Below are 230,686 nucleotides of genomic sequence, written 5' to 3'. Positions count from 1 at the left end.
CGGTCTCGTCGCACGGCACCGACGTGCCCTCACGGATCCGCGCACCGCGGAGAACGACCGCCGACGCGCGGCCGGGCAGCTCGCGCTCCTGGCCGATGCGGGTGTCGCGGGCGCCGATCCCGACGAGTGGTTCGGCATCCGCCCGCCGACCACGACGGCGCCGCTGCGCGACCGCGAGGTCGAGACGATCCGCGTCTCGCCCTCACGCCTCGAGACCCTCGAGGAGTGTCAGCTGAACTGGGTGATCGCCGACCTCGGCGGTGACGCGTCGAGCGCCACAGCCGGTATCGGCACGATCGTGCACAGCGCCCTCGAGATCGCGTCTCCCGACGAGGAGTCGCTCTGGCGGGCCGTGTCGGCGCGGTGGAGCGAGCTCGAGTTCGAGTCCGCCTGGCGCGAGCGCGCGGAACGGATGCGCGCCCGTGATCTCGTGCGACGGCTCGCCCGCTATCTCCGGGATTTCGAACGCGACGGCGGCCGTCTGCTGGGGGCCGAGCCGCGTTTCGAGGTGGAGCTCGCCCATGACGACGCCGACGGGCGCATCGTCCTCAGCGGCGCGGTCGATCGCGTGGAGCTGCGTGCCGACGGCAGCGTCGTCATCGTCGATCTCAAGACCGGGAAGCGCGAGCCGCAGACCGACCGTGCCGTGACCCATCACGCGCAGCTCGCGGCGTACCAGCTCGCACACGAGCACGGTGCGATCCCCGCAGCCGCGGGCCTGCCCCCCGGGGGTGCGATGCTGCTCGTGCTGCGACCGACGGCCGCGACGAAGGACTACGCCGCGCCTCGCCAGCCGCCCTTCGGCGACGACGAGCGCGTCGCCTTTCTCGGCCGCGTGCGCGGCGCCGCACGCGTTATGGCCGGGAGCAGCTTCGAGGCTCCGTTCGAGGAGCATTGCCGGGACGATCATTCGTTCGGGCTCTGCCGCATCCACACGATCGCGGCGGTGAGTGCGACATGATCGTCTCGCCTGCAGCCCTGGCGTCCGCCCTCGGTCAGTTCCCACCGACCCCGGAGCAGAGCGCGGTGATCGCCGCGCCGCTCGCGCCGGCGCTCGTCGTCGCCGGCGCCGGCAGCGGCAAGACCGAGACGATGGCGGGCCGCGTCGTGTGGCTCGTCGCGAACGGACACGTCCCGCGCTCCGGCATCCTCGGCCTCACCTTCACCCGTAAGGCGGCAGGCGAGCTGAGCGAACGCATCCGGCGGCGACTCGATCGCCTCGCGGAGTTCGAGGACGCGGGCCTGCTGCCGCATCTCGACGCGCTGCACCGACGAGGAGCACTGGACGTCTTCGGCGAACTCGAGCGAGCGGGCGACCCGGGCGGCGCGCGACGTCACGCCGCGCAGCGCCGCCTCGTCGACGACACCGGTGCGCGCACGCTCGGACCCGCGACGGACTCGCTGCTCGAGCGCCCGACGGTGTCGACCTACAACAGCTTCGCCGACGGCATCGTGCGCGAGAACGCGGTGCGCATCGGGCGCGACCCCGAGGCGGCTGTGCTCAGCGAATCCGCCGCGTGGCTGCTGATGCGGCGCGTCGTGCTCGAGTCGGATGACGAGCGTCTCGAGACGCGGGAGAACGCGCTTCGCAGCATCATCGACGGGGCTCTCCGCATCGCGCGCGACGGCGTCGACAACCTCGTCGACTTCGACGAGCTCGCGCGTTTCGGGGCGGCGTTCCAGGATGTCCTGGAACGCCCGTCGACCCGCAGCGGCACGACCGTCTACGCCGATGTCGCGCGGGCGGCGGAGCAGGTGTCGGGCCTGCCGCTGCTCGCCGACCTCGCGGTGGAGTACCAGCGTCGCAAGCTCCGCTCGGGTGTCATCGACTTCTCCGACCAGGTGGCTGGGGCGCTGACGATCGTCCGCGCCCACGCAACGGTCTCCGCCGACCTCCGCGCGCGGTATCCCGTCGTCCTCCTCGACGAGTATCAGGACACTTCCGTCGTCCAGACCGAGCTGTTGAGCGCCGTGTTCGCCGGTACGTCGGTGATGGCGGTCGGCGACCCGCACCAGTCGATCTACGGCTGGCGCGGCGCGAGCGCCGGCAACCTGGGCGACTTCGCGGCCGCCTTCGCGCCCGACGGCGGCTCGGGCAGGTACTCGCTCGCGACGAGCTGGCGGAACAGCGAGCGCATCCTGGATGCCGCCAACGCCGTGCTCGCCCCCCTCGCCCAGCGATCGCCGGTGCCGGTCGACCGGCTGCGGCCGCGGCCGAATGCCCCCGCAGGCGGGGTCGACATCGTCTTCGAGACCGATCTCGACGCCGAGACCGAGCGCGTCGCGGCATGGTTCGAGGAAGTGAGAGCGGACCGGCAGCGGCGCGGTCTTCCCACGAGCGCGGCGATCCTGCTGCGCAGCAAGAAGCACATGGTGCGCTTCGCCGACGCCCTCGCGCGGCGCGGCATCCCGCACCGCATCCTCGGACTGGGCGGGCTGCTGAGCACCCCCGAGGTCGTCGACGTCGTCTCGGCCCTGCGTGTCATCAGCGATCCGACGGCAGGGTCGGCATTGCTCCGACTGCTCGGCGGGCCGCGCTGGTCGATCGGTCTTCGCGACCTGCGTTCGCTCGCTGAGCTCGGGCGCCGACTCGCGCGTTCCGACGTCGGGTTGCAGCCGCTGGCTGCTGAGCACACGACGGAAGAGAACGCGTCGCTGATCGACGCGCTCGACTTCTTCGTGCGCGTCGGCCCCGATCACGGTTGGCTGGCTGACTTCAGCGCACCCGGCCGTGAGCGTCTCCGTGAGGCGGCGGCCACGTTCGCCGGGCTGCGGCGCGCGTCGTCGATGCCCATCCCGGAACTCGTGCGACTGATCGAGGCGGAACTGCGCCTCGACGTCGAACTCGCCGCGAACGAGAGCCGGGGCCCCGCTCGGGTCGCCTCCGATCAGCTGCGTGCCTTCGTCGACGAGCTGCAGGGTTTCCTCGCGACCGATGAGTCAGGATCGCTGCCGAGCCTGCTCGCCTGGCTCGACCACGCCGAGCGGCAGGACGAGTTCGCCCCGCGCACCGAGCCCCCCGAGGATGACGTCGTGCAGATCCTCACGATCCACGGATCGAAGGGACTGGAGTGGGATGCTGTCGCCGTCGGCCGGGTCGTCGCCGACGAACTCCCCGCTCGGCCGCGCGACAAGCAAGGGTGGCTCGGATTCGGAGTCTTGCCGTACGCCTTCCGGGGTGATGCGCGCTGGCTGCCCGACCTCGGGTGGGAGGCGCACGTGGCGCCGAGCCAGCAGGACCTCAAGGCAGCGCTCGCGAGATTTGCCGAAGACAACGCCGATCGACAGCGCGAAGAGGAGCGTCGTCTGGCATATGTCGCCGTGACCCGCGCTCGCGACGCGCTTCTGCTCAGCGGGTCACCGTGGTCGGGCACCCGCAACCCCCGCGGTCCGAGCCCGTTCCTGCGCGAGATCGCGACCGCGCTCGAACACGACCTCGCCGATGCCGAACCGGGGGAGAACCCCTACCTCGATCGTCGTCAGACGATGCAGTGGCCGCTGGATCCCCTGGGCGCGCGGCGCGCGCGGGTCGAAGCGGCTGCGCAGCGTGTGCGCGACGCCTGCGACGCGGGCGCGCGGGATCAGCCCGAGCGCGACCTCGCCCTCTTGCTGGCGGAACGTGAGGAGAGGGCCGGAGGCGTCCGACGGGTCGCCCCCACCCGCATCCCCGCGTCGCGCTTCAAAGACTTCGCCGCCGATTACGACTCCGCCGTGGAGGCGACTCTGCGGCCGATGCCGGAGCGTCCATACCGTGAGACGCGGCTGGGTACGCGCTTCCACGCCTGGGTCGAGCAGCGGTCCGGTCTCACCGCACGGGGGCCGCAACCCGATGCGCCGCTGTGGGAGGTCGATGACCCCGCCGATGACTCGGGCGGTGGCGCGGACGACGATCTGAGCCGTCTGCAGGAGAACTTCCTGCGCTCTGAATGGGCCGAGCTGCAGCCGATCGAGGTCGAGACCGAGATCGACTTCGCCGACGACCTGATGCTGGGCGACGGCCGCCCGCACGTCATCATCTGCAAGCTCGACGCGGTCTACCGCCGTGCCGACCGAGATGGGCGCATCGAGATCGTCGACTGGAAGACGGGGCGACCGCCGCGAACACCGGCGGAGCGTTCCGAGCGGATGCTTCAGCTCGAGCTCTATCGCCGGGCGTACTCGATCCGCCACGGCATCCCCGAATCCGAGATCGATGTCGCGCTGTTCTACGTGGCCGACGACCTCGTCCTGCGGGGCTGAGCGCGACTCGTCAGTCGGCGGTGGACCAGCGCCGCAACGCGTTGCGCGCGGCTTCCGCGTGGTCGGGATCGTCGCCGTCCTCCTGCTGTCCTGTCGCAGAGGTCGGCGTGACGGTCGGTGCGGCGCCGGTGTCCCCGCGCCGGTCGCTCGAGGCGCCGTCGGGCGTCCAGTCGGACAGGTCGATCGGAACCGTTTCGATGTCGGCCTGCTCAGCGGTGTCCTGGTCGGCAAGGTACGCCGCCAGAAGTGCCGGGTCGTAGGTGTCGGTCTGCATGGAGGTGTCGCCGGCAGCCACCGCAGCCGGCGTGCGGCCGAGCAGCTCGAGCGCGTCGTCGACGGTGCTGTAGTCCTCCGGCAGGAGAGGCTCGTCGCGCACGCCCTCGTCGAGCGCGTTCAGCAGCGCGACGGCATCCTCCACGACCCGGGCAGCACCGGTCTCGTGGCCGTGTGCGAGCCACCGCGCGAACTCGAGCTCCGCATACAGACGCGAGCGCGCAGCGAGAGCGGCGTCGGGCGTGTGGTGCGCGGCCTCGGCGTAGGCGGCGAGCACGTCGTCGCGGGCATCCGGAGCCGAGGCGAGCCAGCGGAGGTCCTCGGCAGGGTCGCCGACGCCGAGACCGTGCCAGGCGAGAAGACCCGTGACAGTGGGGCCGGCGGCGGTGTCACTCAGGACGAAGCGGCCCGGGTCGACCCCGCCCAGCGTGACCGTCGCCTCGAAGCGCCAGAGACGGTCCTCGCCGAGTGCCGTGCTCCAGCGTCGGAGGAGACCGAAAGGCAGCGAGCCGGTGGCCTCGGCGCGGTCGAGCAGGCGTTCGGCGTCTTGGCGCACGTCGGCGCTCGTGCGGATACGCAGGCCGGCGTCGCGCGCGACCGCATGGGGGAGGGCGTGGACGCGCGCTATGGCCGAGCCGAGCGACCAGGCCGCGCCGCGCCCCGGCGGGATGTGTCCCGCTTCGACACGGTAGCCGGGGACGTAATCCTGCACGACCGCGGTGAAACCGCCCATCCGGGCTGTGCCGAGAACCGCGGGGGCCTCAAAGGGAAGCAGGCCGCGCACACCCGGCGTCAGGGCGCGCAGCGCGCGGGTGTCGGCGACGAGTTCGAGGTCGGCGTCGACGTCGACCGGCACGCGCACGACGACTCTCCGGCCGTCCTCGAGGGTCACCAGGGCGCTGTCGTATCGGCCCTCGGCGCGCTCGGTGAGCTCCGCGGCATTCACGACGGCAGCCCCGGGGAGAGCCGAACTGACGGACGCGGCTAGAGTGAAGGGAGAGCGAGCCATGCCATCAGGGTAGGTCGGGCGGCCGCGCAGGCCGACGCGCCACGCCCGCGAGAGAGGTCCCCGAGATGCGAATGCAGCCGCCGGCGCTGGCCCGGTCCGTCTTCGAACCGTCACCGGAAGAGCGCTCCGATGAGACGCTCATCGATCGTCTTCGTACCGACCCGGCGACCCGCGTCGTGCAGATACACGGTGACCGTGCCCGTGTTCGCGGGAACCGACTCGTCTGGGACGAGCCCGCGGCTGTCGAAGAGGCCGAGGACGCCACCGAATGGGGCTTCCTCGGACGTGCCGTCGACGGTTCGGCGCGGCTCGTCGCGGCTGTCGCGTCGCCGGTGGACGGCGATGACGCGGGCGCGTGGGCGTCGCTGCGGATGTCGGGGGGCGACCTCGTCGACGAGGACGCGGGTGCCTTCGTGACTGCTGTGGCCCTCGGACGCTGGTTCTCGGATTTCCGGTTCTGCCCGCGCTGCGGTTCCCCCGCACGGCTGCGGTCGGCGGGGTGGTCCCGCGCGTGCAGCGGGTGCGGTCGTGAACAGTTCCCACGGACGGATCCCGCGGTGATCGTCGCGGTTCGCGACGTTCGCGACGAGCGACTGCTGCTCGGGCAGAACGCGGCCTGGGCCGTGGACAACCGGTTCTCCACCTTCGCGGGGTTCGTCGAAGCGGGTGAGTCACTCGAGACGGCCATCCGCCGCGAGGTGGCCGAAGAAGCGGGCGTGGTCGTCGACGACCTCGTCTATCGAGGCTCGCAGGCGTGGCCTTACCCGCGCTCGCTGATGCTCGGGTTCCACGCCGTAGCCGCAGATGCGCCGGCGGCCCGGCCGGACGGCGAGGAGATCGTCGCCGTGCGATGGTTCGACCGCGAGGAGATCCGCAGTTCGCTCGCCGGCGCCGGGCCGGTGAATCTTCCCGGCACCGCCTCGATCGCGCGTCGGCTCATCGCGGACTGGTGCGGGGACGCGGCGTGAGCGACTCGCTCGCCGGCCTCGATGAACAGCAGCGCGAGGCCGCCTCGGCGTTGCGTGGCCCCGTCTGCGTCCTCGCGGGCGCCGGGTCGGGCAAGACCCGGGTCATCACGCACCGGATAGCCCATGGCGTCGAGACCGGGGCGTACTCGCCGAGCCGGGTGATGGCGGTGACCTTCACCGCCAAGGCCGCGGGCGAGATGCGGGGCCGCCTCCGGGCGCTGGGCGTCGGGGGCGTGGCCGCTCGAACCTTCCACGCCGCCGCCCTCGCGCAGCTGAACTACTTCTGGCCGCAGCTCGCCGGTGACGCGGCCCCCACGATCCTCGGCAGCAAGGTGCGGCTGCTCGCTCAGGCTGCCGACACCATCGGCGTCGATCCCGACCCGGCGGTGCTTCGCGATGTCGCGACACGCATCGAGTGGCGGAAGATCACGATGCGCTCTATCGAACGCTATGCGCTCGATCGTCCCGAGCCGGTGGGGTCTCTCTCGCTGGACGCCGTCGTCGCGCTGCAGCGCGCTTACGAGCAGCTCAAGGACGAGCGCCGGCAGCTCGACTTCGAAGACGTCCTCCTCGCCTGCGCGGGAATGCTCGAAGCCGAGCCGCGTGTCGCCGCCGAGGTTCGTGAACAGTACCGGCATTTCACGGTCGACGAGTTCCAGGACGTCTCACCCGTCCAGCACCGGCTGCTCGAGCTCTGGCTCGGTGAGCGCCGCGATCTCTGCGTCGTGGGCGACGCGAGCCAGACGATCTACTCCTTCGCCGGTGCCGACCCGTCGTATCTGCTGGACTTCGGGGTGCGCCATCCCGATGCGCGCGTGCTGCGACTCGAGCGGAACTATCGATCAGAGGCCGGCGTCGTCGCCGTGGCGAACTCGCTCATGCGGGGTCGTCCCGGCGCGCTCGAGCTCACCGCGAACCGGGCGACACCCGACCATCCCCGCCCGACGATCCGTGCGTTCGCCGACGACAGCGCGGAAGCCGACGGCGTGGCGGAAGCAGTCGCCGACCAGATCGCTCGGGGCATCGATCCGCGCGACGTCGCCGTCCTGTACCGCGTCAACGCGCAATCCGCACCACTCCTGGCGGCCCTGGCTCGGCGCGGCATCGCCGCGGCGGTGCTCGGAGGGAAGCGCTTCTTCGACATCCCCGAGGTGCGTCAGGCCGTCATGGCGCTGCGGGGTGCGTCGGTCGCCCCGTCGTCGGGCGACCTCGTCGGAGACGTCCGCTCGATCCTGCGTTCGCTCGGGCTGACAGACGAGCCGCCGCCGGCGGGCGGGCCGCTCCGTGATGCCTGGGAGGCGCGCGCGGCGCTGCTCCGTCTCGCCGAAGAAGCGCCGGCGGGCACCACGATGCGGGCCTTCACCGACGAGCTCCAGGTGCGCGCGAAGGACCAGCACGAGATCCCGACCCGCACGGTGACGCTGTCGACGCTGCACGCCGCGAAAGGGCTGGAGTGGGACCACGTTCACCTCGTCGGCCTCGCGGAGGGACTGCTGCCCATCGCTTACGCCACGACCTTCGAGCAGATCGACGAGGAACGGCGCCTGACCTACGTGGGGGTCACGCGGGCAGCGCGCACGCTGACGATGTCGTGGGCCCGGGTGTCGGGACGGTATGAACGCCAGGTGTCGCGCTTCGTCCGGGAGATCGGCACCAGCACGCTGGATGAGGTTCGTGGTCGCGCCACGCCGCCTCGGCGGTCGACGCCAGCACGGTCAGCGAGCGGGTCCGCTCCGTCACCGGCGCGCTGATCAGACGCATCGCCGTGGCGCATGCCGCGGCGATGGCGGCGGGCTCGGTGGGAGAACAGGGCCGGGCGAGCAGTTGCGCGGCAAGCACCGGCCACGCGGCATCCTGAGCGCGACGGTGTTCGTGAAGGCACGCCAGACATCCGGTGCGACCGGGAACGACGAGCGGCCCCACGGTGACCTGGTCGCCGGCGAGCTCGAGGGCGAGATGCGGGATGTCGCGGGCCACGAGGGATGCGGCCCGGCGTGGCTCGACCAGCCGGGAGGCGACGAGGATGACGACGCCGGTGGAGTCCGGGTTGGTTGACGCCCGCAGCCGTGCACCGGCCGCCGCGAACGCATGGTCCACCGCGGCCCGATCTGCGGCCGCGACCTCGTCGCCGAAGGACACGGTGACGGACACGGGGGACCGGGGCCGAACCAGCACGGGACGCAGCGACTCGCGCAGGAGTTCGATCTGAGCCGGGTTCGCGCCGCCTTCTCGAGCGATCGTGTCGAAGAGCTCGTCGGGGATGCCGGTCACCAGCGCGTGCAGCAGCCGTTCATGCCACGATTCGACCGGCTCCAGCACGATGCTTCCCGGCTCGTGGCCGAGCTGCACGGCGGTGGGGGAGCGCCACAGCGGCGCAGCGGAGGGCGCGAGACGGATCATGCCTCGATTCTCGGCTCGGGCCGTGGTCCCGGGGGCGGTCTCCACAGGAAGCATCGCGTCGGACTGACGAAGAAGCAGTGGGGAGGAGACGCGGCCGCTCAGACGGGCGAAGGCCCGCCGGGTCCGTCGTCGTCCCGCCGCGTCCGATCCTCTTCCGGGGCTTCGTGCGTCGAATCGTCGCCCTCGGCCGCGGAGGCCAGCAGCGCGTCCAGCGCGTCGTCCATCTCGTCGCGTTCGGGTGCCTCGCCGCGTGCCCGCGCCTGCAGACGCGCGATGAGAGCCGACGGATCGTCGACATCGGCGGGTGCCGGCATGAGGTCCGGGTAGTCCCACAGGCTGTCGCGGGCGTCGCGCCCGACGGCATCCGTGATCGCGCGCCACATCGCCGCCGCCTCGCGCAGACGACGCGGCCGCAGCTCCAGGCCGACCAGCGACGCCATCGCCTGTTCGGCGGGACCGCCGACGGCACGGCGACGACGCACAGCCTCAGCGATGCGGTCCGCGGCGGGAAGACGCGTCGTCGCGTCCGCGGACACGACGTCGACCCAGCCCTCGATCGTGGCGAGCAGGTGCTCGAGGCGCGTGAGCGCGGCGGACTGGGCCTCGGATCGCTGGGGGAGCAGCACGCCGCTCTCGAGCGCCTGGCGGAGCTCCTCGGGCCGAGAAGGATCGAAGCGCGAGGCCAACTCCTCGAGGGCGTCGGTGTCGACGTGGATGCCGCGTGCGAAGTCCGTCACCTGCGAGATCACGTGCAGGCGCAGCCAGCGGGCGTGTCGGAAGAGCCGAGCATGGGCGAGCTCGCGGGTGGCGAGGGAGAGAGCGAGCTGCTCGTCGTCGATGCCCAGGTCGGGACCGAAGTCGGCGAAGTTCTGGGGCAGGATCGCGGCTTCGCCGTCCGGCATGACGGGGATGCCGACGTCGCCGCCGGAGACGACTTCGAGTGACAGCTTTCCGACCACCGCGCCCAGCTGCGCGGCGAACAGGGAGCCGCCGACCGTCCGCATCAGGCGACCAGCGCCGGCGATCATGCCCTGCATGTCTTCCGGAGCCTGCGATTCCAGGGCCGCGGTCAGCGCGTCGGCGACCGAGGTTGCGACCGGCTCGGCGAGTTCCTGCCAGACCGGGAGGGTCGCTTCGACCCAGGCCCCGCGGGTGAGGGCTCGCGGCGGCGTGGCCAGATCCGAGATCGTGGTCGCCTCGCTCAGCCACAGCGTGGCCAGCGCGAACGCCTCGGAGAAGTCCTGCTTGTCGCCTGCGCTGATGCCGTGACCGTCCTTATTGGCCAGGTGCAGCGCCTGCGTCCGCGTCGCGCTCCAGTCGACGCCGCCGTCGCCGCCCGCGGCGAAAGCGCCCTGGAGATGCTGCACCATCTGCTGCAGCATCGCGGGGTCGACGCCCATTGCCGACAGGCGTTCGAGCTGCTCGGGCCCGAGCGTGCCGCCCTGGCCCAGCAGGCTGCGGAGCAGCTCCTGGAACTCGTCCTCGGGAGAGCGGTCGTCATCAGCCATGTCAGGCGCCTTTCAGCAGGGCGGTCAGCTCGCGTTCTACGCTAGCCGCACGACCTCGTCGCACGGCGCGAACGGACCTCGTTCGCTTTCGCCGGTCGCGAACGACCGGGACCAGAAAGCAGCACGTGTCACTTTTCGACGAGAACGCACCCGCCCCTGCGCCCCGGCGCCGCCGCATGAGCCGCGCCTCACTCGCGGGTCTGTGGGCGGTGTCCTTCTCCCTCATCGCGCTGCTCATCCTCACCGTCGTGCCGACGTCCTTCGTGATCCAGCGCCCCGGGCCGGTCTACGACACGCTCGGTTCCGTGGCCGCCGGCGACGGCGAGCAGCGCCCTCTCATCAGCGTGTCGGGTGCGGAGACGTTCCCGACGTCGGGCTCGCTCGACCTGCTCACGGTCGAGGTTCTGGGAAACCGCGAGCGTACGCCCTCGTGGCTGGAGCTGGCGGCCGCCTGGTTCGATCCGGCCCGCGCGGTCGTGCCCATCGACGAGATCTTCCCCGCGGGCGTGACGACCGAGCAGCGCAACGACGAGAACGCCGCGCTGATGGTGGACTCCCAGAAGGAGGCCACCGCCGCCGCCCTCTCCGAACTCGGGTACGACGTCACGTCGCTCGTCCGTGTCTTCCAGCTCGCCGACGACTCGCCGGCGGCCGGTCTCCTCGAGCCCGACGACGTCATCCGCTCGGTCGACGGGGAGTCCGTCGCGACCACGGCGGCTCTGCGAGACGCCGTGAACGCCGCGGGCGGACGTCCCCTCACGCTCGAGGTCGATCGCGCGGGAGAGCGGCTGTCGGTCGAGGTCACCCCGAAGCAGATGACGGTCGACGGCGAGACCCGGTGGGTCATCGGCGTCACGATCGCGCAGGACTTCGACTTCCCGATCGACGTGACGCTTCAGCTCGACAACGTCGGCGGCCCGAGTGCGGGCATGATGTTCGCCCTCGGCATCATCGACACGCTCACCCCCGGAGAGCTGACCGGCGGGGAGCGTTTCGCCGGGACCGGCACGATCGATGCGACGGGCACCGTGGGCCCGATCGGCGGTATCCGGCAGAAGCTGTACGGCGCCAAGGATGCCGGAGCCGAGTGGTTCCTCGCCCCGGAGCGCAACTGCAACGAGGTCGTGGGTCACATCCCTGATGGCCTCCGCGTGTTCTCCGTCGCGGACCTCGACGACGCCCTTTCGGTGGTCGAGACCGTCAGCACGGGCGGCGATCTCGACGCTCTTCCGACCTGCACCGCGGGCTGAGGCTCGGCGTCCCCCCCAGCGGGCGGCGCCTAGGATGGAGGGGTGACCACGACCTCAGCGCCGACCCCGGCCACACCCAGCAGATCCCGCCGCGCCGTCGGCATCACCCTCGCCGTCATCGCGGCCGTGGTGGTGGCCTTCTTCATTTTCGCGAGCCTCTACGCCGATTGGCTGTGGTTCCGTCAGCTCGGCTTCGACGGCGTCCTGGTGACTCAGTGGACCGCGCGCGCGATCATGTTCGTCGTCGGCTTCGTCGCGATGGCGGTGCCCGTCTGGCTCTCGATCCAGCTCGCCTACCGGTTGCGGCCCGTCTATGCCCGCCTGAGCTCGCAGCTCGACCGCTATCAGGAGGTCGTCGAGCCGCTGCGTCGTCTGGGCATGTGGGGCATCCCCACCTTCTTCGGCTTCTTCGCCGGCTTCGCCGCTTCGGCGCAGTGGGAGACGGTGGCCCTCTGGCTCAACGGCGGCACCACCGGCACCGCCGATCCGCAGTTCGGGCTCGACACCGGCTTCTACCTCTTCACGCTGCCGTTCCTCTCGGCGGCCGTGGGCTTCGTCTCGGCGATCGTCATCGTGTGCCTCCTGGTCACCGCCCTCGTGTCGTACCTCTACGGCTCGGTCCGGGTCGGCCAGCGCGAGCTGCGGATCTCGAAGTCGGCGCGCATCCAGCTCGCCGTCATCGCCGGCATCTACCTTCTGGTGCAGGGCGTGAGCATCTGGATCGACCGTTATCGCACGCTGGTCACCCCGAATGACCGCATCACCGGGGCCGGGTACGTGGACGTCAACGCCGTCATCCCGGGGCAGACGATCCTCGCGATCGCCGCCGCGATCGTGGCGGTGCTGTTCTTCGTCACTGCGATCATCGGCCGCTGGCGCTTCCCGCTCATCGGCACCGGCCTCCTGGTCGTCACCTCGCTCGTCGTCGGCGTCGCCTACCCGTGGTTCGTCAACAACGTGCAGGTGCGGCCGAACCAGCTGACCCTCGAGTCGCAGTACTACGAGCGCAACATCGAGGGCACGAAGGCGGCCTACGGCATCTCCGGCCTCGAGAAGACCGACTTCCAGGCCGTGACCGACGTCGAGCCGGGTCAGCTGCGGGCCGATGCCGACACGACCGCTTCGATACGCATCATGGACCCCGCGATCATCGGACCGACGGTGCGGCAGATCGAGCAGTACCGCTCGTACTACCAGTTCGCCGAGCCGCTCGACGTCGACCGCTACGAGATCGACGGGCAGTCGCAGGACACCGTGGTCTCGGTCCGCGAGCTCAACGTGAACCAGCTCGGCGACGCGGCGTCCTGGTACAACACGACGCTCGTCTACACCCACGGTTACGGCATGGTCGCGGCGAAGGGCAACGAGCGCACGGCCGACGGCAACCCGGTCTTCGTCGAGCGAGGCATCCCGGCATCCGGTGAGCTGACGAACGGCCAGGAGTACGAGCCGCGCGTGTACTTCGGCGAGTTCTCGCCCACGTACTCGATCGTCGGGGCGCCCGAGGGGTCGTCTCCCATCGAGCTCGACTATCCGCGCGGGCAGGAGGGCGAGAGCCAGACGAAGACGACGTTCGAGGGAGACGGTGGTCCGTCCATCGGCGACGTCTTCCACCGCCTGATCTACTCGCTGAAGTTCCAGTCCACCGACATCCTGTTCTCGGACGCCATCAACGAGGACTCGCAGATCCTCTACGACCGCGACCCGGCGACGCGCGTGCAGAAGGTGGCGCCCTACCTCGAGCTCGACAACGACCCGTACCCGTCCGTCGTCGACGGACGCATCGTCTGGATCGTCGACGGCTACACGCTGAGTGCGAACTACCCGTACTCGTCGATCGTCAGCCTCAGCGACGCAATCTCCGACTCGTCGAACCCGCAGCCCCGTGTCGCGCTCGACAACATCAACTACATCCGCAACTCGGTCAAGGCGACCGTTGACGCGTATTCGGGCGAGGTGACGCTGTACGCGTGGGACGAGACCGACCCGCTGCTGCAGGCCTGGCAGAAGGTCTACCCCAACACGCTCAAGCCGATCAGCGACATGAGCGGCGACCTGATGAGCCACGTGCGGTACCCGACCGACCTGTTCAAGGTGCAGCGCGCCATGCTCGGCACCTACCACGTCGACACGGCGCAGTCGTTCTACTCGCGCGACAACGCCTGGAAGACGCCGAACGACCCGCAGCAGGACACGCAGCTGCAGCCGCCGTACTACCTGACGATGAAGATGCCCGGCCAGGACGCCCCGTCGTACTCGATGTTCTCATCGTTCATCCCCGGCGGTCAGGACACTCGTAACGTCCTGATGGGCTACCTGTCCGTCGACTCCGACGCCGGTTCCGAAGCTGGTGTCGTCAGCGGTGAGTACGGCAAGCTCCGGATGCTCGAGGTCAATGCCGAGACGCCGGTTCCGGGTCCCGGCCAGGTGCAGAACACGTTCAACGCCGATCCTGTCGTGTCGTCGTTCTCGAACATCCTGCGTCAGGGTCAGTCGGAGGTCATCAACGGCAACCTGCTGACACTGCCCGTGGGTGGCGGTCTGCTCTACGTCCAGCCCGTCTTCGTGCAGTCGTCCGGAGCCACCAAGCTGCCGACGCTCCAGAAGGTGCTCGTCGGCTTCGGCGACCAGGTCGCCTTCGAGGACACCCTGCAGGAGGCGCTCGACAAGCTGTTCGGCGGCGACTCGGGTGCGAGCACCGGAGACACGGATGTCGTTCCCGAGCCCAGCCCCGGCGACGAGGCGACTCCGGGCACCGGCGACGGCGGAACGGCGCCGACGACTCCCGCCGCGGACTACCAGGCGGCGCTCGACCAGGCGCGCGATGCTCTCGCCGAGCGCAACACGGCGATGCAGAACGCCGACTGGGCGGCGTACGGTGCCGCAGATGCCAAGCTCACGGAGGCGATCTCGCGTCTGCTCGAGCTCGGTGAGCAGGGCGAGAACTGACCCCACCTGAAACGGAGAGAGGGCCCCGACCTCGGTCGGGGCCCTCTCTTCGTCGTGTCCTGCTTCTTTTCACCGCCGAGGATGCACGAACGCACGGTGCCCAGGGGCTGGGACCGTGCGTTCGTGCTCTCTCGCGAAGCGCGGGGCGTCAGTCGCGGGTGTAGCGGCGGGCGCGCCCTGCGAGGCCGGCGAAGTGGAACGGGCCGGGGGACTCGGCCGCGATCTCGACGTCGACGGTGCTGTCGCGGTGCGTCGCGTCGTGGAGCTCACGGTAGGTGGGGACATCGACTGCGGTCCGCGCGGCGAGGATGGCCTCGGTCTCCGCGCCGCGGGTCGCCTCGCGGTAGCCGGGCTGGACGACGAGGGTGAAGAACTCGCTGACCGACCCCGAGCCGTAGCTGAAGAGCCCGATGCGCGAACCAGTGAGGTCGTTCTCGCCGTCCAGGAGCGCTGCGAGAGCGATGTAGAGCGACGCCGTGTAGGAGTTACCGATCCGGCGGTTGTAGCCGGTGGTCGCGGTCACGAGCTCGGGGTCGAGTTCGACGCCGACGTGCTGACCGAGCGCGCGATGCGCCTTCACGGCCATCTTGGTGAACGGCTGGTGGTGGCAGAACCAGTCGATCTGATCGATGTCGACGCCGCCGCGCGACCGGTAGTCGTCCCACGCGCCTGCGACACCGTCGAGGTAAGCGCTGACGGAGAGCTTGCCGTCGACGACCGCGGTGACGCTGTCGTTGGGACGCCAGAAGTCGTCGACCTCCGCAGTGTAGACGCCGGCGGCGGTCTCGAGGACGGCGAGCGCCGGCTCAGCCGACACGAGGAAGGCGACCGCCCCTGCACCCTGCGTCGGCTCAGCCGCGGTGTCGAGCTCGTACCGGGCGACATCACTGGCGATGACCAGGACGCGCTCGTCGGGGTTGCGCGCGATGAGACCGGCCGCAGCCTGAAGGGCGGCCGTCGCGGAGTAGCAGGCCTGCTTCAGCTCGACGACGCGGACCGAGCGGGGGAGGCCGAGCAGCTCGTGGACGTGCACCCCGGCAGCGCGCGACTGGTCGATGCCGGTCTCGGTGGCGAAGAACAGGGTCCGGATGCCGTCGACACCGTGCCGGTCGATGATGCGCTGCGCGGCCGCGGCGCCCATCGTGACGATGTCCTCGTCGAGGCCGGGGATGCTCATCTGCTCCTGGCCGAGCCCGATGCGGAACTTCGCGGGGTCGATGTCCGCGCGTGCGGCGAGGTCGTCGAGCTCGACGACGTGCGAGGCCGTGGCGACAGCGAGGTCGTGGATGCCGATGGTGGTCACTTCGTGGAATCCTTCCGGCGCTCGAGGAGCAGGTGCGACTGCATGAGCTCCCCGGGATTGGTCTGGGCGGCGAGCAGCGAGAGCTCGCCGCAGAGGACGGTGGCGGCGATCAGCCCCGCGAGGCGTCGGGCGTTCTCGCCGGAGGGACGCTCCTCACGGCAACCGAGGCGCGCGAGAGCGTCGTCGACGGCAGGCAGGTCCTTGCCGTTGCCGACGGTGCCGACGATGAGGTGGGGCAGCGTGCACGAGAAGTACAGGTCGCCGTCGCCGCGGACCTCGGCCCAGGTGAACCCCTGCGAGCCCTCGACGATGTTCGCGGCGTCCTGACCCGTAGCCAGGTAGAAAGCCAACAGCATGTTGGCGTAGTGCGCGTTGGCGGAGCGCAGCGCTCCGGCGATCGTCGAGCCGACCAGGTTCTTCTGAACGTTCAGATCGACGATGCGCTGCGCGGTCGACCGCAGCTGCTTCTGTACGAGGTCTGCGGGGATCACGATCTCGGCGATGACGTTGCGCCCGCGGCCGAGGATGCCGTTGACGGCCGTGGCCTTCTTGTCGGTGCAGTAGTTGCCGGAGATCGAGCCGTACGAGAGCTCGGGGTGCCACGAGAGCACGCGCTCCATGAGCGTCTCCGCGGCGAAGGTCACCATGTTGTGGCCCGAGGCGTCGCCGGTCGTCAGCGCGAAGCGGAGGTAGAGCAGGTTGCCGACGACCTCGGTGTCGAGGTCGATGAGCTTGGCGTGGCGGCTGCGCTCCGAGACGGCGGCAGCGAGCTCGTCGAAACGGGCGACGATGGCGCGCGACGCAGCGACGGCGGCCGCCGCCGACTGGGCGACGAACAGTGACGAGCGCGTCATCCGTTCGTCGACGACCGTCACGCGGATGCCGTCCTCGACGAGCCGCGAGATGCGCGCGCCGCGGCCGACCGAGGGCCACAGCGGCGACTCGTAGGTCGCGAGCGGGACTTCCTGCTCGGTCTCGACGTCTCCGGTGAGCCGAAGCGGTCCCACCCACCGCAGGGGGATCGGGGTGAACTCGGCGCTCATCGCGCGTCCTTCCCGCCGGCGCGACGCGCCAGGCTGTCGATATCGATACCGCGGGCTCGCGCGAACTCCGCCGCGCGTCCGTGGATGATCAGGTCGGTACGGCGGAGATCGTCCGGACGGGTCGCCCCCACCAGGGAGTGCAACGCCGTGAGGTGGTCAGACCATTCCCGGATACGGGAGATCAGCGCCTCCGCGCCGCCGTCGAGCACGACCGAGAGGAACGAACCGGAGGCGCCGACCGCACGCGCGCCGAGCGCGAGGCCGCGCGCGACGTCGAGGGGCGTGCGGACGCCGCCGGACGCCAACAGCACGGGCGCGTCGGCCGGGGCCTCGAGCAAGCACTCCACCGCGGACTGTCCCCACCCGGCCAGGTACGCGTAGTCGCGGCCCGATCGCCGGTCGTTCTCGATGCGCATGAAGTCGGTGCCGCCGACGCCGGACACATCGGCGAAGCGCACACCCAGGTTCCCCAGACGGGACAGCGTGGCGGCGCTCAGACCGAACCCCACCTCCTTCACCACGACGGGCACCTCGACGGCGGCGACGATGGCCTCGAGCGAGGCCGGCCAGCTCGAGAACGAGCGGCTGCCCTCGGGCATCACGGTCTCCTGCATGGCGTTCACGTGCACCTGGAGAGCGTTCGCCTCGATGGCGTCGACGGCGCGCCGCGCGTCTTCGGGAGACCGTTCGATCCCGACATTGGCCATGACGAAGCCATCGGGGTTCTCGTCGCGGATCACGCGGAACGTCCCCATGAGGTCGGGGTTGTCCAGCGCGATGCTCAACGAGCCCGATGCGATCGCGACGCCGGTCTCACGCGCGGCGATGGCGAGGTCGCGGTTGATCGCACCGGTCGAAGCGCTGCCGCCGGTCATGGCGTTGACGTAGAACGGCAGTGCCCAGCGGGCACCGGCGACCTCGACGCCGAGATCGACGCGCTCGGCGTCGACACCGGCGAGGGCATGGTGGACGAAGCGGACGTCGTCCCAGCCGTTCGGCCGCGGCGGCTCCTTCTGCTGTGCGGCGGCGAGACGGACGTGGTCGTCCTTGCGCTCGGAAGCCAGTTCAGCCGGCATGATGCTCTCCTTCCGGCGGGTGCACGCCGATCGTGAGGTGTCGGATGTCGTTGGTCTCCCAGACCCGGAGCATGCCGGCGACGTCAGCGCCCGCGGGCGCGAGCACGATGCCGCAGTCGCCACCGCCCGCCCCGGACGGCTTGGCTGCCGCGCCGATCGCCTCGGCCGCGTCGCAGAGGATCCTCAGGCGGTCGGTCTCGATCGTCACACCCGTCCGTGCTCCGAGCGCCTGCAGCAGGCGACGGTTGCGCCGGATCGCGTCGAGCGCGAGCGCGTCGTCGGAGGCAGCGCGGGGCGGTGTCGTTCCGGGCGGCGAAGCCGCGAGCGCGCGCCACAGATCCTCCACGCAGGCGCGAGAGGCATCCAGGAAGCCCGTATGCGCGCCGTCCGCGACGTCGGTGCCGCGCGAGACACCGCTGACCAGGCGCTCCGTCGACGCGGGGTGCCCCGTCCAGCCGACGAGCAGGTCGAGTCCCGCGGGAGGCGCGAGACGTGTGATCTCCGTTCCTCGCCACGCGTCCGAACCCAGGACACGGGCGACGTCATTCTCCGCGCGCGCCGCGCGCAGGCGGTCGCGGTCGGGGGAGCGATAACCGATCCAACCGCCGTAGGTGCTCGCGGCGACGTCACCACCGGAAGCATGGGGGGCGACGGCGATCGTGGCGAGCATGGCGAGCTCGTAGCGGCCGCGTGTGCCCAGGTCGAATCCGTAGAACCGGTCGATCGCGGCGATCGTCGCGACGGTGACGGCAGCCGACGAACCGAGGCCGAACTTGCGTCCGCTGGGGTCGTCGAGCCCGCTCTCGATGAAGAGGTCGAAGAAGCGGGGACGCAAGCCCCGCTCGGCGCGCAGACGCTCGGAGACCTCGATCGCGGCGATGACGTAGTCGTAGGGGTGGTGCTCGCGATCGAGCGTCAGCCCGTCCTGCCCCCGGGTCCAGCGCACCGGCATCCGGCTGTACTCCGGCGAGTGGATGCTGCCGGCGTCGACGCTCTCGGACAGCGACACCGTCAGGTAGCGGTCGACGGCGATGAGCACGGATGGCTCACCCGGTGAGACCACCGCATACTCACCGGCCACGAACAGCTTGCCGGGCGCACGCGCGACGATCGCGCGGGTCGAGTCGACGGTGGTCATTCGCCCGCTCGCGAGACGAGAGCTGCGGCGGGTCCGGGGTGGGCGACAGCGAGCTCGGCGAGACCGTCGAGCGCGGCAGTGACCGCATCGACGGACGCGGGCCGCGTCAGGATCACGACGTTCGGTCCGGCATCGGCGGTCGCCCAGGCTTCGACGCCGGACTCGCGCAGGGCCGAGATGCGGTCGAAGATCTCGACGCTCACGGGGCTCAGATAGCGGATGGGCGGGTCGCACGACTGGATCAGGGCGTGCATCCGCAGGGCGTTGACCTCCGTGATGCGGCCGAGGCGCTCGACATCGCCGTCTCGGCATGCTTCCGCGGCTGCTTCGAGGCTCTCGGCCGTCGACGAGACCCAGGCGGGGTAGAAGGGCGAGGTGAGCACCGTGCGGCGCATCGCCTCACGGCTGGACACCGGCTTCTCGCGCTTCTCCACCATCGCCACGACCATCGCGAGATCCGGCGCTGCCACGGGCTCGGCGAAAGAGGTCTCATCGCTGTCGCCGGCGTGCCAGATGGCGAATCCGGGGATGACCGAGCGCGACGCCGATCCCGAGCCGCGGCGGGCGAGTCGGCTCAGGGAGCGGGTATCGAGGTCCAGCCCGTAAGCCGCGGAAGCGGCGACGGCCAGCGCGGCGAAGCCCGAAGCGGACGACGCGAGACCGGCGGCCGACGGCACGGTGTTGACTGTCTCGACGCGAGCGGAGAGCGTGCTGCCCGCCATCTCGCGAACGATGTCGAGGAATCGCGTGACCCGCTCGGCGGGTCCGTCGACGCGCTGCTCGCCGTTGAAGACGAGGACGTCGCCGGACGCTCCCTCGTCGAGGCTGACGGTCGTCGTGGTGGGGAAGATGTCCAGCGTCATCGACAGGCTGCCCGTTGCGGGGAGGTTCAGTGCGCTGTCGCGCTTGCCCCAGTACTTCACGAGCGCGATGTTCGGGTGCGCGATGGCTGTCGCGGTGCTCATGCCGCTCCTTCGACGGTGGTGGTCCAGACCGCGGCGGCGCCGGCGCGGGTGAGTCGGTCGCCGAGCTCGGCGGCGGATGCCGCGTCTCGAGCGAGCGCGAGGACGCAGCCGCCCCGGCCGCCGCCGGTCAGCTTGGCGCCCAGGGCGCCGCCGGCGGTCGCGGCCTGCACGAGGTGGTCCAGCGCCGGATCGCCGACGCCCAGGCCCGTCAAGAGGACGTGGGCGCGGCTCATCGCGCTTCCGATCGCCTCGCGGTCACCCGTCGAGACGTCGCTGCGGAGGGCGGTCGCCAGCGCGCCCAGCTCGTCCAAGGCGGCTTCGACCGCGCGCGGATCGCTCTCCCGCCGCTGCGCGACGGCGGCGACGGCTTCACGGGTGCGCCCCCGGACTCCGGTGTCCGCGATGACGAACACGAGATCGCCCCCGACGGAGACGGGCTCGATGCGGCCCTGGTCGAACCACACGGCCGCCCGAGCGCGTACGGTGCGCGCGTCCAGTCCGCTCGGTGCGCCGTGGGCGGCGCGCTCGGCCGTCTGGATGAGCTCGTGCATCGTCTCGTCGTCGGCCGCGAAGCCGCACGCACCCAGCACTGCCTCGATGACCGCCGCGGACACGGCGGCGCTCGACCCGAGCCCGCGTTCGGCCGGGATGCTGCTGTCGATCGAGATGTCGAGCTCGGCGCCCGGCCTGCCTGCCGCCGCCAGTGCGGCGCGCATGGCTGTCAGCGTGACGTGCAGCCGCTCGGGCGCTCGGGCGATGGGGCCGTGGAAGAGCGTGCTGGCGAGGTGACCGCGGCCTTCGGCCGGCTGCGCGTGCGCCTCGACTCCGAGAGCGTTGACCGGGATCGCGATCGCCGGGCGGCCGTACACGACGGCGTGCTCGCCGAGGAGGATAGCCTTCGCACCGGCGCGGCCCGTCGCTCCGGGCTCCGCGGCCGAGCCGTGCGTTGCCACGTGCAGACGGGCGTCCGGTGCGATGGGGACGTCGGTCGGTGCAGTCATGGAATTTCGTCGAGCGTAACAGTCCGCCCCCGGGCGAGGCCTGAGTGGCCATGGATGTGCTCCGGAGGCCTCCGAGCGCTATCATGGGCGCCGCACCCAGCAACCTTTAACCCCGTCCTGTGAGGCGGAGAAGGGAGCGGCGGATGAGCACGCGCACCGTGCTGCATGAAGCCGACATCGCGCGGGCCCTGACGAGGATCTCCCACGAGATCCTCGAGTCGAACAGGGGACCCGCCGACCTCGTCATCCTCGGCATCCCGCGGCGGGGCGTTCCCCTCGCTGCACGCATCGGCTCTCTCCTCGCGGAGATCTCCGGGACGGTCGTCCCGGTCGGAGCACTCGATGTGACGATGTACCGCGACGATCTGCACCGCAACCCGACGAGGGCACCGCAGCCAACCGCGATTCCGGAGGGCGGCATCGACGGCAAGGTCGTCGTCCTCGTCGACGACGTGTTGTTCTCCGGACGATCGATCCGCGCGGCCCTCGACGCGCTGCAGGACATCGGTCGCCCCGCGGCCGTCAGACTCGCGACTCTCGTCGACCGCGGCCACCGCGAACTGCCCATCCGACCCGACTTCGTCGGCAAGAACCTGCCCAGCGCCCGCGACGAGCGGGTCAATGTGCGCCTGCGCGAGGTCGACGGCGTCGAGGAGGTGACGATCGGAGCATGAGGCACCTGCTCGACACCAAGGACCTGGATCGGCGCGACGCCCTGCGCATCCTCGACGTCGCGGAGGACATGGCGGCTACGCAGCAGCGCGAGGTCCGCAAGCTCCCCACGCTCCGAGGCAAGACCGTCGTGAACCTCTTCTTCGAGGACTCCACGCGCACCCGGATCTCGTTCGAGGCCGCCGCCAAGCGCCTCTCGGCCGACGTCATCAATTTCTCGGCCAAGGGGTCGTCGGTCTCCAAGGGCGAGTCGCTCCAGGACACGGCACAGACGCTGCAGGCGATGGGGGCCGACGCCGTCGTGATCCGCCATGGCGCCTCCGGCGCACCGCAGACCCTGGCCGGCAGCGGATGGATCAGCGCCGGTGTGGTCAACGCCGGTGACGGCACGCACGCGCATCCGACGCAGGCCCTGCTCGACGCATTCACCATCCGCAAACGATTCTTCGGCGAGGCCAGCCGGGGCCGCGACCTCGCCGGTCTCCGGGTGACGATCGTCGGCGACATCCTGCACTCGCGCGTCGCGCGATCGAACGTCTGGCTGCTGACGACCCTGGGTGCCGAGGTGACCCTCGTCGCACCGCCGACCCTCGTGCCGCAGGATGTGTCGGCCTGGCCGGTCCGCGTGATCTACGACCTCGATGAGGCCATCGCCGCGGGTCCGGATGCGCTCATGATGCTCCGCATCCAGCTCGAGCGCATGAACGCCGCCTATTTCCCGACTGAACGGGAGTATTCGCGGATGTGGGGCCTGGATGCCGCGCGGCTCGGCGCGCTCCCGGCCGATAGCATTGTCCTGCACCCCGGCCCGATGAACCGGGGGATGGAGATCTCCGCCGCCGCCGCCGATTCGCCGCGCTCGACCGTGCTCGAGCAGGTGGCGAACGGTGTCTCGGTGCGGATGGCCGTGCTCTACCTGCTGCTCGCGGGCGAGCGCACCGAAGCTGAGGAGGACGGACGATGAGCGAGAGCTTCCTCATCCGCGGAGCGCGCCTGGCCGGCAGCGACGCGACGGACATGCTGGTCATCGACGGGACGATCGCCGAGGTCGGCACCGGCCTGAGCGCCAGAGGTGCCACCGTCGTCGACGCCGACGGGCTCATCGCCCTGCCGGGGCTCGTCGACCTGCACACCCACTTGCGCGAGCCGGGGTTCGAGGCGTCCGAGACGATCCTCACCGGGTCGCGTGCCGCAGCGGCGGGCGGGTTCACCACCGTTTTCGCGATGCCCAACACCTCGCCCGTCGCCGACACCGCGGGTGTCGTCGAGCAGGAGCTCGCCCTGGGCGAGGCCGCCGGGTACGTGCACGTCCAGCCGATCGGCGCCGTCACGATCGGGCAGAAGGGCGAGCGCCTGGCCGAGCTGGGCGCGATGGCCGCCTCGCGGGCGCGCGTCCGCGTGTTCAGCGACGACGGCTTCTGCGTCTTCGATCCGCTCATCATGCGCCGCGCCCTCGAATACGTGAAGTCGTTCGACGGCGTCGTCGCCCAGCATGCTCAGGATCCGCGGCTGACCGAGGGCGCCCAGATGAACGAGGGCACCGTGTCGGCAGAGCTGGGACTGACCGGCTGGCCGGCGGTCGCCGAGGAGTCGATCATCGCGCGCGACGTCCTGCTCGCGGAGCACGTCGGCTCTCGACTGCACGTCTGCCACCTCTCGACGGCGGGCTCGGTCGACATCATCCGGTGGGCGAAGAAGCGGGGCGTGAACGTGACCGCCGAGGTGACCCCGCACCACCTGCTGCTGTCGGAGGAACTCGTCCGCGGCTACGACGCGCGTTTCAAGGTCAACCCGCCGCTTCGCCGTGACGAGGACGTGCGGGCAGTCCGCGAGGGCCTCGCCGACGGCACGATCGATATCGTCGCGACCGACCACGCGCCGCACCCCGCCGAGGCGAAGACGTGCGAATGGGCCGCCGCGGCGAACGGCATGGTTGGTCTCGAGTCCGCGCTGCGGGTCGTGCAGCAAGCGGTCGTCGACACCGGACTGCTCGATTGGGGCGACGTCGCCCGCGTGCTCTCGACGGCTCCCGCTCGGATCGGCCGCCTGGCCGATGCCGGCACGCCGCTCGAGGCCGGCCGCCCCGCCTCGTTCACGCTGTACGACCCGCGCCCGGTCCGCACCTTCACGGATGCCGACCTGCGGGGTCGCAGCGTGAACTCGCCCTACGTCGATCGCGAACTGCCGGGCGAGGTGCGCTGGACGTTCTTCCGCGGCACGCCGACGGTCGCCGACGGCGACCTGCTCGAACGCCCGGGAGCCCGCGCGTGACCCGCGAAGGAGCTCTGCTCGTCATGGTCGCGGTCGCCCTGGTGCTGCTCGCACTCGGGGTCTGGGCCTGGCGACGACGAACGAGGCGCGACAGCGGCCTCACGGCACCGGTGGGCGAGTTGCCCGCGGGCGCCGTGCAGACGGCGGCGATCTCGGGACTCTACGTCGCGACGACCCGCCACGACGAGCCGCTCGAGCGCCTCGCCATCCGCGGGCTCGGATTCCGCTCCCGCGTCGACGTCATCGTCGCCGCGGGAGGCGCGGGTGACGGCGTGGCCATCGACCTGACCGGTCAGCCGCGCCTGTACATCCCCGCCGGGCGCATCGTCTCCGTCGATCAGGCCACCGTCGCCATCGACCGTGTCGTCGAGAAGCAGGGCCTGACGCGCCTGAGCTGGCTGATCGATGACGAGACGATCGTGGACAGCTACTTCCGGCCCCAGACCGCATCGGCCCGTGCGCTGGCCGATGCCATCCAGACCATCGTGACCCCCACCCAGACCCCAGGAGGCGACGCGTGACACTGTTCACCCGTGACCCCGCCGTGCTCGTGCTCGAGGACGGATCCCGCCACATCGGCCGCGCCTACGGCGCGTGCGGCACCACCCTCGGAGAAGTCGTCTTCGCGACCGGCATGACCGGCTACCAGGAGACCCTCACCGACCCGTCCTACGCGGGCCAGATCGTGCTGCAGACCGCACCCCACATCGGAAACACCGGCATGAACGGCGAGGACGTCGAGTCGCGCCGCATCTGGGTCGCCGGCTACATCGTGCGCGACCCCTCGCGCGTCGTGTCGAACTGGCGCTCGGAGCACTCGCTCGACGAGTCGCTCGAGCGCGACGGCATCGTCGGCATCAGCGGCATCGACACGCGCGCCGTCACGCGCGTCCTGCGCTCGGCGGGCTCGATGCGCGGCGGCGTCTTCAGCGGCGACGCCGCCGAGATCGATCCCGAGGAGCAGCTGCGCATCGTCCGCGAGGCGCCGGAGATGACCGGTCGCAACCTGTCCGCCGAGGTGTCGGTGCCCGCCGCCGAGGTGACCCCGGCGACGGGGGAGCGGCTCGGAAACCTCGCGGTGCTCGACCTCGGCGTGAAGCAGGCCACGGTGAACAACCTCGCCGCCCGCGGATTCGACGTCCACGTCCTCCCGCAGGACGTCACGTTCGAGCAGCTCCGTGCGATCGACCCGATCGCGGTGTTCTACTCCAACGGCCCGGGCGACCCGGCCGCGAGCGACCACCACGTCGAGCTTCTGCGGGGCGTCCTCGCCGAGAAGCTGCCGTTCTTCGGGATCTGCTTCGGCAACCAGCTCCTCGGCCGCGCCCTCGGCTTCGGCACCTACAAGCTGCCCTTCGGCCACCGCGGCATCAACCAGCCCGTGCTCGACAAGCAGACCGGGCGCGTGGAGATCACCGCGCACAACCACGGCTTCGCCGTCGACGCGCCGATCGAGGGCGTCGTCGACAGCCCGGCCGGCTTCGGCCGCGTCGAGGTGAGCCACGTCGGCCTCAACGACAACGTCGTGGAGGGCCTGCGGGCCCTCGACCTGCCGGCATTCTCGGTGCAGTACCACCCCGAGGCCGCCGCCGGCCCGCACGACGCCAACTACCTCTTCGACCGCTTCCGCGACCTCGTGGTCGCGACCCAGGAGAACAAGAACTGATGCCCAAGCGCGACGATATCCAGAGCGTCCTCGTCATCGGGTCGGGGCCGATCGTCATCGGCCAGGCCTGTGAATTCGACTACTCCGGCACCCAGGCGTGCCGCGTGCTCCGCGAGGAGGGCGTCCGCGTCATCCTCGTCAACTCCAACCCGGCGACGATCATGACCGATCCCGACTTCGCCGACGCCACGTACATCGAGCCCATCACGTGGCAGGTCATCGAGACGATCATCGCCAAGGAGCGCCCCGACGCGATCCTGCCGACCCTGGGCGGTCAGACCGCTCTCAACGCGGCGATCGACCTGCACAAGCACGGCATCCTCGAGAAGTACGACATCGAGCTGATCGGCGCGAACTTCGAGGCGATCAATAAGGGCGAGGATCGGCAGATCTTCAAGCAGCTCGTCATCGACTCGGGAGCGGATGTCGCCGACAGCCGCATCTGCCACACGATGGACGAGGTGCTCGCGGGCGCCGCCGAGCTCGGCTACCCGCTCGTCGTGCGCCCCTCCTTCACGATGGGCGGGCTCGGCTCGGGCTTCGCGTACAACGAGGAGGACCTGCGCCGTATCGCCGGAGCGGGCCTGCGCGACTCGCCCACGACCGAGGTCCTGCTGGAGGAGTCGATCCTCGGGTGGAAGGAGTACGAGCTCGAGCTCATGCGCGACTCGGCCGACAACACCGTGGTCGTCTGCTCGATCGAGAACGTCGACCCGGTCGGCGTCCACACCGGCGACTCCATCACGGTCGCGCCGGCACTGACGCTCACCGACCGCGAGTATCAGAAGATGCGCGACATCGGCATCGACATCATCCGCGCCGTCGGCGTCGACACCGGTGGCTGCAACATCCAGTTCGCGGTCGATCCGCAGACGGGGCGCATCATCGTCATCGAGATGAACCCGCGCGTGTCGCGTTCGTCCGCGCTGGCGTCGAAGGCGACCGGGTTCCCGATCGCGAAGATCGCCGCGAAGCTCGCGATCGGCTACCGCCTCGACGAGATCCCGAACGACATCACGAAGGTCACCCCGGCGAGCTTCGAGCCGACGCTCGACTACGTCGTGGTCAAGGTGCCGCGCTTCAACTTCGAGAAGTTCCCGGCCGCCGACACCACCCTCACGACGACCATGAAGTCGGTGGGCGAGGCGATGGCGATCGGGCGCAACTACGCCACGGCTCTCCAGAAGGCGCTGCGCTCGCTCGAGAAGCGCGGATCGAGCTTCCACTGGGGCGACGAGGAGCGCTCGGTGGACGAGCTGCTCGAGATCGCGAAGACCCCGACCGACGGCCGGATCGTGGTCCTGCAGCAGGCGATGCGCAAGGGCGCGACGGTCGAGCAGGCTTTCGAGGCCACCGCGATCGACCCGTGGTTCCTCGACCAGATCGAGCTGATCAACGAGGTCGCGGCGTTCGTGGCCGACGCGGGCGAGCTCGACGAGTACGTCATTCGGACGGCGAAGGACCACGGGTTCAGCGACGCGCAGATCGCGCAGCTGCGCGGCATCACCGAAGAAGAGGTGCGCGGCGTCCGCCACGGCCTCGGCCTGCGGCCGGTCTTCAAGACGGTCGACACCTGCGCCGGTGAGTTCCCCGCGCTCACGCCGTACCACTACTCGTCGTACGACACCGAGACCGAGGTCACGCCCTCCGAGCGCACGAAGGTCGTCATCATCGGCTCGGGCCCCAACCGCATCGGGCAGGGCGTCGAGTTCGACTACTCGTGCGTCCACGCCAGCTTCGCGCTGGCGGACGCCGGCTACGAGACGATCATGGTCAACTGCAACCCCGAAACGGTGTCGACCGACTACGACACGAGCGACCGGCTCTACTTCGAGCCGCTGACGCTCGAGGACGTCCTCGAGGTGCTGCACGCCGAGTCGCAGTCCGGCACGATCCTCGGCGTCATCTGCCAGCTCGGCGGTCAGACGCCGCTCGGGCTCGCAAAGGGCATCGAGGCGGCCGGGTACAGCATCCTGGGCACCCAGCCCGCGGCGATCGATCTGGCGGAGGAGCGCGAGCTCTTCTCGCGTCTGCTCGACGACGCCGGTCTCGTCGCCCCGCGCAACGGCACCGCCATCGACGTCGAGGGGGCCGTCGAGGTCGCCGAGTCGATCGGCTACCCCGTCCTGGTCCGCCCGAGCTTCGTCCTCGGTGGCCGTGGCATGGAGATCGTCTACGACACCGAGAGCCTGCGCGACTACTTCGTGCGCGTCGCCGACCAGGCGATCATCGGCCCGGGCCTCCCGCTGCTCGTCGATCGCTTCCTCGATGACGCCGTGGAGCTCGACGTCGACGCGCTGTTCGACGGTGAAGAGCTGTACATCGGCGGCGTGATGGAGCACCTCGAGGAAGCCGGCATCCACTCCGGTGACTCGAGCTGCACGCTGCCGCCGATGTCGCTCGGCCGCACCGAGATCGACCGGGTGCGCGAGGCGACTCTCGCCATCGCCCGCGGTGTCGGCGTGCGGGGTCTGCTGAACGTGCAGTTCGCCGTGTCGGCGGGCGTGCTCTACGTCATCGAGGCGAACCCCCGCGCGAGCCGCACCGTGCCCTTCGTGTCGAAGGCGCTCGGCATCCCGCTGGCCAAGGCCGCGTCGCGGATCATGGCCGGGTCGTCGATCGCCGAGCTGAAGGCCGAGGGGCTGCTGCCCGCCGAGGACGGCTCGCGGGTCCCGCTCGATGCGCCGGTCGCCGTCAAGGAGGCCGTACTCCCCTTCAAGCGCTTCCGCACCGCTGACGGCCGGACGGTCGACTCGGTCCTCGGCCCGGAGATGCGCTCGACCGGTGAGGTCATGGGCATCGACCGCGACTTCCCGACCGCCTTCGCGAAGAGCCAGGCGGCCGCCTACGGCGGCATGCCCACCTCGGGCACCGTGTTCCTGTCGGTCGCCGACGACGACAAGCGCGCCGTCATCCTGCCTGCCCACCGGCTGCAGGAGCTCGGCTTCCGCCTGATCGCGACCGAGGGGACCGCCGAGATCCTCGCTCGCAACGGCATCCGCGTGGAGGTCGTCGGCAAGTACTCCGAGACCCAGGGCTCGGGGGAGCGAAACGTCGTCGATCTCATCAACGCCGGCGAGATCGACATGGTCGTGAACACGCCCTCGGGCGGCGTCGCTCGCGCAGACGGCTACGAGATCCGGGCCGCGGCCGTGGCGGGCGACCGTGCCCTGTTCACCACGATGGCCGTCCTCGGTGCCGCCGTGAGCGCGCTGCCCGTGCTCCGGGAAGGGTTCGAGGTTAAGAGCCTGCAGGACTACGCCCTCGAGCGGGCGGGGCGCAGGTGACCGCATTCGGGGAGCGCCTGTCCGGCGCGCTCGACACGTATGGGTCGCTCTGCGTCGGCATCGACCCGCACGCCGCACTGCTCGCGGACTGGGGCCTTCCGGCCTCGGCCGCGGGCGTGCGCGAGTTCGGTCTGCGCGTGGTCGAGGCCGCGCGCGAGCGGGTGGGCATCGTCAAGCCGCAGGTCGCCTTCTTCGAACGCTACGGGTCAGCGGGCTTCGCCGCGCTCGAAGAGGTGCAGCGCGCCGCACGCGACGCGGACCTCATCGTCATCGCGGACGCCAAGCGCGGCGACATCGGCAGCACGATGGACGGCTATGCCGCGGCGTGGCTCGAGCCGGGCGCCCCGCTGGAGGCGGACGCCGTCACCGTGAGCCCGTACCTCGGCCCGGGGTCGCTCCGCGGCACGATCACAGCCGCGGCGCGCGCCGGCAAGGGCGTCTTCGTCCTGGCCGCCACCAGCAACCCCGAGGCGTTCGGACTGCAGTCGGCGGAGGTCACCGTCGTCGAGGCGCAGCGCGGCCAGACGGTCGCGGACTGGGTCGCCGCCGGCGTGGGATGGGCGAACCGTGCGGCGGCGGACGCGGGAGGTCTCGGTCACGTCGGGCTCGTCGTGGGTGCGACCGTCGACCGCGACGAGCTCGGCCTCACGCACGAATCGCTTCGCGGCGCACCGATCCTCGCTCCCGGCTTCGGCGCGCAGGGCGTGGCGCTCGGCGCGGTGCGTTCGGTGTTCGGACCGCTCGCGGGCCAGGTGGTCGCGAGCGCCAGCCGCAGCGTGCTCGCCGCCGGTCCCGACGGAATCATCGACGCCATCGACGCGCATCGGCGGGAGCTCGCCGAGGCAGAGGAGGAAGCCCGTGGCTGATCGTCCCCACCCACCCGAGGTCGACCGCGCCGCGGCGTCACGCCGTGCCGTCGAAGCGCGACGCGAGCGGGCGGCGCTGAAGAAGGATGTCGCGATGCGCGTCATCTCACCTCAGGAGCTCCTGCGGCGCGCTCTCGCCGATCCCGAGTCGGCGGCCGGCGCCATGCGGGTGACCGACTTCCTCACGGCGATCCCGGCGATCGGTGAGAACAAGCGCGACCGGATCCTCGCGGATCTCGACATCTCGCCCGTCAAGCGCCTCGGCGGGCTGGGGTCGCGTCAGCGGCTCGCGCTTCAGCAGTTCCTGGATGCCCGCCTGCCCGAGCCTCAGCCGCGTGCCGGCCGATCGCGGCTGCTTGTGCTGGCCGGGCCCACTGCCGTCGGCAAGGGAACGGTGGCCGCGCACATCCGCGACAACCATCCCGAGATCATGCTGTCGGTGTCGGCGACCACCCGGGCCCCGCGGCCGGGAGAGGTCGACGGCGAGCACTACTACTTCGTCGACGACGCCGAGTTCGACCGTCTCATCGCCGAGGGCGAGCTGCTCGAGTGGGCCACCGTGCACAACCGTCACCGGTACGGCACGCCGAAGGCGCCCATCGAGGCGGCACTCGCGGCGGGGCGCACGGTGCTGTTGGAGATCGACCTGCAGGGAGCCCGTCAGGTGCGCGCGGCCGCGCCGGATGCGACCCTCGTCTTCCTCCTGCCGCCGAGCTGGGACGAACTGGTCGACCGGCTGGTCGGGCGGGGAACCGAGGACGCCGAGGAACGCGCCCGTCGCCTCCGTACGGCGCGTGTCGAGCTCGCCTCGCAGGGCGAGTTCGACTACCGCGTCGTCAATGACACCGTCGCGCGCGCGGCCGACGAGGTCGCCGCGCTGGCCGACTGATCGCGTAGACTGGGGGGATGCCTGCGCCTGCGGCGCGGCAGCAGACTCTCCACCGACATCGATCCCGGAAGGATCCGCCATGGCCGGAAGCAACGAAGGCATCATCGACCCGCCCATCGACGCCCTGCTCGACAAGGTCGACTCGAAGTACCAGCTGGTCATCTACGCGTCCAAGCGTGCGCGTCAGATCAACGACTACTACTCCGACCTCCACGAGGGCAACCTGTTCGACAACGTCGGCCCGCTCGTCGACTCGTCGGTCGAGGACAAGCCGCTGACGATCGCGATGCACGAGATCCACGAGGACAAGCTCCGCCTGCGTTCGCTCGACTGATCCGGCGGTAGACCCGTCACATTTCTGCCCGCGGCAGCCGGATGTCGGCCGCCGCGGGCAGAATCGTCTCCGTCCCGATCCCGCCCCGTTCCGTCCCACAGGGAGCCCCGATGAGCCAGCTGCGCCTGTTCACGTCCGAGTCCGTCACCGAGGGGCACCCCGACAAGATCTGCGACCAGATCTCCGACAGCATCCTCGACGCGCTGCTCACGGTCGACCCCGGCTCCCGTGTCGCTGTCGAGACCCTCGTGACGACGGGTCTGGTGCACGTCGCGGGCGAAGTGCGCACCGACGGTTACGCCGACATCCCCGGCATCGTCCGCGGCGTCGTCAACGGAATCGGGTACACCTCGAGCGAGACGGGCTTCGACGGCGACTCGTGCGGTGTGACGGTGTCGATCGGCGAGCAGTCGTCCGATATCGCCGCCGGCGTCGACAACGCCCTGGAGCACCGCGAGCAGGGTTCGATCGATCCGACCGATGCGCTCGGCGCCGGCGACCAGGGCATCATGTTCGGCTACGCGACCAACGAGACGCCGCAGCTCATGCCGATGGCCATCTGGACTGCCCACCGCATCGCCGAGCGTCTGACATCGGCCCGCCGCACCGGGGCCCTGCCGTTCCTGCGGCCCGACGGCAAGACGCAGGTGACCCTCGGCTACGAGGGCGCGGTGCCCCGCACGGTCGAGACCGTGGTGCTCTCGACACAGCACCAGCCCGACATCTCGCTGCCGGCGCTGCGGGCGGCCGTGCAGGCCGAGGTCATCGAGCCGGTGCTTGCCGAAACCGGTCTCGACATCTCCGACGTCGAGTACGTCATCAACCCCGCGGGGCCGTTCGTCGTCGGCGGCCCGAAGGGGGATGCCGGACTGACCGGCCGCAAGATCATCATCGACACCTATGGGGGCGCCGCACGGCATGGCGGCGGAGCCTTCAGCGGCAAGGACCCGTCGAAGGTCGACCGCTCCGCGGCCTATGCGATGCGGTGGGTCGCGAAGAACGCCGTCGCCGCAGGCCTGGCCGACCGTCTCGAGGTGCAGGTCGCCTATGCGATCGGGCGCGCCGCACCCGTGGGGCTCTACGTCGAGTCGTTCGGTACGGGCCACGTCGCCGACGAGGTCATCTCGGCGGCCATCCGCGACGTGTTCGATCTCCGGCCGCAGGCGATCATCGACCGCCTCGACCTCCTGCGGCCCATTTATGCGAAGACCGCCGCGTACGGTCACTTCGGCCGCGAGCTGCCCGAGTTCACCTGGGAGCGCACCGACCGTGTCGAGGAGTTGCGCGCCGCCGCGGGCCTGTGAGCGACGCGCCTCGGCGGGTCGCCCGAGTATTGATCGATTCGCCCCTGCCGCAGCTCGATCGCCTCTTCGACTACGTCGTTCCCGACGTCCTCCGCGAGGCCGCGTTGCCCGGTGTGCGGGTCAAGGTGCCGCTCCGCACGGTCGGGCGCACCGTCGAGGGCTACCTCGTCGAGCTCGGCGACGAGACCGACGGCGACCGTCCCCTGTCCGAGCTCGAGGATGTCGTTTCGCCCGTCGAGGTGCTGCCGGAGCGGCTCTACGCCCACGCGCGCCGGGTGGCCGATCGGGCCGCGGGGTCGGCGAGCGATATCCTGCGGCTGGTGATCCCGAAACGGATGGTGCGGGCCGAGAAGGCCTGGGCGGCCTCCGGTTCGCCTGACGTACCGGTCGTGAGCGCGGAGTCCCTCGCCTGGGCCCGCGAGACGACGGCGGCGTACCCCGATCTGGAGGGTGCGGTCGAGAACGGCGAGCGCCTCGCGGTCGACGCCCCGCCCCGCCCCGCCGAGGACGTCCCTGCCTGGTCCGAACTGCTCGCCGCGCTGGCCGTGCTTACGCTCGCGCGGGGCAAGAGCGCGGTCGTCGTCGTGCCCGACCACCGAGACGAGGCGCATGTCCTCTCCGTCCTGGCGCGTCGGGTCGACGAGGGAGCGGTCGTCAGGGACGATGCGCGCCGCTCGGGCCCCGAGCGCTACGCGGGGTACCTTCGGCTGCTGGCCCCGGTGCCGTGCATCGTGGTGGGCAATCGGTCGAGCGTGTACGCCCCTGCCCATGACGTCGGCGCCGTCCTCCTCTGGGACGACGGCGATCCGCTGCTCGCGGAGCCGCTGAGCCCGGGTGTGCATGCGCGAGACGCCGCCCTCGTCCGGCAGGAGCTCCAGGCCTGCGCGCTGGTCTTCGTCGGTCTGACACGGACGACCGACGTCGAGCGTCTCGTAGCACTCGGCTGGGTGCGCGAGATCGCGGCCCGCCGTCGTGAGAGCCCCCGGGTCGTGCTGTCGGCGACGCGCGAGGGCGAGTCGCGGGGCACGCGGGTCCCGTCGGCGGCGTTCGCCGCGGCGCGCGAGGCGCTGACGCACGGACCCGTTCTGGTGCAGGTGGCACGACCCGGGTACGCCCCGGTGCTGGTGTGCGCCGACTGCCGCACGCCGGCGCGCTGCGCGCATTGCGCCGGTCCGCTGCGCGCCCGTCGGCCGGGTGCCGTTCCCGAGTGCGCGTGGTGCGGGCGGGGTGCGCCGGCGTGGGGATGCGCGTCGTGCTCCTCCCAGCGCCTGCGCATGGCGTCGTCGGGGAGCGAGCGCACGGCCGACGAGCTCGGACGCGCCTTCCCGAACACCCGTGTCATCGTCTCCGACGGCGAGCACCAGGTCACCCACGTCGATGCGAGACCCGCCCTCGTGATCGCGACGCGCGGCGCGGAGCCCTTCGCCGCCGGCGGGTACCACGCCGTCATCCTGCTCGACGGCGATCGGATGCTGATGACCGAGCAGCTGCGCATCGCCGAGGCATGTCTGCGGTGGTGGTCGGATGCTGCGGCTCTCGCGGCGCCCGGCGCGCCGGTGCACCTCGTCGGTGTCGCGGGTCCCGCCGCCCGCGCGCTCGCGACATGGACGCAACCGGCGTACGCCCGGGCGGAGCTCGCCGAGAGGGCCCCGCTCCACATGCCGCCGACGGTGCGCGTCGCGGCCGTGGAAGGGACCGCATCAGCCGTATCGGAGGCGATCGAGCAGCTGCGGGCCGATGTGCCCGCTCTGACCGAGACGTCGATTCTCGGCCCCGTGCCGCGCGAAGACGCCGTCCGTGCGCTCGTGCGGTTCGAGTATGCGCTGGGGCGCACGGTGGCCGAGTCGCTTCGGGCGTCGGTCGTCGCTGCGGCGCTGCGCGGGCGTCGTCGGCGCGGGGCGCCGCCAGGACCGCGCAATACACTCAGAGTACGTCTCGACGTGCCCGATCTCGATCTGTGAGGAGCGCCATGCGCATCGTCTTCGCCGGGACACCGGAACCCGCCCTGCCCTCGCTCCGGCGACTCGCCGCCTCTCGCCACGAGATCGTCGGAGTCGTGACGCGCCGCGACGCGCCGCTCGGTCGCAAGCGCGTGCTGACGCCCTCGCCGGTCGGCGCGCTCGCGGCTGAGCTCGGACTGCCGGTGCTGAAGACCGACCGCCTCGATGCGGCGGCGACGGAGACGATCACGTCGTGGGGCGCCGACCTCGGCGTCATCGTCGCGTACGGAGGGCTGGTGCGCGAGCCGCTCCTGTCGGCACCGCGGCACGGGTGGATCAACCTGCACTTCTCGCTGCTGCCGGCCTGGCGCGGGGCGGCGCCGGTGCAGCATTCGCTCATCGCGGGGGACCGGGTCAGCGGCGTAAGCGTGTTCCAGCTCGTTCCTGAGCTCGACGCGGGCGATGTCTTCGCGCAGACGCGCCACCCGGTGGACCGGGGCGCCACCGCGGGGCGACTTCTCGCCGAACTCGCGGATCTGGGTGCGGACACCGTCTCGGATGTTGTCGACGCGATCGCCGACGGCACCGCGACCGCCGTCCCGCAGACGGGCGCGCCGACCCTCGCTCCCAAGCTCACGCTCGCCGACGGGCTCCTCGATTTCGCACTGCCCGCCGACACGGTGCTCGACCGCTTCCGCGGCACGACGCCCGAGCCCGGCGCGCACACCACGGTGGCCGGGCAGCGGCTCAAGGTGCTGTCTGCGAGGCGCGGGCCGGATGCCGCTGCCCTCGCACCGCGCGAGATCTGCCTCGTCGGTAAGGAGGTCCTCGTCGGAACCGCCGACGGCACGATCTCGCTCCTGTCGGTGCAGCCCGCGGGGCGCGGCGCGATGCCGGCTCCCGACTGGTGGCGCGGACTGCGCGTCGACAGCCTCGAGGCGGGATCGTGAACCCCGCACGCCGTGTCGCCTTCGACGTGCTGCGCGCGGTGGCCGACTCCGACGCGTATGCGAACCTCCTTCTGCCGCAGGAGCTCCGGCGGGCGGGACTGAGCCCTGCCGACGCCGGGCTCGCGACCGAGCTGACATACGGCACGCTGCGCCGCCAGGGCACCTACGATGCGATCATCGAGCAGGCGTCGGGGCGTTCCATCGACACGATCGATCCGCCGGTGCGCGACGCGCTGCGCCTCGGTGTCCATCAGCTGCTGTCGACGCGGGTCGCGTCTCATGCCGCGGTGAACGAGAGCGTCGAGCTGGTGCGGCGCGCGGGCGCGCCCAACGCGGCCGGTTTCGCCAACGCGGTCCTGCGACGCATCGCGCGGGACAACCCGGGCGATTGGCTGCAGCGGGTGGATGCCGCAGCACGCTCGGACGACGAGCGGCTCGGGCTGCGCTACTCCCACCCGGTATGGGTCATCCGTGCGTTCCGTCGGGCACTCGCGGCCGAGGGGCGCGCGGACGAACTCGACGAGCTGCTGGCCGCCGACAACGTCTCGCCGAGCGTCACGATGACCGCGCTGCCGGGCCTCGCCGACATCCCCGCCGACCGGGCACGGACCCCGTACTCACCGCTCGGTTTCCGCCTCGACGGCGGTGATCCCGAGCCGATGGTGCGTCGCGCGGAAGGCCGCATCCGCGTCCAAGACGAGGGTTCCCAGCTCGCGGCGCTCGCGCTGTCGCGCGCGCTCCCGGTCCGCGCCGGTGAGCGCTGGCTCGATCTGTGCGCCGCGCCGGGCGGCAAGACCGCTGTCCTGGCCGCCGAGGCCCTGGCGGGAGGGGCCGTGGTCGAGGCCAACGAGATCTCGTCTGCGCGCGCACGTCTCGTTCGATCCTCGGTCGCCGGCGTTCCGCTCGAGGTGCCGGTGTCGGAGGAGGACGGGCGCGAGCGTGCCGGCCGAGGTCGTTACGACCGCATCCTCGTCGATGCGCCCTGCACGGGGCTCGGCGCGCTCCGTCGCCGGCCGGAGGCGCGCTGGCGCAAGAGCCCCGCGGATGTCCCCGACCTCAGCGCCCTCCAGCGCGAACTGCTCTCCGCCGCCGTCGATGCGCTCGCCCCGGGCGGGGTCGTCGCCTACGTGACCTGTTCTCCCCACCTCGCCGAGACCGCCGTGGTCGTCGCCGACGTGCGAGCAGCCCACCCCGATCTCCGGGAGCTCGATGCCCGCGAGGTCGTCCGGGCGGTCAGTCGGGGAGAGATCGATCTGCCCGAGCCGCAGGACGGGTCGGGCCGCGCGCAGCTGTGGCCCCACCGCCACGGCACCGACGCCATGTCCATCACCCTGCTGCAGAAGCCGTGAACGGCGATAATGGGGGAGTGAGCGACGCCGACGCCCTGCGCATCAACCCCAGCATCCTGGCCGCGGATTTCGTGAACATGCAGGCCGAGCTCGGCCGCATCCGATCGGCCGACTTCGTCCACGTCGATGTGATGGACAACCACTTCGTCCCGAACCTGACGTTCGGGCCGCAAATGGTCGAGCGGATCCAGGCCACGAGTCCGATTCCGCTCGACGTCCATCTGATGATCTCGGACGTCGATCGCTGGGGTCCCGGCTACGCCGAGCTCGGTGCCGCGAGCGTCACCTTCCATCTCGAGGCCGCCACCGACCCCGTCGCGCTCGCTCGCCGGCTGCGCTCGATCGGCTCACGCGCCGGTGTCGCCGTCAAGCCCGCAACGCCCGTCGAAGGCCTCTTCGACGTGCTGGACGAGTTCGATCAGATCCTCGTCATGACGGTCGAACCGGGCTTCGGCGGCCAGAGCTTCATGGCCGACCAGATGCCCAAGCTCCGCCGGCTCGCCGACGAGGCGCGCCGTCGCGGTTCTTCCGTCTGGCTGCAGGTCGACGGCGGCATCTCCGAGTCGACGATCGCGCAGGCGGCCGAGGCCGGAGCCGACACGTTCGTGGCCGGCTCGGCGGTGTTCGGCGCCGACGATCCGGATGCCGCGATCGCGAGCCTCCGCGATCGGGCGCTGCGGGCGCACCGGCACTGATCCGTCGCCCGCCGCGGTCGGATCGCCCGTCGCGGGCCGGTACCCTGGCTAGGTGAAGACGTTCGACGCGCTGTTCGCAGAGCTCACCTCTATCGCCGAGACCCGGCCCGAGGGCTCGGGCACGGTCGCGCAGCTCGACCGCGGTGTGCACGCCATCGGCAAGAAGATCGTCGAAGAGGCGGCCGAGGTCTGGATGGCGGCCGAGTACCAGTCCGATGCCGAGACGGCCGAGGAGATCTCGCAGCTGCTCTACCACCTGCAGGTGCTCATGATCAGCAAGGGTCTGAGCCCCGAAGACGTCTACCGACATCTCTGAGCGACGCCCCGCCCTCCCGCTCCGAGACAGAAAGACCCCCATGCTGCGCATCGCCGTCCCGAACAAGGGATCGCTCGCCGAGACCGCCGCCGAGATGCTGGCCGAGGCCGGATACACCGGACGCCGCGACTCGAAGGACCTCCACGTCATCGACCCCGTCAACGAGGTCGAGTTCTTCTACCTGCGTCCGAAGGACATCGCCACCTACGTCGGCTCGGGCGCCCTCGACGTCGGCATCACCGGCCGCGACCTGCTGCTCGACGCCCGCATGCCGGGCGCGCGCGAGATCGAACGGCTCGGCTTCGCGGGTTCGACCTTCCGCTTCGCGGCCCCGACCGGCACGTTCACCGACGTGGCCGAGCTCGCCGGCAAGCGCATCGCGACGTCGTACCCCGGGCTCGTCGACGCGTTCCTCGACGAGCGCGGGATCGCCGTCGACCTCGTGCCGCTCGACGGTGCCGTCGAGTCCGCGGTCCGCCTGGGCGTCGCAGATGCCGTCGCCGACGTCGTCGAGACGGGCACGACCCTCCGTCAGGCCGGACTCGAGGTCTTCGGTCCCGAGATCCTGCGTTCGGAGGCCGTGCTGATCGCGGGTCCCCACGATGCGGACGGCACCGAGCGGCTGCTGCGCCGGCTTCGCGGCGTGCTCGTCGCGCGCCGCTACGTGCTGGTGGACTACGACCTGCCGGCCGCGCTGGTGGATGAGGCCGTCGCTATCGCGGGTGGCATCGAGTCGCCGACGATCTCGCCGCTGCGCGACCCCGAGTGGGTGGCGGTCCGCGTGATGGTGCCGCGCGCGAGCGTGAACACGACGATGGACGAGCTGTACGCCATCGGCGCGCGCGCGATCCTCGTCACCGCGATCCACAACGCGAGGCTCTGACATGACGTTGGCACGCCGCGTCATCCCGTGCCTGGACGTCGCCGCCGGTCGCGTCGTCAAGGGCGTCAACTTCGAGAATCTGCGCGACATGGGCGACCCGGTCGAGCTCGCGCGACTGTACTTCGAGCAGGGCGCCGACGAGCTGACCTTCCTCGACGTCACCGCGACCGTCGACGGACGCGCCACGACCTACGACGTCGTCCGTCGCACCGCGGAGCAGGTCTTCATCCCGCTCACCGTGGGAGGCGGCGTCCGCTCGGTCGACGATGTGGCGCGGCTCCTCTCGGTCGGTGCCGACAAGGTCGGCGTCAACTCGGCCGCGATCGCTCGCCCCGAGCTGCTCGGTGAGATCGCCGACCGCTTCGGCGCGCAGGTCCTCGTTCTCTCGCTCGACGTCAAGCGCGCCGAGGGCACCGAATCGGGTTTCGTCGTGACGACGCACGGCGGGCGAACGGCGACCTCGATCGACGCGCTCGCCTGGGCGCGCGAGGCCATCGAACGGGGTGCGGGGGAGTTGCTCGTCAACTCGATCGATGCCGACGGCACCAAGGACGGCTTCGATCTGGAGCTCATCTCGCTGATGCGCGAGATCTCGTCCGTCCCGGTGATCGCCTCGGGCGGCGCGGGTGCGACGGAGCATTTCGTCCCCGCCATCGAGGCAGGAGCGGATGCCGTCCTGGCGGCATCCGTGTTCCACTCAGGCCAGCTCACGATCGGCGACGTCAAGGACGCGCTGACCGCTCAGGGCATCGAGGTGCGGCGATGACCGAGAGCATCGACGAGCGCATCGCCCGGGTCTCGTTCGACGCGAACGGGCTCGTCGCCGCGATCGTCCAGCAGCACGACACGCGCGAGGTGCTCATGCTGGCGTGGATGGATGCCGAGGCGCTGCGCCGCACGCTCACGAGCGGACGCGTGACCTTCTGGTCGCGCTCGCGCCAGGAGTACTGGCGCAAGGGCGACACGTCCGGCCACGTCCAGCTCGTCCGCGGGGCGCGGCTCGACTGCGACGGCGACGCCGTACTCCTGCTCGTCGAGCAGGTTGGTGCTGCGTGCCACACCGGCACCCGCACATGCTTCGACGCGGACGACCTCGACCCCGTCGTCGCGGTGCCATGATCCGCCGGTCCCGCATGCTCGCCGTCCTCGCGGCCGTCGTCGGCGGCGGCCTCGCGGTCATCGGCGCGACCCAGCCCTGGCTCGAGGCGACGCTGCGCGACGGCGCCCAGGCGGTCCTTCCGGTGCCGGGCACCGAAGCGCTCCCGCTCGTCACCCCGCTCGGCCTGGCGGCGCTGGCGCTCGGTCTGGCGCTGTCGATCGTCGGCACGGTGCTCCGCTACGTCTTCGGCGTCATCGGCGTGCTCATCGGCGCGGCTCTCCTCGCCGAGTCGCTGCGGATCGCCCTCACGGCACCGCCGGAGGCCGTGGTCGGCGTCGTCGCCGACACGACCGGCCTCGCGGGGGTCGAGGCGGTCGGGACCCTCGTGTCGGCCATCACCGTCACCGCTTGGGCCTGGATCACGGCGATCGGCGCGCTGGCGGTGTTCCTGGGCGGCGTGCTCACTCTCGTCACGGCGCGCTCGTGGCGCAGCACCGCACGCCGCTATCGCACCGACCCTGCGGTCGAGGCCCGCCGTCCCGGCGGATCGCGTCCGCATGATTCGCACGATCCGATCGATTCCTGGGACGACCTCAGCCGCGGGTCCGATCCGACCGCCTGAGCCCCGGTAGACTGACCTCAGCCCGAGAAATCCCGCGAAGGAGAACAATGAGCAACATCGGCGACCCCGGCCACGGACACTCCCCGGCGGCGTGGACCGCTGTGGTGATCATGCTTCTGGCGTTCGCGCTCGGCACCCTGTTCTTCTGGCTCGACATGCCGGTGCTGGTCTGGGCGTCCGCGGGTCTCCTGGTCGTCGGCCTGATCGTCGGCTGGGCCATGGCGAAGGCCGGCTACGGCGCATACGGCGACAAGTACACCCCGAAAGCGCACTGACGTGCTGGCCGGTCTCACGGCCGGCGCCGTCGAGGATGCCGAGGCCCGTGCGGCCGAGCGGCCCCTCGCCGTCGTCGAGCGCGACGCGCTCGCTCAGGCCCCGGCCCGGGACGCCCTCGCGGCGCTCGCGCCGGCCGAGCGGGTCAAAATCATCGCCGAGGTCAAGCGCGCGAGCCCCTCGCGGGGCGATCTCGCCGCCATTCCCGACCCGGCGCTGCAGGCCGCGCGGTATCAGGAGGGCGGCGCATCCGTCATCTCCGTGCTGACCGAGGGTCGACGTTTCAAGGGGAGCCTGGCCGACCTCGAGGCCGTTCGCGCCGAGGTGTCTATCCCCGTTCTCCGCAAGGACTTCATCGCAGGCGCCTACCAGGTCTTCGAGGCACGGGCAGCAGGCGCCGACCTGGTGCTGCTGATCGTCGCCGCGCTTGAGCAGCCGGTGCTGGCCGAGCTCCACGAGCTCGTGCTCGAACTCGGCATGACGCCGCTCGTCGAGACCCACTCGCTCGACGAGGTGCATCGTGCCACCGACATCGGAGCGCGTCTGGTCGGCGTCAACGCGCGCAACCTTTCGACGTTCGAGCTCGATCGCGATCTCTTCGGCCGGCTCGTGGAGCACCTTCCGGCTGACGCTGTGAAGATCGCGGAGTCCGCCGTCCTCACCCCCGACGACGTGTCCCACTACCGTCGCGCGGGTGCCGACGCCGTCCTGATCGGCGAGGCGCTCGTGACCAACGACCCCGGGACCACCCTGCACGCATTCCTGGAGGCCGGCGCGTGAGCCTGCGAGAACAGCACGGTCCCTTCTTCGGTGAGTTCGGCGGGCGATTCATGCCCGAATCCCTCATCGCGGCGATCGACGAGCTGACAGCGGTATACGAGTCGGCCATGGCCGACCCCGAGTTCGCGGCCGAACTGACGCGGACCCTCGCGACCTACGCCGGACGTCCGTCCGCATTGACGGAGGTGCCGCGTTTCGCCGAGCACGCCGGTGGCGCGCGCGTGTTCCTCAAGCGCGAGGATCTCAACCACACCGGCTCGCACAAGATCAACAACGTGATCGGTCAGGCGATGCTGACCAAGCGTCTCGGCAAGACGCGCGTCATCGCCGAGACCGGAGCCGGTCAGCACGGCGTCGCGACGGCGACGGCCGCAGCCCTGTTCGGCTTCGACTGCACGATCTACATGGGCGAGGTCGACACGGAACGGCAGGCGCTCAACGTCGCGCGGATGCGCTTGCTCGGCGCCGAGGTCGTGCCGGTCACGACGGGGTCGCGCACCCTCAAGGATGCGATCAACGAGGCGTACCGCGACTGGGTCGCCTCGGTCGAGACCACCAACTACATCTTCGGCACCGCGGCGGGGCCGCATCCCTTCCCCGCCATGGTGCGCGATTTCCAGAAAATCATCTCGGAAGAGGCACGCGAGCAGCTCCTCGCCGAGACCGGTCGGCTTCCGGATGCCGTCGTCGCCTGCGTCGGCGGCGGATCGAATGCGATCGGCATGTTCGACGCCTTCCTCGATGACGAGGGCGTCGCGCTGTACGGCGTCGAGGCCGCGGGTGAGGGAGTCGACACCGAGCGTCACGCCGCGTCGATCGGGCGGGGCCGCCCGGGCGTCCTGCACGGGGCGAAGACTTTCGTGCTGCAGGACGAGGACGGCCAGACGGTCGAGTCGCACTCGATCTCCGCGGGACTCGACTATCCGGGCGTCGGCCCCGAGCACGCCTGGTTGGCGTCCATCGGTCGTGCGTCCTACATCCCGGCCACCGACACCGAGGCGATGGAGGCGCTGCGGCTGCTGAGTCGCACCGAGGGCATCATCCCCGCTATCGAGTCGGCCCATGCGCTGGCCGGTGCGCTGCGCATCGGACGTGAACTCGGCCCCGACGCCATCATCGCCGTCAACCTGTCGGGGCGCGGCGATAAGGACATGGACACCGCGGCGCGCTGGTTCGAGCTGTACGACGACGGTGCGGAGCCGGTGGTCGAGCCCGAACACGACGAGGCGGCGTCGGGCGAAGGAGTGGAACTGTGACCTCCCGCGTGGCCGCGGCGATCGAGGCCGCACACGCCGAGGGGCGCGGCGCGTTCGTCGGTTACCTTCCGCTCGGCTTTCCCGATCTCGAGACGAGCATCGAGGCCGCCGTCGCGCTGGCAGAGGCCGGCGCCGACGTCCTCGAGCTCGGCCCCCCGTACTCCGACCCCGTGATGGACGGCGTCGTCATCCAGGAGGCGACCCAGGTGGCCCTGGCCGCGGGTTTCCGACTGCGCGACACCTTCACGGCAGTCCGGGCGATCGCAGAGCGCGTCGACATCCCGATCCTCGTCATGACCTACTGGAACCCCGTGCTGCAGTACGGCGTCGACCGCTTCGCCGACGACCTGGTCTCGGCCGGCGGTGCAGGTCTGATCACGCCGGACATCACTCCGGATGCAGCGCCAGAGTGGCTCGCCGCGTCGGAGCGCACGGGGCTCGACCGCGTCTTCCTCGCCGCACCGACGTCGACCGAGGAGCGACTGCGGATGATCGTCGAGGCCTCCACGGGCTTCGTGTACACCGTTTCGACCATGGGAATCACGGGGGAGCGGACGGAGCTCGACGCGGCCGCCCGCACTCTCGTCGGCCGTATCCGTGCGCTCGGCGCAGCCCACGCCTGCGTCGGCATCGGCATCTCGACGCCCGAGCAGGTCGCGGGCGTCGTCGACTATGCCGACGGCGCCATCGTCGGGACCGCACTCGTGCGTGCCCTGCGCGACGGGGGAGTGGCCGGACTCACCGACACCGCGCGTGAACTCGCGGCGGGCACCGCCCGCGAGCGCGTCTAGACTTTTCCGGTCGCACGACCACCGATTTGCGAGGGACGATCCGATGATCCACGCTGCACACACGCTCGTCGCGAGCATCCCGAGCCCGTCGGTGAGCTACATCGACCTGGGCCCGCTGCGCATCCACTTCTACGCGCTGTGCATCATCGCCGGGATCATCGTCGCGACGCTGATGACCAACCACCGCCTCACGAGGCGCGGTGCGGAGCCGTGGGTCGTCATCGACATCGCACTGCTGGCTGTGCCGTTGGCCCTGGTGGGTGCGCGCGCATTCCACGTCCTGACGCACCCGGGGTTCTACTTCGGACCCGACAAGAACCCGTGGGCGGTGCTCTTCATCTGGGAAGGCGGCATCGCGATCTTCGGTGCGCTCATCGGCGGTGCCGTGGGCGCCTACCTCGGCTGCAAGTGGACCGGCATCCGGTTCTGGAGCTTCGCCGACGCGCTGGCTCCGGGAATCCTGCTCGCTCAGGCGATGGGGCGCTTCGGGAACTGGTTCAACCAGGAGCTCTTCGGACTCCCCACCGACCTGCCCTGGGGGCTGGAGATCAATCCCAACAACCCCGCGTTCCCCGCGGGACTGGCTCCTGACACGCTCTTCCACCCGACGTTCCTCTACGAGGTGATCTGGAACGGTCTCGGCGTGCTCGTGCTGCTGTGGGTCGGTCGCAAGGCCTGGGCGCAGTGGGGCAAGCTCTTCGGTCTCTACCTCGTCTGGTACGGCGCCGGCCGCATCGTGTGGGAGTCGATCCGGATCGACCCGAGTGAGATCATCCTCGGCATCCGCACCAACGTCTGGGCGGCGATCTTCGCCGTCGTGGTCGGAATCGCGATCATCGTGGTGCAGACGCGACGTCACCCGGGCGACGAGCCGTCGCCTTATCAGCCGGGTCGCGAATGGGTCGCTCCGAGCGCGCTACAATCGCAGAGCACCGAAGACTTCGTGGATCTGAGCGCACCCCCGACGCCCGAAGCTCACGCAGACAGCGCCACAAGCGCAGTCACCTCGAAGCAGTAGTTCCCCAGGGCCGACGTCGTCCCGGTTTCAGCACCAATGTGAGGACGGTCAGTATGGCCTCGAGCCCTCGACCCCAAAAGTCCGGATTCGGTTCATTCCCTCCTAAGCAGGGCATGTACAACCCTGCGTTCGAGAAGGACGCGTGTGGTCTGGCGATGGTCGCCACGCTGCGCGGCGAAGCCGGTCACGACATCGTCGAGCTCGCCTTGACGGCTCTGCGCAACCTCGAGCACCGCGGCGCCATCGGCTCCGACGCAGGAACCGGAGACGGAGCCGGGATTCTGACGCAGATGCCCGATGCGTTCCTCCGCGAGGTCGTCGACTTCGACCTGCCGCCCGCCGGCGAGTACGCCGCGGGTATGGCGTTCCTGCCGCGCGACGCCGACGAACGCCACGCTCTGAAGGCCGACATCGAGGCGCTCGCGGCATCCGAGGGTCTGACGGTCCTGGGCTGGCGCGACGTGCCGACCGAGGATGAGAACCTCGGCAAGCTCGCCTTCGCCGCACGCCCCGCTTTCGAGCAGCTCTTCGTGTCGCGTCCTGCCGTTGGCGACGCGCCCGCCCTCGCCGGAATCGAGCTCGACCGCCGGGTCTATCGCCTGCGCAAGCGCGCCCGCCATGAGCACGACGCCTACTTCGTGTCGCTGTCGAGCCGCACGCTCGGCTACAAGGGCATGGTCACGACGCTCCAGCTCGAGCCGTTCTACCCCGACCTGCAGGACGAGCGCTTCGTGTCGGAGCTCGCGGTGGTGCACTCGCGCTACTCGACCAACACCTTCCCGTCGTGGCCGCTCGCGCAGCCACTGCGCATGCTCGCGCACAACGGTGAGATCAACACCGTCAAGGGCAACCGCAACTGGATGCGCGCGCGCCAGTCGCAGCTCGAGTCCGAGCTGCTCGGCGATGTGCAGCCGCTGCTGCCGATCTGCACGGACGGAGCGAGCGACTCGGCCTCGTTCGACGAGGTCCTCGAACTGCTCACGCTCACCGGGCGCAGCCTGCCGCACGCCGTCATGATGATGGTGCCCGAGGCGTACGAGAAGCAGACCGACATCGATCCCGATCTCCGGGCGTTCTACGACTACCACTCCATCCAGATGGAGCCCTGGGACGGCCCGGCTGCCCTCATCTTCACCGACGGCACGCTCGTGGGCGCCACTCTCGACCGGAACGGCCTGCGCCCGGGACGATGGACCGAGACCACCGACGGACTGGTCGTCATCGGCAGCGAGACCGGCGTGCTCGACTTCGCCCCCGAGCGGATCAAGCGCCGCGGTCGCCTGCAGCCCGGGCGGATGTTCGTCGTCGACACGGCCGCGGGCCGCATCGTCGAGGATGAGGAGATCAAGCGCGAGCTCGCGACGCTCCACCCGTGGCAGGAATGGCTCGACGCCGGTCGCGTGCGGCTCAAGGACCTGCCCGAGCGCGAGCACATCGTGCACCCCATCGCGTCGATCACGCGCCGCCAGCGCACCTTCGGCTACACCGAGGAGGAGGTGCGCATCCTCCTCACCCCCATGGGGCAGGTGGGAGCAGAGCCTCTCGGTGCCATGGGCAGCGACACCCCCGTCGCGGTGCTCAGCGAGCGCCCGCGCCTGCTGTTCGACTACTTCACGCAGCAGTTCGCGCAGGTGACGAACCCGCCGCTGGACTCGATCCGCGAAGAGGTCGTCACCTCCCTGTCCCTCGGGCTCGGTCCCGAGGCGAACCTGCTGGCCTGGGGGCCGCAGCACACCCGCACGGTGACGCTCGACTTCCCCGTGATCGACAACGACGAGCTCGCCAAGATCCAGCACATCGACACCGCCCTCAAGGGCCGCTCGTCGGTGACGATCCGCGGTCTCTACCGCGTCGAGGCCGGTCACAAGGGCATGCAGAAGCGCCTCGCGCAGATGTGCGCCGAGGCCGACCAGGCCATCGAGGACGGCGCGGAGTTCCTCGTGCTCAGCGACCGCGACTCGAACAAGGACCTCGCCCCCATCCCGTCCCTGCTCATGCTCGCCGCGGTGCACCACCACCTCATCCGGCAGCAAACCCGTATGCGGGTCGGTCTCGTGGTCGAGGCCGGCGATGTCCGCGAGGTCCACCACGTCGCGACTCTCCTCGGCTACGGCGCGTCGGCGGTCAACCCGTACCTCGCGATGGAGACCGTCGAGTACCTCGTGCGTGCCGGGTACATCACCGGCGTCACTCCCGAGAAGGCCGTCAAGAACCTGATCTACGCGCTCGGCAAGGGCGTGCTGAAGATCATGTCCAAGATGGGCATCTCGACCGTCTCGTCCTACGCCGGCGCCCAGGTGTTCGAAGCCGTCGGGCTCTCCGACGAGTTCGTGTCGAACTACTTCACCGGCACCGAGACCAAGCTCGGCGGTATCGGCATCGAGGTCATCGCGGCAGAGAACGCCGCGCGGCACGCCTACGCGTATCCGGAAGACGCCGCCGTCCGCGCCCACGAGCGGCTGTGGACCGGTGGTGAGTACCAGTGGCGCCGCGACGGTGCCCCGCACCTGTTCAACCCGGACACGGTCTTCCGCCTCCAGCACGCGACCCGCACCCGTCGTTACGACATCTTCCGCGAGTACACGAAGCTCGTCGACGATCAGGCGGCCGAGCTGAAGACGCTGCGCGGCATGTTCAAGCTGCGCACCGGCGTCCGGCCCCCGGTGCCGATCGACGAGGTCGAGTCGGTCGCGTCGATCGTGAAGCGATTCTCGACGGGCGCGATGAGCTACGGCTCGATCTCGAAGGAGGCGCACGAGACGCTCGCGATCGCGATGAACCGGCTCGGCGCGAAGTCGAACACGGGCGAGGGCGGCGAGGACGTCGAGCGTCTGCTCGACCCCGAGCGCCGCAGCGCGATCAAGCAGGTCGCCTCGGGCCGATTCGGCGTCACGAGCATGTACCTCACGCATGCCGACGACATCCAGATCAAGCTCGCCCAGGGCGCCAAGCCCGGCGAGGGCGGTCAGCTGCCGCCCGGCAAGGTGTATCCGTGGATCGCCCGCACCCGCGGTGGCACCCCGGGCGTCGGCCTCATCTCGCCGCCGCCGCACCACGACATCTACTCGATCGAGGACCTCAAGCAGCTGATCTTCGACGTCAAGCGCGCGAACCCGGCCGCCCGGGTGCACGTCAAGCTCGTGAGCCAGTCGGGCATCGGTGCCGTCGCGGCGGGAACGGCGAAGGCCCTCGCCGACGTCATCCTCGTCTCCGGGCACGACGGCGGAACGGGCGCGAGCCCGCTCAACTCGCTCAAGCACGCCGGTACGCCCTGGGAGCTCGGTCTCGCCGAGACGCAGCAGACGCTCATGCTCAACGACATGCGCGACCGCGTGGTCGTGCAGGCCGACGGCCAGCTGAAGACCGGTCGCGACGTCGTGATCGCCGCGCTGCTCGGTGCCGAGGAGTTCGGTTTCGCCACCACCGCCCTGGTCGTCGAGGGCTGCATCATGATGCGCGTCTGCCACCTCGACACGTGTCCCGTGGGCGTCGCGACGCAGAACCCCGTGCTCCGCGAGCGTTTCACCGGCAAGCCCGAGTTCGTGGTGAACTTCATGGAGTTCGTCGCGCAGGAGGTCCGCGAGTACCTGGCCGAGCTCGGTTTCCGCTCGCTCGACGAGGCGATCGGGCGCAACGACGTCCTCGACGTCGACGGCGCGATCGAGCACTGGAAGGCCAACGGCCTCGACCTCGGACCCATCCTCACCGGACCCGCGTTCGCCGACGACGCGCCGCGTCGTCACCGGCGCGACCAGGACCACGAGCTCGACACGCACTTCGATGTGCAGCTCATCGAACGAGCGCAGGATGTCGTCGCGCACGGCGGTCACATCGAGATCGATCTGCCCATCCGCAACACCGAGCGCGCCGTGGGCACGATGCTGGGCAACCGGGTCACGCTCGCGCACGGCGAGAACGGCCTTCCTGCCGACTCGATCGTGGTGAACCTGACGGGTTCGGCCGGACAGTCCTTCGGAGCCTTCCTCCCCGCCGGCATCACGCTGCGTCTCGAGGGGGACTCGAACGACTACGTCGGCAAGGGGCTCTCGGGTGGACAGATCGTCGTGCGCCCGCCGCGCGGAGCGGCCTTCGACGCGTCGGAGAACGTCATCGCGGGCAACGTCATCGGCTACGGTGCGACGCAGGGCACGATGTTCCTGCGCGGCGTCGTGGGGGAGCGGTTCCTCGTGCGCAACTCCGGGGCCACGGCCGTGGTCGAGGGCGTGGGCGACCACGCACTGGAGTACATGACCGGCGGCCTCGCCGTGATCCTCGGCGCCACCGGGCGCAACCTCGGCGCCGGGATGTCGGGTGGCAACGCCTACGTCTACCGCCTCGAGACCGCGAACGTGAACCGCGAGGCCATGGCCAGCGGCGAGCTCGTGCTCGGGGAGATGGGGTCCGGCGACGCCGAGATCCTCCGCGACCTGCTCGAGCGCCACGTCGCCGAGACGGGGTCCGAGCTGGCAGCCCGGCTGCTGGAGGACTTCGAGAACGAGGTCGCCAACTTCGTCCGTGTGGTGCCGCGCGACTACGCCGCGGTGCTCGAAACCCGACAGACGGCGGCCGCCGAGGGGCTCGACCCCGACGGCGACGAGGTCTGGAGCCGCATCCTGGAGGTGACCCGTGGCTGACCCCAAGGGCTTCCTGAAGATCACGGAGCGCGAGCTCCCCAAGCGCCGTCCCGTTCCCGTCCGCATCATGGACTGGCGCGAGGTCTACGAGCCCGGTGACAGCGCCGTGCTCCGCCGTCAGGCGGGGCGCTGCATGGACTGCGGCGTGCCGTTCTGTCATCAGGGGTGCCCGCTGGGCAACCTCATCCCCGAGTGGAACGACCTCATGTGGCGCGGCGAGGGGCGCTCGGCCATCGAGCGTCTGCACGCCACGAACAACTTCCCGGAGTTCACCGGGCGCCTGTGTCCGGCACCGTGCGAGAGCTCGTGCGTTCTCGGCATCAACCAGCCGCCGGTCACGATCAAGCAGATCGAGGTCTCGACGATCGACGAGGCGTTCGCCAACGGATGGGTCGAGGCCGAGCCCCCGGGGCGTCTGACGGGCAAGACGGTTGCCGTCGTCGGCTCCGGCCCCGCCGGACTCGCCGCCGCGCAGCAGCTGACCCGCGCCGGTCACACCGTCGCCGTCTACGAGCGCGACGACCGCATCGGCGGCCTGCTGCGGTACGGCATCCCCGACTTCAAGATGGAGAAGCGTCACATCGAGGCGCGCCTGCGTCAGATGCAGGACGAGGGCACGCGTTTCCGTGCCGGCGTTGAGATCGGCAAGGACATCTCGTGGGACGCGCTGCGCGCCCGCTACGACGCGGTCGTGGTGGCGACCGGCTCGACCCTGCCCCGCGACCTCGCGATCCCGGGCCGCGACCTCGCCGGCGTGCACTTCGCGATGGAGTACCTCGTCGAGTCGAACAAGGCCGTCGCGGGAGACCAGGTCGCGAACCAGATCCACGCGGAGGGCAAGCACGTCGTCGTGATCGGCGGTGGTGACACCGGCGCGGACTGCATCGGCACGGCGCACCGTCAGGGCGCGCTCAGCGTGACGAACCTCGCGATCGGCAAGCAGCCGCCGTCGGACCGCCCCGACACCCAGCCGTGGCCGATGATGCCGACCATCTTCGAGGTCGCCTCCGCGCACGAAGAAGGCGGTGAGCGCAGCTACCTGGCGTCCACGGTCGAGTTCCTCGGCAACGAGGCGGGAGAGGTGCGCGCGCTGCGCGTCGCCGAGACCGAGTTCGTCGACGGTCGCCGCGTGCCCAAGAGCGGGACCGAGCGCGAGATCCCCGCCGACCTCGTCCTGATCGCGATGGGTTTCACCGGTCCCGAGCGCTCCGAGCTCGAGGCGCAGCTGGGTACGTTGTTCACCGATCGCGGCAACGTGGAACGTGCCGACGACTACCAGACCACCACGCCGGGTGTGTTCGTGGCCGGCGACGCCGGGCGCGGACAGTCGCTCATCGTGTGGGCGATCGCGGAGGGCCGCGCCGCGGCATCCGCTGTCGACCGCTATCTGATGGGCGACACCGACCTTCCGGCGCCGGTGCGTCCGACCGACGTCGCGATCGGGCTCCAGCGGGCATAGGCTGGACCCAACCCCCCTCCCGACCCGAAACCACCGGAGTATCAGTGAGACGCGCCAAGATCGTCGCCACCCTGGGACCGGCCACAGCCAGCTACGAGATGGTGCGAGCCATCATCGACGCCGGTGTGGACGTGACCCGATTCAACCTCAGCCACGGAGACTATTCGGAGCACGAGGCCCGCTGGGCCAACGTGCGGAAGGCCGCCGACGACGCAGGTCGCCCCGTCGCGATCCTGGTCGACCTGCAGGGGCCGAAGATCCGTCTCGGCAAGTTCGAGAACGGGCCGCACCAGCTCGCGGTCGGCGACGTCTTCAAGATCACGACCGACGACATCCTCGGCACCAAGGAGATCGTCTCGACGACGTTCAAGGGCCTGCCCGGCGACGTCAAGCCCGGCGACTTCCTGCTCATCGACGACGGCAAGGTCCGCGTCGAGGTCGTGTCGGTCGAGGGCTCGGTCGTCACGACGAAGGTCATCGTCGCCGGTCCCGTCTCGAACAACAAGGGCATCAACCTGCCCGGTGTCGCCGTGAGCGTTCCGGCGCTGTCGGACAAGGACGAGGCCGACCTGCGCTGGGGGCTGCAGCAGGGAGCCGACATCATCGCACTGTCGTTCGTGCGGGATGCCGCCGACGTCACGCGTGTGCACGAGATCATGGCGGAGGAGGGCCGCAAGGTCCCCGTCATCGCGAAGATCGAGAAGCCGCAGGCGGTCGAGAACCTCGAGGAGATCATCGACGCCTTCGACGGCATCATGGTCGCGCGCGGTGACCTCGGCGTGGAGCTTCCGCTCGAGGCCGTGCCGATCGTGCAGAAGAAGGCCGTGGCGCTGTGCCGCCGTATGGCCAAGCCCGTGATCGTCGCGACCCAGATGCTGGAGTCGATGATTGAGAACCCGGTGCCGACGCGCGCCGAGACCAGCGACGTCGCCAACGCCGTCCTCGACGGCGCCGACGCCGTGATGCTCTCGGGCGAGACCAGCGTGGGCAAGTACCCCGTCGTCGTCGTCGAGACCATGGCGCGCATCGTCGACTCGACCGAGACCCACGGTCTCGAGCGCATCGCACCGCTGACGGCGAAGCCGCGCACGCAGGGCGGCGCGATCACGCTCGCCGCCATGGAGGTCGCGCAGTTCATCGAGGCGAAGTTCCTCTGCATGTTCACCGAGTCCGGCGACACCGCGCGCCGCATGTCGCGTCTGCGTCCCGAGATCCCCATGATCGCGTTCACCCCGGACCCGGCGATCCGTCGTCGCATGGCCCTGACGTGGGGCATCCGTTCGAGCCTCGTGGAGGAGGTCGCGCACACCGACCTGATGTTCCACCAGGTCGACGACTACTTCCTCTCGAACGGCCTCGCCGAGGTCGGCGACAAGGTGGTCGTCATCTCCGGGTCTCCTCCCGGAATCCAGGGATCGACCAACGACATCCGCATCCACAAGATCGGCGACGCCGTCAACGGCCGCGCGCCGATCTACCAGGCGATCCAGTAAGCGCCACGTGAATGCCGAAGGGCGGGCACCTCTCCACGAGGTGCCCGCCCTTTCGTCGTGCCGGTGGTGGGAGTCGAACCCACACGTCCGAAGACAACCGAGTTTGAGTCGGTCGCGTCTGCCATTCCGCCACACCGGCGCACGCACATCGACAATACCGCCTCACGCGGTGTCACCCGACGGAACCGTGTCCGGAACGCCCATACCGTAGGATCGAAAGGTGACAGAGCAAGAAGAGGTCCCCACGTCGGCCGCTCCCGCACCGCGCCGAGTCGTCGTGGCCGAAGACGAGTCGCTCATTCGACTCGACATCGTCGAGATCCTGCGCGACAACGGATACGACGTCGTCGGCGAGGCAGGCGACGGCGAGACCGCGGTGCAGCTTGCGACCGAGCTGCGTCCCGATCTCGTGATCATGGACGTCAAGATGCCCGTCCTCGACGGGATCTCGGCCGCCGAACGGCTCGGCAAGGCGCACATCGCGCCCGTCGTCCTGCTGACGGCGTTCAGCCAGAAGGAACTCGTCGAGCGGGCGACCGAGGCCGGTGCTCTCGCCTACGTCGTCAAGCCCTTCACCCCGAACGATCTGCTCCCCGCCATCGAGATCGCGCTCGCCCGCTACGAGCAGATCATCACCCTCGAGGCCGAGGTCGCCGACATGGTCGAGCGCTTCGAGACCCGCAAGCTCGTCGACCGGGCGAAGGGTCTGCTCAACGAGAAGATGGGTCTCAGCGAGCCCGAGGCGTTCCGCTGGATCCAGAAGGCGTCGATGGACCGCCGCCTCACGATGCAGGACGTGGCCAAGGCGATCATCGAGCAGCTCGCCCCCAAGAAGTAGTCCGCGGCGCCGCGGCGACGAGAAAGCCCCCTCCCGGTTCGGGAGGGGGCTTCGTCGTCGCGTCAGGATGCCGCGGGGGCGTCCTTGATGAGGTTCGTGATGCGGATGGTGGAGCACCGGCGCCCCTGCTCGTCGGATACGACGATCTCGTGCACTGTCATCGAGCGCCCGAGATGCAGGGGAGTGCACACGCCCGTCACGACACCGCTCGTCGCGGATCGCGTGTGCGTGGCGTTGATGTCGACGCCGACGGCGAGGCGTCCCGGGCCGGCGTGCATGTTCGCCGCCATGGATCCGAGAGACTCGCCGAGCACGACGTACGCGCCGCCGTGGAGCAGGCCCACGGGCTGGGTGTTGCCCGCGACGGGCATTGTCGCGACGCAGCGCTCGGTGGTGAACTCCGTGAACTCGATGCCCATGCGCTCGGCGAGAGCTCCCTTGCCGCGGCCCTGTGCCCAGGCCAGGCCGGTGTCGGTGTCGGTCTTCTCGGGCATGCTTCACCCCTCGGTCGCAGCGGGTCGTGGTGTCCGCGGTCGTCGTTAGGCTGGACGGGTGACGGACTCCGCAAAGCCTACCCTTCTCGTCGTCGACGGCCACTCGCTGGCTTACCGGGCGTTCTTCGCGTTGCCGGTCGACAACTTCACGACGAAGGACGGCCAGCACACCAACGGCATCTACGGGTTCCTGTCGATGTTCGTGAACCTGATCAAGGCCGAGAAGCCGACCCATCTCGCGGTCGCCTTCGATACGTCGCGACAGTCGTTCCGTACGCGCGAGTACACGGAGTACAAGGCCAATCGCTCCGAGTCGCCGGCCGAGTTCAAGGGCCAGATCCCGCTTCTGCAGGAGTGCCTCGCCGCGATGAACGTGACGGTGCTGACGAAAGAGGACTACGAGGCCGACGACATCCTGGCGACGCTCGCGACCCAGGGCGAAGCGGACGGATTCGAGGTCCTCGTCTGCTCGGGCGACCGCGACACGATCCAGCTCGTGACCGACGACGTGACGTTGCTCTACCCCAGCGTCCAGGGTGTTTCTCAGCTCAAGCGATACACGCCCGAGACCGTCATCGAGAAGTATGGTCTGCCGCCGCAGAATTACCCCGACATCGCCGCCCTCGTCGGCGAGACGAGCGACAACCTGCCTGGAGTGCCCAAAGTCGGCGAGAAGACCGCGGTCAAGTGGCTCACGCAGTGGGGGTCGCTCGACGCCCTGCTCGAGAACGCCGACAAGATCGGGGGAGTGGTCGGCGGGAACCTCCGAGAGCACCTCGACGATGTGCGGCGCAATCGTTCGCTGAACCGGCTGCTCCGCGACGTCGAGCTCGGGGTCACGCCCGCAGACCTCGCGGTGGGCCCGATCGACGCCGAAGCGGTGCGCGACATCTTCGCCCGGCTCGAGTTCCGGACGCTGCTGCCGCGCGTCTTCGAGGCAGCGGGGGCAGATCCCGCGATGGCCGTCGAGACCGCCGCGCCCGCCGTTCCGGCCCCGACGGCCGCGGAGCTCTCCGCCGCCGACCTCGCCGCGTGGGCGGCGGCCCGCGACGGCGAGGTCGGCGTGACCGTCATGGTCGCGGGAGGTTTTCCGCAGCGCATCGGTCTGGCCGACGCCGCCGAAGCGGTCGAGGGCACCTGGGGCGACGACGTCGCCGAGGCCCTGCGCCTGTGGCTCGAGTCCGACGCGCCCAAGGTGATCTCCGACGCCAAGCTCCAGGTCAAGGCGCTGCGGCGCGGCGGTGTCCGCTTGGGCGGGCTCGTCTTCGACCCGATCCTGGCCGGGTGGCTCCTGCGCCCCAGCTTCCCCGACAAGACGCTCGCCGACCTCGTCCACCGCTACCTCGACGAGAAGCTGCCGGAGGCCGATCCGACTCAGCTCGTTCCCGAGACGGAGGGTGCCACGCCGGGACAGCTCTCCTGGTTCGCGTTGCGCACGGCAGCGGCGGTTCGCGCCGAGATGCCCGCGCCCGTCCTCTCCGTGCTCTCCGATATCGAGCTTCCGACGCTCGACACCCTCGCTGACATGGAACTCGCGGGTGTTGCCGTGTCGCACGAGAAGCTCTCGACGTTCTCGGCAGAACTCGCGGCACGAGCGGACGACATCGCACAGCGCGCGTACGCCACGATCGACCGCGAGGTGAATCTCGGTTCGCCCAAGCAGCTGCAGGAGGTATTGTTCGAGCAACTCCAGCTGCCGAAGACCCGCAAGACGAAGACGGGGTACTCCACGGACGCGGCGGTGCTCGCCGATCTGCAGGAGTCGAACCCGCACCCGTTCCTCGAGCTGCTGCTCCAGCACCGTGAAGCCACCAAGCTGCGTCAGATCATCGAGTCGCTCGATACCGCGATCGCCGCCGACGACCGCATCCACACGACCTACGTGCAGACGGGAAGCCAGACCGGCCGGCTCTCGAGCACCGACCCGAACCTCCAGAACATCCCCATCCGCAATGAGGAGAGCCGCCGCATCCGGGCCGCCTTCGAGGTGGGCGAGGGGCACGAGACCCTGTTGACCGCCGACTACTCGCAGATCGAGATGCGCATCATGGCGCACCTCTCCGAAGACCCCGGGCTCATCGAGGCGTTCGTCTCGGGCGAAGACCTGCACCGCTTCGTCGGCGCGCGCGTATTCGGCGTCGATCCGGCCGATGTCACGCCGGCGATGCGCACGAAGGTCAAGGCCATGTCGTACGGACTCGTCTACGGCCTGTCGGCGTTCGGCCTGTCGAAGCAGCTGCGCATCGAGCAGTCGGAGGCCAAGCAGCTCATGCTCGAGTACTTCGCCCGTTTCGGGGCGGTGCGCGACTACCTGCGCTCGAGCGTCGAGCAGGCCCGCATCGACGGCTACACGGAGACGATCTTCGGCCGGCGCCGTCCGTTCCCCGACCTCGCGAGTCCGAACCGAGTGCTCCGCGAGAATGCCGAGCGCGCCGCCCTGAACGCACCCATCCAGGGCAGCGCAGCCGACATCATGAAGATCGCGCTCTTCCGGATCGACCGCGAGTTCCGCGCCGAGGGCCTCCGCTCTCGTGTGCTGCTGCAGATCCACGACGAGCTCGTGGTCGAGGTCGCTGCGGGTGAGTGGGATGCCGCCGAGCGCATCGTGCGCGATCGCATGGGCGACGCCGCTCAGCTCACGGTGCCCCTCGACGTGCAGATCGGGCGCGGCGGCGACTGGGACGTCGCCGGTCACTGACCTCGTCGCGCGGGGGTGCCGCAGTAGGCTCGGAGGATGACCGAAGCACAGCGCACCCCCACGCAGATCGACCGGATCGCCGATGCGTGGGTCGACACCCTGGCCGAGCTCTCTCCCGGGCTCGCGACGTACATCGGCCGTTTCGAGCACAACGCACGACTCGACGACTACTCGCCTGCGGGCACGGCTCGCGCACTCGAGGCCGCACGCAGCACCCTCGCCGCCCTCGAGGCGGCCGAGCCCACGGACGACGTCGATGTCGTCACGAAGGCGGACCTCGCCGGTGACCTGCGGCTGAACATCGAGCTGGCCGAGGCGGGCGCTCACCTGCGCGACGTGAATGTGATCGCGTCACCCGCGCAGGAGATCCGCAACACCTTCGACCTCATGCCCACGGCTACGGTCGACGACTGGAGCGTCATCGCCGACCGTCTCGGTGCGGTTCCGGCCGCGATCGACGGGTACATCGAGACGCTCCGCGAGGGCATCGCCCGCGGCGTCGTCCCGGCGCGCCGTCAGGTCTCCGAGGTCGCCACGCAGATCGGTCGCTACACGGCGGACACGGGTTTCTTCGCGACGTTCGCGGCAGATGCCGCGCCGACCGAGGGCAGCCTCCCCGCATCGTTGGCTCGTGAGCTGGCGGACAACGCGAACGCTGCCCGCGTCGCGTACGACGCTCTCGCCTCCTTCTTCACCGGTGAGCTCCTCCCCGAGGCGGGCGAGACCGACGCGGTCGGGCGCGAGCTGTACGCGCTGCACTCCCGCCGATTCCTGGGCGCCACGATCGACCTCGACGAGACCTACGAGTGGGGCCTCCAGGAACTGGCCCGGATGGTCGCGGAGCAGGAATCGATCGCGAACGAGATCCTCCCCGGCGCCACGGTGGAAGAGGCGGTGGCGCACCTCGAGAAGGACGAGTCCCGGAAGCTCCACGGCACCGAGGCCCTGCAGAAGTGGATGCAGGAGACGAGCGACCGCGCCGTCGACGAGCTGGGTCGCACCCACTTCGACATCCCCGAGCCCATTCGCACGCTCGAGTGCATGATCGCCCCCACCAACGAGGGCGGGATCTATTACACCGGTCCGACCGACGACTTCTCGCGCCCCGGTCGCATGTGGTGGTCGGTGCCGGAGGGGGTCGACTCGTTCGACACCTGGCGTGAGCTGACGACGGTTTATCACGAGGGCGTTCCGGGCCATCACCTGCAGATCGCCCAGGCGGTGTACAACCGGTTCGAGCTGAACTCCTGGCGGCGGCTGCTCGCCGGGTCGAGCGGACACGCCGAGGGCTGGGCACTGTACGCGGAGCGCCTCATGGAGCAGCTGGGCTACCTCGATGACCCGGCGGACCGGCTGGGCATGCTCGACGGACAGCGCATGCGTGCCGCTCGCGTCGTGCTCGACATCGGCGTGCATCTGGGGAAGGAGCGCCCCGACGGAGAGGGCGTGTGGGACGCGGCGTATGCGCTCGAGTTCATGAAGCGCAACGTCAACATGCCCGAGGAGTTCATCCGCTTCGAGGTCAACCGCTATCTCGGCTGGCCGGGCCAGGCGCCGTCGTACAAGGTGGGTCAGCGGATCTGGGAGGAGATCCGCGATGATTACGCCGCGCGCGCGGGCGAGCAGTTCGACGTGAAGGCCTTTCACATGAAGGCGCTGCGCCTGGGCGGTGTCGGACTCGACACGCTCCGCATGGCGCTCGCACAGGGCTGAACACGACGACGGCGGGACGGGAATACTCTTCCCGTCCCGCCGTTGTATGCGGGTGAATGAAAGGTGGCCCCATGACCGCGACATCCGTCCAGTTCGCCCTCGACACGTTCGGCGACGTCACCCGCGGCGCCGACGGCGAGCTGCTGTCCGACGCGCAGACGATCCGCAACGTCGTCGACCAGGCGGTGCTCGCCGATGAGGTCGGACTGAGCTTCTTCGGCGTTGGGGAGCACCACCGTCGCGAGTTCGCCGTGTCGAGCCCCGAGATCGTGCTGGCCGCTGCCGCGGCCCGCACGAAGGACATCCGCCTGGGCACCGCGGTCACCGTCCTCTCCAGCGATGACCCCGTGCGCGTCTACGAGCGCTTCGCAACCCTCGACGCCGTCTCGAACGGCCGGGCCGAGATCATCCTCGGACGCGGCTCGTTCACCGAGTCGTTCCCGCTGTTCGGGTTCGATCTCGCCGATTACGAGATCCTCTTCGAGGAGCGCCTCGACCTGTTCGGCCGGCTGCGGTCCGAGCAGCCGGTCACCTGGCAGGGCCGGACCCGACCGGCGCTGACGGGCGCGGATGTCTTCCCGAAGACCGAGAACGGCCTCCGCGCGTGGGTGGGCGTCGGCGGCTCTCCCGAGTCGGTGCTGCGAACGGCCCACAATGGCTATGGCCTGATGCTGGCGATCATCGGCGGCGGCGCGGCACGGTTCCGCCCGTATGTCGATCTCTTCCACCGCACCCGCGATGCGATGGGTGCCGACCGGTTGCCGGTCGGGGTCCACTCGCCCGGCCATGTCGCCGACACCGACGAACAAGCGTGGGAGGAGCTCTTCCCGGCGATGAAGGTGAACCGCGACGCGATCGGCGCGGAGCGCGGGTGGCCGCCCTACTCGCGCCTGCAGTTCCAGCACGATCTCGGACCGGACGGTGCCGTGTACGCGGGGTCGCCCGAGACCGTCGCGCGCAAGCTCGCGCAGACGATCCGCACCCTGGAGCTCGACCGGTTCGATCTGAAGTTCTCGCACGGGACGCTCGCCCACGAGAGCATGATGCGCTCGATCGAGCTCTACGGCACGAAGGTCGCGCCTCTCGTGCGGGACATGCTCGCCGACGACTGAGTGAGTGGCGTCCGAGGGCGTCGCGGGTCAATAGCATGGTCGAATGACCGATACCGCGACGCCCTCGGTGGCGCGCCGCCTCGACGATCTGCCCTTCGGGCGTCGGCACCTGAGAATCCTCACCGGGTCCGGGCTGGGATGGGCCCTCGACGCTATGGATGTCGGGCTGATCTCTTTCATCATCACGGCGCTCATCGCGCAGTGGTCGCTCGACACCTCGCAGGCGTCGTGGATCGCGTCGGCCGGCTTCGCCGGCATGGCGATCGGTGCGAGCCTCGGCGGGCTGCTGGCAGACCGGTTCGGACGCCGCTCGGTGTTCGCGGTCACACTCCTCGTCTACGGAGTCGCAACCGGCGCGAGCGCTCTGGTCGGCGGACTCGCGATGCTGCTCGTCCTGCGCTTCGTCGTGGGACTCGGTCTCGGCGCCGAGCTGCCGGTCGCGAGCACGTATGTGAGCGAGTTCGCGCCCGCCCGCATTCGCGGCAGGGTCATCGTCATCCTCGAGGCCTTCTGGGCCGTCGGGTGGACCGCAGCCGCTCTGATCGGCTACTTCGTGATCCCACAGGTCGACGAGGGCTGGCGCTGGGCATTCGTCGTCGGCGCGATCCCCGCGGTGTACGCGCTGATCGTGCGCTGGGGGCTGCCCGAGTCGGCCCGATGGCTCGAACGCCGCGGCCGGCACGCCGAGGCCGAGGCGGTCGTCCGGAGCTTCGAGACGAACAGTGCGACCACGTCGCGCGACGTCGGCGCTGCCGTCGGAGCGGAAGCGATCGCGGCGCCGGCCGCCGTGTCGTCGACCGGCCGGCTCCGCGCGCTCTGGTCGCCCGAGTTCCGCGGCCGCACCGCGAGCCTGTGGCTGGTCTGGTTCTGCGTCAACTTCTCGTACTACGGCGCCTTCATCTGGATCCCGACGATCCTGTACACGCAGGGCTACGACCTCGTCCGATCGTTCGGGTTCACCCTGATCATCACTCTCGCTCAGCTGCCGGGCTATGCCGTGTCGGCCTGGCTGATCGAGGTCTGGGGCAGACGCCTGACCCTGTCGGTCTTCCTCATCGGCTCGGCGGCATCCGCCGTGGTGTTCGGGACGGCCGGCACCGAGACGGTCATCATCGCCGCGGGCATGGCGCTGTCGTTCTTCAACCTGGGCGCCTGGGGTGCGTTGTACGCGGTGACGCCGGAGATGTACCCGACGTCGCTGCGCGGCACCGGGGCCGGCTGGGCGGCCGGTGTCGGCCGCATCGCATCGATCCTCGCGCCCCTGTCGGTGCCGCCGCTCCTGTTGTGGGGCGGCGCTCCGGTGCTGTTCGTCGTGTTCGCCGTGTTCTTCGTCCTCGCCGCCGCCGGTGCGTGGGGACTCGTCGACCGCAGAGGAGAGTCGCTCGATGACCGCTGAGACAGAGGTTCGTTACGTCGCGATCGGCGATTCGTTCACCGAGGGCGTGGGGGACGAGCTGCCCGACGGCGCCGTGCGCGGCTGGGCCGACCTCGTCGCCGCCGGCTGGGCCGATGCGACGGGACGACCCGTGCAGTACGCCAACCTCGCAATCCGCGGCAAACTCGTCCGCCCGATCGTCGACGAACAGCTCGAAGCCGCCCTCGCCCTGCGCCCGACCCACCTGTCGTTCAATGGCGGTGGCAACGACATGCTGCGCCCGCGCACGTCGATCGCGCACATCGTCGACGCTTTCGTGCAGGTGCTGCGGCGGTGCGATGAGGAAGGCGTCCGCCTCATCCTGCTGTCGGGTGCGAACCCGTCCGCGCAGCTGCCGCTGGGCGGCCTGATCAACCGGCGGGGCGACGCGCTCTCGGACGCCGTCGTCGAGCGCATCTCAGGTCGCGACGACGTCGTCCGCGCCTTGAACTGGTACGACAGCGCATTGACCCATCCGTCCTACTGGTCGGCCGACCGACTCCACATGAACGCCCGCGGTCACCATCGGGTCGCCGCTCGGGTGCTCGGTTCCCTCGGCCTCGAGGCGCCGGGGGAGTGGTGGTCGCTTCCCGTCGACGACCAGCCGCCGGTGCTCGCCCGAGGCGAGTACTTCCGAGAGCACCTCGCTCCCTGGGTGCGTCGCCGACTCACCGGGCGTTCATCGGGTGATAACCGGCAGCCCAAGTTCGGCTCGTGGGTCGAGGTCGCGCCGCGCGCCTGACACGCCGCGAGAACGCGTGTCAAGCCGGTGCGTGGAACCACGCGCGCGCGCCAGTATCAACGGGTCCGCACACCCGAAGGGAACTGACATGAGCATTGGTGCCGGAATCGCATTGTTCGTCATCGGCGCGATCCTCGCGTTCGCCGTGAACGTCGAGGTCGAGTGGGTGAACCTCGACCTTATCGGCTACATCCTGATGGGTGCGGGAGCCCTCATCTTCCTCATCGGCCTGGTCCTGATGGTGCGCCGCCGTCAGACCGAGACGGTCAGCCGTACCGCCGTCGACCCCGCCAGCGGCCAGCGAGTCACCCGCAACAGCACGAGCACCTCGGGCGACCCCATCCTCTGACGCAGCTGCTGTGAACGGCCGCGGTGGGCTCACGCCCGTCGCGGCCGTTTCGGCATGTCCATCCCGATGTGGATGCGGGTGCGCTTGCGTTCGATCGCGATGAACGCACCGCCGATGAGCCATAGCGGCACCTGGGTGAGGAAGGCGAAGCGGAAGGCTTCGAGCGAGTACGTCGCCGGCGTTCCCGCACCCTGCAGGTCGAGCGCCAAGCCGATGCTGAATACGGCGATCAGGGCGGCGAGGAAGCCGCCGGCGTTCGTCAGTCCCGTCGCCGTGCTGAGGCGATGCGAGGGGTTGTGCGTCCGGGCGTGATCGAACGCGATCATCGACGCGGGACCCCCGGTCGCGAGGGCGACGGCGAGAGCCACGAGGAGCCACCCCGGCGCGGTGCCCGGCCAGAGGATCACCGCTGTCCATGCGATGAGCTGCACGGCGACCGCCGGCAGGACGAGGGCGCGTGAGCGGAGATTGGGGATGCGGCGGGAGAGCTCACCCATGATGGGTCCGAGCGCCATCCCCGCGAAGACGTAGAGCGTCGTGATGAGAGTCGCTTCGGCCTGAGTCCGGCCCTCTCCTGCCGTGAGGAACGGGATGCCCCACAGCAGGATGAACGCCGTGCCGGCGAACGGCGTCGTGAAGTGAGACCAGAACGCCAGCCGGGTGCCGGGGTGCGCCCACGCGGCACGGATGCCGACGCCGGTGTCGACGCTCGAGGTGACCACCCGGATGGCGCCCGTGTCGGTGTTGACGCTGACGTCACGATCGACCTCCGGCGGGTGGTTGCGCACCAGCAGGAAGACGAGGACCGCGAAGAGGACGCCGAGGCCGGCCACGCTGCCGAAGGCGACCGACCAGCTGGTGGCGTGCAGGAGCGCTGAGAGGGGGATGACGGCGACGAGCTGGCCGGCCTGACCGAGGATGCCGGTCATCTGAACCATGAGCGGCCCGCGCTGCGCCGGGAACCAGGTCGCGACGAGTCGGAGGACCGCCGGGAAGATGGCGGCGTCGCCGGCTCCGAGGAGCATGCGCGCGACGATGGCGACGCCGACGCTGGGGGAGAGGGCCATCGTCAGCTGGCCCACCGCCATGAGGATCATGCCGATCGTCATGATGGGCCGGGAGCCGTAACGGTCGAGCAGGACGCCGATGGGTATCTGCATCCCGCCGTACACCGCGAGCTGGACGACAGCGAACATCGACAGCGTCGCGGCGTCCGCCTGGAAGCGTTCGGCTGCGTCCACGCCCACGGCCGCGAGCGACGTCCGATTCGTGATGGACAGGACGTACGCGGCGACGCCGGTTCCCCAGACGAGCCATGCCCGGAGCCCCGGACCGCTCATCCGAGCCGCGACGCTCATCGGGTGACCCGTCCGAGCGGGCAGAGCGTCGGAGAGGTCACCCCTCTACGCTACTCCGCTGTCGGACGCCAGCTGCGCGCGCCTTGGTGTCCGCCGTCTCCGTCCTCTGAGATGATGCGGAGCATGAGTGCTCCGGTGGCCCCGCGATGACCGCGCTGACCGCGCTCGAGACCGATGCGACGATCGTCGTCGAGCACGTCGCGCGTCGCGAACGGCCGGTCGATGGCGAGACGATCGCGCGCCTTCGCGGCGAGTTCCCGCGGTTGCACCGTCTGTTCCGAGCTCTCTACGGCGAGCGTCCCGACGGGCTCGAGTCGCTCCTGCACCTCGTCGACGTGGCGCTGGATGCCCGCGGAGAGCGCACCGCCGAGCTCAAGCAGCTCGACCGCGTGCGCGCCGCGGACCCCGCCTGGTTCGAGTCCGAGAGGATGCTGGGCGGCGTCTGCTACGTCGATCGCTTCGCGGGTGACCTCGACGGCGTCCGTCGGATGATTCCGTACTTCCGCGAGCTCGGACTGACCTACCTGCACCTGATGCCCCTCTTCGACAGGCCCGACGGCGACAACGACGGCGGCTACGCGGTGTCGGACTACCGCACGGTCGATCCGGCCCTCGGGACGATGGCCGATCTGCGTGCGCTCGCGAGCGAGTTGCGTGAGGCGGGCATCTCGCTGGTCCTCGACTTCATCTTCAACCACACCTCGAACGAGCATGAGTGGGCGAAGCGCGCCCTCGCCGGCGACCCGGTGTACGAGGACTTCTACCTGATCTTCCCCGACCGCGAGCTCCCGGATGCGTACGAGCGGACGACGCGCGAGATCTTCCCGGACGACCACCCGGGCTCGTTCGTGCCGCTTCCCGATGGCCGGTGGATCTGGGCCACCTTCTACCGGTTCCAGTGGGATCTCAACTACGCCAACCCGGACGTGTTCACAGCTATGGCGGGAGAGATGCTGTTCCTCGCGAACCAGGGTGTCGAGATCCTGCGGATGGATGCCGTCGCCTTCATCTGGAAACGCCTCGGAACGGCCTGCGAGTCGCTGCCCGAGGCGCACCTGCTGCTCCAGGCGTTCAACGCCGTGCTGCGCATCGCGGCGCCGGCGGTGCTGTTCAAGTCCGAGGCGATCGTGCATCCCGACGAAGTGCAGGACTACATCTCGCCCGATGAGTGCCAGCTCTCCTACAACCCGCTGCAGATGGCCCTGACCTGGGAGGCGCTGGCGACCCGTGACGCGCGCATGCTTCAGCTCGCGCTGGACGAGCGTCACGCGTTGCCGCCCGGGACGGCGTGGGTCAACTACGTCCGCAGTCACGACGACATCGGCTGGACGTTCGCCGACGAGGATGCCGCGCGCTTCGGCATCGACGGCGGTCCGCACCGCCGGTTCCTCAACGACTTCTACATCGGTCGCTTCGACGGCTCGTTCTCGCGCGGCTACCCGTTCCAGGAGAATCCGCGCACCGGTGACGCCCGGATCGCGGGCACCACGGCCTCGCTGGCCGGGATCGCCGCGGGCGATGCCGGGGGTGAAGACCGGGTCGTGCTCGCGCATGCGCTGGCGATGTCGACGGGCGGCATCCCGCTGCTCTATCTCGGTGACGAGGTCGCCCAGCTCAACGACGACACGTTCCAGGACGACCCCGACCGTCGGGGAGACAGCCGGTGGGCGCACCGGCCCCTGCGATCGACCGCGCGATACGCGCAGCGCCTCGACGAGTCGACCGTCGCCGGTCGGGTGTTCACGAGGCTCCGGGGTCTGATCGAGGTGCGCGCAGCGACGCCGGAGTTCGCCGGCAACGAGCTCGTCCCGTTCCACACGCCTCACGACGCGGTCGTGGGGTTCATGCGTCCGGCGACGGATGGCGGCGGGGGAGCGGTCCTCGTCCTCGCCAATGTCGGCGACGCGCCGGCGGCCATTCATCCTGAGACCATGAGCGGGCTCGAGGATTCCGCGACGGATCTCATGCGCGGGGTCTCGGTCGAGCTCGGGCGGGGCCTCGTCCTGCCCGAGCACGGATTCGTCTGGCTGCGCGTGCGCCGACGCTGACGGGTCAAACCATCACAGGACGTCCTCGAGGATGAGGTCGCGCAGCGTGCTGCGGCGCAGATCGTGCGCGGTCACGACGGTGCCGTCACCGAGGTTGCTGCGGCCGCTGAGGTGCTCCGCGACACGGCGCGCCGCGATGCGGCGGTCCTGCTCGTCATCGAGCACGACGCCGATGGCTGTGAGATCACGGCCCAACGAGTTGCTCGAGTGGACGCTCGCACGATCGATGAGCTCGCTCGCGAAGACGCGGCCCTCGCTCAACCGCCCGGCCGCGTGCACCACCGCGACGAGGACGCGGGGCGACACGCGGCTCAACTCGTGCTCGAGCAGCGCGTCGACCTCCGCGATGCACGCCGGGAGCGCGTCGGACGACGCGGGGAGCGACACGCCGATCGTGAGTGCATCGGGCCGGTGATCGGGCGTCGCGACCTGCGTCAGTGCGTCGATGATGTCGGCATCCAAGCCAGCGATGTGCATGGCCGTCTCCCTTCGTCGCGCTCCCTTCGAGCGAGGATGACCGATTACTGTACCAGTTGGACGGTACGAATGCAGGTCGGCGCGACGAGGTTCATCCGGAGGTGGCCAGGATGCGACCTGGGCCTATGGGGACCAGGGGAGCGCGATAGGCGAGGCCGGTGTCCGCGGGATGCAGCACCGCTCGAGCCTCGCCGAACCGCCACAAGCGATTGAAGAGGAAGACGGTGATCTCCACGGCCTCGTCGGCGGGCACGAGCCAGGTGCCGACGCCCCATTGCGCGGGCTGTCCGCGGCCGTCGATCACGATAGTCGGGCGCACGCCGGGAATCAGGTGGAGCACGGGTCGGCGGAGATCCAGCGTGACGCGTCGTCTCGGCATCGCGGCATCGTGGGTCATGCCTGCATCGCTTCGTCGAGACGCGTCGGTGTCTTCATCTCACAACCGTATCGGGACGATGGTGCGGCATTCGAGATGGAAGCGGCGGTTCGCGAGTGCTCGATCTCGAGCCGATGGGGAAGGTGCGCACCGACGAGCTCACCGTCGAACTGACATAATGTGCATTATCGGATCAAAGGGCAGAAGCCACTGAGGCCCTGCGGGAACGGGCCGACGGCATCCCGCCACTGACGGCAAGTGCACCGAGAACCGTCGCAATGATCGTGACCACCGTCAAGACAGCCGTGACGAGCGTGCGTCCGGAACCAGACGCGTAGAACGCACTCAGCGCGACGGCCGTGATCGCGCCGCCCATGACCAGGACGGGTGCGAGACCGCGCAGCCGGCGCTGCGGACGGGTCAGGACGGCCGCGGCCTGCCCATGACGGTGACGCGCCGCCGTGACGATCAGCGCGGCAATCGTGTACCAGAACCCCACGACGAGGCTCGCCGTGACGACATCGCTCGGTCGATGCCATCCGGCGGCGATGACACCCATGCCGGCGACGGCGGCCCAGGTGACCAGAACCGGTGCGAGGACGAACTTCATCCGGTTCGGTGCCGCGAACAATGCGGCGCACGCCGCGGCGATCGCGATGGTGGCATGGCCGGACGGCAGTGAGTTGCCATATGCGCCCCAGCCGCTCGCCAGATCCGGGCGTGCGATGACCTCGTGCTTCAGCACCTGTGTCACGACACTCGACCCGACGAAGATCACGGATGCCGCCGCAGCCTCGGCGAAGCGCCGCCGCACGAGGGCGGCGGTGATGCCGACGAGCATCGTCACGGCGGCGACCACGATGATGTAGTTCGCGCTGACGTGCTGAGCCGCGCGAAGGACGGGATTTCCGGACGCTGTCGTGGCGACCATGGCGGCCTGATCCGCGTACTGGCCGGACGCCGTGAACACGCACACCAGGATCGTCACCGCTATCGCCGCCAGCTGAACGCCCGCCAGCTGCAGGTAACGCACGTTGCGCCTCATCCGATCACCTCGCTCTCGCCGTCGTTCCACCGTACGAAGTGGCGGCTGTGAGCCGGGTCAACGCGCCCACTCCCCTAGGCTCGGAGGGTGCAGGTCGTGACCGGATTCGTCGTCGTCGGGGTCGCGATCATCGTCGGATACGTCATCGGCCGCATCGATCTGCTCGGGCCGCACGGCCGCCCGGTGCTCGCGCGACTGATCTTCTTCGTCCTGTCGCCCTTCCTCATGTTCGTCGTGCTCTCGCAGGCCGACGTCTCGACGCTGTTCTCGGCACTGCTGCCCGTCTCCGCCATTGCTGCGGCGTCGATGTTCGTCGTCTATGCGCTGATCGCTCGACTCGCGTGGCGTCGTTCGGTCGGTGAGACGCTCATCGGAATGCTGTCGGCCGGGCAGGTGAACTCCAACAACATCGGGATCCCGCTCTCGCTCTACCTCCTGGGCTCAGCCGCGCTGCCGGCGCCGGTCATCCTGATGCAGCTCATCGTGTTCACCCCGATCACGATGGCGATCCTCGAGGCCGTCACGACGGGACAGCGGCGGCCGCTCCCGATCCTCAAACGGACCGTCGGCAACCCGATCGTCATCGCCTCGGTCGCGGGCGTCATCGTGTCGGTCTCGGGGCTGGAACTGCCCCCTCTCGTGCTCGACCCGCTCCAGCTCATCGCCGACGCATGCGTGCCGGTTCTCCTCATCGCCTATGGGATGTCGCTGCACGGACAGCGCGTGCTGTCCGCTTCCGGCCGTCGGCGAGACATCCTGCTGGCGGCAGGTCTGAAGCTGATCGCCATGCCGCTCGTGGCGTGGGCCGTGGCCGCTCTCGTCTTCGACCTCTCCCCCGCCGACATCCTGGCGGTCACCGTGCTCGCAGCACTTCCGACCGCGCAGAACGTCTTCAATTTCGCGCAGCGCTACGACATCGGCGAGACCATCTCGCGCGACACGGTCTTCTTGACGACCCTCGGGTGCGTCCCCGTCCTGCTGGGTGCCACTCTCATCCTCGGCTGATCGGCCCGGCACCGCGCGGGGGCGCATCCGGGGCTCTGACGCCCGCCCTCCCGGTGCACTAGCGTGTGGCGTGTCGGGGGTGCTCGGCTCCCGCGAAGGAGGTTCCGTCATGGCAACTGCAGAGGACATCGCCGGAAGATTCGTCAGATCGCTGCGGACGTCGTTCATCGTCGGCGGCATCCTGACGCTGATCCTCGGCCTGCTCATTCTCATCTGGCCCGGTCGCACGGCGCAGGTCCTCACCGGCATCATCGCCGCCTACGCGATCATCGCGGGTATCGTCTACGCCGCCCTCGGGATCCTCTCGCGGACGAAGCGCGGCTGGGCGCGCGTCGGGCACGTCGCGCTCGGCCTCTTCTTCGTGATCGTCGGCATCGTGGCATTCGCCAACCTCGCCGCCTTCACCGCGTCGTTCGCCGTGTTCCTCGGCGTGCTGGTGGGCATCATGTGGATCGTCGAGGGCGCCGTCTCGCTGTCGGTCGTGAGCGAGTCGTCGTCGCGAGGGTGGACGATCGCGTTCGCGATCCTCTCGATCATCGCCGGCGTCATGCTGCTGTTCACACCGCTGTGGGGCGTGTTGGTGCTCTGGTGGCTGCTCGGCATCTCGGCCGTGGCCCTCGGCATCGTCAACATCATCCGGGGGCTCTCGTTCCGGCCCTGACCGGGACGGTCGTCACGCCGGGAGGTGGCGTCCCCACCACTCCAGGAGGGCCTCGAACCGTTCCACGCGGTGACGGGGCCGCCCCGAACGGGTGAGCTCGTGGTCCTCGCCGGGGAACACGAGGAGCTCCGCCTCCGTGCCCTGGCGGCGCAATGCCGTGTAGTAGCGGGTGGCCTGTTCCAGGGGGCACCGGAAATCGAGCTCCGAATGGATCACCAGGGTCGGCGTGGTGACGTCCTTCACGACGGCCATCGGGCTCTGCGCTCGGATCGCGGCCGCCTCGGTGCCGACGTACTCGTCACCGAAGAACGAGCCGATGTCACTCGTTCCCTGGAACGTCTCGGGATCGAGGAAGCCGCGCTCGACGACAGCGGCCGCGAACCGGTGGTCGTGCGCGATCGTCCACGCCGTCAGGTAGCCGCCGTACGACCCGCCCAGGATTCCGACGCGGCCGCCGTCGAGTCGCGCATCCGACGCCACGGCTCCGTCGAGGAAGGCGAGGACGTCACTCAGATCGTCGGTTCCCATACGGCCCCGGATGCTGCGGCCGTGGGCGCGCCCGTATCCAGCGCTGCCCCGGGGATTGCAATAGACGACGGCGTAGCCCGCCCCGACCAGGACCTGCGTCTCGTCGAAGAGGTGCACGCCGTAGGACGCGTACGGACCGCCATGAATCTGCAGCAGGACGGGGAAGGGTCCCTCGCCCTCGGGTGTCGCGACCCAACCGTGTACGGGGTAGCCGTCGGGTGCGTTCACCTCGAGCTCGCGCGGGAGGACGAATCCGGCGCGGCTGGCGGCATCTCCGAATGACGTCAGCAACCGCGCCTCGATGCCTTCGCCGTCGAGGAGGAGAAGCTCGCCGGCCGACCGATTGGTGGCTACGGCGCAGACGATGCGCTCGCCTGCGGCATCGGCGGCGTGGCCGACGACCTCCATGCCGCGACGGAGGCGCGTGGCCGCGCCGTCGCGCGAGACCCGCAGCAGGTGCACTTCGCCGCGCGTACGGTTCTGCACCAGGAAGTCATCGCCGATCGGCGTGATGTGCGAGCCCACTTCGCCGAGGTCGATCGTCTCGGGATCGGTGAGCCGACGGGGCTCGACACCCTCGAGCACCCAGAGCGCGACGCCGGGCGCGACGAAGTCGGTGCCGTCCGGGCCCGGGTCGGAGGCCAGGAACGCGATGGTGCCGTCGGAGGCGATGGTGACGTCGACGATCGACAGGGTCGCGGGAACGACGACCCGCTCCCCTGTTCCGTCGATATCGATCGCGATCACCGGGGAGCGAAGGTCCCGACGCTCGTGCTCGATCCCGTCCGTCGTCGTAAGGATCTCCGAGCCGTCGGCGGTGAACACGACCCCGTCGTGCGAGAGCGCACCGGAGGTGAGCTGACGTGCGTGCTCCGGAACCTTCCGCGGGGCGTCCGAGGAGCCCGAATCCGGTGCCGGGGCGGGAGTGTACGTCGGCTCGGAATGGAGGTCTGGTGCGGCGACGACGAAGACCTGAGCGGGGCGGTCCGCGATGTACCCGAGACCGTTCGCATGCCAGCGGATGCCGGTGATCCGCCGAGCGGATTCCGCGTCGGGAGACAGCCCGTCGACGGTGCCGTAACGCCCGCGTTCAGGTATGCGTGCGGTGAAGGCGAGGAGCTCGCCCGTGGGCGACCAGGCGAAGGACCCGACACCGAGGGGTGCGTCCGTCACCTGAATCGCTTCCGAGCCGGATGCCGCGATCACGTGGATCTGCGGCTTGCCGTCAGCGTCTCCGCGGAGGAAGGCGACGTGTCGGCTGTCGGGCGAGAGCCTCGGAGAGGCGTCCGCGACACCGCGCGTGAGTCGGTGCGGCTGGCCCGACGGCAGGTCGACGCGCCAGAGCTGCCCCACGTTCCGATCGGCGGCGATGTCCGAGCGAGATGTCGCGAACACGGCGAAGGAACCGTCGGCAGCGACCGTCGGACGCCCGACAGCGATCAGCGCCTCGATGTCGGTGGGGCGCATGGTCACTCGCCGCCGAAGGACGAGATGTCTCCGACGAGGCGCGTGTTGTCAGCGGGAATCGGTTCGACGGCGGCGAGGGCGATCTCGGCGGCGAACTCCGAGACGTTGTAGAGCTTTCCGGCCGACTCGCGGCGCGTCTCGATGGCGCCCGGGTTCGCCCGCTCCAGCAGCGTCGCGGTGATGGTGCCCTCGATCATGTCTCCCGACACGACGACGAATCCGATGCCCCGTTCGGTGAGCTCGCCCACGCGCTCGCGGAGAGCGTCCTCGCCCGCCCGCTTCGACAGGGCGACCGCCTCGTACTCGGGCATCGTCGGCGTCGTGCGGATGAAGTGCGCCTGGTGGCTGGTCACGAACACGACACGCGACCCGTCTTCGAGCAGCGGCAGCGCCGCATCGAGGGTGCCGAGCTGCGCGTCACGGTTCAAGGTGAGGGCGTAGTCCTCGGCCATGCCGCCCTCCATGCCGCCTGATGCATTGAGCACGAGGATGTCGAGGCGGCCGAAGGTCTCGCGGACGGCGGCGAACATCTCGTCGACGGAGGCGCGGTCGGTCAGATCAGCGCCGACCACGAGGACCTCGACGCCGAGCTCTCGCAGCTCCGCGGCCAGCTTCTCGGCGCGGGGAGCCTTGTTGCGGAAGTTGATGACGACGTTCGCGCCCGCCTGTGCCAGGTAGCGCGCGGTGTCCGCGCCGATTCCGCGCGACGATCCGGTCACCAGTGCCGTGCGACCCGTGAGGGTTCCGGCGGGAAGGGGCTGAGTCATGTGGCGCTCCTGCGGGGAAGAAAGGCTCTCGGCACGGCGGACCGCCGGCACCGCACGAGCCTATCAACCGGCCCGGATCGAACCCCCGACTGATAGGTTCGGATGAGGGACGAAGGAGCGCCGATGTTGCCCGATCTCACGCAATACCTGTGGATAGCGTGGCTCGTGCTGGCCCTGATCTTCGTGATCGTCGAACTGCTCACCCTCGAGTTCACCTTCCTCATGCTCGCGGGCGGCACGCTCGTCGGCGGACTGGGAACGAATCTTCTCGGCGCCCCGTGGTGGCTGCAGGTCGCGGCGGCCGCTGCCGTCTCGGCCCTGCTCCTTTTCACGATCCGACCGCTCCTCCTGCGCGCTCTCCACCGCAGCAGTCAGCACATCCCGACCAATGTCGACGCTCTCGCAGGCCTCGGGGCGCGCGTCCTCGTCCCGTTCGTCGACGGCGCCGGTTCGGTCAAGCTCGACAACGGTGAGACGTGGACCGCTCGTCTCGTGGGCGAGCCGGGCGAGGCCCCCGTCGGTTCCCGTCTCGTCGTCCGCGCCGTGCGGGGCGCCACCGTGGAGGTCGGTTCCCCCTCCCAATCCCCCGACCCGAAGGAGAACACCCATGGTTGATGTCGGCGCTTTCGTCGGTCAGATCTTCGTGATCGTGCTTCTCGTGGTTCTGGCGATCTTCGTGATCGTCGTGCTCTTCCGAGCCATCCGCATCATCCCGCAGGCCTATGCGGGAGTCGTGGAACGGCTGGGCCGATACCAGCGCACCCTCTCCCCCGGGCTCAACCTGCTCGTGCCGTTCATCGACCGGGTGCTGCCGCTCGTCGACATGCGCGAGCAGGTGGTGTCGTTTCCGCCGCAACCCGTGATCACCGAAGACAACCTCGTCGTCTCGATCGACACCGTCGTCTACTTCCAGGTGACCGACGCGCGGGCCGCCACCTACGAGATCAACAACTATCTGGGTGCCGTGGAGCAGCTCACGACCACGACGCTTCGAAACGTCGTCGGCGGTCTCAATCTGGAAGAAGCGCTGACGAGCCGCGACAACATCAACGGTCAGCTGCGCATCGTGCTCGACGAGGCGACCGGCAAGTGGGGCATCCGCGTCTCGCGCGTCGAGCTCAAGGCGATCGACCCGCCCACCTCGATCCAGGACTCGATGGAGAAGCAGATGCGCGCCGAGCGCGATCGTCGTGCCGCCATCCTCACCGCCGAGGGGTCGAAGCAATCGCAGATCCTGGAGGCGGAGGGCCGCCGTCAAGCGGAGATCCTGAAGGCCGAGGGCGACAAGCAGGCACAGATTCTGCGGGCCGAGGGCGAGTCGGCTGCGATCCAGTCGGTGTTCCAGGCCATCCACGACGGGAACCCCGACGACAAGCTGCTGGCCTATCAGTACCTGCAGACCCTTCCGAAGATCAGCGACAGCGCGTCGAGCAAGCTCTGGATCATCCCGAGCGAGTTCACGGAGGCTCTCAAGAGCATGAGCGCCGGATTCGCGGGTCGTCGGGACGACCGCCCGGCGGCACCGGCGGACCGTCCTGCGCCTCCCGCGCCGTGACGCACCCGTACTTCGGCTCGGAGCGTCCTCGGGTTCTCGCGCACCGCGGTTTCGTGCCGGCGGATTCTGAGGGCATCGTCGAGAACACCTTCGCGGCCTTTGCTGCGGCACATGCGCTCGGCGTGCGGTACGTCGAGTCGGACTGCCATCTGAGCGCGGACGGGACGGTGATCCTGTTCCACGACTCCGACCTCTCGCGGGTCGCCGGAGATCCGCGCCCAATCGCGGATGTCGCAGACCGCGAGCTCGAGAATCTCATGGCCGACCGCGGCGGGCTGGTGACGCTCGCACAAGCCCTCGACGCGTTTCCCACGCTGTTCTTCAACCTCGACGTCAAAGCCGAATCGGCTGCAGAGACGGTCGGGCGCCTGGTGGCGCCGCATGCGGATCGGGTGCTGCTCACCAGCTTCTCCGACCGCACACGCGAACGCGCACTCCGCGCCGCCCACGCAGCCGGGGGACGCCCCGCGACGTCGGCAGGCACGATCCGGATCGCGGCTCTCGTCGCAGCCGTCGCGTCATGTGTGCCATGGTTGATAGGTCGTGCGTTGCGCGGCATCGACGCGGTGCAGGTTCCCGAGCGTCGGGGGCCCATCCGCATCGTCTCCCCCCGAATGATCCGCGCGGTCCACCGTGCGGGTGTCGAGATGCACGTCTGGACGGTCAACGACGCGGACGGCATGAGACGCCTGCTCGCGGCCGGCGTCGACGGTATCGTCACGGACCGAGCCGACCGCGCGATGACCATCGTGGCGGAAGAGCGCTGAATACCCCGACACGCTGAACATCGGCTGTGAAACCCCGAAGACCATCCCTTCTTCGGATGATGCACACAGCCGCGCACGTTACAACTGATAGCCGACGAGAGGACCACACAATGGCAGACCGCAGCTTGCGCGGCATCCGACTCGGCGCCTCGAGCCTACAGAGCGAAGAGGGCGTCGTCTTCCACGACCGGGTCAACCACACGTACGTGTGTTCGCGCTGTGCGCACGAGACCGTCATGACGTTCGCCGCCGACGCGGAGGCGCCCGAGACCTGGGAGTGCCGCGCGTGCGGCGCCGAGGCTCTCCTGCGCGTAGGCGAGGGCGTCGTCGAGGTCGATCACTCGGGCGACAAGGCCGCCCGAACCCACTGGGACATGCTGCTCGAACGCCGCACGATCCCCGAGCTCGAGGAACTGCTCGAGGAGCGTCTGGCCATGCTCCGCGAGCGCCGCGGCTCCCGCTTGAGCGCCTGAGCCTCCAGCTCCGCGCGAATGCCGTCGGTCCTTCGGGACCGGCGGCATTCTCATGTCGCGGACGTGCTGCGTGAGCGTCGTCGCGCGACCGCGACGGCGACGCCGCAAGCGAGGAGAGCCAAGAGGCTTCCCCAGCCGAGGATGACCTGCACAGCGCCGCCGACGATGACGGCGGGCGTGAGTCCGGTGCGCAGCGGCACCTCGGTGATCATCGCACCGGCCTCCGCCGCCGGCAGGCCGTCGATCTCCGTGCCGTCGGGCGCGATGACCTGGCTCGTGCCGACGGTCGAGATGTTCACGACCGCTCGGCCGGTCTCGATGGCGCGCATGCGCGCGAACGCGAGCTGCTGGAGATTCTCGTCCGTGTCGCGGAAATCGGCGTTGTTGGTCTGGAAGACATAGAGCTGCGCACCGTCACGTGCACCCGTCCAGATCACGTCGTCGTAGAGCACGTCGAAGCAGATCGCGAGCCCGACGCCGATGCCGGAGACGTCCATTAAGGGCGGGTTCGTTCCCGGTGTGTACTCGCGCTGGATGAGACCGATGAGGTCTGGGACGATCAGCTCGAAGAACCACCGGTCGGGGACGTACTCGCCCATGGGAACCGGGCGTGACTTGTCGTGGATCGCGACGGGATTGTCGGCGCCAGCCCGCCAGAGCATCGACGTGTTGTAGATGTCGTCGCCGCGCTGCGTGGCTGCGTTGACGAGCAACGGCGCGTCGATGCGCTCCGACAGCCGATCGAGCGTGTCGGCGACGGACGCATTCGACAGCGGGTCCGCATCGATGCCGCCCTCCGGCCAGACGAGAAGGTCCATGGGCTCGTCGATGATCGGCTGTGTAGCCGCGAGCTGCGAGCGCAGGACGTCGTAGGGCTCGCGAGAATCGAAGTATCCCGTGGGGCCGTCGCCCTGGACGGAACCGACGCGGTACGTCCCGGCATCCGTCGTCGGGAAAGCGGGCAGCGCCACGAGCGCGACGGCGACGACGGCCGCCGGGAGCGCCGTGCGGAGGTCGCGCAGCCTGCCCAGGCGCAGCCACTCGATGACCGCCGCTGTGACGAACACCATGAGGAATGTCAGGCCCGCCACCCCGGTCCAGGACGCGACGTGCGCGAGCGGGCTCTCGGACTGACTCATGCCGACGCGGCCCCAGGGGAAGCCGGTGTAGGGCCATGACCCCATGAAGAGCTCGCGCGCAGTCCACAGTCCCGCGACCAGGGCGGGGAGGGCGATCAGTCGTGCTCCCTGGCTTGGCAGCAGACGCGGGACCCAGCGGTACGCAAGAGCGATGGGGATCGAGCCGACCGCGAAGAAGAGCGTCTCGATGCCGGCGAGTCCGAACCACGGGATGGGCCCGAGATAACGGGTGATCCACGAGATGTGGATGAAGTAGAAGGACGCTCCGAAGACGGCCCCGACCGCGAGCGCACCCCACGCCGAGCGCCCGATCAGACCGGCGAGAGCGAACGCGACACCGGCGAACGCCAGCGGCCACCACCCGATGTCGGGGAATGCGGCGTCCAGAACCGCACCGCCGACGACGGCGCCGACCAGTGCCAGCCACAGCGGTATCAGAGGCCGCACCGCGGCCGGAGACGAGTCGGGCACGTGCTCGAGCCTAGACGCCGGAGTATGCGACGATGCCGCGCCGGACGGCATCCAGCGCGGCACGCGCTGTCCGCGCCAGATCGGCGTCGGCGACGAGCGAGAGCTGATCGAGGAGATCGATCGTCTGCTTCGCCCAGCGCACGAAGTCGCCGGCGGCCATGTCGGCCTCGAGCAGGACGCGATCGAGCATCATGCCGCGTGCCCACGAATGCATGGCCTTCGCGAGGCCCGTGGCCACCGGCTCGGTGCCGGGCAGGCGGTGGTCCTGTTCGAGGTCGTCGAGGACCGCCCACAGCTCTTGCGTCTCGGCCAGTGCCGTTCGGAAGACGCCTCGCGGAAGCCCGTACTCGCCCGGACCGTCGCTCTCGCGGCGCGGCTCGTAGACAAGACTGCACGCGAGGGCCGCCAGACCGGCGGGATCGAGCTCGCGCCACAGGCCCCGGCGGAGCGCCTCGGCCACGAGGAGGTCGCGTTCACCGTAGATCCGACGCATCGTGGCGCCCGCCTCGGTCAGCGCGGTGGTGCCGTCGCTGTCGACCGAGACGTAGTCGAGGGCGGTCAGGACGTCGACGACTCGATCGAACACCCGCGCCACGGTGCCGGTGCGCGTGTCGATCTGCTGCCGCAGCTTCTGCACGTCGCGGCGCAGCCGCCAGTAGCGCTCGGCCCACCGGGCATGGTGCTCCCGGTCCGGGCAGTCGTGGCAGGGGTGCCGCTGCATCCGCTTGCGAAGGCCGGCCAGCTCGTCCTGACGGCGCTGACGGATGCGTGCCGGTGCGGTGCGGTCGTTGCGATTGAGTTTCTCGAGGTCGCTCAGCTCGCGACGGATGCCGGAGTACTCCGCGAAATCCCCCCGCTCGCACGTCATGGAGCGGGCGTAGCCGTCGAGCGTCTGCTCCTTCTCCTTGACCTGGCGCGCGAGGCCGACGACGGACCGGTCGGCCTGGAACTGGGCGAACGACGACTCGAGGATCTCACGTGCGCGGTCGCGACCGAAGCGGTCGATGAGGTTCACGGCCATGTTGTACGTGGGGCGGAAGCTGGAGTTCAGCGGGTACGTGCGCCGCGACGCCAGCGCGGCGACCGACTGCGGGTCGAGACCGTCGCTCCATTGGATGACCGCGTGCCCTTCGACATCGATGCCCCGGCGACCGGCGCGCCCGGTCAGCTGGGTGTACTCCCCCGAAGTGATCGCCACGCGTGCTTCGCCGTTGAACTTCTCGAGCTTCTCGAGGACGACGGTGCGTGCGGGCATGTTGATGCCCAGCGCCAGCGTCTCCGTCGCGAAGACCGCCTTGACGAGCTTGCGCTGGAAGAGCTCCTCGACGACCTCCTTGAACGCCGGCAGCAGTCCGGCGTGGTGGGCCGCGACGCCGCGCTCGAGGTTGTCGCGCCACTCCCAGAACCCCAGCACTGCCAGGTCTTCCTGCGCGAGCGCGCGGGTGCGGCGATCCACGATGGCGCGGATCTCATCCCGTTCCTCGGGTGTCGTGAGCCGGATACCCGACCTGCGCACCTGTTGGACCGCTCCGTCGCACCCTGCGCGGCTGAAGATGAAGAAGATCGCGGGCAGCAGATTGGCCCGGCCCAGGAGTTCGACGACAGCCGGTCGGTCGAGGCGTTCGAGGCGCTGCGCGGCCGCGGGGCGTCCCGACCCCTGTCCGCCACGGTGCTTGCGATGAGCCTCGCGGCCCCCCGCACCCCGGTAGCCGTGCGACCGCCGGTTGCTGTCGTATCGCTGGCCCTGGGGCGAGCGCAGGCGGGTCAGCTCCTGGTTGACCTGCGCAGTCGCCACACCCGCCCGGTCGTCGAACAGCGGCAGCAGATCGCCGCGGACCAGAACGTGCTGTTCGAGAGGAACGGGACGGATCTCGGAGACCACGACGGCGGTATCGCCTCGCACGGTGTCGAGCCAGTCGCCGAACTCCTCCGCGTTCGAGACCGTCGCCGAGAGCGCCACCATCCGCACCGAGCGGTGGAGATGGACGATGACCTCCTCCCACACGGCGCCTCGGAACCGATCGGCCAGGTAGTGGACCTCGTCCATCACGACGTAGCGGAGGCCACGCAAGGCCGGCGAGTCGGCGTAGAGCATGTTCCGCAGCACCTCGGTGGTCATGACCACGATGCGTGCGTTGCCGTTGATGTTCGTGTCGCCGGTGAGCAGGCCGACCTCTTCCTCGCCGTACACGTCGACCAGCTCGCGGAACTTCTGGTTCGACAGGGCCTTCATGGGCGTCGTGTAGAACGCCTTCGTGTCGGGCTCGAGCATGGCCAGGTGCATCGCGAACTCGCCCACGATCGTCTTGCCGGCTCCCGTGGGCGCGGCGACGAGGACGCTCCGCCCGTCCTCGAGGGCGTGACATCCGGCGATTTGGAACGGGTCGAGACCGAATCGCTGCATGTCGGCGAACGCCGCGGTCAGCGGGTGGGCCCGGGCCGACTGCGCGGCGAGGAACCGCTCCGCGGGGCTGGACGCGCTCACGGGAGCGGATCAGTCATCGGGGGCGGGCCGGGGACAGTGAGCTCGGGCGCGCGACGCGACCGGCGCAGGTCGAGGAGGAGTGAGAGCGCCGCGGCCGCGAAATAGAGCACCGTCAGGATCGCCGCCAGCATCAGCATGCTCACGATGTCGGCGGCGGGGGTTGCCAGGCCCGAGAAGACGACGGCGATGAGGATGGCGACGCGCCATCCCTTGAGGATCGCTTTCCCGCTCATGATGCCGGCGAAGTTCAGCGCGACGAGGAACACGGGAATGATGAACGCGACCCCGACGACGAGCAGGAGCTTGAAGACGAAGTCGTAGTAGTACTTGCCCTCGTAGAAGTTCGCCGACGCCTCCGGCGAGAACGTCGCCATGATCTCGACGATGTGCGGCATGACGAGCCAGCCGGTGTAGACACCGGCGAAGAAGAGGGGAACCGCGGCCGAGACGAATCCGACCGTGTACCGGATCTCTTTCCGGGTCAGTCCGGGCATGAGGAATGCCCAGATCTGCCAGAGCCAGATGGGAGCAGAGAGGATGATGCCGACCGAGAACGAGATGCGCAGGCGCATGTCGAACGGTCCGGTGATCGTCGAGTACATGAGCTTCACCGCTTCGGTGTCGCCTCGCTGCTCCGCGACGACGCGGATCGGCTCGGTCATCGCCCAGATGATCCAGTCGGTGAGGAAGAACGACACCACCATCGAGACCACCAGGGCGAGCGCCGAGATGATGAGGCGTCGCCGCAGCTCGACGAGGTGCTGCCCGAGGGACATGCGCTTGTCGCGCCGGGGCGCACCGTCCGCCCCTGAGCGCGTGCGCTCAGCCGTCACCACGCGGCGCTACGGTGTGGGAGCTGCGGGACCGCTCTTCGGGTCCGCAGGCTTCTCGACGGGCGCGACGTCAGCGGTCGTCGAGGCGGCGGTGCCGGCCGTGGCATCGTCTTCCTTCATGGCCTTCATCTCGCCCTTGAAGATGCGGGCGGACTGTCCCATGCTCTTCGCCAGCGCCGGCAGCTTCGCAGCGCCGAAAAGCAGCAGAATGACGATGAGTAGGATCCACAGGTGCGGGCCTGCGAACAGATTGCTCATTGAGTCTCCCCATCGATCGTTTCGCACAGTCTAACCCGCGCACCCGGCGGGAAGCCCGTCTCAGGCGTACTGATCGAGACCGGCTCGGGCCCAATCGCGGGCGGCACGCCGGGCCTCGGCCGGTGCGAGGACCTCGATGCTCCCCCCGCTGCGGGCGACCAGTCGTTTGAGCGAACGGGGGTCGGCGACGCGGATCATCGCCGTCTGCGATCCGCCCTCGTCGCGCACCTCTGCGTTCGTCAGGAATTCGCCCACGATCGTCGCCGCATGATGCGGGTAGCGGATCTCGGCGAGGATCTCGTCGTCGCCCGGCTCGAACAGCTCGGGCACCGGCTCCGTCGAGTGAAGGGCCGGGATCTCGGTGAGCGCCGGGTCGGTCACGCGATCGAGGTGGAAAGTGCGCATCGCGCGACGTGTGTGGCACCATCCCTGCAGGTACCAGCGGCCGGCGGAGATCGTCACCTTCACCGGGTCGACGGTGCGCGTCGTCGGCGCGCCGTCCGGTGCTGTGTAGGTGAACGCCAGGGCGACGCGCTCGCGCAGCGCTCGCGCCACCGTCTCGCGAACGTCATCGACCGGCGCCGGGGCGACGATGACGTCGGCGGGAGTCTGGCCCGCCCCGCGCGCGAGCTTGGCGAGGAGCCCCTGGACGATACCGCTGTCGCCGACACCCGGGACGGATGCCGCCAGCTGCAGACCCGCGAGCAGCGCTGCGGCCTCGCGCGCGGTGAGCCGCGGCGATCGCTGCAACCCCACGGTGTTGGTGATGACGATGCGGTCCTCGCGGTCGAGGAGGTCCCAGTCGATGTCGAAGAGGTCGTTGGCCATCTGCCAGAAGCCGCCCTCGCCGGGAAGCCCGATCACGGTGAGCTTCTCGACCATCGAGCGCATCTGCTGCGGCTCGACGTCGAAATCGCGCGCTGCGTCGGCCACCGTCACCTCTCCTTGGGCGATGAGGTACGGAACGAGCTGCATGATCAGGGCCGCGCGGTCGGTTGCGACGATGGGCTGGGCACTCACGACGTCACCGCCGATCGGTCAAGGGCACCGCGGAGGCGCTGCACGACCGCGTCGCGCAGATCGGCCGGCGCGTGCACCATCGCCTCCGGTCCGTAGGAGGCGAGCTCGTCGGCGAACACCTCGAGATCCACAAAGGGGATGCGCAGCCGTCGTCCGCTCGAGGCCTCGGCGAGAGAGCGTCGGCGCAGCCGCAGCTCAGCCTCCGTGCCGGGGACGACGGTGACGTCGGCGCTCTGACGGTGGGCGACGTCGCGCAGTCCCGACAAGGCGCGTTCTCCGGCGCCGGCACGAAGCGCGGCGTCGAAATTCTGCCGAGTCACGACGACGTCCGCGACGATGCGCGACAGCAGGAACGTCCGCTCGGCATCGACACCGGCATCCCACCCGAACAGGTGCCAGCGTGCCTCGAACTCGACGAGCGCGAGAGGCCGCACACGTCGTCGTCGCGGCCGATCGGACCCCGGGCGCAGATAGTCGAACTCCACCTCGCGAGCCTGCTCGATGGCGCGCTGCAACGGCAGGAAAGACGAGTCGTGAAGATCGAGTCGCGGGGCGAAGCCGATGATCGGCTCATCGACCTCGATCCCGAGGGAGCGGATCTTCCGCAGTCCCGACCGAGCGCCCGCCGAGAGCGTCTGCTCGCCCCACACTCCCCCGGCCAGCGTCAGCACAGCGAGCTCGGCTGGGGTGAAGCTGATGTCTGCGGGCAGCTCGTACTCCGTCGGCGGGATCCGGTAGCGCGCTTCGCGTAGGTCGTCGGGGTCGGCATAGTCGCCGATCGTCTCGATCGGGACGCCCAAACCGCGCAGGTTCTCCTTGTCGCGTTCGAACATCTTCTCGAGCGCTTCGCGTCGGGCGCCCGCTTCTGCCTGCTCTCGATAACCGGAGACCGAACCCAGGATGGTGTCTTTCGTCACGCCCTGCTCGGTCGCCATGAGGGCGACGACGAGATTGACCAGGCGTTCCTCGGGCGGAACGCGAGTGGGCGAGACGGACACGCCTTCGATTCTAGGCGTGGCCGTCGTCCCCCGACTCAGGACGCGGCGTCGAGGCCGAGGATGTCGACGACGAACACGAGCGTCGAATCGGCGGGGATGCCGCCCTGGGCCGTGTCGCCGTAACCCTGGTCGGGCGGGATCACCACGAGGATCTGCGAGCCGACGGTCTGGCCTCGGAGCGCTTCGGCGAACCCGGGGATCGTCTTGTCGAGCTCCATCGGCTGCGCGCCCTGACCCCACGTGCTGTCGAAGACCTTCTTGTCGGCCCACGTCACGCCGGTGTAGTGCACGCGCACCGGCACATCGCCGGTGACCTCTTCACCGTCGCCCTTCTTCAGCACCTCGATCGCGAGGTCGCTGGGCGGGTCGTTGTCGGGGATGACGATGCCGGGGCGTCCGTCAGGAGCGACCACGACCGAGGGCATGCCGGCCCGATCGTTGAACTGCTCGGCACCGTCAGCGGCGGCGAGATACACCTTCTGCAGATCGAGGACGACGACCGTCGTGGCGTCTTCCGCCATGCCGAACCGTGCACGAGTGTCGGCCGTCACCTCGTCCGGGCCGAGCGCCATCACGACGCGCGAGCCTTCGGTCGCGCAGTGCAGGGCGTCGACGAGGCCCGGGAATGTGGCATCCCAGCTGTCGAGCGGGTAAACCTCCGACAGCTCGCCGGTGTATCCGGATGCCGCGATCGGCGCACCCGATGACCCGTCGAGGACCGTGAGGTCGAAGACGACGTCTTGTGCGTCGCTCGTCACCGCACGACCGTCTCCCGTCACGGTGTCGCGTGCTGCGAGACCGTCGACGTGGACCGGCGCCGAGAGGGCGACGGTGGGCTTCGTGCCGACGGGGCTGTCGCTGACGTCGACGAGATCGAGGGCCGAGGACTCGGACACGTCCCGCGTGCACGACGCTGAGCCCGAGGACGGCGTGGCACAGGCCGTCAGGGCGAGCACGGTCAGAGAGAGAGCGCCGGCGGCGGCGATGATCCTACGCACCGCAGCAGTCTACGCGGAGTCGTCGTCGTGCCCGTCCGGAACGGAGAGCGAGCTCCGCGCGGCCCGCTGCGCTTCGCGGACGCGCTTGCGGAGGTTCTTGTCCGTGATCTCGCGGTCGCCGACGGCTCCCGGCGTCCAGATCTCGACGTCCGCATCGTCGTACGACGGCTTCTTCAGCGCGCGCTTCCGGACATCGGGCGGGATGGCCCCCGGAGCGAGGCGGCGGGCGGTGATGAGGAATCCGGTGTGAGCCACCATCCGGTGGTCCGGGCGCACGGCCAGACCCTCGACGTGCCAGCCGCGGATCATCGTCTCGGACGCGTCGGGATCGGTGAACAGGCCCGTGCCGCGGAGATACTCGGCGACACGGCTGAGCTGGGTAGCAGTGGCGACGTAGCAGAGCACGACGCCCCCGGGGGCGAGCGCGTCGGCGACGGCGTCGATGCACTCCCACGGCGCGAGCATGTCGAGGACCACCCGGTCGACCGTCCCCGGCTCGACGGCGTCGGGCAGGCTCTCGACGAGATCGCCGACGATGACCGACCAGTTCGCGGGGGTACCGCCTGTGAACGTGGCGACGTTCGCCTCGGCGACCTCTGCGAACTCGGCGCGTCGCTCGAATGACACGAGCCGTCCGTGGTCGCCGATCGCCCGAAGCAGCCAGAGCGACAGCGCGCCCGAGCCGACACCGGCCTCGACGACGGTGGCGCCGGGAAAGATGTCGGCCGCGGCCAGAATCTGAGCTGCATCCTTCGGGTACACGATCGCGGCACCACGGGGCATCGACATCACGAAGTCGCGCAGCAGGGGGCGGAGTGCCAGGTACTCGTGCCCACCGCTGTTGGTCGCCACCGACCCGTCGGGCTGGCCGACGAGGACCTCGTGGCGCAGCACGCCGTGGTGGGTGTGCAACTCGCCGCCCTCTCGGAGGGTGATCGTGTGCATCCGTCCCTTGGGGCCGGTCAGCTGGACGCGGTCGCCGTAACGGAAGGGGCCGCGGGGCTGGAGGTCGTCGGTCATGCGGAAGCTCCGAGTCGGTGGAGGGTGAAGAGATCGGCCAGGTCTGCCACCGAGCGCCCCGCGAGGGAGTCCCAGAGAGCGTGAGCACCGAGGCCGTGCAGTGGGACCATCAGCGGTACTCCGAGTGCGACGGCGCCGGAGGCGACCGCCGAACGCAGGCCGTTGGGTGAGTCCTCGATGGCGACGGTGTCGGCGACATCGACCCCGAGCGCTGCGCACGCCTGGAGGTAGGGGTCGGGGAACGGCTTGGGGCGTGCCGCCTCGTCGCCGGCGATGACGACGTCGAACGCCTCGAACGGGATAGACGACACGACTGTGTCGGCCATGCTGCGCATCGACATGGTCACGAGCGCCGTCTTGATCCCGGCTTCGCGGAGCCCGGAGAGCATCTCGCGCGCACCCGGGCGGAACGGAGTGCCGCCGCGGCGCAACTGACCCGAGACCGTCTCGGTGAGGTGGTCGATGATCTCGCGCGTCTGCATCCGGACACCGGCATTCTGCAGGATGCGCGCGGAGTCCTCGAGCCCGAGTCCGACGAGGCTGAGCGCCTGCTCGGGCGTCCACACTCCCCCGAAGCTCTCGACGAGCGGACCCTCGGCCGCCATCCAGTACGGTTCGGTGTCGACGAGCGTGCCGTCCATGTCCCAGAGGACCGCGGCAGGGGAACGAGAAGTCATCCGCACCATGTTACCGATGCAGGGGTGAGACGCCGCGTGGCCCGACCCGCATGCGCTGGCCTCGGCGTATCGTGGAGCAGACCCGCTCGCGCAGAGCGAGCCGGCTCGGAACGGAGGACGGGTTGAACAGTCTGGGACGCCGCGTCCTCGTGGTCGCGTTCGACGGGTGGAACGATGCCGGCGAAGCCGCGACCGCCGCCGCGACACAGCTTCGCGAATCCCGTCCCTATGACGCCGTCTACTCGGTCGATCCCGAACTGTACTTCGACTACATGTACACGCGGCCGCACGTCCAGGCCGACGCTGACGGCCGCCGCTCGCTGAAATGGCCGGATGCGACGATCTGGCGACCGCGCGCGACGGCACGCGGCACGCGTCTATGGGTCCTCAGCGGCGCCGAACCAGCGCGTGCCTGGAAGTCGTTCGCGGCCGAGCTGGTGGATGCGGCGCTGAGCGAGGACATCACCGGTGTGGTCGCGCTCGGCTCGATGATGAGCGACGTTCCCCACACTCGTCCCATCACCGTCTTCAGCGGAAGCGACAACGAAGAGCTGCGCACGGCGCTCGGTCTCGAGCGCTCGACCTACGAAGGCCCCGTCGGCATCCTGTCGGTCATCGCCGCTGCGGCGGAGGAGGCCGGGATCCCTACGGCGGCACTGTGGGCGAGCGTGCCGCACTACGTCGCGGGCCACTCGCCGTCGCCGAAAGCGACCCTGGCGCTTCTCGACAAGCTCGAGGGCATCACGGGCGCCAAGGTCGCCCGCGGCTCGCTGCCGGGTGATGCGCTCGCCTGGGAGGCGACCATCGACGCCGCGGCGGCTGACGACGAGGAGATGACGGAGTACATCCGTCAGCTGGAGCAGACCCGCGACACGTGGGACTCCCCCGAAGCTTCGGGGGACGCCATCGCGCAGGAGTTCGAGAGGTACCTCCGGCACCGGGGCGACGGCGGCGACGGCCGTGGCCTCGGTCGCGGCCCGCATCGCTGAGACGCGCGCCGCGACCGTCCGGCCGGCTCAGTACGCCTGCAGGACTCCGAGCGAGAGCAGAACGATCAGCACCGCTCCGAGCCCGACACGATAGAGCACGAACGGCAGGAAGCTGCCGCGCTTGAGGTACTGCATCAGGAAGGCGATCACGGCGAGTCCCACGCCGAAGGCGACGACGGTGGCCACGGCGGTGTCGACGAGCGAGAGCACCGACGCTCCCGGCTCACGGATCGCCTGCAGCAGCTCGTAGAGACCGCTGCCGAACACGGCCGGCACGGCGAGGAGGAACGCGACCTCTGCGGCCGCGGGCCGGGTGTACCCCAGCGCGAGCCCCATCGTCGTGGTGGCGCCCGAGCGCGATACGCCCGGGATGAGCGCGAGCGCCTGCGCGAACCCGAGGGCCAGACCGTGACCGTACGTCAGGTCCTTCTCGGTCCGGACGCGTCGCCCGAGCGCGTCGGCCGCCCCGAGGATGAGGCCGAAGACGATGAGCACGATCGCGACGAGCCAGAGATTGCGGAAGGTGTCGCGGATGACGTCCTGGAACAGGAACCCGAGAACGCCGATCGGCAGGGTACCGATGATGACGATCCAGCCGAGACGAACGTCGGCATCGTCACGCGGGACCGAACCGTTGAACGAGCGGAACCAGCGACCGATGATGCGGGTGATCTTCTTCCAGAAGTACACCAGCACGGCCAGTTCGGTCCCGATCTGAGTGATCGCGGTGAAGGTGGCGCCGGGGTCCTGCGCGGACGGCAGGAACTCCCCCACGATGCGCAGGTGGGCGCTCGAGGAGATCGGCAGGAACTCGGTCAGACCCTGGACGATGCCCAGGATGATGGCCTCGAGGAGCTGCATGGGCGGCCTTTCAGTACGTGCGGATGAGATCGATGAGCACGCGCTGCCCGAAGACGAGCGCGTCGATCGGGACGCGTTCGTCGACACCGTGGAACATACCCGTGAAGTCCATGTCGGCCGGGAGGCGCAACGGCGCGAAGCCGAATCCTGCGATGCCGAGCTCGGACAGCGCCTTGTTGTCGGTGCCGCCGCCCATGAGGTACGGCAGCACGGGCACGCCGGGATCGTGTCGGCCGAGCGCGCCGACCATGGTGTCGACGAGCGACCCCGCGAAGGGGACCTCGAGGCCGATGTCGCGATGCACGATCTCGATACGGATGTCGTCGCCGACGATTCGCTGGATCTCCGCCAGCACCGCATCCTCCTGTCCCGGGAGCGTGCGCACGTCGATCGCAGCGGACGCGGCATCGGGGATGACGTTGTGCTTGTACCCCGCGGTCAGACCCGTCGGATTCGTCGTGGTCCGGAAGGTCGACGCGAGGAACGCGGACGTCGGCCCGGTCGCGTCGGCGACGGCATCCGGATCCGACGCGTCCCGGCCACTGAGCGCCGCGAGGTCGTCGACGAGTCGTCGGGTCGTGCGCGTGAGCTCGATCGGCCAGTGCGCGCGACCGAGCTTCGCGACGGCCTCGGACAGACGCGTGATGGCGTTCTCCGGATGCAGCCGGCTGCCGTGGCCCGCTCGTCCGGTGGCGTGGAGCCGCAGCCAGACGAGGGCCTTCTCGCCGACCTGCAGCAGGTATGCCCGGTGCCCGTCGACGCCGATCGAGTATCCGCCGACCTCGCTGATGGCCTCGGTCGCACCGGCGAACCACTCGGGCCGATCGCGCACGACGAGCTGCGATCCCTCGACCCCGCCGTTCTCCTCGTCGGCGAAGAACGTGACGACGAGATCGCGCTCGGGCTGCTCCCCCGCGCGCAGGAGCTCGGCCACGGACGTGAGGATCATCGCGTCCATGTCCTTCATGTCCACGGCGCCGCGACCCCACAGCATCCCGTCGCGGACGACGCCCGCGAACGGGTCGACGCTCCAGTCTTCCGCCACGGCCGGCACGACGTCGAGGTGGCCGTGCAGGACGAGAGCCGGCTTCGCGCTGTCGCGACCCGGTATGCGCACAGAGACGTTCGTGCGCCGCGGGATCGGCTCGTAGTACTCGGGTCGAAGTCCGAGCGCCTCGAGATAGGCCCCCACGTACTCGGCCGCTTCGCGTTCGCCGCGCGAGCGCCCCTCGCCGAAGTTGGTCGTGTCGAAGCGGATCAGATCCCGCGCGACGCGGGCGACCTCGGGCAGATCGTCGTACTCGGACATGCTCTCCACGGTAGTCGTGAACCGTTCCGGGAAATGACGAAGGGCTCCGTTTCCGGAGCCCTTCTCTCACTGTGCGCGAGGGGGGACTTGAACCCCCACGCCCTATACGGGCACTAGCACCTCAAGCTAGCGCGTCTACCTATTCCGCCACCCGCGCAGTGTTTTTCAGTTGTTCCCAACCGAGGAACAACACTAACACGTCACCGGCGGGGCGGAGAATCGTCGGCACGCCGGGCGTGGCGCGCCGACGACGTCACGATCTCACGCGTGATCGCAGGACCGCGATGCGCGCCTGGAGCTGGGCCACGGTCGCATGCGACACAGCCGGTCCGCCGCACACGCGACGAAGCTCGGCGTGGATCTGGCCGTGCGGCTCACCGCTCTGGCGGGCGTACAGGCCGACGAGGCTGTTCAGGAGCTGTCGCTGCTCCTTCAGCGACCGGTGCAACGGCTCGGGCAGTGTCGACTCGGCGCTGGGAGCATCCCCGCCGGATGCGGCACCCGCTGCGCTCTCGCGTGCCTCGCGGCTGTGCCGGTGCTTGGTCTGCCGCGACTGGCGCTGCATGAGCAGCTCGTGCACGTGCTCGGGCTCGAGAAGTCCGGGGATGCCCAGGAACTCCTCCTCCTCGGGCGTGCCGGGCACCGCGAGCTGGCCGAACTCGGCGCCGTCGAAGAGGACGCGGTCGAAGTGGGCGACGGAGCCGAGCGCCTGGTAGCTGAACTCCTGGGTGAGCTCATCGGAGGCCTTGTCCTCGCTCTCCGCCTCGGCGAGGAGGGTGTCTTCGAGGCCGTCGTCGTCGCCTGCCTCTCGGTCGAGCGCGTGGTCGCGCTGACGCTCCATCTCAGCGGCGAGGTTGAGCAGGACGGGCACGTTCGGGAGGAAGACGCTCGCCGTCTCGCCGCGACGACGAGCCCGGACGAAACGCCCGATCGCCTGCGCGAAGAACAGCGGGGTCGAGGAGGACGTGGCGTAGACGCCCACCGCGAGCCGCGGAACGTCGACGCCCTCGGACACCATGCGCACCGCGACCATCCACCGGGTGGTCGACTGCGCGAAGATCTCGATGTTGCCCGACGCGGACTTGTCGTCCGACAGCACGACGGTCGGCGCCTCGCCGGTGATCTGATGCAGGATCTCCGCATACGCCCGCGCCGCCGTCTGGTCCGTCGCGATGACGAGGCCGCCGGCGTCGGGCACGTCCTGGCGCACCTCGCTCAGGCGACGGTCTGCAGACCTCAGCACGGCGGGGATCCAGTCGCCCTCGGGGTTCAGCGCGGTGCGCCACGCCTGCGAGGTGATGTCCTTCGTGTTGTCCTGGCCGAGGTGGGCCTCGAATTCGTCGCCGGTCTTCGTCCGCCACTTCATGTGGCCGGCGTAGACGAGGAACAGCACAGGGCGCACGACACCGTCGGCGAGGGCGCGTCCGTAGCCGTAGTTGAAGTCCGTCTTGGAGAGGCGGATGCCCTTCTCGTTCGGGTGATACTCCACGAACGGAATCGGAGCGGTGTCGCTTCGGAACGGTGTTCCCGAGAGAAGCAGACGTCGCGTCGCCCTGCCGTAGGCCTCGCGCAGCGCATCGCCCCAGCTCAGCGCGTCGCCGCCGTGATGGACCTCGTCGAGGATGACCAGCGTGCGGGCATCCATCGTCAGCCGCTGGTGGACGGATGCCTTCACCGCGACCTGCGCGTAGGTCACCGCGACGCCGTGGTACTGCCGCGACGGCATCCCGTGGCGGTTGCTGAAACGCGGATCGAGACGGATGCCGACTCGGCCGGCGGCATCCGCCCACTGCGTCTTGAGGTGCTCGGTGGGGGCGACCACGATGATGCGATCGACAACGTCACGGCGCAGCAGCTCCGACGCCAGGCGGAGAGCGAACGTCGTCTTACCGGCGCCGGGGGTCGCAGCGGCGAGGAAGTCGCGCGGTCCGCGTCCGACACCCTCCGGGCCGTCGGCGCCGAAGTACTGGTCCAGCGCCTCTGCCTGCCACGCACGCAGGCGCTGAGCGGTACCCCACGGCGCACGCTGCGGGAACGAGGGTGACAGGTGTTCTGCGGCGAAGCTTCCGAAATGCTCCTGGGGGTCCTCTGTCACGATGGACCACCTTAAACGACCCCACCCACACGATCGCCCGGCACGAGATAGCGTGGCAGGTACGGAGCTTCGAGGAGGGTCATGAGAAACAACGAGCCATCCGAGGACGCGCGGCGCACACCCTATGTGCCGAACGAGACCGCTCACCCGTGGCGTCGCATGGTCGCGATCGGCGACTCGTTCACCGAGGGAATCGGCGACCCCGAGCCCGGCAGCCCCGGCGGGCACCGCGGCTGGGCCGACCGCGTGGCCGAGGTGCTCAGCTCACAGGTGCCCGACTTCGCGTACGCGAATCTCGCCGTCCGGGGCAAGCTCATCGGCCAGATCGTGACGGATCAGATCGAGCCCGCACTCGCGCTCAAGCCCGACCTGGTCACCTTCTCGGCGGGCGGCAACGACGTCATCCGACCGGGGTCCGACCCCGACGCCGTTGCGCAGCAGTTCGAAGATGCCGTCGTACGCCTGTCGTCGACGGGCGCGACGCTCGTGCTCTTCACCGGCATCGACACCAACTTCACCCCGGTCTTCCGCGGCATCCGCGGCCGGGTGGCGATCTACAACGAGAACATCCGGGCGATCGCCGACCGTTACGACGCGATCGTCGCCGATCAGTGGGCGCTAAAAGAGGTGCAGGACATGCGCTTCTTCGACGACGACCGGCTGCACTACAACTCGCTCGGCCACCACGAGGTTGCGCGCATGGTGCTGCGGGCGCTCAACGTGCCCAACGACCTGCAACCGATGCAGCCCGACACGACACCGGTGCTGACCTGGCGGGCGGCCCGCGCGAACGACCTCGTCTGGGCTCGCGAGTACCTCATGCCGTGGGTGCTGCGCCGGCTCCGGCATCAGTCCTCGGGCGACCACATCACCGCCAAGCGGCCCGAGCCGCTGCCCGTCCTGCGGCGCGCCGACGACCCCGACTGATCAGCGCAGGGCCCAGAGCGACACCGCGGCGGCCGCGGCGACGTTGAGGGAGTCCACTCCGCCGGCCATCGGGATGGTGACGACGGTGTCGGCGACCGCGAGGGCGCGCCGGCTGAGCCCGTCGCCCTCGGTCCCCATGAGCAGTGCCACCCGATCGGGCCGCGCTGCGGCGAACTCATCGAGCGGGACGGCTCCGTCCGCGAGGGCGAGGGCGGCGAGGTGGAGACCGGCCTCGTGGAGCAGCGGCGCCGCCTCCGGCCAGGCCGGCAGACGCGTCCACGGCACCTGGAAGACCGTGCCCATGCTGACGCGGACGCTGCGGCGGTAGAGGGGGTCGGCGCAGCGCTCGCTCACGAGCACCGCATCGGCCCCCAGACCGGCGGCAGCTCGGAAGGCGGCGCCGACGTTCGTGTGGTCGACAATGTCCTCGAGCACCAGCACGAGCCGGGCGTCCGCGACGATCTCACTGACCGGTGCCGTGACGGGCCGGTGCATGGCGGCGAGGGCTCCGCGGTGCACGGCGTAACCGGTCACCTGCTCGGCGACCTCGTCCGAGACGACGAAGACCGGCGCGTCGCCTGCGAGGTCGGCCACATCCGGAAGCCATTTCTCCTGCACGAGGAACGAGCGCGCGCGGTGCCCTGCTGCGTGAGCGCGAGAGATGACCTTCGCCGACTCGGCGATGTAGAGGCCGCCTGCGGGCTCGAGCACCCGGCGCAGCGCGACATCGGTCAGGTCGCGGTAGTCCGAGAGGCGGGGGTCGGTGGCGTCGTCGATGCGGATCACGGGCACTGTCTCAGCCTGTCACGTCGCCCGGGCGATGCGCTGACGCTCGTAGAGTGGGACTGTGACGAACCCCGACCTCGAGACGCCCGCGGGCGACGAGATCGACAACGCCCTGCAGGTACTCGCGGGCCGTCGCATCGCGGTGCTCACTGGAGCCGGCGTGTCGACCGACTCGGGCATCCCGGACTACCGCGGCGCCGGAGCGCCGGTGCGCACGCCCATGACGGCGCAGCAGTTCCTCGCGAGCGCTGACGCGCGTCGGCGGTACTGGGTCGGCAGCCATCTCGGCTGGCAGGCTTTCGCGGCGGCGCGACCGAACGACGGGCATGCGGCGCTGGCGGATCTCGAGCGCTCCGGCGTCGTCACGGGCGTCATCACGCAGAACGTCGACGGTCTGCATCTGCGGGCCGGAAGCAGCCGGGTGGTCGAGCTGCACGGAACGATGCGACGCGTGTTCTGCCTGCACTGCGGTCAGGTCTTCGACCGGCGCGATCTCGCCGAGCGCGTGGAACGGGACAATCCGTGGATCACGGTCCCCGAGAACGTCGAGCTGGGCCCCGACGGCGACGTCCTGCCCGCGACGAGCGACGGCTTCATCGTGCCCACGTGCACGGTCTGCGGTGGCATGCTGAAACCGGATGTCGTCTTCTTCGGCGAGTTCGTGCCGCGTGAGAAGTTCGCGGAGGCCGAGCAGCTGGTGCGCACGAGCGACGCGCTCATCGTCGCCGGGTCGTCGCTGGTGGTCAACTCGGGCGTCCGGCTCGTCGAGCGCGCACGCCGCCGCAAGCTCCCGGTGGTCATCATCAACCGAGGCGCGACGCGCTCCGACCCGAAGGCAACCGTCAAGATCGATGACGGCACGAGTCATGTCCTGCGTGTGTTGGCCGACGCGCTGCCGTCCCGGCGGTGAGGTCGAGGTCGGACGACCGTCAGCGTAGGGTCGAGAGGTGACCATCCTGACCCTCGTGCGCCATGGTGAGACCGACTGGAATCGTGAACGGCGGATCCAGGGCTCCACCGACATCCCCCTCAACGACACCGGACGTGAGCAGGCTCGCGCTGTCGCAGCCGCCCTGCGGGAGTCGCTCGACGGGGATGCAGTCGTCGCCTCGAGCGATCTCTCGCGCGCAGCCGAGACGGCTCGGATCATCGCAGACGGGCTGGGGGCCGCTGCGCCGCGCACCTATCCGGAGCTGCGGGAGCGCGGCTACGGGGATGCCGAGGGCGTCGGGGTCGAGGAGTTCCACGCTCGCTGGGGCGAATGGGCCGTGGCCGACGTGCCGAACGCGGAGCCGTGGCCGGTGGTCCGCGAGCGGGCGCTGCGCGGGCTCGAGCGGGCCGTCCGCGATGCGCGTGCCACCACGGCACCGATCGCGGTGCCGCTGATCGTCGTCGCGCACGGCGCCCTCATCCGTGAGGTCATCCGGCATGCGACCGCAGAGGAGTTCCCGTTGCAGGGAGTCCGCCTCGCCAACGGATCGGCCCACACCTTCGTCATGGAGCGCGAGCGTCTGCGCCTCATCGACTCCCCCGCGCTCGCGACGATCTGACCCTGCCGCCGCCCCGTCGCTCGCCGCGAGAGGCGATGCTCCGAGGTGGGGCTCCGAGCGGTGTATCGTCCAGCATCATGACCATGCACGACCGCGTCGACCTCGCGTTGCTCGAAGCTCTCGCCGATGACCCCCGCGCGACGGTGGTCGCGCTCGCCGAGCGCCTGCGCATGTCACGCAACACGGTCCAGGGGAGGATGGCACGGCTGGAGCAGTCGGGTGTCTTCCTCTCGTACGAGCGGTCGATCTCGATGCGTGCTCTCGGCTTCCCGATCGAGGCGCTCATCAGCGTCGTGCTCCGTCAGCCCGACCTGCCCCGTATCGCGCAGGAGCTCGCAACCATCCCCGAGGTGCTGCAGGCTCAGGGGCTGAGCGGTCAGGTCGACCTGATGGTCCGCGTGGTCGCGCGCGACACGCAGCACCTTTTCGCCGTTGACGCGCGCATCCTCGCCATCGATGGGGTCGAACGCACGGAGACCTCGCTCATCATGGACGACGTGATCCCGCACCGGGTCAAGCCGCTGCTCGCTGAGGGGCGCGCGGGCTGACGGCTGCCGGTGCGCGTTCGGCGTCGAGCCGCACGAGGACCACACCGACGAGGATGAGCGCCCCGCCGACGAACTGGACCGGCGCGGGCGCCTCGGCCAGGAGCAGCCACGCGAAGCCGAGTGCGAACAGAACCTCCGAGAGACCGATGAACGATGCCAGACGCGACCCCGTGCGCGGAACCGCGGAGACTCCCAGGGCGTAGGCGGTCCCGGTCGCGGCGCCCACCCAGAGCAGGACGACGATGGGCGGCAGCTGCATCCCGACGACGTCTGCGAGCACGGTGCTCGTCGCGAAGGGCAGGAAGCCCGTGAGAAGGAGGGTGCCGATGATCGCGCTCGCGATGACCATGCCTCCGGCGGCCAGGACGAGGGGCGGCAGCGTGTCGCCGGTGCGCTCGGCCATGACGAAGTACACGCACGTGCAGAGGGCGGCACCGAGGGCGAGGAGAGTGCCCCAGAAGTCGAAACGGGCTCCGGCGATGTCGACGACCAGCACCAGACCCGCCATGGCGACGACGGAACCGGCGATCACCGTCGGTGACGGTCGGCGGCGGGTGGTGAGCCATACCCAGATCACCAGGAGGACGGGCGCCAGATACTGGATGAGGAGGGCGACGGCGACCGGCATCCGCTGCATCGCTGAGAAGTAGAACAACTGGCAACCGACGACGGGCATCGCACCGAAAGCGATCAACGCGAGTCCGTGCCGGCGCAGGAAGTGCCGTTCCCGAGCGATCGCGCGAATCAGGAACGGCGACAGCACGAGGGCTGCGACGCCGATCCGGATGAACAGCGCGGCGCCGAGCGACCAGCCGTTCTCGAGGAGCGGCTTCACGAGCGGACCACTCGACGAGAACGCCAGCGCGGAGGCGATGGCCATGGCCATGCCCGCGGTTCGCCTGCCCGGGACGCCAGTGGGCGGTGTCTCCGGTGCGCCTGCGATGATGGGCAGGGGCGCGGTCGGGTTCGTCATCGGCAGCCTCGGTGGTCAGGGGTGAAAGTTATCTACACTCGTGACAGTAACGCTCGCGATCGTCAGGAGTCAACGTGGTCTTCATCCATGACACGGAATTGTCGCTGCGCGCGACTGCTGCACTGGTCAACACGCTCCCGCTCACGAGCGCGGACGCCGCCGACACGCTCGTCGACGGGGACGACCTGGATGCCTTTCTCACCGAGTTCGCCTTCACCGGCGCGATCGTGCGCGACGAGGCGGAGCTGCAGGCGATGCGCGGCATCCGGCCGCGCCTTCACGAGCTCTGGGAGCTCGACCGGGACTCCGCCGTGCCCCACGTGAACGCGATGCTGCGCGACGGCCGCGCGCAGCCTCAGCTGGTGATCCACGACGGATACGACTGGCATATCCACGCGACTCCCGACGACGCGCCTCTGGCAACGCGCGTGCTCGTGGAGGCCGGCATGGCGTTCGTCGACGTCATCCGCGCCGACGCGTACGACCGCGTGCGGATCTGCGCCGCCGACGACTGCGCGGCGGTCTACGTCGATTTCTCCAAGAACGGTTCGAAGCGCTACTGCGACACCGGCAACTGCGGCAACCGCATGAACGTCAACGCGTACCGTCGTCGGAAAGCGCGAGAAACCGCCTGATCGCGGCGGCGGCCTCGCGGGGCTTCTCGTAATGGATGAGGTGCCCCACGCCGTCGATCTCAACCAGCTCGGCCACGGGGAACAGCGCGCGCAGCCGGCGTTCGGCCTCGATCGGGGTGATGTCGTCCTGAACGGCAGCGACGAGCAGGGTCGGCTGAGAGATGCGCGGAGCGAACGCGCGGACGTCGTTCGAGACGGACGTCACGAACGCGTCGCGGAGCACGTCGCGATCGGCGAAGCTCGAGAAGTACGTGTCGTGCTGCTCATGGACGAACCGGCGCAGGGTCCGGTCTCGCGTCTTGACCATCGCGAGGCTCATCACCCGGACGATGAGGCGATTGCGCAGCAACGCTTCGCCCACCCGCCGCGGGAGGCGCGCCCCGACGTCGTAGTACCAGACGGCGAGGCGCGTGAAGACCCCACGGGGTCCCTCGAGGGCGGGCGCGCCGATGGGGTTGATGAGGATCATGCGGGGGGCGGGAAGCCCGCCCGCCACCGCAGCGGCGGAGACGATCGAGCCGAATGAGTGGCCGACGACCACCGCGCCGGGAGCGACCCCGGCCGCGAATGCGGTGAGCCAGTCGGCGTATGTCTGCAGGTCGTGTTCGCGGCCCGGTATCGCTGGGGTCTCGCCGAAACCCGGCAGGTCGGGCATGATGACGCGCACGTCGCCGAGGTGCGCGACGACGGGCTCGAGACCGTGATGCTCTCCCCGGAACCCGTGGACCGCCAGGAGCGTCAGCGGTGCCTCGTCGCGCCCGTAGACCCAGTACGCGGTCGTTCCGCCGAGGACCTCGGTCTCGAGGCGGCGCACCGGGATGCGCGCGAGCAGGGAGTCGTACGGGGAGACGGTCGGCACCCGTCGAGTCTACGGAGGCGGCGCGTCGAATCCTGCGTGTCCGACCCGAGCCGTAGCCTCGATTCCGTGGAGCCGGATCGCCCTCTTGTCGTCGCAACGCCCGAACTCGACCTGTGGCCCTGCTCGGCACCCGAATGGTGCCAGGTGGTCGGGGTCTTCGATCTGGAGACGACGGGCGTCGACGTCACCGTGGATCGCATCGTGACGGCGCACGTGGGCGTCCTCGACGCCGACGGAACACCGGTGCGGGCCGACAGCTGGCTGGCCGACCCGGGGATCGACATCCCCGATGGTGCGGCGGCGATCCACGGCATCACGACCGAGCATGCCCGTCGGCACGGACGGCCCGCATCGGACGTGGTCGCGGAGGTCGTCGCAGCCCTGCGCGGCCTGTTCGACGCCGGCATCCCGGTGGTGGCGTACAACGCGCCGTTCGATTTCTCGATGCTCAAGTACGAAGCGCTCCGGCACGGGATCGATCCGATCCACTCGCCCTCCCCCGTCATCGATCCGCTCGTCATCGACAAGCGGTACGACCGCTACCGCCGCGGGAAGCGCACCCTCTCGGTCGTCGCCGAGCACTACGCCGTCACGCTCACCGGGGCGCACGAGGCCTCCGCAGACGCGATCGCTGCGGGGCGCGTCGCGCAGATCCTCGCTGAGCGGTTCGCCGAGGGGCTGCCGTCGACCGCCGCCGAGCTTCACACCCGCCAGGTCGGCTGGGCGCGGGCTCAAGCAGAGAGTCTCACCGAATACTTCGTGAGCATCGGACGGATCGACGCCGACGTCGACGGCTCGTGGCCCATCCGCTGATCGGTCGGCGTCCGGAGTCTCGACAGGTGGAAGGCTGACGACGGAGCGGGGGCGGCCCCGACCGACCAGCGAGGCCGCCCTCGCGGCGGTGCGACGATCCTCAGACCGCGGTCAGCTCCGACGAGCGCTCGCGGGTGCGGATCGCGCGGTTGACGCACGATACGACGGCTTTGAGGCTCGCCGTCGAGATGTCGCCGTCGATGCCGACGCCCCAGAGTCGCTGGTCATCGACCTGCAGCTCGACGTAGGCCGCCGCCTGAGCGTCGCCACCCGAGCTCAGCGTGTGCTCGACGTAGTCGTAGAGCGAGATGTCGAAGCCGCGGTCGCGCAGCACCGCGAGGAACGCCGCGATCGGGCCGTTGCCGACACCGGACACATCGTCGTGCTCGTCACCGTCGCGCAGTGTGACGTCGAGCCGGACATCACCCGACATGTCGCTCTGCGTGCGGGTGCCGAGCAGCTCGAACCGGCCCCACTTGTCGTCGTCGGCCGGTGCGGGCAGGTACTCGTCGGTGAAGATCGACCAGATCTGCTCGCTCGTGACCTCGCCGCCCTCGGCATCCGTCTTCTCCTGCACGACTCCCGAGAACTCGATCTGCAGCTTGCGCGGCAGATCCAGGGCGTGGTCGGTCTTCAGCAGGTAGGCGACGCCGCCCTTGCCCGACTGCGAGTTGACCCGGATCACGGCTTCGTACGAACGACCGAGGTCCTTGGGGTCGACGGGCAGGTAGGGCACCGCCCACTCGATCTCGTCGATCGAGACGCCGTCGGCAGCCGCACGTGCGGACATCGCCTCGAAGCCCTTCTTGATGGCGTCCTGGTGCGAGCCGCTGAACGCGGTGAACACGAGGTCTCCGGCCCACGGGCTCCGCTCGGGCACGGGCAGCTGGTTGCAGTACTCGACCGTGCGCTTGATGCCGTCGACGTCGCTGAAGTCGATCTGCGGGTCGATGCCCTGCGTGAACAGGTTGATGCCGAGCGCGACGAGGTCGACGTTGCCGGTGCGCTCCCCGTTTCCGAACAGGCAGCCCTCGATGCGGTCGGCGCCGGCCATGTAGCCGAGCTCCGCGGCAGCGATCGCGGTGCCACGGTCGTTGTGGGGATGCAGCGACAGCACGACGTTCTCGCGATGCGCGAGGTGACGGCTCATCCACTCGATCGAGTCGGCGTACACGTTCGGCGTGGCCATCTCGACGGTTGCCGGCAGGTTGATGATGACCTTGCGGTCGGGCGTCGGCTCGAAGATCTCGATGACCTGGTTGCATACGTCCACGGCGAACTCGAGCTCGGTGCCGGTGTAGCTTTCGGGCGAGTACTCGTAGTAGACGGCCGTCTCGGGGATGGTCTGCTCGTACTGGCGGCACAGGCGCGCGCCCTCGAGTGCGATGTCGATGATGCCCTGGCGGTCGGTGCGGAAGACCACCTCACGCTGCAGGATGCTCGTCGAGTTGTACAGGTGGACGATCGCCTGCTTCGCGCCGGCGATCGCTTCGTACGTGCGCTTGATGAGGTGCTCGCGAGCCTGCGTCAGCACCTGGATCGTCACGTCGTCGGGGATCAAGCCGTCCTCGATCAGCTGGCGCACGAAGTCGAAGTCGGTCTGGCTCGCGCTCGGGAACCCGACCTCGATCTCCTTGTACCCCATCTTCACGAGCAGCTCGAACATCACGCGCTTGCGCTCGGGACTCATCGGATCGATGAGCGCCTGGTTGCCGTCCCGCAGATCGACAGCGCACCAGCGGGGCGCCGTCTCGATGCGCTTCGCCGGCCAGGTGCGGTCGGGCAGATCGACACGGATCTGCTCGTGGAACGGCCGATACTTGTGGATCGGCATGCCCGAAGGCTTCTGGTTGTTCTCCATGGTCGTCTCGCTCTTCCTCATCGGGTGTGACGGGCCAACGCGAAGCTCCGCGACGAGAGAGGCCCTAGAACGAGGACTCGTCGCGGCGACTAAGGAGAAGCAGTCGGCCGAAGCGCATGCGCCCAGGCTACACCCCGCTCGCCGCCGGGACGCACACGGGCGTGCCTCACCTGAGACGAAGGCGTCGTGCGCGACACTGTGGGGATATGAGAACTGCGCGCGCGGGCTCGTCCGCCCTCCTGATGTGTGCGATCGCCCTGACGGCGGGCTGCGCCTCGACGCCCGCGGCCGGCCCGACTTCGCTCGACCCGGCGCCCCCGAGCGGCGAGGTCGTCGCGCAGGGGACGGTCCTCGACGACGGCTCTGGTGCCGAGCTCTGTCTCGGCGCTGTTGCGGAGTCGGCGCCGCCCCAGTGCGACGGCATCCCTGTGAAGGATTGGGACTGGTCCTCGCTTTCCGATGCGACCACGATGTCGGGCTCGACGTGGGGTACCTATGCCGTCCAGGGACGGTACGACGGCTCTGCCCTGACGGTCACCGCGCCCGCCGTCCCGCTGGCGCTCTACGACCCGATGCCGATCCCCGACCCGACGGGCGGCTTGGCCGGCACGGCGGACGACGCGACGCTGCGAGATGTCGAACAACGGGTGCACGACACCCTCGGCGACACCGTGCTCGCCTCCGGTGCGTACGACGGCCGGCTCTGGGTCACGGTCGTCTGGGACGACGGAACGCTTCAGGATGCCGCCGACGCCGAGTTCGGCGCGGATGTCGTCGTCGTCCAGTCGGCGATGCGCGAGGTCGGCTAGAACCCGAGGCGTCCCAGCTGCTTGGGGTCGCGCTGCCATTCTTTCGCGACCCGCACCCGCAGCGAGAGGAACACCCGGGTCCCGAGAAGCGGCTCGATCTGTGCCCGGGCACGAGCACCGACATCGGCGAGCCGCGAGCCCTTGCGGCCGATGATGATGGCCTTCTGGCTGTCGCGCTCGACGACGATGTTGGCGTACACGTCCGTGAGGTCGGAGCCCTCACGGGGCGCGACATCCTCCACCGTGACGGCGATCGAGTGGGGCAGTTCGTCGCGCACGCCCTCGAGGGCGGCTTCTCGGATGATCTCGGCGATCCGGTCCTCGGTCGACTCGTCCGTCACCACATCGTCGGGGTACAGCGCCGGCCCTTCGGGCATCAGCGCGAGCAGCTCGTCGGCCAGCACATCGAGCTGATCCTCGGTGACGGCGGACAACGGGATCACAGCTGCCCAGTCCTCGCGAAGGCTGTCGACCTCCATGAGGCGCTCCATGATCTCGTCGCGGGTCGCCAGGTCGGTCTTGGTCACGATGGCGACCTTCTTCGCGCGGGTGTAGCCGTCGAGCGACGCGGCGATGCGGCGGTCACCGGGCCCGACCTTGTCCACGGCGGGCACGAGGAAGCCAATGACGTCGACGTCACCCAGCACCTGTTCGACGAGGTCGTTCAGGCGCTGGCCGAGCAGGGTGCGCGGCTTATGGATGCCGGGCGTGTCGACGATGACCAGCTGTCCGCCGGGCCGATTCAGGATGCCGCGGATCGCGCGCCGCGTCGTCTGCGGCTTGTCGCTCGTGATCGCGACCTTCTCCCCCACCAGGGCGTTCGTCAGCGTGGATTTCCCGACGTTGGGACGTCCGACGAAGGTCACGAAGCCCGATCGGCTCTCTGCTGCGGTCATCTGCTGTCTTCTCCTCTTCGTGCCACGCGGACCTCTCCGGTCCGCGGGTGCGTCGTGTCGTCCGTCTCGTCGGTGGGGGCGCGTTCGACGAAGACGGTCGCGAGTCCCCGCCCGCGGCCACGCGAGACGCCGCCGGTGATCGTGATCGCGTCGACGGTCACGGTCGCCCCCGGCATCGGGACCCGGCCGAGCGTCTTGCCAAGCAGCCCGCCGATGGAGTCGACGTCGTCATCGTCCAGCTCGATGCCGAACAGCTCGCCGACCTCGTCGAGGCCGAGCCGGGCACTCACGCGGTAGCGGCCGGGTTCGAGCTCGACGACCTCCGCCGCGCCGCGGTCGTACTCGTCGGCGATCTCACCGACGAGCTCCTCGATGAGGTCCTCGAGGGTGATCAGGCCGGCGACCCCGCCGTACTCGTCGACGACGAGGCACACGTGGACGGCATCCCGTTTCATCTGCTGCAGCAGCGATTCGGCGCGCATCGACTCCGGGACGAACACGGCCGGGCGCGCCACGCGGCCCACGGGTACGTCGCGCCACCCCTTCGCCTCGCCGTACGAGAACTGCACGAGGTCCTTGAGGTACACGACGCCGACGATGTCGTCGCGCTCGTCGTCCGTGACCGGCACCCGCGACACACCGCGCTCGAGGAACAGCGCGAGCGCTTCGTGCGTCGTGGCCGTCTGCGGCACCGTGACCATGTCGGTCCGGGGCACCATCACCGCACGGACGAGCGTGTCGGTGAAATCGAAGACCGAATGGATGAGGTCGCGATCGTCGGCTTCGATGAGGTCCTGCGAAACCGCCTCGTCGACCATGCTCAGGAGTTGCTCTTCGGAGGCGAAGGAGGTGCCGCGCGAGACGCCCGGCGTGACGCGATTGCCCACGATCACCAGGAGGTGGGCGAGAGGTCCCAGCACGATGCGGGCACCGCGCACGATCGGAGCACACGCGATGAGCAGGCCACGGGCGTGCTGGCGCCCGACCGATCGCGGGCTCGCGCCGACCAGAACGAAGGACACCGCCGTCATGAGCAGGGCGGCGACGAGGATCGCCCACCACAGATTCTCGAGCGCGAGGGTCAGCGCCGCCGTGACGAACACCGCAGCCGTCGACTCCGCGAGGATGCGGATGAAGACGACGGCGTTCGCGTGGGCCGTCGTGTCATCGGCGATGCGGCGGAGCGCCTGCTGGCGCCGACTGGACTCCGCCCAGTCGGCGAGGTCAGCGCGCGATGTGACACCGAGAGCGGCATCGAGAGCGGCCATCAGACCCCCGAGCGCGACGAGGAACACCGCGCCGAGGACGAGGAGGAAGACGGTCACGCGCGGCGGCGCTCGCTTGCGTGGAAAGCCGAGATCAACTCGCGCTGGAGGCCGAACATCTCGCGCTCCTCCTCCGGCTCGGCGTGATCGAACCCGAGCAGGTGCAGCAGCCCGTGCGTCGTGAGGAGGATGAGCTCGTCGAGCGTCGTGTGGCGCGCGGCCTGCGCCTGTGCCTCGGCCACCTGCGGGCACAGCACGATATCGCCGAGAAGTCCCGGCGGGGTCGGGGCGTCCTCGGTGCCCGGGCGGAGCTCGTCCATCGGGAAGCTGAGCACGTCGGTGGGGCCGGGCTCGTCCATCCACTGCACGTGGAGAGACTCCATGGCGCCCTCGTCGACGAGGAGGATGGCGAGGTCGGCGTCCGGGCTCACGTTCAGCTGCGCGAGGTTGTGCTCGGTCAGGCGCAACAGCACGGTCTCGTCGACGGACACGCCGGATTCGTTGGTGATCTCGATGGTCATGAACGTCCTCGTTTCGGGAGTCGGTCGCGCGGACCGACGGGCCGTGTCGCGGTGCGCCGCTCGGCCCGGTTGGCGAACTCGCTGGCCTCGTCGCGCTCACGACGCGCGGCCAGCCGCTGCTCGTCGTACTCGCTGTACGCGTCGACGATCCGGCCGACGAGAGTGTGCCGCACGACGTCCTCGCTGGTGAGGGTGGCGAAATGAATGTCGTCGATGCTCTTCAGAACGCGTGTCACGGTGCGCAGGCCGGACGTCCCCTGGGGAAGGTCGACCTGTGTGATGTCGCCGGTGACGACCATGCGCGTACCGAATCCGAGACGCGTGAGGAACATCTTCATCTGCTCGGGCGTGGTGTTCTGCGCCTCGTCGAGCACGACGAACGAATCGTTCAGGGTGCGTCCGCGCATGTACGCCAGCGGCGCGACCTCGATCGTGCCGGTGGCCATGAGCTTGGGGACGAGCTCGGGGTCGAGCATCTCGTTGAGAGCGTCGTACAGCGGCCGGAGGTACGGGTCGATCTTGTCGGTGAGGGTGCCGGGCAGGAAGCCGAGGCGCTCTCCCGCTTCCACGGCGGGGCGCGTCAGGATGATGCGATTGACTTCCTTGCGATGCAAGGCCTGCACCGCCTTCGCCATCGCGAGGTAGGTCTTGCCGGTTCCCGCGGGGCCGATGCCGAAGACGATCGTGTTCTCGTCGATCGCGTCGACGTAGGCCTTCTGCCCAAGCGTCTTCGGCCGGATCACCTTGCCGCGCGAGGAGAGGATCGCCTCCCCCAGCACCTCGGACGGGCGCGGGCCTTCATCGCCCTTTCGCCGCTGCAGGATGCGACTGGACGTCGACACGTCGCTCGGATCGAGGCCTTGCCCGGCCCGTGCCATGGCGATCAGCTCGTCGACGAGCGACTTCGCGGCGGCGACGTCATCGTTCGAGCCCGTCAGGGTGATTTCGTTGCCGCGGACGAGGACGTCGACGTCGGGGTGCTCCCGCTCGACGACGCGCAGGAGGCGGTCTTGGGGCCCGAGCAGCTGGACCATGGCGACACCGTCGGCGAGGATCGTCGCGACGGCGGGTTCGGAAGCATCAGCCACCGAGGCTCCCTTCGGAGAGGCCACCGGCGAGGACGTGCGCGTGAACGTGGAACACGGTCTGTCCTGCGCCGGGGCCGGTGTTGAAGATCAAACGGAAGTCGCCGTCCGAATGCTCGGCAGCGACGGAGTTCGCGAGCCCGACGAGCTCGCTGAGGAGAGCGGGGTCGCCCGCGGCGAGCTCAACCACGGTGCGGTAGCGCTCGGTCTTGGGGATCACGAGGACATGCACCGGAGCCTGCGGAGCGATGTCGCGGATCGCGAACGCATTCTCGGTCTCCGCGATGATCTCGGAGGGGATCTCGCCGCGGAGGATGCGCGTGAAGACAGACGGTTCGCTCATACGTTCAGTCTATCGACGGGGTGCGGTGGCGGGACGGGCGGCGTTACCAGCGACCGAGGGCGACGTTGACGACGCCGAGCGCAGCGGGGCCGGCCGTCGACGTCCGCAGGACCGTGTCCCCCAGACGCACGGCGACCGCGCCGGCCGCGACGAGCGCGTCCAGCTCCTCGGCTGCGATCCCGCCCTCGGGACCGACCACGAGCGACACGTCGCCCTCGCCCAGTTCGACCTCGCTCAGTCGCCGCGTCGCCGTCGGCTCGAGCACCAGCACTCGCTCGGAGCCGCATCGCGCCGCGAGCTCCGTCGTCGACACGGGCGCGTCGACGGCGGGCAGCCACGCGCGATGCGCCTGCTTCGCCGCTTCGCGCGCGATGGTCGCCCACCGCTGCACACCGCGCTCGACCTTCGGTCCGCTCCACCGCGAGACGCTTCGCGCAGCCTGCCAGGGCACGATCGCATCGACGCCGAGCTCGGTGCAGGCCTGCACCGCGAGCTCGTCGCGATCGCCCTTCGCGAGCGCTTGGATCAGCGTCACGCGCCGTGCGGGCGCGGAATGCTCGACTCGCGAGAGCGCCTCGATGCGGACGAGCTTCGGATCGGCTGCGGTGACGGTGCCCTCGAGCCACGCCCCCGCGCCGTCGCCCACCGTCACCGTCTCACCGACACGCACGCGACGGACGCCGGCCGCGTGATGAGCCTCGGCGCCGGTGAGGTCGACGAACTCGCCCGGCCGAGTGATGAGCGGCGGGTCGACGAGGAAGTGCAGGGCCATGCGCTCAGCTGTTCCGGAACCGATCGCGGAGCTTGGCGAAAAGGCCCTGGTGGAACTCCGCGAGCTGTGGTGCGGGCGACTTCGTGCGCTTCTTCAGCTCCTCGATGAGGGCCCGCTCCTTGGCATCCAGACGCGTCGGGGTGACGACGTGAACGCCGACACGCAGGTCGCCGCGCGTCGAGCCGCGAAGCGGCGTGATGCCGCGACCCTTGACGGTGAGGACGTCGCCGGACTGGACGCCGGGGCGCAGCTCGAGCTCGACCGGACCGTCGAGCGACTCGATCGTGGTGCTGGTGCCGAGGACGGCGTCGGGCATCGACACCTCGAGCGTGGCGAGCAGATCGTCGCCCTCGCGGCTGAACACGTCGTGCGGAGCGACCGTGACCTCGAGGTACAGATCGCCGTTGGGGCCGCCGGCGGGACCGACCTCGCCGGATCCGGGGAGCTGCAGGCGCAACCCGGTCTCGACACCTGCGGGGATGTCGAGCGAGACGGTGCGGCGAGCCCGGACGCGTCCCTGCCCCTGGCAGGTCGTGCACGGGTACGGGATCGTCGTGCCGTAACCCTGGCAGACGTTGCAGGGCTGCGACGTCACGACGTTGCCCAGCAGGCTGCGGACGGTGCGCTGCACGTTGCCCGCGCCGTGGCAGACGTCGCAGGTGACCGGCTGCGTTCCCGGCTGGCAGCACGAGCCCTGGCAGGTGTCGCAGAGCACCGCGGTGTCGACCTCGATGTCGCGATGCACGCCGAAGACGACGTCGCCGAGCTCGAGGGTGACCCGGACGAGCGCATCCTGTCCGCGTTCGCGCCGGGAGCGCGGACGCCCGGCGCGACCGCCGCCTCCGGCGCCGCCGCCGAAGAAGGTCTCGAAGATGTCGCTGAATCCGCCGAAGCCCGCGGCGCCGCCGAAGCCGCCGGCGGAGTCACCGCCCATGTCGTAGCGCTGACGCTGCTCCGGATCGCTGAGGACGTCGTAAGCATGCGTGACGAGCTTGAATCGCTCGGACGCATCCTCTCCCGGGTTGACGTCGGGGTGCAGTTCTCGTGCCAGGCGTCGGTACGCCTTCTTGATCTCGTCGGGCGACGCGTCGCGCGCAACGCCCAGGACCTCGTAGTGGTCAGCCACGGATCGCCTTTCCGCCCGTTCGGGCGTGGGTGGGGTGGGTCAGCGGGACTTCTCGTCTTCGTCGAGAAGCCGGCTGAGGTAGTGCGCGACGGCGCGGACCGTCGCGAGGTTCGTCGGGTAGTCCATGCGCGTCGGTCCCATGAGGCCGACGCGTGCATGCGAGCCCGGGACGTCGTAGTCGCTCGTGACGACCGAAGCTTCGGAGAGCCCGTACGCCTCGTTCTCGCGGCCGATTCGCGCTGCGACGCCGCGGTCGTCGGCGACCATCTCGCCCATGAGCCGAAGCAGCGTCACCTGCTCCTCGATGGCTTCGAGCAGCGGATAGATACTGCCGCGGAAATCCGCCTCTCGCCGCGCGAGCGTGGCGGTGCCGGCCATGACTAGGCGGTCCTGCCGGAACGTCTCGAGCTCTTCGACCAGGATGCGGGCGATCTCGCGCACCGCATCGCCGATCGGGTCGCCGACCGACTCGCTCTCCGCGAGCGCCGACACCGCGGTGACGGCGTCTCGCACGGCGACGCCGGTGACAGCGGCGCGCAGCGTCGCCTTGGCTACGGCGAATTGCGCTTCGTCGAGGAGGGTGCGTACCACGCCCACCCGCTGGGAGACACGGCCGGTGTCGGTGACGACGATGACGACGAGTCGTCCGCCGCCGAGGTCGACCAATTCGAGGTGCGAGACCTGCGCGCGCGCGAAGGAGGGGTACTGCACCATTGCGACCTGGCCCGTCAGCTGGGTGAGCGCACGAACCGTCCGCACGAGCAGGTCGTCGAGGTCGGTAGGGCCGTCGAGGAAGGTCGTGATGGCCGAGCGCTGGGCGGCGCTCAGGGGGCGAAGGCCTGCCAGATGGTCGACGAAGACGCGGTAGCCCTTATCAGTCGGCACGCGTCCGGATGACGTGTGGGGCGCGGCGATGAGCTCCTCGTCCTCGAGGAGCGCCATGTCGTTGCGGATCGTGGCAGCCGAGACGCCGAAGGCGTGGCGCTCGACGATCGACTTGCTTCCCACGGGCTCGCGGGTGTCGACATAGTCCTGCACGATCGCCCGCAGCACCTGCAGTCCGCGCTCTGAGACCATGTCCGTCACCTCCTGTTTGGCACTCGATGTCTGCGAGTGCCAATTCTACCGCGTGGGCGAGGCGGGTCGCCGCCCGGGATCACTCGGTGAGCGCCCGTACGACCGCATCGGCCATGAGGCGTCCGCGGCGAGTCAGGACGACCCGACCGCGGACGGCGTCGGCGCCTTCGATGAGCCCGTCGGCGATGAGCGATGCGACGGCACGGCGCGAGTCGTTCGCGAGCTCATCGACGGCGAGCCCATCCACGATGCGTGATCGCAGCAGGACGGACTCGAGCCGTCGGGCCTCGGCATCCGGGCGCTCGCGGCCTGCGGCGGGAGACTCGCCCGCGGAGAGCCGCTGAGCATATGCCGCCGGGTGTTTCACGTTCCACCAGCGGAGGCCCGCGATGTGACTGTGCGCGCCCGGCCCGTAACCCCACCAGTCGGTTCCGCGCCAGTAGGCGAGATTGTGGCGCGAGCGCTGGTCGGTCGACCGGGCCCAGTTCGAGACCTCGTACCAGGAGAAGCCGGCGGCGGCGAGACGGTCATCGGCCAGTTCGTACATGTCGGCCTGGAGATCGTCGTCGGGCGCGGCCACCTCACCGCGGCGGATCTGACGCTCGAGACGGGTGCCCTCCTCGATGATCAGCGCATAGGCGGACACATGGTCGGGTTCGAGCGCCACCGCGGTGTCGACCGAGCGCCGCCAGTCGTCGAGGCTCTCCCCCGGCGCTCCGTAGATCAGGTCGACCGAGACGTCGAGTCCAGCCCCGCGCGCGGCAGCCACGGCGGTGGCGACGCTGGCGGGATCGTGCGTTCGGTCGAGCGCTGCGAGCACGTGCGGAACCGCGGACTGCATGCCGATCGACAGGCGCGTCACGCCCGCCGCCGCCAGCTCGTCGGCGACCCGAGGGTTCATCGTGTCGGGGTTCGCCTCGACGGTGACCTCCGCGCCGGCGGCGATGCCGAACGTGTCCCGCACTCCGCTCAGCATCCGAGCGAGGTCCCCGGCCGGAAGCAACGTGGGAGTGCCGCCGCCGAAGAACACCGTCTGCGCCGGACGCCGGGGGCCGCGCTCGTCCATCACATCGGCCGAGAGGGCGATCTCGCGCAGCACCTCGTCGGCGTAGGCATCTTGCCGCGCGCCACGCAGCTCTGTGGCGGTGTAGGTGTTGAAGTCGCAGTAGCCGCACCGCACCCGGCAGAACGGAACGTGCAGGTACACCCCGAACGGGACGTCGGGGTCGATGACGAGGTCGTCCGGCAGCGTCCCGCCGACCGGCACCGGATCACCGATCGGCAGTGCCGCGCCCATCAGGCCTCAGGCGTCGCGTACAGCGGCGAGATCGCGCGGAGGTAGCCCTGGAACAGCATCCGGCGGCGGCGGCGGACGAGACTCTTGAGCATGCGGTAAGCCAATGCCGTCGGCCGATCGAACGCCCGCACGACGAACCAGACCTCATCGTTGTCGCGCCATTCGAGGAGGAAGGACTCCTCGCCGCTCACGACGGAACCGCCGACGGTCCCGAGAGCGAACGCGACCCGGCGGGGCTCCTCGTCGACGAAGATCACGCGGAGCTCCGCATCCGCATTCAGCCCCGACACACGCCCGTGCACCTGAAGCGTGGTGCCGGCTCCGACGTAGGGGGTGCCGTCCGCCGCGAAGCGCTGCTCGTGTTCCATGCTGCTGGGCGCGACGGCGTTTCCCTGGTCGTCGAACGCGACGCCGGTGTACATCGGTCCCGATGCGGGCCGAACATCCGCGACGCGCAAACCCGCCCCACGGAGCGCTGCCCACGACATGAGGAGGTCGGCGGCGGTGTCGAAGCGAGCCTGCCCGCTGCCGATCCGCCATGCGTCCTCCGCGGGGATGCTGTGTTCGGGCGGATACGCCATGAGGTCGTGCGCGCGTGTCGCGCCGACCGCCGCGTAGTCGACGGTCTCGTCCCGGAAGGTCCCGCGTCGCTGATGCATGGGTCTCCTCGTTGCTCCCCGTGGGGCTACTTCTTGTCCTTGCCTTCGACGTCGCCCGACAGCGCGGCGATGAACGCCTCCTGCGGCACCTCGACGCGACCCACCATCTTCATGCGCTTCTTGCCCTCTTTCTGCTTCTCGAGGAGCTTGCGCTTACGCGTGATGTCACCGCCGTAGCACTTGGCGAGGACGTCCTTGCGAATCGCGCGGATGTTCTCGCGGGCGATGATACGTGCGCCGATGGCGGCCTGGATCGGCACTTCGAACTGCTGGCGCGGGATGAGCTTGCGCAGGCGCTCGGTCATCATCGTGCCGTAGGCGTAGGCCTTCTCGCGGTGGACGATCGAGCTGAACGCGTCGACCTTCTCACCCTGCAGGAGGATGTCGACCTTCACCAGGTCGGCGGTCTGCGACCCGGCGGGCTCGTAGTCAAGGCTCGCGTATCCCTGCGTGCGCGACTTGAGGTGGTCGAAGAAGTCGAAGACGATCTCGCCGAGCGGCATGTTGTAGCGCAGCTCGACGCGGTCCTCGCTCAGGTAGTCCATGCCGAGGAGAGTGCCGCGGCGCGACTGGCAGAGCTCCATGACCGTGCCCACGTAGTCCTTCGGGGCGAGGATGCCGACCTTCACGACCGGCTCGGACACCTCGGCGACGCGGCCGTCGGGGTACTCGCTGGGGTTGGTCACCACGACGGTCTCGCCCGTGTCGGTCGCGACCTCGTAGGTCACCGACGGTGCCGTCGTGATGAGGTCGAGGCCGAACTCGCGCGACAGGCGCTCGGTGATGATCTCGAGGTGGAGCAGCCCGAGGAAGCCGCAGCGGAATCCGAATCCGAGCGCGACCGAGGTCTCCGGCTCGTACTGGAGCGACGCGTCCGACAGCTTGAGCTTGTCGAGAGCCTCGCGCAGGTCGCCGTAGTCGCTGCCGTCGATCGGGTAGATGCCGGAGAACACCATCGGCTTGGGGTCGGTGTATCCGGGCAGCGCCTCGGACGCCGGCTTGCGGTGGTTGGTGATCGTGTCGCCCACCTTGGACTGGCGGACGTCCTTCACACCCGTGATCAGGTAGCCGACCTCGCCGACGCCGAGTCCCTTCGTGGGGATCGGCTCGGGGCTCGACACGCCGATCTCGAGCAGCTCGTGCGTCGCGCGCGTCGACATCATCTGGATGCGCTCGCGCGGTTCGAGCTTGCCGTCGACCATACGGACGTAGGTGACGACGCCGCGGTAGGCATCGTAGACGGAGTCGAAGATCATCGCGCGCGCCGGTGCCTCGGGGTCGCCGACGGGGGCAGGGATGCGGTCGACGATGCGATCCAGCAGATCTTCGACCCCCATACCGGTCTTGCCGCTGACGCGCAGGACGTCTTCGGGGTCACCGCCGATGAGGTTCGCGAGCTCGGCCGCGTACTTCTCGGGGTCTGCCGCCGGCAGGTCGATCTTGTTGAGCACCGGAATGATCTGCAGGTCGTTCTCGAGCGCGAGGTAGAGGTTCGCGAGCGTCTGCGCCTCGATGCCCTGCGCGGCGTCGACGAGCAGGATGGCTCCTTCGCACGCGGCGAGAGAGCGGCTGACCTCGTACGTGAAGTCGACGTGACCGGGCGTGTCGATCATGTTCAGCGCGAACGTGCCGGAGTCTTTCGACCACGGCATCCGGACCGCCTGGCTCTTGATAGTGATGCCGCGCTCGCGCTCGATGTCCATGCGGTCCAGGTACTGGGCGCGCATGTCGCGGTCGGCGACGACGCCGGTGATCTGCAGCATCCGGTCGGCCAGCGTCGACTTGCCGTGGTCGATGTGGGCGATGATGCAGAAGTTGCGGATGAGCTCGGGCGGCGTTGCGGCAGGCGCGAGCGGCTGGAGTGCGCGCGGAGACATGTCCCGGAGAGTCTACCCGGGGCCGCGCAACGGCACTGCCGCGAACCCTCGCGCGCGGGATGGTACGAGGCCGAAGGCCGGACACGCCAGCACTCAGCTGGGTGATAAACAATTAACCATTCCGCTACTTGCCGAACACGTCGATGACGTCGAATGCTCAGTGCGGCGGCCGGTGGTTGCGCGATATCCCCCGCGCCCGGTCCGCCCCCCGGGAGAGCACCGTGATCACAGCAGACCCTGTCGCGCCCGCGCGACGCCCCTGGTACAGATGGGTGGCCTCCAGCGCCGCCGTCGCGATCGTGGCGGGAGGTGTGGGGTGGGCCGCGATGCCCGCGCGTGCCGCGGTCGGCGCTGACGCGCCCGTCGTGATCAACGAGATCTACGGCGGCGGTGGAAACAACGGCGCGCCCCTGAACCGCGACTTCATCGAGCTTCGCAACACCTCGGATGCCGCTGTCTCGCTCGACGGCTGGAGCGTCCAGTACGCGTCGAGCACGGGAGCCAACTGGCAGGTGACTGCTCTCGCGGGTGCCACCATCGAACCCGGCGGGCACCTGCTGATCGGCCAGGCCATCGGCGGTAACGCCGCGCTGCCCGGCTTCACGGCCGACATCGAGGGCTCCATCCCGATGAGCGGCACGCAGGGCAAGGTCGCGCTCGTGAACTCGACGGCCGCGCTCAGCGGTGGATCGGGCCTCGCGCAGAACGACGCTGTCGTCGACTACGTCGGGTGGGGCAACGCGACCGACTTCGCAGGCTCCGGCGCGGCACCGGCGACGACCAACGCGACGAGCATCGCTCGGGACGACCAGGGCGCGAACACCGCCGACAACGGGGCCGACTTCACGGCCGGTGCACCGACGCCCCAGGGCGCAGCCGGGACGATCCCCGAGCAGCCGGGTGAGCCGGAGCAGCCGGGTGAGCCGGAGCAGCCGGGTGAGCCGGAGCAGCCCGGTGAGCCGGAGCAGCCCGCTGGGCCCGAGGTGGTCTCGATCAGCGAGATTCAGGGCACGGGCGCTCGTTCGCCCCTGGCAGGTCAGACCGTCACGACGGAAGGCGTCGTCACGGCGCACTATCCCACGGGCGGGTACAACGGCTACGTCATCCAGACAGGCGGCACCGGCGGTGCGATCGATTTCGCGACGCATCGGGCCTCCGACGCGATCTTCGTCTACTCCCCCGCTGCGGTCGGAGAGGTCACGCCCGGTAGCACGGTGCGCGTTACCGGTGTCGTGGGCGACTACTTCGGGCTGACGCAGCTCACCGTCGGCCCGGGAGGTGCGACGGCGATCGCCGACGCGGCCCCGGTGGTGCCGGCGACGGTGGCGTGGCCGACCGACGACGCGCACCGCCAAGCGCTCGAGTCGATGCTGGTTCAGCCGCAGGGCGACTTCGTCGTCGCCGACAACTACAACCTCAACCGATTCGGCGAGCTCGTGCTCGCCACGGGTGCCGAGCCGCTGCGCCAGCCCACGGATGTCGCTCGTCCCGGTTCCGCGGAAGCGGCGGCCGTCGCGGCGGACAACGCCGCACGCCGCGTGGTGCTCGACGACGGCTCGTCGACTAACCTCGCGGCAGCCGGTGCGACACCGCCCTACATCTCGACCAGCGAGCCCGTTCGCGTCGGCGCTCGGGTGACGTTCGACGCGCCGGTCGTCTTCGATTACCGCAACGACGCTTGGAAGCTGAGCCCCGTGCGGCACATCGTCGCCAGTGAGAACCGTGACGACGACATCACCGTCGAGAACACGCGCACCGCCGTTCCGGCGGAGGTCGGCGGGGACGTCTCGGTGGCGTCGTTCAATGTCCTGAACTACTTCACGACCCTCGGTGTCGAAGACAGCGCCTGCCAGGCCTACACCGATCGTGAGGGCAAGGGGACCAACGTCCGCGGGGGCTGCGATCAGCGCGGGGCGTGGGACGCGGCATCCTTCGAACGCCAGCAGGAGAAGATCCTCGCCGCGATCAACGCGCTCGATGCCTCCGTCGTCGGACTCATGGAGATCGAGGACTCGGCGCGGCTCGGTGAGCAGCCTGACGAGGCGACCGCTTCGCTCGTCGCCGCCCTGAACGCGGCGGCCGGCTCGGAGCGCTGGGCGTTCGTGCCGTCGTCGGACGAGCTGCCGGATGCCGCGGGGCGCGACGTCATCACGAACGCGATCATCTACCAGCCGAGCGCCGTCGAACGCGTCGGCGACGCTCGGGCTCTCGGAACCGAGTCCGACGCGGGCGAGGCCTTCCAGAACGCACGGGCTCCGATCGCGCAGGCCTTCGCCCCGGTCGACGGCGGCGAGCCGTTCCTCTTCGTCGTCAACCACTTCAAGTCGAAGGGCTCGGCGGGTCCCTGGGCGGGTGACGCCGACACGGGAGACGGCCAGGGAGCCTCGAACGAGTCGCGCGTGCGACAGGCGCGCTCGCTCGACGCGTGGGTCGATCGGATCCAGGGCGACGTGGACTCCGTCCTGCTGGCGGGAGACTTCAACTCCTACTCGCAGGAGGACCCGATGCAGGTGTTCTACGAGTCGGGATATGTCGACGCGGGGATCACGTTCGATCCGACGGACACCAGCTACGTGTTCCAGGAGCTTTCCGGCTCGCTCGACCACATCCTCATGAACGAGGCCGCGTGCGAGCGCGCCACGGGCGCCGACGTGTGGAACATCAATGCGGGCGAGTCCATCTTCCTGGAGTACAGCCGGTACAACTACTTCCCGGTGAACTTCCACGACGACGGCCCCTACCGTTCCTCCGACCACGACCCGGTCAAGGTCGGCCTCTCGGCGGAGGCCACGGCCCCGGTCGAGCCCATCGATCTGACGCTGCTCGGGATCAACGACTTCCACGGCCGCATCACCGGGGTCACGCCCGCCAAGCCCGCCGAGGGCAAGGTGGAGGCCCAGCCCGAGGTTCCGGGGACCGTCGGGTTCGCCGGAACCATCGAGGAGCTGCGCGCCGCTGCACCCGACGCTGTGCTGCTGTCGGCCGGTGACAACATCGGGGCTTCGCTCCCGGCGTCGTCACTCGCTCAGGACGAGCCGACGATCGACGTGCTGAACGCCCTTGATCTGCGGGCGAGCGCGGTGGGCAACCACGAGTTCGACCGCGGCTTCGCCGACCTGCGCGACCGCGTCATCCCGCGTGCGGACTTCTCGCACCTCGGGGCGAACGTCTACGCCGCCGGCACGACCGATCCCCAGTTCGACGAGTACGAGCTCATCGAGTCTCAGGGCCTCACGATCGGCGTCATCGGCGTCGTGACGGAGGAGACCGCGTCGCTGGTGAGCGGCGCGGGCATCGCCGGTCTCGAGTTCGGCGACCCCGTCGAAGCGGTCAACCGCGTCGCAGCCGACCTCACCGACGGCTCCGGCGACCAGGCCGATGTCATCGTCGCGCTCTACCACGAGGGTGCGGCCGACAGCGCCTCGGACGCGAGCCTCGACGAGGCCGTCGCCGACAGCGCGGTCTTCGCCCGCATCGTCAAGGAGACCTCCCCCGAGGTCGACGCCATCTACACCGGTCACACGCACAAGCTGTACGCGTGGTCGGCGCCGATCCCGGGAACGGACCGGACGCGACCGATCGTCCAGACCGGCTCGTACGGCGAGTTCGTCGGCAAGGTCATCCTCTCGGTCGATCCCACGAGCGGCGAGGTCGTCTCGCACTCACAGGAGAACGTCGGCCAGACCGAGACGCCCGCCGCCGACCTGATCGCGACCTACCCGCGCGTCGCCGAGGTCGACGAGATCGTCCGGCAGGCGCTCGCGGACTTCGCTGAGATCGGCAACACGCCGGTCGCGACGATCTCCGCCGATATCACCAGCGCGTACTCGGGCGGCTCGTATGTCGACGGCGCCTATGCCGGCGGCAAGCGCGACGACCGGGCGTCGGAGTCCTCGCTCGGAAACCTCGTCGCGGAGTCGATCCGCTCCAACCTGGCGAACTTGCCGAACGGCGCGCAGATCGGCGTGACGAACTCCGGCGGCCTTCGGGCCGACCTGTTCGACACGCAGGCCGAGTTCGGGGCCAACGCGGTCGCGGGCGTGCCGGACGGCACGATCACCTGGGGTCAGGCGTACGCCGTGCTGCCGTTCAACAACACGATGGCCCTCGTGACCCTCACGGGCGCCGACTTCGTGCGCGTCCTCGAGCAGCAGTGGCAGCGCGATAAGGACGGCAACGTGCCGTCGCGTCCGTACCTGCAGCTGGGCCTGTCCGACAATGTGACCTACACGTTCGACGACACCCGCCCGGAGGGCAGCCGGATCACCTCGGTCACGGTCGACGGGCAGCCGCTCGACCTCGACGCCGAGTACCGCATCGGCACGCTCTCGTTCCTCGCATCCGGGTCGGGAGACAACTTCCGCGCCTTCGCCGCGGGCACCGACTACGTCGATACCGGCTTCCTCGACCACGAGGCCTGGATCGAGTACCTCGGCGCGCAGCAGCCCGTCGCGCCGTCGTTCACGAAGCACGCCGTCCGCGTCCAGGGCGTCCCCGAGACCGCTGCCGCGGGCTCGACGCTCGAGCTGACCGTGTCGAACCTCGACATGACGAGCCTCGGAGCCCCCCAGAACGGTGCGGTGGATGTCTCGCTCGGCGGCGAGGTGATCGCGTCCGCACCGGTCGCGGGCGGAAGCACGGTCGTGTCGGTGCCGCTTCCGGCCGACCTCCCGGACGGCGCCGCCGAGCTCGTCCTGATGACGGATGCCACGGAGACGACGGTCACGATCCCGGTCCGGATCGGCGAGCCGAGCACCGAGCCGGGTACCGAACCGGGCACGGCGGCGTGGGCGCAGGTCCAGCTCTCCACCACCCGCGTCGAGCAGGGCGGGTTCATCGATGTGCGGGTCTCGGGCCTCGAGCCCGGCCAGCAGATCGGTGCGACCCTCTTCAGCGAGCCGATCGAGGTACGTGGCATCCCGGCCGCTGACGGCTCCGGCGTCACGTCATTCCGGGTGGCGATTCCCGCAGACTTCGCGGTGGGAGCCCACACGCTGCGGATCTCGACGGCCGGCGAGGAGCCGCTGGAGTTCGCGATCACCGTCGTGCGCTCGGGGCAGCTCGCGGTGACCGGCGCGGAGACGCCGCTCGGCGTTCTGCTCGCGGGAGCGATGCTCCTCGTCGCGGGCGGCGTCATCGCGGTGACGCGGCGACGAGGTGCCGTCTCGGAGCGATGATTTCGCGGGCACGCTGATGCGACGTGAGGGCGGCCGGGATCACCGGTCGCCCTCACTCGTTCATGTGCTCGCCGAGCTGCTCCCCCGCGCAGGGTTCGGGTCCGTAGGGTGGAAGCATGACCGCGCAGGTGGTGCTCGTGCACGGGATCCGGACCTCGGCCACGATGTGGCGCGCTCAGGTGGCCCACCTCCAGGATCGCGGCATCCCCGTCACGGCGCTCGACCTGCCCGGCCACGGCACTCGCATGGCCGAGACCTTCACCCTCGATGGTGCGTTCGCGACGATCGACGATGCGGTTCGGGATGCCGCTGAGCGCGGCCCCGTGTTGCTGGTGGGCCACTCGATGGGCGGGCTGCTGAGCACCGCTTACGTCGGCCGCGAGGAACGCCCGCCGGTGTCGGCGTTCATCGCCGCGTCCTGCACCGCGATCCCCCGTGGCTTCGGCCTCGCGGTGTACCGAGCGCTCGCCCTCGGGTTCGACCGCTTGCCCGGCCGTGGCCAGCGGATCACCGACTGGGTCCTCGACCGCACGCTTCCCGTCGAGACCCGGCCGGACTTCGGCGCCGGCGGATACGCCTACGACGCGCAGGACGTTGCGCTGGCGAGCCTGTCGGTGCTCGACCTGCTCGCGGCGATCCGACGGATCGATGTGCCGACCTGGTTCGTGAACGGTCAGTACGACCAGCTACGCGTCAATGAACGGCTGTTCGCGAAGCTCGCCCCCGAGGCGGAACTGATCGTCGTCCCCCGCACCAGCCACCTCGTCACGGCCATGCGTCCGCGCGTGTTCAACGCGGTCATCGACCTCGCCCTCACGACCCTCGCGAATACCGGCTCTCGCGACGCGACCTGATAGACTCTGAAGTCGGCTTGCCGTGTGGGTTCCTCCCTCACACGACCGCCGTGCGGCATCCCTCTACTGTCGCCCGGCACATCCACCGAAAACTCCGAACGAAAGATACGTCGAACGTGGCGAACATCAAGTCGCAGATCAAGCGCAACAAGACCAACGAGAAGGCGCGCGAGCGCAACAAGGCCGTCAAGAGCGCGCTGAAGACCGAGGTGCGTCGCACCCGCGAGGCCATCGCCGCCGGCGACAAGGCCGCTGCCGAGAAGGCGCTGGCCAAGGCCACGAAGAAGCTCGACAAGGCCGTGAGCAAGGGCGTCATCCACGAGAACCAGGCTGCGAACCGCAAGTCGGCTATCGCGAAGCAGGTCGCCGCTCTCTGAGCCGCCGCTGTCGAAGGCCCGTCCCCATGTGGGGCGGGCCTTTCGCTTTGCCGCTGAGCGATCAGGACCCGTAGGGTGACCGCGTCGCGATGACGGTGACAAGCCGCTCGACCGCGAAGACGGGGTCGCGCGAGGCGCCCTTCACCTCGGCATCCGCGCGGGCGGCCGCCTGGATCGCGGTCGCGAGGGCGGATTCCGTCCAGCCGACGAGATCGCGCTTGGCTCGGTCGACCTGCCAGTCCTTCATGCCGAGCCGGGCAGCGAGCGCGGCGGACGGCTCGCGCGTACCGACGACGCGGGCCATGGTGCGCAGCTTCGAGGCGATCGCAGCGACGAGCGGCACGGGGTCGGCCCCACTGGCCAGAGCGTGCCGCAGCGTGATGAGGGCCTCGCCGTAGCGGCCGGCGATCGCGGTGTCGGCGACGGCGAAGGCGGTCGTCTCGACCCGACCCCCGTAATACCGCTCGACGACCTGGTCGCCGATGTCACCGGGCACGTCCGAGATGAGCTGCTGACAGGCGGCCGCGAGCTCGGTCAGGTCGTCGGCGAAAGCGGAGACGAGGCTGCGCAGCGCCGACGGAGCGATCCGCTTGCCCGCAGCCTTGAACTCCCCCGCCGCGAAGTCGAAACGGTCGGAGTCGCGCTTGATCGCGGGAACTGAGATCTCGACCCCGCCCCCGATGCCCGAACGGATGGCCTCGAGCAGCTTCTTGCCCCGGACACTCGCACCCGTGTGCCGCAGGACGATCGTGGCGCCCTCCTGCGGATTCTCGAGATACGCGAGGGCCTCTGCGAGGAAGGCGTCGGAGCACTTCTCGACGCCCGCTACTCGCACGAGCCGAGGTTCGCCGAAGAGTGAGGGCGACGCCATCCCGAGAAGGGTGCCCTCGGCGTAGTCGTCGGCGCGGATGTCGGAGACCTCGAGGCTCGGGTCCTCGGCCTTCAGATAGTCGCGGAGTCCGGCGATGGCGCGCTCGGCGCACACCTCTTCGGGGCCTGCGACGAGCACGATGGGCGCCGGTTCCGGCGTACGCCACGACAGCTGCCGGATAGCCGACTTCGCGGCACCGCGGGCGGCAGGACGTCGGGGACTCGGCGGCATGCTCCCAGCCTAATCGCGACCACCGACCTCACCTGGCGCCACCCACAGGCAGGACACAAGCTTCCGAGCGGAGGAACTCTTGCGAAGTGACTGCGCAATGCGCGGTTCCACGATCATGGCTTGAGAGCCGGGGCCCATGAGGCATGATGGGGCGCGTGGTGAATAAGACTAATCCGGACCTGCGCATCGAGGAGTTCACCTCCCGAGCCGAGGAATCCCTCGCAGACTGGCAGGCTATCGACGCCGCGATCGTGGCGAATGGTGGGACGCTTCGCCTACGACGACGAGCGGCGACGGACTCCTTCATCTCGCTTGCGATCTCCTGGGAGTCGTTCATGTCGTCATGGTTCACCGCTGCCGTCAACCGCGAGCCGCGAAAGGCGATCAGATACCTGACCAATCAACTCTCGAGCTATGCGCAGAATGAGCTACGCATCCCTGCCAATATTCTGTCGAGCACACTGCTTACCTCCAGCCATGTGACGCATGCGGATGTGGTGAAGATCCTGGATAAGAACGGCCGCAACTTCGTCATGGCCGATTTCGCCGACTTCACGGAGAAGTCGAAGAGGTGGCTCTATCATCCATATGGCACACGGACTGCGACCATCAGTGAGGCCGAGTTTTCCACCGCTTACGCCGCGCGGATTCTCCGCAATCTGTTCGCGCACGAGTCCTCGTCCGCGGCGGCCGAAGCATGGAAGCTCGTGACGGAGTATCAGTCCCTTCTCCCCTCGCTGAAGGTGACTTCGCGCACCGAGAGGAAGTTCAGCATCACGAGCTGGCGCGGCTACATCCTGGAGTCCGTGGGAAAGAAGCCTCGGGTTCAGATTTTCCACGAAGAGCTTTCCTTGCTGGCCGGGAAGCTGCGAAGGTAATGCTCTGCGCCTCGCGCGGCTCCGAGATAGCCGCCTCGGCGTGGCTGCTTTCGGGCTATCCTGGCGCCACACCCGGATGCCGTCATCCGTCATGGTGAGCGCTGCCGCCCCGGTCTCGTCGGTGCGGACGATCTCGTGACCGAGCGACCGCAGGAGGGCGAGGGTTTCTTCGCGTGGATGGCCGTAGGAGTTCTCCCCCACCCCGATCAGCGCAACGCGCGCGCCGAGTCGGCGGTACAGCGACGCGGCTTGGTCGGCGCTGCCGTGGTGCGACACCTTCACGACGTCGTATGTCGACCGCAGCGAGGCGCCGAGGGCCAGCTGGGGCGTCTCCGAGAGATCGCCGAGGAGCAGCACGGCGGGAATCCCGCCTCCGCGGACATCGATCACTACGCTTGAATCGTTGCCGGGCGCGAACCCGCTCGCGCGACTGCGCGGCCACAGGACCTCCCACTCGGCGGCGCCCAGCACCCCCGCCAGCCCGGCGGAAGCTGTGCGAACCTCTGCCCCGGCAGCGGCGAGCCGCGCGAGCAGCTGCTCCTCCTGCGGCTCCGCGACCGGACCGTGAAGAACCGCACCGACGCGCCCCATGACCGCATCGCTGCCGCCGACATGGTCGAGGTCGAAGTGGGTGAGTACGAGGAGATCGATACGGCTGACCTCGAACCGGTCCAGGCACGCCGCGAGGGCCTCGGGATCGGGACCGGTGTCGACGAGAGCGACGGCGTCATTCGAGCGCACGAGGACCGCGTCGCCCTGGCCCACGTCACACAGCGCGATCGCCCAGTCCTCGGGTGTTCGCGCCCGGTCGAGCGGCCCCGTTACGAGGCCCGCGCCGACCGCCCCGCCCACTGCGAGGGCGACGAGCCCCGTCGAAATGCGACGAACCCGGCGAGGGGTGCCGGGCAGCATAGCCAGCAGCAGCGCGGTGCAGAGGACCGTCGCCAGCATGACGCCCGGCGCACCCGGGATCCATGCGATCGAGTTACCCGGGACGGCGTCGACCGCTTCCGCCGTGGCGGCGATCCAGGCACAGGGCACCCAGGCGATCGCGGCGAGACCGCTCGCCAACAGCGGCACCCCGGCGCTCAGGCATGCCGCGAGGCCGGCGATGGTCGCCAGCGGTGCCGCGGGCGCGGTCAGCGCGTTGGCGAGCACGGCGTACACGGGCAGTCGCGGATCGATCATCACCAGGATCGGGGTGCACGCGAGCTGGGCAGCGGCCGGTACTGCGATAGCGAGCGCGAGCGGGCGCGGCATGAAGCGCCGAAGCGAGTCGCTCACAGGTCCGGCGAACAGGATCAGGGCTCCGGTCGCCGCCGACGACAGAGCGAACCCGATACTGCCGGCGAGCCAGGGGTCGGCGATCAGACACGCGACGATTGCCAGGCACAGAACGGATGTTCCCGCACCCGCGCGCCCGAGCAGCGCTGCGAGCATCGCGATCCCGGCCATGGCAGCCGCGCGCACGACGCTCGGCTCGGGTGAGACGAGGATCACGAAGCCCGAGAGCGCCGCGAGCCCGATCGTGACGCGCCACGGGCGGCGCAGCCCCAGCATCCCGGCGCCGACGAACGCGATGCCGACGACGAGCGCGCAGTTCGCCCCGGAGACCGCGGTGAGATGCGAGAGCGAAGCGGTCTTCATCTGCGCATCGAGCTCGACAGTGACCGCGGATGTGTCGCCGACTGCGAGCCCTGCGACCAGGCCTGCGCCCGGCTGCGGCAGCGAAGCGGCCTGCGCGAGCAGCGTCGTGCGGAGGCTTGAAGCCAGGGCGAGGGGACCCCGCGGCCGGGACACCACCTCGGGCGGGCCGGCCGCCGTGATGACGAGGACCGGCCGCTCCCCCGGCCGGGCGGGCGCGGCGGAGCCGGTGAGCGAGACGGTGGCACCGAGGTCGAGCCCGACGGGACGCTCGGCCGTACGGACGACGACAGGCACCCGGGTCGCGGTGACGTCGCCGCCGATCCGCACACGGGTGGCGACAGCGTCGAAACGCCAGCCCGTCGCAGAGCTCAGGATCTTTCCCGTGACATCGGCTTCGATCGCCACCACTCGCCCGCCGGAGAGGGGCAATGCGAGGACCCGATCGCGGTCCGGCGCGCTCATCGCGATGTGTGAGACGGCCGCGGCGGCGAAAGCGAGAGTGACGGCGAAGACCGTGATCGGCGAACGTCGCGGGCGTGCGGCGCCGCGGGATCTGCGAAGGGAGATCGCCACGGCCACCAGCAATGCCGTCGCGACCGTCCACAGGACCGCCGCCACGATGACCGCGACCTCGGGATGGTGCGTCGCCACGAGTGCGACGACCCAGACACCGATCGCGACGGGGAGCAAGCGGAGGTCGCGACGGCGGATGCGGGCGCTCACACGCGGACCCGTTCCCGCAGTGCCTCCAGCATCTTCTCGCCGATCCCGGACACCGCCAGCAGGTCTTCGACGCTCGTGAAACGCCCGTTCTCCTCGCGCCAGGCGATGATCCGCTCGGCCAGCGCAGGACCGACGCGCGGAAGCGTGTCGAGCGCAGCGGCATCCGCGGTGTTCAGATCGACGAGGCCGTCCGTACCCGCCCCGCCGGACGCTCCACCGCCTGCCGATTCGGGCGGCGCTTGACCGGGCTCGGGGACGAAAAGCTGCTCGCCGTCGGTGACGGTGCGCGCGAGGTTCACTCCCGCCGGATCGGCCGTGTCGCTGAACCCGCCGGCCGCGGCCACAGCGTCGACCACGCGCGCGTCGGCGTCCAGGCGATACAGGCCGGGACTCACGACGGCGCCGTGGACGTGGACGTACACAGCGGCGCCGGTGTCGCTGTCAGGCCTCGCCGTCGGCGTCACGACGGGGGTCACCACCGCCACCGGCGCCGCGAGCGATCGGATCATGCCGATCGCGACGGTGACCGCCGCTGCGGCGAGAACGAGGACGACCAGTGCCCCAATTCCCAGGCGGCGCCGGGCCGGAGCGGAGTCGGGAGCAGTCACGCCGTCAGGCTAGGCGGGACGCTCCCAACCGCTCGGCCGCGGGTCGTCGCTTCGGGAGATCGCGGGCGTCACCCTGCCTGGGGAGGGCCCGACGCGGCATCCGGCCGTCGTCGAGTAGCCGGCGCTGATCCCCGATCCGCACCTGCGGGTGGATCCGCCTCATGGGTGACCGGGACGCTCTTGTCCTCTGCGGTGCGCATGTCCCACGACGGCTTGCGCACGGCGTAGAAGATCAGCGGCGGTGCACCGAGGACGATGATCACCAGCCCGACGATCCAGGGATACAAGACGGGTGAGAACGCGGTGAACCCCGACGGCGGGATGAACGAGAACACGAACGCGGCAAGGCTCGCGAGGAACCCGACACCCGCGACCAGCCCCATGGCCGGGACGCGGTAGGTCCGGAAGAGCACACCCCAGGGCGCGCTCCGCGGTCAGACCTCCCGCAGCAGACGGCTGATCTCGGTCGCGAGCGCGGACCGATCCGGAAGACCACCGGTGCGCTGACGAACCCTCCCGGTACCGTCGAGCACGAGAACCGTGGGTGTCTGCATGACTTCGAACCGACGAGTCATGTCCGGGCGATGCGTGAGGTCCACGTCGACGTGGCGGACGCCGTCATGCTCCGCGGCGAGCGACGAGAGAACGCGTCGCGCCGCGGGGCACCGAGAGCACAGCTCGGTACTGAACTGCAGCAGGGTCGCGGACCGGCCGAATGCGGGCGTGCCGACCATCGCGGGAGTCAGTACGTCGCCGTCCGCGACGTCGCGCGTACGACCGCGGAAGTGCCGGGAGATCACGCCGATCGCCGCGACGAACGCGACGAGCACGACGGTGAGGATGACGGCGGGAAGCGGCTGCACGATCGCCACCGTAGACCGCCGGCGACAGCGGCGGGGAAGTGTGTCATCGCGTGACGACTCCCCCGCCGTCATCAGCGAGCGGTGGTGAAGCTGACCACCTTCGGCGCCCGCACCACGGCGCGGGCGATCTCACGACCGTTGAGCGCGCGGACGATCTTGTCGTCGCTGCGGGCGAGCGATTCGAGCTCGTCGGAGGAGATCTTCGCCGACACGCTGAGCGTGCCGCGGACCTTCCCGTCGATCTGGACGACCGCGGTGACGGACTCCTCGACGAGAAGGGTCGGGTCGGGCTGACGCCAGACGGTAAGGCCCACGAACGGCCGGTGGCCCAGCGTCTCCCACATCTCCTCGGCGGTGTGCGGGGCGAACAGGTCGAGGATGACGGCGATCGCTTCCGCTGCCTCGCGAACCGCCGGGTCGCCGGCGCCGGCGCCGCTGTCGATGACCTTGCGGGTGGCGTTCACGAGCTCCATGAGTCGAGCGACGACGACGTTGAACTTCGTCTGCTCGACGAGCCCCGGAGCGTCGGCCCAGAGGCGGTGGGTGACGCGACGGAGCGCGGCATCCCCCTCGGCCCAGACGACGTCGATCTCGCTGTCGACGTCCGCAGCCACGCGCAGCGCACGGGCGAGGAACTTCGCCGCTCCCGTCGTCGAGACGTCTGCCCAGTCCTTGTCGTCTTCGACGGGTCCGGCGAAGGCCAGTGCCACACGCAGGACGTCGGCGCCGTGCTGCTCGAGCTCCTCCTGGAAGAGCACGAGGTTGCCCTTGCTCTTCGACATCTTCGCGCCGTCGAGGATGACCATGCCCTGGTTGATGAGGCTCGAGAACGGCTCGGTGAACTCCACCTGCCCCATGTCGAAGAGAGCCTTGGTGATGAACCGTGCGTAGAGCAGGTGCAGGATCGCGTGCTCGACCCCGCCGATGTAGAAGTCGACCGGGCCCCACTTGTCGGCCTCGCGAGGCGCGAAGGGCTGGCCTGCGTCGTTCGGCGACAGGAAGCGCAGAAAGTACCACGAGCTGTCGACGAAGGTGTCCATCGTGTCGGGGTCGCGAAGGGCCGGCTCCCCCGTCTCGGGATCGGTCGTGGTGACCCAATCGGTCGCCGCCCCGAGCGGCGAGGAGCCCTTCGGCGTGAGGTCGAGCCCCTCCACGGACGGGAGGCGGACCGGAAGCTCCTCGGAGGGCACCGGGACGATACGGCCGTCGTCGGTGTGGATCATCGGGATCGGCGTTCCCCAGAAGCGCTGACGCGAGATCAGCCAGTCCCGCAAGCGGTAGGTCTTGGCTGCGCGCCCGTTTCCGCTCGCGGTCAGCTGCTCGATGGCACGGGCGATGGCGTTGCGCTTGCTGAGCCCGTCCAGCGCACCCGAGTTGATCATCCGGCCGTCGCCCGTGAGTGCAACACCCGTGCGGGCGGGGTCGATGTCGTCGATCGCGGGCGTCGGGTCGATCGGCACGCCCTCTTCGTCGAGCTCGATGACCGGCATCGCCCCGGTCACCGGCGCGGTGGTGTCGACGACGACGCGCACCGGCAGGTCGAATGCGCGTGCGAAGTCGAGGTCGCGCTGGTCATGCGCCGGAACAGCCATCACCGCACCGTGGCCGTAGTCGGCCAGGACGTAGTCCGCCGCCCAGATCGGCAGTCGCTCGCCATTGATGGGGTTGATCGCGAAACGGTCGAGGAAGACGCCGGTCTTCGGTCGATCGGCGGTCTGACGGTCGATCTCGCTCGTCTTCTGGACCGTCTGCAGGTACTCACGGAAACGCTGCTGCACCTCCTCGGACGACCCCGCCGCCAGCTCGGCGGCAAGGTCGGAGTCGGGCGCGACGACCATGAAAGTCGCACCGTGCAGCGTGTCCGGTCGGGTCGAGAAGACCCTGATCTTCTCGTCACGGCCCTCGATCTCGAAGTCGATGTCGGCGCCGACCGACCGGCCGATCCAGTTGCGCTGCATCTGGATGACCTTCTGCGGCCAGAAGCCCTCGAGCTGATTCAGATCGTCGAGCAGGCGGTCGGCGTACTCGGTGATCTTGAAGTACCACTGCGTGAGCTTCTTCTTGACCACCTCGGCGCCGCAGCGCTCGCAATGCCCGTCGACGACCTGCTCGTTGGCGAGCACCGTCTGGTCGTTCGGGCACCAGTTGACCGGACTCTCCTTGCGGTAAGCCAGCCCCTTCTCGTACAGCTTCTGGAACAGCCACTGGTTCCAGGTGTAGTACTCGGGGTCGCTCGTATGGAGCACGCGGCTCCAGTCGAACGAGACGCCGTACTCGTGCAGGCTCTGCTTCTGCTGGGCGATGTTGTCGTACGTCCATGCGCGGGGGTCGGCACCGCGCTTGATGGCGGCGTTCTCAGCGGGCAGGCCGAAGCTGTCCCAGCCGATCGGGTGCAGCACGTTGTAACCGCGGTGCCGCCAGAAGCGGGCCACGATGTCGGAGTAGAGGTAGTTCTCGGCGTGCCCCATGTGAAGGTCGCCCGAGGGGTACGGGAACATCGCGAGGACGTACTTGCGGGGACGCTTGTCGTCATCGCCGCCGGCCCGGAAGGGATCGGCGTCTGCCCAGGCGCGCTGCCACTTCGCCTGCACGGCGTGGGCGTCGTAAGCGGCGGAATCGGGCGTGTTGGCGCGATCAGTGGAGCTGTCGGTCACGGGTGAACCAATCTGGGAATGCGAAAAGGGCGCGAGAGCACCGCTCCCAGGCTACCGGACCCGTTCCCGCCACCGGGGCGGCAGGTCCGCTCCGAGCGCGGCCAGCGGCGCCCGCGCCTTCAACGCGACCTCGTCGACCTCGGCTTCCGGCTCGGATCCCCACGTGATGCCCCCGCCCGCGCCGACGTAGGCCTGCTCGCCGTTCACGACGATTGATCGGATGATCATCGCGAGATCGGCGTCGCCGTCGCGGCCGACCCAGCCGAAACAGCCCGCGTACGTCCCCCGCGGAGCGCCCTCGAGGTCGTGCAGGATCGTCATCGCCGAGAGCTTCGGTGCACCCGTCATGCTGCCGGCCGGAAACGCGGCGGCGAGCACTTCCGACAGCCGCGTACCGGGCCGGATCGATCCCGACACGCTGCTGACGAGCTGGTGCACCGCGGGGTAGGTCTCGACCTCCAGCAGACGCTCGACCACGACGGAACCCGGCGCACTGACGCGCTGGAGGTCGTTGCGCATGAGATCGACGATCATGACGTTCTCCGCGCGTTCCTTCGGGCTCGTCACGAGGTCCCGCACCAACTGATCATCGGATGCCGCGTCATCGCCGCGCCGCCGCGTGCCCTTGATCGGACTGGTCAGCACGGTTCCGCCGGTGAGCCCGAGGAAGCGCTCGGGGCTCGCGCTGATCAGCGCCCGCTCCCCCGATCGGATCAGCCCGCCGTGATGCGACGACGACGCGGCACGAAGCCTCCGAAACACCGCGAGCGCGTCGAACGGGTGATCATCGCGAACGGTGAAACGCGTCGTGAGGCACAGCTGGTACGCGTCACCCCGGCGGATCGCGCTCCGGCAGTCCCCGACGAGCGCGGCGTACTGGTCAGGGTCGACGCGGGCCTGAGCGAAGAGACCACCGGTCGCCGCGTCCGCGCATGCGCGGGCGGAAGCCCCTGTGCGCCAGGTGTCGACCTGCGCCGCGAAGTCGTCGACGGCGTCGGCCGGCGCCGCCACCCATACGCGCCGCGCGGCGTGGTCGAACGCGACGAACCTCTCCACTCGGAGCCAAAGAGCCTCGGGGCCCGCAGCATCCCGCTTCGACGGCGCGCCTGCTCGGGATGCCGCCGCGTCGTACCCCGCCCAGCCGACCCAGCCGCCGACGAAGGGGCCCGTGCGTGCCTCGCGGCCCATCCTCTGCCGGGAGGATCCGTCGACGACCGGGTCCGGCGGATCGGCGGGCTCGCCCGAGCCGATCCAGCTCCAGCCCGAGGCGGCGTCGACGCCGGCGTCGAGCCAGAAGACATGCTCGCCGGGCACCTCGCCGATGAGGTTCGCGGGATCGGTCCAGCCGTCGAGGCAGCGGAAGCTCGTCGTCTCGGGCACGATCACAGGTTATGTCTTAGGTCACGCCCCTAGGCTCGGAGCGTGAACGAGATCCTCGACTGGATTCTGAACACCGTGCAGAGCATCGACCCGGTGTTGCGCACGGTCGTGGCGGGTATCGCGATCATGCTCGAGACCAGTGTGCTCATCGGGCTCGTGGTGCCGGGGGACACCGTGGTGATCGTGGCCGCGACCGCGGTCGGGAGCGTCGGCGAAGGCTTCATCCTGGGTGCTGCGGTCGTCGCCGGCTCGCTCGCGGGAGAGTCGATCGGGTTCGCGCTCGGGCGCTGGCTCGGCCCTCGCATCCGCTTCTCTCGTCTCGGGCGCCGCATCGGCGAGGACAACTGGGTGCGTTCGGAGCTCTATCTGAGACGCCGCGGCGGCCCCGCGATCTTCCTCTCGCGATTCCTGCCCGTCCTGCATTCGCTCGTGCCTTTGACGGTCGGCATGAGCGGCTTCTCGTATCGGCGCTTCATCGCGTGGACGGCGCCGGCCTGCGTCATCTGGACCTCTCTCTACGTCGGAGTGGTCGCGGCCGCGGCGAAGACCTATCGCGAGGTCTCCGACAACATCCAGTACGCGGGATACCTCTTCGTCGGCGTCATCGTGGTCTTCCTGCTCCTCGCCTACCTCGTGAAGCGACTGATCAGCCGCCGCGAGGCACGTCATCTCCGGCTCGAAGAGGAGAAGATCCGACGCGCGGACGGGGACGTGAAAGACTGAGGTGATGGCTTCCTCACCCGCACCACGGAAGAAGATCCTGTGGTTGGCGCGCCTCGAGCGCCGCTTCCACTCGTGGCGCGAACGACGCGCCCGCGCGCGCGGTCAACGACCGACCGTCGCCGCATACCCCGGCTATGGCGGCGACGGCTGGGTCCGTGTCCTCGGACGCGTGCTGATCGCACCGAAGAAGCGGCCCGCGAAGGGTGGCGAGTACGCCTCGGTCCGTGGGTGGCGCAGCTTCGCGTCGGTCCCGGTGGCGTTCGCGCAGGTGAGGGTCACCGTCGCGGGCACGACGCATGAGATCGTGGCCGATCGCGGCGGCGTCATCGACGTCGAGCTGCCCGGAGCCCTCGAGCCGGGCTGGCAGACGATTTCGATGACCGTCGAAGGCAGCGAGGTCATCGAGACCCGCGTCTTCGTGATCTCCGGCGACACCGACTTCGGAATCATCTCCGACATCGACGACACGGTCATGGTGACCGCTCTGCCGCGTCCCTTCGTGGCGGCATGGAACTCGTTCGTCCTCGACGAGCACGCGCGCCAACCGGTGCCCGGGATGGCCGTCATGCTCGAGCGGCTGACGCGCGACCGTCCGGGCAGCCCGGTGATCTATCTGTCGACCGGCGCGTGGAACGTCGCGCCGACCCTCATCCGATTCCTGCGACGCCATGTCTTCCCCTCGGGACCGATGCTTCTCACCGACTGGGGGCCGACCCACGACCGCTGGTTCCGCAGCGGACGCGATCACAAGGCCGAGAACCTGCGCCGCCTCGCGAAGGAGTTCCCGCATGTCCGCTGGCTCCTGGTCGGCGACGACGGCCAGCACGACGACGCCCTCTACACGGCGTTCGCCAGTGAGTACCCCGATCGGGTGCGTGCTGTTGCGATCCGTCGACTGTCACCGGCGGAGGCGGTTCTCGCCGGTGGCCGCACCGCGGTGAACGATCACTCCGCGGCGCAGGTGCCGTGGGTCTCCGGCTCGGATGGAGCGGCGCTGCTCGACCGGCTCGCCGATGTCGGCGTGATCGCGCGCGACTGAGGTCGGCATCGCCCGGATGTCGCACGGGCGCCCTACGCTGAAGACATGTGCGGTCGTTTCGTCGTAGCCCGCGTCGGTTCCGAGCTCGCGAGCGTTCTGCACGCCGAAGTCGTCCCCGACGATCTGCCCCGTCCGTCGTTCAACATCGCGCCGACAGCGCAGGCGACGATCGTGCTCGACTCGGTCAAGACCGAGCCTCCGACGCGTCGCCTCGCCTCCGCCCGCTGGGGCCTCGTGCCCGGCTGGGCCAAAGATCCGTCGGTCGGATCGCGGGCGTTCAACGCCCGGTCCGAAGAAGCGGCGGAGAAGCCGACGTTCCGCGATGCGCTGGTCTCGCGCCGGGCCGTCATCCCGGCATCGGGCTATTACGAGTGGCGAGATCACGGCGGTGCGAAGACGCCTCACTTCGTCCGGCCCGAGAACGGTGAGCCGCTCTTCTTCGCTGGGCTCTACGAATGGTGGAAAGACCCGTCGCGCCCCGTCGACGACCCGGGCCGGTGGCTGCTGAGCTTCACCATCCTGACGCGCTCAGCGGTCGGCGGTCTGGCCGAGATTCACGACCGCATGCCGCTGATGATCGACGCCGAGTATGCCGATGTTTGGCTCGATCCCACCACCGAATACCCGGCCGACCTGCTCGACGCGGTGTCCGAGGCGGCTCCGGCCGTCGTGGACACGCTCACCTGGTTCGCCGTCGGCTCCGCTGTGGGAAACGTGCGCAATGACGATCCATCGCTCATCGAGCCGGCGTGACGCGGTTTCCCAGCGCACCGGTGTCTATCCTCGAGAGGTGACGCTCCGCCTCTCCGCCCCCGTGCAGTTGGCGCCTGAGACATGGCATCAGCTCGCCGACGAGCACGCGGAGCGCGCTGATGCGCTCACGGAGGCGCACCGGCGGCGCGCTTCGCGCGCTGAGAAGCACCCGGTCGAGGACTTCCTGTTCACGTATTACTCCTACAAGCCGGCCATTCTCCGGCGCTGGCATCCAGGCCCCGGTGTCGTCCTGAACGGCGGCGCGGACCAGCGCGGCGGCTGGCGCTGGTATGAGATCGTCGGCGGCCGCAACGTGCGTGTCGCAGACGAGCAGTTCCGCCAGGAGCGCGCGTCACTGTACCGCGGTGTGACGGGACTCCTCCGCGCAACGCGCGACCGCGCGGGGGTCTTCGGCTGCTTCGGCCTCCATGAGTGGGCGATGGTCTACCGGACCGATGCCACGCGCCACGAGATCCCGCTCCGGCTGGGCGCGGCGGGAACGGATGCCGTCGTCGAGGCCCACGACCTGCGCTGCACGCACTTCGACGCGTTCCGGTTCTTCACGCCCGAGGCCGTGCCGCTCAATCGCGAACCGCTCGACCGAGAAGGGGCCGTCGCACGCGAGCAGCCGGGTTGCCTGCACGCCGGCATGGACGTCTACAAATGGATGCTGAAGCTCGGGCCCCTCGTTCCCGGACATCTGCTCCTGGACGCCTTCGTTCTGGCTCGCGACATCCGCGAACTCGATATGCGCGCCTCGCCCTACGATCTGCGTGACTGGGGCTACTCCCCCGTTGCGATCGAGACTGCCGACGGCAAGGCCGAGTACGTGCGCCAGCAGCGGCTGCTGAGCGCCCGCGGTCAAGCGTTGCGCGCCGCGGTGCTCGACGTGGTCGACGCCGCAGCGGCCGTCTGAGCATTCGAGTCACGCCGGGTGTGTCGCCCGAGCCGCAGCACTCCGCCACTCGGGCGACACCACCGCCGTAAAAACACGAAATCCCCGCCGAAGCGGGGACTTGGTGGACCTGAGGGGACTCGAACCCCTGACCCCCTGCATGCCATGCAGGTGCGCTACCAGCTGCGCCACAGGCCCATGGTTTCCGCTCTCGCGGCAACTCATTTAGCTTACAACATCTCCAGGGGTGCTCGTGACCACGGCGGCCTCGATCGGGATGACCGGGCAGTCCTTCCACAGGCGCTCGAGCCCGTAGTAGACGCGCTCCTGCTCGTGGAACACGTGAACGACGAGGTCTCCGAAGTCGAGCAGCACCCAGCGCGACTCGGTGCGGCCCTCCCGGCGCAGACGCTTGTGGCCGGCCTCGAGCATGCTCTCCTCGACCGCATCGGCGATCGCGGCGACATTGCGCTCGCTGTTCCCACTGACGAGCAGGAACGCATCGACGAGCGGGAGGGGCTGCGACACGTCGAGGGCAACGAGGTCTTCGCCGCCCTTCGATTCTGCGGCCGTCGCGGCGACGGCGACCATGTCGATGACTGCTTGTGAACTCATCCGAAGACTCCTGTGAAAAGCGAGACGAGCAGAACGCCCGCCAGGGCGAGGGCGAGGGCCCCCGCGGTGATGGCGAGGGCGACCGTCCAGCGGCTGCCCTTCTCCGGCGCCGGCGGACGAATGACGTCCTCGGCGCTCTTGATGGTCGAGATGGCCGCGCTCGCGGCGATGGGAGTGGGCGAGGACGACGCCGGCAGCTCGCCGTCCACGAGAACCGCATCGACCTCCTTGCCGTCCGCAACGCCCGGGACGACACCGGTCGAACCGAAGTTCTCGGGCAGCGTGAACGTCCCGGTGATCAGAACCTCGCCTGTCGCGGTCACGGGTGCGACCAGCGGGCCGCCGTCGGGGTTCTCGGCGAGGATCAGTGCGTTCGGCGTCGTGAACGCGCCCGTCGCCGCGGCACTGCGCGACAGCAGCTGATCGAACGATGCGGGCACGTCGCTGGCGGCGGACTCCCCCGCGAGCAGATCGGCGCCGAGGTCGTTCGAGACGACGTGGCGCTCTGGTTCCTCTTCATCCGCGGTCTCGTCGATCGCGCGCTCGTCGTCACCGACAACATCGTCCTCGGCGATTTCGTGCGCGGCGATGTCGTGCTCGGCGATGGACTCTTCAGGGACGGTCTGCTCCGCCTCGACAGCCTCGGAGCCCGCTGCCTCGGACTCGGTCTCGACCACAGCGTCAGTGACGTCCGGGGAGGCGGCTTCCGTTTCGGCATCCGCACCATCGGCCGCCTCGGCCTCACCGTCAGCCCCGGGGGCGTCGAGCTCGGCGCGGTCCTGGGCATCCTCGTCGGCGGCATCCGACTCGACCGCTCGAGCCGCTTCATCGGCGTCGTGTGGACCGGACGCGTCGGAGTCGTCGGATTCGGCCGCCACGGTCGGGTGCTCGCCGGTCGCTGTCACGACAGGGATGGATGCCGTGCGGATCTTCTCCTGCAGGCGAGCCTGGCGGCGGGTCAGCGCGGGCGAGCCGAGATCGACAGACGTCTGCGGGACGGGCGCCGGGGGAACCTCGACCGGCTCCGCAGCACGCGGCAGCGGCGCTGGGGCGGGCGTCGGCTCCGCTCCGGTCGCCGACGCGTCGTCGGTGGCGTCAGGGTCGACGATGATCGGATTGGAAGCCGTGTTGCGCAGCTCACGCAGTTGTCGGCGCGTCAGCTGCGGAGTCGGTGGCTGTTGCTCGTTGTCGCTCATGCCTTGCTCCGATAGAGATGATGCTTCGCAATGTATTGGACGACCCCGTCTGGAACGAGGTACCACACCGGATGTCCGCGTCCGACTCGTGCCCGGCAGTCGGTCGACGAAATGGCCAGCGCGGGGATCTCGAGCAGGCTCACGTCATCGCTGGGCAGTCCGGCACTGGAAAGCGTGTGGCCGGGACGCGAGACGGCGACGAAATGCGCGAGCTCCCACAGTTCATCATGGTTCCTCCAGCTGAGAATCTGCGCGATGGCGTCAGCTCCGGTGATGAAGAAGAAGTCGGCGTCGGGACGTTGTGCCTTCAGATCGCGCAGTGTGTCGATCGTGTACGTCGGACCGTCGCGGTCGATGTCGACGCGACTCACCGTGAACATCGGGTTCGAGGCCGTCGCGATGACCGTCATGAGGTACCGATGCTCCCCCGGCGACACGAACGACTTCTGCCACGGCGTTCCCGTCGGCACGAAGATGACTTCGTCCAGATCGAACGACTGCGCGACCTCGCTCGCGGCCACCAGGTGCCCATGATGAATCGGGTCGAACGTGCCGCCCATCACGCCGATACGCGGCGCACGCGTTCCCGTCATCGGTGCGGCCTCAGTGGTGGCCGTTCTCCGACTGCGTCAGTTGCTTGCCGTGAGCGGCGGCGTAGGCCTCGGCCTTGCCGTCGTGGCGGTTGGCGACGTTGCGGTACGACAGCGTCACGAGACCGAGAGCGAGGAAGATGACCAGGGCGATGACGCCGAAGATCATCGTCTCCGCCTGCACATTGCCGTGGTGCTCGGTCTGCTCGGCGGCGAATGCGGTGATCGTGGCGAGGGTCATCGTGGCTCCGTTCGTTTCGCGCGGCGGCGCGTATCAAGTTTAGGTGGTCAGGCGCGCGTCTGCCCGGCGCCGCGCGCGAGCCACTTCGTGCTGGTCAGCTCAGGAAGTCCCATCGGGCCGCGGGCATGCAGCTTCTGAGTCGAGATGCCGACCTCGGCACCGAAGCCGAACTCGCCCCCGTCGGTGAACCGCGTCGACGCGTTCGCCATGACGACAGCGGCGTCCACTTCAGCGAGGAAGCGCTCGGCATTCGCATCGTCGGCGGTCACGATGGCCTCGGTGTGCATCGTCGAGTAGCGACGGATATGGTCGAGAGCCTCGTCGAGATCGTCGACCACGCGCATGGCGAGGTCGAGGCTCATGTGCTCGGTCGCCCAGTCGTCGTCCGTTGCGGGAACGGCGGCGGGCACGAGGCGGCGCACGTCATCGTCGCCGTGGATCGTGACTCCTGCGCCGATGAGCGCCGCGGACACGGGCGGAACCAGGCGGTCGGCCGCCGACCGCACGACGAGCACGGTCTCGACCGCATTGCAGACGCTCGGCCGCTGCGCTTTCGCGTTCACGACGATCTCGCGCGCCCACTCGAGCGGAGCGGACTCGTCGAGGACGATGTGGACGACCCCGGCTCCGGTCTCGATGACCGGCACCGTCGACTCGGTAACGACGGTCTCGATGAGCTGGGCACTGCCGCGAGGAACCAGGACGTCGACGAGGCCCCGGGCCCGCATGAGCGCCCGCGCGCCGTCGCGGCCGAAGTCATCGACGGTCTGGATGCTGTCGAGGTCGACCCCGGCTCGCTGCAGCGCACCCCGCATCGCCTCGATCAGCGCGGCGTTGGTCGACTGCGCTGCGGAGCCGCCGCGCAGGACGACGGCGTTTCCTGAGCGCAGCGCGAGCGCCGTGATGTCCACCGTGACGTTCGGCCGGGCTTCGTAGATCGAGGCGACGACGCCGAAGGGCACGGACACCTTCTGGAGTCGCACGCCGCCCGGCAGCTCGCGCTCATCGAGCACACGCCCGACAGGATCCGGGAGGCGTGCCACATCGCGCACAGCACGCGCGAGGGACGCGACGCGTGCCTCGTCGAGCATGAGGCGGTCGCGCAGACCGGCAGAGATCCCGTCCGCCTCGCCGCGCTCCAGGTCATCGCGGTTCGCCGTGACGATGCGGGCGGTGTCGGCGATCAACGCGTCGGCGATGCCGTCGAGGAGCAGGGTCTTGGCGGCATCGTCCAGAAGGCCGATCGAGCGGCTCGCCCGTTTCGCGGCGCCCAGGCGCCCGGCGACGTCGGATGCGACGGCTGTGGTCATCACGCCAGTCTAGCGACGGCGGCCTCAGCCCTGACCGACGCCGATCGCCCCGGTACCGGTGATCAGCGCGGGCGCGGGATTCGCCTCGAACCACGTGCCGACATCCGCACCCGCGAGGGCTTCGCTGGCGAGGTCGATGCTCGTCACGAGCGCCGCGACCCCGCCCTCGGCGGCCAGCCGCGCGGCCGAAGCCTTCGTTGCGGCACCGCCGGTGCCGACGCTGTTGACCACCGTCGCGCCGAATTCGTACCCGCTGAGGTCGTCATCGAAGGAGACGGTCTCGATGGGGCGCGCGCCCGGCTCGCTCGGCGGCCGGGTGTAGAGGCAGGCGATATCGCTGAGCAGCACGAGGGCGTCCGCCCCGACGAGGCGCGAGACGAGAGCCGCGAGCCGGTCGTTGTCACCGAAACGGATCTCGTGTGTCGCGACGGTGTCGTTCTCGTTGACGATGGGAAGGATGCGGAGCCCCAGCAACCGCTCCATCGCGCGGCGTGCGTTCGATCGGTGCGTCGGGTCGTCGAAGTCCCCCGCGGTCAGCAGCACCTGGCCCGCGACGATGCCGTACTGTCGCAGGGCGTCCAGGTAGCGATAGACCAGGACGTTCTGCCCGACGGCCGCTGCTGCCTGCTGGGTGGCGAGGTCGGTGGGGCGCTCGTCGAGACGAAGGTACGGCATGCCGGTCGCGATCGCGCCCGACGAGACGAGCACGACCTCGGTGCCGCGGGCGTGCGCCTCTGCCAGCGCGTCGACGAGGGAGTCGATCTTGCCCGCGTTGTCCCCGCTGATCGAGGAGGAGCCGACCTTCACGACCACGCGTCGGGCACCGTTGAGCTCCCGGCGCGCGAGCAGGCTCACGCGTCGTCCTCTGCGACACCTCGCGACTTCTCAGCGCGGCGCTCTGCCTCGAGTTCCGCCCGAGCCTCAGCCTTGGCATCCATCCGCTCGCGGTACCGCTCGCGACGCTCATTCGACGTCCGGCGCGGATTGAGGTCGAGACGCGGATCGGTGCCGCGCGGAGCGGTCATGAGCTCAGCGGCCGACGACAGCGACGGATGCCAGTCGAAGACGATGCCGTCGCCCTCGCCGATCACGACCGTCGAGCCCGGGGTCGCACCGAGCCGGAACAGCTCGTCCTCGATGCCGAGCTTGTCGAGACGATCGGCGAGGAAGCCCACCGCTTCCTCGTTCTGGAAGTCGGTCTGCTGCACCCAGCGCACCGGCTTGGCGCCGAGGATGCGGTAGACGTTGCCGTAGGTGCCGCCTTCGACGCGGATAGTGAAGTCGCGTTCGGCGCCCTTGGGGCGGATGACGATCCGTTCTGCGGGAACCTCGGCAGCGGCGGCGACACGGTGCTCGGCGACGAGCTCGGCCATGGCGAACGAGAGCTCGCGCAGACCCTGACGGCTCACGGTCGAGATCTCGAACACGCGGTAGCCGCGGGCTTCGAGGTCGGGACGCACGAGGTCAGCGAGATCGCGAGCCTCGGGGACGTCGGTCTTGTTGAGAGCGATGAGCTGCGGGCGCTCCAGCAGCGGCACCTGACCCTCGGGAACCGGATACGCGCCGAGCTCGGCGAGGATGACGTCGAGGTCGGTGAGGGGATCGCGTCCCGGCTCCAGCGTCGCGCAATCGAGCACGTGCACCAGGGCCGAGCAGCGCTCCACATGGCGCAGGAACTCGAGACCGAGTCCGCGTCCCTCGCTCGCGCCCTCGATGAGGCCCGGCACGTCTGCGATCGTGTAGCGGATGTCGCCGGCCTGGACGACGCCGAGGTTGGGATGCAGCGTCGTGAACGGGTAATCTGCGATTTTCGGGCGGGCGGCGGACATCGCCGCAATGAGGCTCGACTTGCCCGCGGAGGGGAACCCGACCAGTGCGATGTCGGCGACCGTCTTCAGCTCGAGCTGGACATCGCCTTCCCAGCCCGGGGTTCCCAGCAGCGCGAAGCCGGGAGCCTTTCGCTTGGGAGACGCCAGTGCCGCGTTGCCGAGGCCGCCCTGTCCACCCGGAGCCACGACGAAACGCATGCCCGGGGTCACCATGTCGACGAGTGTCTCGCCCTCGGGAGACTTGACGACCGTGCCGACAGGGACGGGGAGCTCGAGGTGCTCCCCCGCCGCGCCCGAGCGGTTGTCGCCCATGCCGAAGCCGCCGTTGCCGCCCGACCGGTGGGGCGAGTGGTGATACGACAGAAGCGTCGTCACCTGGGGATCAGCGACGAGGACGACGTCGCCGCCGTCACCGCCGTTGCCTCCGTCGGGGCCGGCGAGCGGCTTGAACTTCTCGCGGCGCACCGACACGCAGCCGTTGCCGCCCTTGCCGGCACGCAGATGCAGCGTGACCCGGTCGACGAACGTCACCATGCGGTGCCTCCTGGAAAACAGGGCGAGGGGCGAGCCGAAGCCCGCCCCTCGCCGCGAAGTGGTCTGGTCCGAATTACTCGGCAGCCGCCACGATGTTGACGACCTTGCGGCCACCCTTCGTGCCGAACTCGACGGCACCGGCCGCGAGTGCGAACAGGGTGTCGTCGCCGCCACGGCCGACGTTGGCGCCGGGGTGGAAGTGGGTACCGCGCTGGCGGACGAGGATCTCGCCGGCGTTGACGGCCTGGCCGCCGAAGCGCTTCACGCCGAGGCGCTGTGCGTTGGAGTCACGACCGTTACGGGTGGAGCTTGCGCCCTTTTTGTGTGCCATCTCTGCGTCTCCCTGGCTTACTTGATGCCGGTGATCTTGACGCGCGTGAGGTCCTGACGGTGGCCCTGGCGCTTCTTGTAGCCGGTCTTGTTCTTGAACTTCTGGATCACGATCTTCGGGCCGCGCTCCTCACCGAGAACCTCGGCGGTGACCGTGACCTTCGCGAGCTTGTCAGCGTCGGTGGTCACGGCGTCGCCGTCGACGAGGAGAACGGCGGGAAGCTCGAGCTTGTCACCGATCTGAGCCGCCTGACGATCGAGGACGACGATCGTGCCGACCTCGACCTTCTCCTGACGGCCGCCGGCGCGCACAACTGCGTAAACCACTTCACACCTGTTTCTTCTGTGGAGCGCACGGCTCCGATTGTCTTTGCGAGACTGGAAAGTCTTGGTGCGCGTGCCCCAGAGGATCCTGTGGCTGAGCCGCAATCGTGACGGGACGTCGACGGACTCGCTGCACCAAGGGTCCACTTTACCGGATGCCGGGAGATCCGGCAAAAGGACGGCCGGGTGTGTCGCTTCGGAGCCGCCGAGCGAGGCGCTCCCTAGGATCGGAGGATGGCGATCCTCATCGACGATCCGCGCTGGCCGGCCCACGGCCGCCTGTGGTCGCACCTGGTCAGCGACACGGACCTCGATGAGCTCCATGCCTTCGCGCGACGCCATGATCTGCCCGCGCGGGCATTCGACCTCGACCACTACGACGTCCCCGATTCGGCATTCGAGCGCCTCATCGCCGGCGGCGCCCAGCACGTCTCTGGCCACGAGCTCGTACGCCGGCTCATCGCCTCCGGGCTGAGGGTCACAGCGCGCGAACGCCGCGGGATCTGAAGCGATCCCGCGGCGTTCGTCTCGACGATGGGCGTCAGTCGTCCGAAGCCGGCGCAGCCGACACCGGGGTGCCGCTGAGAGCGGCCGTGGTCACGCGACGACGTCCTCGTCCCTGACCGGGCGCCTTGGGCTCGGGAAGCGCGTTGAGGACCGAGTCGAGGAGAAGATCCTTCTCGGTCCGCGGCGCCTTGGGCTCGGCCTTCTTGCGACGGGGCTTCTTCGGGCGCTCGACGGGCGCAGGCTCGGCCTCGACGGGAGCCGCGATGATCTCGGCATCCTCATCGGCCGCGGTCGCCTGGATCGTCGAGGCAGCGATCTGCGCCAGGGCCGACTTCGCGCCCTCGGTGATGACGTGGGTGCCACCGTTCGCGGGAGCCGGTGCCGCGTTGCCGGAGCCGCGACCGCGCCGCGCCGAGCCGTTGCCGTTGCCGTTGCCGCCCTGAGCTCCGCCACCGCGGTGCTTGACGACCGGGTCGTGGTGAACGATGACCCCGCGGCCAGCACATACGTCGCACGCCTCGCTGAATGTCTCCAGCAACCCGAGGCCCAGCTTCTTGCGCGTCATCTGGACGAGACCGAGAGAGGTGACCTCCGCGACCTGATGCTTGGTGCGGTCGCGGCTCAGGCATTCGATGAGGCGCCGCAGGACGAGATCGCGGTTCGATTCGAGCACCATGTCGATGAAGTCGACGACGATGATGCCGCCGATGTCGCGCAGACGAAGCTGGCGGACGATCTCTTCCGCAGCCTCGAGGTTGTTCTTGGTGACGGTCTCTTCGAGGTTGCCCCCGGAACCGACGAACTTGCCGGTGTTGACATCGACCACGGTCATCGCTTCGGTGCGGTCGATCACGAGCGAACCTCCGGAAGGCAGCCACACCTTGCGGTCGAGGGCCTTCTCGATCTGTTCGGTCACGCGGAACGCGTCGAACGGGTCCTGCTCGTCCTCGTACTTCTCGACGCGCTCCAGGAGATCGGGAGCGACGCCGGTGAGGTAGGAGGTGATCGTCGAGTACGCCTCGTCACCCTGGATGAGCATTCGCGAGAAGTCCTCGTTGAAGACGTCGCGCACGATCTTCACCAGCAGATCGGGCTCGGAGTGCAGGAGGGCCGGCGCCTGGATCTTCTCGAGCTGCGAGCTGATGTGCTCCCACTGCGAGGTGAGGCGCTGAACGTCGCGCGTCAGCTGATCCTCGGTCGCGCCCTCGGCGGCGGTGCGCACGATCACACCCGAGGACTCCGGGAGCACCTCTTTGAGGATGCGCTTGAGACGCGCCCGCTCGGTGTCGGGCAGCTTGCGAGAGATGCCGTTCATCGCACCGCCGGGGACGTACACGAGGTAGCGGCCGGGCAACGAGATCTGGCTGGTGAGGCGCGCGCCCTTGTGGCCGACGGGGTCCTTCGTGACCTGCACGAGGACGCGGTCGCCCGACTTCAAGGCGAGCTCGATGCGACGGGGCTGGTTGCCCGTCTCGACGGCATCCCAGTCGACCTCGCCCGAGTACAGCACGGCGTTGCGGCCACGCCCGATGTCGACGAACGCGGCTTCCATGCTCGGCAGGACGTTCTGCACGCGGCCGAGGTAGACGTTGCCGATGAGGGAAGCGTCCTGGTTGCGCGCGACGTAGTGCTCGACGAGCACGTTGTCCTCGAGCACGGCGATCTGGATGCGGCCGCTCTTCGAGCGCACGACCATGACGCGGTCGACCGCTTCGCGCCGCGCGAGGAACTCCGCCTCGGTGACGACGGTGCGTCGACGACCGGCTTCCCGCCCGTCCCGGCGACGCTGCTTCTTCGCCTCCAGGCGAGTGGAGCCCTTGATGCGCTGGGGCTCGGTGATCAGCTCGACGGCGCGCTGGCGCGGAGCGGGCTCATTGCCCTCGTCGCCGTTCGACCCGCCGCGGCGACGGCCACGGCGGCGCGAGCTGCTCGAGCTCGACGAGGATCCGTTGTCATCGTCATCGGTGTCGTCCGGCAGCGCGCGGAGAGGCGCGATCTCGGGCGCGTAGAAGTGCAGCGCGGTGGACACCGCCGACACGAACTCCGCCGGCAACAGGCCGAGCGAGACCGCGGTGGGCGGGCCGGAAGCGGCCGGCTCGTCCGTGGGCGCCGATTCCTCAGCGGTGGCCGGCTCCTCAGCTTCTTCGGCGGGCGCCGGCTCGCCGGTGGGGACGACGGGTTCCTCCGAGGGCGCGGCCTCCTCGACGGGCGGGGACTCGGGCGCGGGTGCGGCAGACGTCCCCTCGGTGCCGGTCTCCGCGGTCATTCCGGAACCGGGTTCCGGCACGGCATCCTCGGCGGCGCGCCCGCTGTCGATGTGCTCCTCGGTGGCGTCGATCGACGTCACCGCGTCAGCGAGCTCGGCTGCGGCGGGGTCTACCGCGTTCGCGGGCTCATCGGGGGTCGGGCTGTCGTTGCGATCATCGGCCATCACTGGCGTACTCCTCTTCGGGCGGCACCGCGCGCCACCCGGTACATCTCTGGCGGCGTCGCTCCCGGAAGGACGAGCCGCGAACTCACTCGGTGTGCAGCCGGCTCTCGGCGCGGCCTGCGTGGGCAGCCATTGCCCGAAGTCTCTCGTGATGTCCTGTCGCAGCGCGGCTGCAGACGAGCATCGGCATCCATTATCGCACTACGCGCGTCGCTTCGTGGGACACGGGGCCGATGCTCGCGGCGGGGTCATCGATGCCGATGGGATAATCGCGGTCATGTCCGCACCCCGTAGCCACGCCCGCCCTGTCGCACTCGCCGTCTGGCTGATGATCGCGGGCGTCATCGGGTGGATCGCAGCGTTCGCGCTGACGACAGAGCGGCTCCACCTGCTCGAGGACGCCACGGCCACGGCATCATGCGACTTCAACCTCGTCGTGCAGTGCGGGGCGAACCTGACCTCTGCCCAGGGTTCGGTCTTCGGCTTCCCCAACCCGCTGCTGGGGCTCACCGGCTGGGTCGCGCCGATCGTCGTGGGCGCCGCGATCCTCGCGGGCGCACGCTTCGCCCGGTGGTTCTGGCTGCTGTTCTGGGCGGGCATGGCGTTCGCGTTCGGCTTCGTGGTGTGGCTGATCTCGCAGAGCATCTTCGTTCTCGGAACGCTCTGCCCCTGGTGCATGGTCACCTGGTTCGTGACCATCCCGAGCTTCTACGCCGTCACCCTGCACCTGCTCAGGTCGGGTGTCGTGCCGCTGCCGCGTCGAGGCCGAGCGATCGCCGCCACCCTGACCGGCTGGGTGCCGCTCCTCGCCGTGCTCAGCTACGTCGCCATCGCCGTGATCGCACAGGTCCGGCTCGACTGGATCGGCTTCCTCTGAGACGACGACGCCCGCCGCTCGACGTCGTGACGTCGAGCGGCGGGCGTGATGTCGCGGATGCGGTCAGCCGAACCAGATCTCGAGCTCGCGCGCGGCGGACTCGGGGCTGTCGGAGCCGTGGACGAGGTTCTGCTGAACGGCCAGGCCCCAGTCGCGTCCGAAGTCGCCCCGGATCGTACCGGGTGCGGCCGTCGTGGGGTCGGTGGTTCCGGCGAGCGAGCGGAAGCCCTCGATGACGCGATTGCCGGCCAAGCGGATGGCGACCGAGGGGCCGCTCTGCATGAACTCGAGCAGCGGTTCGTAGAACGGCTTGCCGGCGTGCTCCTCGTAATGCTTCTCGAGCACCTCCCGGTCGGGTTCGACGAGCCGGATGTCGACGAGCGCGTAGCCCTTCGCCTCGATGCGGGCGAGGATCGCGCCGGTGAGGCCGCGGGCCACGCCGTCGGGCTTGACGAGGACGAGGGTCTCTTCGGTGGGCATGTCAGTCTCCGTTCGATTCGTCGGCTGCGAGGGCGGCGTTCCGCCGGTCGAGAGCAGCCCCCTTGATGGTCGCATACGCGTACATGCCGCCGAAAACGAGCGCGACGATCCCGAGCGCCGGCACGAGGAACACCCCGAGCGCCAGGACCACCTGCAGCAGCCAGCCCAGCAGGATGCCCCATCGGTGCCGCAGCAGACCTGAGATGACGATCATCCCAACGGCGAGCACCGCACCGGCGACAACTCCCCACCAGTCGGCGACGCCCTCCGGCAGAGCACCGAGTCCGTAGACGGTCAGTCCGCCGAGGAAGACCACGATCGATTCGAAACCGAGGACGACGGATCCGAGCGACTCCGCGGCACCGCGACGTCGGCGCTCGCGAGGCCGTTTCACGCCTGCCATCCCGACTTCCAGTCCTCTGCGGCGGCGAGGGCGATCGCTTCGCCCGCGAGTACGACCGAACCGGCGATGATCACCGCGCGCCGTTCCGCAGCCGCGGCCCACTCGCGCGCAGCCTCGGCCGCTTCGACGAGGTCGCGGTGCTCGGTGACCCCGAGTCCGCGCTCCTCGGCAAGATCGGCGACGAGGGTCGGCTCCGACGCGCGCTCCGAGTCCGGTGAGGTCGCGAACACGTGCGCGGCGACCGGTGCCAGGGCCTCGACGATCCCCGCGGCGTCCTTGTCTCCCAGAACACCGAGCACGACGCCCCACTCGTCGAAGTCGAACGACTCGCGCAGCGCCGCCGCGAGTGCCGCTGCCCCGTGGGGATTATGTGCACTGTCGACGAGCACGGTCGGGCTGATCCCGAGCAGCTGCAGACGACCCGGGGAGGTGACAGCGCCCAGTCCGTCCGCGACGACCTCCGCGTGGAGTGCCTGGTCCTCGGCGCCGATGAGAGCTTCGACCGCGGCGACCGCGAGGGCGGCGTTCTCGGCTTGGTGAGAGCCGTAAAGCGGCAGGTAGAGCTCGGGGTACTCCCCCGCGCGCCCCCGAACACTGATCTGCTGTCCGCCGACGGCGAGGCTGTGCGCGGTCAGACCGAACTCCTCGCCGGCGAACCCGACGGTGGCGGCCGCCTCCGCGGCGCGCGCTCGGATCTGCTCGGCCGCCTCGGGGGTTTGCACGGCCGAGACGACCGCCGCGCCGGGCTTGATGATGCCCGCTTTGACCGCGGCGATCTCGGCGATGGTCTCGCCGAGGCGGTCGGCGTGGTCGAGCGCGACGGGGCCGATGACGGCGACGTCCCCGTCGGCGGTGTTGGTCGAGTCCCACGATCCGCCCATGCCCACCTCGATGACCGCAACATCGACGGGCGCGTCGGAGAACGCGACGAAGGCGAGGACGGTGAGCAGCTCGAAGAACGTCAGAGGAGCGTCACCCGCCGCATCCAGCTCAGCGTCCACGAGGTCGACGAAGGGAGCGATCTCGTCCCATGCGTCGGCGACCGCGGCGTCGGCGATCGGCTCGCCGTCGATCAGGATGCGCTCGGTGAAGCGCTCGAGGTGCGGGCTGGTGAAGAGCCCGGTGCGCAGCCCGTGCGCGCGGACGAGGCTCTCGATCATCCGGCTCGTCGACGTCTTGCCGTTCGTTCCCGTCACGTGCACGACGCGGTAGGTGCGCTGCGGGTCGTCCAGCAGTTCGAGAACGCGTCGTGTCCGCTCGACGCGGGGCTGCACCCACTGCTCCCCCTGACGCTGCAGCAGCGCCGTGTATACGGCGTCGGCGCGGGCCTGATCGGTCATGCGGTCTCTCCTGTCAGCCGGGTGACGCTCACGGCGAGGTCTCCCCTGTTGGCGTAGGTCTTGGCGGCGACCACGGCCTCGAAGTCGGGCTCGGTCGCGGCGACGGACTCCGCAGACTCGGCAACGGTCGAGGTGCGTGAGCGCACCACCCATTCGCGCGCCAGCGTCTCGCCCGCCACATCGGCGGCATCGAACGCCGATGCGACAGCAGCGGCGTCCTCGTCGGAATCGAAGGTCAGCGTCAGTCGGATGCGGTCGCTGACTTCGAAGCCGGCGGCCTTCCGGGTGTCCTGCACCGCGCGGATCACGTCGCGCGCCAGGCCCTCGGCCTCGAGCTCCGGGGTCGTGGTGGTGTCGAGCAGGACGAACCCGCCGCCCGACAGCAGTGCGATCGCGGTGCCTTCCGCCACCCCTCCCGCTTCGAGGGTCAGGTCGTACTCGCCGGGCTCGAGCACGACGCCGTCGACGGTCACGACACCGTCCTGCTCGCTCCACAGGCCCGCCCGGGCACCCGCGATAACGTGCTGCACCTGCTTGCCCAGTCGTGGACCGGCCGCGCGCGCATTGACCGAGAGACGCTGGCTGATGCCATACGAGGCCGCGAGGTCGTCCGAAAGCTCGGCCACAGTGACATCCTTCACGTTGAGCTCATCGCGGAGGATGTCGGCGAACTGCTCCAGCGACGCCGCGTCACTCATCGCGACCGTGAGCTGAGGCAGCGGCAGGCGCACGCGCTTGCCCTCCTTCTTGCGCAAAGCGTTGGCCACCGATGAGACCTCGCGGACGGCGTCCATAGCCGAACGGATGTCGGCTGCGGGCGCGAACTCGTCCGCGTCCGGCCAGTCCTCCAGGTGAACGCTTCGTCCGCCGGTGAGGCCCTGCCAGACGCGCTCGCTCACAAGGGGCAGAAGCGGCGCCGCGACCCGGGTCAGCGTCTCGAGCACCGTGTAGAGGGTGTCGAACGCCTCCGTCGAGGAATCGTCGCCGGGCACGACGCCCACCCAGAAGCGATCGCGGGAGCGGCGGATGTACCAGTTCGTGAGCGCTTCGGCGAAGTCGCGCAGCTTGGCGGCGGCCATCGTGGAGTCGAGGGCCTCCAGGTCGGCTGCGACATCGCGCACCAGGTCGCCGGTCAGCGCCAGGATGTAGCGGTCGAGCACGTTCGTGGAGTCGGTCCGCCGCCGCGCCTCGTACCCGGCCCCGCCCTCACCGCCGGCCGCGTTGGCATAGGTGGCGAAGAAGTACCAGGTGTTCCACAGCGGAAGCAGGAACTCCCGCACGCCCGCCCGGATGCCCTCTTCGGTGACGACGAGGTTGCCGCCGCGGAGCACCGACGAGCCCATCAGGAACCACCGCATCGCGTCGGAACCGTCGCGATCGAAGACCTCGGACACGTCCGGGTAGTTCCGCAGCGACTTCGACATCTTCTGACCGTCGCTGCCCAGCACGATGCCGTGGCAGGCGACGCCCGAGAACGCCGGCCGGTCGAACAGCGCACCCGAGAGCACGTGCATGACGTAGAACCAGCCGCGGGTCTGTCCGATGTACTCCACGATGAAGTCGGCCGGCGCGTGCTCGTCGAACCACTCCCGGTTCTCGAAGGGGTAGTGCACCTGCGCGTACGGCATCGACCCGGAGTCGAACCATACGTCGAAGACGTCCTCGATGCGGCGCATCGTCGAGCGGCCCGTGGGGTCGTCGGGGTTCGGACGCGTGAGGTCATCGATGAACGGCCGGTGCAGGTCGACCTCGCCCGCCTCGTTGCGCGGTAGGCGACCGAAGTCGCGTTCGATGTCGGCGAGCGAGCCGTACACGTCGGTTCGCGGGTACTCGGGGTCGTCGCTCTTCCAGACCGGGATCGGCGAGCCCCAGAAGCGGTTGCGGCTGATGGACCAGTCGCGCGCGCCCTCGAGCCACTTGCCGAACTGCCCGTGCTTGACGTTCTCGGGTGCCCACGTGATCTGCTCGTTCAGTTCGAGCAGGCGGTCCTTGATCGCCGTGACCCGCACGAACCAGCTCGACACCGCCTTGTAGATGAGCGGATTGCGGCAGCGCCAGCAGTGCGGGTAGGAGTGCTCGTAGCTCGCCTCGCGAAGGAGACGGCCCTCGGCCTTCAGGAGGCGGATGAGCGGGCGGTTGGCGTCCATCCACAACTCCCCCGCGACGTCGCTGACCTGCGGGAGGAAGCGCCCGCCGTCGTCGAGGCTCATGATGAGCGGGATGCCGGCTGCGCCGGTCACGCGCTGGTCGTCCTCACCGTAGGCCGGCGCCTGGTGGACGATGCCGGTGCCGTCGGTGGTGGTGACGTAGTCGTCGACGAGCACCCGCCACGCGGAACCCGTTCCCCAGGTGTCGGTGTCCGCGTAGTAGTCGAAGAGCCGGTCGTACTGCACGTCCGAGAGCTCGCTGCCGAGAACGGTCCGCTCGATCGCGGCGCGCGCCTCGTCGACGTCGCCGTACCCGAGGTCCTTCGCGTAGCCCGCGAGGAGGTCTTCGGCGAGGAGGTAGCGGTGGGCGTCGGCCTCGACACGGTCCTCATGAACGTCGGCGGCGCCGGCCGGCCCGCCGGGGAGCACGACATAGCGGATGTCGGGGCCGACGGCGAGAGCGAGGTTCGTGGGCAGCGTCCACGGGGTCGTCGTCCACGCGAGAGCGCGCACACCGGTGAGCCCGAGGGACTCGGCCTTCGCCCCGACGAGCGGGAAGGTGACGGTCACCGACGGATCCTGGCGCATCTTGTAGACGTCGTCGTCCATGCGCAGCTCGTGGTTCGACAGGGGCGTCTCGTCGCGCCAGCAGTAGGGCAGCACGCGATGCCCCTCGTAGGCGAGGTCCTTGTCCCACAGCTCCTGGAACGCCCAGAGCACCGACTCCATGAAGCCCGTGTCGAGCGTCTTGTACCCACGTTCGAAGTCGACCCACCGCGCCTGCCGGGTGACGTAGTCCTCCCACTCGCGCGTGTACTCGAGGACGGATGAGCGCGCCTTGTCGTTGAAGGCGGCGATGCCCATCGCCTCGATCTCGCTCTTCTCGGTGATCCCGAGCTGCTTCATCGCTTCGAGCTCAGCCGGGAGGCCGTGGGTGTCCCAGCCGAAGACGCGGTCGACCTTCTTACCGCGCATGGTCTGGAAGCGAGGGAAGACATCCTTCGCGTACCCGGTGAGCAGATGGCCGTAATGCGGGAGCCCGTTCGCGAACGGAGGGCCGTCGTAGAAGACCCACTCGGGCGCCCCCTCGCGCCGCGCGATGGAGCTGCGGAAGGTGTCGTCGCGCTCCCAGAACGCCAGCACGTCGCGCTCGACGTCGGGGAAGCGGGGGCTCGGAACGACGCTGTCGGCGGCGGGGCCGAAAGCAGAGGACTTCGGATAGGTCATGGCTTCTCTCGCAGGGTCGGACTTCCTGCGAGGACGATCGTGCGACCGCGGTACCACCCCGCTTGCCCCGGAGGGCCACTCTCCCAGCGGCTGTGACGGGCCTGCCCCGCTCGGTTCTACTGGGCGGATGACCGCCGTTCTTCCGAGAGCTCCCCGGTGATGGCCGGATCGGTGCTGATGAGCCCATCATACCGTCGGCATACGCTGAACGTATGGCCCGCCCTCGTACCCGCCCCACGCCCCCTCGGGTGAGCGAACCCGACCTGCCGCGTCACCTCGAGCCCGGAGTCCTCACTAGACACGGCGATCTCGTCGAGACGTCGATAGCACTCGGCAGCGAGGCGGTCGACGGCGCCCACGCACGGCTGAGCGAGAGCGCCGTCGAGGCCGGGTCCCCCAACCGGCTCGATCTCACGGGCGCGGTGCTCGCCGACGTGGCCATCCGCGACCTCGCGACGGCCGAATTCCGCTCGGGCGACGGCAGCTGGCGCACCGTGACCCTCAGCGGTGGGCGGATCGGCACCCTCGACGCCCAGCGTGCTCACTGGGACGGCGTCATCCTCCGCGGCATCCGGATCGACTACCTCTCGGTGCCCGCCGCGACGTTGCGCGACGTGCTCATCGTCGACTGCCGCATCGGAACGCTCGATGCCCCGGGCGCGATGCTCGAGCGGGTCCGTTTCGTCGACACGACGGTCGACGAGTTCGACTCCCGTGCGCTCTCGAGCGCGGATCTCGACCTCCGCGGCCTGGAAGCACTCGCCTTCACCGACATCCGGGCGCTGACCGGCGCCACTGCATCGCGTCGGCAGATCGAAGCGCATGCCCCCGCGTTCGCCGCTGCGCTCGGATGGGACGTGCGCGATGAGGCGTCCGCCGAGGAGCCGAGCCGATGATCGCCCGCACCGAACGTCTGGTCCTCCGGCTGATGACCGAGGACGATCTGGACCCGCTCCGCGAGATACTGACCGACCCCATCGCGATGACCGCCTACGAGGGGGCGTTCGACGACGACGAGAGCGCGCGGTGGCTCGCGCGCAATCTTCGTCGCTACGAGGAGGACGGGTTCGGCCTCTGGGCCGTCGACCTCCCTGGGGCCGGCATGATCGGGCAGTGCGGCATCACGCGGCAGTTCGTCGGCGACGAAGCGGTGCTCGAGGTCGGCTACCTCTTCCAGCGGGCGCACTGGCACCGCGGTTACGCGACCGAGGCCGCCGCCGCCGCGCGCGACTGGGGATTCCGCGAGCTCGGCGCTCCGGCCATCTGGGCCAAGGTCCGCGACACCAACATCGCATCCATGAACGTCGCCATCCGCCTCGGCATGACCGTTCGCCGCCGGTTCACGGTGCACTACCGAGGCGTGGACATGCCCCACCTCGGATTCGCCGTCGATCGCTGACGGCGCCTCGTCAGGACGCCGACCAGGCCTCGCCGCGTACCTCGGCGAGCGGCGATTCCCGCAACAGGCGCGAGATCGGGCAGCGATCGTGCGCTGCGGCGGCGAGTTCCGCCGCCTCGGAGGCATCCAGCCCCTCGCCGGAGATGAAGGCCGTCACGAGGAACTCGTACCCCGTGCGCCCCTCGGCGTCGCGCAGCTCGACCTCGACCCGCGCCTTCGTGCGGTGGCGGCCCGCCACGATCGCCTGCGCCGTCGCGTTCAGGCACGTCGACCAGGCCAGCGCGAGGAGCTGCTCGGGATTGCTCGCGGCGGTGTCATGGCCCGGCTGCAATGGATTCGACACGGCGACCTCCAGGCCGTCCGGAACGCGGCTGACCCCCGTGCCGCCGTCGTCGTTGAAAGCAGAGGTGCGGTACCGGGTGACCATGGTTCGACTATAGTTGAACGTCGTCCAACTATTAGGGGATGCCCCGTGCCACCGACCGACGCGCCGATCGCCCTCAGCGGCGTGAGCGTCACCTACCCCGGCGGAACCCGCGCTCTCACCGGCGTCGATCTCGCTGTTTCTCCGCGCGAGATCTTCGGAGTCATCGGCGAGAGCGGTGCCGGCAAGAGCACTCTCCTGGCTCTGCTCACCGGCGAGATCAGCGCGACCGCAGGAACCGTGAAGGTGCTCGATCAGGACCCGATCGGTCTCAGTCGGACAGCGCTGCGGGATCTACGCCGGCGGATCGGCGTGGTCTTCCAGGGTGTGCACCTGCTGGCGAATCGCACCGTCCGTCAAAACGTCCTGCTCGCCCTCGAACTGCGCGACCGCCGGGACCGCCTGAGTGTGAATGAGCGACGCGCCGCGGTCGACGAGACGCTGCGTTTCGTCGGTCTCGGTGGTCGCGAGGATGCGTACCCGTCTGAGCTCAGCGGCGGTCAGCGTCAGCGCGTGGGGATCGCCCGCGCGCTCGTGGGCCGGCCCGAGGTCCTGCTCTGCGACGAGCCGACCTCCTCGCTCGACGCCACCACGACCGACGGCGTCCTCGCGCTCCTCCGCGAGGCCCGGGACCGGTTCGGAACGACAGTGGTCGTCGTGACGCACGATCTCGCCGTCGTGCGGCGCGTCTGCGACCGCGTCGCGCTGTTCGAGGACGGGCGTCTGCGCGACATCCTGCACGTCGAACCCGGATCGGATCTGGGCCGGGAGAGCTACCTCGACCGCGCCCGGCGGGAGCTGGGCGCATGACCGGCCTGGTCGAATCACTCGAGCGCCGCGGCGGAGACCTGCTCGAGGCGCTCGGCGAGACCGGATACATGCTCCTCGTCTCGCTGGCCGCAGCGGTGGTCCTCGGGCTCCCCCTCGGGATGCTCGTGTACCTGACGCGGCGGGGCGGCGCTGCGCCGAACCGGTTCGTGTGGTGGATCGGAAACCTCTTCATCAACGTCGTGCGCTCCTTCCCGTTTCTCCTCCTGGTCGTGTTCCTCGTGCCGGTGACACGTCTCGTCTACGGGACGACATTCGGCACTCCTGCGGCGACGTTCTCGCTCTGCTTCGTCGCGGTCGCGATCTACGCACGACTCGTCGAGCAGATTCTGCGCGAGATCAGCCCGGGCATCCCCCGGGTCGCGCGCACGATGGGAGCGACCCTGCCTCAGACGATCCGGCGCTTCCTGCTTCCCGAGGCCGTTCCCGGCCTCGTCTACGCGCTGACCTCGGCGACGATCAGTCTGCTGTCGTATTCCACCGTGCTCGGTGTGGTCGGCGGTGGCGGCATCGGCGACTTCGCGCTGCGCTACGGCTACCAAGAGTACGACTATCCGCTGATGTACTTCACGATCGCCGTCATCCTCGTCGTCGTGCTGGTCATCCAGTCGGCCGGTCACCGCCTGTCGATCCGACTCGATCACCGTTGACCCTCGTCCACCCGCTCTCACAAGGAGAACCCATGCCCGTTCGCACCCTTCGCACCCGCATCGCCTCGGCGGCCGTCGCCACCTTCGCGGTCGCCGGACTCCTCGCCGGCTGCGCCGGCTCGCCCGGAGACACGGATTCCGGGGTCACGACGCTCCGCGTAGGCGCGGTGACCGCCCCCGCGACGGACATCGTCGAGGCCGCCGGAGCCGCGATCGCCGACGGGTACGAGATCGAGCTCGTTCCGGTGTCGGACTACGTCACGATCAACAACATGCTCGCTGCCGGCGACATCGATGCGAACTTCTCGCAGCACGAGCCGTACATGACGGAGTTCAACGAGAAGAACGGGGCATCGCTCGAGGCGGTCCAACCCGTCTACAACTTCGTCATCGCCTTCTACTCGAAGACGCTGACCGACATCGGCCAGCTCCCCGACGGTGCCACGGTCGCCATCCCGAACGACTCGTCGAACACCGCGCGTGCGCTCAAGCTGCTGGCCGACGCCGACATCATCGACCTCGCCCCCGGCATCGACCCGTACACAGCGACCCTCGACGACGTCGCGGAGAACCCGAAGAACATTCAGTTCCTGTCGCTGGAGATCAACCAGTTGAACACGGCGTACGACGAGGCCGACCTGGTCTTCCAGTGGCCGTCGCACATCGCCGCGCTCGGCCTCACGCCGCAGGACGACGGCCTGCTCACCGAACTCGACGACCGCTTCGCGCTTCAGCTCGTGGTCCCCTCGGCTGAGGCGGATTCCCCTGCCACGAAGGCACTCATCGACGCGTTCACGAGCGACGAGGTGCGAAAGGTCATCGACGGCAACGAGACCATCGAAGCCGCCTTCTGACCCCCGGTAGACTCGGACGACGCACACTCAGGCACGCTCACACAGTGCCGCACATATCGTCGAGGAGTTCCCATGACAGCGCACATTCCCGAGAAGCCCGCTCTGGAAGGCCTCGAGCAGAAGTGGGGCGCCGCGTGGGCCGAGCAGGGCACCTACCTGTTCGACCGCGCGCGTGCCGCGAAGACCGGCCGCGGCGGCGTCTTCTCCGTCGACACGCCTCCCCCGACGGCATCCGGGTCGCTGCACATCGGCCACGTCTTCTCGTTCACCCACACCGACCTCAAGGTGCGATTCGAGCGCATGCGCGGGAAGAGCGTCTTCTACCCGATGGGCTGGGACGACAACGGCCTGCCCACCGAGCGCCGCGTCCAGAACTACTACGGCGTGCGCTGCGACCCGACTCTCCCCTACGACGAGTCGTTCGTCCCGCCGTTCGAGGGCGGCGACAACAAGTCGAGCCGTGCCGCCGACCAGGTGCCCATCAGCCGTCGCAACTTCATCGAGCTGTGCGAGAAGCTGACGATCGAGGACGAGAAGCAGTTCGAGTCGCTCTTCCGCCAGCTCGGGCTCTCCGTCGACTGGACCCAGACGTACCGGACGATCTCGGACGAGACCATCCGCACCAGCCAGCTCGCGTTCCTGCGCAACCTCGAGCGCGGCGAGGCCTACCAGGCGCTGGCCCCCACGCTGTGGGACATCGACTTCCGCTCCGCCATCGCGCAGGCCGAGCTCGAGGATCGCGAGCAGCAGGCGTCGTATCACCGCATCGCGTTCCACAAGACCGACGGCAGCGGCGACATCCACATCGAGACGACGCGGCCCGAACTGCTTCCGGCGTGTGTCGCCCTCGTGGCGAACCCCGATGACGAGCGCTACCAGCCCTACTTCGGCAAGACCGTCCGCACGCCGCTCTTCGACGTCGAGGTGCCGGTCCTCGCCCATCACCTCGCTCAGCCCGACAAGGGCTCGGGAATCGCGATGATCTGCACGTTCGGCGACGTCACCGACATCATCTGGTGGCGCGAGCTCGACCTGCCCAACCGCACGATCCTCGGCCACGACGGTCGCATCGTGGCCGAGGCGCCTGACGTCATCGTCACGGATGGCGCACGCGCGGCCTACGCCGAGCTGGCGGGCAAGACCGTCTTCAGCGCCAAGAAGCGCGTGGTGGAGTTGCTGCAGGAATCGGGCGAGCTGCTCGAGGTGTCGAAGCCCTTCAGCCACCCGGTGAAGTTCTTCGAGAAGGGCGATCGCCCGCTCGAGATCGTCTCGACCCGTCAGTGGTACCTGCGCAACGGTGCCCGCGACGAAGAGTTCCGGGCGCGCCTCATCTCGCTCGGTCAGGAGATGTCGTGGCACCCCGACTTCATGCGGGTGCGCTACGAGAACTGGACCAACGGTCTCACCGGCGACTGGCTCGTCTCCCGTCAGCGCTTCTTCGGCGTACCGATCCCGATCTGGTACGGCCTCGATAAGAACGGCGAACGCGATTACGAGCGCGTCATCACCCCCGATGCCGCCCAGCTCCCGATCGACCCGACCACCGATGTCCCTCCGGGATACACCGCCGAGCAGCGCGGCGTGCCCGGCGGATTCGACGCCGAGCGCGACATCTTCGACACTTGGGCGACGTCGTCGCTGACCCCGCAGCTCGCGGGCGGGTGGCAGCGCGACGAGGAGCTGTGGCAGCTCGTCGCGCCGTTCGATCTGCGGCCGCAGGGGCAGGACATCATCCGCACCTGGCTGTTCTCCACGATGCTCCGCAGCGCTCTCGAAGACGGCCGCGCACCGTGGTCGGATGCCGCGATCTCCGGCTTCATCGTCGACCCCGACCGCAAGAAGATGTCGAAGTCGAAGGGAAACGTCGTCACCCCCGCCGACATCCTCGCCCAGCACGGCACGGATGCGGTCCGCTACTGGGCCGCGTCGAGTCGCCTCGGTTCCGACGCCGCGTTCGATCCGCAGAACCCCACGCAGGTGAAGATCGGCCGCCGTCTCGCCATCAAGGTGCTGAACGCCGCGAAGTTCGTGCTGTCGTTCCCCGTGCCCGAGGGCGCGGCGGTGACCCACGACCTCGACGCCGCCATGCTCGCAACGCTCGACCGTGTGATCGTCGATGCCACGCGGGCGTTCGAGGCCTACGACCACGCTCGCGCGCTCGAGATCACGGAAGCGTTCTTCTGGACCTTCTGCGACGACTACCTCGAGCTCGTCAAGGAGCGCGCGTACGACCGCTCCGACGCCGGTCAGGCGTCGGCGGCGCTGGCACTGCGACTCGCGCTGTCGTCGCTGCTGCGTCTGCTCGCCCCGGTGCTCGCCTTCGCCGCAGAGGAGGCATGGTCGTGGTTCGAGGAGGGCTCCGTGCACACCGCGCCGTGGCCGGAAGCGAGCGGCATCGACGGCGACCCGGCCGTTCTCACCGCGGCCAGCGCCGCGCTCATCGGCATCCGCCGGGCGAAGACGGAAGCCAAGGCCTCGCAGAAGACCCCCGTCTCGGTACTGACGCTGCGCGCGGATGCCGCGACGATCGAGCGACTGCGCCGCGCGGAGGGCGACCTGAAGGCGGTCGGACGCATCGCCGAGCTCGAGCTCCTCGACAGTGACGGCGACCTGGTCGTGGAGCGCGTCGAGCTCGCGCCTCAGGAGGCGTGAGATGCGTTTGGGAACGCGGTGGACCAGTGGCGATGAGCCGCCCGTCTCGCTGCCGGCCGCTTTCCGCGACCGGGTTCGCGCGGTCGACGGCGGGCTCGACGCAGATCCGCGTCCGAACTGGACTCTGACCTGGCTCGAGGGACGCCCCGTGGCCGAGCTCGAGACCGGTGTCGTGGTCTCGCTCGACGCCGCCGGTGAACCGGTCGTCGGTCAGATCGACGACGACGAGTTCTGACGCCCCGCTCTCCCGCCGCTCACTCCGACGCGGCGGGAGAGCTTTGCGCGGACGCGGAGCGGATGAGGCGCGTGCACGCGGCCGTCGCGGTGAGGCAGACAGCGCCCGCAGCGATGAACGGCAGCCGCAGGTCGATCGACGCGACCAGGCCGCCCAGGATCGTCGCCACGGGGAAGAGTCCCCAGGTGAGCGTCCGGATGATGCCCAGAGTGCGCCCGAACAGCGCCGGCGGGATGATCTGCTGCCGCAGCGCACCCCACGGGACATTCCACACCGACACCGCGAACGCCATGCCCGCGTAGGCGACGACCGCGACGACGATTCCGGGGGCGAACCCGACGGCGACCATGCACGCTGCGGCGGCGAGGTTCGCGCCCCACATGACGTTGCCTCGGCCCCAGCGGGCGACCATGCGCGCAGCGAGGAGTGAGCCCGCGAGCGCACCGACCCCGACACCCGCTGTGACGAACCCGATGGCGAACTCGGGTACCCAGTGGACATCGAGGAAGTAGAGCAGCGTCGGAGCCTGCGCGAAAGCGAAGGCGCAGCCGACGACCGACGTGAACACGACCAGGGCACGCAGGAACCGATGGCGCCAGAGGTAGCGCAACGCTTCCCCGGCGGGAACGGCGACGTCCGGTGCTGCCGGCAGGGGCTCGGGGACGGCGCCGGCGACGACGTCGCCCTGATCCGCGCCGATGACGTCCGAAGCCCGTGAACGCGCCGCGGCCAGCGGGAGAAGGAGCGCCAGCGCGATCGGCACCAGGTAACCCGCGGCGCCGAGCCACAGCGGTAGTGCGAGCGAGACGGCGAAGAGAACGCCGGCGACGGGCTGCGCTACGAAGCTGTCGATGGTGATCTGCGCGGCCTGGATGCGCCCGTTGGCCCGATCGAGCTGATCCCGCTCGACGACGCTCGGAATGATCGCGTTGGTCGCGTTGTCGAACAGGGTCTCGCCGAAGCCGAAGACGAGCGTGCCCACGAGCAGCCACACGATGTCGAGACTGCCCGTGACCGTGAGCACGGCCAGACCGACCGCGGCCGCGCCGCGCACGCTGTTCGCCAACGCCATGACACGGCGCCGGTCGAACCGATCGACGATGACGCCGGCAGGCACCCCGAAAACGAGCCACGGGAGGAAGGCGGCCGCGCCGAGCAACGAGATCAGCAGCGGGTCGCGCGTGAGTGTCGTGGCGATCAGGGGCACCGCCGTGCGGCCCAGGCCGTCCGCGAGGTTGCTGAACGCGGCGGCGGTCCACAGTCGCGAGAAATCGCGCCCGAGCGGACGGGGGCGCCCGGACTCGGGTGGGCGGATCCGGGAGACGGTCACGCTGGTCATCGTCAGTCGCTCTCTGTCGTGATCGGAAACGCCTCGGCGCGCAGCGAGACGATGCGGTGTTCGGAGGACGAATTCGGGCCGGGGTCCGGGTCAACGCGGTACTCGTCGACGACGTCGTCGATGACTCTTTGGATACGCGCGTTGACCTCGCGGAGCTGCTCGACCGTCAGCGAGACGGTGGCCGAGGTGATGAGCGCGTTCTCGGCCCATGGGTCGAGTTCCTCGCGCAACGTGCTCTCCACGAAGCGCATGAGCTGCTCGTGTCGACGATCGAGGAACTCGCCCATGACGACCTGGGTCGCGGCGCGGCCCGCCGGCGTCCGCATCGTGTCCGCACCCGGGAACGAGACGCCGCCGGTGGGCCGTTCCCACCATCGCTCGCGCGCCGTGCCCCGATCGGGGATCTCGCGAATGAGGTCGTGCTTCGCGAGAGCGCGCAGGTGGTAGCTCGTCGAACCGGACGAATCCCCCGTCATCGCCGCGAGCGAGCTGGCCGTCTGAGGGCCTTGCTGACTCAGGATGTCGTAGAGACGCACGCGCACGGGGTGAGCGAGGGCACGGAGCGCGCCCGAGTCGAGCGTGCGGATGTCGCGAGGCGTCCGCTTCTCGGCGTTGTCTTCGGTCATGGGTCCAAAGATAGCTTTGCAAGCATCTCTTTGCAACATAGTCTTTGGAACACATCGTAGGCTTGTGCCATGTCGGCATCTTCGAATTCCCTTCTCACCGCCTCGTCACTCGCGTGGGGCCTCCCCGACTACCGCGAGATCGACGTCAATGACTACCTGCCCGCCTTCCGCGAGGCCTTCGCTCAGCAGCGGCGCGAGATCGACGCGATCGCCGGCAGCACCGAGCCTCCGACGTTCGAGAACACGGTCGTGGCATGGGAAGAGAGCGGCCGGCTTCTGGGCGACGTAGCGCGCGTCTTCTACACGGTCAGCTCTGCGGACGCCACTCCCGCGGTGCAGGCCGTCGACGAAGAGCTCGCCCCGCTGATGTCTGCGCACTCCGACGCGATCCTCCTCGATCCCCGCCTGTACGACCGGATCGAGCGCCTGCACGCGAGCCGCGATGATCTCGGACTCACGGCCGAGCAGCGCTACCTGCTGGAGCGGCGGTTCATCCAGATGACCCACGCCGGCGCCGGGCTCGACAGCAGCGCTAAGCAGCGACTGACCGAGCTCAACAGCCGACTGTCCGTTCTCACGACGACCTTCGAGAAGAACCTCCTCGCCGATACGAACGATCTGGCCGTGGTGTTCGAGTCGCGGGAGGAGCTCGACGGGCTGAGCGAGGGTGAGATCTCCGCCGCCGCGCGCGCGGCTGCCGATCGCGGGCGACCGGAGGCCTACGTCATAACCCTGACACTGTTCACGGGCCACCCGGCGCTCGCCTCGCTCACGAACCCGCGGTCCCGCCGCCGCATCCTCGAGGCCTCGCGCGCTCGCGGCTCCCGGCCCGGCCGCCACGACAACCGCCCCGTGCTGCTCGAAATCGTCCGCCTCCGCGCCGAGCGCGCGGAACTGCTCGGCTTTCCCTCGCACGCGGCCTACGTCACCTCCGATCAGACGGCGGGCAACCCGGAAGCGGTGTCCGCGCTGCTGCGCCGGCTCGCCGGTCCTGCTGCACGCAACGCACAGCGTGAGAAGGTGGCCCTGCAGGAGGTCGTGGACGGCGCCGAGGTCGGGCCGGAGGATTGGGCATTCGCAACCGAGCGCGTGCGCGCGAGCACGCTCGACATCGACACGGCCGCGCTGCGCCCATGGTTCGAGGCCGAACGAGTGCTGCGCGACGGCGTCTTCTTCGCCGCGACACGTCTCTACGGGATCACGTTCCGTGAGCGCGATGACCTGCCTGCCTACCACGAGGACGCGCGTGTGTTCGAGGTCTCGAACGAGGACGGCTCCCACCTCGGACTGTTCGTGCTCGACCTCTACACGCGCGACACCAAGCGCGGTGGTGCATGGATGAACTCCATCGCCTCCCAGTCGGCGCTACGAGGGACGACTCCGATCGTCGTCAACAACCTGAATGTCCCGAAGCCCTCCCCCGGCACCCCGACGTTGCTGACGCTCGACGAGGTGACGACGCTCTTCCACGAGTTCGGGCACGCGCTGCACGGCTTGTTCGCCACGGTCACCTACCCGACCTTCGCCGGCACCAGCGTTTTCCGCGACTTCGTCGAGTTTCCCAGCCAGGTCAACGAGATGTGGATCTACCGACCCGAGGTGCTGGCGAACTACGCCCGACACGTCGACACCGGTGAGCCGCTCGCCTCGGACGTCGTCGAGCGCCTCGAAGCCTCGGGGACCTTCAACCAGGGATTCGCCACGAGCGAGTATCTCGCCGCCGCATGGCTGGACCTCGCATGGCACTCGCTCAGCGCGGAGGATGCAGCAGCTGTCACCGACGTCGCAGCCTTCGAAGCCGCAGCCCTCGCCGACATCGGACTCGACGACCCCGCTGTACCGACACGCTATTCGTCCGCATACTTCGCACACATCTTCTCGGGTGGCTACAGCGCCGGGTATTACTCCTACATCTGGAGCGAGGTTCTCGACGCCGACACCGTCGAATGGTTCGAGGAGAACGGTGGGCTGACCCGCTCGAACGGGGATCGCTTCCGTCAGCGCCTCCTCGGCGTCGGCGGTTCGAAGGATCCGCTCGAGGCATACCGTGACTTCCGGGGCCGTGACGCCCGCATCGAGCCGTTGCTCGCACGCCGCGGGCTGAGCGCCTAGGTCGCGTCTGCGGCGAGGAGTCCGTCGGCGGGAGCGCTTCGCGCGTCGCGCCCACCAACGGGGATCACGTCGTAGACCAGGCGCGCGAACGCTCCCACCCGCTCTGCTGAGCGCAACGAGAGCCGGTCCGACTCGATGCGACGCGGAAGCAGGGGCGCTCCCCCGCCCAACGTCACGGGCGCAATGGAGACCGCGATCTGGTCGAGCGCACCGGCGTCGAGGAACTGACCGGCCAGGTCGCCACCGCCGACGACCCACACATCGTGCCCCGCAGCGGCCTCTCGGATATGCGCAAGCGCATCGGACACGGGCCCGGACACGAATCTGACGTCTGCGCCCGCCGGACGCGGAAGCTCGCGTGTCGTGAACACGAAGGTCGGCCGATCGCCGTGGAACTCCTGCCATCGCTCAGGATGGGCGAGGAGGTCGGACTCGGCGAGTACCCACTCGTAGGTCGTGGACCCCTCGACGAGCACGCCCGCGTTCTCCGGGAGCAGACTCGCGTCGGGCTCGTCGCCACCGTCGACCGCGAACAGCCAGGAGAGCGAGTTCGCGCCGTCGGCGATGAAGCCATCGAGCGAGCTCGCCGTGTCGAAGATGATGCGTCCCATATCGGCAGGTTAACCGGGACCTCGGACACCTCCGCAGGCGTCGCGGCTCGGTCGTCAGGCGCTCTTGCGCTTCTGCCGCAGGACGAGCGTGGGCGGAGCGCCGTCATCGACGGCGGCCCGGGTCACGATCACCTTGTCGACATCGTCGGCCGACGGGATCTCGAACATGATGGGGCCGAGAACGTCTTCGAGGATGGCGCGCAGGCCGCGGGCACCGGTCTTGCGCGCCACGGCGAGATCGGCGATCGCGCGCAGCGCCTCGTCTTCGAACTCGAGCTCTACGCCGTCGAGTTCGAACATGCGCTGGTACTGCTTGACGAAGGCGTTCTTCGGACCGGTGAGGATCTCGATGAGCGCCTTCTGGTCGAGCGGCGCGACAGACGTGACGACGGGGAGACGGCCGATGAACTCGGGGATGAGACCGAACTTGTGCAGGTCTTCCGGCTCGACCTCGCGGAAGAGGTCGAGTTCCTTGTCCTTCTCCTGCAACGGGGCGCCGAAGCCCACGCCGTGCTTGCCGACACGGGACGAGATGATCTCCTCGAGGCCGGCGAACGCGCCCGCGACGATGAACAGCACGTTGGTCGTGTCGATCTGGATGAACTCCTGGTGCGGGTGCTTGCGTCCACCCTGCGGCGGAACCGACGCCACCGTCCCCTCCAGGATCTTCAGCAGAGCCTGCTGCACGCCCTCGCCCGACACGTCGCGCGTGATCGAGGGGTTCTCCGCCTTGCGTGCGATCTTGTCGACCTCGTCGATGTAGATGATGCCGGTCTCCGCACGCTTGACGTCGAAGTCCGCCGCCTGCAGAAGCTTGAGCAGGATGTTCTCGACATCCTCACCGACATAGCCCGCCTCGGTGAGCGCGGTCGCATCGGCGACGGCGAAAGGCACGTTGAGGCGTTTCGCGAGCGTCTGCGCCAGGTACGTCTTGCCACAGCCGGTGGGACCGAGCAGCAGGATGTTGCTCTTGGCGATCTCGACGTCGTCGGCGCGCTGTTCGGCGGGTTGGAGGGTCGAGTGTGCCCGCACGCGCTTGTAGTGGTTGTAGACCGCGACCGAGAGCGCACGCTTCGCCGGGTCCTGCCCGACGACGTACTCCTCGAGGAAGGAGAAGATCTCGCGCGGCTTGGGGAGGTCGAACTCGGCGACCGACTCGTCGCCTGACTCGGCCATGCGCTCTTCGATGATCTCGTTGCACAGCTCGACGCACTCGTCGCAGATGTAGACGCCGGGTCCTGCGATCAGCTGCTGGACCTGCTTCTGACTCTTTCCGCAGAACGAGCACTTGAACAGGTCGGCACTCTCACCGATGCGAGCCATGTACCCCTCCTGGATGCCGGAAACCATCGCTCACCTGAGAACGTGGTGCTCCGAGCCTAACCTCTCCCGCAGACATCCCCGCGGATTTGCGAGCCCTTCGAGTCGAACCGCCCCCACGACGCGTATGGCCCCGGCTCGTCGCCGGGGCCATACGCTGTGAACTCGCCTCGCTCAGGAGGTGATCGCGGCGGGGGTCCGCTTGCGCGATGTCAGCACCTGGTCGACGATGCCGTACTCCATCGCCTCGTGTGCCGAGAGGATCTTGTCGCGGTCGATGTCCTTATTGACCTGCTCCTGCGTGCGGTTGGTGTGGCGCGCCATGGTCTCCTCGAGCCACGTGCGCATGCGCAGGATCTCGGCCGCCTGGATCTCGATGTCCGACGCCTGACCGTGACCGGCCTCGCCGACGGCGGGCTGGTGGATGAGGATGCGGGCGTTCGGAAGCGCGAGCCGCTTGCCCGGGGCGCCGGCGGCGAGCAGGACGGACGCCGCCGAAGCCGCCTGACCGAGCACCACCGTCTGAATCTGGGGCGACACGTACTGCATGGTGTCGTAAATCGCGGTCATGGCGGTGAACGATCCACCGGGCGAGTTGATGTACATGATGATGTCGCGGTCCGGGTCCTGCGACTCGAGCACGAGCAGCTGGGCCATCACGTCATCAGCCGATGCGTCGTCGACCTGGACGCCGAGGAAGATGACGCGGTCCTCGAACAGCTTGTTGTACGGGTCCTGGCGCTTGTAGCCGTAGGCGGTGCGCTCCTCGAACTGCGGCAGGATGTACCGGCTCGAGGGCATCGCCGCACCGTGGGGAAGGCCGAAGGCGGGTGTGTTCATCGTTGTCTTTCTCCTTCGGTCGATCAGTTCTCGGTGCCGCCGCCGCCGACGACGTCAGTGGCCGACTCGCGGATGTGGTCCACGAAGCCGTACTCGAGCGCCTCCTGAGCGGTGAACCACCGGTCGCGGTCGCCATCGGCGTTGATCTGCTCGACGGACTTGCCCGTCTGGGCCGCGGTGATCTCGGCGAGACGACGCTTCATGTCGAGGATCAGCTGCGCCTGCGTCTGGATGTCGCTGGCCGTGCCGCCGAACCCGCCGTGCGGCTGGTGCAGCAGAACCCGGGCGTTGGGCGTGATGTAGCGCTTGCCCTTCGTGCCGGCGGTCAGGAGCAGCTGCCCCATGGACGCGGCCATGCCGATGCCGACGGTGACGATGTCGTTCGGAACGAACTGCATCGTGTCGTAGATCGCCATTCCGGCCGTGATCGAGCCGCCCGGCGAGTTGATGTAGAGGTAGATGTCCTTCTCGGAGTCCTCGGCGGCGAGCAGGAGGATCTTCGCGCAGATCTCGTTCGCGTTCTCGTCGCGCACCTCCGACCCGAGCCAGATGATGCGGTCCTTGAGCAGTCTGTCGAAGACGCTTGTTGCGATGAGGGGGTCAGCCATGTGTGCTCCTGATCCGAAGTTTCGTGACGTGTCGAATCTACCGACGCCGCCGCATGCGCCTGACCGTGTTCGCCGTGGGCATAGCCCGTGTCACCGCCGTCCCTGATGCGGAGCATCTGTCGGGCAGAGCAGAAGGGGCGGATGCCGCAGCATCCGCCCCTTCTGCCGGTCGGGCGACCGTCGCGATCAGGAGATCACTCGGCGGCAGCCTCGTCGGCGGCCTTCTTCTTGGCGGGGGCCTTCTTGGCCGGCGCCTTCTTGGCAGGAGCCTTCTCGTCGGCGGCGGGAGCGTCGTCGGCGGCATCCGCCTTCTTCTTAGCGGGCGCCTTCTTGGCAGGCGTCTTCTTGGCCGGCTTCTCCTCCGCCTCGGCGGCGTCGGCATCGGCGTCGGCGGCCTCGTCGGCGATCTCCTGCGCCTCCTCGACGACCTCGTCGGCGGCGGACTCCTCGCCCTCGACGGTGATGAAGCCGGTCAGGTCGACCGAATTCCCGTCGGTGTCGACGACCGTGACCTTGCCCAGGGCGATCGCGAGGGCCTTGTTACGGGCGACCTCGCCGACCATCACCGGAAGCTGGCCGTTCTGCTGGAGCGCGTTGACGAAGTCCTGCGGGGCCATCCCGTACTGCGCAGAGGCCTGGGTCAGGTACTGGGTCAGCTCGTCCTGCGAGACCTGGACCTCGTGCGTCTCGGCGATCTTGTCGAGCACCATCTGCGTGCGGAACTGCTTCTCGCTCGCCTCGGTGACCTCGGCACGGTGCGCGTCGTCCTCCAGACGACCCTCGCCCTCGAGGTGCGCGTGAACCTCGTCCTCGACCAGTCCGGCCGGAACCGGGATCTCGACCTTCTCGAGGAGCGCGTCGACAAGCTTCTCGCGCGCGGCAGCGCCCTGCGTGAACAGGCTCTGCTGCGAGACGCGCTCGACAAGGCTCTCGCGCAGCTCGGCGATGGTGTCGAATTCGCTCGCCATCTGCGCGAAGTCGTCGTCGGCCTCGGGGAGCTCGCGCTCCTTGACAGCCTTGACCGTGACGGCGACCTCGGCCTCCTCGCCGGCGTGGTCGCCGCCGACGAGCTTGGAACGGAACGTGGTGTCCTCACCAGCGGTGAGCGACTCGATGGCCTCGTCGATGCCCTCGAGGAGCTCGCCCGAGCCCACCTCGTACGACACACCCTCGGCGCGGTCGATCTCGTTGCCGTCGATCGTCGCGACGAGGTCCAGCTCGACGAAGTCGCCCTTCGCGGCAGGACGGTCGACGGTGACGAGCGTGCCGAAACGGCCGCGCAGGCGGTCGAGCTCCTCGTCGATGGCGGCGTCGTCGGTGGCGACGGGCTCGACCTCGATGGTGATGTCCGCGTAGGCGGGAAGCTCGAACTCGGGACGCACGTCGACCTCGACCTCGACCTTCAGGTCGCCCGAGAAGTCCTTGTCGCTGGGCCAGTCGACGACCTCGGCCGACGGACGCCCGAGGACGCGCAGCTCGTTCGCGGTGACGGCTTCGCGGTAGAAGCCGTCGAGGCCCTCGCTGACCGCGTGCTCGATGACCGCACCGCGGCCGACACGCTGGTCGATGATGGGAGCGGGCACCTTGCCCTTGCGGAAGCCGGGAATCTGCACGTCCTGAGCGATGTGCTCGTACGCGTGGGTGATGCTCGGCTTCAGCTCGTCCGGGCTGACCGTGATGTGGAGCTTCACCCGCGTGGGGCTGAGCGTCTCGACGGTGCTGGTGACCATGCCTGTCGTTCTCCTTTATCCGGCCGCGCACATGCGCGTCCGTTCGGTGGTCTGGGTTCGTGGGGCCGTTGTCGGGGCGACAGGATTTGAACCTGCGGCCTCCCGCTCCCAAAGCGGGCGCTCTACCAAGCTGAGCTACGCCCCGGGCGCGCAGCACACGTGCGTCGGAAAACGGCCGTGGTCAGTCTAGCCGACGGAGTCCGCTAGACTGTTCGAGTTGCCAGCGCTGGACATGGTTCTCAGCGTGACGGCGATCCACATCCGATCCAGGTCGGATGCGGGGCTGTAGCTTAGTGGTAAAGCCTCTGTCTTCCAAACAGATGATGCGAGTTCGATTCTCGTCAGCCCCTCCGATGCTCCTCCTCGTCTTCGTACGCGGAGGAGCTCTTCATTCAGCGCAACGGGCGCCGTGATCGGTGGCCAGCTGCAGGTATGTCGCGGCGTTCCCGTGAAGCCCGCCCCGTTCGTCCTCCGTGAGCGCCCGGCGGACCTTCGCCGGCACCCCGGCGACGAGGGAACCGGCGGGGATCACGGTTCCCTCGAGCACGACCGCTCCCCCGGCGACGAGAGATCCGGCTCCGATCACCGCACCGCTGAGGATCGTGCTGTTCATCCCGATGAGGCAGCCGTCCTCCACCGTGCACCCGTGGACGACGGCGTTGTGGCCGATCGAGACGTCGTCGCCGATCTTCGCGGGCGACCCCGCGTCGACGTGGATCACGACGCCGTCCTGGACGTTGCTGCGATCTCCGATCACGATGCGCGACCGATCACCGCGGATCACCGCGTTGTACCAGACGCTCGACATCTCGCCGATGACCACGTCACCGACCAGTCGCGCCCCGTCCGCGACGAACACCGTCGGATGCAGGCGGGGCCGAGACTCTCCGAGAGACACGAGGGATGCGGACGAGGCGACGGGCATGGCCTCACGTTACCCCTGGTGAGCCCAGCCTTCTCTTGCTTGCGGAATGTTCCGGCGTGAGTAGCGTTTGGACAGATGCAGGCCACGACCTGCCAGAAGGAGCGCAGACATGACCGACACCAACATCACCACTCCCGCCCTCACCGCCGACCCCGAGGTCGCCGCCGCTGCCGCGCAGTTCCTCACCCCGGTCGTGCACAAGATGCAGGCGCTCGTCGTCAACGGCAAGCAGGCGCACTGGAACGTCCGCGGCTCGAATTTCATCGCGATCCACGAGTTGCTCGACACGGTGGTCGCCCACGCCCAGGACTACGCCGACACCGCCGCTGAGCGCATCGTCGCCCTCGGCCTGCCCGTCGACTCGCGCGTCTCGACCATGGCCGAGAAGACCAGCACCGCCGTGCCCGCCGGGTTCGCGCAGTGGCAGGACGAGATCAAGGCCATCGTCTCCGACATCGACGGGGCGCTCGTCGACCTTCAGAACGCCATCGACGGTCTCGACGAGGTCGACCTCACGAGCCAGGACGTCGCGATCGAGATCAAGCGCGGCGTCGACAAGGATCGCTGGTTCCTCCTCGCACACCTCGCCGAGTAATCCTCAGCGCCGAACGGGGCGGTGATCGCGACGAGGGCAGCTGGACGCTTCCCACCGATCACCGTCCCGTTTCGCCGTCCCGTTTCGCCTTCCCGGGACGCGTGCCCCGAAAGAACGCGATTCAACCGATGTGCGTGATCCGGCCGCCGAGGAGGGTCGCCGTCACGCCGGTTCCGCGCAGAGCGCCGGGCGTGTCGGCGGCGAGAGGGTCACGGTCGACGATGGCCAGATCCGCGATGTCTCCGGGCGCGATCGCCGAGCCGGTCTGCGACCCACCCGCCGTTGAGGCTGCGAGGGCGACTGCAGCCGCGATTCGCTGATGCGGACGCCAGGGATCGCGCTCGTCACGCGTACGGAACACCGCGTCCGACATCGTGGTCCAGGGATCGAGACGGGCCACCGGCGCGTCCGAACCGAGCAGCAGGTTGGCTCCGGCCTCGACGAGCTCCCGCATCGGGTAGCCGACGGCCGTCTGCCCCGCCCAGAACTCCTCCGCCATGTCGCGATCATCGACGGCATGCGAGGGCTGCACACTCGCGCCGATGCCGAGGCGGGCGAACCGCGGGATGTCGGCGTGAGCGACGAGCTGAGCGTGCTCGATGGTCCCGGTGGCTCCCGTCATCGCGAAGGCGTCGAGGGCGTGCGAGTTCGCGACGTCGCCGATCGCGTGCACCGCGCAGGAGATGCCGGCCCCCGTTGCGCGCCGCATCAGCTCGACGAGCTCGGCAGGCGGCACGGTCATGACTCCGAAGTCGTGCTCGGCGTTCGGATAGTGGTGCGAGCACGCCGCCGTCCGGGTGCCGAGTGAGCCGTCGGTGATGACCTTGAATGGCCCCATCCGCACGAGCCCCGCCGGATCTATCGCGTCGCCGGTCTGCAGTCCCGCTGAAATCGCTCGATCCAGCATGCTGGCGTAGACACCGAACGACACGCGCACCGCGTCGTAACCGCGAGCCAGCCTGCGATCCCAGTCCTCCGCGTTCCATGCCATGTCCAGGTCGACGATGCCGACCACGCCGCGGGCGGATGCCGCGGACATCGCCTCGATCACCGCGGCATCCGCGACCGCCGTGTCGAGGGCGTTCAGGCGGCGGGAGATCTCGAACGCGGGCTCCTCGCGCAGCACCCCGTCGGCCGCCGACATCCCCTCACGCCGGAGCGCGGCGCTGTTGAGCCAGACGCTGTGGACATCGGAGTTGATCAGATAGGTGGGCGCGTCGCCCGTGGTCGCGTCGAGCAGTGCGAGCGAGGGCCGATCAGGCCAGAGCGCGTCGCGGAAACCCGAGCCGACGCGGCGACCGTCGAGCTCCAGTCCCGCTCGACCCATGACCGCCGCCGCCTCGGCAGCGCTCACGATGCCCTCGAGGTCGACGCGGCGCGCCGCCAGGGCCCACTGCACGGTGTGAACGTGGTGGTCCCAGAGTCCGGGGATCAGCCAGCCCCCACCACCGTCGAGAACGACCCCGCGTCGCGGGAGGGCGCCCGCAGGCGCGATGTCGACCACGACATCACCCGCGACGTGCACGTCGACCAGATCGGCACCGAACGGATCCGTGCGCCCCGGGCCGGTCAGTCGGACGTCCGCGACGATGTCCACTGTCTCGCCCGGCGCTGCGAGGTTCACGACCGATCCTCGCGGGCGGCGCGCATCGCCTCGTGAGCCCGGCGCATCTCCGTCGCCAGCCGGGGGTCGGCATACGGTGTGGCGGCCTGCTCGAGCTCGGCGATGATGGTGTCGACCACGGCATCCGGCCGATTCTGGCTGAGCTTGCGTTTAGCCTCGACTCGGGCCGGTGAGAGACGGAATCCGACGGTCCCCCGCTCGAGACGCCGGACGAAGTCCTCATCGTTCGGCGCGGCCCACATGCCCCGTGGCGCACCCAGGCCCGACTCGAACCGGTCGACGAGGCGCTCGAGCACACGCAGGTTCTCTTCCGGCGCGAGGATCTCGGGCACGCCGGAGAGATGAACCGAGACGTAGTTCCAGGTGGGGACGGCAGGCACGTCGCCGTACCACTGAGGCGACACGTACCCGTGCGGCCCCTGCACCACGACGAGCAGCTCGCCGCCACCGAGGCCGTGGATCACGTCATCCGGGCGCCCGACGTGCCCCACGATCGTGAGGTCGTCGCGTTCGTCGTCCAGGAGCACGGCGTAGTGCGACGCGACGAGTCCGTCGGTGCCCGCACTGACGATCGTGACCCACGGGTTCTCGTCGATCACACGGCGCAGCTCGACGACATCCGTCATCGCGAAGCTGGGATTCTGTCTCATGCGCTCACCTCTGGCAGTTCGGGCACCAGTACAACTTGCGTGACGCCATCTCCTCGAGGACGATCGACGTTCCGCACACGCGGCAGGGCAGGCCCGCCCGGTGATACACCCAGTGCCGGTCGTCACGATGGGCCATCGCCCGGCGCCATGCCTCGGGATCGAGATCGTCCATCGTCATCATCTGCCCCGTCTCGACGCCGATCGCGAGGAGCCGTACCCAGTCGCGCCAGAGCTCTCGGACGGTCTCCGCCGGCACGTCGCGGCCCGGCGTGTGCGGGTTCAGGCGTGCGCGGAACAGCATCTCCGCGCGATAGACGTTGCCGATTCCGCTGACCACGCTCTGGTCCATGAGAAGCAGACCGATCGCCGTCGGCTTGCGGCGGACGGTCGCGGCGAATCGCTCCTCGCCCTCCGTCACGTCATCCACGAGCGGATCGGGCCCGAGCTTCGCGATCGTCGCCTGAACCTCTTCCGGTGTCTGCAGCTGACAGGCGGTCGGTCCGCGAAGGTCGGCACAGGTCACGTCTGTGAGCAGGCGCAGGCGCACCTGACCGACGACGGGCGGCGGCCATCCCCCGTCTTCGGCAGCACCGTCGTCACCGAGCCCCGTGGTCTGTTCGCTCATGCGGACTCGTCCGCGGGCTCGTCGCGGCGCACCGATCGAGCTGAGGGAGTTCTCTCCGGCGGCGTCGTAGATCGGCGCGATCTCTGTGCCGCGCTGATTCGTATGTCCCATCCGTCCGTTCGCGGACGCGATCGTGGGGTCGACGACGATCTCGCCGGCGAAATCCCACGCGCCATACATCCCCAGGTGGACGCGCAACCAGACGTCGTCCTCGAACGCGAGGAACATCTGCTTGCCGACCGCCCGCGCCTCGATCGCCTCGCGACCGTCGAGCACCGCCGCGCCCTCGACGAACCGCCCTTGCGGGCTCGACGCGGCGACGACGCGGCCGACGACGTTGCGCTCGAACTGGCGGGCGATCCGGTGGACGGAATGGCCCTCGGGCATCAGCCCGCTTCCGGATCGAACGAGTCGGTGGCGGGCAGCGGCGACGTGGTGCCGCCGTCGACCGCGCGCGGGTCGGGCAGCAGGCTGCCGTCGGCTTCGTAGGCGGCGAGCTGGGCGATACGTCGCGCGTGGCGCTCCTCCCCGCTGAAGGGCGTCGCGATGAAGCGGTCGATGAAGGTGACCGCCTCGTCGAACGTGTGCTGGCGCGCGCCGATGGCGATGACATTGGCGTCGTTGTGCTCCCGCGCGAGCTCGGCCGTCGGGATGTTCCAGACGAGTGCTGCGCGTGCACCATGCACCTTGTTCGCCGCCATCTGCTCGCCGTTGCCGGACCCGCCGAAGACGACGCCGAGCGCCTCGACGCCCGCCTGCTGATCCCGGACGACGGCCTCCGCCGCACGGATGCAGAAGGCGGGGTAGTCGTCTACCGGGTCGTATTCGATCGGGCCGTGGTCGACGACATCGTGACCCGCTTCGGCGAGGTGGTGCTGGAGCTGAGTGGAGAACTCGAGACCGGCGTGGTCGGTCGCGATATGGATGCGCATGGCACCATCCTATGAACGTGCGAGCCCCGAAAGCGTAGGCTGGCACGGTTGCCGTCGGCGCCAGCAGCGCGCGGCCCCGAATCCTCACCCCGACCCTGGGAGCAGAACGCACGTGCCTGGAGAGAACCTCACCCGCATCGAGGCGCAGGAGCGCCGCGCGATCGTCGACACGCAGAGCTACGACATCGCCCTCGATCTGACCGTCGGCGCGGAGATCTTCCGCTCGCGCACGGTCATCCGTTTCGCCGCCGCCGAGGGCGCCTCGACCTTCGTCGATCTGATCGCCCGCGATGTCCGGGAGATCACCCTCAACGGCCGGGCGATCGACCCCTCGGCATTCAGCGATTCCCGCATCGCACTCGACGGTCTCGCGGCGCAGAACGAGCTCATCGTCGATGCGGACTGCCTCTACACGAACACCGGCGAGGGCCTGCACCGCTTCGTCGACCCCGTCGACGGCGAGGTCTACCTGTACTCGCAGTTCGAGGTTCCCGATTCGCGTCGTGTCTTCGCGGTGTTCGAGCAGCCCGACCTCAAGGCAGAGTTCCGCTTCACGATCACGGCCCCCGCCAAGTGGAAGGTCGTCTCCAACTCCCCCACACCCGAGCCCGTGCCCGGCGACGGCGGGACGGCCACGTGGGCCTTCGAGCCGACTCCCCGGATCTCCTCGTACATCACCGCTCTCGTCGCGGGCCCGTATGAGCAGGTCTTCTCCGAGCTCACGAGCGCCGACGGGCGCGTGATCCCCCTCGGCGTCTACGCGCGCAAGAGCCTGTGGCAGTACCTCGACGCCGACTACGTCTTCGAGAAGACACGTCAGGGCTTCGCCTACTTCGAGGAGAAGTTCGGCGTCCCCTACCCCTTCGCGAAGTACGACCAGCTCTTCGTGCCGGAGTTCAACGCCGGCGCCATGGAGAACGCGGGCGCCGTGACCTTCACCGAGACCTACGTCTTCCGTTCCAAGGTCACCGATGCGGTGAAGGAACGCCGTGTCGTGACCATTCTTCACGAGCTCGCCCACATGTGGTTCGGCGACCTCGTCACGATGAAGTGGTGGAACGACCTCTGGCTCAACGAGTCGTTCGCCGAATGGGCGTCGACGATCGCGACGGCCGAGGCGACCGAGTGGACCGAGGCCTGGACGACCTTCAACGCAATGGAGAAGACCTGGGCCTACCGCCAGGATCAGCTTCCGTCGACGCACCCGGTCGTCGCCCGCATCAACGACCTCGAGGATGTCCAGGTCAACTTCGACGGCATCACGTACGCCAAGGGCGGCTCGGTTCTCAAGCAGCTCGCCGCGTGGGTCGGCGTCGAAGCCTTCTTCGCCGGTGTCTCGGCGTACTTCCAGAAGCACGCGTGGGGCAACACGGAGCTCTCCGATCTTCTCGTCGAACTCGAGGCCACGAGCGGTCGCGAGCTCGAGACCTGGTCGAAGAAGTGGCTCGAGACGGCCGGCGTGAACACGCTCGAACCGGAGATCGTCACGGATGCCGACGGGATCATCACCCGTTTCGCCATCGTGCAGACGGCACCCGCCGACTACCCGACGATCCGTCCGCACCGCCTCGGCGTCGGCTTCTACTCCCTCCAGGGCGGCACGCTCGTGCGCACGCACCACGTCGAGCTCGACGTGGACGGCGATCTGACCGAGGTGCCGGAGCTGAAGGGTCGCGCGCAGCCCGACCTGGTCCTCCTGAACGACGAGGACCTCGCGTACGCCAAGATTCGCCTCGACGAGCGCTCGCTCCGTACGGCGGTCGAGCACCTCGCGAAGATCAGCGACCCGCTCGCGCGCTCCCTCGTCTGGGGCGCTGCGTGGGACCAGACCCGAGACGCGGAGGCATCCGCGACCGAGTACATCGACCTGGTTCTCCGCAACATCGGCACCGAGACCGAGTCCACCACGGTGCGCACGACGCTCGGACAGCTCCAGCTCGCAGCGAACTCGTACGTCGATCCGCAGACCCGGGATGCCGCGCGTGCCCGCGTCGCCGACGGGCTGTGGGAACTCGCTCAGCAGGCCGAGGCGGGCAGCGACAGCCAGCTGCAGTTCGTGACCGCCTTCGCGTCGGCCGCATCGACCGACGCCCACGCCGACGTCGTCCGCGCCCTGCGATCGGGCGACACCGTTCTCCCGGGGCTGGAGATCGACGCCGACCTCTCGTGGGCGCTCCTGGTATCGCTCGCCGCGTCGGGCGCCGTCTCGGCGGCGGACATCGACGCCGCGCTTGCGGCCGACAACACCGCGAAGGGCGGTGAATTCGCGGCGCAGGCCCGGGCGGCGCTCCCGACGGCCGACGCGAAGAAGGCCGCGTGGGCATCGCTCATCGAGAACGACGATCTGCCCAACACCGTTGTACGTTCGGCGGCTGCCGGCTTCACCCACCCGGCGGGCGTGGCGCACCTCGGCGCCTTCGTCGACGAGTACTTCCGGATGCTGCTGCCGATCTGGGAGTCGCGCACCTACCAGATCGCGCAGTACCTCATCGTCGGCCTGTACCCGGCGGCCCTCGCCAACGCCGAGCTGCGCGACGCGACCCGCTCGTGGCTCTCGGAGAACGCAGAGGCCCCGGCTGCGCTCCGCCGACTTGTCGCCGAGAACCTCGCGGGCGTCGAGCGGGCGCTCGCTGTGCAGGAGCGCGACGCGCAGGACTGACGTCATCCGCAATGCTGATGGGCGTCGTACTCCGGTACGACGCCCATCAGCATTCTCGGCACTCCCGGCGGACGACAGCGGGATGCGCCCGTCGATAGCGTGGGGCGCATGATCGTTGCAGAAGGCCTCACGAAGAGGTACGGAGACAAGACGGCCGTCGACGGGGTGAGCTTCACCGTGCAGTCGGGCAAGGTGACCGGCTTCCTGGGGCCCAACGGCGCCGGCAAATCCACCACGATGCGGATGATCGTCGGCCTCGACCGGCCGTCGTCCGGGCGCGTCACCATCGACGGCCGCGACTACCGCTCGCTGCGGTCACCGCTCACCGAGGTCGGCATCCTCCTCGACGCGAAGGCCGTCCACACCGGCCGCAGCGCGCGCAACCACCTGCGCGCGATGGCGGCGACCCACGGCATCCCCCGCTCCCGCGTCGATGAGGTGATCGAGATCACCGGCCTCGGCTCGGTAGCGGGCAAGCGCGCCGGCAAGTTCTCGCTCGGCATGGGGCAGCGCCTGGGCATCGCAGCCGCGCTCCTCGGCGATCCGCAGACCCTGATCCTCGATGAGCCGGTGAACGGTCTCGACCCCGAGGGCGTTCGCTGGGTCCGGCAGTTCGTCCGCGGTCAGGCGGCGCAAGGGCGGACGGTACTGCTCTCGAGCCACCTCATGAGCGAGATGGCCCTCACCGCCGACCACGTGATCGTGCTCGGCCGAGGCCGCGTGCTGGCTGATGCCGGCATCGACGATCTGGTCCGCTCGTGGACGAGCAACACTGTCGTCGTCCGCACCCCGCGGGCCGACGAACTCACCCGCCTCATCGCCGGCCCCGACGTCGCGGTGACCACGGGCGAGCCGGGACTCCTGCAGGTCGCCGGCCTGAGCGCGGCCGCGATCGGCGACACCGCAGCCGCGCACGGCATCCCGCTTCACGAGCTCACACCGCGCGTGGGATCGCTCGAAGACGCCTACCTCGCCCTCACCGAGGGGTCGGTCGAATACCAGACGAAGGGAGCGGCGCGATGACCGCCACCACCACCGTGCAGACCCCCGCGCCGGCGCGCGCCACGCCGCCGAACGCGCGACTGTCGTTCGGTCGCCTTGTCCGCAGCGAGACCATCAAGCTGCTCTCGTTGCGCTCCACCTGGTGGTCGCTGGGAGTCACGGCCGTCCTCGCGATCGGCATCTCGCTGCTCATGGCGTGGGCTTCGCAGGATTTCGGTGGCGACTTCAACCCGGTCAGCGCGATCGTCGCTCCGATGCAGTTCACGATGCTGGTGGCGGGCATCCTCGGTGCCATGGCGATCACCGGCGAATACTCGACCGGCATGATCCGATCGACCCTGACCGCCGAGCCACGACGCGGTGCCGTGCTCGTCGCGAAGGCGGTCGTGGTCGCACTGCTGCTCGCCGCCACGACGGTCGTCACCACGATCGTGTCGGTCGTCGCCTCCGCGCCGATCTTCGGCGACCGTGCCATCGACTGGGCGGACGCGGAATCGTCGGTGTTCCCCCTCGTACTCGGTGTTCTGGCGATGGCCACGTTCGCCCTGCTCGGACTCGGATGGGGCTTCATCATTCGCAACGGCGCCGGCGCGATCGCCGCCACGGTCGGCATCCTGTTCGTCATGCCGATCGTCCTGAGCCTGTTCGCCTTCGGCGGGGAATCGTGGGCGTGGATCGTCGACCTGGGCAAGTACCTGCCCGCGAGCGCAGCGCAGACGGTGACCTCGCCCGGTTCCGACGACTTCGTCACGGGCCTCATCACACTGCTCGCGTGGCCGACCGCGACGCTGCTCGGCGGCTGGGCTATCCTCCGCTCGACCGACGCGTAGGGTACGAGGAGTGTCTCCCGGAAGCCGTGGCTCATCGTCGCCCGACGATGAGCTGCGGCTTCCGCGTCCGCCCGGATTCCTCCGGCGGTTCTGGGGGCGGCACCCGGTCTTCGCCGACATCCTCACCGCGCTCATCTGCCTGGCCTTCTCGCTCGTCCCGGCGACGAGCTTCACGGATCGCATCGACGACGCGATCGGTGTCGGCCGGCTCTGGGCCACCACGGCTCCTATCGTCATGGTCGTGGTCGTGCTCGGGTGCGCCTCGCTCCTCGTGCGCAGGCGCTACCCGACGCTCGTGTTCGTCGGAGCCGTGGCGGTCGCGCTGGCTTACCTTCTTGCCCCTGCGCCGACCGGTGGGCCGATGCTCGGCATCGCGGCGTACACCCTCGCCGTCCATCGGAGTGCTCGGGCCTGCCTGATCGGTGTCGCCGTCGCGTTCGGCACCATCGCCGCGTTGGTGGCCGGCCTCGCGTTCACGGGAATGATCGGCCCGATGATCGCCTGGAACGCGCTGATCGGCGAGGGCCTGAGCGCGCTCATCGGGGCCCTCATCGGCACGAATGTCGGCAACCGGCACCGTTACGTCGCCGCTCTCATCGACCGGTCGCGCCAGCTCGTCGTCGAACGCGATCAGCAGGCGCGCCTCGCCGCGGCATCGGAACGCGACCGGATCGCCCGGGAGCTGCACGACATCGTCGCTCACTCGCTGACGGTGATGGTGGCCCTGGCCGAGGGCGTCGCCGCATCGAGCGACATCGACCGCGCCCGTCCCGGCGCCACCGCCATCGCATCGACGGGGCGCGAAGCCCTCAGCGACATGCGCGCGACCCTCGGCATCCTCCGCGAGGACGACGCCGCTCCGCTCGCCCCGCTGGCACGCGACACGACCGCGGACACGGTCGATTCCGCGCGCGCCGCCGGGTTCGACGCGACTCTGACCATCTCGGGCGACAGACCGGAGCTCAGCAGCGCGGTGCAACTCGCGATCTCGCGCATCGTGCAGGAAGGCGTCACGAACGCGATGCGCCACGCACGCGGTGCCGAACGGATCGACGTGCGGGTGGGTTACCGTCCTCACGCAGTCGAGGTCGATATCGTCGACGACGGCGAGCCGGTCGCTTCCTCGACGACGTCGTCATCGGGGTACGGCCTGCGTGGCCTCCGAGAGCGCGTGGTCCTGGCGGGCGGAGCGGTGACCGCGGGACCGGGATCGGGCCGTGGGTGGCGCGTGCACGCCGTCATCCCCCTCGAACAGGAGAATCATGACCGCTGATCCCGCTTCGCCGATCCGCGTGCTGATCGTCGACGACCAGCAGCTCATCCGCCTCGGCTTCCGGATGGTGCTGGACGCCGCTGACGGCATCGAGGTCGTCGGTGAGGCAGCCGATGGCGCGGCCGCCCTCCGCGCCGTCTCCGAGTCGTCGCCCGACGTCGTATTGATGGATGTGCGCATGCCGGTGGTCGACGGCATCGAAGCCACCACTCGCATCCGGGGCGAGCATCCGACCGTCGCCGTGCTGGTGCTCACGACGTTCGACCTCGACGAGTATGCGTTCGGGGCGCTCCGCGCCGGCGCCGGCGGCTTTCTCCTGAAGGATGCGCGACGCGATGAGCTCGTCGCTGCCGTCCGCGCCGTCGCCGCAGGCGAGGCGACGCTCGCTCCGCGGATCACCCGTCGCATGATCGAGCTCGTGACCGCGACCGGGCTGCCCGCTCCGCAGCCCGTCACCCCGGCCGTTCTGACGGCGCGGGAGGCGGATGTGCTGGCTGCCATGGCGCGAGGACTGACGAATCTGGAGATCGCCGGTGAGCTCTTCCTCAGCGAGTCCACGGTCAAGACGCACGTCGGCCGCATCCTGACGAAGCTGCCCGCGCGAGATCGCGTGCACGCCGTGCTGATCGCGCACGGGCTCGGCGAGCCCGGCCTCGATGCCTGATGGCTCTCTCGGAAATGTCGTGGTGCCGCTCGGTAAAATCGGATCGATGACCACCGTGACCACTGCCGTCCCGCTCGCCTGGGAGTTCCCCGCCGAGGAGTTCTGGAAGTTCCTCACCGAAGCGGGATGGAACATCGTCGCGGTCGCGGGCATCATCCTCGGCGCCTTCGCGCTCTCCTGGTTGATGCGCCGCCTGATCGCCCGCATCGTCGACCGGATCGTGCGCGGCGCGAAGACGCGGGCCGAGGCCGAGGACACGCGAGCGATCGACATGTCGCCGCTCGCACAGGTGCGTATCGTCCAGCGGACCCGCACACTCGGGTCGATCCTGACCAACATCGTCAACGTGACGATCGTCATCGTTGCCCTGCTGATGATCGTGGGCGTTCTCAGCCCCGACATCCTCGGGTCGTTCACCCTGCTGTCGGCCGCGATCGGCGCCGGTCTCGGTTTCGGTGCTCAGAACATCGTCAAAGACGTCCTGAACGGGATGTTCATCGTGGCCGAGGACCAGATCGGCATCGGCGACGTCGTCGACCTCGGACTCGCCACGGGCATCGTCGAGTACGTCAGCGTCCGTGTCACGCATGTCCGAGACGTCAACGGGACGCTGTGGTTCGTTCGCAACGGTGAGATCACTCGCATCGGGAACATGTCGCAGGGCTGGTCGCGCGTGATCATCGATCTCGGCGTGCCGACCGACGCCGACGTCGATGTCGTCGAGAAGACCGTGATCGAAGCCGCTAAGGATCTCGCGCGCGAACCGAAGTGGCGCAGCCGCATCATCGAGAAGCCCGAACTGTGGGGGCTCGAATCGATCAGCGGCGACGCGTTGGTGATCCGTCTCGTCGTCAAGACGCGGCCCAACGCCAAGGACGATGTCGCGCGAGCCCTCCGCGCGCGACTCAAGGATGCCGTGGACGAGCTCGGCGTCGCGCTCCCCCAGCTCAACTCCACCGTCCTCACCGGTTTCGAGGGTGCCCAGAGCATCCGAGGCGCGAACCCGCCGCGGACCAAGCCCCAGCCGGTGGCGCCGCCGCAGGTGAAGGCGCGCCCCCAGTGGCGGCCGAAGCGCGGCAAGGGGGCCTCGGCGTCGACGCAATCGCCCGACGCCCAGGAGGCGCCCGCCGGTGACGGCGACGCAACGGATCGGCAGAAGGACACCCCGTGAGCGACCAGGTCAGCTTCTACGACGAGGTCGGCGGTCACGAGACCTTCGTCCGCCTCGTCGATGTCTTCTACCGAGAGGTCGCCGCCGACGAGGTGCTGCGGCCGATGTATCCCGAGGCCGACCTGGGGCCGGCGGCGCACCGGCTCACGATGTTCCTCGAGCAGTACTGGGGTGGCCCGACCACCTACGGTGAGGAGCGCGGTCATCCTCGGCTGCGAATGCGCCACCGCCCGTTCCACGTAGATCCCGACGCTCGCGACCGGTGGCTGCGCCACATGCGCACGGCACTCGACGAGCTCGCGCTGCCCCCGCTCCATGACGCGACCCTGTGGGACTACCTCGAGCGCGCTGCGTACGCCATGGTCAACACGTTCGAGCCGGCCGGCATCGGTCCACAGGGCTCGGCACGGCGGCCGATGCTGGGCGTGCACCCCGCATCCGCCGCCGACGCCCCGGCGTCGGACTGAATCAGCGCGGCGTTCCCGTGGCGCGAACGGGAGTGAGACCCATCGCGACCGGCCCCCGTGTCAGGACGTGGCCCCGTGCGAACGACACCCGCGTCCAGACGTCGGTACGGCGGATGGTCGGGTGCTCGGCGCCCGCGATGAACCCCAGGCCGACCGCGGCGAACGCGACTCCCAGAGGAAGGCCGCCCAGATCCTCGTCGGGTGCTCCCCAGATCGACGAGCGGACGAGATGGACGACGTCATCGCCGGCGCCGGCGGGGAGTTGACGAGCGACCGCCGCGATCCCCCACTGCGCCCGGAGCGACACCTGAGCGGAGTCGAGGCTGCCGGCCTCGCGCCATCCCGAGCGCGGAGGCGACACGCCGGCCCAGGAAGCAGCGACCCCGCTGTCGGGAAGTCGCACGGCACGGTCGTCATCGCCATCGGGTGCGAGCGCAGCCGCGTCGATCGTCAGGTCGCATTCGAGCTCGGGATCGACGCGAGCCGTCCGGAGCGCAAGCACGAACGGAGTCGCGTCGGTCAGTGAACGCGGTGCCAGGGGCGCGCACGAGAGCGCTAGGACGCCGGCACGAGCGCGGAGCCGAAGGATGCCGTCGCCGTGGCGGGCTGCACGGCCCGCGAATGTCAGGACGTCACGGGCCACCTCGGGCTGCGGGAACAGGAGGCGCTCGGACATCCGTCCTAGACTACCGACCGATGCCCGCACACAGCTCAGAGCCCATGCCCGACAGCCTCACGGAAGAGACGGATCCCGTCGCCGCGATGCTCAGCGTGCTCGATCTCTCCTCCAGCGAGGCGCGGACCATGGAGGACATCTTCACCGGCAGGTCGCAGGTGATGCCCCAGGGTCGGGTCTTCGGCGGCCAGGTGCTCGCACAGGCGACGATGGCGGCGATGCGGACGGTGCCGCGCGAACGCGTGCCGCACTCGATGCACGGCTACTTCCTGCGCCCCGGCGACTCGTCGAGGAACATCACTTTCTCCGTCGATCGCATCCACGACGGGCGGTCGTTCTCGACACGGCGAACCCAGGCTTTCCAGAACGGGATGCCGATCTTCTCGATGATCGCTTCGTTCGAGGATGAGGATCCCGGCGTCGAGCACGCGGAGCCCATGCCCGACGGTCTGCCGCAGCCCGAAGACCTCCCCGCTCTGGAGGAACAGCTGAGCGGTATGCACCCGCTCAGCCGGCGGATCTTCTCCGCCAGCCCCATCGAGCTGCGCCACGTCACGGCGCCGATCTACCTGCAGCCCGACGACGACGCGACGCCTCGGCAGGCGGTGTGGGCTCGCACCCGCTCAGCCCTGCCCGACGACCCCGCGGTGCACCGGGCAGCCCTCGCGTTCCTCAGCGACCTCACGATCCAGGAGCCTGTGCTGCGAGCGCATGGGCTGGCGTGGGCGACGCCCGGCCTCAAGGTGGCGAGCCTCGACCACGCCATGTGGTGGCACCGCTTCGCGCGGGTCGATGACTGGCTGCTTTACGTGCAGGAATCGCCCAGCGCACGCGGCGGGCGCGGGCTGTCGACCGGGCGGATCTACGATCGGGCGGGCACACTCGTCGCCAGCGTCGCCCAGGAGATCATGGTCCGCGTTCCCGCGACCACGGATGCTGGTGACCCTAACGCCGATGAGCGTAGGTGATCGGCTCCCCGAGGATGGGCGCCCATGCGCGGTGCATCTCATCCGTCAGGCGGACGGGCCGACCGGTCTCGGTCGACACCATCACCACGACGGCAGTCGAGCGGGCGTAACAGGTCTGCGGGTCGTCCTCATGGGGACTGTAGACCTCGTAGCAGACGTCGATGCTCGAACCGCCGATACGGCCGATCCAGAGCTGGACGTCGAGCGGGCGCTGGCCGTACGGCACCGGAGCGAGGTACTCGATCTCCTGCCGCGCGATCAGCGTCATCGTCTCCGCCGACAGGCTCAGCGCGTCGAGGATGGCCGTGGTCGGGCCCGACATCCCTGCCTCGGGCTTCCAGAAGGCGCGCAGGCGCGCTTCTTCCAGCAGCTTGAGCATCGAGGTGTTGTTGACGTGCCCCAGAGCGTCGAGGTCGCCCCAGCGGAGATGGACGGGGATACGGACACGGGTGGCCCCGGCAGTTGTCACCACCGAGGCCACCGTGTGCGGCGTGTGCTCAGTCACGCGTCAGCTTGCGGTAGGTCGACTTGGCGGGGTTCGCGGCATCCGCGCCCAACCGCTCGATCTTGTTCGCCTCGTACGCCTCGAAGTTGCCCTCGAACCAGTACCACTGCGACGGGTTCTCCTCGGTGCCCTCGTACGCGAGGATGTGCGTCGCGATGCGGTCGAGGAACCACCGGTCGTGGGTGATGACGACCGCGCAGCCGGGGAACTCCAGCAGCGCGTTCTCGAGCGAACTGAGGGTCTCGACGTCGAGGTCGTTGGTCGGCTCGTCGAGGAGGAGGAGGTTGCCGCCCTCCTTCAGGGTGAGGGCGAGGTTCAGACGGTTCCGCTCACCACCGGAGAGCACGCCCGCCTTCTTCTGCTGGTCGGGTCCCTTGAATCCGAACTTCGACACGTAGGCCCGCGAGGGGATCTCGGTCTTGCCCACCGTGATGATGTCCAGTCCGTCGGAGACGACCTCCCAGAGGGTCTTCTCCGGATCGATGTTGCCGCGTGACTGGTCGACGTAGCTGATCTTGACGGTCTCGCCGATCTTCAGCTCTCCGCCGTCGAGCGGCTCGAGACCCACGATGGTCTTGAACAGCGTGGTCTTTCCGACGCCGTTGGGGCCGATGACACCGACGATGCCGTTGGGCGGGAGGTTGAAGCTCAGGCCGTCGATCAGCACGCGATCGCCGAACGCCTTGTGAAGCTTCTTCGCGTCGATGACGACGCTGCCCAGACGCGGGCCCGCGGGGATCTGGATCTCTTCGAAGTCAAGCTTGCGCGTGCGCTCGGCCTCTGCCGCCATCTCCTCGTAGCGGGCCAGACGGGCCTTCGACTTGGTCTGACGCCCCTTGGCAGAGCTCCGCACCCACTCGAGCTCGTCCTTCAGACGCTTCGCGAGCTTCGCGTCCTTCTTGCCCTGGATGTCGAGGCGCTCGGCCTTCTTCTGGAGGTACGTCGAATAGTTGCCCTCATAGCCGATGAGGCGACCGCGGTCGACCTCAGCGATCCACTCGGCGACGTTGTCGAGGAAGTATCGATCGTGGGTGATGGCGATGACAGCACCCTTGTAAGCCTGAAGGTGCTGCTCGAGCCAGAGCACGCTCTCGGCGTCCAGGTGGTTCGTGGGCTCGTCGAGGAGGAGCAGGTCGGGCTTCTGCAGGAGCAGACGCGCGAGGGCCACGCGGCGGCGCTCCCCACCCGACAGCGGCGCCACCGAGGCGTCGGCCGGCGGCGTGCGAAGTGCTTCCATCGCCTGGTGGAGCTGAGAGTCGAGGTCCCACCCGTCGGCCGCGTCGATCTCTTCCTGCAGCGTGCCCATCTCGGCCAGGAGCGAGTCGAAGTCGGCGTCGGGGTCGGCCATGAGCGCGGAGATCTCATTGAAGCGGTCGAGCTTCGGCTTGATCGCGACCCCGGCCTCGATGTTCTCGAGCACGGTCTTCGTGTCGTCGAGCTCCGGTTCCTGCATCAGGATGCCCACCGAGAAGCCCGGCGCGAGCCTCGCCTCACCGTTGGACGGCTGATCGAGCCCCGCCATGATCTTCAGGATCGTCGACTTACCGGCACCGTTGGGGCCGACCATTCCGATCTTGGCACCGGGAAGGAATGCCATCGTGACGTCGTCGAGGATGAGCTTCTCGCCGACGGCCTTGCGGGCGCGGACCATGGAGTAGATGTATTCGGCCATAACGTCTCGAGTCTAGTCCGGGAGGGCGCCGCGTTCGCCCGCCCGGACCCCGCGATTCACCAGTCGATGGGGCGCGTCTGGCCGATCAGGCAGCCACCGCTCGGCAGTTCGGGCAACACCGTCGCCGTGGGGGCGGGAGTCGATGGACCCACCTGTCCGACCAGGCACTCCCCCGCCCACAGGACCGAGAACTGCAAGCTGTCGACCGGGTCGTCGACGGAGGTGCGGTCGGCCGTCACCTGCATCGTCGACTTGTCGAAACCGGCTGCCACGAGCGCATCGATGTACGCCCGCCCCGCGACGCTGTCGGGCGACGCCGCCACCTGGTTCATCACCTCGGAGAACAGCGGCAGGTTGTCAGTCGCGGTGCTCTCGGGCGACAGGGGCGCCGGACCTTCCGTGGTGGTCGGTGCCGGCGTGGGCGCTGTGGATGTCGCCGGGGGCTCCTCGGGGAAGAGCATCGAGCACCCGGCGAGGGATGCGGCGAGGACGAGAGCGCCGGCCGTTCCCACGAGCGAGCGAGTGAACCGGGGACGAGGCGAGCGCATGTCTGAATTCTAGGCGGCCCCGGTCCCCGACTCGCGGCGTCAGAACGGCGTCGGCTCGACGGGGTCCCTCTCGGGCACCGGAGCGACGGCCCACTGGCCGTCGGTGGTCACGGGGTGGGCCGCGTTCTCGCCGGCGGCCTCGGTGCCATCGGCCGCCCCGCCGGGACGTGCGGGACCGGCCGCATCCGTGCGGGGGGTCCGTTGGAACGACGCGGTCCCCCACTTGAGGTCGGGACCGATCGCGTCGGCGTCGATCTCGATCTCGATGCCGCGCTTCTCGCCGGCTTCCCACTCCTTCAGCCGCAGCCGCCCGTCGACGATGACCCGCTGCCCCTTCCGCAGGGACGCGAACGCATTCTCTCCGAGCCCACGGAACACGCTGATCCGGTACCAGTTGGTGGTGCCGTCGATCCACTCGCCGGACTGGGCGTCCCGGTAGCGCTGGCTGCTCGCGAGACGGAAGCTCGTGACCGGGATGCCGGTACCCGTCCGTCGCTGCTCGGGCTCGGTGGCGATGTTGCCGATGACGGTGATGCGATCTGACATGTCTGCTCCTCAGCAGGGCACGGAAGGTGGGACGCTCCGACACCCGAGTGCCCGTCGGGTGCCGGAGCGCTTCCAGCCTCGGCCCCGGCGCCGGAACACCGAGGGCGGTTCCGCACATCGGTGCAGAACCGCCCTCGAATCGCGCTGGGGAGGAGTCAGCTGCGGGCGTACTCCGCGAAGCGCGCGCGCACCTTGTTCACCTTGGGAACGGCCACCGCGAGGCAGTATCCCTGCCCCGGGTTCTTCGCGAAGAAGTCCTGGTGGTAGTCCTCGGCCGGGTAGAACGTGTCGGCGGGTTCCATCGTCGTCACGACCCCGCCACCCCACATCTCGTCGGCGCGGTCGCGGGCCGCCGCGAAGAGCTCGCGCTGGTCTTCGTCGAGCGGGAACATGGCCGAGCGGTACTGAGTGCCGACATCGGCACCCTGGCGATTGAGCTGACGCGGGTCGTGCATCGTGAAGAACGCATCGAGGATGACGTCGGCCGGGATGACATCGGGGTCGAACGTCACCGACACCGCCTCGGCATGACCGGTCGTGCCGGTGCACACCGCCTCGTAGCTCGGGTGCGGAACGTGCCCGCCGATGTAGCCCGACACGACCTCGGACACACCGTCGAGCGCACGATAAGCGGCATCGAGGCACCAGAAGCAGCCGCCGGCGAGGATGAAGGTGGTGGTCATGGAAAGCTCCGTTCTCCCGCTTGCGCGAGGTCTCACCCTAGCCAACCACGGGCGCCGTCCGCGTGTTCCCGCGGATGTCCGAGGCCCGTTCTAGCCTCGTTCGCGAGGAGGAGATCATGACGTTGGTGCAGGCCCACACCCCACAGGCCCGGGAACAGCGGCCGGGCGGCGAGCTCATCGCTATCGGGACCGACCGCTGGCGAGTCGTCGAGGGCGATGGACACGTCAGGGGCCTCGTCGCGCGCGTCCAGACGCCCACCGGAGACCGCTTCCGCGCGCTCCGGTTCCACCCGCCGTCACGTTCCTTCCGGGCGATCGGCGAGTTCTGGCGCATCAATGAGGCGTCCGACACCCTCCGACTCTCTCGCTGACCTTCGCCCGCTCTGCCCGGCTCGCACAGCTCAGACCAGGGCGTCGAGAGGCGTGGGGCCGGCCGTCCGAGCTCCGCTCGCCAGGCGCGGCCACATCGAGGCCAGCACTTCGACGGCGCGCTCCAGTTCTGCAGGCGACGCGGTGAACGGAATCCGCAGACGGTTCTCGTGCCCGCCGTCGACCGCGAAGCGCTGTCCGCCGCTGAGATACACGTGCTCGGCACGGGCACCCAGAACGAGCGGTCCGCTGAGCGGCGCCGGAAGACCGACCCAGAGCGCCACGCCACCGCAGACCTCGGGGACGTCCCAATCCGGCAGCCTGTCGCGCAGCGCGGCTCGGACCGCGCGGTATCCCGTGGCGAGCAACTCGGCGCGTTGCGGCAGGATCTCCGGCATCCGCGGAATCAGCCTCGCCGCCACCTCCTGCTCGAACTCGGGCGTGCCGAGGTCGCGCGCCGGCCGCGCCGCATGCAGCCGCCGGATGACCTCCGGCTGGGCGCGAACCCATCCGACGCGCAGGCCGCCCCACACCGTCTTGCCGAGCGAACCGATCCGCACGACGTCGTCGTCCGGAAGGGCTGCGGGTGCCGGTGCGTCGAACGACAGTTCGGCCGTCGTCTCGTCGACGACGAGCGTGCACCCCCGCTGAGCCACCTCGCGCAGTGCATTCTGCTCCGTCGCCGTCATGGAGCGACCGGTCGGGTTCTGCAGCGTGGGCATCAGGTAGGCGAGCGTCGGTCGCGTCCGTCGCGGGGCTTCGTCCAGGCGGTCGAGGTCCCAGCCGTGCGCAGTCGTCACGGGTACGGCTACGAGCCGCGCTCCCGCGGCCCGGAGAGCCTCCGCCGCATGCGGATAGGTCGGCGTCTCGACGAGCACGCGATCGCCCCGCGCCACGAGCACCTCGGCGATGAGGTGGATGGCGCTCTGCGCGCCCGCGGTCACGAGGATCTGATCGCGCGACGTGGGAATGCCACGCGCGGTGTAGCGTTCGGCGATGGCGTCGCGCAGGCCGGTCGACCCGAGGGTGTCGTATCCGGTCCGCGAGACGAGTCGGGCCGCATCCGACGCCATCTCCGCCATCACGCCGGCCAAGCCCGGCCAGGCGCTCGGGCTCGCCTGCTGCAGGTCGATCGCCCCCGGTTCGGCGAACACCGTCCCACCCCCGCGCAACGGCTGAGCAGTGGTGACGCTGCCCGAGCCCCGCACGCTCTCGATGTGCCCGCTCGCGCGCAGGCTCGCATAGGCGCTCGCCACCGTCGTGCGGCTCAGCCCCAGCGTATGCGCCAGGGCGCGCTCGGCAGGGAGTAGGGTGCGCGCCGCGATGCGGTTGTCCAGACACAGCAGTCGGATGCCGTCCGCGAGCGCTTCATAGGCCGGCTCGCGGGTACGCCATCCTCCGAGCGACGCTTCCAGCGACCTGGCGGAGATCCGGGAGTGCATACGGCCACCATACGGTAATTGGCATCTTTTGCTACGGCCAATCCTGCAGTGCAATAGACGAGTGATACTCCGCTTCTCGCAGCTCATCGTCGGCCTCATCCTGTTCGGAGCGGGGTGCGCGGTGATGGTCGACGCGGGAATCGGTCTCGACCCCTGGACCGTCCTGGCCGAAGGAATCAGCAAGAACACCGGCATCGGGATCGGCTGGGTCGTCAGCATCACCGGGTTCCTGGTCCTGCTCCTGTGGATCCCACTCCGTCAGAAGCCCGGTGTCGGCACCGTCGCGAACATCCTCGTGGTCGGCGCCGCGATGCAGTTCACCCTCCCGCTCGTGAGCACGCCCGATCACTGGATCGCGCGGGTGGCGATGTTCATCGCGGGCACGGCGCTCGTCGGTGTCGCCTCGGGCATCTACATCGGGGCGCGATTGGGTCCGGGCCCCCGCGACGGCTTGATGACCGGAATCCATCAGCGGTGGGGCTGGCCCATCTGGGCGGGGCGGCTCGGGGTCGAGGCGACGGTGCTCGTCACGGGCTGGCTCCTGGGCGGCACGGTGGGCCTGGGCACAGTGCTCTTCGCCGTGCTCATCGGGCCCATGGTGCACGTGAGCCTGCCGGTCTTCGACGGCCGGGCACGCCGCCGACGTCACACAACACCAGCCGCGACGGTGGGCGGCCTCAGTGCTCCCGGAACCTAGGCCAGTCCGCTCCCGGCGCCATGTGCGCGTGCAGCGCGTTCTTGGCGATCTCCATCGTGGGGTACGCGCCGAGTTCGGCGTCCGCACCCGCCATCGTCACGATGTACTCGTCGCCGCGGTGGCGGATCATTCCCGCGACTCCCCCGGCGCCGTACGCCACCCACAGTGCGGTCGATCCTGTCTGCGCGTTCATCATCGAACCCCTTCCGACACCCGCAGGGTACGCCCCCGACCGCCCCGGAACCAGTGTTCCGCGGCATCCGGCCCGAAACCGGCGTCTCCGCGCGATAGCGTAGAAGCATCCGCCTCCGTAGCTCAGTGGATAGAGCAGCGGCCTTCTAATCCGTTGGTCACAGGTTCGAATCCTGTCGGGGGCACTCCAGGCGCCGCTCAGGCCTGCGGCGTGAATCTCCGCGCGGTGTCCGCCAGCAGCGGTCGAGCCATGAGCGCGAGCAGACCCGCGAACGCCCACAGGAGGAGCAGCACGACGGTCTCGCTCACCACGATCACGAGAAACACCGTCACGATCAGCAGGGACAGCACCCCCAGCGAGAACCGCCACTGGGAAGCGAGCTGCGCCGCCGCGACACGCGCTGCATCGCGCGCGCGACAGTGGAACCCGGCCGTCAGGACCACCATGTGCCCGGCCCAGACGAGGATCAGCAGCCCGAGGACGCTGTAGAGCGGGCGCAGCGTCGCCCCGCCGTCGACGCCGTCGAGGTGGACGAGATTGAAGGCGAGCAGAGCGAGAGCCACCGCCGCCGGGGCCGCCCAGCGGAGGGTCGGCACGAGCTCGCGGCCATACGCACGGAAGAAGTGCCGACCCGGCGACAGGTCGGTGCGCGGAACCATCGCCGCCGCCACCCCCGCCACGAGGGCGGGGGCGACGGGCAGCAGCGCGAGGACGAAGAGGGGGACGTTCGACGGGTCCCGGTCCAGCAGCAGCACCGCTACGACGGAGGGCAGCGACGCGAGCAGCAGCTGCGCCTCCAGGACCATCTGCCGGTAGATGAAGGCGGCACCGCGTGAGAGGGGGCCGCGGCCGACCTCATCTGCCGGGTCGCCGCGACGAATCGTGGTGGTTTCCGCATCCATTTCCTCGGCTCCTTCACTCGACGAGACGAGGCGGCCCGCCCCGGTCAGAAAGCCGGCCGCTCTCGGTCATCCCTGATTCTGCGTGCGCTCGAGCGCCGTGTTGAACGTGTCGATGAGCTGGCGCGACCCCAAGCCCTCGAGCTCGGCCACGTAAGCGTCCCAGTCGTCCTCGATGGAGCGCTGGCCCGTGATGAACGACGCGGTCGCCGCGTGGACGGCATCCGTCAGCTGCGTCTGCAGCAGAGAGGTCTGCTCGAGCTCGATCTCGTTGAGCAACGGAGCCGGGGCGGTGGGCAGCTGTTCCTTCTTCTCGAGCTGCTCAGCGGTCCACTCGGCGATCTCGTCGGTCATCATCGAGAGCACCAGCTCCTGGGACGAGCCGTTCGCGAGAAGGAAGACCCCGTTGCTGTAGCCGTAGTCGGCGTTGAGAAGCTGTGGAGCGCCGGCGTTGATCGAACTCCACGCGATATCGTCCATCAGCTTGCGAGTACCGTCGGCCTCGCGGGTGAACGTCTCGCCCTCGACACCCCACTGAGCGAACTCGAGGCCCTCGTCTGAGTAGTACAGCCAGTCGACGAATTGCAGCAGTGCCTTGAAGTACGGCTTCTCGGCCGCATCGCTCGAGATGAGGATGCCCGAGGTGAAGCGGCCACTCGGAAGCTTGTCGCCCGCCGGCCCGCCCGGGAGCGAGATCAGGCGGATCGGGACGTCGCCCTGCCCCGAGTCGGCGAACTTCTGCCGGTATTCCGCGATCGTCTGGGTGTTCCCGGAGATCGCGGCCGACTTGCCCGAGATGAACTTCTGCACAGCCTGGTCATCGCTCTGGGTGATCTCCGGGTCCAGGACGCCCGCCTCGACGAGAGCAGCAGCATCGGACACGACCTGCTTGTATCCGTCCGATGCTCCCGTGAACACGTACTCGCCGGCATCCTGGTCGTACCACGTGTTCGCGTAGCCCCAGCCCGCGGCCGTGGGGTAGTTCGGCGCCATGATGCTGAGCAGGGAGCCGAGCGGTGTCGCATCCGTCCAGCGATCCGACATCGCGTAGTCCAGCTCGGGATTCGCCTGCTTCACCCTCTCGAGCTGCTCGAGGTACTCGTCCCAGGTCGCCGGATCCTCGGTGATGCCGGCCTTCTTCCACAGATCCTCGCGGATGGCCACCGAGTACTGGACATCGGGCACCTCGCGCAAGCCGGGAAGGTGGTAGATCTTCCCGTCCTCCTGGCGACGATTCCGGAGATCGTCCTCGAGGTCCCAATCAGCGATCTTCTGCTGGAAGTTCGGCATGTAGTCGAAGTAGTCCGAGACCGGCAGAATCGCACCGCCCGAGACGAACTGCGTCTCGGATCCCGCGTACGTCGACGAGATGATGTCGGTGGCCTCGCCGCTGCCGATGAGAAGAGACTTCTTCTGATCGAAATCGGCCATCGGGATGTCCGTACGGGAGAACGTGACGTTGTGGTCCTTCTCGAGATGCTCGAAGAACGACCAGTCGTCCTTCACCGGATAGTTGGGGTGGTCCCGATACATGATCGAGAACTGGACCGGCTCGGTCGCGGCGAAGGAGACCCCGGCCTCGAAGTCCTCCATTGCGCCGACGGACTGGGCCTCTCCGATCGTGGCACCGCCGTCGCGGGCGGCATCCTCGGTCGCGGGCCCGGAGCAGGCGGACAGCGCGACCGCGACCGCAGCCAGGCCCGCGGCACCGGCGAGGGTGTGGCGAGTGATTCTCATGGTGTTTCTCCTCTGTGTGAACGTCGTCGTTCGACGTAGGGGATTCAGCCCTTCACCGACCCGAGCATCACGCCCGAGACGAAGTAGCGCTGGATGAAGGGGTACAGGCAGATGATGGGGAGCACGGTGAGCAGCATCGTGACGGCCTGGATGTTCGAAGCGACCTGAGCGGACTCGCCGCCGATCGCTTCCTGGACCCCCGTCGCCGCCGCGATGAGGTTCCGTAGGTAGACGGTCACCGGGAACAGTGACTTGTCGTCCAGGAACAGGAAGGCGTTGAACCACGAGTTCCAGATGCTCACGGCGTAGAACAGCGTCATCGTCGCGAGCACGGCCTTCGACAGCGGCAGCACGATCCGGAAGAAGATGCCGTAGGTCGTGAGCCCGTCGATCGCTGCGGCTTCTTCGAGTTCCTCCGGGAAGTTCTCGAAGAAGGACTTCATGACGAGCAGGTTGAAGACGCTCAGCGCTCCGGGTACCACGACGGCCCAGATGCTGTTGCGCCAGCCGAGGTAGTTGGCGATGAGGATGTAGTTGGGGATGAGCCCGCCGCCGAAGAACATCGTGAACACCGCGATGCCGACGAAGAAGGTCCGTCCCTTCAGATACGGCTTGCTGAGCGCGTAGGCGTACGTCGTGGTGATCGCCATCGCGATGACGGTTCCGACGATCGTGTACAGGAACGTGTTCCCGTAGTTCGTCCAGAACGTGCCGTCGTTCATGACAACGCGGAACGTGTCGATGTTGAAGCCGCGCGGGATCAGGTTCACTTCGCCGGCGGCGATGTACCCCTCCGACGAGAACGCCTTGGCGACGAGGTTGATGAACGGATAGAGCGTCACGACGCAGACGAGCACGAGCGCGACGGCGTTCACCACACGGAAGGTGCGGTAACCCGCTGACTCCTTGATGATGCCGGTCTCCCGGCGCACGCGGGCACTGTCTGGCTTCGGGGGAAGGGCTTCGGTCACCACAGCGAGGTACCAACCAATCGACGGGAGAGGGCGTTCGCGCCGAGGACGAGCACGAGGCCGATGACGGCCTCGAACAGACCGATGGCCGTTCCGTACGAGAACTGGGCCGACTGGATGCCGACGCGGTAGAGATACGTAGAGATGACGTCCGCCGTCGAGTAGATGAGTGGATTCTGCAACAGCAGGACCTTCTCGAACCCGACGGCCATGAAGGAGCCGATGTTCAGGATGAGGAGCACCATCATCGTCGGGCGGATCCCCGGCAGTGTGATGTGCCAGGTCTGCTGCCAGCGATTGGCCCCGTCGATGCGGGCGGCCTCGTAGAGCTGATCGTCGATGGTGGTGAGCGCGGCGAGGTACAGAATCGTTCCCCAGCCGACCGTCTGCCACACCTCGGACGACACGTAGATGGAGCGGAACCACTCGGGGCGCTGCATGAACGGCACGGGGTCGCCCCCCATCGCCTCGACGACCTGGTTGACCGTCCCGTTCAGAGCGGTCAGCTGCAGCACCAGGCCGGCGACGATGACGACCGACATGAAGTGCGGAAGATACGAGATCGTCTGCACGATGCGCTTGAAGCGACGCGAGCGCAGCTCGTTGAGCATGAGCGCCAGGATGATCGGCAGCGGGAACGTGATCAGCAGGGTGAGGCCTCCGAGCACCACCGTGTTCCAGAACACCGTCCAGAACTGCTGGTTCGAGATGAACGCCTCGAAGTAGTAGAAGCCCACCCACTCGTCGCCGAAGATCGATCCCCCGGGGCGAAACCGCCGGAAGGCGATGACGTTTCCGAGCATCGGGATGTACCGGAACACGAGCAGGAAGACGACCGGCACGAGAAGGAAGGTGTACAGCCGCCAGTCGCGGACGAGGGCACGACGCCAGGTCTGCTTGGCTCGCGGGGTGCGATCACGGCGGAACAGTCGCCGCTTCGCGGGCGCCGTGGTGATCGCGCGCGTGGCGGTGCCCGGCCTCGGGCCCTCCCCGAGCCGAACCGGCGCGTGAACGGATTGCGTCATTCGGAACTCCACATCCTCGTGGTCTTCGTGACCGGGTCCCCGTCAGGGTGTCAGGACGGGCGCCGGCGACGGAGAGCCGATCACCGTCGCGCCCATCTGCGCGTGCAGGCTGAGCTCCGCCGCCATCAAGGCGTGGTCCTGGCTCATCGCGGTTTCGGTGCCATCGATGCAGTCGCGGATGAGCTGCCCGAAATACGGGAACCCCGTCATGCCGTTCGCGTTGAACCGGTGCTGCGCCTCCTGATTCACGAGGAGCACCTGGCCACCACCGTTGTCGGTCGTGATGTCGATGTACTTGCGCAGCTCGATGTACCCGTCGGTGCCCAGCAGAAGCGTGCGCCCGTCACCGAACACTCCCAAGCCGTCGGGGGTGAACCAGTCGACGCGGACGTATCCCGTCGCACCGTTGTCGAGGACCACGTGCGCGTCGCCGAAGTCCTGCAGGCCGGGAGTCTCCGGATGCGCGTAGTTCGCGATGGTCGAGGTCGACACCCGACCGGTCGTCGCACCCGTGTAATGGAGGATCTGGTCGAAGTTGTGGCTGCCGATGTCACAGAGGATGCCGCCGTACTGCGCCGGGTCGTAGAACCAATCGGGGCGTCCCCCGCCGATGCGATGCGGACCGAAGCACACGACCTGCACGACCCTGCCGATCGCGCCCCGCTGGACGAGCTGATCTGCGAGGATCGCCGCCTCCGAGTGCACGCGCTCGCCGTAGTACACCGCATAGAGCAGACCCGTCCGTGCGGTCGCCTCCCGGACGGCATCCAGTTGCGCGAAGGTCGTCAGGGGCGCCTTGTCGACGAAAGCGTGCTTCCCTGCGTCGATCGCCCGCAGTCCGATGGGCGCACGCTGCGACGGAATCGCGGCGGTCGCGACCAGCCGAACCGCGGGGTCGTTCAGGACCTCCTGCTCGCTCGAGGCGATGCGTGCCGTCGGATACTGCTTCGCGAACGCGGCGGCGCGTGCGTGATCCTCGTCGAACACCCAGGTCACCGTCGCCCCGGCGCCGATCAGTCCATCGGTCATGCCGAAGATGTGGCCGTGGTCGAGACCGACCGCCGCGAAAGCGAACTCGCCCGGAGGGACGACGGGGCGCGGGAGGGGGTCGAAAGTGTATGAATCGGTCATCGGGTGTTCTCCTGGTCTGTCAGGTCGTAGGCACGGATCCGTCCGCACATGCCGAAGGCGCGTTCCCCGGGGGGCGCGGGAGCGACACGGGCTCGGGCATCGCGCAGATGGGCGACGTCGCCGCGCGCGGTGGCCTCGGTGAGCGTCAGCGAGGTCTGCGCCTGAGCGAGCGCACCGGCGCGGACGAGCTCGCTCCAGGCGGCCGCCCGGTCGCGGACGAGCGCGCCGGCGCTTGCGTAGAAGTCGTCGAGCGGAGCCCGATCGCCGGCGGCGACCGCATCGCGCAAGGCCTGGAACCCCGTCACGGCCAGGTCCCGACGGCGAGCGGCGCGCGCGGCCCGCTCCTCCCCCTCGCCCAGTGCTGCCGCCTCGGCGTACGCCGCCGGGTCGCCGACGATATGCGGGGGGAAGGTCATGACGGCATCGCCGGCCTCCGGCAGTCCCGCGTTGCTCATCAGCACCAGCACCTTCAGCCCGCCGCGGTTGACCGCACGGTGGATCGTGCCCGGCGTGAACCAGACGACCGATCCGGCATTCAGCTCGGTCTCCCGGACCCCCTCGCCGTCGATCGTCTGAAGGGCGCCACGACCCTCGACGACGAGGTAAGCCTCCGTCGAGACGAGGTGGATGTGCGGACTGCCGCCGCAGATGCCATCGGGGGCGGCGTCGTGGTAGATGTCGAGGTGCGACAGCGAGGTGCCGCCGGGGAACGAGAGGCCGGTCACGATGCCGCCTCGATGAGTGAGTGCTGCTTCTCGTAGAAGCGGGGTGCGCGCTCGACGAGCTGGCCGGCGCGGTAGTAGGGGTCGTCGGCGGGGATCGGGAGGTCGACGAAGGTGCGCTCGATGCCCGCCTTGTAGATGGCCGAGACGACCTCGATCGCGTTGCGGCCGTCCCGCCCGTCCGCGACCGGAGCGCGCCCCTCCCGGATGGCGGCGAGCAGGTCTCCGATCTGCCCCGCGTGCCCGGTGTGCGCGAGAGGTTCCCGGGCAGTGACGACAGCCTCGATCGCTGCCACCAGCTCGGGATCACCGCCCTGCGCGGGGAATCCGCCACCATCGGCGCGCTCGGCGATCACCCGCCACGGCTGCGACACCCGGGCGTTCGCCCCCTGGATGACGATCTCCTGCTCTTCCCCGTGATGGACCACGGAGCTGGTGAGCTGGGCGAGCCCGCGTTCGTAGCGGAGGACCGCGACGGAGAGATCCTCGACCTCGCTGTTGTCGTGCTGCGCGTTGGCGAGCATCGCGGTCACCTCCATCGGGCGGCCGAGGAGCCACAGCAGCAGGTCGATGTGGTGAATCGCGTGGTTGAGGGTGCAACCGCCGCCCTCCTTCTCCCAGGTGCCACGCCACCAGAGGTCGTAGTAGGGCAGCCCGCGCCACCACGCCGAATCCACCCGCACGGAGGAGATCGGACCGAGAAGCCCCGAGTCGACGACGGTTTTGAGCGTCGCCAGGTCGTCGCGGAACCGGTTCTGTGCGACGACCGAGAGCACCTTGCCTGAGCGCTCCTGGGCGGCCAGCATCGCGTCGCACTCTTCGAGGGACGGCGCCATCGGCTTCTCGACCAGCACATTCACACCGCCGTCCAACGCCGCGATCGAGAGGGCCGCGTGCGTCGACGGCGGAGTCGCGATGCTGACGAGGTCCAGATCGGCCTCCGCGATCATCCGGAGCGGGTCGTCGTAGCCGGCGGCATCCCTCAGGCCGAACTCCTCGGCCTTCTGCGCCGCCTTTCCCGGCATGACGTCGGCAAGGGCGACGATCTCGCACTCCCCAGGGAACGCGAGGTACCCGCCGATGTGGGCACTCGCTATGCCGCCCGTGCCGATGATGCCGATTCTGAACATGCTTCCTCGCACTTCTACTACGTATTACTACGACGTAGTAGTCATGATGGTCGCATCTGCCGCGCGCGGTCAACAGTTTTCTAAAACGACCGTGTCGCGACCGGTCACTAGGATGGGCGACATGGTGGGAACAGCCGAGAACGACCGTCTCGTATGGATCGATTGCGAGATGACGGGGCTGGATCTCAGCGTCGACGAGCTCGTCGAGGTGGCGGTCATCGTCACCGACTACGAGCTGCGGCAGCTCGACCCGGGCTTCCAGCTCGTCATCCGTCCGAGCGAGGCGGCGCGAGCGAACATGGGCGACTTCGTGACCGCGATGCACGAGACGTCGGGCCTGCTTTCCGAGCTCGACTCGGGCGTCCCCCTCGTCGACGCTGAAGCGGCGGTGCTCGAGTACATCCAGCGCTTCGTGCCCGAAGGCAAGGCAGCCCTGGCCGGCAACACGATCGGCACCGACCGGATGTTCCTCGCGAAGTACATGCCCCGGGTCGACTCCTGGCTGCATTACCGCAACGTCGACGTCTCGAGCATCAAGGAGCTCTCGCGGCGCTGGTTCCCTCGCGCCTACTTCCAGGCACCGGCCAAGGACGGCGGACACAGGGCGCTGGCCGACATCCGAGAGTCGATCCGCGAGCTCGCCTACTACCGTTCCGCCGTGTTCGTGCCGGCGCCCGGACCCACGAGCGACGAGGCTCGGGCAGCCGCTGAGGCCGCCGTGTCGTCGTATGCCCCATCCGTGTAATACAATCGTCTGGTTGCCCGGTTTCACCGGGAGACATGGTGGCTATAGCTCAGTTGGTAGAGCACCGCGTTGTGGTCGCGGGGGTCGCGGGTTCAAGTCCCGTTAGCCACCCCACGTAAACACCCCGGTCCGGGAGTGCAGATGATCGAGATGGATGTCGAGGAGTTCGAGCTCCTCGTCACCGACGAGCTGGATCGCCTCCCCGACGACATGGTCGACGGACTCGACAACGTCATCTTCGTCGTCGAAGACCGCCCGGAAGACGGCAGCCTCGACCTGCTCGGCCTCTACGACGGCTACGCCCTCACAGAGCGCGAGCGCTACGGGCAGGGTGAGCTCCCCGACCGCATCATCGTCTACCGCGAACCGCATCTTCACGCGTGCGCCGACGTCGCCGGCCTTCGCGACGAGGTCCACACCACGCTGGTCCACGAGATCGCCCACTTCTACGGCATCGACGACGACCGCTTGCACGAGCTCGGATGGGCCTGATGAGCACCGCTCTCCCCGACCTCGACATCGAGACCGACCTCCGTGCTGCGCCCGACGAACCATGGCAGACCGTCGTGTGGAACGACCCGGTGAACCTCATGTCGTATGTGGTCCACGTCTTCCGGACCTACTTCGGGTACTCGCGCGACCGCGCGACGCAGCTCATGCTCTCCGTCCATCACGAGGGGCACGCGATCGTCGCCGAGGGTCCGCGCGAAGCGATGGAGGCGCACACGCGCGCGATGCACGAGTTCGGCCTCTGGGCGACGGTCAGACGGGCGAACGAATGACCACAACCATCGTTTTCGCGCTGCCCGCGGCCGAGGCGGACTATCTCCGCGAACTCGTCGATCAGTACCTCGAGCTCGTCGAAACCCCCGACGATCCTCGGGATCCGGCAGCCCGCCGGCTCTCCCCCGACGCATACCCGGACGACCCGGCTGCCGCGACGGAGTTCCGCGCCCTCACACGAGACGATGTCGCTGCGACACGCGCCGCGGATGCGCGCCTGGTGCTGGCCACCCTCGCGAGAGGCTCCCGCGATCGCTCCACCCATACGGCGTCCGGCGAGGGACTCACGCTCGATCCGCAAGAGCAGACCGCGTGGCTGAGGACGCTCGCTGGGCTCCGTCTGGTGCTTGCGGAGCGCATCGGCATCACCGACGAGAGCATCATGCCGATGGGGGATCCCCGCTTCGACGTCTACGAGTGGCTCGGGTACCGGCAGGAGATGCTGCTGCAAGCACTCGACGGGTGATCAGACCAGTTCGACGACGTGCGTCGCGAGGCGGCGGGGATCGTTCCGAGCGATGTGGTCCTGCTCCTGCGCCGCCCAGCGCTCCCAGTGCGGCCGATAGGTGTCACCGTCGCGGTCCAGGGCACGCCGCTTGCGCACATCGCTCGGCGCGTCCAACCAGATCCGTACGGTCGCGAAGGCTGCGGCCGCAGCAGTCAGCGCACCGCTGCCCTCCAGGATGATCGACTCGTCGCCCTTCAGCGCGCGATCCTGGCCATAGCGGTCCGCCGCCCAATCCCACTGCTGCCAGCGCGCGGGCGCGCCTGTGCGACGCGGGGCGAGCACGCGCGCGACGGCGTACTCGGCACCCGCAGCGAGGCCATCCCATCCGGGATACAGCTCATCGAGCGCGACCAACTGCGGCGGCTGCGCGCCGTCCCACTGTCGCTGGAGCTCGCGCGCCAGCGTGGACTTTCCCGCGCCGCTGCGCCCATCGATGATCACGACGTCGCCCGGCGAGACCTCGTCGAGGACGGTGCGGACGAGCGCCGCCGAGGTCAGGCGCGCGACGGCCCTACTTCTTGAGGGCGCGGATGACACGGCTGAGAGCGCGGCCCACGACCCAGACGAAGGGAATGCCGACGGCGACCAGCGACACGAGGTTCGGCTCGAAACGCAGATCATCGCGCTTGCGCACGTACGCCCCGACGGGGATGGCGTAGCCGCCGCCCCCACCGCCGCTGTTTCCCTCATTGTCCTCGCCGGCCCCGAAGCCGCTCCACGTCAGCGCGACCGGAATGAGCGTGATGCCGTCGACATCCTGCTGTTCGCCGTAGACGCTGGTGACGCCGAGATTCGCGGTCTGCTTGCCGAGTTCGAGTGCGAGGTTGGGCATGGACCCACCGTACCCTCCCCCGGGTGCCGCGGTACAGGTGTCAATGTTCGTGGTCGGGGCGCGGGTTGGTCGGCATGGCGCCGACGTCGCGACGAGGTCCGAGCACGCTCGCCCGCGTGACCGCACCCCGGCCGAAGCGGGCGCGGGCCCCGTCGAGGGCGTCGTCGACGCGGCGCCATTCCTCATCGTCGTCCCAGAGCGTGAGGCCGCCCGTGCCGTCCGGACGCAGCTTCTCGGCTCGGACGCCGATGAGTCGCACCGGTTGCGAGAGCTCCACCGACGAAAGCAACTCGATCGCCGCTGACCCGATGCGCTGCCCGACGTTCGTCGCCAGGGGCAGAGTCTGCGAGCGGGAGTACGTCGAGAAGTCGCTCAGTCGCACCTTGATCGACACCGTGCCAGCCTCCCAGCCGCCAGCGCGCAGTCGCGCGCCCACCCGGTCGGCCAGACGCCTGAGCTCGGAACGGAGCACCGTGAGGTCGGTGACGTCGTGGGAGAACGTCTCCTCGTGCGAGATGCTCTTCTCGGCCCGCTCGGTCTGCACCTGACGAGCGTCGTGACCGCGCGAGAGATGCCACACGCGCTCGCCCATCGCCGGACCGAGCGCACGGTCGAGGACGGAGCGCGGGGTGTCCCACACGTCGGCCACCGTCCGGATGCCGCGCGCGAGGAGGGCCTCGGCGGCTTTGGGCCCTACGCCCCACAGGGCACCGACCGGGCGACCTGCGAGGAAGCGGAGCGTCTGATGCTCGGCGACGACGAGGAGCCCGTCAGGCTTGGAGATCGTCGACGCCATCTTGGCGACGTGCTTCGTCGCCGCGACCCCCACGCTGCAGGTGAGGCCGGTCTCGCTCAGCACGCGCCGTCGAATGAGCTGCGCGATCTCGCGCGGGCTCCCCCAGAGCCGACGGGCCCCGCTCACGTCGAGGAACGCCTCGTCGATCGAGAGCGGCTCAACTAGTGGCGTGATCGACCGGAAGATCTCCATCACGCGTCGAGAGAGCTCCGTGTAGCGCTCGAACGTCGTCGGGACCACGATGGCCTGCGGGCACAGCTGCAGGGCGCGCGCGACCGGCATCGCCGACCGGACGCCGAAGCGCCGCGCTTCGTACGAGGCGCTCGAGACGACGCCGCGGCGCTCCACGCCGCCGACGATGATGGGCTTGCCCGCGAGGGACGGGTCGTCCAGCACCGCGACGGCCGCGTAGAAGGCGTCCATGTCGACGTGGAGGATGCGGGTGCCGGTGTCGTCCGCATCCGGCGGCGACACGATGCGTCCCGTGCCGTCGCCGCGTCCCATGCTTCTATTGTCGCGGGTACCGCCGACAACGGCCGCGCCGTCGGACGACGCGGCCGTGCGACGAAGCTGCGCCTACTGGGCCGCGCGCTCGAGGATCAGCTCGCGCACGCGCGCGGCGTCGGCCTGACCCTTCATAGCCTTCATGACCGCGCCGATCACCGCTCCCGCAGCCTGCACCTTGCCGTCCTTGATCTTCGCCAGGACGTCCGGCTGAGCGGCGAGGGCGTCGTCGATCGCGGCGATCAGAGCGCCGTCGTCCGACACCACAGCCAAGCCGCGCGAATCCACGACCTCCTGGGGCGAGCCTTCGCCGTCGATCACGCCCTCGAGCACCTGGCGCGCCAGCTTGTCGGTCAGGGTTCCGGCATCCACCAGCTTCTGCAGCGCCGCCACGTCAGCCGGCGAGACGAGCGCCTGCGGCTCGGCCCCACGCGCGTTCGCGACGCGCGTGATCTCGCCGGTCCACCACTTGCGGGCCGAAGCGGGCGACGCCCCCGCCGCGACCGTCGCGTCGACCTCGGCGAGCAGGCCGCCGTTGACGACGTCCTGGAACTCGAGGTCGGTGAAGCCCCATTCGCCCTGCAGCCGGCGGCGTCGGGCAGCCGGCGGCTCGGGAAGGGCCGCGCGGAGCTCGTCGATCAGCTGCGGCGACGGTGCGACCGGCAGCAGATCGGGCTCCGGGAAGTACCGGTAGTCGTCGGCATCCGACTTCGGGCGCCCCGGCGAGGTCGTGCCGGTGTCCTCATGCCAGTGCCGAGTCTCCTGCGTGATGGTGCCGCCCTCGGCGAGGATGGCGGCCTGACGCTGGATCTCGTAGCGCACCGCACGCTCGACGGAGCGCATCGAGTTGACGTTCTTCGTCTCGGTACGCGTGCCGAGCTTCTCCTGGCCCCGGGGACGCAGCGACACGTTCGCGTCGCACCGCAGGTTCCCCCGCTCGAGGCGCGCCTCCGAGATACCCAGGCCGATGACGATGTCGCGGATCGTGCGGACATAGGCCTTCGCGATCTCCGGCGCGCGGTGCTCGGCACCGAAGATCGGCTTGGTCACGATCTCGACGAGCGGCACTCCGGCTCGGTTGTAGTCGACGAGCGAGAACTCGGCGCCCTGGATACGACCCGCGGCGCCGCCCATGTGCGTGAGCTTGCCCGCATCCTCCTCCATGTGGGCCCGCTCGATGTCGACGGTGACGGTGGTGCCGTCGGACAGCTCCACCTCGACCGCGCCCTCGAACGCGATCGGCTCGTCGTACTGCGAGATCTGGTAGTTCTTGCCGAGGTCCGGGTAGAAGTAGTTCTTCCGCGCGAAGCGGCTCGAGGGTGCGATCGAGCAGCCGAGCGCGAGACCCAGGCTGATCGACGACCGGATCGCCGTCTCGTTCACGACAGGGAGCGCCCCGGGCAGACCCATGTCGACGGGCGCGACGAGGGTGTTCGGAGCTGCGCCGTGGTTCTCGGGGTGAGCCGGGTTCGCAGCCGGCGAGAACATCTTCGTGCGCGTGTTCAGCTCGACGTGCACCTCGAAGCCGAGCACGGGCTCGAACAGCTCCAGCGCCTTGTCGAAGTCCATCAGTGCGACCTTGGCAGCCATCAGCGTGCCCCTCCCAGGATCGGTGCGCGGTCGAGCAGCGGGCCGCCCCAGCTGTCGACGAGCAGAGACTCGAGCGCGGCGCCCACCCGATACAGCTGTGCGTCCTGGCGCGCCGGAGCGATGAACTGGATACCGACCGGCAGACCATCGTCATCCGACAGCCCCGACGGAATGGAGATCCCCGGAACGCCGGCGAGATTGACCGGGATGGTCGTCACGTCGTTCAGGTACATCTGCAGCGGATCGTCGATCTGGTCGCCGAGACGGAACGCGGTCGTGGGTGCGGACGGAGTCGCGATGACATCGACCTGCGCGAAAGCTTCGTCGAAATCGCGCTGGATGAGCGTCCGCACCTTCTGAGCGCTGCCGTAGTAGGCGTCGTAGTAGCCGGCCGACAGGGCGTAGGTGCCCAGGATGATGCGGCGCTTGACCTCGTCGCCGAAGCCGGCTTCGCGGGTCGCCGACATGACGTCCTCGACGGTGCCGCCGGGCACGTCGACGCGAAGTCCGAACCGCACCGAGTCGAACTTCGCGAGGTTGCTCGACGCCTCGGCCGGGAGGATCAGGTAGTACGCGGCGACCCCGTACTCGAAGTGGGGTGCACTGATTTCGACGATCTCCGCGCCCTGCGCCTCCATCGCCGCCAAAGATGCGCGGAACGACGCGCTGACGCCGGGCTGGAAGCCGACATCGGCGAGCTCGCGGATGACGCCGACCTTGAGTCCGCGCAGCACATCGCCCCGGGCACCCTCGCGCGCTGCCGCGGCGAAGGACGGCCACTGGTCCGCCAGCGACGTCGAGTCGTGCGGGTCGTGGCCGCCGATGACGTCGTGCAGCAGAGCCGAGTCGAGAACGGTGCGCGAGACGGGACCGACCTGGTCGAGACTCGAGGCGAGCGCGATGGAGCCGTAGCGGCTGACGCCACCGTACGTCGGCTTCACTCCGACCGTGCCCGTGACGTGCGCGGGCTGACGGATCGAGCCGCCGGTGTCGGATCCGAGGGCGAGCGGCGCCTCGAACGCGGCGACGGCGGCGGCGGAACCGCCCCCGGAGCCGCCGGGGATGCGGTCGAGGTCCCACGGATTGCGGGTCGGCCCGTACGCGGAGTGCTCCGTCGAGGAGCCCATCGCGAACTCGTCCATGTTCGTCTTGCCGAGCGGGACGAGTCCCGCAGCACGAGCGCGCGCCACGACCGTCGCGTCGTACGGCGACATGAAGCCCTCGAGGATCTTCGACCCACTCGTCGACGGCATGTCCGTGGTGACGAGCACGTCCTTGATCGCGAGGGGCACACCCGCCAGCTCGCCGAGCTCCTCACCCGCGGCGCGGCGCGCGTCGATCTCGCCCGCCACCTCGAGGGCGTGCTCGGAGACGTGCAGGAACGCGTGCACGTCACCATCGACGGCGGCGATGCGGTCGAGGTGAGCCTGAGTCACCTCGACGCTGCTGATGCTGCGGTCGGCCAGACGGGCGGCGAGCTCGGCGGCGCTCGACCGGATGAAGTCGCTCACTGCTCCTCCCCCAGGATCGCGGTCACGCGGAAACGGTCGTCCGCTCGTTCGGGTGCGTTCTGGAGAACCTGGTCGAGCGTGAGCATGTCGCCGGGGACGTCCTCGCGGAAGACGTTCTCGAGGGCGATCGGGTGGCTCGTCGCCGGAACATCCGGCGTCGCCACCTCCGACACCTTCGCGATGTTGTCGACGATCGCGTCGAGCTGTCCCGTGAGACGCTCGACCTCCTCGTCGTTCAGCTGGATCCGGGCGAGCACGCCGAGGTGGCGCACGAGATCGGGGGTGATTTCAGACACCCGACGATTCTAGTTGGGGCCCGATCGCCCGCGAGACCCGTAGGGTGTCAGCGTGACGACCTACGACCCGCCACGTCCCTGGATCGCCAGCTACGCCGACGGGGTGCCGGAGGACCTCCCGCCCATGGAGGGCTCGCTCGTCGACATCGTGGCGACGTCCGCACGGGAGCATCCCGACGCCCCCGCCCTGGAGTTCTTCGGCCGCACCGTCTCGTACCAGCAGCTGCAGGACCGGATCGAACGAGCCGCCGCGTACCTGCGGGATGCCGGTGTGCGCCGCGGCGACCGGGTGGCTATCGTGCTGCCCAACTGCCCGCAGCACATCGTGGCCTTCTACGCCGTTCTGCGCCTGGGGGCCGTCGTCATCGAGCACAACCCGCTCTATACCCCGCGCGAGATGCGCAAGCAGTTCGAAGATCACGGCGCGAAGGTCGCCATCGTCTGGAGCAAGCTCGTCTCGGTGCTGCTCGACTTCCCCGACGATCTGGCCCTCAACGCCGTGATCGCCGTCGACATCACCACGGCCATGCCGTTCCACATGCGGGCGGCGCTCCGCCTGCCCATCGCCAAGGCGCGCGAGTCGCGTGAAGCACTCACCTCTCCCGTGGCCCGCAATCGCGTGCACGGGTTCTGGTCGGATGCCGAACGCCACGATCCCCTGCCGGCGAGCCACGTGGGTCCGACCACGGGTGATCTCGCTCTCATCCAGTACACCAGCGGCACGACGGGCAACCCCAAGGGCGCGGCGCTCACCCATCAAAACCTCCTGGCGAACGCGGCCCAGGCGCAGGCGTGGACCCCGACGATCGAGCGCGGCGCGGGTTGCGTCGTCTACGCGGTGCTGCCGATGTTCCACGCGTACGGCCTGACCCTCTGCCTCACTTTCGCGATGTCGATGGGTGCGCGGCTCGTCCTCTTCCCGAAGTTCGATCCGGCCCTCGTGCTCGCGGTGCACAAGCGGCATCCGGCCACTCTCCTGCCCCTGGTTCCGCCGATCGCCGAGCGGTTGCTTGCGGCCGCCGATGCGGCGGGCGTGTCGCTCGCGGGCACGCAGGTCGCGATCTCCGGCGCGATGGCGCTCCCCCACGAGCTCGTCGTGCCGTTCGAGGCATCGACGGGCGGATACCTCGTCGAGGGATACGGGCTGTCGGAATGCTCCCCCGTCCTGATGGCCAATCCCGTGGCCGGGAACCGTGTCCCCGGCACCGTCGGTCTACCGCTTCCCGGCACCGAGTGCCGCGTCGTGGACCCGGACGAACCGACACGGGACGTCGAGCCCGGCGGGCGGGGCGAGCTACTGGTCCGCGGCCCCCAGGTGTTCACCGGCTACTACGGCAAGCCCGAGGAGACCGAGAAGGTCTTCGTCGACGGCTGGTTCCGCACGGGCGACATCGTGACGATCGACGAGGCGGGATTCGTGCGGATCGTCGACCGGATCAAGGAACTCATCATCACCGGCGGCTTCAACGTCGCACCGACCGAGGTCGAGATCGCGCTGCGTCAGCACCCGCAGATCGCCGACGCCGCCGTCGTCGGGCTGCCCAGCGAGCATTCCGGCGAGGATGTCGTGGCCGCCGTGGTCGCCGCCCCCGGGGCGACAATCGACGAGGCCGACGTGCGGGACTTCTGCCGCGGCATCCTGACGCCCTACAAGGTGCCGCGTCGGGTGGTCGTCGTCGACGAGCTGCCGAAGTCGATGATCGGCAAGGTCTTGCGTCGCCAAGTCCGCGATCGGCTCCTCGCGGGCTGATCCCCGCCCTTCGCTCACGCGCGGAAGGCGCCCGGCTCCGGCTGCAGCCAGCGCGGCCTGCTGTACCCCTCATCCCAGGGGAAGCGACCCTCGATATCGTCGTAGATCAGCTGGAGGGCCGGGACCGAGGCGAACGGCGGCCGGTCGTAGTACGAGTTGGCCGAGAACAGCACCTCGCCGGGGTTCGGGACCTCCGCCACGCTCACGCGATGCGCCCAGCCGGGGAATGACAGCACCTCGCCGACCGTGAGATCCGACCCGGCCCGCACACGCGCCGCAACGTCGTTGATGAGAGCACCCGCGTTCGCGTCATTCAATCCGAAGACGAGGACCTCGGGATGACCGAGGCCGAACAAGCCGATCGAGTATGCGAAGCTCGGCTGGCGGCGCGGCGGGTCGCCGATGACATACTCGGCCGCCACACCGTAACGCCGTATGGTCTCGGTGACGCGGCGGTGCTCCTGATCGAGCCAGGCGATCTCCTGCGGGGTGAGCGGATCTGACATGCGGCCTCCTTGTGATCGTCGTCACTCTAGGTCGAGCCGCAGACACCGGTCTCGCGTCATCCCCTGTTCAGGAATCGAGGGCCGCTGGCCCCTGCTCGACGAGGAGGCGGAACTGCGCGGCATCGATGATCCGCACACCGAGCTGTTCTGCCTTGGCCAGCTTGGATCCTGCGCCCGGCCCCGCCGCGACGAAGTCGGTCTTCTTCGAGACGGACGAGCCGGCCTTTCCACCGGCGGCGAGGATCGCCTCCTGGGCGCCTTCGCGGGTGTAGCCCTCGAGCGATCCCGTCGCCACGACGGTGATGCCCTCGAGAACTCCGCCCTCGACCACGGCTGCGCCCGGTCCGGGGTGACCCGGTACCTCGAGCCGCGCCCCGGCGGCTTCCCATCGCTCGACGATCTCGCTGTGCCAGTCGACCTCGAACCAGTCGATCAGAGAATCCGCGATGATGCCGCCCACGCCCTCGACGGCCGCCAGTTCGTCCCGCGTCGCCGCACGGATCGCGGCGATCGAGCCGAACCACTGCGCGAGGGCACGCGCCGCGACCGGACCGACGTGGCGGATGCTGAGCGCGACGAGGAACCGCCACAGCTCCTTCGTCTTCGCCTTCTCGAGCTCGTCGAGCAGCTTCAGTGCCTGCGCCGACGGTTGCGGTCCGGTCAGCCCATCCTTCTTCTCCGCAGCCGAGGGGTTGCGCCGGAAGGGAGCACGCCGCACGGGTTCGCCCGTCTTCTCGTCCACACGAGGCTCGCCCGTCTCGGAGTCGCGGACGATGACCTCGATCGGCACGAGCTGATCGAGGGTGAGCTCGAAGAGAGCGGCCTCCGTCACCAGCGGCGGGCTGGCATCGCCCAACGGCTGCGTCAGGGCGGCTGCCGTGACCTCTCCGAGCGCCTCGATGTCGAGGGCGCCGCGGGACCCGACGTGCTCGACGCGGCCGCGGACCTGCGCCGGGCAGGAGCGCGCATTGGGGCAGCGGAGGTCGATGTCGCCCTCTTTCGCCGGGCGCAGCGGCGACCCGCACTCGGGGCAGTTCGTGGGCATGACGAACGCGCGTTCCGTGCCGTCGCGCAACTCGACCACGGGTCCGAGTACTTCGGGGATGACGTCGCCCGCCTTCCGCAGCACCACGGTGTCGCCGATGAGGACACCCTTGGCGCGCACGACGTCCTGATTGTGCAGCGTCGCCTGCCGCACGACGCTGCCCGCGACGCGGGCGGGCGCCATCACGGCGAAGGGCGTGGCCCGGCCGGTGCGACCGACCGACACGACGATGTCGAGCAGCTTGGTGTTGACCTGTTCCGGCGGGTACTTGTAGGCGATCGCCCAGCGAGGTGCGCGACTGGTCGCGCCCAGCTCGTCGTGCAGCGCCAGCTCGTCGATCTTCACGACCACGCCGTCGAGCTCGTGCTCGACGCTGTGACGGTTCTCGCCGTAGTGCGCGACGTAGCCGAGCACGCCGTCGATGCTCTCGTGCGTCTGCGAGTGCGGGCTGATGGGCAGACCCCATTCGGCCAAGAGCGCATAGATCTCGCTCTGCGACGACACCGGCGGGTTCTGCCACGCGCCGATTCCGTGCACGTAGAGCCGGAGTGAGCGGACGCGGGCCTCGGAGGCTTCGAGCTCGAGACCCGTCTTCTTATCGAGCTGCTGCCGCAGGCCCCCGCTCGCGGCGTTGCGAGGGTTCGCGAAGGCCGGAAAGCGGCGCTCGGCGCTGATGCGCGCGCGTTCCTCGTCGAACGCGCGGGAACGGGACCGCGCCTCCTCGACCATACGATCGCGCATCTCGGCCTGAAGCCCGTTGAGTTGGGCGAACTCGGCGACGGGGATGAAGATCTCGCCGCGCACCTCGACGATGGCCGGGTGCCCCTCTCCCGCGAGCCGCTCGGGGATGCCGCTGACGCGCAGGGCGTTCACGGTGACGTCCTCACCGACGCGTCCGTCACCGCGTGTCGCGGCAGATGTCAGGACGCCGTTCTCGTAGCGCAGGCTGATCGCGAGTCCGTCGATCTTGAGTTCGGAGAGCCAACGGACAGGACGGCCGGCGGACGCCGCTGCCTTGACGCACCAATCGGTCAGCTCTTCGGGCGAGAAGACGTTGTCGAGGCTCAGCATCCGTTCGGCGTGCGTGACCGGCGCGAACAGCGTCGACTCGGCGGCGCCGACCGTCTGTGTGGGCGAGTCCTGCGACTGCAGCTCGGGATGCACTCGCTCGAGCTCGTCGAGGCGACGCATCCACCCGTCGTACGTCGCATCGTCGACGACCTCGGCATCGCGACCGTAGTACGCGTCGCGCGCCGCGGTGATCCGCTCGATCAGGTCACGGGATTCTGCGCGCGCCTCGTCGAGGGTGATCTCGGGGAGTTCTCCGTCTGCCACCTCGTCAGTCTAGGCAGGGGGTACGACGCCGCGGACGGGGTTCCCGTCGGCCGGCTGGATGCGGTACGTGAACGAACCGTGATAGCGGAAGAGCTCCCCGATCAGCCACGCCCGCACGCTCACCTCGACGCGCTGCGCCACGGCATCCGCGTGGTCCGCAGTCTCGGTCACGGCCACTCCCGCCACCGGAGGAAGCGGCAGCCGCGCCGCACCCAATCGGACGGCGAGTCCCACGGACCGCATCCGCATCCCGCGGAGGTCGGCTTCGGCGCGAAGGCGCACTTCCAGCCCGCCCCGACGACCGAGACGGTCGACGATCTCGCCGGTTCGAGCGCAGCTCATCGCGTCGACCATGCGCCGCGGGGCACCGGCGAAGAGGAAGTCGCGCTCCGCGTGGAGAGAATCGTCCCGCCGGGGCGTGTTCACGACCACGAACGGTACGTCGGTACCCCGTTCGGGGAACATCACCCCGCGCCCCGCGAACAAGCGGACGATGGGCCGCAGCCAGCGGGGGCCGCAGTAGCCCGCCTCGTCGTAGATGCCCTCTCCGACCCCGACGCACCCCGCGGGTATCGAGCCGAAGTAGACGCGGAGCACGGGCGGCATGCGCGAGAGGTCCCCCCCGAGCGCGCGTTCGTATATCGACCGATCGTGCGGACCGTTTCCTCCGGTACTGAACATGTTCAGAAACTACTACGATGACCGTATGAGCAACACCCGCCCCCGCGCCGTCGTGGCCGGCGCCTCCGGATTCATCGGCACCGCAATCGTCGACGCGCTCACGACCGACGGTTATACCGTCGACACGATCGGGCGCGCGTCCGGCAGGACGTGGGACGATGCGGCCGCCGTGGCCCGCCTCATCGACGGCGCGGATCTCCTCGTCAACCTGGCAGGCAAATCGGTGGACTGCCGCTACACCGATCGCAACCGCGACGAGATCCTGCGCTCGCGGGTCGCGACGACGCGCGACCTCTCCGCTGCCGTCCGCCGGGCCGCACAACCGCCGCGACTCTGGGTCAACGCGTCGACCGCCACGATCTACCGTCACGCGACCGACCGGCCGAACTCCGAATCAGACGGCGAGCTCGGGAGCGGCTTCTCCGTCGACGTGGCACGCGCATGGGAGGCGGCGTTCTTCAACGGCGAGCTTCCGCGGACGCGCCGCGTCGCCCTGCGGATGGCCATCGTCCTGGGCCCGGGGCCCGCCACCGCCATGCTGCTGACGCTGGCCCACGTCGGCCTCGGCGGCCCGCAGATCGACGGTCCGATCATGCCGCACCGCCGCTATCGCGGCATCGGCGATCACCCGACCGGGAGCACCGCACCCTGGTATCGCACGCGCGGGCGGCAGCGGTTCAGCTGGGTGCACATCGACGACGTCGTGGGCACGCTGCGCTGGGTCGATGCGCACGAGGACATGGCGGGAATCGTCAACGTCGTGAGTCCGCACGCATCGGATAACCGCACCCTCATGCGAGAGCTGCGCTCCACCGTCGGGATGCCGTTCGGCGTTCCCTCCTGGCGGTGGATGCTCGAACCCGCGATGTGGCTCCTGCGCACCGAACCGGAACTCGTGCTGAAGAGCCGTTGGGTCGTCCCCGAGCGCCTCCTCGAGGCGGGGTACCGGTTCCGCTACACGGAGCTGGGCGACGCGCTGCGCGCCGCCGCCGGCTCGATCAGGCGTCGACCGGGACGGCCGAGACGGTCCGGTCGATCGTGAACTGTCCGAGAACGCGCGAGCCGTCGTAGATCACGGCCGTCTGACCCGGAGCCACGCCGTCGAAGGCAGTGTCAGGGGTCACGACGATCTCGTTCTCGGTGATCTCGGCTCGGGCCGGGACCGGATCGGCGTGCGCCCGGATCTGCGCTTCGCAGGCGAAGACGCGCTCGGACGGCGCCCGCCCGGCCCACGTGAAGCGGCCGCCCGCGATCTCAGCGGTCGCCAGTGCCTCCTTCGGACCCACCACGACACGGTTGTCCACCGGGCGCACCTCGAGCACGAAGCGAGGCTTGCCGTCCGGCGCAGGAACGCCCAGCTGGAGCCCTCGGCGCTGACCCACGGTGAACGCGTGCGCCCCCTCGTGACGTCCGACCACCGCTCCCGTGCGGTCGACGATCTCGCCCGCCTCGGCGCCGACCTTCTCGGCGAGCCACCCTCGGGTGTCGCCGTCGGGGATGAAACAGATGTCGTGACTGTCGGGCTTCTGCGCGACCGTCAGACCACGCTCGGCCGCCTCCGCGCGCACCTCGGCCTTCGAGGGCGTCGACCCGAGCGGGAAGTAGGTGTGGGCGAGCTGCTCCGCCGTGAGCACGCCGAGGACGTACGACTGGTCCTTCGCGGCATCCGACGCGCGGTGCAGCTCGCGTCCCTCGGGGCCGTCGACCAGGAGGGCGTAGTGACCGGTGCACACAGCATCGAATCCGAGTTCGATGGCGCGCTCGAGGAGCGCCGCGAACTTGATCTTCTCGTTGCACCGCATGCACGGGTTCGGTGTCCGGCCGGCGCGGTACTCCGCGACGAAGTCGTCGATGACGTCATCGCGGAAGCGCTCGGAGAAGTCCCAGACGTAGAAGGGGATGCCGAGGAGGTCGGCGGCGCGGCGCGCGTCCATCGCATCCTCGATCGTGCAGCAGCCGCGGCTGCCGGCCCGCAGCGTGCCGCCCGCGCGGGAGAGCGCGAGGTGTACGCCGACGACGTCGTGCCCGGCGTCGACGGCTCGGGCCGCGGCGACCGCCGAGTCGACGCCGCCGCTCATCGCAGCCAGTACTCGCATCGCTCCAGTCTACGTGCGGGCTGCACGCCCGGCGCGGGCGGCGACCGCACGCCGGTGCACCTCGGGAAGGGCCGCGAGGAACGCGTCGACGTCGGCGTCGGTGCTCGTGCGACCGAGGGTCAGACGCAGCACCGCGCGGGCGTCGTCGGCGTCACGTCCGAGGGCGAGCACGACGTGCGAGGGCTCCGTGACCCCGGCCTGGCAAGCCGAACCGGTCGACACCGCGATCCCGACCGTGTCGAAGAGGAACAGGAGAGTCTCGCCGATCGTGCCCGGGAAGAGCACGTGGACGTTGCCGGGCAGCCGGTCGCGAAGATCGCCCAGGATGACCGCCGACGGCACGAGCGATCGAATGCCCTCGATCAGGCGACCGCGAAGGCGCTCGACCCGGACCGCCTCGTGGGCGCGCTCGGCCTCGGCGATGTCGAGCGCCGCCGCGAACGCCGCCGCCCCGGCGACATCCTGGGTACCCGCGCGAAGCCCCCGCTGCTGGCCACCGCCGTGCGCGAGGGGTGTCAGCTGCGCGTGGCGCGATACGACGAGCGCGCCCGTGCCCACTGGGGCGCCGACTTTGTGGCCGGAGACGGACATGGCCACGAGGCCGTCGGGCGTCGCGCCCCCGCCCCGCCACGCCGCGAAGTCGAGGGCGACGGTGCCGAGCGCCGCGACCGCGTCGAGGTGCAGCGGCACCCCCGCGTCGCGCGCCGCCCGGGCGAGCGCCGCCGCATCGTTGCGCGTTCCGACCTCGTTGTTGGCGACGAGCGCGGTCGCGAGAGCAGCGCCGGGCAGCGCGTCGGCGAACAGAGCGGGATCGATCCGGCCGACGGAGTCGAGACCGACGGGGCGCACGGCGGCACCCCAGCGCGACGCGAGCCACGCGACCGCATCGATCGTGGCGTGGTGTTCGCCGTCAGGCAGCACGATCGGCCCGGTCGCGGAGGACTCGGCGCCGGCGTCGGCGGCGAGCCAGAGCCCTTTGACGGCCAGGTTGATCGCCTCGGTCCCCCCGGACGTGAAGACCACCTCGATGGGCTCGCAGCCGAGCGCCGACGCGACCGCATCGCGCGCATCCTCGAGGAGCCGGCGCGCCGCCTGTCCCGCGCCGTGCACCGACGAGGCGTTGCCGAGCGTCTCGTGGGCCGACAGCCACGCATCGCGCGCTTCCGGGCGGAGCGCGGTCGTCGCAGCATGATCGAGATAGACGACCATCCGACCTCCCCGGGCGTTCACCGACGCTCATTACTGTAGATCGCATGCCCGACAGCACCAGCCCAGCCGGACTGCACGATCCCCGATTCACCGACCTCGGCGTCACGCTCCGCGAGAACGGCGGCACCCTTCGGGTCTGGTCCGAGCGGGCGACATCGATCGACGTGGTGCTGTTCGATGACGACGACCTCGACTGGGCCGTCGACGAGCGACCGCTCGAGCCCGTCGGCGACGGGATCTGGGCAGCCGACATCGAGACGCTGCGGCCGGGAGTCCGGTACGCGCTGCGCGTGGATGGACCGCACGGGGCGGGCAACGTCTTCAACCCCCAGACCCTTCTGCTCGACCCGTACGCTCGCGGCGTCGTCTCGGGCGCCCCGGGCGATCACCGCTCGGCCGTGATCGACTCGGGCTTCGACTGGGGCGGCATCCGTAAACCGCGGGTCCCCCGGGACCGCACGGTCATCTACGAAGCGCACGTCAAAGGCCTCACCAAGCGGCATCCCGACATCCCCCCGGCGTTGCACGGCACATACGCCGGACTCGGTCACCCGGCGATGATCGACCATCTCCGCTCGCTCGGCGTCACGAGCGTCGAGCTTCTGCCGATCCACGCCTTCGAGAGCGAGCCGCGGCTGCTCGCTCTGGGGCTGGCCAACTACTGGGGCTACAACACGCTCGGGTTCTTCGCGCCCCACGCGGCCTACGCCACGCAGGACGCGCGCCGCAGCGGCCCCACCGCCGTCCTGAAAGAGCTCAAACGCACAGTGCGCGCTCTTCACGCCGCCGGCATCGAGGTCATCCTGGACGTCGTCTACAACCACACCGCCGAACTCGAGCTGGGCGGACCGCGGTCGAGCTTCCGAGGCATCGACAACCGCGGCTACTACCGCCAGCAGGACGACGGCGCCTACATCGACGTGACCGGCTGCGGCAACTCCGTCGACACGTCGACCCACGCCGCCGCACGACTGATCCTCGACTCTCTGCGCTATTGGAGCGAGGAGGTGCAGATCGACGGGTTCCGCTTCGACCTGGCTGTGACCCTCGGTCGTGACGCCGAGCACGTGTTCGATCCGGACCACCCGTTGCTGCGGGCGATCGCCGACGACCCCATCCTGCGCGACGACAAGATCATCGCGGAGCCGTGGGACGTCGGGCTGGGCGGCTGGCACACCGGCGGGTTCGGCGACGGATGGCAGGAGTGGAACGATCGCTACCGCGACGGGGTCCGCAACTTCTGGCTCAGCGACATCGACTACCTGCGCCGAGCCGGAACCTCACCGGCCGGCGTCGGCGGACTCGCCACGCACCTCGCGGGCTCTGCGCCGCTGTTCGGCGCGAAGCGCGGTCCGCTGGCGGGGGTGAACTTCATCACCGCGCACGACGGCTTCACCCTGCGCGACCTGGTCTCTTACGACGTCAAGCACAACGACGCCAACGGCGAGCAGGGCCGCGACGGCGCAGACACGAACCGGTCCTTCAACCACGGCGCCGAGGGCGACACTGCGCTCGAGCACATCCTGTCCGCGCGGCATCGCGCGATCCGAAACCTGGTCGGGACCCTCCTGCTGTCTGCCGGAGTGCCGATGCTGACCGCCGGAGACGAGATGGGCCGCACACAATTCGGTAACAACAACGCCTACTGTCACGACAGCGCCCTGACCTGGGTCGATTGGCAGCTCGCGGACTGGCAGGTCGACTTGCTCGCGCACGTGCGGGAACTCACGCGGCTGCGCGCCGAGAACCCGGCCCTGCGCCCCGTGCGGTACGCCGCCCCGGACGACGAGGTGCCCGAGGCATCCGTCATCCAGTGGTTCGACGCGCAGGGCCAGCCCATGACGCAGGCGGCATGGACCGATCCGGAGCAGCGCACCCTCCAATACGTCGCGACGTCGACCCCGGCGCACGAACCCGCCAACTGCGTGCTCCTCATCATCCACGGCCGCGAGGACGACGCAGAGGTCGTGCTGCCACCCGTCGGCGCGGCGTCATCTCTGGTGTCCCTCTGGTCGAGCGCCGACGAGCGTCCCCGAGAGAACGGCGCGCGATTCGCCCCGGGCGACCGCCTCCCCCTCTCGGGGCCGACGTTGCATTTGCTCAGAGCGGAGTGAGGCGCAAGCCCGTTTTTCGAACTCGTCCACCGCGATAGGTTCGAGCCGTGGCATCAACGACGCGCACGACCTCACCCGCCCCGTTCCGCAGCACCGCCGAGATCCCCGGCCGCCCCGCCGCGCCGCTTCCGTCGGCCGGCGACACGGTCACGGGACGCATCCCGCTCCAGCGCCCCGCCCCCTCGGTTCCGGGTGGCCGGTTCCGTCCCTCCGCCTTCGCCGGCGAAGCCGTGCCGTTCCGAGTCACGGCGTTCCGCGAAGGGCACGACGCGATCGGTGTGCATCTGCGGCTGTTCTCGCCCGATGGACGTGAGTCGTTGCACCGGCTGACGCCCCTCAACGACGGATTCGACCGATGGTCCGTCCTCGTCGCCCCGCTCGCCGAGGGCGTGTGGCGCTTCCGCTACGAGGCTTTCGGTGACGACTTCGCCACCTGGCAGCACGCCGCCGCGATCAAGATCGCCGCCGGAGTCGACGTTCCTCTGATGCGCGAGGCTGGCGCCCTCCTGCTCGTGCGCGCTGCCGCAGAGAAGTCCCGCCCCGCTGCCGAGCGCAAGATCCTCGAGAAGGCCGCCGCGAGACTTCGGGATGCCGCGGTCGACGCGGTCGATGCGCTCGCGGTCGTCCGCGACGCCGATCTCGCGCGCGTCTTCGCCGATCGCCCGCTCCAGTCGCTCGTGACGGTCGGCGACGAGCACGAGCTGCTCGTCGAACGCGAGCGCGCGGGCGTCGGCGCCTGGTACGAGTTCTTCCCCCGCTCCGAGGGCGCCGAACGTCTCTCCGACGGCTCCGTACGCAGCGGCACGTTCGTCACCGCGCGAGACCGCCTGCCCGCCGTCGCCGCCATGGGGTTCGACGTCCTCTACCTGCCACCCATCCACCCGATCGGGCGCACTCACCGCAAGGGGCCGAACAACACCCTGACCGCCGGCCCGGATGATCCGGGCTCGCCCTGGGCGATCGGCGGCCCCGAGGGCGGTCACGACGCGGTGCACCCCGACCTCGGGACGCTCGAGGACTTCCGCGGCTTTCTCGCCGCGGCCTCCGGCGCGGGCCTCGAGGTCGCGCTCGACCTGGCGCTGCAGGCATCCCCCGACCACCCCTGGGTCGCGGAGCATCCCGAGTGGTTCACCACGCTGCCCGACGGCTCGATCGCGTACGCCGAGAACCCGCCGAAGAAGTACCAGGACATCTACCCGGTCAATTTCGACAACGACCCCGCGGGCATCCGCGCCGAGGTGCTGCGGGTCGTGCGCCACTGGATCGCGCAGGGCGTGCGGATCTTCCGCGTCGACAACCCGCACACCAAGCCTCTGCAGTTCTGGGAGTGGCTGATCGCGACCGTTGCCGACGAGACGCCCGGCGTCGTCTTCCTGGCGGAGGCGTTCACCCGCCCCGCCCCGATGCAGAGCCTCGCGATGGCCGGGTTCCAGCAGAGCTACTCGTACTTCACGTGGCGGAACACCAAGGAGGAGCTCGAGGAGTTCCTGACCTCGGTCGCCCACGACACGGCCGACTTCATGCGTCCGAACCTCTTCGTGAACACCCCCGACATCCTCACCGAGTACCTGCAATACGGCGGCCGCCCCGCCTACAAGATCCGCGCCGGGATCGCCGCCACCGCCGGGGCGTCCTACGGCGTGTACGCGGGGTACGAGCTCATCGAGAACGTCGCGCGCCCGGGGTCGGAAGAGAACATCGACAACGAGAAGTACGAGTACAAGTTCCGCGATTGGGCGGGCGCCGAGGCACGCGGCGAGTCGCTCGCTCCCTACCTCACGCGCCTCAACGAGATCCGGCGCACCCACCCCGCGCTCCGTCAGCTCCGGAACCTCTCGTTCCACTGGTCCGACGACGAGGCGATCGTGGTCTTCTCCAAGCATCTCCCCGGCGCACTGACGGCCGACGGCAGGGACGACACGATCCTCGTCGTCGTCAACGTCGACCCGCATTCGGCACGCGAGACGACGGTCCACCTCGACACGTCGGTCTGGGGCGTCGCCCCCGGCGACGAGTACGAGGTCGAGGATCTGCTCACCGGCGCCGTCTGGACCTGGAACGACCACAACTATGTGCGGCTCGACGCTTTCGCCGAGCCCATGCACATCCTGCACGTGAAGGAACGCCGATGAACGCCCCCGCAGACCACGTCCTCGACTCGGTCGCCACCGGCTCGTACCACGCTCCGCACGACGTGCTCGGCTCGCACCAGACCGAGGACGGCTGGGTGATCCGCGTGCGCCGCCCGCTGGCTCGCACGGTCACCGCCGTTTTCGCGAACCAGCCCGAGGCTTCGTTCCGCCACCTCCGCGCCGGCGTGTGGGAAGCCGCTCTCGACGAACGCCCCGAGGCTTACCGGGTGGTGGCCACATACGATGAGGCGCCAGCCTGGGTGTCCGATGACCCGTACCGTCACCTCCCGACGATCGGCGAGCTCGACCTGCACCTCATCCGCGAAGGTCGCCATGAAGAGCTCTGGCGCGTCCTCGGCGCTCATGTCCGCCTGCACAACGGCGTCCCGGGGGTGTCGTTCGCCGTCTGGGCGCCGAACGCGCGCGCGGTCCGGGTGATCGGTGACTTCAACGGCTGGGACGGCCAGGGCCACGCGCTGCGTTCGATGGGCGATTCCGGGGTCTGGGAGCTCTTCGTTCCGGGGCTGAACGCCGGCGCTGTCTACAAGTTCCAGATCCTCACGGCCGACGGTGCATGGATCGATAAGGCCGACCCGATGGCCCGCCAGTCGGAGGTGCCGCCCGCGACCGCGTCGATCGTCGCCGCGAGCTCCTACGAGTGGGAGGATGCCGCGTGGCTCGATCGGCGCAGCACGTCGACGCCCGTCTCCCAGCCGATGTCGGTCTATGAGGTGCACCTCGGGTCGTGGCGTTCCGGACTCGGTTACCGAGACGCCGCCGACCAGCTCATCGACTACGTTCGCGAACAGGGCTTCACCCATGTCGAGTTCCTGCCGCTGGCCGAGCACCCGTTCGGCGGCTCGTGGGGTTACCAGGTGTCGGGGTACTACTCCCCGACCAGCCGCTTCGGCTCACCCGATGATCTGCGCTACCTCATCGACCGGCTTCACCAGGCGGACATCGGCGTCATCATGGACTGGGTCCCCGGGCATTTCCCGAAGGACTCGTTCGCGCTGGCGCGATTCGACGGGCAGCCGCTGTACGAGCACCCGGACCCCCGCCGCGGCGAGCACCGCGACTGGGGAACGCTGATCTTCGACTACGGACGCAACGAGGTGCGCAACTTCCTCGTCGCGAACGCCCTGTACTGGTTCGAGGAGTTCCACGTCGACGGCCTCCGGGTCGATGCTGTCGCCTCCATGCTCTACCTCGACTACTCCCGCGAGGAGGGGCAGTGGGAGCCCAACGTGCACGGCGGGCGTGAGAACCTCGAGGCAGTCTCGTTCCTCCAGGAGGTCAACGCGACCTCGTACAAGCGCTACCCCGGCATCGCCATGATCGCGGAGGAATCCACGAGCTTCCCGGGCGTGACCGCACCGACGGAGTGGGGCGGCCTCGGCTTCGGGTTCAAGTGGAACATGGGGTGGATGAACGACTCGCTGCAGTACATCAAGCGAGACCCGATGTACCGGGGTCACCACGAGGGTGAGCTGTCGTTCTCATTCGTCTACGCGTTCAGCGAGAACTTCGTCCTGCCCATCAGCCACGACGAGGTCGTGCACGGCAAGGGAAGCCTGTTCACCCGGATGCCCGGCGACCACTGGCAGAAGCTCGCCAACATGCGCGCCTACCTCGCGTACATGTGGGGACATCCGGGCAAGCAGCTGCTGTTCATGGGGCAGGAGTTCGGGCAGATGTCGGAATGGTCCGAATCACGCGAGCTCGACTGGTGGATGCTCGACCAGCCGGCGCACCGTGGGCTGCACGCGTTCGTTGCGGACATGAATCGCACGTACCGAGACCAGTCCGCCCTCTGGTCCCGCGATTCGGACGGCGAGGCCTTCAGCCGTCTCGGCGCGCCCAACTGGAACCCGAACGTCATGGCGTTCGCGCGCCGCGACAACCACGGGAACACCGTCGCGGTGATCTGCAACTTCTCGGGAGTACCGCTGCACGACTACACGCTCGAACTGCCGGCGGATGGCGCGTGGCGCGAGGTCCTCAACAGCGACGCCGAGGCATACGGGGGTTCCGGCGTGGGCAACTTCGGCACCGTGCACGCGACCGACGGACGAGCGACCATGGTGATTCCTCCGCTCGGCGTGTTGTGGCTGCACCACGCTCCCGACGCCGCACCTGGGGTCTCGGAAGACTGAACGAACGCCGCGGGCCCGGGGTATGTCACTAACGGTGACACCCCGGGCCCGCGGCGTTCGCCTCAGAACATCAGAGAGGTGAGCCGCCGGCGCGCGCTGATGACTCGCGGGTCGGCGTTTCCCACGAGGCCGAACAGCTCGAGGAGCCTGTCGCGCACCGTCGATCGAGCATCCCCGTCGACCGCGGCGAACAGATCCAGGAGTCGGCCGAACGCGTCGTCGACGTGACCACCGGCGACATCGAGGTCGGCGACGCGCAGCTGCGCATCGACATCGTGCGGCGCGGCCGCGGCTGCGGCGCGGGCCTCACCGAGGTCGACGCCCTGCACCCGGTCGAGGAGCTTGACCTGTCCGAGACCCGCCTGAGCGTCGGCGTCGCGCGGGTTCTCCGCGAGCGCCCGCTCGTAAGCGCTGATCGCACGCGGGTAGTCGCCCGCTTCGATCGCAGCGAAGGCTTCGGCATGCAGCGGGGGCAGCGGCGGCTCGGCGGCCTCTACCGGTGCGTCCGTCTCCCCTTCCAGGGGAACGGTGCCGGTGACACCGTGCTGAGACGCGAGTTGAAGCAGTTGCGCGAAGACCTCGCGCACCTGCTGCTCGGGCACCGCTCCGGTGAACAGCGGCACGGGCTGCCCTGCCACCAGCGCGACCACCATCGGGATCGACTGCGCTCGGAACCCTTGCGCGAGCTGCGGGTTGGCGTCGACATCGACCTTGGCGAGGACGACGCGACCGGCCAGCTCGGTGACGACCTTCTCGAGCACGGGGCTCAGCTGCTTGCACGGGCCGCACCATTCCGCCCAGAGATCCACGACGACGGGTACCGTTCGCGAGAGCTCGAGGACCTCACCGAAAGTCTGGTCGGTTACGTCGAAGATCAGGCTCGATGCACTCTCGGACGGCTGCCCGGCGGGTGCCGACGCGGGCACCGGGCCCGTGGGGCGGTTACGCAGCGACGACAGATCGAGCGCGCCACGGAGCACGGCGTTGGAGGAAGGATCACTCATTCATACGACCTTTGCTGAGAGGACATTGGAACGGTAGCCGAGGAACTGGATCGGCTCGGATGAGCCGGCGCCGGGCACGAAGAAGAACAGCTGGTCCGCGTACGTGGTGGTGAAGCCGGTGGACGACTGCGACACTCCTGTCAGCGCGCTCGCGACCGGGTTGGTGTCGGGCACGTTGATCACGGCATCCGGATTGCTCGGCTTGAACGTGTGGTCCTCTGTGATGGTCACCGCCACGACGGCGCCGCTCTCGAGCGTCTGGAGGGCGATCGGCGGCTGCGTCCCGGCCTGGGTCGTGAACGAGACCGTGCCCGTCTCCGCACCTGTCTGGTTGAAGTCGTTGACGATCTGCTCGCGGTTGGAGGTGACGCCCGCACGGAAGGCGTCGCCGTCCGCTTCGAACAAGCCCGCATACGGACTCGCGTCGCCGTTGGTCAGCAGGTCGGCGTATGCGGCCGCGAGGTCCTTCGGCGGCAGGACGAGGAACGGCGAGTCCGGCGCCACCTGCGCGGCACCCAGGTATGCCGGTGCGAGTTCCGGGAACGAATCGGTCGCCAGCTCGGCGATGTAGCCGAGCTTGTAGTTGGACCAGGGATCCTGCTGACTGACCGTCATGATCGTGTCAGCTGCGCCCTCGCCGCCTTCGACGACCGCGAGGAAGGTACGCGGCCACTTCTCGAACGTCTCCGGCAGGAGGATCTCGAGGGGTTCCGCCGGGATGGGCGGCAGCGGGGCACGATCGGTGATCTTGGAGCGGAGGGTGTAATTGGTCTCGCGCTCCGCGAGCGCCGGCCCCGCGAGCCGCGTGCCGGCGAGGGCGGCGTCAGCGCTCGCGTCGGCCGTCGAGACGTCTTCCGCGATACGCGTGAGGATGCGCTCGGCCTGCTGCTGAGTCACCGCCGGCGGCGCCTGATCGGGGTCGGCGACGACCGTCGTGGTCGGCGAGGGAGTCGGGCTCGGGGCCAACTGGGGCCAGGCGTCCGCCGAGCACCCCGTCAGCGCCACGAGGGAGACCAGCGGGATCGCGAGGAGAGCCTGACGCCCGCGTGTCAGGCGGCGTCGCGGCGGCGTGGACGAGATGACGCCCTTCGCTTCCGCGTCCGTCGCGAGATCGATGGGCTGAGTGGCGCTCATCGGAAGCCCCTTCCGTCGCGGACCGCGCGAGCGACGCAGATGGCGCCAGCCGAGCGCGTACATGACGATTCCGAACGCGAGGAGGATCCCACCGGCCACGATCAGCGGGCCGGCCCAGGGCGTGTTCGACTCGATCGGCCACGTCACCTGGATGTCGGCGGGCGCGGGCGCGGTGCCGTCCGATGCGATCAGGACGCTCATGTCCTGCGGCAGCTGCAGGGATGTGGTCAGCGCGTCATCGCGCTGGAACTCTTCGAGCCAGAGATCCGACCCGACCGGTGACGGCATCGCCGGGATGTTGCCGTCGGCATCCGGCGTCGGCGCGGACGCGGCCGCGACCTGGGAAGTCGTGATCGCCCCCTCGGCGTCGACGCCGAGGCGCGTGTAATCGGTGCGCGCGAGCCACGCGGTCACGTCGGACGTGCGGCCGTATGCGGCGAAGACGGTCCCGGTGCCCTGAACGCTCAATGCCTGCGCGCCGGGGCGCGAGGTGAGCACGGCGCCGTCGATGAGGGTGAAGGGGGCGTCTCCCGTCACCGTCACCGACTCGGTGACGGTCTCGGGCCCGCGCAGGATCGTGCGCTGCGCGATACCCGCCCCGATCATGACGGTGGCCAGGACGAAGGCGACGACAGCCCACACGAAACGCACGAAGAAACACCTCTCCACATTCGGAACGGGACCACCGAACGCTTGATCGACGTTCCAGAGTATCCAAAACGACCTGAAAGGGTCGTGAAAGGGGCGCCTCCCAACGAAAGTTCGCGCGGCTCGTAAAGTGAAGTGATTCGACCCCGGAGGCGTTCGTGAAGATCCAGAACCCGTTTCGCACTGCACTGATCGCCACGCTCGGCGTCGGCGTGGGCATCGTGATCATCGGGGGCATCCAGACCCTCTCGACCATCCTTCTCTACGTCGGCACCGCGCTCTTCCTCGCTCTCGGGCTCGACCCGGTGGTCTCGTGGCTCGAGCGGCGACGCCTGCCACGATGGGCAGCTCTCCTGATCACCTTCGCAGCGCTGCTCGCGGCCTTCGCCGGCATCATCCTCATGGTCGTGCCGATCATCGTCTCGCAGATCTCGCAGCTCGTGGCCGCCATCCAGGACCTCGTCACCAACGGCGACTGGGACCCGGTCAACGCCGTCAAGGACTGGCTGACCGTCACCTTCCCGCAGCTGAACGTCGACGAGCTGTTCCAGTACCTCTCCGACTGGTACAACTCGCTCGACATCGGGGCGATCGGCGGGTCGATCACGGGCTCGATCATCCTGATCGGCGGTGGCATCATCAGCGGGTTCACCGGCGCGGTCATCGTGCTCATCCTGACGATCTACTTCACGGCGTCGACCCCGAACCTGAAGGCTGCGGTCTATCAGCTCGTGCCGGCTTCGCGACGGCCGCGCTTCATCGACCTGGCCGAGCAGATCACGGCATCCGTCGGCTTCTACGTCATGGGCCAGGTGTCCCTGGGCGTCATCAACGGTGTGCTCAGTGCCATCTTCCTGAGCGTGATCGGAGCCCCCTTCCCCGCGGTGCTCGCGGTCATCGCCTTCTTCTTCTCGCTCATCCCCCTGGTGGGAACCCTCACCGGGTCGGCGATCATCGTGCTCACCTGCCTGATACCCGGACTCGCAGAACCCCAGACGGCACTGTGGGCGGCGATCTGGTACCTCGTGTACATGCAGGTCGAGGCCTACCTCATCTCGCCGCGCATCATGAACCGTGCCGTATCGATCCCCGGCGCGGTGGTGGTCATCGCAGCCCTCGCCGGAGCCGCGCTGGGGCAGCTCCTCGGAGCGCTCGTGGCGATCCCGGTGGCAGCCAGCATCCTGATCATCTACCGCCAGGTCGTGATCCCGCGGCAGAACGAGCGCTGACGCTCAGGAGGCGTCGTCCGCCGCGTGATCGTCGTCCCACTCTTCGGCGAGCGGCAGCGCGTCGGGGTTGACGGCCGCGACGATCTCGGTGAGCACCCGACGGGTCTGGTTCTCCCCCACCCACAGGTGTTTGCCGCCCTCGACGGCGATGAGCGTCGCATGCGGGATCGAGGCGAAGCGCTGACGCGCCTCGTCCGGGCGGAGGTAGTCGTCGAACTCGGGCACCACGATGACGACTCGTCGATCGTCGCCTGCCCAGGCAGCGACCTCGTCGGCTGTGGCCCGGTGCAACGGCGGCGAGAGGAGAACGACGCCCTCGATGTCGTGGTCGCGCCCGTATTTGAGGGCGAGCTCGGTTCCGAAGGACCAACCGACCAGCCAAGGACGCGGCAGGCCCCGATCGCGCACGAACGCCATCGCCGCCGCGACGTCGAACACCTCGCCGACACCGCCCTCGAACGTCCCCTCGCTGGTCCCCCGAGGCGATGTCGTTCCTCGGGTGTTGAAACGCAGCACGGCGAGGTCGGCGAGGGCGGGGAGGCGCCCGGCCGCCTTGCGCAGGATGTGCGAGTCCATGAATCCGCCCGCCGTCGGAAGCGGATGCAGGGTGACGAGCGTCGCGACCGGTTCGCGATCCTGTGGCAGCGCGAGCTCGCCGACCAGGGTCAGCTCGTCGAGCGTGCGGAGCTCGATGTCCTCACGACGTGCGGGGAGCTGAACGGGTCCACGGATTTCGAAGCTCATGCGATCCTCCAACATGCCGAATGCCAATGCCGACGCGCGGCGAGGTCCGCGGCGTCGCCCAGGACACCGTCCGCCCGCCACGCGACCACATGCGCCGTGGCGGGCGCGATGTCACGCCCGCAGCCCGGGCAGGTATAGGTCTTCTGCGATTGCGCGGCCGACACCGGCTGCACGGTCCATTCGACGCCACGTCGCGTCTCGGAGCGCTTCCAGCCGCTCAGCAGCCGCTCGAGCGAGTCGTCGCGCGGTTCCGGCCGTCGCCTGTTGGAACGGGGCATGACGCGCGCAGTCACCACCAGTGGTTGCTGGACCAGAAGGCATACGCCTCGCTCCAGCTGCCGTAACGTCCGACGGCGTAGCCGTTCGCCCACGTGAGGTTGTCGACGGGGTCGTACCCACTGCCCGGCACCTTGCTGCAGGGATAGGCCTGAACGAGACCGCAGGCCCCCGACGAAGCGTTCGTCGCGTTCGGGTTCCAGCTGCTCTCGCGCGACACGATGTAGTCGACGTAGCCCCAGTCGCTCTCCGGGATGCCGGCGGCGCTCAGCCAGTCGGCGGAAGATCCCCCGCCGGAGTACAGGACCGGCGCTGCGCGCGACGTCCCGGTGCTCTCGCCTTCCACCGGGGTGGGGGTCGGGGTGGGGGTCGGCGTCGGCTTGGGAGCGACGTACACGGTGAAGCCGCTGCGATCGAGCTGAGCGGGCGTCGTCGCCGTTCCGTCACCGGACAGCGCCTGCGCGTCGCCGCGCGACTCGGCCCACAGCGAGACGACTTCGACGGGCTTCTCCTGGGCGACCGCGAGTGCGGTGCCGAGCGGTGCCAGAGCGCCGCCCGCCATACCGAGCGCAGCGACCGCGGCGAAGACGGAGGACACACCGCGACGTCGCGACCAGCGCGCGGAGACCGGCGTGCTCCGGCGACGAGCCGGGACGCGCGTCGTGCGCCGGGAGACAGTCGAGCGGGAAGTCACAATGCCCTCGAGTTTAGCGAGGCGTGCAGCTTCTCTCCATCAGACTCACCCAATGGCGAGAATCACCGACACCACGCCGTCGAGAACCGCATCGACCTGCGCTTCGCGGTAGCCTCCGCGCTGCATGCGGAACGCGACCGATCGCACCTGCTCGACGGTGAGCGGTTCACCCGATTCGAGGTAACGGGCGATGCGGTGCGCCACGAGGTCGACCTCGTCCATGCGATAGCCGTACGACAGCACACCCACACGATCGAATCTCCGCCGCTCGGGACGCGACAGCCGGTCGAGGATCTCCTGGGCGAGATTGCGTGAGCGGCCGACCCAGGCGCGGGCGCCCGCACGTGACAGGGCACGTTCCCGCTCGCGCGCCGCGAATGCGTCCTCGATCCGTCCGATCGCGGCGTCGACGGGGGCGACGGCATACCCGCCGCGCACGAGCGGGAAGGCGGTCGCGCGAATCGCGGCGGAGTCGAGGTCGTCCTCCTCGGACGCCTCGAACGCTTCGCGAGCGCGCCGCAGGAAGGCATCCACAGCGGCTCGGTCGTATCCCTTGGCTCGTCCCTGCACCTCGGGGAACGGGCTCGTGGAAAGGGAGGTATCGGTCGAGGTCATGACATCACCAGAGGGGACAGAGCGTGGAAGAGGACGAGCGCCACGACGGTGGACGGCAGGATCGAGTCGAGTCGGTCGAGCACTCCCCCGTGGCCCGGCAGCCACGAGCTCATGTCTTTGATGCCGAGATCACGCTTGATCATCGACTCAGCCAGATCGCCGACCGTGGCGGAACCGAGGATGACGATACCGATGATGACGCCGGTCCACGCCGGGAGTCCGAGAAGCAGCCAGGCGAACCCGACAGCGACGAGCATCGCCACCACGCCCGCGCCTGCGAAACCCTCCCAGGTCTTCTTCGGGCTGATTCGCGGGGCCATCGGATGCTTGCCGAAGGCGAGCCCAGCGGCATACGCGCCGGTGTCCGCGCCCACCACGACGGCGATCATCGCGAGGACCCAGAACTCTCCGCCGTCCTCGCGCAGGAGGATGAGCAGCAGGCTTCCGAGGAACGGGACGTAGAGCTGAACGAACCCGCTGATGAGCACGTCGCTGAGCACCTGGCCGTAGCGACGGCTCTCGCCGCTCACCATCTGCGCCATCAACCGCCAGACGATCACCGTGACCCCGGCGGCGAAGACAACGACCCAGTGCGTGCCGGCATCGAGGAGGAAGCCCGCCGCCAGCACCGCGGCGCCGGCGACCAGCTGTGGTGCGACGTCCACGCGTCGTCCCGCGGCCTGCAGGGCTCGGACGAACTCGAAGACGCCGAGCAGCGCGACGGGGATCGCAAAGAGGACGAACACCCACTTCACGAAGATGAGCGACCCGATCACGACGACGCCGATGGCGACCCCGATCAGGATCGCGACGAAGAGATTGCGTCCGGTCCGCGCGTTGATGCGCTCGTTCGCCTGCTCGAAGTCGGCCCGAGCTCGGCCGATGTGCTGTTCGAACTCCGTTCGCGCGGCACGCACCTGATTCTGAAACGCCGAATCACCGTGCTCGCGCGAACGGGACCGCTCCCGCTCGGATCGAGACGGGGCGTCGTCGCCGGGTGCGCTCATCGGTCTCAGACCTCGAGAAGCTCGGCCTCTTTGCGCTTGAGCGCGTCGTCGATGAGGTCGACGTGTGCACGCGTGAGACCGTCGAGTTCCTTCTCCGCACGCACCAGCTCGTCCTCGCCGACCTCGCTCTTGAGACCATCGAGCTCGTCCTTGGACTTCCGCCGGATGCCGCGCAGGTGGACCTTGTGGTCCTCGCCCTTCGAACGGACGAGCTTGACGTACTCCTTGCGGCGCTCCTCCGTGAGCTCGGGCATGGTGACGCGCACGATGTTGCCGTCGTTCGTCGGGTTCACGCCGAGGTTGGGGGTGTCGCGGATCGCCTGCTCGATCGCCTTGAGCGCCGACTTGTCGTACGGCGTGACGATGATCGTGCGGGCCTCGGGGTTGTTGAGCGACGCGAGCTGCGCGAGCGGAGTCGGCGACCCGTAGTAGTCGACGAGGATCTTCTGGAACAGCGCCGTGTTGGCGCGCCCCGTGCGCACGGTGGAGAAGTCCTCCTTGGCCGCCTCGACGGCGCGTTCCATGCGGGCTTTCGTGTCAGCGAGGATCTCGGGGATCACGTCACTCCATTCGTCGGTACGTCCGGTCAAGTCTAGTCTGCAGGCGGGCGGGGCTCAGACGGTGACGAGCGTGCCGATGCGCTCGCCCAGCAGTGCGCGCGTGACGTTCCCCGCCGGCTCCATGCCGAAGACGCGCATGTCGATGCCATTGTCCATGCACAGGCTGAATGCGGTGGAGTCCACGACCTTGAGCCCCTGCTGCAGCGCCTCGCCGTAGGTGATCTGCTCGATCCTCTCCGCCGTGGGGTCCTTCTTCGGGTCGGCCGTGTAGACCGCGTCGACACCGTTCTTGGCCACCAGGACCTCATCGGCCTTGATCTCGAGGGCGCGCTGCGCCGCCACCGTGTCGGTGGAGAAGTAGGGCAGACCGGCGCCGGCGCCGAAGATGACGACGCGACCCTTCTCCATGTGGCGCTCCGCGCGACGGGGAATGTACGGCTCAGCGACCTGCGTCATCGAGATGGCCGACTGCACGCGCGTTGCGGCGCCGGCCTGCTCAAGGAAGTCCTGCAATGCGAGGGCGTTCATCACGGTGCCGAGCATGCCCATGTAGTCGGCGCGACCGCGGTCCATCCCGCGCTGGCTCAGCTCTGCGCCTCGGAAGAAGTTCCCGCCGCCGACGACGATGGCGACCTCCACCCGGTCGGCGGCCTCAGCGATCTCGCGGGCGATCTGCCCGACGACATCCGGGTTCACGCCCAGCTGGCCGCCACCGAATGCCTCGCCCGACAGCTTCAGCAGGACGCGACGGCGCCCGGTCTTCTCATCGTTCATCGTGTCCCTCTCATCGCTGTGTTGCAGAGTATCGCCCGGATGGGCATGGAAAAGGCCCGCATCCGAAGATGCGGGCCTTTCGGGCTGTTACGCGCCGACCTTGAACCGAGCGAAGTCGGTGATGGTGATGCCGGCGTCCTTCGCGACCTGCGCGACGGACAGCTTGTTGTCCTTCGCGTAGTCCTGGTCGAGGAGGGCGACCTGCTTGAAGAACGCACCCACGCGGCCCTCGACGATCTTGGGAAGGGCGGCCTCGGGCTTGCCCTCGTTGCGGGAGATCTCGGTGACGATCTCGCGCTCCTTCTCGACGTCGGCCTCGGGAACGTCCTCGCGCGACAGGTAGCTGGGGTTCGCGAACGAGATGTGCTGCGCGATCGAGCGGGCGGTCTCCGCGTCCGAGCCCGAGTACGCCACGACGACGCCGATCTGCGGGGGCAGGTCCTTGCTCGTCTTGTGCAGGTAGATCTCGAACGCGTCGCCGGTCAGCGTGCGCACGCGACGCAGCTCGACCTTCTCGCCGATGATGGCGGCCTCATCGTTGATGAGCTGCTCGATCGTCTGGCCCGACGCGTCTGCGGCGAGGGCGGCCTCGACCGAGTCGGCGGATGCCGCGGCGGCCGCGTCTGCGACCTTATCGGCCAGAGCGATGAAACGGTCGTTCTTCGCGACGAAGTCGGTCTCGCATGCGAGCTCGACGAGGGTGACCTTCCCGTCCTGCTCACGCGCGACGACGAGGCCCTCGCTCGTGGAGCGGTCGGCACGCTTCGCGTTGCCCTTCGCCCCCTTGAGGCGGAGGATCTCGACGGCCTTCTCGACGTCGCCGTCGGCCTCTTCGAGGGCCTTCTTGGTGTCGACCATTCCGGTGCCGAGCTGCTCGCGCAGAGCCTTGATGTCGGCGATGGTGAAGTTTGCCATGAGTGGCGGCTCCTTCTGTCTGTGTGAAATCTCGTGGATGCCGATCGGCGCGGCCGGGCTCAGCCGCGGCCGCGCCGATCGTAGCGGGTCAGGAAGACGCGCTGATTACTTCTCGGTGGCCTCGGTGGCGACGGCCTCGGCCTGCGCCTCGGCACCGGCCTCGTCGGCGGGCGTCTCCGTCGCGGCGACCTCAGCGTCAGCGCCCTCGACCGGGGCGTTCTCGGCGGCAGCGGTCTCTGCAGGAGCGCTCTCGAGCAGCTCGCGCTCCCAGTCGGCGAGGGGCTCGGCCTCGGCCGACTCGTCGGACGGCTGGTGGCGCTGGATGAGGCCCTCGGCAGCAGCGTCGGCGACGATGCGCGTGAGCAGGCTCACCGAACGGATCGCGTCGTCGTTACCGGGGATCGGGTACTGGAACTCGTCGGGGTCGGCGTTCGTGTCGAGGATGCCGATCACGGGGATGCCGAGCTTCTTGGCCTCATCGATCGCGAGGTGCTCGCGCTTGGCGTCGACGACCCAGATGGCCGACGGGGTCTTCTGCAGGTTGCGGATACCGCCGAGCGACTTGTGCAGCTTGTCGAGCTCGCGTTTCTTGAGCAGCAGCTCCTTCTTCGTGAAGCCGCTGGCCGCGGGGTTCTCGAAGTCGAGCTCCTCGAGCTCCTTCATGCGGGCGAGGCGCTTCGAGACCGTCTGGAAGTTGGTCAGCAGACCACCGAGCCAGCGCTGGTTCACGTAGGGCTGACCCACGCGGGTCGCCTGCTCGGCGATGACCTCCTGCGCCTGCTTCTTGGTGCCGACGAAGAGGATGGTGCCGCCGTGCGCAACCGTCTCCTTGACGTACTCGTAGGCACGGTCGATGTACGACAGCGACTGCTGCAGGTCGATGATGTGGATGCCCGAGCGCTCGGTGAGGATGAAGCGCTTGACTTTCGGGTTCCAGCGGCGGGTCTGGTGCCCGAAGTGGACGCCGCTGTCGAGCAGCTGGCGAATGGTGACGACGGCCATGGCCGTTCTCCTTCTGTTTCGGTTGATTCGCCGGACCGACGGCCCGGTACTCCTGGCGCCCGACACACTTCCGCTCGCCGCCGGAGCGGGAGACCTGGGGAAGATGCGCCACGATCGGGAACCGATCGCTCAGGGCACGCGTAGTCACCTCGACGAGCGAGGTGCGGTGATCAGTGTAGCAGTGAGCCGCTCCTCCCCGACGCTGCGTGCGAACGGGTTGCTCACGTGTCGCGGCCGACGTCGCTGCGGCGAACGAACAGGTCTCGAGACTCGACTCGTGACCCGTTCCCCGGCCGCCCTGCTCGCAGCAGCGCTCCTCATCGTGAGCACGTTTCTTCCCGACGCCGTCGCGCCAGGTGGTGAGCCGCGTCCTTCACCCGGCTGGACCATGCCGCTGCGCGGAGCCGCCGTCGCGCGAGCCTTCGAAGCTCCGGCACATGAGTACGCTCCCGGGCATCGAGGGGTTGACCTCGCCAACGGGGGCGAGGGCGAGGTCGTCGCGCCGGCGAACGGTGTCATCGCGTTCGCGGGGCCCGTCGCCGGCCGCCCCGTCGTGACGATCGACCACGGCGACGGGGTGGTGACCAGTCTCGAGCCGGTCGACACGGGCCTGCAGACGGGGACGGCGGTCGGCCGAGGGGAGCCGGTGGGAACCGTGGCGCCCGGCGGCCATACCGGCGACGGCACGATCCACTTCGGAGTGCGGCGCAACGGTGAGTACATCAACCCGCTCCTGATGATGGGTGGCCTCACCAGGCCGATCCTGTTGCCGTGCTGCTGAGCGTCAGTCGTTCCCGATCGTGTTGCGGTCACCGCTCTGGGTGACCGCTCCCAGGCGATCCGCGTCGACGTGGTTGTCGTTGCCCGATACCGATACGGTGCCGACCTCGTCGGCGTCGACGGAGTTGCGGTCTCCTGCGATGGTGAGGGCGCCGACCCTGACGGCATCCACATCGGCGGATTGCCCCGTGATCTCGAGCGAGTCGACCGAGCCGAGGTCGATCTCGATGCGATCACCACTCGCGAGGACGTTTCCGACGCGCGCTCGCTCGAGGTCGACGTCGAGCGAAGCACCCTCGATGCGGACCACGTCGCACTCGCCGGCGAAAACGAGGTCGAGGTCGGTCCCGCGGATCGCGACGACGCCGTCGATGCACGCGGGGTCGTTCGGCCCCGGCACCGCCGGAACCGTCGCGTCGGATGATGCTTCCGGCGTCGCGGCGGGCGAGGCCGAGGGAGCCGCCGAGGTCTGCGGCGCCGTAGGCCGGACGATCCGGTCGGGCTCGTTCGACGCCACCGGCGCGCATGAAGCGAGCATCCCGACGAGCACGGTCGCGCCGATCGCTGCAGCAACTCTTCTCATGCGTGCCCCCTCTTCGTGCTCCTCCGTGCGCTCTCCCAACGCTACGACGGCGGAGGGCCAGCGCACCATCATGCGCGCGGATGCGCTTGTCGATAGGCGGCGGCGAGCCGTTCCCCCGAGACGTGCGTGTAGATCTGCGTCGTGCCGAGGCTCGCGTGCCCGAGGATCTCCTGAACGGCCCGCAGGTCGGCACCGCCATCCAGCAGATGGGTCGCGGCGGAATGCCGCAGAGTGTGCGGCCCGACGGCATCCACCCCGAGTGCGGGGCCGAGCTTCTCCGAGACCGTCGCGTATACGGCGCGCGCCGTCAGCCGACCACCGCGCGACCCGAGGAACACTGCACGCGCGGCTTCTGCTCGGCCTGCGGCGCGCGCCGCGAGCACCGGACGCCCGCGGACCAGGTAAGCCTGCACGGCGTCGAATGCCGGACCGCCTACGGGAACGACCCGGTCCTTATCGCCCTTGCCCATGACACGTGCCGTGCGGCGTTCGCTGTCGATGTCGTCGAGGTCCAGTCCGCATAGTTCGGACACGCGGATGCCGGTCGCGTACAGCGCTTCGAGGATCGCGTGGTCGCGGAGGAGAACCGGATCTCCGTCGGCCGCCCGCGCCCGCAGATCGTCGAGGACGGATGCCACCGTCTGAGCGGTCGCGACTTTGGGCAGGGTCCGCGCCCGCTTCGGTGACGCCAGGCGGAGGGCGGGGTCGCTGGCGATCGCGCCGCGCTCGGTCGCCCACGCGAAGAAGCCCCGGGCGGTCGCGGTACGGCGAGCGAGGGTGGACCGCGCCTCGCCCCGCTCACTCGCGCGCCAGACCCAATCGCGGAGCACCTCGATGTCCACCTCTTCGAGCTCGATGTCGCCCGACGCCGCAGCCAGATCGGCGAGGTCATTGCGGTAGGCGCGGACGGTGTTCTCAGAGAGCCTGCGGACGCGCAGCAGGTGGTCTGCGTACGCGTCCGCCGCCTCCGAGATGAGCATGCAGCCAGCATGACCGATCCGCAGGCACCGCCGGGCCAGGCTCGCGGGACGCCAGCCGTCAACTGCCCGCTCGACGCCACCCGCGTTCGTCGGACACGACTCGACCATCGAGCTCCAGGAGTCCCAGCCAGGCGCTCACTTCCTCGCCGGCCACGCCGGAGCGCCGAGCGATCTCTGCGACATCCCGGGGCGCTCGTGTGCTCAGCGCGTCGAGCACCCTCGTCGCATCGTCCGTACGGCCGTCGCTGTCGAGAGCCGCGGGAGGCCCGGGCTCCTTCGACCACCCGAGCAACTCCCGGACGTCGTCCGCGCTCGTGATGCACCGACCGTCGTACTCGCGGAGGATCCGGTGGCATCCTGCCGACGCCGCAGAGGTGACCGGCCCCGGTACCGCACCGAGGGCCCGCCCGAGCGCCGCTGCGTGGCCCGCGGTGTTCAACGAACCCGACCGCCACCCCGCCTCGACCACCACGGTGGCATCGGAGAGCGCGGCGATGACCCGATTGCGCTGCAGAAAACGCCACTTTGTCGGCGCCGTGCCGCACGGCACCTCGCTCACGACCACACCACGGCGCGACACCTCCGTCAGCAGGCCGGCATGGCCCGACGGGTACGCCTTATCGACGCCCCCCGCGAGCACGGCGATCGTGCTGCCGCCGACCGCGAGGCAGGCTCGATGCGCCGCAGCGTCGATCCCGACGGCGGCCCCGGACACGATCGTCACCCCCGCGACGCCCAGTTCTCCCGCGATCTCCCCCGCGACCTGCACACCGTACGCGGTCGCCGCGCGCGCTCCGACGAGCGCAACCGCCGCAGCTGGCGCCGCGAGAGCGTCTGCCCGTCCTCTGGCCCACAGCGCGACCGGGGCATGGATGCCGAGTTCCTCGACCCTCTCCGGCCAGGCGGGATCACCCGGCACGATGAGCCGTACCCCGACCCGCTTCGCCCGCTCGATCGCGTAGGAGTGGTCGTCCTGCCGCGGACGCCACCGGGCACAGGCGCGGCGCCAGTCCCGCACCTCGAGGCCGAGCTCCGCCGGGGGTGTGTCGTCTCGCAGCGCGCACTCGAGGGCGCGGAACGCCCCCAGCCGCTGTATTGCGAGCCCGGCGATGCCGTCTCCGGGCTCGGCCAGCACCGACCATCGGGCTCGCCCCCAGCGCTCGCGACCGCTCTCGGGATCCACGAGGCCGTCCGCGGGCACGAGCCCCGCCAACGCACTGCGCACCTCGTCGTCGCTCACTGCTGGAGCCCCTTCTTCAGGAACAGCGCGCGCCCGACGTCACCCGCGGTCAGCCGCTCGCGACCCGCGAGGTCGGCCACCGACCATGCCACCCGCAACACCCGGTCGTAGCCACGCAGGGTGAGCGCTCCGCGCTGGAGAGCCGCGTCGAGCGGAGCACGAACGCGCGGTTCGGGAGCGAGCGGTCCATCCCGCAGCCACGCGCCCGAGACAGCGGCGTTCGATCGCCACGGGGTCTCCGCCAATCGCAGAGCGGCACGCGACCGCGCGGCCGCGACCTGCTCGCGCGCGGTCGCCGTCGTCGTCTGCGCAGGACCGCGCGCCGTCAGGTCGGCGAGCGACACCCGCGAAAGCGAGAGCTCGATGTCGATGCGGTCCAGCAGCGGGCCCGAGAGCCGGCCGAGATAGCGGCGGATCGCGAGGGATGGGCACGAGCAATTGCCGCCACGGACGCCGTATTGTCCGCACGGGCAGGGGTTCGTGGCCAGCACCAGCTGGAACCTCGCCGGCAGAGTTGCCCGGAATCCCGCCCGGTGGATGTCGATCGACCCCGCCTCGAGTGGCTGACGAAGAGAGTCCAGCGCGTGCGCGCTGTACTCACCGGCCTCGTCGAGAAACAGGACGCCCCCGCTCGCCCGAGCGATCGCCCCCGGTCGCAGCGACCTGCTGCCACCGCCCACCAGCGCCGCGACGCTCACGCTGTGATGCGGCGCCTCGAACGGAGGAACTCTGCTCAGGCTGTCGACGACGGTGCCCGACAGCGAGCGAATCGATGCGACTTGCAGCGCGGTCTCGTCGTCGAGCGGGGGCAGGATCCCCGGCAGGCGACGTGCAAGCATGGTCTTCCCGGCACCGGGCGGACCGCTCATGAGCAGATGGTGGCCGCCGGCCGCCGCGACGACGAGCGCATCGATCGCCTCCTCCTGCCCTCGGATGTCCGAGAGATCGTCGACAGGCAGCCCGTCGCCGTCATGCTCCCCATCATCGGCGGGAACCGGCACCTCGGGTACCGCCTCGTCATCACTGTCGATCTCGAGCCCGTGCCAGCGCGCGACGCCCGCGAGGGTGCGGCATCCGACGACGCGGACCCCGTCGACGAGAGCGGCTTCTGCTCGGCAGGCCTCGGGGACGATGACCGTCCGCTTCCCCGCGCGCGCTGCGGCGATGACTGCGGGGAGAACTCCCGGTACCGGCCGCAGCCGCCCGTCGAGGCCCAGCTCGCCGATGTGGACGGTGTCGGCGAGCGACGTCGGGTCCATCGGGAGCTCCGTCGCGAGCGCCGCGACGGCGATGGCGACATCGAAGCCAGCTCCCTGCTTCGGAAGGCTCGCCGGTGAGAGATTGACCGTCACACGACGTCGTGACAGCGGCAGCCCGCTGTTCTGACAGGCGTTGTGCACCCGCTGCTGTGCCTCGGCGAGGGCTCGGTCGGCGAGTCCGACGATGCGGAACGCGGGCGTCTGGTTCGACAGGTCGGCCTCGACTTCCACGAGGTCACCGGCGAGCCCGGTGAGTGAGACCGCCCAGGTACGCCCGAGGCTCACCGCAGGTCCTCGACGTGCTCGAGCACCGCCGTATCGACGTCGTCGCCGGTGATACCGATGACGTCGAGACGGATCCGGCGACCGCGCACCTCCCCCGGGTGCGCGGCGATCCAGGCGCAGGCGAGCCGCCACAACCGGTCCTTCTTGCGTTCGTCCACCGCCTCGAACGGATGCCCGTACGCCGCGGTCCGCCGGGTCTTGACCTCGACGATGACGAGTTCGTCGCGCGATACGGCGACGATGTCGATCTCGCCCTGCCGATCGCGCCAGTTTCGATCCAGGATGTCGTACCCGAGGCGGGTCAGGTGCCGCGCGGCCCGCTCTTCACCGGCGCGGCCCCGGTCGTCTTTCGCTGCCATATGAGCACTCTCGCGCGGCGGCCGACGGCCCCGGGGTCACGGCTGCGCGGCCGTGCAGAACCGGCTCGACGACGGTCCTGGGGAGGAGCGTCAGCTGTCGAGCGAGAGCTCGTCGGGGAGCTCGAAGTCGCGGCGCTGGAGCTCCTCGACGTTGACGTCCTTGAACGTCAGTACACGCACGGACTTCACGAAACGGTCGGCGCGATAGATGTCCCAGACCCACACGTCGTTCATCGTCAGCTCGAAGTAGAAGTCGTGCTCGGTGTCGCGCCGAACGACGTTGACGTCGTTCGCGAGGTAGAAGCGACGCTCGGTCTCGATCACGTACTGGAACTGCGACACGACGTCGCGGTACTCCTTGTAGAGCGCCAACTCCAGCTCGCGGTCATAGTCTTCGAAGACTTCGTCATCCATGGTGCTTCCATCCTAGGCGGCGGCAGCACGGCGTTCTCGTCCCCGCGACCCCGCCCACCGAAGTCAGAACAGCGTCGGCGCGTCGGCGATCGCCCAGGACGCCCGGTGATGCCGTGACAGCCCGTGCTCCCGGATCGCGGCCCGGTGGAGCGCGCTGGCGTAACCCTTGTTCCGTGCCCACTCGTACATCGGCGTCTCGTCGTGCAGCTCGGTCATGTGGGCATCGCGCGCCACCTTCGCGATGACCGACGCCGCCGCGGCACTGGCGCAGTCACGGTCCGCCTTGATGATCGT

Annotated in this window: 214 protein-coding genes and 7 tRNA genes (2 of these 221 cut by a window edge); 97 read left to right on the top strand and 124 right to left on the bottom strand. The window is 69.3% G+C overall.

The genetic code is table 11. The features are described from left to right. Both P6897_RS08800 and P6897_RS08795 read left to right on the top strand, forming a co-directional pair. A protein-coding gene (locus P6897_RS08800) for a PD-(D/E)XK nuclease family protein (RefSeq protein WP_282501003.1) crosses the window boundary here: on the top strand, nt 1-961 show its final stretch. 2,111 nt of this gene lie to the left of the window's left edge; 961 of the gene's 3,072 nt are visible here — the last part of the coding sequence; its start codon lies off the left edge, out of view; the stop codon is at nt 959-961. Continuing rightward, a complete protein-coding gene (locus P6897_RS08795; protein ID WP_274177937.1) occupies nt 958-4,239 on the top strand; it encodes an ATP-dependent DNA helicase in 3,282 nt (1,093 codons plus the stop codon). Before P6897_RS08800 ends, P6897_RS08795 begins: the two co-directional genes overlap by 4 nt. 10 nt (nt 4,240-4,249) lie before the next feature. Here P6897_RS08795 and P6897_RS08790 read toward each other — a convergent pair whose 3' ends face one another. Beyond that, nucleotides 4,250-5,521: an aminoglycoside phosphotransferase gene (locus P6897_RS08790; protein ID WP_114589524.1), complete on the bottom strand. Its 1,272-nt coding sequence runs from the start codon at nt 5,519-5,521 to the stop codon at nt 4,250-4,252. A gap of 65 nt (nt 5,522-5,586) precedes the next feature. Here P6897_RS08790 and nudC point away from each other — a divergent pair, with 65 nt between their 5' ends. Both nudC and P6897_RS08780 read left to right on the top strand, forming a co-directional pair. Further along, nucleotides 5,587-6,489, top strand: coding sequence for an NAD(+) diphosphatase (gene nudC / locus P6897_RS08785; protein WP_282501002.1), 903 nt, complete (start codon nt 5,587-5,589; stop codon nt 6,487-6,489). Then, nucleotides 6,486-8,240, top strand: a complete 1,755-nt coding sequence (locus P6897_RS08780; RefSeq protein ID WP_282501001.1) for an ATP-dependent helicase — start codon at nt 6,486-6,488, stop codon at nt 8,238-8,240. The genes nudC and P6897_RS08780 overlap by 4 nt, the downstream gene beginning before the upstream one ends. A 747-nt stretch (nt 8,241-8,987) precedes the next feature. On the opposite strand, the gene P6897_RS08775 is transcribed toward P6897_RS08780, so the two are convergent. After that, nucleotides 8,988-10,397, bottom strand: a complete 1,410-nt coding sequence (locus tag P6897_RS08775; protein WP_282501000.1) for a zinc-dependent metalloprotease — start codon at nt 10,395-10,397, stop codon at nt 8,988-8,990. A 125-nt stretch (nt 10,398-10,522) separates the two neighbouring features. Between P6897_RS08775 and P6897_RS08770 the strand changes: the two genes are divergently transcribed. Both P6897_RS08770 and P6897_RS08765 read left to right on the top strand, forming a co-directional pair. Next, nucleotides 10,523-11,647: a S16 family serine protease gene (locus tag P6897_RS08770; RefSeq protein WP_112614896.1), complete on the top strand. Its 1,125-nt coding sequence runs from the start codon at nt 10,523-10,525 to the stop codon at nt 11,645-11,647. A gap of 42 nt (nt 11,648-11,689) precedes the next feature. Then, complete coding sequence (locus tag P6897_RS08765; RefSeq protein WP_274177933.1) at nt 11,690-14,596, top strand: UPF0182 family protein; 2,907 nt, start codon at nt 11,690-11,692, stop codon at nt 14,594-14,596. A gap of 148 nt (nt 14,597-14,744) precedes the next feature. Here P6897_RS08765 and P6897_RS08760 read toward each other — a convergent pair whose 3' ends face one another. Genes P6897_RS08760 through mvk form a run of 6 tightly spaced genes read right to left on the bottom strand, consistent with a single transcriptional unit; the run spans nt 14,745 to nt 21,122 of the window. Next, nucleotides 14,745-15,899 carry a hydroxymethylglutaryl-CoA synthase gene (locus P6897_RS08760; RefSeq protein WP_274177932.1) on the bottom strand — a complete coding sequence of 385 codons (1,155 nt, stop codon included), beginning with the start codon at nt 15,897-15,899 and terminating at the stop codon, nt 14,745-14,747. Then, nucleotides 15,896-16,942: a hydroxymethylglutaryl-CoA reductase gene (locus P6897_RS08755; RefSeq protein ID WP_274177931.1), complete on the bottom strand. Its 1,047-nt coding sequence runs from the start codon at nt 16,940-16,942 to the stop codon at nt 15,896-15,898. Before P6897_RS08755 ends, P6897_RS08760 begins: the two co-directional genes overlap by 4 nt. Further along, a complete protein-coding gene (gene fni, locus P6897_RS08750) occupies nt 16,939-18,018 on the bottom strand; it encodes a type 2 isopentenyl-diphosphate Delta-isomerase (RefSeq protein ID WP_282500999.1) in 1,080 nt (359 codons plus the stop codon). The genes P6897_RS08755 and fni overlap by 4 nt, the downstream gene beginning before the upstream one ends. Next, a complete protein-coding gene (locus tag P6897_RS08745) occupies nt 18,008-19,156 on the bottom strand; it encodes a phosphomevalonate kinase (RefSeq protein ID WP_274177930.1) in 1,149 nt (382 codons plus the stop codon). Before P6897_RS08745 ends, fni begins: the two co-directional genes overlap by 11 nt. Continuing rightward, nucleotides 19,153-20,121, bottom strand: a complete 969-nt coding sequence (gene mvaD, locus P6897_RS08740) for a diphosphomevalonate decarboxylase (protein ID WP_112614884.1) — start codon at nt 20,119-20,121, stop codon at nt 19,153-19,155. Before mvaD ends, P6897_RS08745 begins: the two co-directional genes overlap by 4 nt. Continuing rightward, a complete protein-coding gene (mvk, locus tag P6897_RS08735) occupies nt 20,118-21,122 on the bottom strand; it encodes a mevalonate kinase (protein WP_282500998.1) in 1,005 nt (334 codons plus the stop codon). The genes mvaD and mvk overlap by 4 nt, the downstream gene beginning before the upstream one ends. Before the next feature lie 143 nt (nt 21,123-21,265). Here mvk and pyrR point away from each other — a divergent pair, with 143 nt between their 5' ends. From pyrR to pyk, 27 genes are all read left to right on the top strand, one after another. Further along, complete coding sequence (gene pyrR, locus P6897_RS08730) at nt 21,266-21,796, top strand: bifunctional pyr operon transcriptional regulator/uracil phosphoribosyltransferase PyrR (protein WP_282500997.1); 531 nt, start codon at nt 21,266-21,268, stop codon at nt 21,794-21,796. Beyond that, nucleotides 21,793-22,758, top strand: coding sequence for an aspartate carbamoyltransferase catalytic subunit (locus P6897_RS08725; protein WP_274177927.1), 966 nt, complete (start codon nt 21,793-21,795; stop codon nt 22,756-22,758). Before pyrR ends, P6897_RS08725 begins: the two co-directional genes overlap by 4 nt. Next, entirely contained in the window at nt 22,755-24,065 is a 1,311-nt protein-coding gene (locus P6897_RS08720; protein WP_282500996.1) for a dihydroorotase, read from the top strand. The genes P6897_RS08725 and P6897_RS08720 overlap by 4 nt, the downstream gene beginning before the upstream one ends. Further along, on the top strand, nt 24,062-24,586 hold the full coding sequence (locus P6897_RS08715) for a hypothetical protein (protein WP_274177925.1): 525 nt from the start codon (nt 24,062-24,064) through the stop codon (nt 24,584-24,586). The genes P6897_RS08720 and P6897_RS08715 overlap by 4 nt, the downstream gene beginning before the upstream one ends. 2 nt (nt 24,587-24,588) lie before the next feature. Continuing rightward, a complete protein-coding gene (gene carA, locus P6897_RS08710; protein ID WP_282502577.1) occupies nt 24,589-25,731 on the top strand; it encodes a glutamine-hydrolyzing carbamoyl-phosphate synthase small subunit in 1,143 nt (380 codons plus the stop codon). Then, on the top strand, nt 25,731-29,018 hold the full coding sequence (gene carB / locus P6897_RS08705) for a carbamoyl-phosphate synthase large subunit (RefSeq protein WP_269266179.1): 3,288 nt from the start codon (nt 25,731-25,733) through the stop codon (nt 29,016-29,018). The genes carA and carB overlap by 1 nt, the downstream gene beginning before the upstream one ends. Continuing rightward, nucleotides 29,015-29,884 carry an orotidine-5'-phosphate decarboxylase gene (pyrF, locus tag P6897_RS08700; RefSeq protein ID WP_274177923.1) on the top strand — a complete coding sequence of 290 codons (870 nt, stop codon included), beginning with the start codon at nt 29,015-29,017 and terminating at the stop codon, nt 29,882-29,884. The genes carB and pyrF overlap by 4 nt, the downstream gene beginning before the upstream one ends. Next, complete coding sequence (gene gmk, locus P6897_RS08695) at nt 29,877-30,773, top strand: guanylate kinase (RefSeq protein ID WP_112614868.1); 897 nt, start codon at nt 29,877-29,879, stop codon at nt 30,771-30,773. Before pyrF ends, gmk begins: the two co-directional genes overlap by 8 nt. A 79-nt stretch (nt 30,774-30,852) precedes the next feature. After that, nucleotides 30,853-31,107, top strand: a complete 255-nt coding sequence (gene rpoZ, locus P6897_RS08690; RefSeq protein WP_023950606.1) for a DNA-directed RNA polymerase subunit omega — start codon at nt 30,853-30,855, stop codon at nt 31,105-31,107. A 110-nt stretch (nt 31,108-31,217) separates the two neighbouring features. Beyond that, the gene (metK, locus tag P6897_RS08685) at nt 31,218-32,411 is read left to right on the top strand and encodes a methionine adenosyltransferase (RefSeq protein ID WP_112614866.1); all 1,194 of its coding nucleotides are present in this window, start codon (nt 31,218-31,220) and stop codon (nt 32,409-32,411) included. A 29-nt stretch (nt 32,412-32,440) separates the two neighbouring features. Beyond that, nucleotides 32,441-34,372, top strand: a complete 1,932-nt coding sequence (locus tag P6897_RS08680; protein ID WP_282500995.1) for a primosomal protein N' — start codon at nt 32,441-32,443, stop codon at nt 34,370-34,372. An 8-nt stretch (nt 34,373-34,380) separates the two neighbouring features. After that, on the top strand, nt 34,381-35,301 hold the full coding sequence (gene fmt, locus P6897_RS08675) for a methionyl-tRNA formyltransferase (protein ID WP_282500994.1): 921 nt from the start codon (nt 34,381-34,383) through the stop codon (nt 35,299-35,301). Then, complete coding sequence (locus P6897_RS08670) at nt 35,298-36,650, top strand: transcription antitermination factor NusB (RefSeq protein ID WP_282500993.1); 1,353 nt, start codon at nt 35,298-35,300, stop codon at nt 36,648-36,650. Before fmt ends, P6897_RS08670 begins: the two co-directional genes overlap by 4 nt. Before the next feature lie 77 nt (nt 36,651-36,727). Next, nucleotides 36,728-37,345, top strand: coding sequence for a ribulose-phosphate 3-epimerase (rpe, locus tag P6897_RS08665; RefSeq protein ID WP_240309867.1), 618 nt, complete (start codon nt 36,728-36,730; stop codon nt 37,343-37,345). Between the two features lie 52 nt (nt 37,346-37,397). After that, on the top strand, nt 37,398-37,661 hold the full coding sequence (locus P6897_RS08660) for a phosphoribosyl-ATP diphosphatase (RefSeq protein WP_023950618.1): 264 nt from the start codon (nt 37,398-37,400) through the stop codon (nt 37,659-37,661). A gap of 40 nt (nt 37,662-37,701) precedes the next feature. Then, nucleotides 37,702-38,544, top strand: a complete 843-nt coding sequence (gene hisG / locus P6897_RS08655) for an ATP phosphoribosyltransferase (protein WP_094261495.1) — start codon at nt 37,702-37,704, stop codon at nt 38,542-38,544. Nucleotide 38,545: 1 nt separating this feature from the next. Continuing rightward, nucleotides 38,546-39,310 (top strand): imidazole glycerol phosphate synthase subunit HisF, encoded by a 765-nt coding sequence (gene hisF, locus P6897_RS08650; protein WP_112614856.1) that lies wholly within the window; start codon nt 38,546-38,548, stop codon nt 39,308-39,310. Further along, nucleotides 39,307-39,663, top strand: coding sequence for a phosphoribosyl-AMP cyclohydrolase (gene hisI, locus P6897_RS08645; protein ID WP_112614854.1), 357 nt, complete (start codon nt 39,307-39,309; stop codon nt 39,661-39,663). Before hisF ends, hisI begins: the two co-directional genes overlap by 4 nt. Further along, nucleotides 39,660-40,265: a Trp biosynthesis-associated membrane protein gene (locus P6897_RS08640; protein WP_274177917.1), complete on the top strand. Its 606-nt coding sequence runs from the start codon at nt 39,660-39,662 to the stop codon at nt 40,263-40,265. The genes hisI and P6897_RS08640 overlap by 4 nt, the downstream gene beginning before the upstream one ends. Nucleotides 40,266-40,312: 47 nt before the next feature. After that, a complete protein-coding gene (locus P6897_RS08635; RefSeq protein ID WP_023950623.1) occupies nt 40,313-40,540 on the top strand; it encodes a DUF6704 family protein in 228 nt (75 codons plus the stop codon). Between the two features lies 1 nt (nt 40,541). Continuing rightward, a complete protein-coding gene (gene trpC, locus P6897_RS08630) occupies nt 40,542-41,318 on the top strand; it encodes an indole-3-glycerol phosphate synthase TrpC (protein WP_274177916.1) in 777 nt (258 codons plus the stop codon). After that, nucleotides 41,315-42,574 carry a tryptophan synthase subunit beta gene (gene trpB, locus P6897_RS08625; RefSeq protein ID WP_112614848.1) on the top strand — a complete coding sequence of 420 codons (1,260 nt, stop codon included), beginning with the start codon at nt 41,315-41,317 and terminating at the stop codon, nt 42,572-42,574. Before trpC ends, trpB begins: the two co-directional genes overlap by 4 nt. Continuing rightward, nucleotides 42,571-43,365 carry a tryptophan synthase subunit alpha gene (trpA, locus tag P6897_RS08620; protein WP_112614846.1) on the top strand — a complete coding sequence of 265 codons (795 nt, stop codon included), beginning with the start codon at nt 42,571-42,573 and terminating at the stop codon, nt 43,363-43,365. The genes trpB and trpA overlap by 4 nt, the downstream gene beginning before the upstream one ends. 43 nt (nt 43,366-43,408) lie before the next feature. Beyond that, nucleotides 43,409-44,383, top strand: coding sequence for a prolipoprotein diacylglyceryl transferase (lgt, locus tag P6897_RS08615; RefSeq protein WP_274177915.1), 975 nt, complete (start codon nt 43,409-43,411; stop codon nt 44,381-44,383). A gap of 53 nt (nt 44,384-44,436) precedes the next feature. After that, nucleotides 44,437-49,017, top strand: coding sequence for a glutamate synthase large subunit (gene gltB / locus P6897_RS08610; RefSeq protein WP_282500992.1), 4,581 nt, complete (start codon nt 44,437-44,439; stop codon nt 49,015-49,017). Continuing rightward, nucleotides 49,010-50,476 carry a glutamate synthase subunit beta gene (locus P6897_RS08605; RefSeq protein WP_112614840.1) on the top strand — a complete coding sequence of 489 codons (1,467 nt, stop codon included), beginning with the start codon at nt 49,010-49,012 and terminating at the stop codon, nt 50,474-50,476. Before gltB ends, P6897_RS08605 begins: the two co-directional genes overlap by 8 nt. A gap of 44 nt (nt 50,477-50,520) precedes the next feature. Further along, on the top strand, nt 50,521-51,969 hold the full coding sequence (gene pyk / locus P6897_RS08600) for a pyruvate kinase (protein WP_112614838.1): 1,449 nt from the start codon (nt 50,521-50,523) through the stop codon (nt 51,967-51,969). Nucleotides 51,970-52,027: 58 nt separating this feature from the next. Here the strand turns inward: pyk and P6897_RS08595 are convergent. Next, nucleotides 52,028-52,108: transfer RNA gene (locus P6897_RS08595), tRNA-Leu, on the bottom strand. A gap of 81 nt (nt 52,109-52,189) precedes the next feature. Between P6897_RS08595 and P6897_RS08590 the strand changes: the two genes are divergently transcribed. Further along, nucleotides 52,190-52,807: a response regulator gene (locus tag P6897_RS08590; RefSeq protein ID WP_112614836.1), complete on the top strand. Its 618-nt coding sequence runs from the start codon at nt 52,190-52,192 to the stop codon at nt 52,805-52,807. Between the two features lie 62 nt (nt 52,808-52,869). Here P6897_RS08590 and P6897_RS08585 read toward each other — a convergent pair whose 3' ends face one another. After that, the gene (locus P6897_RS08585) at nt 52,870-53,301 is read right to left on the bottom strand and encodes a hotdog fold thioesterase (RefSeq protein WP_282500991.1); all 432 of its coding nucleotides are present in this window, start codon (nt 53,299-53,301) and stop codon (nt 52,870-52,872) included. A gap of 58 nt (nt 53,302-53,359) precedes the next feature. Between P6897_RS08585 and polA the strand changes: the two genes are divergently transcribed. From polA to P6897_RS08555, 6 genes are all read left to right on the top strand, one after another. Continuing rightward, nucleotides 53,360-55,999: a DNA polymerase I gene (polA, locus tag P6897_RS08580; RefSeq protein ID WP_282500990.1), complete on the top strand. Its 2,640-nt coding sequence runs from the start codon at nt 53,360-53,362 to the stop codon at nt 55,997-55,999. A 36-nt stretch (nt 56,000-56,035) separates the two neighbouring features. Beyond that, entirely contained in the window at nt 56,036-57,712 is a 1,677-nt protein-coding gene (locus tag P6897_RS08575) for a DUF885 domain-containing protein (RefSeq protein WP_282500989.1), read from the top strand. A gap of 71 nt (nt 57,713-57,783) precedes the next feature. After that, nucleotides 57,784-58,824, top strand: a complete 1,041-nt coding sequence (locus tag P6897_RS08570; RefSeq protein WP_282500988.1) for an LLM class flavin-dependent oxidoreductase — start codon at nt 57,784-57,786, stop codon at nt 58,822-58,824. A 43-nt stretch (nt 58,825-58,867) separates the two neighbouring features. Further along, nucleotides 58,868-60,220, top strand: a complete 1,353-nt coding sequence (locus P6897_RS08565; RefSeq protein WP_274177908.1) for an MFS transporter — start codon at nt 58,868-58,870, stop codon at nt 60,218-60,220. Beyond that, nucleotides 60,210-60,980, top strand: coding sequence for an SGNH/GDSL hydrolase family protein (locus tag P6897_RS08560; RefSeq protein WP_282500987.1), 771 nt, complete (start codon nt 60,210-60,212; stop codon nt 60,978-60,980). Before P6897_RS08565 ends, P6897_RS08560 begins: the two co-directional genes overlap by 11 nt. Before the next feature lie 88 nt (nt 60,981-61,068). Beyond that, a complete protein-coding gene (locus tag P6897_RS08555) occupies nt 61,069-61,329 on the top strand; it encodes a DUF6458 family protein (RefSeq protein ID WP_112614822.1) in 261 nt (86 codons plus the stop codon). 29 nt (nt 61,330-61,358) lie between these two features. Here P6897_RS08555 and P6897_RS08550 read toward each other — a convergent pair whose 3' ends face one another. Beyond that, nucleotides 61,359-62,687, bottom strand: a complete 1,329-nt coding sequence (locus P6897_RS08550) for an MFS transporter (protein ID WP_282500986.1) — start codon at nt 62,685-62,687, stop codon at nt 61,359-61,361. 146 nt (nt 62,688-62,833) lie between these two features. On the opposite strand from P6897_RS08550, the gene P6897_RS08545 reads away from it, so the two are divergent. Then, nucleotides 62,834-64,735: an alpha-amylase family protein gene (locus P6897_RS08545; protein ID WP_282500985.1), complete on the top strand. Its 1,902-nt coding sequence runs from the start codon at nt 62,834-62,836 to the stop codon at nt 64,733-64,735. A gap of 12 nt (nt 64,736-64,747) precedes the next feature. Here the strand turns inward: P6897_RS08545 and P6897_RS08540 are convergent, their stop codons facing one another. The 3 genes from P6897_RS08540 to P6897_RS08530 all read right to left on the bottom strand — a co-directional run bounded on the left by P6897_RS08540 (nt 64,748) and on the right by P6897_RS08530 (nt 66,633). Further along, the gene (locus P6897_RS08540; protein WP_282500984.1) at nt 64,748-65,212 is read right to left on the bottom strand and encodes a hypothetical protein; all 465 of its coding nucleotides are present in this window, start codon (nt 65,210-65,212) and stop codon (nt 64,748-64,750) included. Nucleotides 65,213-65,303: 91 nt separating this feature from the next. After that, entirely contained in the window at nt 65,304-65,591 is a 288-nt protein-coding gene (locus tag P6897_RS08535; RefSeq protein ID WP_282500983.1) for a hypothetical protein, read from the bottom strand. 190 nt (nt 65,592-65,781) lie between these two features. Then, nucleotides 65,782-66,633, bottom strand: a complete 852-nt coding sequence (locus P6897_RS08530; protein ID WP_282500982.1) for a phosphatase PAP2 family protein — start codon at nt 66,631-66,633, stop codon at nt 65,782-65,784. An 87-nt stretch (nt 66,634-66,720) separates the two neighbouring features. Between P6897_RS08530 and P6897_RS08525 the strand changes: the two genes are divergently transcribed. Both P6897_RS08525 and P6897_RS08520 read left to right on the top strand, forming a co-directional pair. Further along, nucleotides 66,721-67,638, top strand: coding sequence for an AEC family transporter (locus P6897_RS08525; RefSeq protein ID WP_282500981.1), 918 nt, complete (start codon nt 66,721-66,723; stop codon nt 67,636-67,638). A 109-nt stretch (nt 67,639-67,747) separates the two neighbouring features. Next, nucleotides 67,748-68,299: a DUF308 domain-containing protein gene (locus P6897_RS08520; protein WP_282500980.1), complete on the top strand. Its 552-nt coding sequence runs from the start codon at nt 67,748-67,750 to the stop codon at nt 68,297-68,299. A 12-nt stretch (nt 68,300-68,311) separates the two neighbouring features. On the opposite strand, the gene P6897_RS08515 is transcribed toward P6897_RS08520, so the two are convergent. Next, complete coding sequence (locus tag P6897_RS08515) at nt 68,312-70,294, bottom strand: S9 family peptidase (protein WP_282500979.1); 1,983 nt, start codon at nt 70,292-70,294, stop codon at nt 68,312-68,314. Between the two features lie 2 nt (nt 70,295-70,296). Further along, complete coding sequence (locus tag P6897_RS08510; RefSeq protein WP_112614802.1) at nt 70,297-71,061, bottom strand: SDR family oxidoreductase; 765 nt, start codon at nt 71,059-71,061, stop codon at nt 70,297-70,299. A 123-nt stretch (nt 71,062-71,184) separates the two neighbouring features. Between P6897_RS08510 and P6897_RS08505 the strand changes: the two genes are divergently transcribed. The 4 genes from P6897_RS08505 (at nt 71,185) to P6897_RS08490 (ending at nt 73,856) form a co-directional block, all read left to right on the top strand. Next, entirely contained in the window at nt 71,185-71,676 is a 492-nt protein-coding gene (locus P6897_RS08505) for an NfeD family protein (protein ID WP_269266204.1), read from the top strand. Beyond that, nucleotides 71,669-72,616: an SPFH domain-containing protein gene (locus P6897_RS08500; RefSeq protein WP_114589502.1), complete on the top strand. Its 948-nt coding sequence runs from the start codon at nt 71,669-71,671 to the stop codon at nt 72,614-72,616. Before P6897_RS08505 ends, P6897_RS08500 begins: the two co-directional genes overlap by 8 nt. Continuing rightward, nucleotides 72,613-73,383, top strand: coding sequence for a glycerophosphodiester phosphodiesterase family protein (locus P6897_RS08495; protein ID WP_282500978.1), 771 nt, complete (start codon nt 72,613-72,615; stop codon nt 73,381-73,383). Before P6897_RS08500 ends, P6897_RS08495 begins: the two co-directional genes overlap by 4 nt. 110 nt (nt 73,384-73,493) lie before the next feature. Beyond that, nucleotides 73,494-73,856 carry an RNA polymerase-binding protein RbpA gene (locus P6897_RS08490; RefSeq protein WP_112614794.1) on the top strand — a complete coding sequence of 121 codons (363 nt, stop codon included), beginning with the start codon at nt 73,494-73,496 and terminating at the stop codon, nt 73,854-73,856. A gap of 50 nt (nt 73,857-73,906) precedes the next feature. Here P6897_RS08490 and lnt read toward each other — a convergent pair whose 3' ends face one another. From lnt to P6897_RS08445, 9 genes are all read right to left on the bottom strand, one after another. Beyond that, entirely contained in the window at nt 73,907-75,466 is a 1,560-nt protein-coding gene (lnt, locus tag P6897_RS08485; protein WP_282500977.1) for an apolipoprotein N-acyltransferase, read from the bottom strand. 10 nt (nt 75,467-75,476) lie between these two features. Next, entirely contained in the window at nt 75,477-77,870 is a 2,394-nt protein-coding gene (locus P6897_RS08480; RefSeq protein WP_282502576.1) for a DEAD/DEAH box helicase, read from the bottom strand. A 77-nt stretch (nt 77,871-77,947) separates the two neighbouring features. Next, nucleotides 77,948-78,727, bottom strand: coding sequence for a twin-arginine translocase subunit TatC (tatC, locus tag P6897_RS08475; protein ID WP_112615165.1), 780 nt, complete (start codon nt 78,725-78,727; stop codon nt 77,948-77,950). A gap of 66 nt (nt 78,728-78,793) precedes the next feature. After that, complete coding sequence (locus P6897_RS08470) at nt 78,794-79,042, bottom strand: twin-arginine translocase TatA/TatE family subunit (RefSeq protein WP_181574133.1); 249 nt, start codon at nt 79,040-79,042, stop codon at nt 78,794-78,796. Between the two features lie 60 nt (nt 79,043-79,102). Next, entirely contained in the window at nt 79,103-80,062 is a 960-nt protein-coding gene (locus tag P6897_RS08465) for a WYL domain-containing protein (protein WP_112614792.1), read from the bottom strand. Further along, the gene (locus tag P6897_RS08460; RefSeq protein WP_282502575.1) at nt 80,059-80,997 is read right to left on the bottom strand and encodes a WYL domain-containing protein; all 939 of its coding nucleotides are present in this window, start codon (nt 80,995-80,997) and stop codon (nt 80,059-80,061) included. The genes P6897_RS08465 and P6897_RS08460 overlap by 4 nt, the downstream gene beginning before the upstream one ends. A gap of 98 nt (nt 80,998-81,095) precedes the next feature. Further along, entirely contained in the window at nt 81,096-82,058 is a 963-nt protein-coding gene (locus P6897_RS08455) for an FKBP-type peptidyl-prolyl cis-trans isomerase (RefSeq protein ID WP_112614790.1), read from the bottom strand. 9 nt (nt 82,059-82,067) lie between these two features. Beyond that, the gene (locus P6897_RS08450; protein ID WP_112614788.1) at nt 82,068-83,078 is read right to left on the bottom strand and encodes a tRNA (adenine-N1)-methyltransferase; all 1,011 of its coding nucleotides are present in this window, start codon (nt 83,076-83,078) and stop codon (nt 82,068-82,070) included. Continuing rightward, nucleotides 83,075-83,755, bottom strand: coding sequence for an HAD family phosphatase (locus P6897_RS08445; RefSeq protein WP_282500976.1), 681 nt, complete (start codon nt 83,753-83,755; stop codon nt 83,075-83,077). Before P6897_RS08445 ends, P6897_RS08450 begins: the two co-directional genes overlap by 4 nt. 122 nt (nt 83,756-83,877) lie before the next feature. Here P6897_RS08445 and P6897_RS08440 point away from each other — a divergent pair, with 122 nt between their 5' ends. Beyond that, nucleotides 83,878-84,744, top strand: a complete 867-nt coding sequence (locus P6897_RS08440; RefSeq protein ID WP_274177893.1) for a PAC2 family protein — start codon at nt 83,878-83,880, stop codon at nt 84,742-84,744. A gap of 27 nt (nt 84,745-84,771) precedes the next feature. Here P6897_RS08440 and P6897_RS08435 read toward each other — a convergent pair whose 3' ends face one another. The 4 genes from P6897_RS08435 to P6897_RS08420 all read right to left on the bottom strand — a co-directional run bounded on the left by P6897_RS08435 (nt 84,772) and on the right by P6897_RS08420 (nt 89,009). Beyond that, complete coding sequence (locus P6897_RS08435) at nt 84,772-85,605, bottom strand: undecaprenyl-diphosphate phosphatase (RefSeq protein WP_282500975.1); 834 nt, start codon at nt 85,603-85,605, stop codon at nt 84,772-84,774. A 10-nt stretch (nt 85,606-85,615) separates the two neighbouring features. Next, nucleotides 85,616-86,914 (bottom strand): M20/M25/M40 family metallo-hydrolase, encoded by a 1,299-nt coding sequence (locus P6897_RS08430; protein WP_282500974.1) that lies wholly within the window; start codon nt 86,912-86,914, stop codon nt 85,616-85,618. 72 nt (nt 86,915-86,986) lie between these two features. Next, a tRNA-Leu gene (locus P6897_RS08425) sits at nt 86,987-87,071 on the bottom strand. A 96-nt stretch (nt 87,072-87,167) separates the two neighbouring features. After that, a complete protein-coding gene (locus P6897_RS08420; RefSeq protein ID WP_269266211.1) occupies nt 87,168-89,009 on the bottom strand; it encodes a DEAD/DEAH box helicase in 1,842 nt (613 codons plus the stop codon). A gap of 81 nt (nt 89,010-89,090) precedes the next feature. Between P6897_RS08420 and P6897_RS08415 the strand changes: the two genes are divergently transcribed. Further along, nucleotides 89,091-89,936: an SGNH/GDSL hydrolase family protein gene (locus P6897_RS08415; protein WP_282500973.1), complete on the top strand. Its 846-nt coding sequence runs from the start codon at nt 89,091-89,093 to the stop codon at nt 89,934-89,936. Here P6897_RS08415 and P6897_RS08410 read toward each other — a convergent pair whose 3' ends face one another. After that, the gene (locus P6897_RS08410) at nt 89,937-90,728 is read right to left on the bottom strand and encodes an RNA methyltransferase (protein ID WP_112614780.1); all 792 of its coding nucleotides are present in this window, start codon (nt 90,726-90,728) and stop codon (nt 89,937-89,939) included. It abuts the gene before it with no gap. 55 nt (nt 90,729-90,783) lie between these two features. Here P6897_RS08410 and P6897_RS08405 point away from each other — a divergent pair, with 55 nt between their 5' ends. The 3 genes from P6897_RS08405 to P6897_RS08395 all read left to right on the top strand — a co-directional run bounded on the left by P6897_RS08405 (nt 90,784) and on the right by P6897_RS08395 (nt 92,820). Then, complete coding sequence (locus P6897_RS08405; RefSeq protein WP_274177889.1) at nt 90,784-91,632, top strand: Sir2 family NAD-dependent protein deacetylase; 849 nt, start codon at nt 90,784-90,786, stop codon at nt 91,630-91,632. 37 nt (nt 91,633-91,669) lie between these two features. Further along, the gene (locus P6897_RS08400) at nt 91,670-92,272 is read left to right on the top strand and encodes a histidine phosphatase family protein (RefSeq protein ID WP_114589498.1); all 603 of its coding nucleotides are present in this window, start codon (nt 91,670-91,672) and stop codon (nt 92,270-92,272) included. Between the two features lie 77 nt (nt 92,273-92,349). Continuing rightward, nucleotides 92,350-92,820, top strand: coding sequence for an Lrp/AsnC family transcriptional regulator (locus P6897_RS08395; protein WP_274177888.1), 471 nt, complete (start codon nt 92,350-92,352; stop codon nt 92,818-92,820). On the opposite strand, the gene P6897_RS08390 is transcribed toward P6897_RS08395, so the two are convergent. Further along, entirely contained in the window at nt 92,786-93,793 is a 1,008-nt protein-coding gene (locus tag P6897_RS08390) for a DMT family transporter (RefSeq protein ID WP_274177887.1), read from the bottom strand. The genes P6897_RS08395 and P6897_RS08390 overlap by 35 nt on opposite strands. 74 nt (nt 93,794-93,867) lie before the next feature. Between P6897_RS08390 and P6897_RS08385 the strand changes: the two genes are divergently transcribed. Then, nucleotides 93,868-94,428: a CGNR zinc finger domain-containing protein gene (locus tag P6897_RS08385; RefSeq protein ID WP_274177886.1), complete on the top strand. Its 561-nt coding sequence runs from the start codon at nt 93,868-93,870 to the stop codon at nt 94,426-94,428. Here the strand turns inward: P6897_RS08385 and P6897_RS08380 are convergent. Further along, on the bottom strand, nt 94,388-95,287 hold the full coding sequence (locus P6897_RS08380) for an alpha/beta hydrolase (RefSeq protein WP_282500972.1): 900 nt from the start codon (nt 95,285-95,287) through the stop codon (nt 94,388-94,390). The genes P6897_RS08385 and P6897_RS08380 overlap by 41 nt on opposite strands. Nucleotides 95,288-95,398: 111 nt before the next feature. On the opposite strand from P6897_RS08380, the gene P6897_RS08375 reads away from it, so the two are divergent. Continuing rightward, on the top strand, nt 95,399-96,100 hold the full coding sequence (locus tag P6897_RS08375; protein ID WP_274178036.1) for a 3'-5' exonuclease: 702 nt from the start codon (nt 95,399-95,401) through the stop codon (nt 96,098-96,100). Between the two features lie 100 nt (nt 96,101-96,200). Here the strand turns inward: P6897_RS08375 and leuA are convergent, their stop codons facing one another. Further along, nucleotides 96,201-97,961, bottom strand: a complete 1,761-nt coding sequence (gene leuA / locus P6897_RS08370; RefSeq protein WP_269266218.1) for a 2-isopropylmalate synthase — start codon at nt 97,959-97,961, stop codon at nt 96,201-96,203. A 206-nt stretch (nt 97,962-98,167) separates the two neighbouring features. Here leuA and P6897_RS08365 point away from each other — a divergent pair, with 206 nt between their 5' ends. Beyond that, nucleotides 98,168-98,770, top strand: a complete 603-nt coding sequence (locus P6897_RS08365; RefSeq protein WP_269266219.1) for a hypothetical protein — start codon at nt 98,168-98,170, stop codon at nt 98,768-98,770. Here the strand turns inward: P6897_RS08365 and era are convergent. The 11 genes from era to lepA all read right to left on the bottom strand — a co-directional run bounded on the left by era (nt 98,767) and on the right by lepA (nt 109,688). Continuing rightward, nucleotides 98,767-99,666 carry a GTPase Era gene (gene era / locus P6897_RS08360; RefSeq protein WP_114589491.1) on the bottom strand — a complete coding sequence of 300 codons (900 nt, stop codon included), beginning with the start codon at nt 99,664-99,666 and terminating at the stop codon, nt 98,767-98,769. The genes P6897_RS08365 and era overlap by 4 nt on opposite strands. Then, the gene (locus P6897_RS08355; protein ID WP_282500971.1) at nt 99,663-100,991 is read right to left on the bottom strand and encodes a hemolysin family protein; all 1,329 of its coding nucleotides are present in this window, start codon (nt 100,989-100,991) and stop codon (nt 99,663-99,665) included. Before P6897_RS08355 ends, era begins: the two co-directional genes overlap by 4 nt. Next, nucleotides 100,988-101,452: an rRNA maturation RNase YbeY gene (gene ybeY, locus P6897_RS08350; RefSeq protein ID WP_023950734.1), complete on the bottom strand. Its 465-nt coding sequence runs from the start codon at nt 101,450-101,452 to the stop codon at nt 100,988-100,990. Before ybeY ends, P6897_RS08355 begins: the two co-directional genes overlap by 4 nt. Next, nucleotides 101,449-102,486, bottom strand: coding sequence for a PhoH family protein (locus tag P6897_RS08345; protein WP_282502574.1), 1,038 nt, complete (start codon nt 102,484-102,486; stop codon nt 101,449-101,451). Before P6897_RS08345 ends, ybeY begins: the two co-directional genes overlap by 4 nt. A 46-nt stretch (nt 102,487-102,532) precedes the next feature. After that, nucleotides 102,533-102,880, bottom strand: a complete 348-nt coding sequence (locus tag P6897_RS08340; protein ID WP_274177882.1) for an HIT domain-containing protein — start codon at nt 102,878-102,880, stop codon at nt 102,533-102,535. Between the two features lie 43 nt (nt 102,881-102,923). After that, nucleotides 102,924-103,652 carry a 16S rRNA (uracil(1498)-N(3))-methyltransferase gene (locus P6897_RS08335; protein WP_282500970.1) on the bottom strand — a complete coding sequence of 243 codons (729 nt, stop codon included), beginning with the start codon at nt 103,650-103,652 and terminating at the stop codon, nt 102,924-102,926. Nucleotides 103,653-103,656: 4 nt separating this feature from the next. Then, nucleotides 103,657-104,778 (bottom strand): molecular chaperone DnaJ, encoded by a 1,122-nt coding sequence (gene dnaJ / locus P6897_RS08330; RefSeq protein ID WP_112614750.1) that lies wholly within the window; start codon nt 104,776-104,778, stop codon nt 103,657-103,659. A gap of 39 nt (nt 104,779-104,817) precedes the next feature. Beyond that, a complete protein-coding gene (gene hrcA / locus P6897_RS08325; protein WP_112614748.1) occupies nt 104,818-105,855 on the bottom strand; it encodes a heat-inducible transcriptional repressor HrcA in 1,038 nt (345 codons plus the stop codon). 79 nt (nt 105,856-105,934) lie between these two features. Further along, nucleotides 105,935-107,152, bottom strand: a complete 1,218-nt coding sequence (gene hemW, locus P6897_RS08320) for a radical SAM family heme chaperone HemW (protein ID WP_282500969.1) — start codon at nt 107,150-107,152, stop codon at nt 105,935-105,937. Further along, on the bottom strand, nt 107,152-107,811 hold the full coding sequence (locus P6897_RS08315; protein WP_112614744.1) for a DUF1990 family protein: 660 nt from the start codon (nt 107,809-107,811) through the stop codon (nt 107,152-107,154). Before P6897_RS08315 ends, hemW begins: the two co-directional genes overlap by 1 nt. Before the next feature lie 26 nt (nt 107,812-107,837). Further along, nucleotides 107,838-109,688, bottom strand: a complete 1,851-nt coding sequence (gene lepA, locus P6897_RS08310; RefSeq protein ID WP_023950748.1) for a translation elongation factor 4 — start codon at nt 109,686-109,688, stop codon at nt 107,838-107,840. Nucleotides 109,689-109,960: 272 nt separating this feature from the next. On the opposite strand from lepA, the gene P6897_RS08305 reads away from it, so the two are divergent. The 3 genes from P6897_RS08305 to rpsT all read left to right on the top strand — a co-directional run bounded on the left by P6897_RS08305 (nt 109,961) and on the right by rpsT (nt 116,096). Beyond that, nucleotides 109,961-114,865 (top strand): ExeM/NucH family extracellular endonuclease, encoded by a 4,905-nt coding sequence (locus tag P6897_RS08305; protein WP_282500968.1) that lies wholly within the window; start codon nt 109,961-109,963, stop codon nt 114,863-114,865. A gap of 116 nt (nt 114,866-114,981) precedes the next feature. Next, entirely contained in the window at nt 114,982-115,719 is a 738-nt protein-coding gene (locus P6897_RS08300; RefSeq protein WP_282500967.1) for an alpha/beta fold hydrolase, read from the top strand. Nucleotides 115,720-115,835: 116 nt separating this feature from the next. Then, nucleotides 115,836-116,096, top strand: coding sequence for a 30S ribosomal protein S20 (gene rpsT, locus P6897_RS08295; RefSeq protein ID WP_112614742.1), 261 nt, complete (start codon nt 115,836-115,838; stop codon nt 116,094-116,096). 61 nt (nt 116,097-116,157) lie between these two features. Here rpsT and holA read toward each other — a convergent pair whose 3' ends face one another. The 7 genes from holA to P6897_RS08260 form a co-directional block, all read right to left on the bottom strand. Next, on the bottom strand, nt 116,158-117,198 hold the full coding sequence (holA, locus tag P6897_RS08290) for a DNA polymerase III subunit delta (RefSeq protein ID WP_274177878.1): 1,041 nt from the start codon (nt 117,196-117,198) through the stop codon (nt 116,158-116,160). Between the two features lie 428 nt (nt 117,199-117,626). Then, nucleotides 117,627-120,446, bottom strand: coding sequence for a ComEC/Rec2 family competence protein (locus P6897_RS08285; protein ID WP_282500966.1), 2,820 nt, complete (start codon nt 120,444-120,446; stop codon nt 117,627-117,629). Beyond that, on the bottom strand, nt 120,443-121,054 hold the full coding sequence (locus P6897_RS08280; RefSeq protein ID WP_282500965.1) for a ComEA family DNA-binding protein: 612 nt from the start codon (nt 121,052-121,054) through the stop codon (nt 120,443-120,445). Before P6897_RS08280 ends, P6897_RS08285 begins: the two co-directional genes overlap by 4 nt. A gap of 68 nt (nt 121,055-121,122) precedes the next feature. Further along, entirely contained in the window at nt 121,123-121,437 is a 315-nt protein-coding gene (locus P6897_RS08275; protein ID WP_282500964.1) for a hypothetical protein, read from the bottom strand. 51 nt (nt 121,438-121,488) lie between these two features. Then, nucleotides 121,489-121,917: a thioredoxin family protein gene (locus tag P6897_RS08270; protein WP_274177874.1), complete on the bottom strand. Its 429-nt coding sequence runs from the start codon at nt 121,915-121,917 to the stop codon at nt 121,489-121,491. A 71-nt stretch (nt 121,918-121,988) separates the two neighbouring features. Further along, nucleotides 121,989-124,571: a leucine--tRNA ligase gene (leuS, locus tag P6897_RS08265; protein WP_274177873.1), complete on the bottom strand. Its 2,583-nt coding sequence runs from the start codon at nt 124,569-124,571 to the stop codon at nt 121,989-121,991. A 51-nt stretch (nt 124,572-124,622) separates the two neighbouring features. Then, the gene (locus P6897_RS08260) at nt 124,623-125,951 is read right to left on the bottom strand and encodes an anthranilate synthase component I family protein (RefSeq protein WP_348997225.1); all 1,329 of its coding nucleotides are present in this window, start codon (nt 125,949-125,951) and stop codon (nt 124,623-124,625) included. 42 nt (nt 125,952-125,993) lie between these two features. Between P6897_RS08260 and P6897_RS08255 the strand changes: the two genes are divergently transcribed. The 4 genes from P6897_RS08255 to P6897_RS08240 all read left to right on the top strand — a co-directional run bounded on the left by P6897_RS08255 (nt 125,994) and on the right by P6897_RS08240 (nt 129,382). Further along, nucleotides 125,994-126,674 carry a DedA family protein gene (locus P6897_RS08255; RefSeq protein ID WP_274177872.1) on the top strand — a complete coding sequence of 227 codons (681 nt, stop codon included), beginning with the start codon at nt 125,994-125,996 and terminating at the stop codon, nt 126,672-126,674. Between the two features lie 4 nt (nt 126,675-126,678). Beyond that, nucleotides 126,679-127,713 (top strand): phosphatase domain-containing protein, encoded by a 1,035-nt coding sequence (locus tag P6897_RS08250; RefSeq protein ID WP_112614726.1) that lies wholly within the window; start codon nt 126,679-126,681, stop codon nt 127,711-127,713. Nucleotides 127,714-127,758: 45 nt separating this feature from the next. Further along, nucleotides 127,759-128,466 (top strand): SOS response-associated peptidase, encoded by a 708-nt coding sequence (locus tag P6897_RS08245; RefSeq protein ID WP_274177871.1) that lies wholly within the window; start codon nt 127,759-127,761, stop codon nt 128,464-128,466. A gap of 61 nt (nt 128,467-128,527) precedes the next feature. Further along, entirely contained in the window at nt 128,528-129,382 is an 855-nt protein-coding gene (locus tag P6897_RS08240; RefSeq protein ID WP_274178033.1) for a 3-methyladenine DNA glycosylase, read from the top strand. A 101-nt stretch (nt 129,383-129,483) separates the two neighbouring features. Here the strand turns inward: P6897_RS08240 and P6897_RS08235 are convergent. From P6897_RS08235 to rplU, 10 genes are all read right to left on the bottom strand, one after another. Continuing rightward, nucleotides 129,484-129,559, bottom strand: a tRNA-Ala gene (locus P6897_RS08235). A gap of 27 nt (nt 129,560-129,586) precedes the next feature. Next, entirely contained in the window at nt 129,587-129,976 is a 390-nt protein-coding gene (rsfS, locus tag P6897_RS08230; RefSeq protein ID WP_112614722.1) for a ribosome silencing factor, read from the bottom strand. After that, on the bottom strand, nt 129,973-131,172 hold the full coding sequence (locus tag P6897_RS08225; protein ID WP_282500963.1) for a hypothetical protein: 1,200 nt from the start codon (nt 131,170-131,172) through the stop codon (nt 129,973-129,975). The genes rsfS and P6897_RS08225 overlap by 4 nt, the downstream gene beginning before the upstream one ends. After that, a complete protein-coding gene (nadD, locus tag P6897_RS08220; RefSeq protein WP_094261568.1) occupies nt 131,169-131,765 on the bottom strand; it encodes a nicotinate-nucleotide adenylyltransferase in 597 nt (198 codons plus the stop codon). The genes P6897_RS08225 and nadD overlap by 4 nt, the downstream gene beginning before the upstream one ends. Nucleotides 131,766-131,775: 10 nt before the next feature. Continuing rightward, complete coding sequence (locus P6897_RS08215; protein ID WP_112614718.1) at nt 131,776-132,003, bottom strand: hypothetical protein; 228 nt, start codon at nt 132,001-132,003, stop codon at nt 131,776-131,778. 47 nt (nt 132,004-132,050) lie between these two features. Then, complete coding sequence (locus tag P6897_RS08210; protein ID WP_282500962.1) at nt 132,051-133,313, bottom strand: glutamate-5-semialdehyde dehydrogenase; 1,263 nt, start codon at nt 133,311-133,313, stop codon at nt 132,051-132,053. A 24-nt stretch (nt 133,314-133,337) separates the two neighbouring features. Then, on the bottom strand, nt 133,338-134,168 hold the full coding sequence (gene proB, locus P6897_RS08205) for a glutamate 5-kinase (protein WP_112614714.1): 831 nt from the start codon (nt 134,166-134,168) through the stop codon (nt 133,338-133,340). After that, nucleotides 134,165-135,676 (bottom strand): GTPase ObgE, encoded by a 1,512-nt coding sequence (gene obgE / locus P6897_RS08200; protein ID WP_274177868.1) that lies wholly within the window; start codon nt 135,674-135,676, stop codon nt 134,165-134,167. Before obgE ends, proB begins: the two co-directional genes overlap by 4 nt. 73 nt (nt 135,677-135,749) lie before the next feature. Beyond that, on the bottom strand, nt 135,750-136,007 hold the full coding sequence (gene rpmA / locus P6897_RS08195) for a 50S ribosomal protein L27 (RefSeq protein ID WP_023950785.1): 258 nt from the start codon (nt 136,005-136,007) through the stop codon (nt 135,750-135,752). A gap of 17 nt (nt 136,008-136,024) precedes the next feature. Beyond that, nucleotides 136,025-136,333: a 50S ribosomal protein L21 gene (rplU, locus tag P6897_RS08190; RefSeq protein ID WP_023950787.1), complete on the bottom strand. Its 309-nt coding sequence runs from the start codon at nt 136,331-136,333 to the stop codon at nt 136,025-136,027. Between the two features lie 231 nt (nt 136,334-136,564). On the opposite strand from rplU, the gene P6897_RS08185 reads away from it, so the two are divergent. Next, a complete protein-coding gene (locus P6897_RS08185) occupies nt 136,565-136,837 on the top strand; it encodes a DUF4031 domain-containing protein (protein WP_112614710.1) in 273 nt (90 codons plus the stop codon). A gap of 34 nt (nt 136,838-136,871) precedes the next feature. On the opposite strand, the gene P6897_RS08180 is transcribed toward P6897_RS08185, so the two are convergent. After that, nucleotides 136,872-139,268 (bottom strand): Rne/Rng family ribonuclease, encoded by a 2,397-nt coding sequence (locus tag P6897_RS08180; protein WP_337994945.1) that lies wholly within the window; start codon nt 139,266-139,268, stop codon nt 136,872-136,874. A gap of 277 nt (nt 139,269-139,545) precedes the next feature. Between P6897_RS08180 and P6897_RS08175 the strand changes: the two genes are divergently transcribed. Next, on the top strand, nt 139,546-140,145 hold the full coding sequence (locus P6897_RS08175) for a vitamin K epoxide reductase family protein (protein WP_274177867.1): 600 nt from the start codon (nt 139,546-139,548) through the stop codon (nt 140,143-140,145). Between the two features lie 63 nt (nt 140,146-140,208). Here the strand turns inward: P6897_RS08175 and ndk are convergent, their stop codons facing one another. Genes ndk through ileS form a run of 4 tightly spaced genes read right to left on the bottom strand, consistent with a single transcriptional unit; the run spans nt 140,209 to nt 145,742 of the window. After that, a complete protein-coding gene (ndk, locus tag P6897_RS08170; RefSeq protein ID WP_114589474.1) occupies nt 140,209-140,625 on the bottom strand; it encodes a nucleoside-diphosphate kinase in 417 nt (138 codons plus the stop codon). Nucleotide 140,626: 1 nt separating this feature from the next. Further along, nucleotides 140,627-141,028, bottom strand: coding sequence for a DUF4233 domain-containing protein (locus P6897_RS08165; protein ID WP_282500961.1), 402 nt, complete (start codon nt 141,026-141,028; stop codon nt 140,627-140,629). Continuing rightward, nucleotides 141,016-142,368 (bottom strand): Mur ligase family protein, encoded by a 1,353-nt coding sequence (locus P6897_RS08160; RefSeq protein WP_274177865.1) that lies wholly within the window; start codon nt 142,366-142,368, stop codon nt 141,016-141,018. The genes P6897_RS08165 and P6897_RS08160 overlap by 13 nt, the downstream gene beginning before the upstream one ends. Then, nucleotides 142,365-145,742 (bottom strand): isoleucine--tRNA ligase, encoded by a 3,378-nt coding sequence (gene ileS, locus P6897_RS08155; protein ID WP_282500960.1) that lies wholly within the window; start codon nt 145,740-145,742, stop codon nt 142,365-142,367. The genes P6897_RS08160 and ileS overlap by 4 nt, the downstream gene beginning before the upstream one ends. Before the next feature lie 212 nt (nt 145,743-145,954). On the opposite strand from ileS, the gene P6897_RS08150 reads away from it, so the two are divergent. Together P6897_RS08150 and P6897_RS08145 are read left to right on the top strand one after the other, a co-directional pair. Continuing rightward, a complete protein-coding gene (locus P6897_RS08150; RefSeq protein ID WP_282500959.1) occupies nt 145,955-146,638 on the top strand; it encodes a hypothetical protein in 684 nt (227 codons plus the stop codon). Then, the gene (locus tag P6897_RS08145; RefSeq protein ID WP_282500958.1) at nt 146,635-147,141 is read left to right on the top strand and encodes a GNAT family N-acetyltransferase; all 507 of its coding nucleotides are present in this window, start codon (nt 146,635-146,637) and stop codon (nt 147,139-147,141) included. Before P6897_RS08150 ends, P6897_RS08145 begins: the two co-directional genes overlap by 4 nt. A gap of 10 nt (nt 147,142-147,151) precedes the next feature. On the opposite strand, the gene P6897_RS08140 is transcribed toward P6897_RS08145, so the two are convergent. Further along, on the bottom strand, nt 147,152-147,568 hold the full coding sequence (locus tag P6897_RS08140; RefSeq protein ID WP_274177861.1) for an OsmC family protein: 417 nt from the start codon (nt 147,566-147,568) through the stop codon (nt 147,152-147,154). 45 nt (nt 147,569-147,613) lie between these two features. Here P6897_RS08140 and P6897_RS08135 point away from each other — a divergent pair, with 45 nt between their 5' ends. From P6897_RS08135 to P6897_RS08115, 5 genes are all read left to right on the top strand, one after another. Continuing rightward, the gene (locus tag P6897_RS08135) at nt 147,614-148,375 is read left to right on the top strand and encodes an ATP-binding cassette domain-containing protein (protein ID WP_274177860.1); all 762 of its coding nucleotides are present in this window, start codon (nt 147,614-147,616) and stop codon (nt 148,373-148,375) included. After that, nucleotides 148,372-149,043, top strand: a complete 672-nt coding sequence (locus tag P6897_RS08130) for an ABC transporter permease subunit (RefSeq protein ID WP_274177859.1) — start codon at nt 148,372-148,374, stop codon at nt 149,041-149,043. Before P6897_RS08135 ends, P6897_RS08130 begins: the two co-directional genes overlap by 4 nt. 32 nt (nt 149,044-149,075) lie before the next feature. After that, nucleotides 149,076-149,897, top strand: coding sequence for a MetQ/NlpA family ABC transporter substrate-binding protein (locus tag P6897_RS08125; RefSeq protein ID WP_282500957.1), 822 nt, complete (start codon nt 149,076-149,078; stop codon nt 149,895-149,897). Between the two features lie 72 nt (nt 149,898-149,969). After that, nucleotides 149,970-152,549 carry a valine--tRNA ligase gene (valS, locus tag P6897_RS08120; protein WP_282500956.1) on the top strand — a complete coding sequence of 860 codons (2,580 nt, stop codon included), beginning with the start codon at nt 149,970-149,972 and terminating at the stop codon, nt 152,547-152,549. A gap of 1 nt (nt 152,550) precedes the next feature. Next, nucleotides 152,551-152,784: a hypothetical protein gene (locus tag P6897_RS08115; protein WP_282500955.1), complete on the top strand. Its 234-nt coding sequence runs from the start codon at nt 152,551-152,553 to the stop codon at nt 152,782-152,784. A gap of 19 nt (nt 152,785-152,803) precedes the next feature. On the opposite strand, the gene P6897_RS08110 is transcribed toward P6897_RS08115, so the two are convergent. Together P6897_RS08110 and P6897_RS08105 are read right to left on the bottom strand one after the other, a co-directional pair. Beyond that, nucleotides 152,804-154,114, bottom strand: coding sequence for an MFS transporter (locus tag P6897_RS08110; RefSeq protein WP_282500954.1), 1,311 nt, complete (start codon nt 154,112-154,114; stop codon nt 152,804-152,806). An 11-nt stretch (nt 154,115-154,125) separates the two neighbouring features. Continuing rightward, on the bottom strand, nt 154,126-154,749 hold the full coding sequence (locus P6897_RS08105; protein WP_282500953.1) for a helix-turn-helix domain-containing protein: 624 nt from the start codon (nt 154,747-154,749) through the stop codon (nt 154,126-154,128). Nucleotides 154,750-154,818: 69 nt separating this feature from the next. Between P6897_RS08105 and P6897_RS08100 the strand changes: the two genes are divergently transcribed. Continuing rightward, nucleotides 154,819-156,861: a M3 family metallopeptidase gene (locus tag P6897_RS08100; RefSeq protein ID WP_282500952.1), complete on the top strand. Its 2,043-nt coding sequence runs from the start codon at nt 154,819-154,821 to the stop codon at nt 156,859-156,861. Here the strand turns inward: P6897_RS08100 and P6897_RS08095 are convergent. The 6 genes from P6897_RS08095 to P6897_RS08070 all read right to left on the bottom strand — a co-directional run bounded on the left by P6897_RS08095 (nt 156,858) and on the right by P6897_RS08070 (nt 162,115). Beyond that, nucleotides 156,858-157,472 (bottom strand): dihydrofolate reductase family protein, encoded by a 615-nt coding sequence (locus P6897_RS08095; RefSeq protein WP_282500951.1) that lies wholly within the window; start codon nt 157,470-157,472, stop codon nt 156,858-156,860. The two genes, P6897_RS08100 and P6897_RS08095, sit on opposite strands and share 4 nt — an antisense overlap. Before the next feature lie 54 nt (nt 157,473-157,526). Beyond that, entirely contained in the window at nt 157,527-158,795 is a 1,269-nt protein-coding gene (gene clpX / locus P6897_RS08090) for an ATP-dependent Clp protease ATP-binding subunit ClpX (protein ID WP_269266251.1), read from the bottom strand. A gap of 171 nt (nt 158,796-158,966) precedes the next feature. Then, nucleotides 158,967-159,632, bottom strand: coding sequence for an ATP-dependent Clp protease proteolytic subunit (locus P6897_RS08085; RefSeq protein WP_023950830.1), 666 nt, complete (start codon nt 159,630-159,632; stop codon nt 158,967-158,969). A gap of 23 nt (nt 159,633-159,655) precedes the next feature. Beyond that, entirely contained in the window at nt 159,656-160,240 is a 585-nt protein-coding gene (locus tag P6897_RS08080) for an ATP-dependent Clp protease proteolytic subunit (protein ID WP_023950833.1), read from the bottom strand. A 194-nt stretch (nt 160,241-160,434) separates the two neighbouring features. Continuing rightward, a complete protein-coding gene (gene tig, locus P6897_RS08075; RefSeq protein WP_282500950.1) occupies nt 160,435-161,970 on the bottom strand; it encodes a trigger factor in 1,536 nt (511 codons plus the stop codon). A 71-nt stretch (nt 161,971-162,041) separates the two neighbouring features. After that, nucleotides 162,042-162,115 (bottom strand) — tRNA-Pro (locus tag P6897_RS08070). A 134-nt stretch (nt 162,116-162,249) separates the two neighbouring features. Between P6897_RS08070 and P6897_RS08065 the strand changes: the two genes are divergently transcribed. Then, nucleotides 162,250-162,320: transfer RNA gene (locus P6897_RS08065), tRNA-Gly, on the top strand. Nucleotides 162,321-162,358: 38 nt separating this feature from the next. On the opposite strand, the gene P6897_RS08060 is transcribed toward P6897_RS08065, so the two are convergent. Beyond that, nucleotides 162,359-162,895: a gamma carbonic anhydrase family protein gene (locus P6897_RS08060; RefSeq protein WP_269266253.1), complete on the bottom strand. Its 537-nt coding sequence runs from the start codon at nt 162,893-162,895 to the stop codon at nt 162,359-162,361. Between the two features lie 109 nt (nt 162,896-163,004). Between P6897_RS08060 and P6897_RS08055 the strand changes: the two genes are divergently transcribed. Further along, nucleotides 163,005-163,490, top strand: coding sequence for a DNA starvation/stationary phase protection protein (locus P6897_RS08055; protein ID WP_112614668.1), 486 nt, complete (start codon nt 163,005-163,007; stop codon nt 163,488-163,490). A 121-nt stretch (nt 163,491-163,611) separates the two neighbouring features. On the opposite strand, the gene P6897_RS08050 is transcribed toward P6897_RS08055, so the two are convergent. The 4 genes from P6897_RS08050 to P6897_RS08035 are packed head-to-tail and all read right to left on the bottom strand — an operon-like array spanning nt 163,612 to nt 167,321. Then, on the bottom strand, nt 163,612-165,114 hold the full coding sequence (locus P6897_RS08050) for an amidohydrolase family protein (RefSeq protein ID WP_274177850.1): 1,503 nt from the start codon (nt 165,112-165,114) through the stop codon (nt 163,612-163,614). After that, the gene (locus P6897_RS08045) at nt 165,111-165,764 is read right to left on the bottom strand and encodes an FMN-binding negative transcriptional regulator (RefSeq protein WP_114589456.1); all 654 of its coding nucleotides are present in this window, start codon (nt 165,762-165,764) and stop codon (nt 165,111-165,113) included. The genes P6897_RS08050 and P6897_RS08045 overlap by 4 nt, the downstream gene beginning before the upstream one ends. Before the next feature lie 4 nt (nt 165,765-165,768). Next, nucleotides 165,769-166,776, bottom strand: coding sequence for a DNA-formamidopyrimidine glycosylase family protein (locus tag P6897_RS08040; protein ID WP_274177849.1), 1,008 nt, complete (start codon nt 166,774-166,776; stop codon nt 165,769-165,771). Next, entirely contained in the window at nt 166,776-167,321 is a 546-nt protein-coding gene (locus P6897_RS08035) for a ribose-5-phosphate isomerase (RefSeq protein ID WP_112614660.1), read from the bottom strand. Before P6897_RS08035 ends, P6897_RS08040 begins: the two co-directional genes overlap by 1 nt. Before the next feature lie 112 nt (nt 167,322-167,433). Between P6897_RS08035 and pepN the strand changes: the two genes are divergently transcribed. The 7 genes from pepN (at nt 167,434) to P6897_RS08000 (ending at nt 175,387) form a co-directional block, all read left to right on the top strand. Continuing rightward, nucleotides 167,434-169,980 (top strand): aminopeptidase N, encoded by a 2,547-nt coding sequence (gene pepN / locus P6897_RS08030; RefSeq protein WP_274177848.1) that lies wholly within the window; start codon nt 167,434-167,436, stop codon nt 169,978-169,980. Between the two features lie 108 nt (nt 169,981-170,088). Continuing rightward, entirely contained in the window at nt 170,089-171,003 is a 915-nt protein-coding gene (locus P6897_RS08025) for an ABC transporter ATP-binding protein (protein WP_274177847.1), read from the top strand. Continuing rightward, nucleotides 171,000-171,812: an ABC transporter permease gene (locus tag P6897_RS08020; protein ID WP_282500949.1), complete on the top strand. Its 813-nt coding sequence runs from the start codon at nt 171,000-171,002 to the stop codon at nt 171,810-171,812. Before P6897_RS08025 ends, P6897_RS08020 begins: the two co-directional genes overlap by 4 nt. A 10-nt stretch (nt 171,813-171,822) precedes the next feature. Next, the gene (locus tag P6897_RS08015; RefSeq protein WP_282502539.1) at nt 171,823-173,085 is read left to right on the top strand and encodes a histidine kinase; all 1,263 of its coding nucleotides are present in this window, start codon (nt 171,823-171,825) and stop codon (nt 173,083-173,085) included. Further along, entirely contained in the window at nt 173,075-173,749 is a 675-nt protein-coding gene (locus tag P6897_RS08010; RefSeq protein WP_282502538.1) for a response regulator transcription factor, read from the top strand. The genes P6897_RS08015 and P6897_RS08010 overlap by 11 nt, the downstream gene beginning before the upstream one ends. Next, nucleotides 173,742-174,920: a mechanosensitive ion channel domain-containing protein gene (locus tag P6897_RS08005; protein WP_282502537.1), complete on the top strand. Its 1,179-nt coding sequence runs from the start codon at nt 173,742-173,744 to the stop codon at nt 174,918-174,920. Before P6897_RS08010 ends, P6897_RS08005 begins: the two co-directional genes overlap by 8 nt. After that, on the top strand, nt 174,917-175,387 hold the full coding sequence (locus P6897_RS08000) for a globin (protein ID WP_114589451.1): 471 nt from the start codon (nt 174,917-174,919) through the stop codon (nt 175,385-175,387). Before P6897_RS08005 ends, P6897_RS08000 begins: the two co-directional genes overlap by 4 nt. Nucleotide 175,388: 1 nt before the next feature. Here the strand turns inward: P6897_RS08000 and P6897_RS07995 are convergent, their stop codons facing one another. Next, nucleotides 175,389-176,063: a hypothetical protein gene (locus P6897_RS07995; protein ID WP_274177844.1), complete on the bottom strand. Its 675-nt coding sequence runs from the start codon at nt 176,061-176,063 to the stop codon at nt 175,389-175,391. A 44-nt stretch (nt 176,064-176,107) separates the two neighbouring features. Between P6897_RS07995 and P6897_RS07990 the strand changes: the two genes are divergently transcribed. Further along, the gene (locus P6897_RS07990) at nt 176,108-177,031 is read left to right on the top strand and encodes an acyl-CoA thioesterase II (protein ID WP_282502572.1); all 924 of its coding nucleotides are present in this window, start codon (nt 176,108-176,110) and stop codon (nt 177,029-177,031) included. On the opposite strand, the gene P6897_RS07985 is transcribed toward P6897_RS07990, so the two are convergent. The 5 genes from P6897_RS07985 to msrA all read right to left on the bottom strand — a co-directional run bounded on the left by P6897_RS07985 (nt 177,009) and on the right by msrA (nt 180,985). Beyond that, nucleotides 177,009-177,536, bottom strand: coding sequence for a thioesterase family protein (locus P6897_RS07985; RefSeq protein ID WP_282502536.1), 528 nt, complete (start codon nt 177,534-177,536; stop codon nt 177,009-177,011). The genes P6897_RS07990 and P6897_RS07985 overlap by 23 nt on opposite strands. Further along, nucleotides 177,529-179,208, bottom strand: a complete 1,680-nt coding sequence (gene ettA / locus P6897_RS07980) for an energy-dependent translational throttle protein EttA (RefSeq protein ID WP_114589449.1) — start codon at nt 179,206-179,208, stop codon at nt 177,529-177,531. Before ettA ends, P6897_RS07985 begins: the two co-directional genes overlap by 8 nt. Before the next feature lie 56 nt (nt 179,209-179,264). Then, the gene (locus tag P6897_RS07975; RefSeq protein WP_282502535.1) at nt 179,265-179,756 is read right to left on the bottom strand and encodes a hypothetical protein; all 492 of its coding nucleotides are present in this window, start codon (nt 179,754-179,756) and stop codon (nt 179,265-179,267) included. A gap of 39 nt (nt 179,757-179,795) precedes the next feature. After that, nucleotides 179,796-180,302: a single-stranded DNA-binding protein gene (ssb, locus tag P6897_RS07970; RefSeq protein ID WP_282502534.1), complete on the bottom strand. Its 507-nt coding sequence runs from the start codon at nt 180,300-180,302 to the stop codon at nt 179,796-179,798. 155 nt (nt 180,303-180,457) lie between these two features. Beyond that, nucleotides 180,458-180,985, bottom strand: coding sequence for a peptide-methionine (S)-S-oxide reductase MsrA (msrA, locus tag P6897_RS07965; protein WP_112614640.1), 528 nt, complete (start codon nt 180,983-180,985; stop codon nt 180,458-180,460). Nucleotides 180,986-181,101: 116 nt separating this feature from the next. On the opposite strand from msrA, the gene P6897_RS07960 reads away from it, so the two are divergent. Then, a complete protein-coding gene (locus tag P6897_RS07960; RefSeq protein WP_282502533.1) occupies nt 181,102-181,356 on the top strand; it encodes a hypothetical protein in 255 nt (84 codons plus the stop codon). A gap of 30 nt (nt 181,357-181,386) precedes the next feature. On the opposite strand, the gene P6897_RS07955 is transcribed toward P6897_RS07960, so the two are convergent. Continuing rightward, nucleotides 181,387-182,796 (bottom strand): PLP-dependent aminotransferase family protein, encoded by a 1,410-nt coding sequence (locus P6897_RS07955; RefSeq protein ID WP_282502532.1) that lies wholly within the window; start codon nt 182,794-182,796, stop codon nt 181,387-181,389. A gap of 61 nt (nt 182,797-182,857) precedes the next feature. Here P6897_RS07955 and P6897_RS07950 point away from each other — a divergent pair, with 61 nt between their 5' ends. Next, on the top strand, nt 182,858-183,493 hold the full coding sequence (locus P6897_RS07950) for a hypothetical protein (RefSeq protein WP_282502531.1): 636 nt from the start codon (nt 182,858-182,860) through the stop codon (nt 183,491-183,493). On the opposite strand, the gene P6897_RS07945 is transcribed toward P6897_RS07950, so the two are convergent. Then, nucleotides 183,474-183,689, bottom strand: a complete 216-nt coding sequence (locus P6897_RS07945) for a methyltransferase (RefSeq protein WP_282502530.1) — start codon at nt 183,687-183,689, stop codon at nt 183,474-183,476. The genes P6897_RS07950 and P6897_RS07945 overlap by 20 nt on opposite strands. A 108-nt stretch (nt 183,690-183,797) precedes the next feature. Here P6897_RS07945 and P6897_RS07940 point away from each other — a divergent pair. Continuing rightward, a tRNA-Arg gene (locus P6897_RS07940) sits at nt 183,798-183,870 on the top strand. 13 nt (nt 183,871-183,883) lie between these two features. Here the strand turns inward: P6897_RS07940 and P6897_RS07935 are convergent. The 7 genes from P6897_RS07935 to P6897_RS07905 form a co-directional block, all read right to left on the bottom strand. Further along, nucleotides 183,884-184,588, bottom strand: a complete 705-nt coding sequence (locus tag P6897_RS07935) for a hypothetical protein (RefSeq protein ID WP_282502529.1) — start codon at nt 184,586-184,588, stop codon at nt 183,884-183,886. A gap of 66 nt (nt 184,589-184,654) precedes the next feature. Further along, a complete protein-coding gene (locus tag P6897_RS07930) occupies nt 184,655-186,322 on the bottom strand; it encodes an extracellular solute-binding protein (RefSeq protein WP_282502528.1) in 1,668 nt (555 codons plus the stop codon). 44 nt (nt 186,323-186,366) lie between these two features. Next, nucleotides 186,367-187,254, bottom strand: a complete 888-nt coding sequence (locus tag P6897_RS07925; RefSeq protein ID WP_269266274.1) for a carbohydrate ABC transporter permease — start codon at nt 187,252-187,254, stop codon at nt 186,367-186,369. 35 nt (nt 187,255-187,289) lie between these two features. Further along, complete coding sequence (locus P6897_RS07920) at nt 187,290-188,318, bottom strand: ABC transporter permease subunit (RefSeq protein WP_114589445.1); 1,029 nt, start codon at nt 188,316-188,318, stop codon at nt 187,290-187,292. Nucleotides 188,319-188,360: 42 nt separating this feature from the next. Next, nucleotides 188,361-189,449 carry a Gfo/Idh/MocA family oxidoreductase gene (locus P6897_RS07915; RefSeq protein ID WP_274177836.1) on the bottom strand — a complete coding sequence of 363 codons (1,089 nt, stop codon included), beginning with the start codon at nt 189,447-189,449 and terminating at the stop codon, nt 188,361-188,363. Next, complete coding sequence (locus tag P6897_RS07910) at nt 189,446-190,174, bottom strand: cupin domain-containing protein (RefSeq protein WP_274177835.1); 729 nt, start codon at nt 190,172-190,174, stop codon at nt 189,446-189,448. The genes P6897_RS07915 and P6897_RS07910 overlap by 4 nt, the downstream gene beginning before the upstream one ends. Next, nucleotides 190,171-191,301, bottom strand: coding sequence for a Gfo/Idh/MocA family oxidoreductase (locus P6897_RS07905; RefSeq protein WP_274177834.1), 1,131 nt, complete (start codon nt 191,299-191,301; stop codon nt 190,171-190,173). The genes P6897_RS07910 and P6897_RS07905 overlap by 4 nt, the downstream gene beginning before the upstream one ends. A 121-nt stretch (nt 191,302-191,422) precedes the next feature. On the opposite strand from P6897_RS07905, the gene orn reads away from it, so the two are divergent. The 5 genes from orn (at nt 191,423) to P6897_RS07880 (ending at nt 193,295) form a co-directional block, all read left to right on the top strand. Continuing rightward, on the top strand, nt 191,423-192,046 hold the full coding sequence (orn, locus tag P6897_RS07900) for an oligoribonuclease (RefSeq protein ID WP_112614618.1): 624 nt from the start codon (nt 191,423-191,425) through the stop codon (nt 192,044-192,046). 38 nt (nt 192,047-192,084) lie between these two features. Continuing rightward, nucleotides 192,085-192,160, top strand: a tRNA-His gene (locus P6897_RS07895). A 27-nt stretch (nt 192,161-192,187) separates the two neighbouring features. Continuing rightward, nucleotides 192,188-192,538 carry a metallopeptidase family protein gene (locus P6897_RS07890; protein ID WP_274177833.1) on the top strand — a complete coding sequence of 117 codons (351 nt, stop codon included), beginning with the start codon at nt 192,188-192,190 and terminating at the stop codon, nt 192,536-192,538. Then, nucleotides 192,529-192,828: an ATP-dependent Clp protease adapter ClpS gene (gene clpS, locus P6897_RS07885; RefSeq protein ID WP_112614614.1), complete on the top strand. Its 300-nt coding sequence runs from the start codon at nt 192,529-192,531 to the stop codon at nt 192,826-192,828. The genes P6897_RS07890 and clpS overlap by 10 nt, the downstream gene beginning before the upstream one ends. Then, on the top strand, nt 192,825-193,295 hold the full coding sequence (locus tag P6897_RS07880) for a DUF2017 family protein (protein WP_274177832.1): 471 nt from the start codon (nt 192,825-192,827) through the stop codon (nt 193,293-193,295). Before clpS ends, P6897_RS07880 begins: the two co-directional genes overlap by 4 nt. Here P6897_RS07880 and P6897_RS07875 read toward each other — a convergent pair whose 3' ends face one another. From P6897_RS07875 to gatC, 6 genes are all read right to left on the bottom strand, one after another. Further along, complete coding sequence (locus tag P6897_RS07875; RefSeq protein WP_274177831.1) at nt 193,296-193,874, bottom strand: hypothetical protein; 579 nt, start codon at nt 193,872-193,874, stop codon at nt 193,296-193,298. Next, nucleotides 193,849-194,169 carry a hypothetical protein gene (locus tag P6897_RS07870; RefSeq protein WP_274177830.1) on the bottom strand — a complete coding sequence of 107 codons (321 nt, stop codon included), beginning with the start codon at nt 194,167-194,169 and terminating at the stop codon, nt 193,849-193,851. The genes P6897_RS07875 and P6897_RS07870 overlap by 26 nt, the downstream gene beginning before the upstream one ends. Before the next feature lie 40 nt (nt 194,170-194,209). Further along, nucleotides 194,210-195,469: a DNA polymerase IV gene (dinB, locus tag P6897_RS07865; RefSeq protein ID WP_114589364.1), complete on the bottom strand. Its 1,260-nt coding sequence runs from the start codon at nt 195,467-195,469 to the stop codon at nt 194,210-194,212. Between the two features lie 72 nt (nt 195,470-195,541). Further along, nucleotides 195,542-197,059, bottom strand: coding sequence for an Asp-tRNA(Asn)/Glu-tRNA(Gln) amidotransferase subunit GatB (gene gatB, locus P6897_RS07860; RefSeq protein WP_274177829.1), 1,518 nt, complete (start codon nt 197,057-197,059; stop codon nt 195,542-195,544). Continuing rightward, nucleotides 197,059-198,570: an Asp-tRNA(Asn)/Glu-tRNA(Gln) amidotransferase subunit GatA gene (gene gatA, locus P6897_RS07855; RefSeq protein WP_274177828.1), complete on the bottom strand. Its 1,512-nt coding sequence runs from the start codon at nt 198,568-198,570 to the stop codon at nt 197,059-197,061. The genes gatB and gatA overlap by 1 nt, the downstream gene beginning before the upstream one ends. After that, nucleotides 198,567-198,866 (bottom strand): Asp-tRNA(Asn)/Glu-tRNA(Gln) amidotransferase subunit GatC, encoded by a 300-nt coding sequence (gatC, locus tag P6897_RS07850; RefSeq protein WP_112614600.1) that lies wholly within the window; start codon nt 198,864-198,866, stop codon nt 198,567-198,569. The genes gatA and gatC overlap by 4 nt, the downstream gene beginning before the upstream one ends. Nucleotides 198,867-198,918: 52 nt before the next feature. Between gatC and P6897_RS07845 the strand changes: the two genes are divergently transcribed. Beyond that, the gene (locus P6897_RS07845) at nt 198,919-200,616 is read left to right on the top strand and encodes a long-chain-fatty-acid--CoA ligase (RefSeq protein ID WP_274177827.1); all 1,698 of its coding nucleotides are present in this window, start codon (nt 198,919-198,921) and stop codon (nt 200,614-200,616) included. A gap of 14 nt (nt 200,617-200,630) precedes the next feature. On the opposite strand, the gene P6897_RS07840 is transcribed toward P6897_RS07845, so the two are convergent. From P6897_RS07840 to P6897_RS07830, 3 genes are all read right to left on the bottom strand, one after another. Beyond that, a complete protein-coding gene (locus P6897_RS07840; protein WP_269266391.1) occupies nt 200,631-201,122 on the bottom strand; it encodes a DUF4262 domain-containing protein in 492 nt (163 codons plus the stop codon). 67 nt (nt 201,123-201,189) lie between these two features. Continuing rightward, nucleotides 201,190-203,502 carry an NAD-dependent DNA ligase LigA gene (gene ligA / locus P6897_RS07835; RefSeq protein WP_274177826.1) on the bottom strand — a complete coding sequence of 771 codons (2,313 nt, stop codon included), beginning with the start codon at nt 203,500-203,502 and terminating at the stop codon, nt 201,190-201,192. A 9-nt stretch (nt 203,503-203,511) separates the two neighbouring features. Continuing rightward, a complete protein-coding gene (locus P6897_RS07830) occupies nt 203,512-204,108 on the bottom strand; it encodes a DUF4166 domain-containing protein (RefSeq protein ID WP_274177825.1) in 597 nt (198 codons plus the stop codon). Between the two features lie 100 nt (nt 204,109-204,208). Here P6897_RS07830 and P6897_RS07825 point away from each other — a divergent pair, with 100 nt between their 5' ends. Beyond that, nucleotides 204,209-205,225 carry a DUF1731 domain-containing protein gene (locus P6897_RS07825; RefSeq protein WP_274177824.1) on the top strand — a complete coding sequence of 339 codons (1,017 nt, stop codon included), beginning with the start codon at nt 204,209-204,211 and terminating at the stop codon, nt 205,223-205,225. On the opposite strand, the gene mnmA is transcribed toward P6897_RS07825, so the two are convergent. Continuing rightward, nucleotides 205,182-206,279: a tRNA 2-thiouridine(34) synthase MnmA gene (mnmA, locus tag P6897_RS07820; protein ID WP_114589358.1), complete on the bottom strand. Its 1,098-nt coding sequence runs from the start codon at nt 206,277-206,279 to the stop codon at nt 205,182-205,184. The two genes, P6897_RS07825 and mnmA, sit on opposite strands and share 44 nt — an antisense overlap. A gap of 9 nt (nt 206,280-206,288) precedes the next feature. Further along, nucleotides 206,289-207,488 carry a cysteine desulfurase family protein gene (locus P6897_RS07815; protein ID WP_274178030.1) on the bottom strand — a complete coding sequence of 400 codons (1,200 nt, stop codon included), beginning with the start codon at nt 207,486-207,488 and terminating at the stop codon, nt 206,289-206,291. Between the two features lie 44 nt (nt 207,489-207,532). On the opposite strand from P6897_RS07815, the gene glgX reads away from it, so the two are divergent. From glgX to glgB, 3 genes are read left to right on the top strand one after another with little or no spacing between them, the layout of a single operon-like run. Further along, entirely contained in the window at nt 207,533-209,602 is a 2,070-nt protein-coding gene (gene glgX, locus P6897_RS07810; RefSeq protein WP_282502526.1) for a glycogen debranching protein GlgX, read from the top strand. Between the two features lie 47 nt (nt 209,603-209,649). After that, nucleotides 209,650-211,734, top strand: a complete 2,085-nt coding sequence (locus tag P6897_RS07805) for an alpha-1,4-glucan--maltose-1-phosphate maltosyltransferase (RefSeq protein WP_282502525.1) — start codon at nt 209,650-209,652, stop codon at nt 211,732-211,734. After that, entirely contained in the window at nt 211,731-213,890 is a 2,160-nt protein-coding gene (glgB, locus tag P6897_RS07800; RefSeq protein ID WP_282502524.1) for a 1,4-alpha-glucan branching protein GlgB, read from the top strand. The genes P6897_RS07805 and glgB overlap by 4 nt, the downstream gene beginning before the upstream one ends. Nucleotides 213,891-213,952: 62 nt before the next feature. Here glgB and P6897_RS07795 read toward each other — a convergent pair whose 3' ends face one another. Beyond that, complete coding sequence (locus tag P6897_RS07795) at nt 213,953-214,894, bottom strand: tetratricopeptide repeat protein (protein WP_282502523.1); 942 nt, start codon at nt 214,892-214,894, stop codon at nt 213,953-213,955. After that, nucleotides 214,895-216,679 (bottom strand): glycosyl transferase, encoded by a 1,785-nt coding sequence (locus P6897_RS07790; RefSeq protein WP_282502522.1) that lies wholly within the window; start codon nt 216,677-216,679, stop codon nt 214,895-214,897. It lies immediately after the preceding gene. A gap of 155 nt (nt 216,680-216,834) precedes the next feature. On the opposite strand from P6897_RS07790, the gene P6897_RS07785 reads away from it, so the two are divergent. Further along, on the top strand, nt 216,835-217,905 hold the full coding sequence (locus P6897_RS07785) for an AI-2E family transporter (protein WP_114589351.1): 1,071 nt from the start codon (nt 216,835-216,837) through the stop codon (nt 217,903-217,905). A 3-nt stretch (nt 217,906-217,908) separates the two neighbouring features. On the opposite strand, the gene P6897_RS07780 is transcribed toward P6897_RS07785, so the two are convergent. The 9 genes from P6897_RS07780 to rpsB form a co-directional block, all read right to left on the bottom strand. After that, the gene (locus P6897_RS07780; protein WP_274177818.1) at nt 217,909-218,649 is read right to left on the bottom strand and encodes an alpha/beta fold hydrolase; all 741 of its coding nucleotides are present in this window, start codon (nt 218,647-218,649) and stop codon (nt 217,909-217,911) included. Beyond that, nucleotides 218,646-218,927: a hypothetical protein gene (locus tag P6897_RS07775; protein ID WP_274177817.1), complete on the bottom strand. Its 282-nt coding sequence runs from the start codon at nt 218,925-218,927 to the stop codon at nt 218,646-218,648. Before P6897_RS07775 ends, P6897_RS07780 begins: the two co-directional genes overlap by 4 nt. Before the next feature lie 11 nt (nt 218,928-218,938). Beyond that, nucleotides 218,939-219,523, bottom strand: a complete 585-nt coding sequence (locus tag P6897_RS07770; RefSeq protein ID WP_240309840.1) for a transglycosylase SLT domain-containing protein — start codon at nt 219,521-219,523, stop codon at nt 218,939-218,941. Between the two features lie 141 nt (nt 219,524-219,664). Then, the gene (locus tag P6897_RS07765; RefSeq protein WP_274177816.1) at nt 219,665-220,234 is read right to left on the bottom strand and encodes a DivIVA domain-containing protein; all 570 of its coding nucleotides are present in this window, start codon (nt 220,232-220,234) and stop codon (nt 219,665-219,667) included. Then, nucleotides 220,231-221,151: a phosphatidate cytidylyltransferase gene (locus P6897_RS07760; RefSeq protein WP_282502521.1), complete on the bottom strand. Its 921-nt coding sequence runs from the start codon at nt 221,149-221,151 to the stop codon at nt 220,231-220,233. The genes P6897_RS07765 and P6897_RS07760 overlap by 4 nt, the downstream gene beginning before the upstream one ends. A gap of 95 nt (nt 221,152-221,246) precedes the next feature. Continuing rightward, nucleotides 221,247-221,801, bottom strand: a complete 555-nt coding sequence (frr, locus tag P6897_RS07755) for a ribosome recycling factor (RefSeq protein WP_112614568.1) — start codon at nt 221,799-221,801, stop codon at nt 221,247-221,249. 54 nt (nt 221,802-221,855) lie between these two features. Further along, nucleotides 221,856-222,575 carry a UMP kinase gene (gene pyrH / locus P6897_RS07750; RefSeq protein ID WP_114589348.1) on the bottom strand — a complete coding sequence of 240 codons (720 nt, stop codon included), beginning with the start codon at nt 222,573-222,575 and terminating at the stop codon, nt 221,856-221,858. A gap of 87 nt (nt 222,576-222,662) precedes the next feature. Beyond that, nucleotides 222,663-223,490 carry a translation elongation factor Ts gene (gene tsf / locus P6897_RS07745; RefSeq protein WP_023950948.1) on the bottom strand — a complete coding sequence of 276 codons (828 nt, stop codon included), beginning with the start codon at nt 223,488-223,490 and terminating at the stop codon, nt 222,663-222,665. A 105-nt stretch (nt 223,491-223,595) separates the two neighbouring features. Then, nucleotides 223,596-224,492 carry a 30S ribosomal protein S2 gene (gene rpsB / locus P6897_RS07740; protein WP_274177814.1) on the bottom strand — a complete coding sequence of 299 codons (897 nt, stop codon included), beginning with the start codon at nt 224,490-224,492 and terminating at the stop codon, nt 223,596-223,598. A 277-nt stretch (nt 224,493-224,769) separates the two neighbouring features. On the opposite strand from rpsB, the gene P6897_RS07735 reads away from it, so the two are divergent. Further along, nucleotides 224,770-225,273, top strand: coding sequence for a M23 family metallopeptidase (locus P6897_RS07735; protein WP_282502520.1), 504 nt, complete (start codon nt 224,770-224,772; stop codon nt 225,271-225,273). A gap of 3 nt (nt 225,274-225,276) precedes the next feature. Here the strand turns inward: P6897_RS07735 and P6897_RS07730 are convergent, their stop codons facing one another. The 7 genes from P6897_RS07730 to P6897_RS07700 form a co-directional block, all read right to left on the bottom strand. Then, nucleotides 225,277-225,855: a DUF3060 domain-containing protein gene (locus P6897_RS07730; protein ID WP_282502519.1), complete on the bottom strand. Its 579-nt coding sequence runs from the start codon at nt 225,853-225,855 to the stop codon at nt 225,277-225,279. Nucleotides 225,856-225,923: 68 nt separating this feature from the next. Then, nucleotides 225,924-226,835 carry a tyrosine recombinase XerC gene (locus tag P6897_RS07725; RefSeq protein WP_274177811.1) on the bottom strand — a complete coding sequence of 304 codons (912 nt, stop codon included), beginning with the start codon at nt 226,833-226,835 and terminating at the stop codon, nt 225,924-225,926. 58 nt (nt 226,836-226,893) lie between these two features. Then, nucleotides 226,894-228,075 carry a DNA-processing protein DprA gene (gene dprA, locus P6897_RS07720; protein WP_274177810.1) on the bottom strand — a complete coding sequence of 394 codons (1,182 nt, stop codon included), beginning with the start codon at nt 228,073-228,075 and terminating at the stop codon, nt 226,894-226,896. Further along, nucleotides 228,072-229,619 (bottom strand): YifB family Mg chelatase-like AAA ATPase, encoded by a 1,548-nt coding sequence (locus P6897_RS07715; protein WP_274177809.1) that lies wholly within the window; start codon nt 229,617-229,619, stop codon nt 228,072-228,074. Before P6897_RS07715 ends, dprA begins: the two co-directional genes overlap by 4 nt. Beyond that, nucleotides 229,616-229,978, bottom strand: coding sequence for a YraN family protein (locus P6897_RS07710; protein ID WP_269266407.1), 363 nt, complete (start codon nt 229,976-229,978; stop codon nt 229,616-229,618). Before P6897_RS07710 ends, P6897_RS07715 begins: the two co-directional genes overlap by 4 nt. Before the next feature lie 90 nt (nt 229,979-230,068). Next, on the bottom strand, nt 230,069-230,392 hold the full coding sequence (locus tag P6897_RS07705; protein WP_023950963.1) for a DUF2469 family protein: 324 nt from the start codon (nt 230,390-230,392) through the stop codon (nt 230,069-230,071). Nucleotides 230,393-230,455: 63 nt separating this feature from the next. Beyond that, on the bottom strand, nt 230,456-230,686 hold the end of the coding sequence (locus P6897_RS07700; protein WP_112614496.1) for a ribonuclease HII. 429 nt of this gene lie beyond the right edge of the window; the window shows 231 of its 660 coding nt (coding positions 430-660); the start codon falls outside the window, past its right edge; it ends in the stop codon at nt 230,456-230,458.

This window comes from Microbacterium sp. BDGP8 (assembly GCF_029991045.1).
GTDB classification, from domain to species: Bacteria; Actinomycetota; Actinomycetes; order Actinomycetales; family Microbacteriaceae; genus Microbacterium; species Microbacterium plantarum.
The sequence above is the reverse complement of the archived record's forward strand: the minus strand, read 5'-3'. Positions and strand labels throughout refer to the sequence as shown.

Coding starts and splice junctions, on each gene's coding strand:
- P6897_RS08795 (WP_274177937.1), top strand. CDS start 958: ATGATCGTCTCGCCTGCAGCCCTGGCGTCCGCCCTCGGTCAGTTCCCA.
- P6897_RS08790 (WP_114589524.1), bottom strand. CDS start 5,521: ATGGCTCGCTCTCCCTTCACTCTAGCCGCGTCCGTCAGTTCGGCTCTC.
- nudC (WP_282501002.1), top strand. CDS start 5,587: ATGCGAATGCAGCCGCCGGCGCTGGCCCGGTCCGTCTTCGAACCGTCA.
- P6897_RS08775 (WP_282501000.1), bottom strand. CDS start 10,397: ATGGCTGATGACGACCGCTCTCCCGAGGACGAGTTCCAGGAGCTGCTC.
- P6897_RS08755 (WP_274177931.1), bottom strand. CDS start 16,942: ATGAGCGCCGAGTTCACCCCGATCCCCCTGCGGTGGGTGGGACCGCTT.
- fni (WP_282500999.1), bottom strand. CDS start 18,018: ATGCCGGCTGAACTGGCTTCCGAGCGCAAGGACGACCACGTCCGTCTC.
- P6897_RS08745 (WP_274177930.1), bottom strand. CDS start 19,156: ATGACCACCGTCGACTCGACCCGCGCGATCGTCGCGCGTGCGCCCGGC.
- mvaD (WP_112614884.1), bottom strand. CDS start 20,121: ATGAGCACCGCGACAGCCATCGCGCACCCGAACATCGCGCTCGTGAAG.
- mvk (WP_282500998.1), bottom strand. CDS start 21,122: ATGACTGCACCGACCGACGTCCCCATCGCACCGGACGCCCGTCTGCAC.
- pyrR (WP_282500997.1), top strand. CDS start 21,266: ATGAGCACGCGCACCGTGCTGCATGAAGCCGACATCGCGCGGGCCCTG.
- P6897_RS08725 (WP_274177927.1), top strand. CDS start 21,793: ATGAGGCACCTGCTCGACACCAAGGACCTGGATCGGCGCGACGCCCTG.
- P6897_RS08720 (WP_282500996.1), top strand. CDS start 22,755: ATGAGCGAGAGCTTCCTCATCCGCGGAGCGCGCCTGGCCGGCAGCGAC.
- carB (WP_269266179.1), top strand. CDS start 25,731: ATGCCCAAGCGCGACGATATCCAGAGCGTCCTCGTCATCGGGTCGGGG.
- rpoZ (WP_023950606.1), top strand. CDS start 30,853: ATGGCCGGAAGCAACGAAGGCATCATCGACCCGCCCATCGACGCCCTG.
- metK (WP_112614866.1), top strand. CDS start 31,218: ATGAGCCAGCTGCGCCTGTTCACGTCCGAGTCCGTCACCGAGGGGCAC.
- fmt (WP_282500994.1), top strand. CDS start 34,381: ATGCGCATCGTCTTCGCCGGGACACCGGAACCCGCCCTGCCCTCGCTC.
- rpe (WP_240309867.1), top strand. CDS start 36,728: ATGCAGGCCGAGCTCGGCCGCATCCGATCGGCCGACTTCGTCCACGTC.
- hisG (WP_094261495.1), top strand. CDS start 37,702: ATGCTGCGCATCGCCGTCCCGAACAAGGGATCGCTCGCCGAGACCGCC.
- hisF (WP_112614856.1), top strand. CDS start 38,546: ATGACGTTGGCACGCCGCGTCATCCCGTGCCTGGACGTCGCCGCCGGT.
- hisI (WP_112614854.1), top strand. CDS start 39,307: ATGACCGAGAGCATCGACGAGCGCATCGCCCGGGTCTCGTTCGACGCG.
- P6897_RS08640 (WP_274177917.1), top strand. CDS start 39,660: ATGATCCGCCGGTCCCGCATGCTCGCCGTCCTCGCGGCCGTCGTCGGC.
- P6897_RS08635 (WP_023950623.1), top strand. CDS start 40,313: ATGAGCAACATCGGCGACCCCGGCCACGGACACTCCCCGGCGGCGTGG.
- lgt (WP_274177915.1), top strand. CDS start 43,409: ATGATCCACGCTGCACACACGCTCGTCGCGAGCATCCCGAGCCCGTCG.
- gltB (WP_282500992.1), top strand. CDS start 44,437: ATGGCCTCGAGCCCTCGACCCCAAAAGTCCGGATTCGGTTCATTCCCT.
- P6897_RS08585 (WP_282500991.1), bottom strand. CDS start 53,301: ATGCCCGAGAAGACCGACACCGACACCGGCCTGGCCTGGGCACAGGGC.
- P6897_RS08575 (WP_282500989.1), top strand. CDS start 56,036: ATGACCGAAGCACAGCGCACCCCCACGCAGATCGACCGGATCGCCGAT.
- P6897_RS08570 (WP_282500988.1), top strand. CDS start 57,784: ATGACCGCGACATCCGTCCAGTTCGCCCTCGACACGTTCGGCGACGTC.
- P6897_RS08565 (WP_274177908.1), top strand. CDS start 58,868: ATGACCGATACCGCGACGCCCTCGGTGGCGCGCCGCCTCGACGATCTG.
- P6897_RS08560 (WP_282500987.1), top strand. CDS start 60,210: ATGACCGCTGAGACAGAGGTTCGTTACGTCGCGATCGGCGATTCGTTC.
- P6897_RS08555 (WP_112614822.1), top strand. CDS start 61,069: ATGAGCATTGGTGCCGGAATCGCATTGTTCGTCATCGGCGCGATCCTC.
- P6897_RS08550 (WP_282500986.1), bottom strand. CDS start 62,687: ATGAGCGTCGCGGCTCGGATGAGCGGTCCGGGGCTCCGGGCATGGCTC.
- P6897_RS08545 (WP_282500985.1), top strand. CDS start 62,834: ATGACCGCGCTGACCGCGCTCGAGACCGATGCGACGATCGTCGTCGAG.
- P6897_RS08540 (WP_282500984.1), bottom strand. CDS start 65,212: ATGCACATCGCTGGCTTGGATGCCGACATCATCGACGCACTGACGCAG.
- P6897_RS08535 (WP_282500983.1), bottom strand. CDS start 65,591: ATGCCGAGACGACGCGTCACGCTGGATCTCCGCCGACCCGTGCTCCAC.
- P6897_RS08530 (WP_282500982.1), bottom strand. CDS start 66,633: ATGAGGCGCAACGTGCGTTACCTGCAGCTGGCGGGCGTTCAGCTGGCG.
- P6897_RS08520 (WP_282500980.1), top strand. CDS start 67,748: ATGGCAACTGCAGAGGACATCGCCGGAAGATTCGTCAGATCGCTGCGG.
- P6897_RS08515 (WP_282500979.1), bottom strand. CDS start 70,294: ATGCGCCCCACCGACATCGAGGCGCTGATCGCTGTCGGGCGTCCGACG.
- P6897_RS08510 (WP_112614802.1), bottom strand. CDS start 71,061: ATGACTCAGCCCCTTCCCGCCGGAACCCTCACGGGTCGCACGGCACTG.
- P6897_RS08505 (WP_269266204.1), top strand. CDS start 71,185: ATGTTGCCCGATCTCACGCAATACCTGTGGATAGCGTGGCTCGTGCTG.
- P6897_RS08500 (WP_114589502.1), top strand. CDS start 71,669: ATGGTTGATGTCGGCGCTTTCGTCGGTCAGATCTTCGTGATCGTGCTT.
- P6897_RS08490 (WP_112614794.1), top strand. CDS start 73,494: ATGGCAGACCGCAGCTTGCGCGGCATCCGACTCGGCGCCTCGAGCCTA.
- P6897_RS08480 (WP_282502576.1), bottom strand. CDS start 77,870: ATGCAGCGATTCGGTCTCGACCCGTTCCAAATCGCCGGATGTCACGCC.
- tatC (WP_112615165.1), bottom strand. CDS start 78,727: ATGTCCCTCGGGCAGCACCTCGTCGAGCTGCGGCGACGCCTCATCATC.
- P6897_RS08470 (WP_181574133.1), bottom strand. CDS start 79,042: ATGAGCAATCTGTTCGCAGGCCCGCACCTGTGGATCCTACTCATCGTC.
- P6897_RS08460 (WP_282502575.1), bottom strand. CDS start 80,997: ATGGCGACCGAGCAGGGCGTGACGAAAGACACCATCCTGGGTTCGGTC.
- P6897_RS08450 (WP_112614788.1), bottom strand. CDS start 83,078: ATGACCGACGACCTCCAGCCCCGCGGCCCCTTCCGTTACGGCGACCGC.
- P6897_RS08445 (WP_282500976.1), bottom strand. CDS start 83,755: ATGACTTCTCGTTCCCCTGCCGCGGTCCTCTGGGACATGGACGGCACG.
- P6897_RS08435 (WP_282500975.1), bottom strand. CDS start 85,605: ATGCAGCTCCTCGAGGCCATCATCCTGGGCATCGTCCAGGGTCTGACC.
- P6897_RS08430 (WP_282500974.1), bottom strand. CDS start 86,914: ATGTCCGAGTACGACGATCTGCCCGAGGTCGCCCGCGTCGCGCGGGAT.
- P6897_RS08415 (WP_282500973.1), top strand. CDS start 89,091: ATGAGAAACAACGAGCCATCCGAGGACGCGCGGCGCACACCCTATGTG.
- P6897_RS08395 (WP_274177888.1), top strand. CDS start 92,350: ATGACCATGCACGACCGCGTCGACCTCGCGTTGCTCGAAGCTCTCGCC.
- P6897_RS08390 (WP_274177887.1), bottom strand. CDS start 93,793: ATGACGAACCCGACCGCGCCCCTGCCCATCATCGCAGGCGCACCGGAG.
- leuA (WP_269266218.1), bottom strand. CDS start 97,961: ATGGAGAACAACCAGAAGCCTTCGGGCATGCCGATCCACAAGTATCGG.
- P6897_RS08365 (WP_269266219.1), top strand. CDS start 98,168: ATGAGAACTGCGCGCGCGGGCTCGTCCGCCCTCCTGATGTGTGCGATC.
- era (WP_114589491.1), bottom strand. CDS start 99,666: ATGACCGCAGCAGAGAGCCGATCGGGCTTCGTGACCTTCGTCGGACGT.
- ybeY (WP_023950734.1), bottom strand. CDS start 101,452: ATGACCATCGAGATCACCAACGAATCCGGCGTGTCCGTCGACGAGACC.
- P6897_RS08345 (WP_282502574.1), bottom strand. CDS start 102,486: ATGGTCCAGCTGCTCGGGCCCCAAGACCGCCTCCTGCGCGTCGTCGAG.
- P6897_RS08340 (WP_274177882.1), bottom strand. CDS start 102,880: ATGAGCGAACCGTCTGTCTTCACGCGCATCCTCCGCGGCGAGATCCCC.
- P6897_RS08335 (WP_282500970.1), bottom strand. CDS start 103,652: ATGGCCCTGCACTTCCTCGTCGACCCGCCGCTCATCACTCGGCCGGGC.
- hrcA (WP_112614748.1), bottom strand. CDS start 105,855: ATGGTCTCAGAGCGCGGACTGCAGGTGCTGCGGGCGATCGTGCAGGAC.
- hemW (WP_282500969.1), bottom strand. CDS start 107,152: ATGGGCGCGGCACTGCCGATCGGTGATCCGGTGCCGGTCGGCGGGACG.
- P6897_RS08315 (WP_112614744.1), bottom strand. CDS start 107,811: ATGCATCAGCGACGCGGGACCTTCCGGGACGAGACCGTCGACTACGCG.
- lepA (WP_023950748.1), bottom strand. CDS start 109,688: ATGTCTCCGCGCGCACTCCAGCCGCTCGCGCCTGCCGCAACGCCGCCC.
- P6897_RS08300 (WP_282500967.1), top strand. CDS start 114,982: ATGACCGCGCAGGTGGTGCTCGTGCACGGGATCCGGACCTCGGCCACG.
- holA (WP_274177878.1), bottom strand. CDS start 117,198: ATGCCGCCGAGTCCCCGACGTCCTGCCGCCCGCGGTGCCGCGAAGTCG.
- P6897_RS08275 (WP_282500964.1), bottom strand. CDS start 121,437: ATGGGGCTGGTCGCGGGTGTCGGGTTCCTCGCGAGCCTTGCCGCGTTC.
- P6897_RS08250 (WP_112614726.1), top strand. CDS start 126,679: ATGGCTTCCTCACCCGCACCACGGAAGAAGATCCTGTGGTTGGCGCGC.
- P6897_RS08245 (WP_274177871.1), top strand. CDS start 127,759: ATGTGCGGTCGTTTCGTCGTAGCCCGCGTCGGTTCCGAGCTCGCGAGC.
- rsfS (WP_112614722.1), bottom strand. CDS start 129,976: ATGAGTTCACAAGCAGTCATCGACATGGTCGCCGTCGCCGCGACGGCC.
- P6897_RS08225 (WP_282500963.1), bottom strand. CDS start 131,172: ATGAGCGACAACGAGCAACAGCCACCGACTCCGCAGCTGACGCGCCGA.
- nadD (WP_094261568.1), bottom strand. CDS start 131,765: ATGACGGGAACGCGTGCGCCGCGTATCGGCGTGATGGGCGGCACGTTC.
- P6897_RS08215 (WP_112614718.1), bottom strand. CDS start 132,003: ATGACCCTCGCCACGATCACCGCATTCGCCGCCGAGCAGACCGAGCAC.
- P6897_RS08210 (WP_282500962.1), bottom strand. CDS start 133,313: ATGACCACAGCCGTCGCATCCGACGTCGCCGGGCGCCTGGGCGCCGCG.
- obgE (WP_274177868.1), bottom strand. CDS start 135,676: ATGGTGACGTTCGTCGACCGGGTCACGCTGCATCTGCGTGCCGGCAAG.
- rpmA (WP_023950785.1), bottom strand. CDS start 136,007: ATGGCACACAAAAAGGGCGCAAGCTCCACCCGTAACGGTCGTGACTCC.
- P6897_RS08185 (WP_112614710.1), top strand. CDS start 136,565: ATGGCGATCCTCATCGACGATCCGCGCTGGCCGGCCCACGGCCGCCTG.
- P6897_RS08180 (WP_337994945.1), bottom strand. CDS start 139,268: ATGGCCGATGATCGCAACGACAGCCCGACCCCCGATGAGCCCGCGAAC.
- P6897_RS08175 (WP_274177867.1), top strand. CDS start 139,546: ATGTCCGCACCCCGTAGCCACGCCCGCCCTGTCGCACTCGCCGTCTGG.
- ndk (WP_114589474.1), bottom strand. CDS start 140,625: ATGCCCACCGAAGAGACCCTCGTCCTCGTCAAGCCCGACGGCGTGGCC.
- P6897_RS08165 (WP_282500961.1), bottom strand. CDS start 141,028: ATGGCAGGCGTGAAACGGCCTCGCGAGCGCCGACGTCGCGGTGCCGCG.
- P6897_RS08160 (WP_274177865.1), bottom strand. CDS start 142,368: ATGACCGATCAGGCCCGCGCCGACGCCGTATACACGGCGCTGCTGCAG.
- ileS (WP_282500960.1), bottom strand. CDS start 145,742: ATGACCTATCCGAAGTCCTCTGCTTTCGGCCCCGCCGCCGACAGCGTC.
- P6897_RS08150 (WP_282500959.1), top strand. CDS start 145,955: ATGGCCCGCCCTCGTACCCGCCCCACGCCCCCTCGGGTGAGCGAACCC.
- P6897_RS08145 (WP_282500958.1), top strand. CDS start 146,635: ATGATCGCCCGCACCGAACGTCTGGTCCTCCGGCTGATGACCGAGGAC.
- P6897_RS08140 (WP_274177861.1), bottom strand. CDS start 147,568: ATGGTCACCCGGTACCGCACCTCTGCTTTCAACGACGACGGCGGCACG.
- P6897_RS08130 (WP_274177859.1), top strand. CDS start 148,372: ATGACCGGCCTGGTCGAATCACTCGAGCGCCGCGGCGGAGACCTGCTC.
- P6897_RS08125 (WP_282500957.1), top strand. CDS start 149,076: ATGCCCGTTCGCACCCTTCGCACCCGCATCGCCTCGGCGGCCGTCGCC.
- valS (WP_282500956.1), top strand. CDS start 149,970: ATGACAGCGCACATTCCCGAGAAGCCCGCTCTGGAAGGCCTCGAGCAG.
- P6897_RS08115 (WP_282500955.1), top strand. CDS start 152,551: ATGCGTTTGGGAACGCGGTGGACCAGTGGCGATGAGCCGCCCGTCTCG.
- P6897_RS08105 (WP_282500953.1), bottom strand. CDS start 154,749: ATGACCGAAGACAACGCCGAGAAGCGGACGCCTCGCGACATCCGCACG.
- P6897_RS08100 (WP_282500952.1), top strand. CDS start 154,819: ATGTCGGCATCTTCGAATTCCCTTCTCACCGCCTCGTCACTCGCGTGG.
- P6897_RS08095 (WP_282500951.1), bottom strand. CDS start 157,472: ATGGGACGCATCATCTTCGACACGGCGAGCTCGCTCGATGGCTTCATC.
- clpX (WP_269266251.1), bottom strand. CDS start 158,795: ATGGCTCGCATCGGTGAGAGTGCCGACCTGTTCAAGTGCTCGTTCTGC.
- P6897_RS08085 (WP_023950830.1), bottom strand. CDS start 159,632: ATGAACACACCCGCCTTCGGCCTTCCCCACGGTGCGGCGATGCCCTCG.
- P6897_RS08080 (WP_023950833.1), bottom strand. CDS start 160,240: ATGGCTGACCCCCTCATCGCAACAAGCGTCTTCGACAGACTGCTCAAG.
- tig (WP_282500950.1), bottom strand. CDS start 161,970: ATGGTCACCAGCACCGTCGAGACGCTCAGCCCCACGCGGGTGAAGCTC.
- P6897_RS08060 (WP_269266253.1), bottom strand. CDS start 162,895: ATGCCCGTCGCCTCGTCCGCATCCCTCGTGTCTCTCGGAGAGTCTCGG.
- P6897_RS08055 (WP_112614668.1), top strand. CDS start 163,005: ATGACCGACACCAACATCACCACTCCCGCCCTCACCGCCGACCCCGAG.
- P6897_RS08045 (WP_114589456.1), bottom strand. CDS start 165,764: ATGAGACAGAATCCCAGCTTCGCGATGACGGATGTCGTCGAGCTGCGC.
- P6897_RS08040 (WP_274177849.1), bottom strand. CDS start 166,776: ATGCCCGAGGGCCATTCCGTCCACCGGATCGCCCGCCAGTTCGAGCGC.
- P6897_RS08035 (WP_112614660.1), bottom strand. CDS start 167,321: ATGCGCATCCATATCGCGACCGACCACGCCGGTCTCGAGTTCTCCACT.
- P6897_RS08025 (WP_274177847.1), top strand. CDS start 170,089: ATGATCGTTGCAGAAGGCCTCACGAAGAGGTACGGAGACAAGACGGCC.
- P6897_RS08020 (WP_282500949.1), top strand. CDS start 171,000: ATGACCGCCACCACCACCGTGCAGACCCCCGCGCCGGCGCGCGCCACG.
- P6897_RS08010 (WP_282502538.1), top strand. CDS start 173,075: ATGACCGCTGATCCCGCTTCGCCGATCCGCGTGCTGATCGTCGACGAC.
- P6897_RS08005 (WP_282502537.1), top strand. CDS start 173,742: ATGCCTGATGGCTCTCTCGGAAATGTCGTGGTGCCGCTCGGTAAAATC.
- P6897_RS07995 (WP_274177844.1), bottom strand. CDS start 176,063: ATGTCCGAGCGCCTCCTGTTCCCGCAGCCCGAGGTGGCCCGTGACGTC.
- P6897_RS07990 (WP_282502572.1), top strand. CDS start 176,108: ATGCCCGACAGCCTCACGGAAGAGACGGATCCCGTCGCCGCGATGCTC.
- ettA (WP_114589449.1), bottom strand. CDS start 179,208: ATGGCCGAATACATCTACTCCATGGTCCGCGCCCGCAAGGCCGTCGGC.
- P6897_RS07975 (WP_282502535.1), bottom strand. CDS start 179,756: ATGCGCTCGCCTCGTCCCCGGTTCACTCGCTCGCTCGTGGGAACGGCC.
- ssb (WP_282502534.1), bottom strand. CDS start 180,302: ATGTCAGATCGCATCACCGTCATCGGCAACATCGCCACCGAGCCCGAG.
- msrA (WP_112614640.1), bottom strand. CDS start 180,985: ATGACCACCACCTTCATCCTCGCCGGCGGCTGCTTCTGGTGCCTCGAT.
- P6897_RS07960 (WP_282502533.1), top strand. CDS start 181,102: ATGACGTTGGTGCAGGCCCACACCCCACAGGCCCGGGAACAGCGGCCG.
- P6897_RS07955 (WP_282502532.1), bottom strand. CDS start 182,796: ATGCACTCCCGGATCTCCGCCAGGTCGCTGGAAGCGTCGCTCGGAGGA.
- P6897_RS07945 (WP_282502530.1), bottom strand. CDS start 183,689: ATGATGAACGCGCAGACAGGATCGACCGCACTGTGGGTGGCGTACGGC.
- P6897_RS07935 (WP_282502529.1), bottom strand. CDS start 184,588: ATGGATGCGGAAACCACCACGATTCGTCGCGGCGACCCGGCAGATGAG.
- P6897_RS07930 (WP_282502528.1), bottom strand. CDS start 186,322: ATGAGAATCACTCGCCACACCCTCGCCGGTGCCGCGGGCCTGGCTGCG.
- P6897_RS07920 (WP_114589445.1), bottom strand. CDS start 188,318: ATGACGCAATCCGTTCACGCGCCGGTTCGGCTCGGGGAGGGCCCGAGG.
- P6897_RS07915 (WP_274177836.1), bottom strand. CDS start 189,449: ATGACCGATTCATACACTTTCGACCCCCTCCCGCGCCCCGTCGTCCCT.
- P6897_RS07905 (WP_274177834.1), bottom strand. CDS start 191,301: ATGTTCAGAATCGGCATCATCGGCACGGGCGGCATAGCGAGTGCCCAC.
- orn (WP_112614618.1), top strand. CDS start 191,423: ATGGTGGGAACAGCCGAGAACGACCGTCTCGTATGGATCGATTGCGAG.
- P6897_RS07890 (WP_274177833.1), top strand. CDS start 192,188: ATGATCGAGATGGATGTCGAGGAGTTCGAGCTCCTCGTCACCGACGAG.
- clpS (WP_112614614.1), top strand. CDS start 192,529: ATGGGCCTGATGAGCACCGCTCTCCCCGACCTCGACATCGAGACCGAC.
- P6897_RS07880 (WP_274177832.1), top strand. CDS start 192,825: ATGACCACAACCATCGTTTTCGCGCTGCCCGCGGCCGAGGCGGACTAT.
- P6897_RS07870 (WP_274177830.1), bottom strand. CDS start 194,169: ATGCCCAACCTCGCACTCGAACTCGGCAAGCAGACCGCGAATCTCGGC.
- dinB (WP_114589364.1), bottom strand. CDS start 195,469: ATGGGACGCGGCGACGGCACGGGACGCATCGTGTCGCCGCCGGATGCG.
- gatB (WP_274177829.1), bottom strand. CDS start 197,059: ATGGCTGCCAAGGTCGCACTGATGGACTTCGACAAGGCGCTGGAGCTG.
- P6897_RS07840 (WP_269266391.1), bottom strand. CDS start 201,122: ATGTCAGATCCGCTCACCCCGCAGGAGATCGCCTGGCTCGATCAGGAG.
- P6897_RS07830 (WP_274177825.1), bottom strand. CDS start 204,108: ATGCCGCCCGTGCTCCGCGTCTACTTCGGCTCGATACCCGCGGGGTGC.
- P6897_RS07825 (WP_274177824.1), top strand. CDS start 204,209: ATGAGCAACACCCGCCCCCGCGCCGTCGTGGCCGGCGCCTCCGGATTC.
- mnmA (WP_114589358.1), bottom strand. CDS start 206,279: ATGCGAGTACTGGCTGCGATGAGCGGCGGCGTCGACTCGGCGGTCGCC.
- P6897_RS07815 (WP_274178030.1), bottom strand. CDS start 207,488: ATGGTCGTCTATCTCGATCATGCTGCGACGACCGCGCTCCGCCCGGAA.
- glgX (WP_282502526.1), top strand. CDS start 207,533: ATGCCCGACAGCACCAGCCCAGCCGGACTGCACGATCCCCGATTCACC.
- glgB (WP_282502524.1), top strand. CDS start 211,731: ATGAACGCCCCCGCAGACCACGTCCTCGACTCGGTCGCCACCGGCTCG.
- P6897_RS07795 (WP_282502523.1), bottom strand. CDS start 214,894: ATGAGTGATCCTTCCTCCAACGCCGTGCTCCGTGGCGCGCTCGATCTG.
- P6897_RS07780 (WP_274177818.1), bottom strand. CDS start 218,649: ATGAGCTTCGAAATCCGTGGACCCGTTCAGCTCCCCGCACGTCGTGAG.
- P6897_RS07775 (WP_274177817.1), bottom strand. CDS start 218,927: ATGCCCCGTTCCAACAGGCGACGGCCGGAACCGCGCGACGACTCGCTC.
- P6897_RS07765 (WP_274177816.1), bottom strand. CDS start 220,234: ATGACCTCGACCGATACCTCCCTTTCCACGAGCCCGTTCCCCGAGGTG.
- pyrH (WP_114589348.1), bottom strand. CDS start 222,575: ATGAACGATGAGAAGACCGGGCGCCGTCGCGTCCTGCTGAAGCTGTCG.
- tsf (WP_023950948.1), bottom strand. CDS start 223,490: ATGGCAAACTTCACCATCGCCGACATCAAGGCTCTGCGCGAGCAGCTC.
- rpsB (WP_274177814.1), bottom strand. CDS start 224,492: ATGGCCGTCGTCACCATTCGCCAGCTGCTCGACAGCGGCGTCCACTTC.
- P6897_RS07730 (WP_282502519.1), bottom strand. CDS start 225,855: ATGAGAAGAGTTGCTGCAGCGATCGGCGCGACCGTGCTCGTCGGGATG.
- P6897_RS07725 (WP_274177811.1), bottom strand. CDS start 226,835: ATGCTCATCTCGGAGGCGGCGGACGCGTACGCAGACCACCTGCTGCGC.
- P6897_RS07710 (WP_269266407.1), bottom strand. CDS start 229,978: ATGGCAGCGAAAGACGACCGGGGCCGCGCCGGTGAAGAGCGGGCCGCG.
- P6897_RS07705 (WP_023950963.1), bottom strand. CDS start 230,392: ATGGATGACGAAGTCTTCGAAGACTATGACCGCGAGCTGGAGTTGGCG.